This window comes from Candidatus Pelagibacter sp. HIMB1542 (assembly GCF_052047835.1).
In the GTDB taxonomy this organism is placed as follows: Bacteria; Pseudomonadota; Alphaproteobacteria; order Pelagibacterales; family Pelagibacteraceae; genus Pelagibacter.
The window spans coordinates 1-230,686 of sequence record NZ_JBNAJB010000002.1 but is presented as its reverse complement, the minus strand read 5'-3'; the positions used below and the strand labels follow the sequence as shown (position 1 = coordinate 230,686).

Here is a 230,686-nt window from a genome sequence, read left to right as displayed (position 1 = left end):
AGCAGCATCAGAGTCTATGAGAGATATCGTTAATTTTCATGATAAATTATTATTACCAATCATAATTGCGATAAGCGTTTTCGTTTTATTTTTGATGGTCTATGCATGCATCAGATTTAGAGCATCAGCAAATCCAGTTCCTTCTAAAAGAACTCACAATGTTGCTGTAGAGGTTTTATGGACATTAATTCCATGTTTAATTTTAATCGTGATGGCAGTTCCATCATTTAAAATTTTATATAAACAAGATTCAATACCGAAAGCAGATGTAACAGTTAAGGCAATTGGTTACCAATGGTACTGGGGATACGAGTATCCAGATGAAAATATTATTTTCGACTCTTACATGATTGAAGATAAAGATTTAAAAGAAAATCAGCCTAGATTATTAGCTGTAGATAATGAGTTAGTTGTTCCAGTAAATAAAGTAATTAAAGTTTTAATTACCGCAAATGATGTTTTACACGCTTGGGCTTTACCATCTTTTGGAGTTAAAAGAGATGCAGTTCCTGGAAGAATAAATGAAACATGGTTTAAAGCAGAAGAAGTTGGAACTTATTATGGACAGTGTTCTGAGCTTTGTGGAATTAAACATGCTTTTATGCCAATTACAGTTAGAGTAGTTTCTGAAGAGGAATATCAAGAATGGCTTACTGGTGCTAAAATAAAATTTGCAAAAGAAATTAATGAAGAAGATCAATTTAAAAAACTAGCGAGTAAATAATATGTATACACAAACTGCATCACATGACGATCATCATACACCAACTGGTTGGAAACGTTGGGCGTATTCAACTAATCACAAAGATATCGGTACAATGTACCTTATATTTGCAATTGTTGCAGGTGTGATCGGAACTGCATTCTCAGTTTTAATGAGAATGGAATTGATGCACCCAGGTGATGGAATTTTAGGTGGAAATTATCATTTATATAACGTTTTAGTTACAGGTCATGGTTTAATTATGATCTTCTTTATGGTTATGCCAGCAATGATTGGTGGTTTTGGAAATTGGTTTGTACCAATTATGATTGGTGCGCCTGACATGGCATTTCCAAGAATGAATAACATTTCATTTTGGTTGTTACCAACTTCATTCATTTTATTAATCATGTCTATATTTATGGATGGCCCTCCAGGTCAAACTGGAGTTGGTGGTGGATGGACAATCTATCCTCCATTATCATCTACGGCAGGACAACCTGGTCCAGCAATGGACTTTGCAATTTTAAGTTTACACTTAGCAGGAGCGTCTTCAATTTTAGGAGCAGTAAACTTTATCACTACAATTTTAAATATGAGAACTCCAGGCATGACACTGCATAAAATGCCTTTATTTGCTTGGTCAATTTTAGTTACAGCGTTCTTATTACTTTTATCACTTCCAGTGTTAGCAGGTGCAATCACAATGCTATTAACTGATAGAAATTTCGGAACTGCATTCTTTGATGCTCAAACAGGTGGAGATCCAGTATTATTCCAACACTTGTTTTGGTTCTTTGGTCACCCTGAAGTTTACATTTTAATTTTACCAGGTTTTGGAATGATCAGTCATATTGTTTCAACATTCTCAAGAAAACCAGTATTTGGATATTTAGGTATGGCATATGCAATGGTAGCAATTGGAATAGTTGGTTTCGTTGTATGGGCTCACCACATGTATACAGTTGGTTTAAGTACAGATACTAAAGCTTATTTCTTAGCAGCGACGATGATCATTGCTGTTCCGACGGGGATTAAAATATTTTCTTGGATAGCAACTATGTGGGGTGGTTCAATATCATTTAAGACACCTATGGTTTGGGCTTTAGGATTTATATTTTTATTTACAGTCGGTGGAGTTACAGGTGTTGTTCTTGCAAATGCAGGTGTAGATACAGCAATGCATGATACTTACTATGTAGTTGCTCACTTCCACTATGTATTATCTTTAGGTGCCGTGTTCGCAATCTTTGCAGGCTTTTATTACTGGTTTGGAAAAATGAGTGGTTACGAGTATTCAGAATGGTTAGGTCAATTACACTTCTGGTTAACATTTATTGGTGTAAACTTAATTTTCTTCCCTCAACACTTCTTAGGTTTAGCGGGGATGCCTAGAAGATATGCAGATTATCCAGATGCGTTTGCTGGTTGGAATTATATATCTTCAATTGGATCATATATTTCTGTAATTGGTTTAGGAGTATTTTTCGCAAATCTAATTTATGCATTTTATAAGAAAAAAGCTGCTGCACAAAACCCTTGGGGTGCGGGGGCAACAACTTTAGAGTGGACAGTACCGTCTCCTCCAAATTTTCATACTTTTGATGAATTACCAAAGTTTGAAGATGAAGAGAGTGCAGAAAAATCTACTACTTAAAAAGTATTTAGATTTTCTGCCTAAAATTAAATGATTAAGTCTAAGTTAAAAAATAGAAATTTAAGTCAAGAAGACGTATTCAATTTCTCTGAGTTATTTAAACTCATGAAGCCAAGAGTAATGTCTCTTGTAATTTTTACTTGTGCAGTTGGTTTGTTGATGGCACCAAATATTATTCCAACAAAAGATGCAATAATTGGAATTATTTTAGTTTCTATTGGAGCTGGTGCCGCTGGAGCTTTAAACATGTGGTACGAGTCTGACCTAGATGCATTAATGACAAGGACTTGTTTAAGACCTATACCAACTGGAAAGGTTAATAAAAACCAAGCTTTGATTTTTGGTATCGCTTTATCAATATTTTCTGTTGTTGCTTTAGATTATTTTGCAAATACAGTTTCAGCAGCTTTGTTGTTATTTACAATTTTGTTTTATGTGCTGGTTTATACCGTTTGGCTTAAAAGAAAAACACCTCAAAATATAGTTATTGGAGGCGCTGCAGGAGCATTACCTCCTGTAATTGGTTGGACTATAGCTACTAACTCATTTTCACTTGAGCCATTAACTTTCTTTCTAATTATCTTTTTTTGGACACCATCACATTTCTGGGCACTAAGTTTATATAAATCTGATGATTATAAAAAAGCAAATATTCCAATGCTTCCATTGACTAATGGTGTTGAAAGCACAAAATTAAATATATTTGTTTATTCGTTAATAATGTTGCCAGTTATTGTTTTCCCATATGCAATTAATTTTGTTGGTCTAGTATTTTTAATTCCATCATTAATTTTGACAATTTATTATAATTACTTATGTTTTGAACTTTACAAATTTAAGAAGAACAAGTTTGATGCAAAAAAAGCAAAAACAATTTTTGGATACTCCATATTATATTTATTTTTAGTTTTTGTATTTTTCTTAATAGATAAAATTTTATGATAACACCCGATAAAAAAACAAAGAAAAAAAATATTATTACTGCTTTAGCAATTTTAGCTTTTATGGTTTTTTTGTTTGTTTTTACATTATATAACGTTGGCGTATTTGATAGGCAGATATGATTAAGAGCAAAACATTAACTCCATTACTTCTAGCAGGTATTTTTTGTTTAATGTTAGGTTTATCTTTTGCGGCAGTGCCCTTATATGATCTTTTTTGTCGTGTAACTGGCTTTGGAGGAACAACCCAAGTATCTAAAGAAGCTCCGAAAATAGTTTTAGATAAAGTTGTGAGTGTAAGATTTGATACGAATGTAAACAATCTTACTTGGGATTTTAAGGCTCAATCAAATGTAATTGATGTTAAGGTTGGTCAGGTAAATAGAATTGAGTTTGAGGTTGAGAACTATGGAGACGAAACAACTTATGGAGTTGCTAGTTTCAATGTTTCGCCTGCAAGTTTTGGTAAATATTATAGTAAATTAGGCTGTTTTTGCTTCGAAAAACAGGAACTTAAGGCAGGTGAGAAGGCAACTTATATTATGACTTTTTATTTGGACCCAGAACTGGTAAATGATCCAACAGTTAAAAACTTACAGGATGTAACTATGTCGTATACTTTTTTCTCGACAGATTATTATAAACAATCATAATTAAAAAATATGTCAGCTGAAAAAAAACATGATTATCACTTAGTAGATCCAAGTCCTTGGCCTATATTTACATCTTTTGCATGCTTGGTACTAGCTATTGGAGCAATTTTTTATATGCACAATGATGTATCTTGGGGAATGTATTTGGGATTAGCTCTTGTAATTTATGCAGCTTATATGTGGTTCAGAGATGTTGTGATTGAAGCTGAACATCAAGGTCACCATACTCCAGTTGTTCAAATCCATCATAGATATGGAATGACGTTATTTATTGCTTCTGAAGTTATGTTTTTCGTTGCATGGTTTTGGGCATATTTTGATATAAGTTTGTTCCCAAATGAGTTTGTTGGAAATGTTTGGCCTCCACAAGACATAGAAACTTTTGATCCATGGGACATTCCATTAATCAATACACTAGTTTTATTATTATCTGGTACTACAGTAACTTGGGCTCACCACTCTTTATTAGAAGACGATAGAAAGGGATTTATTCAAGGATTAACAGCAACTGTTGCACTAGGCTTCTTTTTTACTTTGTTACAGGCTTACGAATATCATCATGCTACATTTGATTATTCAGGACATATTTATGGTGCAGTATTTTATATGGCAACAGGTTTTCACGGTTTCCACGTAATTGTTGGAACAATTTTTCTTGCTGTTTGTTTATGGAGAGGAAGATTGGGTCACTTTACGAAAGAACACCACTTTGGTTTTGAGGCAGCTGCTTGGTACTGGCACTTTGTTGATGTTGTTTGGTTATTCTTGTTTGCAGCTATCTACGTTTGGGGAAGTTAATATTTAATCCTTGAAGAATAAGCTTCTATTTTCAGTTTTCGTTTATTTTGTAATTTTAGTTTTATTGTCATTAGGCTTTTGGCAATTGTATAGGTTGAGTTGGAAATTAGATCTAATCAATCAAATTGAAAATTCTTTAAAGATTGATCCAGTTGAACTTCAAAATGTAGAAAAAAAAAATTATTTAAGAATTAAAACATCAGGACAAATTGATTTTAAAAAACAAATTTATCTCTATAATCTTAACGAAACTGGTAAACCTGGATTTGAAGTTATTAACCCAATTAAAGTTGGAAATGAAGATTATTTAATTAATAGAGGCTGGATATCTTTTGAACAAAAAAACAAACCAGAGATTAATGTTGTTGATCAAAAAAATATTATTGGTACTTTAATGCTTCAATCAAAATCAAGCTCATTCAAACCCAGGAATGAAGTAGATAAAAATTATTGGTTCACACTAGATCGGGAAGATATTTTAAAATTTACAGGAAAAAACTTTTCAAAATATATTATTTATTTAAACGGTAACTACGAAAACCCAAGACCAAGAGTGATCACTGCTAAAATTTCAAATAACCACAAAAAGTATGCAATTACTTGGTTTTCGATGGCGATTTCAATTCTTTTAATATATTTATATTTTAGAAAAAAAAATTATTAATGAGATACATCAGTACTAGAAATACTTCAAAAACATACGAATTTAAGGATGTTTTTATCAAAGGTCTTGCTGATGATGGGGGTTTGTTTATTCCCAGTTCACTTCCAAACTATAGTGAAAAAGAAATTCAAGAATTGAGATCACTAAATTATTCAGATTTAGCAAAAAAAATTATTTTTCCTTTTATAGGAAATTTTATGGATAAGGATGAATTGTCTAAAATAATTGATAAATCTTATTCTGTTTTTAGGAGAGAAAATGTAATTGATTTCATAAAAATAGGAGATCGATCAGTCTTAGAGTTATTTCATGGCCCAACATTAGCCTTTAAGGATGTTGCTATGCAACTTCTTGGAAATTTTTATGAATTTTATTTAAGCAAGCAAAAAGAAAAAATTAATATTGTAGTTGCCACATCTGGAGATACAGGGGCAGCAGCTATAGATGCAATAAAAGGAAAAGAAAATTTAAATATTTTTGTACTACATCCTGATAATCGAGTTTCTTCTGTTCAGCGAAAAATCATGACTACAGGAAAACATGAAAATGTATTTAATATCGCTATTAAAGGAAATTTTGATGACTGCCAAAACTTAGTTAAATCAATGTTTTCTGACACAAAATTTTCTCAAGATATTAATATGTCAGGTGTAAATTCAATCAACTGGGCAAGAATTATTGCTCAATGTGTTTATTATTTTTACAGCTATTATTTAATTGAAGATCACACTAAACCTACTAATTTTTCAGTACCAACTGGGAATTTTGGAGATGTATATGCTGGTTACTTAGCTAAAAAAATGGGTTTGCCAATAAATAAATTGATTGTTGCAACAAATCAAAATGACATTCTCCATAGAGCTATTTCAAACGGTAATTACGAGGCTGAAACTGTTTCCGAAACCATTTCTCCTAGTATGGATATACAGATCGCAAGTAACTTTGAGAGACTTATTTTTGATTTGAATAATAAGAATTCAGAACAAACATCAAAAGATATGATGAAAATTAAAGAAGAAGGAAAATATTCAATTGATAAAGAAAAGTTAAATTTAATTAATCACGATTTCTTATCAGCAAGAATGAGTGAGACCGAAACACTTGATATTATTAAGTCTGTTTATCAAGAATTTAATATTGTTTTAGACCCTCATACTGCAATCGGTTATGGAGCTTTTGATAAACACAATCTCTATGGCAATAATATTGTGCTAGCAACAGCACATCCATGTAAGTTTCCTGATGCAATTCAAAGCGCTATAAATATTAAAGCTGAGTTACCAAATGAACTTCAATTTATATTAAATGAGAAAGAAAATTATGATATTCTTGAAAATGATATTGAAAAAGTAAAAGAACATATTAAAGATAGATCCAAATGAAAATAAAAGAAAACGATAACCTACCAAATTCAGAAATTTTTGTTCTTCAAGATGGAGAGCCTGTAAAAAAAAATATAGAGGATTTTTTTAAAGACAAAAAAGTTGTAATATTTGGACTGCCTGGGGCATATACTTCTGTATGTTCTGCTAAACATTTGCCAGGATATATTAAGATGTATGATCAATATAAAGAAAAAGGTATTGATCATATAATTTGTATTTCAGTAAATGATCCCTTTGTGATGAATGCTTGGGGTAAACAAAATGATGTAGGTGAAAAAATTGTTATGATGGGCGACCCATTTCTTAATTTCACAAAAGAAATTGGAGCAGATGTTGATAAAAGTGGCAGAGGTTTAGGAATTAGATCTAATAGATACACGATGTTTGTTGATAACATGAAGGTTATTAAAATTCAGGAAGAAGCAGATACTGGATCTTGTGAAATCTCAGCAGCAGAAAATTTCTTTAAATTAATCTAGACTTGCAGCTTTTTTAGCTAATAAATCAACTTCTTCATTTAGTGGATTTCCAGCATGAGCTTTAATCCAGTTCCACTTAATCTTAAAATTATTATTCAAATCATGCAATTGAACCCATAAATCTTTATTTTTAACATCTTCTTTATTAGATGTTTTCCAATTATTTTTAATCCAATTGTGGATCCAATCAGTAATTCCATTTTTAACATATTTAGAATCTGTGTAGATTTCTATCAAATCTTCAGAATTTACTTCTTTTAATGCATTGATTGTCGCCATTAATTCCATTCTATTATTTGTTGTATCTTTTTCACTTCCACTTATCTTTTTCACTTCATTATCAGTACATATTATTGCTGCCCATCCACCATTTCCTGGATTTTTTAAACATGAGCCATCAGTATAAATTTTAATCATTAAATCAAATAATCTTTAAAACTATTCAAGTTGTTATGGGTAATAAGTTTTTGATAATATTCGTTTGGATCCTTAATTTTGATTAATGCTGTTTTTGGAGTATTTGTGTAATCATATAGTCTAGTTAACAGGTATCTAAGAGCAGCACCTCTACACAAAATATTTAAATTGTCTTTTTCATTTAATTTAATTTTCTTAACAACGTTATAGCCCTTGATTAATTTATCAACTTTCTTTTTATTAATTACAAATTTTTTATTTTTTTCATCAAAACATAGTGCATTAATACAGATTGCTATTTCATACATATAGTAATCGTTAGCAGCAAAGTAAAAGTCTATAATTCCCGACAGCTTATTTTTATCAAAAAAAATATTATCTACGAATAAATCACCATGTATAATTCCAGAAGGAAGTTTTTTTGGCCAATTTTTTTTAATATCATTAAAATTATTAAATAAAAATTTTTTCAAATTTGATCCTTTATTTGATTTAAATTTAATACTCTGGAGTAAAGGTTTTAAATATTTTACACCCATTGAATTTTTTCTAGTAAATTTTATCTTCTTAGTAACCATATGCATTTTAGCTACTGCTTTTCCAATAGCATAGCAGTCACTTTCGTTAACTTTCTTTTTATCTTTTCCACTTAAGAAAGTGACAATACAGGCTGTTTTATTTTTTAGTTTAATTAAGTAATTTTTGTCTTTAGTTTTAAGTGGTCTTGGGCAATTAATTTTTGAATCATTTAAATGATCCATTAATTTCATAAAAAAAGGTATCTCTTTTGGAAGAACTCTCTTCTCAAAAATTGTGAGAATAAACTTTTTATTTTTGGATTTTAAAATGTAATTTGTATTTTCAATTCCTTTAGTAATTCCTTGGAAACTTAAAATTTTTTCAATCTTAAACTTGTTGTTTATTATATCGATATCACTCTGATTTATTTTTGTATATACAGCCATTTAATTTAATTTGTTAGGAACTTTAAAGACCACATTTTCTTTTATAATTTCTACTTCCTCAACATTTATAGAAAATTTTTTTTTTAATTCATTAATAAAATCTTCTACAAGAATTTCGGGTGCTGATGCTCCTGATGATATACCAATAGTATTTGAATTCTGTATTTGATCAAAAGGAATTTCACTTTCAGAATGAAAAAGTTGTGAATTTTGACAACCTGATTTTTTTGCTACTTCAACAAGTCTAACTGAATTTGAAGAGTTTCTACTACCTATTACAAAAAACATATCACACTCTTTTGCAATATTTTTTACTGCCATTTGTCTATTAGTTGTTGCATAACAAATATCCTCTTTTGCTGGCTCTTTAATGTTTGCAAATCTATCTTTCAAAATCTTTATTATTTCTTGAGTGTCATCAACGGATAGTGTTGTTTGAGTTATATAGGCCAATTTTTCTTTATGATTGGTTTTATACTCCATTGCTTCAGCTTCATTTTGAACCAAATCAATAGATCCTTTAGGTAATTGGCCCATAGTGCCTATTACTTCTGGATGGTTCTCATGTCCAATCAAAATAATATGATAACCAGCTTTATTTAAGTTTTCCGCTTCTCTATGAACTTTAGAAACTAGTGGACAAGTAGCATCTACATAATTCATTTTATAATTTTCAGCATCTTCTGGTATTTTTTTTGGAACACCGTGCGCAGAAAAAATAACAGGTCTAGATTTGTCATTAATTTCCTCTAATTCTTCAACAAAGATAGCACCTTTATTTTTTAAATTATCAACAACATGCTTGTTATGAACGATTTCGTGTCTAACATAAACTGGCGATCCATATTTTTGAATAGATTTTTCTACAATCTCTATAGCTCTCTCAACACCAGCACAAAAACCTCTTGGAGCAGAAAGTAAAATTTTAATTTGTTTGTTTTTCATTTTTCCCTAAAAAATATTCCAGCAATATATGTGGAAAGGTTAAAGACGCCAAACCAATAAAAATTAGTTTTAAGATTGCATCATCTAAATAATTAACGTCATTTAACAAAAATAATACAATTATTGAAATAAAGATTGTTAAAAGAGTAAGTGGTAAAGCCTTTAAAATAAATAATTTTAGTCCATTTTGGAGATTGTTTTCATCAAGGTCGATCGCAAGCGAAATAGAGTGCCTCACAGAATGTAAAAAACAAAAATAAATTGTAAAAGCTGTTAAAGGAGTAAAGTAGTAATTTAAAATTATAATTGAGAAATAATCAAAAAAAATAGTGAATTTTTTTAATTCAAACTTATCTATAAATAAAAATACACTTGATAATGAACTCAAAATAATTGATATCTCGATTATCTTTTTTTCTTCTAAAAATTCTAAGAATAAATAAAAATTTTCATTAACAACAAGTAATGATTTGAATATTTTCACAGTATCATCAAAATGAAAAAAAAGCGGGGCAAGAATTATGAGCGATCCTTTTAAAAGGTATAATAATTGAATTAAGTACGATTTTTTGTTTATTAAAAATTGTGTATCTTCTTTACCAAAATGAAATGCTGCCACTATAAGAAAAACTAACAGTGTGGTTGCAGGTAAGAGTGACCAAATAATAATGACGCAAACCGCTATAAAAATATAAAAGATATAGAAAATATATATTCTTTCAAAATTAAACAATTTAAGAAGTTTTTTACCTTTAATATTATCTAATGCACCGTGTGAAACTCCAATAGTTAAAATTAAAAATAAGCATATTGATGATGAAATATCTAAATAATTTAATTTAAACATCACAACAGAAAATAGATTAATTAGCAAAAAAAATATAAATGAATGATTAAGGTTAATTTTTTTAATTAATTGATTAGTCATTTAAAATAATTCTTTTAAAAATTTCCATTTAGGCATTTTTAAAATTATTTCTAAATCTTCAAAAAAATTACTTTTATTAGATAAGAAATTAATAGCAGTCTTAGGTGAACTATTGAACATTTTAAAAAAAATTTCCCCCATATCTGAAGAGTTATTTCTTAAAACTTTCAAAAAAATATTGTCCAAAAAATCATATTTTTTCTTAATTTTAAACAATTTAGCTTTAGAAATATTTTCAATGTTTTCTGTTATATATTTGCTGTGTTCCTGAATATTTAAAAAAGTATAACCCGTGCTTAATCTTGTCATATCACCGGCTGATCCAATATATATTTCATTTAATTTTTTTAGATTTTTATTTCTAAATAAAGGTATAGAGCCTTCTTCTTTAAAATTGATTTTATAATTTCTGATATTTAAATGGTTTTTTAAGTATTGATCTATTTGATTATCATAATCTTTTATATTTTCATTACTTAAATTTGATATCCAGGTAGTTTCCACAAGAGCACTTTTTTTTGAAAAAGGTAAAGTGTAAAAAAAATGAATCTCATTTTTTTGATCACACGCAAAATCCATTAAGTTAAATATTTGGTCATCAAAAAAATCTTTTTCTGTTTCAATTTCTACACCACAAAAATGTTGCCACAAATTATTTGTCTTATTTTCAAAATTTGGAACGCTGTTAAAAATTATTGAATTTGATAATTCAATATTATTAATATTCTTAAAAAATTTTATATTTTCATTTAATTTAAGTTTTGAAAGAATTTTGTCATAAAATTTTCCAGTATCTATAGATTGATAAGGTGTTAGCTTGCAATCAATAAACTTTGTATCATTAGGAATGTTTATAGAAAAATTATTCCAACTTTTTTTTACACAATCATCAAAATTATGTGGAAATACTTTCCAAAATGACCAAGTTTTGTCTCTTTTATATTCGTCCCTAGGCTCAATTATAGCCAAAGATTTATTTTTTAATTTATCAGAAATTTCAAGTTCATAAGCCAAAGACAAACCTGCACAACCACCACCGATAATTATATAATCAAAATCTTTCATTTAAATTTATCTCTTCATTAATTAATGAATGATCATGTTCAATGTTATTATCATTTTTATTTGTAAATGTTAAAATTATTAAATCAAATATTGATAAAAAAGTTTCAATAATTTTTTCAATTTTTGTTACATAAATTTTTCCAGAATTTTTATAATTTTCTAAATTATTTTTATTAATTATTTTGTGTCCAATTTTTCTGTAGACTCGCCTTGCAACTAAAATAGAGAATCTGAAACTTAAAGGTATTTCTTTAATTGAGTAAAAAGAATTTTCATAAAATCTTTCAGATAAAGAAATGGTAGATTTGATATCGTTGAAATTTTCATTGATATAAATTCTTTTATTATTTTTATCTTCAATTACGTCTCTTGAAATATTGGTAAGCTGCATTGCTATTCCAAGATCGATAGCTGATTTCAAGGAATCTGTCTTATTAACTTTTAAAATTTTTGCCATCATTAAACCAACTGTACCTGCTACTCTATAAGAGTAAATTAATAACTCTTTTTTTGATTTTAATTCCACTCTTTCTTTAATATCTGAATTAATCCCATCAAATAAATCATTAATTACTTTTGTTGAAATATTAAATTCATCTATAAGTTCCCAAATATTTTTAATAACAATGTTTTTAAAGTTTTTATTTAAAAAATCTTTTTTAAAGTTTTCAAATTTAATTATTTTGTCTTCTAATTTTGCTGGATCATCTGCAATATTATCCACTTCTCTACAAAAATCATAAAGCGCAGAACATTTGTCATAAGTTTTTTTTGGTAAAAAAAAACCAGCCCAATTAAATGATTTTGCATATGTTGATAAATAATTTTTAGTTAACATTCTAGATCAATTTATCTAATACTTTTGCTGATGAAAGTACTCCTGGTACTCCCGCACCTGGGTGAGTTCCAGCACCAACAAAATATAAACCATCATAAATCTCTGATTTATTATGAAATCTAAAATAAGCTGATTGAGTGAATTTAGGCTGAATTGAAAAACCTGATCCATATTTTGTATTTAGTTCTTTCTCAAAATAATCAGGTGTAAGATAAAAGTCTGATACAATATTATCTCTAAGATTTGGCATTAAATCATTTTCCATTTTATCAATCACAAGATTTTTCATTTTTTCACCTTTTATTTGCCAATCTATATTTGATTGATTATTTGGAACTGGAACCAATACATAAAAACAATCACTACCCTCAGGAGCCATGCTCTTATCTGTTGCAGAAGGTCTATGTAGATAATAGCTAATATCGTTATTTAATTTTTTATGATCAAAAATATCATCCAGATGTTCTTTATATTTGTTTCCAAATTTAATTGTATGATGCTCAACGTTTTCATAGACTTTTTTGGTTCCAAAATAATAAACAAATAAACCCATTGAGTAATCCATCCTCTTTTGTTTCCAATCAAACAGCATTGAGTTTTTTAAGTTTTTATTAGTCATCTTTTCATAAAAAGCAGGAGGGTCGGCATTACAAATAACATTATCAGCTTTGATAATCTCTTCATTGTCAACTACAACACCAGTAATTTTATTATTCTTAGTAATAATTTCTTTTACCTCAGTATTTTTTATTATTTTGATTTCTATTTCCTCCATTAACTTTTCAAATCCTTTAATTATATTTCCTGTACCGCCCATTGAATAATGAATGCCCCATTTTTTTTCTAAATAAAGAATTAGCCCATAAATTGAGGTAGTTGTGAATGGATTACCACCAACCAAAAGTGGATGCATACTAAGCATCCTTCTTAATTTTTCATTTTTTACATAAGACGATACTAATGAATAAACTGATTTATAACTCTTAAGTTTTAATAATGCTGGCAGCTGTTTCATCATAAAAAAGGGTCTATCAAATGGAACATCTGCAAGTTCTAAAAATCCTTTCTCAAAAATTTTTTTGGTAAAATTTACTAAATTTTCATAACCCTTAACATCTTCTTGATTTAAATTTTCAATTTGTTTTTTCATTTCTATTTCATCACCTGAGTAATTAAATTTAGTTTGGTCCTCAAAAATAAATTGATACCAAATTTTAAGTGGGGTTAGTTTTATGTAGTCCTCAGGATTTTTAGAAAACAAACTGAATAGTTCGTTAATTAAATATGGAGCTGTTATTACTGTTGGCCCAGCATCAAAGGTAAAACCATCTTTTTTGAAAACTCTAGCTCTTCCACCTAGATCTGAATGTTTTTCTATTAATTTTACTTTATGTCCTTTGGCTCTTAGTCTAATTGCTGCAGCAATACCACCAAATCCAGATCCAATAACTATAGAATTCATTGCTGTAATTTATAGCTTTTTAAGGAAATTGTAACCGTATTATGAGTTTATTTTTTTTAGCTGTTCTTTAGTTTCTTCTAAATTTTTTTGAAATACAGCATCCAGTTTAGATTTATCAACTGATGTAGTTATGATTTTTTTTACTGAATCTACCGCTATTTTGATTGAAGCATCTTTTATTTCTTTCAATGCAGCCTCTTTCATTTGGCTAATTTTATTTTCAGCTAAACTTTTTTTAATTTCTGATGATTTATGAAATTTATCATTTAAATCTATTATTAATTTATCCGACTCTTTTTTTGCATTCTCCAAAATTTCATTACTTACTGAAGTAGCGGTATCTAATTTTTTTTGAGCATTATCGAGCAAAGTTTTTGCTTCTGTTCTCAATTTTTCACTTTCATCTATCTCATTTTTGATATCAGAAATCATACCATCAAGCATTTGAGAAACTTTTTGTGGAATTTTAAAGTAAACTAAAACTCCGATGAAGATTACAAATGAAATTGCTACCCAGAAAGTTGCATCAATTGCCATAGTATTTATCTCCATTTCTTCTAGATAGATCGTCAACAATTGCTGATATACTGCTATTATTTACTTCAGCACCAATAAGTTTTTGAAGTAACTCGGATGATGTTTCTATAGCAATTTTATTTATTTTATCAGGTGCATTATCTCTTAAAGCTTGGATTTCTTTTTCCGCTTTAGCTATTTCGTCATCTATTTGTTTATCAAGAACGTCTCTTTTAGCATTTATATCTTTAACTGCCTTTTCTCTTGCTTGATTAAACATAGCATTAGCTTCAGTTTTGCTTTTTAAAATTATTTGATCATATTCTTTAAGTTTGGTTTCACTATCTTCTCTTTGTTTTTCAGCTGCCTCAATATTTTCTAGAATTTGAGATTTTCTAGATTCTAAGTTGTTACTAATTTTTGGAAGGATTAGTTTGGATAAAACCAAATACATTATCCCAAAAGTAAGTACCAACCAGAAAATCTGAGAAACCCAAAACTCTGGATTTAATTGAGGCATACCTCCACTTTCAGCGGCAAAAGCTTCTTTGATAAAAAAGAAGCTTAAAAATACCAGATGAAGATATATTTTTTTGACCATTAACTTAAAACGCAAATAAAATAATCAATGCAACAACTAATCCAAATAATCCTGTTGCTTCAGCAAGTGCAAAACCTAAAAGTAGGTTAGGAAATTGTTTCTGAGCTGCTGATGGGTTTCTCATAGCACCTGATAAATAATTTCCAAAAATTATTCCAATACCAACACCGGCACCAGCTAAAGCTATTGCTGCTAAACCTGCTCCGATCATTTTTGCTGCTTCTAATTCCATTATATCCTCCTCTGTTATTAATGGTGTAAATTTAATGCATCATTTAAATAGATGCAGGTTAAAATTGCAAAAACATATGCTTGAAGAAAAGCAACTAATATCTCCAAACCAGTTAATGCAACCGAAAAACTTAGTGGAAGCCATCCACCAACTATTCCAAGACTAATTACAAAGCCTCCGAAAACTTTCATCATTGTATGACCAGCCATCATATTTGCAAATAATCTAACTGATAGACTTATTGGTCTACTTAAATAAGAAATAATTTCAATAACTACTATTAAAGGAAGTAATACTGCTGGTACTCCACTTGGTACAAACAATTTTAAATATCCAAAACCATGTTTAATAAATCCAATTACTGTTACGCCAATAAAGATAAATGCAGCAAGAACAAATGTAACGATAATATGACTAGTTACAGTGAATGTGTACGGTATCATTCCAAACATGTTGCAAAATAAAACAAACATGAACAATGAAAAAATAAATGCAAAATATGGTTTTGCTTTAGAACCAGCTGTATCACTAATCATTTTAGCAACAAAGGTGTAGCTAAGTTCCGCTAATAATTGAATTTTATTTGGTAAGATTGAATTTTTCTTAGATCCCAAATTAAAAATTAATAAAATAGAAACAGTACTTATAATCATAAACAAACTTGCGTTTGTAAAAGATATATCAAATGCTCCAACTTTTATTTCAGGTCCAATTCTATAAACATCGAATTGGGACATCGGGTTTGCTGCCATAGTACTAACTTATTTTTGCATCTTTTTTGCTGATCTAATCACGTTTGTTATTCCAGCGACCACCCCAACAAAAAAAAATATTAATATAAACCAGGGTTTAGTACCAAAGGTCTTGTCAAAAATAAACCCAATAATTGTCCCGACGGCCACTGCAGAAACAAGTTCTGTGCTCAATTTGAATGCAGTTCCAATAGGCGAGGGATTATACTTCTTGTTATAAAGATTTTTCTTAGAAATCTTGCTTTTTGCAATCTCTAAGCGAGTTTTAAAAGGGTCTTTTGCCATTTATTCTGGTTAAGCAACCATACTTTCTGCTTTTTGAAGGTCTACAGCTACCAGTTGGCTTATCCCTTTTTGTGGCATAGTTACCCCATATAGCCTGTTCATTTTAGACATTGTTAAGGCGTGGTGAGTAACAATTATAAATTTAGTGTTAGTAATTTTAATTAATTCCTCTAGCAAGCTACAAAATCTTGTAACGTTAGCATCATCAAGAGGAGCATCCACCTCATCTAAAACACAAATTGGAGAAGGGTTAGTTAAAAATACTGCAAATATCAAAGATAGGGCAGTTAGTGCTTGTTCACCACCAGATAATAAAGTTATAGATTGAAGCCTTTTTCCTGGTGGACTGACCAACATTTCTAAACCAGCTTCTAATGGATCATCAGAGTCTACTAATTCAAGCTTGGCATTTCCTCCATTAAAAAGTTTTGTATAAACCTCATTAAATTTTCTGTTAACTTTTTCAAATGCCTCAACAAGTCTTTCCCTTCCTTTTTGATTTAGCTCATCAATACTATCTTTAAGTTTAACAATTGCGGTAACTAGGTCACTACGATCTTGTTCCATTTTTTTTATTTCTTCTTCATACTTACTAGTTTCCTCATCTGCTTTTAAATTTACAGAACCTAATTGATCTCTTTGTTGTTTTTTTTTATCTAATGCATCTTCTTGATCAACATGATTTGGAAGTTCTTCAACTCCAAATAAATTTGAATTTTCTAAAATATTTTCTTCTGTTAAATTTAATTCTGTATTAATCCTATCAAGCAAATCATTTTTTCTTTTTTGTAAACCTTCTATGGTTGCACCTGAGCTAGCTTTTCGCTCTCTAATTTGAATTGATTGCTCTTGTATCTCATTTAGTTGAGCTCTTAAAGTTTCAATTTTTTTATCAGTTTCTTCTATAATTTTTTCGTTCTCTATTTTTTCTTCATCAGAAATTCTTAAATTTTCTGAAATTTGACCTTTTCTTTCTGCTTGTACTCTTGGCTGATTTTCTAAATCATTTAATTGTTTAGATAATTTATTTTTTCTTTCAGTTAATTCATTTACCATTTTTTCTGAATTGGATAAAAGATTTTTCCAGCTTTCTATCTCAGTCTCTATTGTTTTTATTCTTTCATTTCTTTTTACCGATTCATTCTTTATCGACTGATTTTTACTATATGCATCAGCATATTTTTCTTGTAGTATTTTTATATTTTGAGATTTCTCATTTACACTTAATAGTTCTGTTCTTGATTTTTCATTTTTTAAATCATTAATAAAATTGTCTAATTCCATATTACATCTATCGAGTAATGTAACTGCTTGATTTATCTCATTATTATCAATTAATTCTTTTGCTCTAGTAATTGAATTTTTTACATTCTTTATAGGACCAATGCTTATTTTAATTGTATCGTCAGCTAAATTATTAACAACTTCATCAACTTCTTTTTGCTCTCTTTCTAGTTCATTTTTTGCATTTTCTAGATCTTCGTTTGATAACTTTTCTGTTTCAAAATATTTTGAATCTACTTCAATTAAGTCTGACTTTTCTTCCTTTAATCTTTTTTCATTAGAGTTAGCATCAATAATAATTCCATTTTCTCTTGATATGTCTTCGTCTAAAGTCTTTATTGATTTCTTAATTGTTTCAATTTCATCTTGAATTCTAGTATTTTCCTCATCTAGGTTCTGTAGTTCCAAATTAAGTCTCTGTATTCTTGATAAATTCTCAATATTTTTTTCTCTAAGTGGAGCAACTTTATCGGTTGAAGTTTTTATTAAGTTTTCAAGTTCGGATATCTGATTGTTGAAACTTTCAACTTCACCTCCTGCCTCTGTATTAATTTCATTTTCTATTCTTATATCCTTATCGATATCCAATAATCTTAGATAATATAGACCAGCCTCTATTTTTTTTATTTCTTCCGAAATTAATTTGTATTTTGTAGCTTCTTCAGCTTGTTTTTGAAGATTTGCCAGTTGTTTTTCTTGTTGCCTTCGTAATTCATCAGCTCTTTTTAAATTATTTTCAGCAGCGCCGAGTCTAAGTTCAGCTTCATGTCTTCTTACATGTAAACCAGAAATTCCAGCTGCCTCCTCAAGTATTGCTCTTCTGTCAGTAGGTTTTGCTGTCACTAAAGCTCCAATTCTTCCTTGGCTAATCATAGAAGGGGAATGTGCGCCCGTTGAAAGATCTGCAAAAAACATTTGAGCATCTCTTGCTCTTACCTCTTTGTCATTAATATAAAATTTAGAACCCTTATCTTTTTCAATTTTTCGTCTAACTTGAATGTTTTCTAATTCACGATACTGAATGGGACCTTCTTTTTCTTTGTTCTCTACTTCTATCGAAACTTCAGCAATATTTTTTGATGCTTTATTAGATGTACCTGAAAAAATTACATCTTCCATTCCTGAACCTCTCATACTTTTTGCAGAGGTCTCTCCCATTACCCATCTCAAAGATTCAACTATGTTAGACTTTCCACAGCCGTTAGGACCAACTATTCCAGTAAGGCCTTCTTCTATTAAGAAATTTGTTTTTTCAGCAAATGATTTAAATCCATTTAATTGGATTTTTTTAAACTCCATGCACTAACTTATATCATTTTTTCTAGTGCTTTTTTCAAATTTTTATAATTAAGTTTTTTTTCGAATTTTTCGTTGTTTATTATTATCGTAGGGGTTGCGTTTACTTTGAAATTTTTTGCACCCTCTATTCGGTCATTTAACACAAAATCCTCAATATTTTTGTTATTCACACAAGATTCAAAATCGATGGAGAAACCCTCATTTTTTAAAAATATTTCTAGATTTTTATTTGCTTCTTCGATGGAGCTTCCTTTAACCCATTTTTGTTGGTTAGCATATAAACTTTCCAAAATATCAGCATTACCATCATTTTTACATTGAGCAATTTTTGAAGCATTGAAGGCAGCAATATCTAAAGGAAAGTGTCTGAACTCTATTTTTGCAAGCCCTTTGTCCAGATATTCTTTTTTAAGTTCTGGATAAACGTTTTTATGAAAATTAGCACAATGGCTGCAAGTTAGTGACTCAAACGCAATTATAGTTATTTTTGCGTCTTTATTTCCAACAATAATTCTTTTTATTTCTTCAGCGTTTAAATTTGAAAAGCTTCCTAAAACAATTATGGCAAGTAATATAATTTTTTTCATTTTTCTTTATAAACTTTTGTTAATTCTGTTAATGATTTTTTAATCTTTTCGTTTTTAACATCTTTGATTTTATCTCGATATTTACTAATTGCCACATTATTAGATTTAATTTCATTCAAACTGCTAGTTTTTTGTTCGTCATCAAAGCTAATAAATTTGAGCTTTTCAACAACATCGTAGCCAAAAAAATTATTCATTTTATCTAAAATGTTTTTTTTTGAATATTCTACATCTACTTCATGGCCCCTTTTAACCATTACAACTAAAGTACTCATACCAAATCGATTTGAGTTTTTGAATGTTTTTGGGAAACAGACTTTAAACAATTCATTCCCGACTAAATATTTCCAATTACTGAGTGTTTCTGAATATATCTGACCTTTTTTATTAATAATTTTTTTTAGATTTTTTGGCAAAGTGTCTTTGAAAGATCTTAATCCTTGAATGCTAGTATTTCTCTGCTTAGTATTATTTTTAAATTGCATATGAAAGATCTAATAATAACAAATAAAATTCTCAATTGGTACGATATAAATAAGAGATCTTTACCTTGGAGAAATAAGGTTTCACAAGAAAAGAAACAATACTTTACATTGGTTAGCGAGTTTATGTTGCAACAAACTCAGGTTGCTACTGTGATACCTTATTTTAATAGATTTATTAAAAATATTCCTAATATTGAAAAGTTATCAAAATATAATGATAGAAAATTAACCAAACTTTGGGAAGGTCTTGGATATTATTCAAGAGTAAGAAATTTAAAAAAAACTGCTCAAATAATTGTTAAAAAATTCAATAAAAAAATACCTAGAGATTTTTATGAATTAAAATCATTACCAGGTATTGGCGATTATACAGCGAGTGCAATTTCAGCAATCGCATTTAACAAACCAATAATTCCTTTAGATGGAAACATTGAAAGAGTATTAAAAAGATATATGTATTTAAAGAAACAAAGTCAAATTAAAAAAGAATTCTTACAAGATCAAAAAAAAATTTTTGGGACATCGACAAAAAGATCAAGCGATTATGCGCAAGCTTTGATGGAACTGGGTGCATTAATTTGTAAACCTACAAACCCTAATTGTAATAAATGTCCACTATCTAATAATTGCAAAGCATTTAAAAATAAAAATTTTGATTTAGTGAAATTAAAGAAAATTAACAAGGAAACATATTATAAATTGAATGTTTATAAAAAAAATAATCAATATTTATTAATCAAAAATAATAAATTTAATTTTTTAAAAAATTTAAATATTTTTCCAATGGATCAATTAAATAATCCTAAAAATTTTGATAAAGATTTAAATGTTAAAATATCTAATATGAATATGAATATTAAAATTGAATATAAAAAGAAGCATAACTTTGACAAAAATATTAATTGGATAAATCCTGCAAAGCTTGAAAATTATGTAATTCCAACATTTACCAAAAAGATAATAAAATTTTTAGAAAGTCAAAAATGAAAAAAATAGCAATTATTGGTGCAGGTATTTCGGGTCTGTTTATAGCCAACTTATTTAAAGGAAATAAAGATTATCAGGTCACAATTTATGAAAAAAAAACCTCATTAGAAATAGGGGAAGGTTATGGCATTCAATTATCTGTTAATAGCGTAAAGTTATTAAACAAATTAGGCTTCTCTTCCTTGTCAGACAAAGAGAAATTTAATCCAAAAAAAATTGACTTTTATCAAATTAAAAATTCAAAGAAAATTTGTGATTTAAATATTTCAGAATTTAATTCTGATGATTGTAAGTATACAACATTGAAAAGATCAAAATTACTTCAGTTCCTAATAAATCGACTGGATAAAAATACAATCCAGTTTAACTGCAGTTTAGACAACATAGAATACAGTAATGATTTAATAAATTTAACTTTTGATAAAGAAAAAATAACTTGTGATCATTTAGTTATTTCAGATGGTGTATTTTCAAAAGGAAAGTCATTAATTTCAAATAATAATTCAGAACCAATTTACAATAACACTATCGCTGTTAGAGCCAGTGTATCCAAAGAAAGTCTTGATAATATAAACGAGGAGAATGTTTCTTTATTTTTAGGATCAGATTTTCATTATGTATTATATCCACTTAATAATGATAAAAATTTTAATTTTATTGGGATATTGAAGAATAAGTTAAATTCTGATCAGCAAAAAAACCACAATCTTTGTAATGAAAGTACATTTATTGAGAGCATTAAAGAAAAATTATCCGAAAAAATTTCATCAAAAGTATTTCAGAGCCTTGAAGATATAAAATTGTTTCCAGTGTTTGTAAGTAAAAATCCATTTATTCCTCCAAAAAAAATTTATTTAGTTGGAGATGCTTTTTTTGCATTCTCTCCTTCTTTTGCTCAAGGAGCCTCACAATCAATAGAAGGAGCTAATCAATTACATGAAGTTATAATTAACCAAAAAAATGATTTTTATAATTCTAGATTAGAGAGAGTAAAAATGATTAATAGAAGATCTGATTTTAATCAATTTGCTTTTCATTTATCAAATCCGATTATGATCTTTTTTAGAAATATATTTTTAAAGCTTTTGACAAAAAATAAAAAATTTCTGCAAAGTTATTTAGGTAAAATTTATAAAGATTAATTTTTAGAAATTAATCTTTGTCTCAAGTAATCGATTGGGTAGGTTCGTCCATTAATATCACAATGCCAAAATGTCCAACCATTACAGCTTTCAGCTCCCAAAATAGTAGCTGCAACTTTATGAATAGAACCTTCCGCTTGGTTGTGTTTGATGCTACCATCAGCCATTATTCTTGCTGTTATTTTTTTCTTGTTATCAAAAATATTTGTTCCAGGCTTAATTATTCCAAGCTCTACCAACGATCCAAATGGAATTCTTGGTTTTGATCTGTTATTTTTAAGTGTATCTAATAAATCATCTTCAATTGGTTTGGTAGCCTTTAAACGTTCCTCAGCAGCTTTAAAATAATTCTTTTCTTTTTCTATACCAAAATAATTTCTCCCTAGTTTTTTTGCAACTGCAGCAGAAGTTCCAGAACCTAAAAAAGGATCAAGAACTAGATCATTTTTATTTGATGTAGCTAGTAAAATTCTATGTAAAAGTGATTCTGGTTTTTGAGTAGAGTGAATTTTTTTTCCATTTTTTTTAAGTCGTTCAGAACCACTACAAATAGGAAGACTCCAATTAGATCTCATCTGGAGATCATCATTTAAACATTTCAAAGACTGATAATTGAATGTGTATTTTGATTTTTCACTCTTCGAAGCCCAAATTAAAGTCTCATGAGCATTTGTAAATCTTGTGCCTCTAAAGTTAGGCATTGGATTATTTTTATTCCAGATGACATCATTTAGTATCCAGAAACCTAAATTTTGTATTGCGGTTCCTACTCTAAAAATATTATGGTAACTACCTATAACCCAAATAGCTCCATCTTTTTTCAAAATCCTTTTGCATTCATTAAGCCATTCATACGTGAACTCATCGTATTTTTTAAAATTTTCAAATTGATCCCACTTGTCGTTTACAGCGCTGACTTTAGATCTATCTGGTCTAGTCAATTTACCTTTCAATTGTAAATTATATGGAGGGTCAGCAAAAATTAAATCAAAAGTTTCACGTGGAATTTTTTTTAATTCTTCGAGACTGTCTCCGTTAATTATTTTATTTTTAAAATCAGATTTCATTTGTAAAAATTAATTAGACTCCAAATGGATTCTTCGGTCAACCTGTGATTGAAAAAATTGGATTCGATTTGTGTATCGAATTTTAATGATAACTAGATGTAGTATTAAGTTAATCTAGATATAGGAGAGAAAGTTTTTCTATGATGTTTGGTTATGCCTAGTTTCTTTAATGCTTGTAAGTGTTGTTTGGTTCCATATCCAAAATTTTTATCCCAATGATAACCTTTATTTTTTTTTGATAGAGTAGCAACTAATCTATCTCTTGATACCTTTGCTATTATAGAGGCTGCTGAAATTGAGGGAATTTTTTTATCACCCTTTATGATCGATTTTAATTTATAATTTTTTAATTTTGGAATTTTGTTTCCATCTATTAGAATAAGAGTTGGTTTTTTTGTTAATTTTAATATAGCTCTTTTCATAGCTAGTAAACTTGCATTTAGTATATTGAGTTTTTCAATCTCACTAACAGAAGCTTTGCCTAATGACCAAATTGAATTTTTTTTAATATAATTAAAAAGGTATTCTCTCTTTTTTTTACTCAACACTTTTGAGTCTTTTAAAATTTTTGGATCCACAGATTTTTTTAGAATGACAGCAGCAGCATAAACAGGACCTATTAAACTACCTCTGCCTACCTCATCAACACCAGCTATTAATTTCATTAGATTGTTAATTTTAACTCTTTAACTTTTTCTCTTATTTTTTTTAAATCTTCCCATGAATATTTTTTGTTATCCGGATATCTAATTAAATAAGAAGGGTTAAAAGTTATCATTAAAGGATAAGTATTTTTATTTAAAATTATTTCCTTCCATTTACCTCTTTCTGAAGATATTTTTTCATTAATCCCAGTAACAGCTTCCATAGCTGTACTACCCATTAAAATTATAATTTTGGGATCAATAATAGATATATGTTCTTTTAAAAAGTTTGAGTAACGTTTAATTTCTTGTGAAGTTGGTTTTCTATCCTCTGGTGGTCTAAAATTTATTGCATAACTTGTATAAATATTTTCTCTTTTAATATTTATTGCTATTAACATTTTGTCTAAAAGCTCTCCACTCTCTCCTTTAAAAGGGTTTCCAACTTTGTCTTCAATTTCACCTGGAGCTTCTCCTATTAACATTATAGGACTATCAATATTTCCTTCTCCAAGAACAATATTTTTGGAATTATTTCTTAGTTTGCAATTTTCAATTGAATTTAATTGTTTCTTTAGATTTTCTAATAAATCTTGTTTATTTCTTTGATTGATATCACTTTTTTTTTTGACCTCAGAAAACCTATTAATAGGTTTTTTATCAAATACAAAATTGGTTTCTATTGTATTTATTAATTCTTCGTTTATTTTGTCGTTTTGATTTATCAATTTTTTCACCTTACAAGGATTAAATGATATCTAAAATATTTAAAATCATATTATTATTAGTGTTATCCTATCAGACACCCGTTTATTCTAAAAGTACAAGTTTTAATGATTTCAACTCAAGAGATTTATCTAATTATTTTTCTGGTATTGTAGCTTATGAAAATAGAGATAATTCAGAAGCTTTAAAATATTTCAATTTAAGTAAAGTTTTACTAAATAGCCATGACAATTATTTAAAAAGATACGTTAATTCTCTTGTATTGGAAAACAAAGTAGCTCAAGCAATTAATGTTATAAAAAATAACTCAAAAAAAAGTAACTCTGATTTTTTTGATGCATATGTTTTATTAATAATTGATAGTTTGAAAAAAAATGATTTTGATAAAGCTGATATTTACTTAGATCAAAGTTTGAGATTTCAGGAAGAAAATAGAATTAATCTAGTAATTTTTGAGACTTTAAAGCAGTACATTTACACTTTTAAAAATAAAAAACTTTTACCTAATAAGAAAAATTTTGGAAACTTATCATTAATAGCTGAGGCGTTTCAAAGATGTCATTATAATGATCAAAGAACCAGCTCTTTCTTTTTAAATTTAATTAATAATCAACAAGGTGATTATTCAAGATATATATTTTTTTATATAAATTATCTAATTCAGAATAAGGAGTTTGATCAGGCAAAGTCAGTAATTGATCAAATTGATTATATTGGCTCAACACTTTTGTTAACTCAAACCAAAAGCTGGATAGATAATAATAAGTTTAAAAGTTTTGAAAAAATTTTCTCATGTGGAAACCATAATGATATAATTAGTGAATTTTTATTCTTGATATCAAATCTTTATTCATCACAAGATAATTTTGAAAAATCAAATTTTTATTTAAATTTATCAATATACTTAAATCCTAAATTTGAATTTAATTTATCACTCGTTGCAGAAAATTTCTTTGCAGATGGTGAATACAACAAGGTAAAAAAAATAGTAAGAAAATTTAAAGAGACTGATGAGTTTTATTATTGGTTTAGAGTTAAAAAAGAAGCGCAAATAATAGTGAAAGAACAAAATTATGAAAAAGGCACAAGCCATATCGAGTCTAAATTTAAAAATATTGAAAAACCTAATCCAAAGATGATTTTTGATTTAGCGAATTTTTATAAAAACTCTAAAAATTATGAACTTGCAATCGATTATTATTCAAGATTAATCTCCTCACTAGAGGATACTTCTGTAATTAAATCGGATGTTTTGTATAGAAGAGGTGGGAGTTACGAAAGATTAGGTAATTATGAGAAGTCAGATGAAGATTTACTTCATGCATTAAGAATAAGACCTAATGATGCATACGTCCTAAATTATCTTGCTTATTCTTGGTTAGAACGTGATTACAAAATAGATGAAGCGATGGAAATGTTAAAAATAGCATATGATTTAAAAAGTAATGATCCCTATATTATTGACTCAATTGGTTGGGCATATTTCTTGATAGATGAATATGAAGAGGCAGAAAAATATTTAAAAAGAGCTGTAGAATTAATGCCTGATGACCCAATAGTAAATGATCATTATGGAGATATATTGTGGAAGCTAGATCAAAAAATTCAGGCAAGATATTTTTGGAATAGTGTGTTGAGCTTTGATGATACTGAAGATGATATGAGAGAAAATATAAACAAAAAATTGATTACTGGCTTAAAATCTATTCAATGAAATTAAATTTAAAGTCTCATGCTAAAATCAATTTAGCTCTCAATGTAACAGGAAAAAATAAATCATTACACAAAATTGAAAGCATCATTAGTTTCATTGATTTGTATGATGTTATTTCAATAAAAAAAATAAGAGATGAAAAACATAATATTTCTTTTCAAGGGAAATTTGCGAAAGGTATTGGAAAAAAAAATACTGTTCAAAAACTCTTTAAAATATTAGGTCGAGAAAAGTTATTACTAAATCAAAAATTTAGAGTTTCTATAACAAAGAATATTCCTCAAAAAGCAGGACTTGGTGGCGGTTCTATAAATGCTGCAAGTATTTTAAATTTTTTAAATAAAAAAAAGGTAATTAAAATAAGTGAAAAGAAAATTTTGGAGGTTTGCTCTGAAATAGGGTCTGATGTTATTTTAGGTATAAACCCGTCTAGCTCAGTTTTACTTTCAAACAATAAAATTAAAAAATTTTTTAATTGTCCGACTCTAAATATGCTTTTAATAAAGCCTAATTTTGGTTGTGCGACAAAAAAAATTTATTCTAACGTTAAAAATTTTACAAAATCAAAATTTAATAATCCAAAAAAAATTATGTTTGGTTATAAATTTTTAAAAAATCAAAGTAATACTTTAGAAGATGTTGCAATTTCAAAATACCCACAAATAAAAAAGATTAAGTTATTTTTAGAAAAGACTAATAATCCTGAGTTTGTAAGAATGACTGGGTCTGGATCTACAGTTATTGCATACTATAAATCAGTCAAAGACTGTAATTCAGCAAAAGTTCAATTTAAGAGGAAATTTAAAAATTGTTGGTTGTATGTATCAAAAACTATATAAATTTATTTTTTTTGTGTTATAGGATCTATAATATTGGGGCGTAGCCAAGCGGTAAGGCACGGGTTTTTGGTACCTGCATCCTAGGTTCGAATCCTAGCGCCCCAGCCATATATATGGATAAATTTTTAGATAAAATTTTTTTTAGGTCCAAAAATCTTAATTATATAAGTAAAAATATAAAAAACATATCCCAGAACACTCCTGCAAAAAAAATTTTTGAAGCAATTAACAATTATTCTGAAAATAGTGAATTAAGATTTGTTGGAGGGTGTATTAGAAAAATTATAAATCGAGAAGAAGTAGATGACATTGATTTAGCAACTAACATTACACCAGATGAAGTTTGTGATGCACTAAATAAACATAAAATTAAATTTTTTGAGTCAGGTAAAGAACACGGCACGATAACTGCAGTAATAAATGAAAAAAACTATGAAATTACTTCACTTAGAAAAGACGTTGCTACAGACGGAAGACATGCAAAAGTTGAATTTACTTCTGATTGGAAAGAAGATTCAAAAAGAAGAGATTTTACAATTAATGCTATTTACTCTGATAGTTCAGGAAATTTATTTGATCCACAAAATGGTAAGCTAGATTTAAATAAAGGTGTTTTAAAATTTATTGGAGATCCAGAAAAAAGAATTCAAGAGGATTATTTAAGAATATTAAGATATTTCCGTTTTCATATTAATTATTCAACTGAAAATCATAAAACAGAGGTAATTAAAATATTTAAAAAAAATATCAAAGGTATTTCGAACTTATCTGCTGAAAGATTATTAGATGAATTTAAAAAGACAGTTAAATCAAAAAATTTTCTCAAATTATTTGAAGATCAACAAAGTTTAGAAATATTAGAAATAGTATTTCCACAATTTAAAAATATTAATCATTTTAAGAAACTGAATTCATTTAGTTCCAAAGTTATTAGCAACTTTGACTTTATTTTTGTAATTGCTTTGCTGATTATCGATGAAACAGACAATACTGACTATTTTATTTATAAATTTAAAATCTCAAAAAAAGATCAAAAGAGGCTTAAATTAATTCATTATTTTTTCAAAGAAAAGGTGAGTATTAAAAGTTTTACAGAAAAAAACTTTAATAAAATATTTTACTATAATGGTAGACAAACTGTTATTGATATAATTAATTTTAAATTGTTCTATTCAAGTAAGGTGGAGAATAAATTATTAAAACTACTTAAAATTTACGAAAATAAAACATTGCCTGAATTAAAAATTGGAGCAAATATTTTAATGTCTAAGTATAAAATTCCTGAGGGTAAAATTTTAGGTAATAAGTTAAAACTTATAGAAGAAACCTGGGTTCAAAATGGATTTCAAATTTCAGATAAACAGGTTGAAAAAATTGCAAAGAGTTAAATATATTTAACGTCTTTAATTTCAAAATTCTTTATCCCAGAAGGGGTACTTATTTCTACAAGATCACTTTTATTTTTACCTATTAATCCTTTTCCAATTGGGGACTGAAAGAAAATTAATTTTTGTTTTAAGTCAGCTTCATCTTTTCCAACAATTTTATAATTTATTTTTTCTCCACTATCTAAGTCTTCTAGATATACAGTTGATCCAAAAATTACTTTACCCTCATTATTTAATTTAGTTACATCAATTACGTTAGCTCTGGCTATTATGTCGTTTATTTCAGTAATCCTACCTTCATTATGAGATTGTTCTTCCTTTGCAGCATGATATTCGGCATTTTCTTTTAGATCTCCATGCGATCTTGCTTCAGCAATTGCGGCAACGATCTCAGGTCTTTTCTTTTCTTTTAAAAAAATAAGTTCTTCCTCTAATTTTTTTAAACCATTTAAGGTAATAGGTTCTTTTTCCATTTTTTTATTTCCACTTAGCTAAAGGAGGTAACGACATTAAAATTCCTTCTACATTACCACCAGTTTGTAATCCAAATTTAGTTCCTCTGTCATACAGTAAATTAAATTCTGTGTAACGACCTCTTTTAATATACTGCTTCTCTTTTTCTTTTAAAGACCATTTTTTCTTAATTTTTTTTCTAATAATTTCATTAAAGATCATTTGAAAAGTAATACCAACATCTCTTACAAATTTAAAATCTTTTTCGAAATTATCATCTTTATAATCAAAAAAAATTCCCCCAATTCCTCTAGCTTCTTTTCTGTGGGGTAAATAAAAATATTCATCACACCATTTTTTATATTTTTTATAATAATTTTTATTATGTTGATCACACATTAACTTTAAAGTTTTATGAAATTTATTTTTTTCATTATCATCTTTGATGGCCGGGGTTACATCCATTCCCCCTCCAAACCAATTTTTTTGAGTGCTGATATATCTTGTATTAAAATGCATAGCTGGAATGTGCGGATTTTGCATATGCATAACTATTGAAATTCCTGAAGCCCAAAATCTAGGATCTTTCTCAGCTCCTGGTATATTTTTTTGAAATTTTTTAGGAAATTTTCCATATACCTTTGAGAAATTTACTCCTACTTTTTCAAAAATTTTTCCATTTTTTAAAATTCTATATTCACCACCTCCTTCATCTTTTTTAGAGTTTCTTTTCCAAGAAGTTGATACAAATTTTATTTTGTTATTTTCTAATTCAAGTATGTCATTACAAATTGCATTTTGTAATAATTTGAACCAATTGCTAGCCAGGTCTTTTTTAATTGAATTGTCCATATTACATTAAATTATTTTGCCTTAAACTTTCAGCCAAAACTATTGCAACTGAGGATGCTATATTTAGAGATCTCGCATTTTCATTCATTGGAATTTTTAGACGATCACCAATCAGCTTATGAACCTTCTCTGGAACACCAGCGCTCTCTCTTCCAAATAATATTGTATCATCAGCTTTAAAATTAAATTTAGTATAATTTATAGAAGCCTTTGTTGTCATTAAAACAATTCTTTGATTCTTTTTTTCTTCAAAAAAATGTTCTGCACTTTGGTAGAATTTAATTTTACTATAGTCCATGTAGTCCATGACAACTCTTTTAAACCTTTTGTCAGATAATAAAAATCCACAAGGCTCAATAATTTCTAATTCCGCCCCTAAACAGGCACACGTTCGTATAATTGCAGCTGTATTCTGTGGAATATCTGGCTCGTATAGTGAAATTTTAGGTCTAGGTTTCATCCGTAATGTGTCATTCTTTCAGTAGAAAAATTACTGTTATCTTATAAGAAATCGTATATTAAATTAATTTTTTAACAAAAAACTATTTAAAATGTCAGATAAAAAGCCAAAAAAAAGAAGAGATTTTTTATTTACAGCGACCACAGCTGTAGGTGCAGTTGGAGCTGCAGCAGTAGTGTGGCCCATGGTAGATCAAATGAACCCAGATGCTTCAGTTAAGGCATTAGCAAGTACCGAGGTAGATGTAAGTTCAGTCAAACCTGGAAACACAATTACAGTTCTATGGAGAGGAAAACCAGTTTTCATCAGAAGAAGAACACAAGAAGAGATCGACGAAGCAAGATCTGTTAAAATGGAAGAATTAATTCATCCAGAAAAAGATGAGGATAGAGCAAAAAATCCTGAATGGTTAGTCATGCTTGGAGTTTGTACTCATTTAGGATGTGTGCCTTTGAATGACAAAGGTGATTATAATGGATGGTTTTGTCCTTGTCACGGTTCTCACTATGATACGTCTGGAAGAATTAGAAAAGGACCAGCTCCTTGGAATATGGAAGTTCCAAAATATGAATTCGTAAACGCAAACACAATTAAAATAGGATAGTACAGTTGTTATGAGTGATCACGATTATCAACCTAAATCAAAAGTTGGTCAATGGTTTAATGATAGATTACCGTTACTAACTCTTGCAAATCATTTAACAGATTATCCTACTCCAAAAAATTTAAATTACTGGTGGACATTTGGAGGAATTTTAACTTTTTGCTTAATCACACAAATTATAACAGGATTAACTTTGGCAATGCATTACATTGCTCATGCTGACATGGCATTCGAAAGTGTTGAGCATATAATGAGAGATGTTAACTACGGATGGTTAATTAGATACATACATGCAAATGGTGCATCGATGTTTTTTCTTGCTGTGTATATTCATATCTTTAGATCATTATTTTATGGTTCTTACAAAGCACCAAGAGAAATAATTTGGATTATTGGTATAGTAATTTACTTGTTAATGATGGCAGCTGCATTCATGGGCTACGTCTTACCTTGGGGACAAATGAGTTTCTGGGGAGCAACTGTTATTACAAATTTATTTAGTGCAATCCCGTTAGTAGGTGAGGGAATTGTAACATGGTTATGGGGTGGATACTCAGTTGATAATCCAACTTTAACAAGATTTTTTACTCTACATTATTTAATCCCATTCTTAATAGCAGGACTTGTAATTTTACATATATGGGCTCTGCATGTACCTGGAAATAATAATCCAGTTGGTATTGATATCAAAAAACCATCTAAGGATACTGTCCCATTCCATCCATACATTGTTATTAAAGATGGTTTTGCATTATTAATGTTTATGATTGTTTTTGCATTTTTTGTTTTTTATACACCTAATATTTTGGGTCACGCAGATAATTACATAGAGGCAAATCCTATGGTAACTCCAGCTCATATAGTTCCAGAATGGTATTTGTTACCTTTTTACGCAATACTAAGATCGGTACCGGATAAACTACTTGGAGTAATTGCAATGCTATCTGCTATTTTAATACTTGCAGCTTTACCTTGGTTAGATACTTCAAAAATTAGATCAGCAGTATTTAGACCTTTGTATAAACAGTTTTACTGGATTTTAGTAGCAGACGTTTTAATTCTTGGTTACATGGGAGCAATGCCTGCAGAAGGTCTTTATTTATTAATTGCAAGAGTAGCCACTGCCTATTATTTCTTACATTTCTTGGTTATTCTCCCTGTGCTTGGATTTAAAGAGAGAACATTACCTGTTCCACTAAGTATAACAGAGCCTATTTTAGGTGGATCACCAAACTTAGAAGCTGCAAAACACAGAGAAAGTAAAATAAAATAAAGTGAAAAAGTTATTTAAACTAATTTTAATACTTTCATTTTTTTCTCTAATTAGTGCCCAAACATTTGCTGCAGAAAAAGTAGATTATCTTAAAACAGATTGGAGTTTTAAAGGTCTTTTTGGAAAATTTGATAGAGCAGCTCTTCAAAGAGGATATCAAGTTTATACGGAAGTTTGTGCTTCTTGCCATTCAATGAAATATTTAAGCTATAGAAATTTATCAGAAGAGGGTGGACCAGAGTTTTCAGAGGCAGCTGCAAAAGCAATCGCTGCTTCTTTTGAAGTTACAGATGGACCAAACGCTGATGGCGAAATGTTTACTAGACCTGGAAAACTTTCGGATAAATTTGTAATGCCATACGACAATGTAAAAGCCGCACAAGCAGCTAACGGAGGAGCTTATCCACCAGATATGTCTGTTTTAGTTAAAGCTAGAGGTGGTGGAGTTGACTATATTTATTCTTTACTTCAAGGTTATCAAGATCCACCAAGTGGAGTAACTTTGGATGATGGAGTTTATTACAACAAATATATGTATGGTAATAAGATCAGAATGGCAGCACCATTATCTGATGGAATTGTAGAGTACGGGGATGGTACTAATGCATCAGTTGAACAGATGTCAAAAGATGTAACAACATTTTTAATGTGGGCTGCGGAGCCTCACTTAGAAGCAAGACACCAAATGGGATTTAAAGCTATAGTATATTTGATTATTTTAACTATTTTAGTTTACTTTAGTATGAAGAAAATCTGGTCACGTGTTGAATCTGAAGTTTAAAACATCTCCATCTTTAACAATATAATCTTTTCCTTCTAATCTCATTTTCCCATTTGCTTTAGAATTTACCCAGCCATCATTTGCTATAAAATCTTCATAAGAAATAGTTTCAGCTCGTATAAAGCCTTTTTCAAAATCAGTATGTATTTCGCCTGCTGCCTTAGGAGCTGTACAATTTTTTTTAATTGTCCATGCTCTTGTTTCTTCAGGACCCGATGTAAAATAAGTGTCTAGTTCTAGTATATTGTAACCTTTTTGAATTAACATATTTAATCCAGTTTCTTTTAAACCTATCATTTCCATATAATTTTTTTTCTCTTCAGCAGGTAGTTCATTAATTTGATTTTCAATATCAGCGGATACAATTAGTGTATTTTCATTCCCAAATTTTTCTATGAAATCATTTGTATATTTATTACCGTTCTGAACACTTTGTTCATCAACATTACAGATATATATTTTTGGTTTTATTGATAATAAACCGCTTTGATTTAATTGCTTGGTATCAAATTGTGTTTTTAGAACCGGAATATCTTTGTCATTATTTATGCAATCAAGAGCAATTTCTAAAATTTTAAGTTGTTCCTCATCTACATTTTTCTTGTTATTTTTTTCTAATCTTTTTTGAATACTTTCAAGATCTGCAAGCATCATTTCAGTTTCAATAATTTCCAAATCTCTCACTGGGTTTACGTCAGGATTAACATTTTGGATATCATCTGAATCAAAACATCTAATCATATGAATTACAGCATCAACTTCCCTGATATGAGAAAGAAATTTATTTCCTAATCCTTCTCCTTTTGAAGCTCCTTTTACAAGACCAGCAATATCAACGAATGAAATTGTAGTATTAATTACCTTTTTAGAGTTAGAGACTTTTGATAATTTGGACAATCTTTCATCTGGTACGGGAACTACACCAACATTTGGATCAATTGTACAAAATGGAAAATTAGCTGCTTGTGCTTTACTAGAATTTGTTAGTGCATTAAAAAGCGTAGACTTACCAACATTTGGCAAACCAATAATTCCACATTTAAAACTCATTATTTATTATTAACTGTACTTGAAAATAGATCTAATTTTTTTTCAATTAATATTGAAATTGACTCAGTAATATTATTTGTAATTTTTTCTAATCCAACCATTTCATCTTCATCAAAATTTTGAAGTACAAAATCACTTACTTCCATGTTATCTTTTGGTTTTCCAATACCAATTCTTACTCTAGAATAATCTTTACCAATAAATTTATCTATTGAAGCTATACCATTATGACCTGCACTAGATCCACCAAACTTAGCTTTAATTTTCCCAAATTCTACATCTAAATCATCATGAAAAACTATGACATCCTCGGCATCAATTTTAAAATATTCTATTAATTCTCTTATACAAATTCCTGAATTATTCATGAAAGTTAAAGGTTTAATTGCATATATTTTTTTGTCTCCAACATTTCCTGTTGTAAGCAAACCTTTAAATTTTGGTTTTTGTTTTGATAGACCAAATTTTTTATTTATCGAGTCTATAATTTTAAAACCTACATTATGTCTATTATTTTCACTATCGGGCGTTGGGTTACCTAGTCCTACAAATAAAAGCATAAAAATTTTTTAATGGAAAACAAACTTCAGTCTAAATAATTTATTTTTTTTCTTCAGCAGGCTTTTCTTCGCCTTCAGCAGCTGGTTTATCGCCTTCAGCTGGTGCAGCAGCCTCGGCACCCGCTTCACCCTCTGCAGCTTCAGCTTCAGCTGGTTTTTCTGGCTCTTTCATTACAGTTGGAGCCGCAAGTGTTGCAATAACAAAATCCCTACCTTGAATAGTTGGTACAACTTCAGGATCTAGATTAATTGATGAAATTTTAAAACTTACTCCAATATCAATACCATCTAAATCAATTAAAAGATTGTCAGGTATTTTTTCACTTGGACATTTTAATTCAACTTTTCTTCTTACAATATTTAATACTCCACCTTTTTTTAATCCAGGTGATTTTTCGTGATTAATAAATTTAACTGGAACCTCAATTCTAATTTTTAGACCAGGCACAACTCTTAAAAAATCAACATGTATAGGTTCGTCTGACAAGATGTGATATTTTACTTCTCTTGGAAGTACATTTTGTGGTTTACCGTTTACATTTAATGTAAGAATTGTAGACAAAAAATTTGAGTCTTCTAACATCGACTTTAGCAGTTTCTTAGATATAGAAACTTTTTCATTTTGAGCTTCACCACCATAAATTATAGCCGGAACTTCTCCATTATCTCTGAGTGAGTTAAGCTCGCCTTTTGTTTTAGTATCTCTGATGTTAGCTTCTAAAGTATTCATAAAAACAAGGGTTTTTAGCTCAAGATCCTTAATAACACAAGGTAATTATTTAAATAAATCAGATACAGAAGTAGAATTTGATATTCTTTTAATTGCTTCACCCATTAGCCCTGAAATAGATAAAACTTCAATGTTTTTTACACCTTTAATTTTGTCACTATTATCAATTGTGTCTGTAATTACTAAATTTTTGATAACAGAATTTTTAATTTTTTTGACCGCTTCGCCACTAAGTACACCGTGAGTAATATAAACATAAACTTCTTTTGCACCTCTATCTTTTAGAGCTTTAGCTGCATTTACAATTGTTCCACCAGAGTCGATGATATCGTCTACAATTATACATGTCTTACCTTTTACATCCCCAATTACATTCATAACCTGAGATTGTCCTGGCTTAGGTCTTCTTTTATCTACTATAGCTAAACCAACATTTAAAAGTTTTCCAAGAGATCTTGCTCGCTCAGTACCACCCACATCTGGCGCTACACAAATCATATTTTTACTTTTAATTTTTTTCTTAACGTGTCTTGCAAAAATAGGAGTAGCAAACAAGTTATCTACTGGAATATCAAAAAATCCTTGAATTTGTCCTGCGTGCAAATCTACTGTTACAACACGATCTGCTCCTGCTTTTGTAATTAAGTTTGATACTAGTTTTGCTGAAATTGAAGTTCTTGGGACAACTTTTCTATCTTGTCTTGCATAACCAAAATATGGAATTACAGCTGTTATATTTTTGGCAGATGATCTTTTCAAAGCATCTATACATAATAAAAGTTCCATTAAATTATCATTAGCTGGAGAAGATACAGATTGAATAATAAAAATACTATTTCCTCTTATGTTTTCATTAATCTCAACATAAATTTCACCATCAGAAAAATTTCTAATACTTGAATTGACTAATTTAGATTTTAAATATTTAGCAATATTCTTACTAAGAGGTTTGTTGCTATTTCCTGATAATAATTTCATGAAAAAACCTAATTAAGCATAATTATTGAAATATTTCTACCATAATCAGCATGATTTAAACTTTTTGATCTTCTAGCACTAAAAAATTTATTTTTAGCATTGAATGTATCAACGTCAATTTTTTCTATTTTTTTTACACCAGACTTAAGAATTAATGATTTAACATAACTAGATAAGTTAAAATATAACTTTTCTTTACCTATTTTAAAAAATTTATGATTTGTTTTGTCTTTTCTTATAAATTTTTTATAAAAATCTTTTTGAACTTCATAATTTTTAACTGATATTGATGGACCTATAACTGCTGTAATATTTTTTGTTTTGGATCCTCTCTTAATCATAAATTTAATCACTTTTGATACTATTCCCTTAAAGGCACCTTTCCATCCTGAATGAATTGCAGCTATCATTTTTCTCTGATTGTCAAAAACAAGTATTGGTACACAATCTGCAGTCAAAACCGCAATAGGTAAATTTACTTGGTCAGTAATAATTGCATCAGCCTTAGGTTTTATTTTTGATTTATGCTTTTTGTCAATAAACACGAATTTATTACTATGAATTTGGTTAAGTAAAAAAATATTTTTTGAGTTCTTAGAAATTTTTTTTCTAACAATATTTAAATTTTTTTTTACATTTGCACTATTGTCATTTGAACCTGGACCACAATTTAAACTTTTATAAATATTTTTTGATACACCACCGATGCTATTAAAAAAACCATGTTTAATAGCTTTATATTTTGAAAGTTTTTTAGATTTAATCAATTTGAAAACCTGTTTTAAATTTATTGTTTTTAATTTTAATCAACATTACCTTAAACAACTCCCCCATTTGTTTCTCATCAATTAAACGTCTAATTCTATAAAATAGATCTGTTTTTTGTGAGAAGGCTATATTATTACTTACAATCTCTGCTCTCTGCAAAATTCCCATACTTGTTAAGAATTTTTTTTGATTAGTAATTAGATGATCTAGTTTTTCAAATTGATTAATATAATTAGCATATAAATTAAAATTTAAATTGTATGTGATATCAGTGTCGCCAATATCTTCTAATATGTTTGAAAATTTATGATCTTTTATTGCTTGAATAGTATTTTTTATTTTCAGATCTAAATATCCATAATCAATTATTAAAAGTCCACCATCTCTGTTCTCAATAATTTTACAAATTTTATCTAGATATTTAAACGCTTCCGGAGAGTATTCAATAACATCTTGGTCCTTAGATATTTCAAATTTAAGTTCTTGTTCTATTGTTTTAATATCAACTTCTTTGTCATTGAACTCAGCCTTTTTGTAAGTTTTTAAATTAACATACCTTTCAAACCAATTATTCTCCTTTTTAAAAAATTGCTTTATTGGAAGTGCATCAAAAAATTCGTTTGCAAGATAAATGCAAGGAAATGTGTTATCGATTTCAACTTCATTTACCCAGATTATTTTTTCAGAATTTAAATTTTTTTTTTGTGCATCAATTAAATATGAGCTTTTTTCATGAATCATTAAATTACAGGAGTTAAAACAATCAGGAAAATTCTTTAAAGTTTCAGATACAACTTTCATCATCTCTCCATTACCAGCACCAAGTTCAATTAAGTTAAATTTTTTAGGTGAACCGATGCTTTTCCAAAAAGTTATTACCCAAATCGCAATTATTTCTGAAAATAGTCTTGTGATGTTGGGAGACGTAATAAAATCACCTTCCTCTCCAAAGGGATTTTTTTTCATATAATAACCATTTTCTTTATCGTAAAGAGCGTGATTTATAAATTGATCTAGAGGTAAATTAGTCGACTTGTTCATTTTTTTTTCAAAAAGAAAATAATTAATCCAATTATCAAAAAGATAAAACTTATTAACTGACCCATAGTTAAATTGAATATTAGGTATCCCAATTGATCATCTGGAACTCTAAAAAATTCAACAATAAATCTAAAGATTGAATAAAAAATTAAAAATAATCCAGAAATCAATCCAGCTTTTTCATAATTTCCTCTACTTCTAAAATAAACTAAAATTAAAAATAAAATTAAACCTTCTAATAATGCCTCATAAATTTGTGAGGGATGTCTTGGTTGATTATCTATTTGTATGAAAGTAACTGCCCAAGGTAAATTAGTTATATTTCCATAAAGTTCAGAATTTATAAAATTTGCAATTCTTCCAAAAAATATTCCAATAGGTGCAACTAGAGCAACGACGTCTAAATATAAAAACGCATCTTGATTATTTTTTTTTGCAAACAATATAGTTGCTATAAAAATACCAATTACTCCTCCGTGAAAAGACATGCCGCCTTCCCATACTTTTAAAATATCTAATAGATTATTGATATAGAATTCAAAATTATAAAATAATACATAACCAATTCTTCCACCTAAAATAATTCCGATGATTAAGTACGTTATATAATCATCAAAGTTTTTATTTATTTCAGAATTCTTTAAGAACAGTTTTTTTGCTATTAACCATCCAAATAAAATACCAGCTATATAAGCTAGAGAATACCATCTAATTTCTAAAGAAAATATTTCTACTGCAACTGGGTCAAAATTATTGATGAACATTTTAAATTATATCTATATTGTATATCTCAAATATGAAAAATTCTAAATTTATAATTGATAAATTTGCAAAACTACTAGAGCAGGGATTAATAACTTCAAAAGATTTATCATCTGAAATCTTAAATATATTTAAGTCAAAGAGAGATGAATTTGTTTTTAAAATGAAACTTACTAGCAAGGATGAATTTGAGATTCTTTCAAAGAGAGTAGAAAATTTAGAAAATAAAATTTCAAAATTAGAAACAAAAAAAAGGAAGAAAACTAGACCGGCAAAAAGATCTTAACTCTTAGCCCGTTAAATTTTGATTTTTCCAGCATAATGTTGCCACCATGGGATTTGATAATATCAGAAGCAATTGACAGTCCTAGACCAACACTAGATTTTGAATCATTTCTACCTTTGTCCATCTTATAAAAAGGTTTAAATACGTTTTCATGTTCTTTTTTAGGTATCCCTGGACCGTCATCATCAATAATTATAAATAGGTTTGTATTTTTTTTGGTTAGGCTTATTTCAACTTTGTTTGCATATTTTAATCCGTTATCAATCAAGTTATTTAAAGATCTATTGATAAGGTTCTTTCTGCCATTAATGTAAATTCTAGGAATTAAATTATAAGAAATGTTTTTATTATTATATTTTTTTATAATTTCCTCTATTAGTTCTGAAAGATTAAACATTTCGTCTTTTTCAACATATGACGAGCTTGTAAATTGCAGATATTCATTAAGCATTTTTTCCATTTCGTTAATATCATCTGTTAACTTATCAACTGCATCTTTATCTTTAAGAAAAGCTAATTGTAGCTTCATTCTTGTTAAAGGAGTTCTTAAATCATGACTAATGCCTGATAACATTTCAGTTCTCTGATTAAGATGTCTTTCAATTCTCTTTCTCATTTTGTCAAATTCATGACCTGCTTGACGTATCTCAAGTGCTCCTGAGGGTTTAAATTCTTCTATGTCTTCTCCTTTTCCAAATCTCTCAGCAGCGCGAGCTAAATTTGTAATTGGTCTCGTTTGGTTTTTTAAAAATATTAGTGAAATAATAACCATTATAATTGCAGGAACTGTAATCCACAGTGCGAATATTCTTGCAGAAGTACTAGTAACTCGATCTTTTGGAACTAAAAATTTAAAATATCCATTTTCATATTTTATTCTTAAATCAACTAGTTCTCTATAGTTTGTAGTATTAAACCAGAAAATTTTAGGAGAAAATTTAGATTTTAATTCTCTTCTTAAAGTTCGATCAATTGGACTAAACCATCTTTCTTTATTTAGATCACTTAATTTTTCATCAACAACTAATTCAATATTTAAATCTAGAAATAATGAAAATAGGTTTGTCACTTCTTGTTTATCATTTTCCTCATTTTGATAAGCTTCTAAAAAAGCACTAATTTCATTAACCAGGGTTCTGGTCATGCCTTTATTAGTTTTAATCCACAAACTATCAAAAAAAACAATGGTGATTATTAATTGGATAGTAATTACTGGGACAGCAACAATTAAAAGTGCTCTATAAAATAATCTTTTTGGTAAAACTTTTTTTAAATAATTACTCAATCCAGAGAACATATCCTGCACCTCTAATTGTTTGCAAAAACTTAGGACTTTTTTGATCTATTTCAATTTTTTTTCTTAATCTAGTAATAATAACATCGATAGATCTTTCTTTATCTAGATTAATCAATTTTCCTATATCATCTCTTGAAAATGTTTTTCCAGGACTATTAATCATTTTTTCTAAAATTGTCTTTTCAGTATTATTAATTTTAAATTCTTTTTGATCTCTAATAATTAAAAGTTTATTTAAGTCGATTTTGACATTTTCAAATTCAATAATTCTTTTTTGCTCAGTTTTTTTTGTTTTATCTAAAATATTTTTTATTCTTAGAATTAATTCTTTAGGTTCAAATGGTTTGGGTAAATAATCATCTGCACCAACTTCAAGACCTTCTATTCTTTCCTTAGCTTCCCCTTTAGCAGTAAGAAGTATTATTGGAGTATCTAGATTTTTTTTATTTTCCTCTATAAATTCTAATCCATTCTTTCCAGGCATCATTATATCCAGCACAATTAAATCAAACTTTATTATTTTTATTTTCTCTGAGGCATCTTCAGCACTGTCAGCTGTGGTTACTAAATAATTATTTTCGTTTAGAAATTTTTTGACCAATGATCTAATACCATCATCGTCATCAACTACTAAAATATGAGCTAAAAAATTATCCATTAATTATTTTATTTAATACATTGTCAAAATTAACAACTTCTTCTGAAGATGAGTTTAAAAGAGCAGAATAAATTCTTTTTTTTTGCAAATTAAAAATTTCTTCAAATATTTTCTTTCCTTTTTCGTTTAAAAACACATGTTTAACCCTAGTATCCTGATCATTTTTCTTAAATATGACGATGTCTAACTTTATTAAATCTTTTAAAACTCTGTTGAGGCTCTGCTTAGTTACTTTTAATTTTTTTAGAAGATCTGAGATAGAGATACCTTCATAAGATGAAATTAGGTGAATAACCTTATGGTGAGCTACACCAATTGAGTATTTATCTAAAATTTTTTTAGAGTCAGAAAATGTCTCTCTGTAACTAACAAATAATTTTTCAATTAAACCCTTAAGTTGATCATCTTTAAGATATAAAAGTTCTTTCATAATGGGTAAGTTATATTGACATATCAAAGATACAAAGATATTTTTCACTGATATTTTAAAATATTTTCACTAATGATACCGTACGATAAAAGATCTGGAAAAATTTGGTACAACGATAAACTTGTTGATTGGGGAGATGTAAAACTCCATGTTTTAAGTCATGGTTTGCATTATGCGAGTTGTGTTTTTGAAGGTGAAAGAGTTTATGATGGCTCAATTTTTAAATTAGAGGAACATACATCTAGATTTTTTCATTCTGCTAGAAGAATGGGTTTTGAAATTCCTTATACTGAAGAGCAAATAAATACTGCTTCAAATAAAATTATTGCAACTCAGAATGTAGAAAACGGATATGTAAGACCAGTAGCTTGGAGAGGCACTGAAATGATGGCTATCTCAGCACAACAAACAAAAATTCATGTTGCGATTGCAACTTGGGAATGGGGATCTTACTTCGATCCAAAACTAAAAGTCGAAGGCATTAAATTAAATATTTCAAACTGGAGAAGACCAGCTCCTAATACTATTCCTTGGGATACTAAGGCTTCAGGTTTGTATATGATTTGCACATTATCTAAACATGAAGCTGAAAAGCAAGGTTTCACTGATTCTTTAATGTTAGATCACGAAGGTAATATTGCTGAAGCAACAGGCGCCAATGTATTTTTTAAAGATAAAAATGGAGAAATTCACACACCAATCCCAGATTCATTCTTAGATGGAATTACAAGAAGAACTGTAATCGGAATCGCAAAATCAAAAAATATAAAAGTACATGAAAGAAAGATTAGTCCAACAGAACTTTCTAATTTTGTAGGATGTTTTTTAACAGGAACTGCTGCTGAAGTTACACCAGTATCTTGTATTGCAGAAAATCAATTCAAAGTTTGCGAAACTATTATTGATCTTAATGAAAGCTATCAAGCGTTGGTAAGAAAGAAAAAAGCAGCCTAATCTTTGTTATCTTCAGATATTGCGTGATCAATACCTTTTCGTAAATAATCATAACCTGTAAATAAAGTAAGCGCAGCTGATAACCATAAAAGAATAATCCCAATAGTTTGAGCATTATAATTTTCAAAGTTGATTATTTTATTTCCAGTATCTCCAGAAAGAAGAAGACCAATAGCAACCATTTGCAAAACTGTTTTAAGTTTAGCAAGATTTGAAACTGGAAGTTTAATCTGACCTTTTGCTAAAAATTCCCGTAATCCTGAAATTAAAATTTCTCTAGTTAAAATTATTATGGCTGCAATAACTTCATAATTTCTGATTGTTCCATCCATCACCAGTAAAATTAGAGCTGTAGCGACTATAATTTTATCTGCAATTGGATCTAAGAGTTCTCCTAATTTAGATTCTTGGCCTAACATTCTAGCTAACATGCCATCTAAGAAATCTGTAAATGAAGCAATTATGAATAAAATTAAAGCAGTTAAATCACCATAAAAGCCAGGTAGATAAAATGCTAAAACGAAGAAGGGTACAATTATTATTCTCCCTATTGTTAGAATATTTGGAATTTTTTTTAACATAATTATTCGTGAAAGAAGTTATATATCTTTTTTGCTACTTTTTCTTCAACACCTTCAACAGATTTAATTTCATCTAAACTAGCAGATTCAACAGATCTTGCAGACCCAAAATGGTTTAAGAGCGCTCTTTTTCTAATTGCTCCAATACCCTCGATTTGGTCTAGTAAAGATTTACTAATTCCTTTTTTTCTCTTTGCTCTATGCGCACTGATTGCAAATCTATGCGATTCATCTCTTATCCTTTGAAGGAAGAATAGTGTGGGGTCATTTTTAGAGAATTTATATTCTTTGCAATTGTGAAAAAATGTTTCATTTCCACTATTACGAAATTTACCCTTTGCTATTGCAATAATTGGAATGTCGTGAAGCCCCAACTCATTCAAACTTTCTCTAGCTACTGAATATTGCCCTTTTCCTCCATCTACTAATACTAAATCAGGAAAAGTGAGATAATTATCTTTTTCTTGAACAGCACGTTTAAATCTTCTGTTTAATACTTCTCTCATCATACCATAATCATCTTGCTCATTTTTTTTGTGCTTGATATTGAACTTTCGATATCTTTTTTTAATAAATCCCTCATCACCATAAGCAATTAAAGCTCCAACACTATTTGTTCCTTGGATATGGCTGTTATCATAAACCTCAATTAAATTTATATTAGTTTCAAGATTGAATTTTTTTGCAACTTCATCAAAAAGTTCTCGATTATTCTGACTTTCATAAAGTTTTCTATTCAAACTGTCTTTTGCATTTTTTATTGCTTGATTAATTACTTTTAGTTTTGAACCTTTTTTAGCAACACTAATGTTAATTTGTTTTCCTTCTTTTTGAGTTAAAGTTTTTTCAATTAAAACTTTTTCTTTTATTTCCCCAGATAAAATTATTGCAGAAGGCACACTTTTATTTTCATAAAATTGTGAAACAAATGAATTTAAAATATCTCCTAATTTTTCATCTGGGTCATGTTTTGGAAAAAAAGCTTGGTTACCCCAATTTTGCTTTGAACGATAAAAAAATACTTGAATACAAGTTTTGCCAGACTCTTTGTATCCAGCAATAACATCTGCCTCTACTAAGTTTGCCTCATTAATTCTTTGGGAAGATTGAATAATATTTAAAGCTTTAATTCTATCTCTTAAAATTACTGCTTTTTCAAAATCTAATTCCTCACTTGCTTTTTCCATTTGACTTGAAAGATTTTTTTGAATTTTCCTTGATTTCCCAGAGACAAACTCTATGGCATCATCAACTGTTTGTTGATAATCATTTTTTTCAACATAACCAACACATGGTCCGGAACATCTTTTTATTTGATAAAGGATACAAGGTCTTTCTCTATTTTTAAAAACAGTATCATCACAAACTCTTAGATGAAAAATTTTTTGGATCATCTTTATAGTCCAGTTAGCTGAACCTGCTGATGCAAAAGGTCCAAAATAAAATCCTTCTTTTGTTTTTTTTCCTCTATGTCTTTTAATTTGAGGCCATTTATCTTTGTTACCAATAAAGATGAATGGAAATGACTTATCATCTCTTAATAAAATATTGAATTTTGGCTTAAATTTTTTAATTAGGTTTGCTTCTAGAAGTAGCGCTTCACTTTCATTTGAAGTAGTCGTTATCTCTAATTTTCTAGTTTGAGACAACATTCTCTCTGTTCTAATTATATGATTTTTTTCAGATACATAACTTTTAAGTCTGTTAGGAAGATTTTTTGCTTTTCCCACATAAAGGATTTCATTTTTTTCATTTAGCATCCTGTAGACACCAGGAAGTTTAGGGACTAGCGAGAGCTCTTTTTTAATTACCTCTTTTCCTATTTCAGAGCTTATCATGACTTCTTTTTTTGGTAATTTGAATACCAACAGATGAACATTGCTTAAGAATTTCTAATTTCTCAATTTTCAACATTATTTTAGCAATCCTTTGATCTTTGAATAATTCATCAAATACGGCTTCAGCTAATGTTTCAAGAAAGTTGTAATGTTTTTTTTTAACGAGTTTTGTAATTAATTTTACAATTGTTCCATAATTAACAATCGATTTTATATCTTTATCACTTGATGGCTTTTTATCCTCGTAATCAATTTCTAGGCTAAATTTAACTTTTTGAGGCTTTTTCTTTTCAAAGTCATAATAGCCAAGTTTTAAATTTAAAATTAGTTCATTAATTAGAATTTTCTTTTCATAATTAAAAAGACTTTTGTTTTTATCTATTTTTACAATCTTAAAATTATTTCTTTTCATTCTTTGCCCATTATATCCGGTGTTTGCCAGTTTAAATTTTGCCCACTATCTATTGCTAAAACTTGACCTGTAATAGATATATTTTTTATAAAAAAGTCAACAGCATTGCATATTTGTTCAACATCAACTTGTCTTTTTAGTGGGGTTGCTAAATACTGCTTTCTAAAATGTTTTTCAGATTGTCTTTGATTTTTAATAGTTGGGCCAGGCGCTATACCATTTACTCTAATCTTTGGAGCTAAACTCATAGCACTAGTTTTGGTCAAAGTATAAAGTCCAGTTTTGCTAATGGTGTAGGAAAAAAAATATGGAGTTAATTTAAATACTCTTTGATCAATAATATTAATTATATTATTATTTGTTCCTTTAACATTTTTTGCAAATTCTTTTGATAATAATGCAGGTGTTCTTAAATTTGTTCTTAAATGTTGCCCCCAACTATCTGTTGTAAAGTTTTCTAATTTATCATTTTCGAACAAAGAAGCGTTATTAATTAGACAATCAAAATACTTAAGTTTTGATTTTGCATATTTTACAATTTTATTTACATCATTTTCTTTACTTAAGTCACCTTTAACCAAGTAAACTTTAGTGCCATTATTTGATAGTTCTTTTTTTAACTTCTCAGCTTTTGATTTTGATTTATTAAAATGAATTAAAATTTCTTTATTAGGACCAGATAATTTTTTTGCAATTGCAGCACCAATTCTTGTTGCTCCACCTGTAATAATTATTTTCCGTGCTTCCATTTTTTATCTCTTTTTTTTGTAACCTTTGTTCCAGGCATCCCCATTGTTGATCGACCTTTAGGATAAAGTTTATTTTTTACATCATACTGCCTTATTTTTGGATTTAATGTAATTTCTAATTCGCTACTTTCCAACTTTCTTATTTCGTCTCTAATTTTAGCGGCTTCTTCAAATTCAAGATTAGATGCAGCCTCTTTCATCTTTTTATCTAGTGCTTTAAGATGTTTCTTTAAGTTTCCACCAACATTAGAACCCTCGCTTATTTTTACATAATCTTTTTCATAAACACTCTCTAAAATATCGCTAATTTCTTTTTTAACTGATGTAGCACTAATTTTGTGTTTTTTATTATAAGCTATTTGAATATTTCTTCTTCTATCAGTTTCAGCAACTGCCTTTTTTATACTTTTAGTCTCTTTATCAGCATACAAAATAACTTTTCCATCTACATTTCTTGCTGCTCTTCCTATTGTTTGAATGAGTGATGTTTCTGATCGTAAAAAACCTTCTTTGTCTGCATCTAAAATTCCAACTAGTGCACATTCGGGAATATCAAGACCTTCTCTTAATAAGTTGATACCAACTAAAACATCGAATACACCCATCCTCAAGTCTCTCATTATTTCAATTCTCTCCAAAGTATCTATATCTGAGTGAAGGTACCTAACTTTAATTCCATTTTCATGAAGGTATTCTGTTAAATCTTCTGCCATTTTCTTAGTAAGAGTTGTAACTAAAACACGATGATTGTTTTCAATCACTCTTTTACATTCGTGCATCAAATCATCTACCTGATTTTTTGCAGGTCTAATTTCAACTACAGGATCAATTAATCCAGTTGGTCTGATAACTTGATCAATAAATTTTCCTTTTGTTTGCTCTAGTTCCCACGGTCCTGGTGTTGCAGATACAAATACAGTTTGAGTTCTCATTAAATCCCATTCTTCAAACTTTAAGGGTCTATTATCCATACACGATGGTAGTCTAAAACCATATTCTGCAAGAGTACTTTTTCTTGATCTATCTCCTTTGTACATTCCATTAAGTTGTGGAACAGTTACATGACATTCATCAACAAATATCAATGTGTTATCTGGAAAATATTCAAATAGAGTAGGAGGAGGTTCTCCAGGTTTTCTTCCAGATAAAAATCTTGAATAGTTTTCAATTCCAGCACAAGAACCAGTTGCTTCAATCATTTCTAAATCAAACTTAGTTCTTTCTTCTAACCTTTGAGCCTCTAATAATTTATTTTCTGCTCTATGTTTTTTTAAAGTTATTTCTAATTCTTTTTTTATATTAATGACTGCTTGTTCAATTGTGGGCTTAGGAGTTATGTAATGACTATTCGCATAGACTTTTACTAAACTTAGCTCTCTAACTTTATCTCCTGTTAGAGGATCAAATTCTTCTATTTGTTCTAATTTATCTCCAAATAGACAAAGCCTCCAAGCTCTGTCTTCTAGATGGGAGGGAAATATTTCTAAATATTCTCCTCTAGCTCTAAATGTTCCTCTATAAAAATTTTGATCATTTCTTTTATATTGTAGAGCTACTAAAGATTTAATTATTTCTTCTCTGTTGTAATCATAATTTTTTTGAAGAGTTAGCGTCATTTTACTGTACGCCTCAACAGAACCTAATCCATAAATACATGAAACACTTGCTACAATTAAAACATCATCTCTTTCTAAAAGAGATCTAGTTGCTGAGTGTCTCATTCGATCAATCTGCTCATTAATTGATGCCTCTTTTTCTATGTAAGTGTCAGATCTTGGTACGTACGCTTCTGGAGTGTAATAGTCATAATAAGAAACAAAGTATTCAACTGCATTATCTGGGAAAAATGTTTTCATTTCTCCATAGAGTTGTGCTGCTAGCGTTTTGTTTGGAGCAAGTATCAATGCAGGTCTATTAGTAGCCTCGATAACTTTTGCCATTGTAAAAGTTTTTCCAGATCCTGTAACTCCAAGTAATACCTGGTTAAATTGATCTTTATTTGCACCGTTTACTAATTTTTTAATAGCTTCTGGTTGATCACCCGCAGGTTTAAAATCAGATTTAATTTTGAATTTTTTTCCACCTTCGAGTTTTCCACCAATTTTAGGATTTTTACTCTGAATATCTGTAATTAAATCTTGATAAGTATTTTCCATATATTAAACAGCGTATTAGAATTTATTTATATTTCAATGAGCATAATATCAGACAGTTTAAAACGAATTAAACCATCACCAACTATTGCAGTTACTCAAAAAGCAAGAGAACTTAGAGCTGCAGGAAAAGATGTAATTGGACTTGGAGCTGGAGAACCAGATTTCGATACACCAGATAATATTAAAAATGCTGCAATTAAAGCTATCAAAAGTGGAGACACCAAATACACAGCTGTAGATGGAACACCTGCTTTAAAAAAAGCAATCGTAGATAAGTTTAAAAGAGAAAACAAAATTAATTACACTACAGATCAAATCACTGTTGGAACTGGTGGAAAACAAGTTCTTTATAATGCTTTCATGGCAACTTTAAATAAAGGGGATGAAGTAATTATTCCTGCACCTTTTTGGGTTTCTTATCCCGATATGGTTTTATTAGCTGGTGGAAAACCAAAGATAGTTAAGTGCACAGAAGAAGAAGGATTTAAACTTACTGCAAGTAAATTAAAAAAAGCCATTACTAAAAAAACAAAATGGGTGATTTTAAATTCACCTTCCAATCCAACTGGAGCAGGCTACTCAAAAAAAGAAATTGAAGATTTAGCTAAAGTTTTAATGAAAAATAAAAAAGTTCATATTTTGAGTGACGACATCTATGAACATATAGCATATGATAATTTTAATTTTTATACGATTGCTCAAAATTCAAAGTTAAAAGATAGAACTTTGACAATGAATGGGGTTAGTAAATCGTATGCAATGACAGGTTGGAGAATAGGGTATGCCGCTGGACCAAAGGATATCATTAAAGCAATTGGTAAAATTCAATCTCAATCCACATCAAACCCATCATCAATAAGTCAAGCTGCTGCAGTTGAAGCTTTAAATGGCAACCAAGGTTTTATAAAAAAAAGATCTAAAGCATTCAAAGAAAGAAGAGATTTTGTTGTTAAAAGTTTAAACAGCATTAAAGGTATAAATTGTTTAACCCCTAACGGAGCTTTTTATGTATTTCCAAGTTGTAAGGGATTGTTGAATAAAAAAACTAAATTGAAAACAGATACAGAATTTGTTCAAAAACTACTTGAACAATCGAATGTTGCAGTCGTACAAGGGTCTGCATTTGGTTTAGATGGATACTTTAGAATTTCTTATGCTACTTCAATGCAAAATTTGAAGAAAGCAATGGATAGAATAAAATCCTTTTGTGAAAGCCTTTCTTAATAAGTGAAAACAGCATTACTATTTGGTGCAACTGGATTAGTTGGTGGACATGTTTTAAATCAACTTATTCAGAATAATAATTACTCTAAAATTAAAATATTTGTCCGTTCCTCAACTCAAATAAACAACTCAAAAATTGAAGTAATTCAAACTGATTTTAATAATTTAGAAAAACACAAAGAAGAAATTGAGGGAGATGAATGTTTTTTCTGTATTGGGACAACAAAAAAAAATTCTCCTGATAAAAATGAATATCAAAGAATTGAATTAGATATCCCAAAACAAGTAGCCCAAATTACAAAATCTAACAATGTTAAATCTTATTTTTTTGTATCTTCAGGATATGCAAATTCCAAAAGTTCAGGAGATTATTTAAAATATAAGGGCCTTGTAGAGGAAGAGATCTTAGGTTTAGGTTTTTCTAAAATAGGAATTATGAGACCCTGATTTATATTAGGTAACAGAAAAGAATTTAGATTGGGTGAGAAAATAGGAATAATAATTTTTAAGCTTCTTAACCCTTTATTTGTTGGACCATTAAAGAAAATGAGATCAATTCATTCAGAAACAATCGCAAAAGCAATGATTAAACTTGCAAATAATAATATTGATCAAAAAATCTTCGAGTCAGATCAAATTTCAGATTTAGTAAAATAAATTTATTTTAAGGTACAATGACTATTTTCTACGATACACCCAACTTTTTCCATTTCTTCATCAAATATCTTTGGATGTCTTAAAGCATAAATATTTTTTAAATAATTAATTCCATAACGTTTAAATTTTCCATCTTCTGTGAGTGCACCAGACTCGTGCCCATATGAAACCACTGTTTCTAATAAATTTCCTTTTTTATCATAGAGAACTGTTTCTCCATAACAATTACAAAAATAACTTCTGTTCTGTTTAGGCTCAATATCAATGAAAATAGAGGTTCCTCTTATTCCAATTGTGCCGTGAGGAATTTCAACATTTAATTCATTTTGTCTTTTTCCAAAGACTGCATGAACAGAACCTTTGATAACTTTTAATAAGTTCTTTGAGACAAATTGAAGTTTTGTTTCAGGTCTTATCAAATAAAAATCATCTTTTACTTTAATAATTGATTTTTCATCTTTAGTTTCAATTGTAGAATTATTTAAATCTTGAAAATTTAATTCTGCTTCCTTACCATCTATAAAAAATTTTCCTGATAATATTTTATTAGTTTCTGAAGCAAATGCGAGCTTTGGACTTAATCCCCAAGCAATCATAATTTGACTTACAGTTTTTATAAATTTTCTTCTGTTCATTTCGACTAATTTTATACCTGAAATTTAAAGATGACGTTATACAAAATTTTTATACTAAGCCTAATCTTACTACTGATTTTCCGGCATCAATTAGAGCCCCACTTGCTAGTTTAAATTCAAAACCAATTAAATCTTCAGCATATTTTGTCTCTGGTTTCATCTCTAATTCAAGATCAGGGATCATTGTTTTTGCACTTGAGTCCAACATGCTAATAAATTTCACCATAAAATTTGGTAAAGTTTTCTTAGGAAGTTTTTTTGCATAGTCTGGCAATGCTTCAGCTAAAATTTTTGATGTCTCAAGTAGTGTTTTAACTTCTTTTCCAATAATTAATCTTCTGCCACCAACTTTTGAATTTCCTAAGCAAGCAACATGAGATTTTGCGACATCTTGAACATCAGATATTAAGATCCCCCATTTAGGTGTTGCTGGAAATTTACCTTTTAAAAATTGTCTTACATATTCAATCGAAGTTCCACCTTTAGTATCTAAAGCATCTCCAAATACTCCACCAGGATTTATACAAGTAAGTTTATTTTTAATCCCTTTACTTTCCATTAATTCCCAGGCTGCTTTTTCAGCAATTGTTTTGGATAGAAAATAATCATTAACTCCTTCAACCCAATTTTCATCAGTCCAATCATTTTCACTAAATGAATAAGGATTTGATCTATTTGGCTTTCTAAACATTGCTGCTATTGAAGATGTAACTACAAATTGCTCTGCATTTGCTTTGATACCAGCATTTAAAACTCTTAAAGTTCCATCTTTTGCAACTGGTATTAAATTTTCTCTATTTTTTGAGACCTTCATCGGAAAAGGGGAAGCCATATGAATTATATATTTACATCCCTTTGCAGCTTCTTCCCAACCTTCGTCACTTAAAAGATCGAGTTTTATAAAAGATAACTTATCTATCGAAGCATATTTACTAATTGTCTCTTTTGTTTGAGAAATTACGTCATCACTTCTAACTGTTCCTAAAACATCATAACCTGAATTTAATAATTCTATTGCAGTATGTTTAGCTATCCATCCACTTATTCCAGTTAATAGCACTCTATCAGTCATAACATTTCTCCTTTTAATTATTTATTAATTGTATCTCAAACTAATGAGATAAGAATTTTTCTGCTTCTAACGCAGCCATACAACCCATACCAGCTGCTGTCACTGCTTGTCGAAAAGTTTTATCTTTAACATCACCTGCAGCGTAAACTCCAGGAATATTAGTTTCTGTAGAATCTGGTTTTGTAATTAAATAACCTTCTTTATCCATTTCTAATTGATCTTTGAAAAGTTGAGTTGCAGGATCGTGACCAATTGCAATAAATAATCCATCTAATTTAACTTCTTCTGTTTTTTCAGTTTTCAAATTTTTAATTTTTATACCCCTTACATTTTTTGGTTCACTATCCCCTAAAACATCCTCAACAACAGAGTCCCAAACAATTTCAATTTTTTTATTTTCCGTCAATTTCTTTTGAAGCATCTTTTCAGCTCTCAAACTATCTCTTCTATGAATTAATTTTACTTTTGATGCAAATTTTGTGAGAAACATTGCTTCTTCTACTGCAGCGTTACCACCTCCAACTACAGCAACTTCTTTGTCTTTAAAGAAGAAACCATCACATGTGGCACATGCCGAAACTCCAAATCCTCTAAATTCTTGTTCAGATTTAATGTTTAACCATCTTGCTTGTGCGCCAGTTGAAATAATTATGCTATCTGCAGTATATTTTTGTCCGCTGTCACCAACAGCCTCAAATGGAGTAGATTTTAAATTCACTGATCCGATATGGTCTTCTATCATTTCTGTTCCAACAGCTTTTGCTTGATCTCTCATTTGATCCATTAGCCATGGTCCTTGAATTACTTCAGCAAAGCCTGGAAAATTTTCCACATCAGTTGTAGTTGTTAATTGTCCGCCTGGTTGAGCTCCGTGAACAAGGATAGGATTCAACATTGCTCGTGCAGCATAAACAGCAGCTGTGTATCCGGCAGGACCAGATCCAATTATTAACACTTTTGTGTGTTTAGTTGGATTTTGACTCATATGAAAGCTATATAGTGATTAATGTCTAAATTAAAAGGTTTATTATTAACTCAAGGGATGCACGGAATGATTAGTCAAGTCGAGGGACTTGCTAAAGCACTTGATATTGATTTTACTCACCACAAGGTTGAACTAAAAAGTATTTGGAAACTTGTTCCACCTAAATTTACTCCAATTTCTCAAAATGTTTATAAAAAGATTGAAGATAATGATTTTGATTTAATAATCTCATGTGGAAGAAAGAGTGTAATTCCATCTATTCACTTAAAAAGTATTTCTAAAAAAAAAATATTTAATATTCATATCCAAGATCCAAAAATAGATTTTAATCATTTCGATTTTATTGTTGCTCCAGAACATGATGGAATTAAAGGCAAAAATGTTATTAGCACAAAGGGAGCTATTCATTATCTTTCAGAGAAAGAAATTGAAGAAAATAAAGATTATTTAAATTCTTTTATCAAACAAGATGAGAGAAAAATTTGGTGCTTAATTATGGGAGGACCAACAAAATATTATGATTATTCAACTAAAAATATGAAACACATTTTCTCAATGTTTTATAAATTAATGAAGAAACATAATTTCCAATTAGTAGTAATTCCATCAATGAGAACCCCAATAAATACTATTCATTATGCAAAAGAGTTTTTTGGAGAAAATCACACAGTGATTATGGATGTAGATAAAAAGGCATATCTATCTGCTTTAGCTTTATCTGAAAATATAGTTGTTACATGTGACTCTAGCTCCATGATCTCTGAAGCTGCTTTGACAGGCAAACCAATTTATGTTGCTAATATTTTACCAAAAAAGAATGACAAAAGATTCCAAAGATTTAGAAATTTATTTAGAGAACTAAATATCACTAGAAACTTAGGTGAGGAAATTGAAAATTGGAACTATGAAAAACTAGATGAAACTAATAGAGTAGCAAAAGTTATAAAAGAAAAAATTCAATCTTAATGTCATTTTTAAATTCTATAAAAAATAATTCAAAAAAATATGAAACACCATTTGATCATTGGGAATATAGCAATGCTCTATCTGACGGAGCAATTGAAGAGATTATTAAAGCAGATATTCCAAATTTAAGTGAGCATAATTTGAATTATGACGGAACAAGAGCAATTGATGGAGGGGCAGCAGAATTCAGAGAAGGTATTTCCTCTGGTGGTAAAGCAATAAAATTTAGATGTTTTGTAACAAAAGAAAATAGTTTTCAATTTCCAAATCTTGTAAAATTTATAAATGAACTACAATCAAAAGAAACATTTGAGACAATATCCAAAATGATCAATAAAGATTTATCGAACTCATACGTAAGGGTAGAGGTGATTTGTGATAGAGAAGGTTTTTGGCTCAAACCGCACTGTGATATTAAAGAAAAATTAATGTCAGGATTAATTTTTGTAAATAAAACTAACGAGTCTGAAGATTTAGGGACTGATTTTTATAATGAGAAATTAAAGAAAGTTAAAACATTGCCTTACAGAAATAACTATGGCTATCTTTTTACCAGCGGACCAAATACTTGGCATGGCATGGAAAAAAAGAGCATTCTTAAAGAAAGACGATGTTTACAAGTAAACTATGTGACTTTCGAAACAGATTGGAAAGTAAATAATTAAAATTTATTTAATGAAATTAATCCAGATTTTGGATCAATAATTTTTTCATTTAAGGTAGCAACTTTACCAACTGCAAAACCAGCATTCTCAATTACTTTTTTAAAGTCCTCTTCAGAAAAATTTGGAGTATTTTCAAAATTTATAAAAGCAACTCCCTCTGGCCATGAAACCTCAACATTACCTTCGCCTGTTGCAGCTTTAAGTTCTTTTTCAACTTTTGCTTGGCATGCCATACATACCATTCCATCCACAACTCCAATCATAGCAACTTCTGCTTTGACTATGTTTTGAAAAAATATTAATGATGTAAATAAAACTAGTAAGATTTTTTTCATAATTCTTTTATAAACTATTTTTTTTAATTTAATATACCCATATTGGGTAATACTGTTGAAATTTATTTATGAATATAGAAATGCTTTCAAATCCCTCAGAGTTAAAAGATACAAGATCGAAAATAGAAGAGTTTTGTAAATCAAATCTACCAAATATCGAATTAGCAAGCGTAACTTTAGCAATTGATGAGGCTTTGCAAAATGTAATTAGGTATTCATATAAAATGAAAAAAGATCAAAAAATTGATTTAAATTTAGAAATTATAAATGATAGTGAGCTTAAAGTAATAATTACTGACTACGGTGAACAAGTACCATTAGATACAATTAAACCGAGAGATTTAGATAACGTCAGACCTGGAGGTTTGGGAGTATACTTTATAAAAAAAACCTCAAAATTTTGTGAGTACAAACACAATGAAGTTGGCCCAGGCACAACTTTAACTTTAATTTTTTAACTACTCCTCTTTAATAAGTTTAGGCTTTGAGCATTTGTAAAATTGATTGGAACCTCTTAAAGATTTTTGCAGCATTGCTAATTCATTTGAATTTTGATTATAAGTTACATTAGTCTGCAATCCTCCAATTGAACCGTTTGATGTAAAAGATGATGGGGTTTGTCTATCCATCTTGAAATTTACTTTTGTCTTTGAACTATTAATTTTTGTTAGAATGATTTGTTTTCTTTTATTTGAATAAACCCAAACAGTTGTATTTTTTTTATTTTTACAACTTAATTGATAAATATTTGCATTAGAATTTTTAGGAATAAAAGCTATAACAATTAAAACGATGGTAAATTTTAAAAAAAATTTAAATAACATTAAAATATTCTTTTTAGCTTTTTTTGCATTTTTAGCAGCTAACTATCTTTATAATAATATCATAACAAAATCCACAGCTAACAATGTAAAGTTTTTAGAGGTTGAAGTTGAGTTAAAAGGTAATGTAGATTTTAATTTAAAATGTGAAGGAGCAAACAATCCAAACCCTTCAAGTGTAAACAGAGGCCTAGGTGAACAAACTGAAAGTAATTGCACTGGTACTGGAACCTTTTCCGCAATAGTTCCACAACAAAGATTTACTGAAAGTTCAAATTAATCTACTCAACTAATTTTTTGAGCTTTAAACCCTCAAGACATTTTTCCATTGTAAACATTCCATCTTTGGCAGATGTTTGAAGAGTAGATTGAATTTGTTCTGTTTTACCTTCTCTAATTAAATTTCTTATTGCCGGTGTCCCTGTCATTACTTCATGACAACCAATTCTTCCTCCACCTTTTTTTTTAAGAAGTTGTTGAGACATTACTAATCTGATTGATCCTGCTAACATTGTTTGCGCTTGTTCTTTTTGAGCTGGAGGAAAGACGTCTAAAATTCTTGTAATTGTTGATGACGCGCTACTTGCATGTAAAGTTCCAAAAACTAAGTGACCAGTTTCTGCAGCAGTTAATGCTAATGAAATAGTTTCTAGATCTCGCATCTCACCAACTAAAATTACATCAGGATCTTGTCTTAATGCGGACTTCAATGCTTTTGCAAAACTACCGGTATCTTTTCCAACTTCCCTTTGAGAAATAATACTTTTTTTAGCAGGATGAACAAACTCAATAGGATCTTCAATTGTAATTATATTTTCTGCTCTATGAGAATTAATCTGATCTATCATTGCAGCAAGTGATGTAGATTTACCAGAACCAGTTTGTCCTGTAACAAGAACCAATCCTGTTTTATGGGTAATTGCTTCATGTGCTGCCGGTGGCAAACCTAGTTTTTCAATATTAGGTATCTCGCTTATAATTTTTCTAAGAACCATACTTGGTCCATATGAAGAGTAATATCCATTTGCTCTAAACCTCTGTCCATCAACTACAACAGCAAAATCTAAATCACCATTGCTGATTAAATAATCGTATTGAGCTTTATCTAAAGATTGTTTCCAAAAAGTTTCTATGTCTTGTCTTGAGACAATATCTTCACTAAAAACTTTAATCTCACCATTTTCTCTGATTGCAAATGGTTGATTCGATCTGATGTGGATATCTGACAAATCATATTCTTTTGGATATGATTTTAATTTATCATGAAGACTCATAAATGTTTTGATGCTCTAAAAGTTATAGCTTTTCAAGTTTTTTTTAATATTGATGCATATATAAAGTAACACAACTAATGCTTGTGTACCGATTCGGTATTTATTATTGTGATTTTATTCGGTTTTTATAAAAAATTATGATTGATAAAATTGGACCTCCTATTGCAAAAGCTTTTGCTCCTATCATTAAATTAATAGGAAAAAATCACTCAAAAAAAGAAAAAGTAATAGGTGTAGTTTTTAGAGATAAATTTATTCAAGCTGCAGAAATTTCATACAAAAAAGGTGTTTGTAAAATTGATAATTTCTCTAATCAACAAATAGCAGGAATTGGAGAAGACCAAGATTTTTTATCCGCAACAACATATTTAAGTGATCAAGTAAAAAATGCATTAGACTCTATTAAGACTAAAACAAAAGACATTGCCGTTTCTTTAGATACATCCAAAGCACAAATTTATAATTTACAAATTCCAATTATGGATGAAGAAAGTTTAAGGGAAGCAACTGCTTTAGGTGGATTTTGGGATCAGTTTGATGAAACACCTGAAAATTTAGATGAGTTTGAAACAAGTTATTCTGTTATGAGTACAAATGAAGAGCTTGGTGTAATGGATGTAGTGTTAGTTGCTATGGAGATAAAGTTTGTAGAAACTTATTCGAATATATTTAGGCTTGCAGGTTATAATCCTGTGGTAATTGATCTTGCACCTTTCGCTCATGTTAACTCTCAAGGAATACTTCTTGGGAAAGAAGGTTTTGAAACTCCAAATGTCATTTTCAATTATTCTAAAGATGAGAAAAGTATTACTATTTGTTCCAATAAAGGCTTTCAGTATTCAGAATTAAATATTATTGAAGCAGATCAAGTATTGCTTGATACAGTTGAGGAAGTTGAGAGTGTTGAAACAGAATTTTGGGATGAAATTTTTGAAAGACTAGGTTCTCAAATTAAACAATATTTAGTTGAGTATGAAACAAAGTATGAATTTGATCCTATAAATATTATTACAGTAATTTCAGATAAGTCAAAAATTAAAAATGTTTCGAAAGGAATTGAGCGACAATTGGGAGACGTTGTTATTAAACTTTATAATCCTGAGGACTCTGCTGAAATTTCAGATAGTGCAAAAAAATATATAGACTCACTTAGCAATAAATCTCTTGCATCGGAAGCAATTGGTATTGCATCAAGAAAATTAAATTCTTTTAATCTTGAAACTAACGAAATAATTTCTGTAAATCTTTTATCTAATTTTGATCAGGTAAAAACTAACAGAAGATCAAAATCTTTAGGTAATTTTTGTTTAATGATTTCTATGATTTTTGTTTTAGGTATTATTGGACACGTTCTTCCATTTAAAATTTTAAAATTAATGAATAATTCATCTAAATTAGCTGCCACTAAAATTTTAGAGGAAGATCTAGAAAGTAAAAATAATCTCTTGCAAGGATATAATGCAAAAATTGATAGTATAAATGAAGATAAAAGAATTGCAGCAGCCTTTGGATCAAATTTAAAAACAACTGCAAATCTTTATGCAAGTTTAGATCAAATAGTTCCAAAAAATATCAGATTGACTAGTTTTGGAATACAAGAAAAACATAATATTTTATTTTCTGGTGTAGCCATGAACGATCAAGCGGTTGTAAATATGATGAATAGTTTTTCAGACAATGAAGTTGTTAATGATAGTAAAATTGAGGCATTAGTTGAATTTTCTAAACAAGATCGAATAGCACTCTACACAGTTGCTGGACAACCTGAATTAAAAGAGGAAGATTTACCCAAAGAAAAAATAACAAAAAAATTTAATTCAAGATTATCATTAAAAGCTTTATCAAATGAAGTATTTGATGATGAAACTATAGTTTCAGATCTATTAGAGGCAGGTAAAGAATAATGTTATTAAGGTTTATATTTACAACTATCTTTCTATTCTATTGCGGTAATTCTTTTAGCAGCGATCCATTTACTAATGAAATTGGTATTGTAAGAGAGCCAGAAGTAGTTGAGATTAAAATTGAAGATACAGTTGAGTCTGAGACAGATTTATTAATTCAAGAAGAAGCTAATGAAGAGGAATTGGCAGAAGAATTATCTAATAACACTGAAGAGGTGATTGAAGTTGTTGAGGCTGAACCTGAGAGCACCGAAATTGTTACAGTTTTAAATATTGATCCAATAATTGCATACTCTTTAAGAGATTATCTATTAAAAGGTGTTGCACTAAGCAAAGAATCTGATCATCAATTTCAAAGAGCTAAAATAAAAAAAATCGATAGAGCAAAAACACCTACTACTCACACTATTTCGAAAGACGATACAATTGAGAAGATTGCTTTTAGATACGGTTTTTCTTTAAGAGAAATAGAAGTTGCAAATGCAATTTATCCTGGATCAAGAAAATTAGTAATTGGTGACAAGATAGTTATACCAAATAGATTTCATATCGTAAAAGAGGGTCAAAACTTAAATACGATTGCTGAAAGATATAATTTAAATGCAACGCAACTTGCTTCTTACAATGATCTGGATGATGAAAATATTATTTTGATTGGTGATAAACTATTACTCCCATTCTTTATTCATGTAACAAATGAGAACGAAACAATAGCTGATATTGCTGGAAGATATGAAAGAGAAATAAGTGAATTAATAGAATTTAATGCTTTTGAAAAAAACACAGTTATTTTAAACGAAAATCAATTAGTAAAAATTCCAATTTATACGAATGAGAATATTTCTTATGAAAACTTAGACAAGAAGAGTATTAACGATTTTAAAATAAATAGAAAAAATCTTGCAATAATTGAAATAAGCAACAGTCAATTTATGGTTAGAGAAGGAGACAGAATAGGAAACAGAGATGGCGTGATAGTGTCAATTGAAAAAAATAAAATGATTGTTTTAGAGGATAATATTGAATATGAGTTTTTAATTAATACTCCAATAGTAGGAATGGCAATTGCATCATTACCACAATCAAATAATGAAGATTTAATCAACGATGATGTAAACAATGATGATATAAATATTGAAAATCAAACAGAGAATAATGAAAACAATAATAACGATAATGAAAGTGAAACAGTAACCAATGTTGAGGATTTATTCAATTAATGACAAAATTTATTAAATCATTCCTGGTTTTAACACTTTCTATGTTACTAGTAAGTTGCAGTAGTTCAAATAGGCCCAAAATGGCTTATGATCAAAAAGATAAAGGAGCTGTTCAAGAAATTGAGTCTTTCAATGTAAAGGCAAGCGCTGAAAATTTTAGACAAACTGCAGAACAATTTAATCAAGATTCAAATGATATATTAAATAAAAATAAAAAAGAGGAAAAGTTAGTAAGAAGAATCTCTTTAACAGAGGGTAAGACGCTAGAAAAAAAATCACTTAAACTAATTGATAGAAATTTAAAGATTAAAAAGTTGGAAGATACCGAAGTAAGTTTAAAGCTTAATAATATGAATATAAGATCAGCTTTAAAATTATTTGCTGGATTGGTACAAAGAAATATTATCATAGGTAATGAAGTTAGTGGCGAAATAACTATAGACTTTGAAAATATAAAATGGGGCTCTGCTGTTTATGCTATATTAGATATTAACAGTTTAATTATGACTGTTGATGAAGATTCTGGTTTGCTAAGAGTTCATTCAAAAGAATTTTTTGCTGAATTAGAAAAAGCTAAAATAGATAATACTATAGAGGAAAATAATAATTTAGCTTCCTTAGATATTGGCGGTTCAGTTTCAAACGATGGAGATGATTCTGAACCTTTGATTACAGAGATATTTAAAGTCTTTTATCAAAGTTCAACAGATTTAGTAGAATCTCTTGGGGAAGTTATGGGTGAGACTGAAGGTTTTACTATGGTAGATGATGAAAAAAATAATCAAATTATAATTACAGGCACATATGCACAATTAAATCAGGCAGAAAATATTTTAAACAAAATTGACTTGGAAAAAAAACAAGTAATGATCGAGGCTTATATTGTTAATGCAACTGATGGCTTTAATAAAAACTTTAGTGCGAACATAGATGCACTCAATGCATCAGCAGTTGCAAATGGAAAAGACCGAATAACCTTTTCAGGGATTGATACTAACCCAGGAAACACAACTTCTATAACACCTGTAGCAGATACGAATCCTGAGGCTATATCTAATGCAGATTTATCAGATGCAGTCAGTTTGGCAGGAGGAGCATTTTTGCTTGGAAATATAGGAATGACAAAGATCAAAGCTGTAATCACTGCATCAGTGAAAGACTCTAATACAGAAACAGTTTCAAATCCAAAACTATTTGCAATGGACGGTGAAGAAGCAACTCTTACTCAAGGTACAACTTTAGTAAAAGTAATTCCAGCTTCAGGTGATGCTGCAGGATCTACAGTAGAAATTCCACAAAATTTAAGCATCACGGTGAAACCGGAAATTGTTGGAGAAAGTAGAGTAAAAATTGAATTATCACTTGCAAATGATGCACCAGGTGAAAGCTCAGGTGATGACGTTGTAACGAACGAGGAATCGCTTACATCTATAGTCCAAATTAATGCTGGTGATGTAGCTGTACTTGGAGGTGTTTATAAAAATACTAGAGAAAACAGTGAAACTTATGTGCCGTTCTTCTCAAAAATTCCATTACTAGGAGCATTTTTTAGACAAACAACTGATAAAGACGATAAAACTCAACTGTTAATATTCCTAAGTGCAAATGTTGTATAAGTTATAATTTTTATTATAACTTTAAACATGCCCTCAATAAATCCTGAAATAAGTATTAAGATTTCAAACCTTTTAAAAACTAGTGGAAAATTATCTGAAGCTAACTTTAATGAGGCTAAAAAAAAATACGATAGTAACGGCAAGGTTCCTCTTGGAGTTTTAGAGTATTTAATTGATGATAAATTAGTAAGTGAAGATGATATTGTTTCTGCAGTTTCAAGAAATTATGCTTTACGTAAAACTATTCTAACTGAGCAAAATATTAAAAAAGAAGCTGTAAAAAAACTTCCAAAAGATTTTATAATGGAAAACGAAATGCTTCCATTTGAACTAAATGGAAGAATTTTAAAAATTGCTTTATTTGATCCAACTAAATCTACATTAGCAGGTAAGATTAAAAGTATGACTGGATGTAATGTAGAGTTGTATGTTGCAAAACCATCAAATTTAGATCAAGCATTAAAATTTAAATCTGTAATAGAAGCGACACAAGATTCTCAAAGTAATCAATCACAAAAATCATCAGTCTCAAAACCAAATTTAAACGTGAAGGTTCCAAATGTAAAAATTACTCAAGGTGAGAATGCTGTTGTGGAATTTGTCGATAAACTTTTAAATGAATCATTTTTTAGTGGCACTAGTGATATTCATATTGAAATTTTTAGAAGAGGTGAGGCAAGAATAAGATTTAGAAAAGATGGCGTGCTCCAAGAACAATTACAGTTCAAACAATTTTTGATGGAGAATTACAATGCAATAGTAACAAGGCTAAAAATTATGTCAGGTTGTGATATTTCAGAAAAAAGGTTGCCTCAAGATGGAAAACTTCAATTTAAAAATCCACAACCAAAAAATGAAGATGATGTTGATATTGATGTTAGATTTTCAGTTATTCCAGCTAAAGAAGGTGAAAGAGTTGTTATGCGTTTACTTGCTGCTGGACCAGATCTTGGTTTAGAGCAAATCGGTCTAGATAAAGAGGATTATGATAATTTAGTTACAGCTATAACTGCTCCTCAAGGAATGGTTTTGGTTACGGGTCCAACAGGTAGTGGTAAAAGTACAACTCTTTATGGCTGTATTAAAAAAATTAATAATCCTGGAACAAATATAATGACTGCCGAAGATCCGGTTGAATTTTATTTAAAAGGTGTTGGACAAATCCAAGCTAACAATGAAATTGGTTTAACATTTGAAGCGATATTAAAATCTTTTTTAAGACAAGACCCAGAGGTAATTCTAGTTGGAGAAATAAGAGATAAATCTACAGTAGATATTGCAATTAAAGCAGCTTTAACTGGACACTTGTTATTAAGTACGCTTCATACAAATGATGCGGTTTCTACAGTTGTCAGATTAGTAAATATGGGTGTTCCAAGTTTCATGGTTGCATCAGCCTTAAGCTTAATTGTTGCTCAAAGGTTGGCGAGAAAGAATTGTTCTTCTTGTACAGTTGATGATGAAAAAGGGACTAAAGAAACTTTATTACAATACGGTTTTAAAGAGGAAGAGTTAAATACTTTTACCCCCAAAATGGGTGCAGGTTGTGCAGAATGTAACAACACAGGATACAAAGGAAGACAAGGAATTTATGAAGTGCTAAAAAAAACTCCTAACTTAGAAGCTGCGATATTGAGAGATGCTAGAGGAGATGAAATGCTTGAAGTTGCAATTAAGGATGGTTTCAAAACTATGCAAGTTATTGGCAGAAATTTTATTAAAAAAGGTATATTATCTGTTGAAGAATATTCTAGAATTTTAGTAGTTTAGTTTATGGCAACATTTCAATATGCTGGTGTTCAAGCTGGAAAAAAAATTAATGGTGTAATTTCTGCATCTGATCCAAAAAGTGCTGCAGTAGAACTTAGGAAAAAGAAAATTATTGTTACCTCAATCAAAAAAGGTAACGGTAAATCCGAAAAGAAAGGTCCACCATCTTTAGATGATGTTCCTATAAGTAACGCCCCAATTATTATTGCAAAAGGGAATATTTATTTAAATTTTGGACCTTGGGCCAAAGTTCCACCGAAGGAATTACTGCAGTTTACAAAAAAAGTATCAACTATGATCAAGGCGGGTTTGCCTATTTTAGAGTCTATCATGATGATCAGAGATCAAACTGTACATATGAAAATGAAAATGACTGCTCATGCCATAATAAAAGATTTAAATGGTGGAATGAATTTAACGGATGCTTTTGCCAAGCATCCAAAAATTTTTGACAATATTTATTTGAATATGATCTCTGCAGGTGAGGCTAGTGGTAAATTAGATGAATTTTTAATTAAACTTGTAGAGTTATTAGAGAAAAATGCAAAAATTAAACAAGGTATTAAAAGTGCATTATTTTATCCGATAATGCTTTTGACGGTTGCAACAGTAATTACAATTTTCATGTTATGGAAAGTGGTTCCTGTTTTCGAGAAGATGTATGGCTCAATGGGTGTTCAACTCCCAGCAGCAACTTTAGTTATTGTTAATGCGAGTAGATTTATTGCTAATCCAACCAATATAATGAAAATCGTTGGAATTATAGTAATTATTAGAGTTTCTTATAACTTCATGTACAAAAATATAGAGGGCTTTAGACATGTAATGCATAAGAGATTTTTAAAATTTCCTTTGTTTGGAGATTTAATTGTTAAGGCAACAGTGTCTAGGATGTGTATGATTATGGCCAATCTTACTAGAGCTGGAGTAAGTATCATTGATACAATAAAAATTTCTAAATCTGTCACAACTAATCTTGTTTTTATTTATGCATTAGAGAGAATTGGAAGGCAGATAGTAACTGGTCAAACATTGTCTGCGTTACTACAAAAAGAAGAACATATATTCCCTCCAGCTCTTGCACAGTTAACAGCTGTTGGTGAGAGAACAGGAAATATGGAAGAAATGTTTCAATCAATTGCAACTTACTATGAAGAGGAATTTGATGGTGTTGTTGCAGCCTTATCCTCAATTATAGAACCATTAATGATTGTGATAATTGGTGCGATTATCGGGGTTCTTATGATAGCTTTGTACATGCCAATCTTCAGTATTGGTCAAGCTGTCGGATAGCCTTAATGAAAATCAAAGAAAAAGGTTTCAGTATTTTAGAGTTGATGACTACTATAGCCATTATATCCATTATTGGTGCGGTTGGTTTTCCAGCAATTGATAATTTTGGTGATCAAGATAATTTCGAGAGCGATCTTGCAACAATTCGAGGTCAAATAAATTACGTTAGACAACTGTCCCTTGAAGATGGAAATGCTTATACGATCAGAATTGTAAATGACACTTCTAACAATACTGCAGATTTAGAAGTTTGGCAGGCACAAGGTTTGAATAGATACAATGTGGAATATCATAAATCTACAGCCACCAAATGTTCTGATTTTGATGGTACAAATGATAAAGGAACCAAGCTAACAGATTTAACAAAAGAACTTGAGCATATGACAATCAGTAGATGTACATCTACGACAGGTAACTGCTCAAAAGTTTCTGCCTCGAATAACTTTTTTTGTTTTTTACCTGATGGATCTTCACCTGAAAATGCCAGAGGAGAAATACAAGCTTCCGAAAATGCTGGAGGAAAAAAAGATTATTTGCACACATATGAGACAGGTTTTTTTAACAATGGGAAAAGAATGTAATGAGTTTAAAACACAAATTTCAGAGGGGTGTATCTTTGGTTGAGGGTATGACTGCAGCTGGTGTTTTGGGAATAGCGGTAACTGTATTTATGACATTACAATCTTATCAAGAAAGAGATTTTGCAAATTTAAGGAAGTTTGACAAAGCTGCTTATGCAGTAGAATTAATGTTTGAAGAACTTGCAGCAGTTTACAATCCTGTAGCTGCGCAATATGGAAATCCAAGAGTATTTGAAGATACAACAGCAGGCGCTTCTTTAAAAGTAAAGGGTCTTGCTCAATTACCAGGTGATGGAGATCAAATAATAATCGAGGGAGTGGGTGGTAAATACGAAATTACAGACTCAACTGCTTTCGATGATGATAACAATACTACTTTATCTTTGGAAAGATCAGATGTTCCTGATGATACACCAAATAAAAATATGGCATCTGATGCTACAGAAAATGCTCCAATTACATTTATATCTAATTCTGAAGGTAGTTTAGATCCTTATGATGATCTAGACATGACAAAGTTTGAAGACACCACATATAAAGCGACAATAACAAATCAAAAAGTTTTGGCTGACCTAGATAATTGGGGAACTTTATTGAAGAAGCATCTCGGTCCTGCAAGAACTGGAGATAAGAGATTATTAGAAATTGAAGACATCGAAAAAGATGTCCCTGTTGATAAAGATAATGATGGAGTTACAGATCAAGAAGATGGAGTTGATATTTATGAAACCGTCAAAAAGAAACAAGTTACAATAATTATTAAACAAGACAAAATTGAAGAAAAATTTAGAAGATTATTTTTAGCTGGAACTTAAAATGAATTTAAAAAAATTTATTACTCAAAAAGGATTATCTCTTACCGAAGCTTTAGTTGCTGTGGTTGTTTCAACAATCGTTATGGGGGCAACTTATACAATTTATAATAATTTTCAGGGTACATTTGTTAGACAAATCAATCACAATAATATGAAACAGGAGGCTAGATTTGCACTACATGTATTACAACACGATAGCAAGATGGCTGGTTATAAACATCCTGATAGTACCGATGGTGAAGTTCAAGTGCCGGTAAAGGTTTTAAATACAGATGGTACAGAAGTTGCAGATGATACTGAGTTTGGAGAAATTGTATCATTTTGTTTTGATACCGAGGATAATAGTGGAAATATTCAAAGAAAATTAATTAAGTACGAGTTAAAAGCTCCACACTCTCCTATTACTGATAAAACCGTATTAAAGAAAAAAGTTTGGAACACAACAAATTGTGACGAAGATGATACTGTCAATACAACAGTCGATGCAGACTGGATGCCTGTTGCCCAGTTTTTTGATGAAATTGGAATTAGAATTAGAAGTAAGCATATTGATTTTGAAATCACTCTTGTCTCTAAAGATGAAAAAGTAACAGAAAAATATACAGCTTCTGCTTACATGAGAAATTTAAACTTTGGTGGAAAAACTTATTATGTTTATGATGAAGAAGATCTTCATGAAAATAGGACAGCTGTTATACCTTTTACCGGTAGTTTAAAAGTTCAGTGTGCAAACAATCTTACTAGAGATATTCAGCTTGCAAACTTTACAACCTCTGATGATATTATCATACTTCATCAAGGTGAAACAGTTGGAGGGATAAGTCTTACTAGGACACACGATTCTATAGTTTTTAATTCAGAAAAACCACCCGCAATAACTGGAATACCAAGTGTTAGCCATGACGAAATGAGATTAAAGTTGGTTACAACCACAGTTGCCGCCAATTTACCTCCAGGTCTTACCGTAACATCTGGATATGATGACTTAAATAATAATAATTCTGCTGATGATGGTGAATGGGATGGATCGTTAACTCTTGAGGGCACTTTAGATAATTTAGATACAAATTACACTTTTAACTCTGACGGTTATCAAGATTTTACGATTAGGTTAAAAGCAGATTTGGATACAAGTTGTGATAGTCAACCTTGGGAAGACCAAAATGAGGCGTACAAAGATTACAAGGTAAGAGTAATGAAATATGATGCACCTCAATTTTCGGATGTAAATTTACATACTTGGGAAGCAAAAGGATTTACCTATGGCGACGCTAATTATGAGAGTAAAGGAACATCGAGTTATAATGGTGGTCCTAATTATGATTTAACAGATGATGGTAGATCTTTTTACATACAACAAAATTTAGCATCTCCTTCCTTTTTAGCCTCTACCGAGGAATATGACTCTTTTGTTTTAAAAGGAATGATTTGCTCTGGCGGTTATCCAGATTGCAATCATGATATGAGTGCTTGGATGGATGATGATATGTTAGGATTTGCTGCAGGATATCAAAGACCTAGTGTTGTTCAAAAAACTTGGCCAGATGGAAGAATAAGAGCTTGTGCGGGAATTGATTACGAAAGCTTAAATGGCACATCCGACTTTAGTGCATCTGAATTAAGAGACTCTTTAAGAAGTAATGATAAAACAGAATGGGATGGTTTGTCTGCTTCTGAAAAAAATGAATGGTGGGGTGAGCCAGCAGATCTTGTTTATGATATGTATTTATGGTCTTGGTGGGGTGCACAAGGTAATCGATCTGCTATCCATTTACATCATTTCAAAGGTTATGAGTTTGATCACACAAGAAACTGTGGTTATGATGATGGTTCTTATTTATCACATGCTGATATGAATAGGTTAACTGGATGGTCTACTCCTAACTCATCAAAAATGTCTGATTTTAACGAAAATGGATACAATAGACTTTTTATGAGAACTGATAGCACTAGACCAACAAATACTGGTTCTAGGAACTGTAATAATAGAGGTAGTTCATTTTCAAGAATTAGTTATAATCCTGGTGCAACTCATAAATGGGGATGTGGACACGGAAAAAATACTGGTGTTAAAAATACTGTCACGCTTACATACCACCCAAATAAATTTAGAGCTAACATAGATAACAAACCACATGTTGCTAACAGCAACAGTCAAAGGTTCACAGCATTTGATTATAGATTTGATAGTGACGGAGATTTATTTGATCATACTTTGTCTGCTTGGCCTTATAATGAAGATACAACACCAACTGCTATTAGTTTGCCAAGTGGAGATGATGATACCGAAGAATTAAAAACAGAAGGGTTTAAAAGATTTCAAAAGGGTTCTGTTGCAATAGTTTCTTTTTCACAACCTGACAATAGGTATTCTAATATTCAAATTGCAAGACTACCAAGGTTTATCCCTGACAAAACTGATGGAAATAAACCAATGCCTAAAGCGCAAAATTTATATTATTACATGGACGAAGACTATTTTACAGTAAACAGAATATATGGTTTGCTAAGTAAATCTTATGATCCCTTTGGAGAACACATAGAAGTTTTAGTGCAGTCAAATTCATCAGCCAACTGTGCACAAATCGGTGGTAGAGGAACAAATGAAACAGGTTCAATTAAAACTCAAAGTATAGATGGTTCTGATAGATCTATGAATTGCAGATTGAGTGGAGAGTGGAGGGCAACCACAGCAGTTTGGGCTAATAATACAGAACTTCCAAATATAGGAGAAATGTATGATACCCAAGATAAGGACTCTTACAGTGGTGCTAGGGCAACAGTAACAACTACCGCAGGAAATACTATTTATGTTTTTGCCGATGGTTCTTTCAGATATCAAGCTTATGCAGTTGGTTTTAATGATGGTACACCAAAAGAAGATTCTTTTTATTACGCAGTTCAATCAGAAGATACCTCTAATAATAGAATTTCAGACATAAAAAAAGTATATATTGGTTTTAATATTGGAAACACTACACCTACAGGGGTATCGTTTAAGGAAGCAGATGGAACAGTCATTACAGATAATAATAACTTTGATATTGCTGAGGATGATAACAAAGATCTAATAGTAGGTGAGATTTATGCTACTAGTACTCAAGAACCTGATACACATGATTTTGTAAGATTTAATCTTGGAGAGGTTCCAAATGATGATGCTGATAAAGATGTAGATCATGGAACTAGATTTAGAATTGACCAAAAAGATGATAAATTTTATTTAGTTTTAAATGATGATAGTGACATTAGATGGTCTAATTTACCTTCAAATAAAAAATATTTCTCAATAAGAATTGTTGCTACAGATTTAAGAGGAAACCAATTAACTACTACAGAAAAAGTATATGTAGATAGAGTTGATTGCTCAGAAACAGCAATGGAAAATATCACTGTTTATAAAACAAAAGCAGCAATGACCATTGAGGGTTATATTCAAGGAAAAGAAGGTGAGAAGGTATTTAGGAGACAGACAGTCCCACTAACTACTAGCTTGGATGAGGCTGTAATTACATTTGAATATCCCGAAAGGTCAGTACAACCATCTGTAAAAATAGCTGAAAAAACAGTAACAGTTGATGGAGAAGATGTTGTTATTGGAATGTTGTCAAATAGATGTAAGGAAACTCATAGTTACATTGATAGACAGCAACTTTGGAGCGACTCATAATGAAAAAACGAAAAAACGAAAAAGGTTTTGTCCTTGTATTTGTGATTGCTGTCGTCTCAGCATTGTCAATTATGACGGGAGCTATGTTTTTTTATTATGACAATGATTTAAAAAGTGTTTCAAGAAATTCAGTTATGCAACAAGTAAATCTTGCTGCGGAAACGGGATTACAAGAAGGTCAGAAATGGATCACTGATCAGCTAAATTCAAATAGTTTTACTCTAGTTGATATTCAAAATACCCTTAATGTCGCTGACTCAGATAATAAATGTCTTAATAGGCATGGTTTTACCAATTCTAGTGAAGATGTTTATTATGCAAAAAGAATAAATGCAAATCTTGGAACAGATGATCCAAAATTTGAGGACATGTCTTATGAGGTTTTTGTTCAAAGGCATGCAGATGTAGTTCGATCTATTTATTTCTCTGCAGAAGGCTCAAAAAATAATACTGAAAAAGATACTACTTACACAGACAGATCTTTTGCGCTTGTTGAAAACTTTAAAGATTTTCCAAACGATCAATTTACAATTGAAATGTGGATACAAAATAAACAGCCAGGATCTACTTATGACATGCATGCTTTTGAATGGGGTAGAACTTGGGATTTAGTATTTAAAGTTAAAAATGATGAGTGGTCTCCAAGACTTGGAGAAGTTGTTTTAGATGACCAAGGAGATATTGGATCTCCTGTTAAGGATGAGTGGGTTCACATTGCATGGGTATGGGATGGAGGTACACCGGGGAGTACTGATACCGGTAATGTAAGAATTTACCAAAATGGAACTTTGAGTGGAACATATAATGCAGATATAGGAGCTAGACCTAAATCTGGTTATACTAATCCTCCTGAGACATTACCTGAAGGAGATTTTTGGCCGTTAGCAATCGGAGAAGGTTTGGCTGGCTTTAATCCTAGTAGTTATTTGACTGGAGATCCAATAATTCAAAGTGTTCCTTGGCTTGGTAATATTGCTGAAATGAGAATATGGAATGTATCAAGATCAGGCACTGACATTGCAAACAATAATAGAAGAAGATTAACAGGTTCTGAACCAGGATTAGTTTCATATTATAAGTTTAATGAAGGATCAGGTAATACTGCTAAAGATTTTAACACCTCAAGAGCAGCTGATAGAAAAAATGATGCAATGATATATGGTATTGGAAACAAAGGAACTTTATGGAAAACAGAAATTGTTAAATATCCAGTTACTTCAACAACAGACGATGCACCGTCGATCAATGTTCCACCTGGAGAAGATGTTGTTTATTACAAAATTTTATCATGTGGAAAAGGACCTCAAGAACAAATCGTTCCTCTTGAATTAATTGTTTCAGCTCCAGTTCAAAAAGGAGATGTAGGAGATGGTAAAATTGCACTTACAGAAGAAGACTTAAACGATCTAACTGGTCAAGAAGGCACTCCATTAATAACACCTTTAAATAATTATATTGCTCAAGAAGGAGTAACTGGAGATATTAAAATTCAAACCAAAGATAATACTAATACAAACTTTTATGTTTTTAAAAGGTCTATGGAGCAATGTAGTAACTCTAATTCATTTACAGATTTCAGTGCAGCCTCGTCATACTCTGAAGGAGACTGTGCAGAATTTGAAGATAAATTGTATTTCCTAGAAAAAGATGATGGAAAATCAGCTGGTGACGATTTTATAGAGGATGATTGGTCTGAGGTTTTGGGTAGCGATTGTGACGGTGTACAATTTACATCAAATTCAGGTGATAATAGTTATGGTCATTATTATAAATATTTTTCAACTGCACCAAATGTAACTTCTGATCTTGGTTACAATGGTGACTCGATTGACTGGTGGGAAGCAAAAAGAAGAGCTGAGCAATCTACTTGTGGAGGTATGCGAGGATATTTAGTTTCTATAGAAAGTGCTGAAGAAAATGAATTTATTAAAGATGCTGTAATGTGCAATAGCAGTACGCAGTCTGGCTGTACTGGAGTTACCCCTTTTCATGTTGCTGCTGGAGAAACCAGAGAAAATTACTATGGAACAAGATTAGATCAATCTAGTGATCAACACTATATCTGGCTATCAAACTCAGATTGGAGAAATCCAACCTCGAATGCAGCTAATATGCAATCAGAGTCAGGACCTTTAATGGGAATGAGTGTATCCTATACAAACTGGCAAAGTGGTGAACCCAATAATTCAGCAGAGCCATATGCTGATATGGAAATAAATAGAAGCGGTAGAACCAACGGAGGTTGGAATGATTTAAGAAGAATTCCAAATTGTAGTTCTGGAGGACTAGATTGTATTACTGGTTATGTTGTTGAATATGGAGGTTTTGATCATTTTAGCTTAGAGCATGATATTAACCAAGATGGTGACACTGACGATGCAGATGAAATAGATATTAGTGGCCATAATTTTTGTGTTGCAAGAGCCACTATAGAGGCAGACACATATGTAGCTCCAGTAGATGGAAACAGTGATGGAGACTTATTAGATCTTGATGCAGACACCAACCCAGACGTTATAGAAGATTATTTAAAACTTGATACTGATGCTGAAGATTATCCATCAGCAATAACAGGTGACACTTCTTCATCTTCTGTAGATCATGACACGACTGACGATTATCCAGGTTGGAATGCCTACACAGGAGTCCTTACTATGGTTCATTCTGGTAAACCAAATGATTGGAGTTCAACATCAACTTATTCAGCTAATGATTTTGTTTGGTTTAATAATAGAGTTTGGAAAAATACTTCAGGTGGCACGATAACTGGTGGTTCTTCTTTAGATTTAACTCAAACCCCTACAATTTATAATCCACATAATTGGACTATGTATGAAGGTGACGAGTCTGATGCACCGTGTGCAGACGTAGATGTTTGGACACAAGCATTTGAATCTATAAAATATTACAATTCAAAAGAAGTAGATGCAGAAGAAGGAGCAAACCCTTATGCTTATGAAGGAACAGATGGTTCAGACGGCACAGAAGGTGAAGACACTGAAACTACTACAGCCTCGCTTGGAGAAAGAACAATTTTATTTTCTTTAGGTCCGCTTCATGTTGAAGAGCATAGAGATGGATATAATCACTTCTACGAATTTTATGAGTTTCCTGCTAGACCAGATGGAACTGCTAATTCAAGTCAAAATCTATACAATAATAAAAATAGAAGAATGAATGAAGCGTTCTCTCTATCTAGACAATTAGATTATTTTGGAAAAAGTGGATACCTTGCAACTATAACAAGCGAGTCTGAAAATGATATCATTACAACTAAAGCAGTTGGTAATGGATGGATGGGTGGATTAGCTATGTCGGATAACGCAAATACTGTAGCTAATTTAAATAAATGTGGTGGTTTCCGACAAAGATCTAATAGAGCTCAAGCAACAGCTGATTTTCAAGCTTTACGAGATTTTGAAAATATACCGTTTTATAGAAATGGCCAAACTTATGGTGCTAGTACGAGATATATTAGAAATATAGTTGAAAAATATCAAACAACAACAGCAAGAACAATTACATCAATATCAAAAGCTAATCCGGCATTAATTACAACAAGTTCGGCACATGGTCTTACCAGTGATGATATCATTAAGATTGCAGATATTAGCACCACTAATCAGATGAATGTTGATGGTATGACACAACTAGCTACTGGATTTTATAGAATTAGAGTTGTTTCCAACACAACATTCAGACTTGTCGATTTAGATACGAGAAATAATATAAATTCTACTTCTTGGTCTAATTATACAGCAAGTTCAGCTCAAATGTGGTTACTGGAAGGGTATCAGAATGAATTTTATAGAAAAGGATCTTCATCACTAACTGCATCAAATGCAAACCCCCAATCTCAGTCTGGTTTAACATTGTTTTATAAAGATCCTAAAATAGCTTTGTCTTCAAATGCAGCAATTACAGGCAATAATACAAAAAGATATTTTACAGATTCGTTTACAAACGTTGATGATACGGTAACGAGCACAGAATGCCCTGTATGGAGATGGATGACTGGCCCTGAAGGTATGTTATGGAATGGAAGAGGTTTGGCTTTTGCTCCAACACGAACAGCTTCTGGAACACCTTCTGCTAACAATGGAACCTGGGAAAGAGGTGTTACAGCTGGTTCTAATGATCCTCAAGGTCAACAAATTGGTGAAGTGTTTGTTGATGGTATGCCATTTAGAAATTGGAATGGAACTGGAGAACCTAATAATGTTGCACAAACAGAACATGGTATTCATTTATTAGGAACTCATTTCGATGACGATGATGAGCTCACATGGAATGATTTACACAATTGGAGTGCAAGTTACTCAAATAACTTTAATTATTCAATAAGAGGATTAGTTTTAGAATATGGGGGTATGGAAAATGATGAAGATCCTAATATTAGAATAGCTACAAAAAGAGTAATTAAACTTTTTGATAGGAGAGTAACAAAAGCCATTGTGAAAATAAAATCAGGAGCTGAAACTGGTGACAAGCTTGTAGTAGGCTCAGAGGAACTTAATGCAGTTAATTTAACTGCTACAGGAAATGAAACTAGCGAGGTTACTTTATCTGGAGATGCAACTTGTAAAAATTATGTTGATTTAATTAAATCTATGTATTTTGAACACAATGCATCTGCTGATGGAACAAGAGAAATAGAAGTATTGTTAGGAGATATTCAAAAGCCAAGTAACGCTGAACATTATTATCAGTTAAAAGATACTGAGTTAAGTTACAATCAAGCAAATTTTCAAGCGAGTTACCAAAACCTTTGTGGTATTCAAGGTTATTTAGCTAATGTTACAACATCCGCGGATCTAGATGCAATTGAAGAGCTTGGTGTAACTGATGATAAACAAGTTTGGGTCAATGGAACAGATGAATGTCAGGGTGGAATTTTTAGATCTGGATTTTGGAGATATTCATCTGGACCTTGGAAGGACAAAGAGTTTTGGAGATTAAGATTAGATATTGATTTGGATGACGCAGACGACATTAGAGATAATTTAGAAAATGAAGCAAGTTGCGGTGTAACTTCTACGAGGTCTAGTCAGGCTAGTGTTAGAGTAGGACCTTTTACTGCTGCAAACTGGATTAGCTCTCATCCAGCTGCTAATACAAATGATTATCTTGTTTTCCAACAAACTAGTTCTGCATCTACAACTGGAATTATGACTAGAGGTGGTATGGCTAGCTCCGATGTTGAAGGGTTCATCATTAGATATGGAGGAAGTGTAGGAGATTTTACTGGTGCAGATATTGAAGAAGATGATAATGACATTAATGTACTATTAGGTCCTGAAAGAGCTGAAATTTCTTTTTACAATGATGGAAGTGATAATAGTATTTTTATAAGCGATGAGGACTCTGTTAAAGTTGATACCACTGGTGATTTAGCATTATCTACAGGGTGGTCTAAAACAGCTGATTTTGTAGCTTCTAGTAATTCACCATTAAAAATTACGTCACCTTCTGGTGAAGTTGCAACCATTCAACAATGGCGAGACGAGCTTCAAAAAGTTTACTATCAAAGTACTGATACTAGCGACTTTACTCCAGGAAATAGAAAAATTAAAATTAAGCTAGTGTATGGAGATACTACATTGAATCAAGAAATTGGAGTTGTAAAAGCTATTGGAAGCAGAAACGCTGTTACTGTTACACCTATATCTTGGAATAATAGATAGTTTTAATCTCTTGATGGCATAATACCAGTTCTTTGGCCATCTATAGTATTTTCTGTATCAGTTGCTGCATCATTATAATCAGAAACATTTAAAGCAATTGTTGCAACCGAACCAGTCGATGGATTTGGAGATCCATTCATTTGAACATTAAAGAAATCTGTTGCAGCATCAGCATAATAACTTCCAGCAGCTGAAGTAAAGTCTGATGGATCAAAACCTGCTTCACCTGATTTAGTGGTTGTTGCGGTTGTACCGTTTGAATTATTTATACTAAAAATTCCATTATTTGTTCCCCACATTGATGTAGATGCTGATCCACTAGAATAATCTGTTGTAAAAGAATAGCTAAAATCTACATCAGCGTTACCATCTAAAGATAACGTTCCTGAGTATGTGTTGTTAATCGTTTGAGACGCAAAGTTAACTGTTGTTACACCACTAAAAGTCCCAGAACCTGTTCCTTTAGTTGCTGCCATGTTAATGTTGTTACCTGTATAAGTGTAAGTCCCTGAAGTTATACCTTGGAAATCTCCATAATTTGTTTCTCCTAAATTGGTACCACCATAACGTAAAATATATGCAAGACCGTCTCCACCTTCAGCATTTGCCATTGCAATTTGGTTTTCTGCAGACTCGTTTTCAAATTCAGCTTGACCTTCTTCGCCAATAATATCTACGACATCAACACCTAGCACTTCAGCTATTTGATCGAAAGTTAATCCTCCATCACTTAAATTCAAAGCAGTGGTTACTATTTCACCTATTATTTCATTTCCACTTATTTGCTGATCATCAAACAAACCTTCTTTAATTGCACTCTCTACTTCTTGAACATCAAGGTTTGCTTTAACATCTAAAAAATTTTGGAATTGTTGTAATTGTTCTTGTGTAATTTCAACTGGAGGTGTTGGAATTTGATTTAAAGATAATTGTGTGAATGAAAAAGGTGTATCTAATAATACACTCCCAAGTTCATTTGCAACTTCTACCGCACCTGGCCTTAATCCTAAGGTATTGTCTTCCCCAGGACCAATCAGCAATACTTGTGCATTATCTTCTTCATCTATAATTGTTTGAAACTCTGTACCTCTTGAACCTATTGTTCCAGCCGCAGTCTTAACTTCTAATTTTTCAGGGTTCTTCTGATTAATTAATCCACTTAAAACTTTTACACTACCTTCATTAAGTGTAGCTAAGAAGCTACCATCTAATGTACTTGGATCAAAAACAAATTCATCTATTGTTATTGATGTTTTTTCTCCGATTGTAAGAACCGTCTCGTCTAAAAAGATTATTTGAGATTTAGATTTTCCATCAGAAATAATTTCATCTCCAAAGAAAATTTTATCTCCAGCTTTTAATATTTCTCCTTTTTGATTGGTAATTTTTCCAATCGATAATGTAATTGCACCTACAATTTTCTCATCAGCAACTGAATGGCTGATAAAAAATAGGGTTAAAATTAGAGCCAATATTTTCTTCAAAACATCATCCTTTTTGTTAATCCAAATTTAATTAATTCCTTATCATAGTCGTAGTTAAGGATATTTGAGCTCGACTCTATATCAGAATAAGAAAGATTGTAAAAAACATTCTTTATATACTTATTCTTTATTAGATCTTCTAAATTTCCAGAAAGTGTAACACTATTTGTTACAATCTCATCATCTCTGACCGTATCGCTTTTTACGAAAGTGTCAGATTTATCATATTTATTTGAGTTATTTGAATGAGAAATTGTATAATTTAAAAATCCAATTTTTCCTGAATTTGAAATAGTATAAAAGTTATTTTCATATCCATAAGAGTCTAGCTTAGCGTTATACTGATTTATACCTAGTTTAAATTTTATATTGTTAGTATTACTAAAAAAATACTCGTAACCTGTTGCAATTCCATAATAAGTATTATTTTTATTATCTGCAGAACTAAAGTTAGTATCTGTTCTATAATCTGTAATACCCATATTTGAAGATACTAACAGATTTTGATTTGGTTTAGTTAGATATCTGTTTTCAACAGTAACATTATAAATTACATTTTCAGCATCATTAACAAAATTATTGTTATTCATTGAAAAGAAAGCGGACGTATAATTTTTATTGAATTGTTTATTGTAATTAACAAACAAAGAATCTAGATCATTTTCTTTATTCTTATCTCTATTCTGTCTTGTTACATTTTTACCTAAACTTAAACTTAAATTTGAAGTATCAGATAGTTTTTTAAAAGCTCCTGTTCTTATAAAGATGTCACTATAAGAATCTTCGTAAATAGTATCAGCAGCGTAATTACTTAAACTATCACTGATATACAATGTTTTAGAATTTGAAACAGTATTAACATTGTTTTCTTCTGCAAGATTAACACCAAAGTCTACATATCTAATCCAGTCATTTTCATCTCTAGGTTTCTTCTGATTTTCTAAAGTTTGGGTTAGTGAGTTAAGTTGCTCTCTGATATCAGCTGTTAATTTTTCACTCTGTTTTATTTCATCAATAATTGCTTTTGTTCTTTCTTTAGAATCTATTTTTAACGATATTGACAACAAATATAATTTTAAATCTAAATTTTCTGAGTATAGATCTGATAGTCTTTCTAAAGTTGCAATAACAGTTTTATAATTTCCTAAACTTTCTTGCTCCTTTGCAAATCTCAAATTTAATTCAAGATCAGTTGGATTGTTAAGAATTTCAGAATATTTTATTCCTTTGGAACTATCATTTGATATTTGTAAATTTTCTTTCTCAGATTTGTTTTCTGAAACAATTAATTCATTTATTTTACTAACAATATAACTTGGAACGTTTTCAAATTCCTTTAACTCATTTAATATTTTTTTTAACTCTGTCTCATTTTGAGTTTTTTCATAAAGATAAAATAGTTTTATTTTGATCTCTAAATTTTCTGGATAAATTTTTTTTAAAACTTCGAGCGCATAAATTGCCTCATTAACTTTGTTATCTTTTTCTTGATCAACAAATAAAAATGCTTGTTCAAGATCTTCCGGTTTATTTAAAACTTCACTTAAAACTAAATTTGCATGAGCCTTAGTGATTGAAATAAATATAAAAAAAAGAAAGATCAGTATTCTCATAACAATTCTTAAAATCCGGAGATGATCAGACAGGTAATGTCGTCTCTTAAAGGCTCTTTTCTTTTAGTTAAAATATCGCTTAAATGCTCAATAATTGCTACAGGCGACTTAAATTTATTATCACTAATTTCCTTTTCTACACCTTTTGCCTCTAATTCTTGATTATTCTCTAAGTATCCCTCTGTAACACCATCTGTATAGATAACTAAATTTTTATTTACTAAGCTTATTTCGTTTGTCTGAAAAAAATCGTCATTATCCATAGCCATAATTCCAAGCGGAGGTAGTGTAGATTTATAATATTCAAAATTAAAATTTTCGTCATAAACCATAATTGGTTCATGCCCAAGATTGATGTATTCTATTTTTTTTTCTTTAATATTATATTTTCCTACAACTGCAGTTATAAACATTCCTTGATAAGATGAGTCCGCAACTTGATTATTAATGTATCTTGCAATTGTAGATACTTCTTTATTAAGTTTTGCCATCGATCTAAAAACAGCTGCAGCATTTGCCATTAGTATTCCAGCCTTAACTCCCTTGCCAGAAACATCTGCTAATGTGAAATAAAATTCATCCTCAGATATTTTTATGTAATCGTAGTAATCACCAGAAACATCTCGCGCAGGAACATTCTTTGCGTAAAGAATATTTTTTTGTTCAAATTCTTTTGGAAATAATTTTTTTTGTACTTCACCAGCAATTTCTCTTTCTTTTTTTAAAACTATTTGTTTTTTTTCATTTTCAATAGCTATTTCATTTTCCTGGAGATATCTAAAATACAGTGTAACTAAAAATAGAAATGCAGAGCCTAAAGTAGTGTAAAATATATCTATAAAATAATTAAATTGGTAAAAGACTAAGCTAGAAGTTATTAGAAATACACATAAGCCTACAAAAAAAACTATACTTAGTTTTGGATTAACTTTTTTTGGAATTATTAATACTAAGATTAAAGAAATTAATAATATAATTATTTCAATAATATCTGTTTTTAAGTTTTTAATTATAAAGTCGTTATTTATAATATTTTCAATTGCATGAGCATGTGTTTCAACTCCAGGGATAACTTTTCCACTAGGTATTTTAACAAAATCAAATAAACCTTGTGCTGAGCTTCCAATTAAAATTATTTTATCTTTAATTATATTTTTACTAATTTTGTCATTTAAAATATCGACAGCTGAAATGTATTTATCTTTACCAAATTTTTTATAGTTGATATGAACTATTGCATTTGGATCTGTATTCAAACTATAGTTCTTGGTTCTAATTGTTTTTATTCCACTTTCTGATGATTGAATTAAAATACTTTTATTTTTATGTAACAATCTTAATGTTTCTAAACTTAGTGATGGCCAGATATCTCCATCGATTTTAAGTAAAATTGGTAATGACCGCAAGACACCATCCTGATTATCAAGATATGAAATGTTACCTATACCTTTTGCTGCATTATTTATAACTTCAAGTGAAGTGATTTTATTTTTAAAATTATATAAGTAGTTTTCTGCATCACCTCCTCTTGATATAAAGTTTGTTTTTGGTTTAGAATTATTCATTTTATCAAAAACAGAAATGTCTCCTAAAACTGGCAGTATTACATTTGAATTTTGAATTGCAGTAATTAGGGATTGGTCAGAGTCTAATACTCCTTCATTAGAAATATTAAGTTCTCCTAATATTTTGCTAGGATTTTGTTTGTCTTCTTCACTAAAAAAAATATCGAAAGAAATTACTGATGCTTCCAAATTCTCTAATTTGTCAACAAGGTTGGCAAATACGTCTCTTCTCCAGGGAAATTGGCCTACTTCACCTATACTTTTCTCGTCAATATCAACGATTAAAACATCATTAAAATCGCTATTTTCCTCAAAAATAGACTGGTAAATATCATATGAGATATTCTCTATTCGTTTAACAAAATTACTGTCCTGGATTTTAATTAGCACTAACAGCGCTAGAAAAATAAGCCCAAGGTATTTTTTTAAATTTTTCACAAATTTTTAATTTTTTTGTTTTTCAAATTCAGTAAGTGCATCTTCAAAACCTTGTAATGAAGATTTAATTAAAAATGGCTTTTCTCTAAATCCATCAACTAAAATTTCAAAGTAGATTGATTTTTTCATTGCTTCTTTAATTTGTTTAAAAAGACTCTCTATCGCAGGATCGGTAGTATCATTTGAAATTGATATTATACATCCAACAACTTCACATTTTATGAAAGGTAAATTAACTGCAGTCCCTTTATGAAAATTTATTGATGCAGGTCTTTGAACATTAACACCTAGTGGTGTGATTATATTAATTAATTCCTTTAACTCATTTTTATTATTTAAAAATTCAGAATACACTACTGTAAATTGTAGATTTAAATTTTTAACTTGTAAAAATTGTACAATTTCACATTTTTGTTTCTTGTTTTCAGTAACACATCGCAAAGTCCAATCTCTAAACTGTTTTGTAGTAACAGTTGGTACTTTTTCTTCACTTTGTTCTGCATGAGTAAAATTTAAATTAAATACAAATATAAATATAAAAGTTAGTAATAATCTCATATTTTAATCTCCAGTCGTTATAACCATAAAGCATTCTTTAAAGCTTCATTGGTTGTATTAATATTTTTTTTATTATTTTTATTTTGAATAAATAAAATATCTCTATTCATTTGAGGTTTATTTATTCTAGTGAATAAAAGTTTATGATCAATTGCTACACTTTCAGGAATTATTGCGACCCCTAAACCACTTTTAATACAAGAGGCTGCTGTTGTGTCACTATCAGTAAAAACAATATCTCTATCATTATTTTCTTGCTTTCTTTTTTTAATATTTTTTTGGATTTCTTTAAAGTCTGGGAAGGAACCTTTATTCTTTAAATAATCATAGTAAAAAAATTCGCAAGTATTTCTAAAGATATAATTTTTTTCTTTTCGAACCATATTTATACTTACTTCTTTAATATCTTGAAATTGGTGCCCCTTATAAAAGGCAACACAAAACGGATCTTCATATAAATTGACTTTATCAATATTATCATTTGAAAATTTGATACAACTTATCGCAAAATCAATTTTATTTTTTTCAACTAGATTAATCATTTCAAAACTATCACTCTCAATAACTTTTATTCTTACTTTAGGATTATTTTTTTTAATCAACCAAAGTATATTTTGTTTATGGGAATAGGTAAGGGTACTTGGAATACCAAAAGTAATTTGATCATTATTTATACTTTTATCATCAAATTCTATAGATTTTATATTTTCTATAACTTTATCATTGAACGCTAAAATTGATTTTGCATTCATGTAAAAAATTTCACCTTCTTTAGTTAGAGTGACTCCTTTTTTAGTTCTGATAAATAATTTTTTTCCCAAACTATTTTCAATAATTTGTACAGATCTTGTAATTGAAGGTTGAGCAACATTTAAACTCGAACTTGCAGATAAAATACTCCCCGTATCTGCTACTGTTATAAAATACTTTAAAAACTTAGGGTTTAAGAACTCTTGATTACTCATAATCGTATTTATAGAATTTTTTTATATTTAATCAAATTGTATATATAACTAATATTATATACCATAAGTTGCATCAAAATAACTTTATTGGATTAGTGCAAGTCAAAAATTAAATGTTGTTAGAATTAAATGAAAAATTTCTTTTTTTGAAAAAGTTTATTTGCTGTTTATTTTTGATATTTATTTTTTCATTTAACGGCAAAAGTTTAGCTAACACTATAAATGAAAATACCGACACTGTAGAAAATAATAATCTTGATTTAGATGGCGATATAAAAGCAAGCACAACTTACAATATTACAAATAATGCTGTTTATACTCTTAACGGAGAAATACTTAGTAACGGCTATGATTTGACAAAACAAGGGAATGGAACTTTAATTTTAAACGCAAATAGTTCAAATTTTGGTAATGTTATTTCTAATACTTTCACCATAGAAGGTGGTTTGGTTGGAATTGGAAACAATGGATCGTTTGGAAGCGCAAACAACACAATTAGTTTAGAGGGTGGAGGAATATCATCCTCAAACACATCATCTCGTTCGATTAGTAATGATATAAACATAACATCATCAACAACTATTGGTAATGCAACAAATAATGGTGCCTTAACTTTGTCAGGCGATGCCTCAATTTCTGGAGGCAAACATACTGTTACATCAAATAGTAATAATACTTTATCTGGGGCTGTAAATCTTGGAGGTCAGAATATAACATTTGATACTGCAAGTGGAGTTACTTCAACTATATCTGGAATCGTTAGTAATGGTAATGTAGTTAAATCTGGAAGTGGTACTTTAAAGTTAACTGGAACAAACACTCAATCTCAAACAGTTTTAAATGGAGGAATATTAGAGGTTGCAACTGATAGAGGTTTAGGAAGTGAACCTGGTAGTTTAGTTTCTGATAATATTAGAATTGTTGATGCAACTTTAAAATTTTCTAACACAGGTACAATTACTCTACATGCTAATAGAGGTATTACTTTAGCAAATAATAATGCAACGATTGAAGTAACTAATTCAGGTGCTAGGGTAAATTATTATGGTGATATAACGGGTAATTATAATTTAACAAAAACTGGTTCAGGTATTTTAGCTTTAGGTGCTGCTAATACTCATGATTTATCAGGAGATGTAACAGTAAGTGCTGGTCAAATGATATTTGTCAGTGGAACTTCAGATGCATATTCCTTTGATGTTATAGTTGCAAATGGAGCTAATGCGTCTGTAAATAATGATGCTTTTGCTTCAGGAAATTCAATTACTGTTCAAAGTGGAGGTTCTTTAAATTTTTATCCAGGGACAGATTCTGGAAGAACCTATAGCATGGACATAAGTTTATCAGGTTCTGGGAATAATAATTTAAACAGTGGTACAGCAGCAACATTAACATCTAGTTATGATAGAAATACTACTTTGACTGGAACAGTAACTTTAACTGCGGACTCGAATGTATTGCACAAACCTAATTTAAATTCAGATGCAAGTAATAAGTTTATATTTGGTAATTCAAATGGGTCTGCTACTACTGCAATTAATTTAGGTAGCAACACCTTCACATTGCTTGCTGAAGGAACTAACGCTAGAGAATATCAGTTTTTAGATCTTGTTATTGGAACTGGAACTTTAGATGTTGATAGATATACAACAGCAGACTTTACAAGTGGAGAAGGAGGTTTTGCAGACACAGTAAATTTAGATGTTCAGGGAACTCTAAATATGGGCTCAAGTGACACTATAGCTTCACTTACAGGTACTTCTACAGGTTCAATAGATCTACAAAATACAACTCTAACAATAGACCAAGATACCAATACTACTTATGCCGGGGTAATTACAGATAGCACAGGAACAAGTTCTATTGTTAAGTCAGGTACAGGAACATTAACTTTAAGCGGAACAAACTCTTACAGCGGTAATACTACCCTTAATGCTGGAAATTTAAGTATTTCAGCTGATAACAATCTTGGCTCTGCACCCGGTACTGCTGACGCTGATAACATAATCTTTAATGGTGGTGGCCTAATAATAAGCTCAGGAGTTACCTTTGATTCAAATAGAGGAGTTACTATGACAGGTGCTGGAACAATAAATACAGCATCGTCAACAACATCAAATATTCAAGGTGTTATCACTGGCTCAGGTGCTTTAACTAAATCAGGTGATGGAACTTTAACCTTAAGTGCAACAAATACTAATACTGGAGATATTACAATTTCAGCTGGAACATTAGACGTTCAAGGTCAGTTAGAAAGTGGAAATTATGATGGAGCAATTTCTAATTCTGGTCAATTAAAAATCAATTCATCATCTAACCAAACTCTAGCTGGAACAATTTCAGGCACTGGAATTTTAGCTAAAACTGGTTCAGGAACACTTACACTAACTGGAACAAATACTTATAGTGGCCAAACAACAATTGAAGGCGGAACTGTTGTTGCTTCAAACTCATCTAGTTTAGGAGCAACACCTGGATCTGTAGCAAGTACCAATATAGTTTTAAATAATGGAACACTTCAAACTACAAATTCTTTTTCCATAGGATCAAATAAAGGAATAACAGTTGTTGGTAGTGGAGGAACAATTAATACTGATGCATCAACTACATTAACTTATGGTGGTGTAATTAGTAACAATGGTACTTTGACAAAAACTGGTGATGGAACCTTAACTTTAAGTGGAGCAAATACATATACAGGTGCAACCACAGTTAGTGCTGGAACATTAAATGTTACAGGAACCTTATCTGACGATACAGCAATTACAGTTTCATCTGGAGCGACCTATGATGTTGATGCGAGTGATACAATAAAATCTATTGATGGAGCTGGAACAATTGATATTGCAAGTGGTCAAACATTAACAGCAGGGGATGCTACAAACAAAACTTTCTCAGGTGTCATTCAAGGATTAGGAGGACTTGCAAAAACTGGAACTGGCACATTAACTCTTAGTGGAACAAATACATATACTGGTGATACAACTATTTCCCAAGGGGGCATTACACTTCAAGGTCAGTTAGAAAGTGGAAATTATGATGGTGCAATTGCAAATTCAGGAACTTTAACAGTAGATTCATCATCTAACCAAACTTTAGCAGGTGTAATTTCAGGAACTGGTGCTTTAAATAAATCTGGAAGTGGAACTTTAACTCTTTCAGGTACAAATACTTATTCTGGTTCAACAACTATTACAAATGGAACTATTAGTGTTTCAAGTTCAGCTAATTTAGGAGCAACTCCTAGCAGCGCAGATGGAGATAACATAATTTTTAATGGTGGAACTTTAAGTGCTACAAATGATTTTACTTTAGGTACAAATAAAGGAATTACGTTAACTGGTAATGGCACAATTGATGTAGCATCATCTAACACAATGACCTTTGATGGTATCATTACAGATTCTGGTAATTTAACTAAATCTGGAAGTGGTACTTTAGTTTTGGGTGGAGCTAATCAGAATGATGGAACAATTACAGTAAATTCAGGTATTCTAGAAATATCTGATCAGTATTCTTTAGGGTCATCAAGTGGAGGAACAGTTGTTGCAGATGGTGCAAGTTTAAAAATAACTGATGCAATTACGATTACTAATGAGAGCTTAACATTAAATGGAAATGGTGTAAGTAATGGTGGTGCTTTACAAGCTGCAAATACTTCTGGAACAATAACATTATCAGGGAGTGCTACTACTCTTGGTTCTGATACTACAATAAATATTGATGACGGAAATTTAACATTTGGTGGTCGTTTAACAGCAGGAGCCAACAATTATGATTTAACTATTACAGGTGGTGATGGAACAATTAGACCATCAGGTGGTTTAGTGTTGAATTCTGGAACTTTGACAATGTCAGCGACTGGTACATTTTTTGCAGAGAACAGCAGTACTTATTCTGGAGGTACTACAGTGACTGCTGGTGCAATTCAGTATGGAAATAATGATGCTTTTGGTACAGGCGCTATAACAATGACTGGAGGTAAATTTTATACATCAGATGCAAGTGATTTTACAATTGATGAGAATTTAAATTTACAGGGTTCAATAACTTTAGGAAATAGTGGAGATAGCAATACAATTACTTTTTCAGGAACTAATACTCTAACTGGAAATACCACTGCTAGCATTGATAGTGCTGTATCAATGGCAGCAATTGATGATGGGTCTAACACTTATAATTTAATTAAATCTGGAAGTGGAACCTTAACTTTAACTGGCTCAAATGGTTACGATGGTACTACTACCATCAGTGCTGGAACTTTAACTGTAACAGGAACTCTTGACAACAATACAGCAGTAACGGTTTCAAGTGGCGCTACTTATGATGTTGACGCAAGCGATACTATATCATCATTAGCTGGAGCAGGTACAATTGATATAGCAAGTTCTCAAACACTAACTGCTGGAGATAGTAATGATAAAACTTTGTCAGGTGTAATATCAGGTTCTGGAGGTTTAACAAAAGTGGGATCAGGAACTCAAACTTTAAGTGGCACAAATACTTACACAGGCGCTACGACAGTTAGTGCTGGAACTCTAACTGTTACAGGATCGTTATCAGATAGTACTGCTGTTTCTGTTGCTTCAGGTGCAATTTATGATGTTGATGTAAGTGATACTATTGCTTCTGTAGATGGAGCAGGAACAATAGAAATTGCTAACGCTGTAACTTTGACTACCGGTGATGCAAATGACCAAGAATTAAGCGGTACTATTTCAGGTTCTGGATCTATAACTAAAGTAGGAAATGGTATTTTAACCTTATCAGGTACAAATTCTTATAGTGGAGATACCACTATTTCAGCAGGTACATTATTGGTTACAAGTCAATTGGGCGGAGGATCTTATGCAGGTGATATTTCGAATGCTGGAGATTTAGGTATTAACTCTTCAAATAATCAGACATTATCTGGAGTTATTTCAGGATCAGGTACCATTAATAAATCGGGTTTTGGAGAATTAACCCTTACAGGTGCTAACACATTTGATGGAACGATTAATATTGCTGGAGGAACATTATTTGCAGGAGGAAGTAGTGATAGCTCAAATAAAATTACTGAAGGAAATATTATTGTTAAAGGAGGTACACTAAGTGGTAGTGGTATTATAGATGGTAATGTTACATTTTCATCAACAGCTGGTACTTTAGCTCCAGGAAATAGTATAGGCACTCTTACTATAAATGACAACCTAACGCTATCTGCAGATGACACTACAAACATTGAATTTAATTCGACAACAGCAGACAAGATAGTAATTAATGGAAATACTGAACTTGCTGGAACTATTTCTTTATACCCTGAAGATACCACTTACTCAGATGTGACACATACAATTGTAGATGCTTCTGGTGGTGGAACATTTAATGGAACTTTTTCAACAGAGACAATGAATAACGAGAGTAATCTTAATGATGCTACTTGGGATATTGTCTATGATACTTCGGCTAAAACTGTTTCTTTACAAATTACTGAAGCAGCTAGCACATGTAACATAAACTGCACAACAACAGTTTCATCATCAAAAGACATTGCAAAAGTTTTTGACAATGCAACTAGCGGAACATTAAAAGACGTAAAAGATGTTTTGGATAGCGCAACAGTTTCTTCAGTAAATACAGAATTAGATAAATTAAAAGGTACTGTAATTGCAACATCATCTATTCAATCAAATACTAATCATAATTATTTTAATAGAGCTGTTGCTAATACAACGTCTCTTTCAAACACAACATTTGTAACTAATTTTACTTCTACAGCTAATGAGCTTACTTTAGCATCATTACAAGACCAAGGTTTGTATGGTGATAAGAAAAGATACAATGAATACTATGATTATAGCGATGTATCTGTTTTAGGTTTTATAAAAAATAATAAAAATAAATCATTTTTTGAAAGGTTCGAGTCAGATGATAGGGCTTCATTTTTAAGAACTTTTGGAACAAATACTAAAAGAGATAATATTGGTGAAGGCTACACAGGATATAATTCTGATACGACAGGAATATTATTTGGAGAACAATTTAAAAAAGACGATATAAATTTTGATGGTTATTCAATTGGAATTTCAAAAACTGATACAACCTATAATGATAGTTATGGAGATGCTGAAATTTATTCAATGCATGCCTCAATGTTTAAGCAAATAGATGATGAAGATTATGCATTTAATTTATTAGGTAGCGCTTTTGTATCTAAGACTAACAGCAATAGAAATGTATCTGTATTTGGAACTTCAGTAGATGATAAGTATAAATCTGACTTTTATGATGTTGGTTTAAATTTAGAAGCTCAGCATATAGCAAAGTATGATTTTAATGGTTATAAAATATCTCCATCTGCTAAAATAAATTATAGCTATATTTTCAAGGGAGATACAAAAGAAACAGGTGGTGATTTAGCATTAACAGTTGATAATGAAGATCTTTTTATCGTCAAACCTGAGGTTGGAATTTCAGTATCAAAAAACTTTTCTGAAAAAGATAATAAATTAAGTCAGTTGGAATTAGCAGCTTTTGTATCTAGAGACTACTTTATCGAAGGAACAGAAAATAAAGCAAGATTTGCATCTGGCTCTACTTTTAACCACGATTTGCCAAGAGACAAAGAAGACTACTACTCTTTAGGGGTAGGGTATAATTTTCTTAATAAAGAGAATAACACAAGCCTAATGGCTAATGCATTTTTGTTAGAAAATACAAAAGAAGACATCAGCTCTAATATTTTTTCAATTACATTTAGAAAATTCTTTGGTGAATTTGCAAAAGGTAGAATACCAAGCGTGATTGCAAAAAAAGATATCCCAGTAAAATCTGATCAGGATCAAAATGATAATGAGGAACAAACTAAAGTAGTTTTAAAGAAAGATCCTCCTATGAAATCTGATAAAGATTTAGAACAGAGTAATGAAGTTATATCGAGCGATAATGAAATAGGAAAGGATGAAACTATCATAGCAACTTTTCCAGATCAAAATTTAAACAATGATATTAAAAAAGATGTTAAAGAAAAAATTAAAAATTTTGAGAAAAAAATTGAAATAGTTTTAAAAGAAAATCCAACAAAAGAGGAAGTTGAGGAAATTTATATCAGTTTAAACAATGAAATGAAAAATTCATCTAAAAGAGATCTAACTTTAGATGACGTTTATAATAATTTGTTTGCAAATTGTTATGCGGTAGAAAAAAATCTAACAAGATTAATTAATTATTATGATAAATTACAATTATACCAAATATTGGATAAATGTTCTCAGTTAAAAGATCCAAAAATACATTTAATCGCAAATAGGTTACATGATATTCAAATGGACGAAAGATCTGCTATTGAGATTTTATATTCAAGATATCTTAAAATTTTAAGTTACATTCCAATAGTAACTTTCATAGCATTAATCATTCTATTTTATGAAATTATTAGAAGATTTATTACTTATCGATATAAATCGAGAATTATAAGTTAAGAAAAATTATTGATAGTATTTTCAATATCTTCTCTTTTTATCATCATTAGATCTAATTTTGTTTTATTTTCTTTCTTATTCAATCTTACAGATTGAATTTGAATACAATTTTCAAAAAACCTTCTTAAATCCCTTGCATTAGAATACTGGTCACCAGTTATTTCTATAATTTTATTACACGCGTTTTTAATTGAAGTACTTGCATCATTTGCAATCATATATTTATTATCTCGACAGAGTTTGAAGAAGATCTGGTATAATTCTAAATCATTGTAATTTTCAAAAATTATATTTCTCTTAAAACGTGATGCAAGACCAGCATTTGATGATATGAATTTTTTCATATTATTTTCGTATCCAGCTACAATCACTATTAATCTATCCCTATAATCTTCCATAAATTTCAGTAATTCATCAATTGCTTCTTGACCATTATCATTGGGGTCATCTTTGTTTATCAAAGTGTATGCTTCATCAATAAATAATACATTGTCTATTGCTTGATTAAATTTTTCTGCCGCTCTTTCTGCGGTTTTACCTTTTTCCGCTACAACCAGATCACTTCTGGTTACTTCTATAAGTTTTCCTCCAGCAATAATGCCAAGATCCCTGTAAATATTAGACAAAAGTCTAGCTACTGTAGTTTTCCCCGTTCCTGGATTGCCAGAAAAAATTAAGTGGTAGGTAAGTGGCATTGCATCACCTAAACCCTGTTCTTTTCTATCCTTAGAATTTTGAAGAAAAGCCAATAAGTTTTTAACTTCTTCCTTTACTTTTTTTAATCCAGGCAATCTATTAATTTCGTTCAGGTTTTTTTCGAGATCTTCATTCATTGATTTCTATTGAATTATAGTTAAAAATTAATTTAGGATCTTTTTATTTAAATGAAACTAATAATTCAAACACTTTTAATTTTATTTTTTTCATCTTCTTTTTTGTACTCGGGTGAGCCTGGAGATTTACCTGGAGAAGAACAAAAAAAGCCAGAAGAAATGTTTGATGAAAAACCCATTGAAAAAGAGGGTTTGGATGTTTCAAATATTACTGAATTATTGAAACCAAAAAATACAGAAGTTGTACTTCCTAAAAATAGGCTAGAGAAAATATTCAATCAGTTTTTTTTAGCTGAACTTAATAGGGATCAATTAAATATAATTGGTGAATGCGAAAACAATCTCGCAGAGGGAAAATGTTTTAAAGTAGAGCCAAATAAATTATCAAATCATTTTAACAATTATTACTTTTACACAAATTCTCAAAATCAAGTTTATTCAATAATTGCATTTAATAATAAAAGACAAGGTGACTTAAATAATTGCAAAGAGAAAATTTCTCTATGGAAAGATTATTTTAATAGTTATGATTTAATCGAAAAGGAACCTAAAGATAATTCTTTAAATTTCGTATTAACTGATGCTCCTCAAAAAAATAGTATTGAAATCTTTGCTTCTTGTTATGATGAACAATTTAGAGATATATCATCTAGTTTTAGTATTAAATTTTTCAAAAATGTTTAATGAGAATTTTTGCTATTCTCATACTAAGTGTCTTTATTCATAATCAATTATACGCTGGTAATATTACTCCTGAGGTAAGACAAGCTTACAAGGAAAGAACAGAATTTGTAAAAAAATATATATCCACGATAAAAGAGAATAGAAAAACAAATAAAAAATTTAAGGGAAGCATAGTCGAAGCTGTTTCCGGGAGATTGTACACTAGCTGGGGGACGTTATCTCAATATGAATTAGATCAAAAAGCTTTAAAAAATTGTAAAAGTGATGGTGAAATTGAATGTCTTGTGCGATTTAGAACACTTAAGAAAAATCCTAAATATAATAGATATGCAAAATATATTACTTCAAAATCAAGTTTAAAAGTTTTGGGTGAACATATTAAATCAAAAAAAAAATTTTCTTCAAAAGGGATAGATATCTTAATTAGTATTGAAAACTTTAAAAACAAAAATGATTTTTTTTGTGGTCAAACAAAGTCAAATTATAAAGATGTTATTAATAACCTTGTAAAAGAAATAAATGTTTATCCGGCATCTTTCTTAAAAAATTCAGGACTAAAATATGTAATGATTTGTGAAAAAATTACTGACAAATCATTAGGATTTGAGCCAGGTGGATTGGCACCAGGACATGTCGATCAATCACCTGGAGTTTTTTATTTGAACTTGTCAGCGGTTAATAAAATTAAAAATTCAAAAGCAAAAAAAGATTATATTAGAATTTTGTTCCATCACGAATTTTATCACATAATCGATTCTAAATTGTCTTTAATGCAATTAGATGAAGCTTGGGAAAAAATAAACAAAGTGGATTATTCTAATGATTTAATAACAGGGGGTATTGGAATAGATACATCTGTTGAAGGTTTTATTTCAGGTTATGCTAGAAATAATTCTGCAGAAGATAAAGCAGAATTATTTGCTTTTATGGTAGCTCAACATAAAGAATTTAAAAAAGCCATTGCTAAAGATGAAATATTATTGAAGAAATCCAAATTAATGATTTCAAGGCTTAAAGGAATTTCTAAAGAAATAGATAAAAAGTTTTGGAAAAAATTAAATTAAGATTTTCTTAAATCACTGATATTTTTAATTAGCTCTTGGCAATCTTTTTCCACCCTTGAAAATACATCCGACCAGTCTCCCTGTATTTTTTGGCGATAAATTCTAAAATTATCATACCAAATAGTTTCATCTTTAGAATTTAACCATCGCCAATCAGAAACTTTTGGAAGTAATAACCAAGTTTGAGTACCTAGCGTTCCAGCCAAGTGGGCAATTGAGGTGTCAGTTGTAATAACTAGATCTAAATATTTTATAATTGCAGCTGTATCTACAAATTTTTTTGATCCTGTATCCATCAGTAAATCATAATTTACAATGTGTTCTTCCAACTGAAATTTTTCAATTTCTGAAACAGCGTTGCCTTTTTGTAAATTTATGAATGTAGCTAATGGATTCTTAACAATGCTCTTAAAACCATTTAAAGAAACTGAGTTATTAGCAACTCTAGGATTTAAACTGCTACCTTGCCAATTTAAACCAATTTTCACATTATCATTTACTTCGATAAGAGTTTCCCATTCCAGAAGTTTATTATCATTTATTTTTAGAGGTGATGGAAAAGGACAATTGCTATTAAGATCTGGTGTAAGTAAATAGATTAAATTTTGTAAGGGTATCCAATAATCATAATCATCATATTCACTTTCATTAGAAATAATTTCTTCTATAAAAACCATATCCTCAAAAAAATGATGCAGTTCTTCTTGGCACTGGAATATAATTTTACAATTTAGTTGGCTTAATGTTTCAAGATATCTCGAAAATTGTAAAGTATTACCCAATCCATTTTCTGCGATAATAAGAATTGTTTTATTCTCAATATTTTGACCATTCCAAATTAAATTTTTTTTATGAAGTACTGATTTAAAATTTTTATCTTCATATATTCTATGATGATATTCTTTAAAACCTTCTTCAAAATTTGACATTGATAAAAGAGTAGTTCCTAAATTAATTTTTGATTTATTAAAGTTAGGATTAAGTTCAATTGTTTTTCTATACATTTCAATTGCTTCAGAATATTTTCCAGCGTTTAGTAAAGTATTTGCAAAATTGAAATGTACTACATGTGAGTCTGGTTTAGCCTTAATCGCTCTTTGATGACAAATTATTGCATCTTCGTATTTATGCTGAAGATAGAATAAGTTCCCAAGGTTACTTAAAATGAAATGATTACTTGGATTATTTATAAGGCCTTGTTGATAAACTTTTATCGCTTCATCATATTTTTGATCTTGTTTGTATAAAGTTGCAAGACTTAAGTATGCCTTTATTTCTTTAGGATCTATTTTGATTACAGCCTTATAACATTCTACCGCTTTTTCTAAGTTTTTACTTTGTTCATATACTAGACCTAAACTTAAGTAACCATCAACATAAGTAGGGTCGTGAGCCAAAAGGTTTGTTAAAACTTTTTCAGCAGCAGAATTATTATTTAATAAAAAAATATTTGTACCTAATCTATTAAGAGCTTTACGATCAAAGTTTCTATCTAGTGAAGAAAGATAATACCAAATAGATTTATCAAAATTATTTTGTTTATAATGAATATCTCCTATTAAATTATAAATCTCATGATTGTTAGGATCATGTTTTAATAAATTGCATGCATTCTGTTCAGCAAGACCATATTGTCTATTGTCTAATAATTGATAATTTTTTTTTATGTTTTGAGCAACAAGAGATTTATTCATTTTTAAACGAATCAGTTATCTAACAATATATCTTTAAATCCAATTATAAAAGACTGATCCTAGATATGGATATAGTGCTGAAGCTATGACAATAAAACACCCATATGGAATTTGAAAATCTTTATCTTTTTTGTAAACATAAATAATAATTAGACCAACAATAGCTCCAGTAATTGCTGAGCTTGCTAAAATTAAATAAATTGATTTTATTCCAAGCCAAATACCAACCATTAAAAATAATTTTGCATCTCCTAACCCCATGCCTTCAACTTTTCTAATTTTAAAGAATAAAAATCTAATAATATAAATAATTAAATAACCAATTATCCCACCGATGATAGAGCTTAATATACTCACATCAAAAGGATTAAACTTGAAAAAGGTAAAAACTAACCCAAGAACAGAAAGTGGAATTGTGATTTTATCTAAAATTAAATAATATTTTAAATCAGTAAAAAAAATTATTAACAATCCTGAATAAAAAATAATATAAGCTAAAGTTTTAAAACTAATTCCGTGTAAACTATAAGCGTAGACAAATAAGCATGCCGTTAAAATCTCTACTATAAGATAACTTACACTTATTTTACTTTTGCAATTTTTACATTCACCAAGATTAGCTATGTATGAGATGATCGGAATATTGAGATAAAAAGGTATTTTATATTTACAAATTATGCAAAATGATCGTTTTGCGACAACATCTAAATCATTAGGAAGTCTATAAATACAGACATTATAAAAACTACCAAAGATTGATCCAATAATAAACAGAGAAAGGGTAAGCACTTACCTTTTAAATTTTATTTTATCTCCATCGTCATCATCTCTTTTGATGCTAGGGTTTGTTTCCTCAGTTTCTTTGTTTTCTGTTTCTGCATTCTCAGATTGTTGCTGAGGTTCTTCGTTTGGAGCAAGATCCACGTTCTCACTTGCTTGAGGCTCAGGTTCCTGAACAGTTTCTGGCTCTGAGCTTACTTCAGCTGCATTTGCACCAGTTACATTTTTAATTTTAAAAATTTTATCTAAGTGAGCTAATTTAATTACTTTCATGACCTCATTGCTCACATCAGTTAGAAAAAATTCTTTTGATTTACTTTTTGAAAGTTGCATACCTTCAACTAATGCAGCTATTCCTGAAGAGTCTATGTAGTTCACCTTTGACAGCTGAACTTCAATTGTCTTAACATTATCAATTAAATCTTTTATATTATCTCTTAATTCGGGTGAACTATCTAAATCAACTTCACCAGTAACAAACAATTTTCCTACATTTCCATTAATTTTTTGTTCGATAGACATATGTATTTTTTTATATTATTAGTTTTAAATTACAACATATGATTATCGACTGTATTTGCGGAAAAAAAAAATTTAAGTTAGCTGACGGAGTTATGCCACAACAGGGCTCAAAAGTTAGATGTGGCTCATGTTCTGAGGTATGGTTTTATCATCCAGATCAAGGTAACAATCCAATCAATCAAGAGGATAATTTTAATGAAGAGCAAAATTCTTTAATAGAAAATGAGAATGATATTGGAGAAAATAAAGAAATTGATGATTTCGCTGCAACAACTCAATCTGAAGTACAAGAAACTGAAAATGTAAATCAAACATCTAGTTTAGAGGACCCAGAAGATTTATTGTCCACGCCTGAAGATAAATTGTCTGAGGAGGAAGTTGGAAATGACAACTTTGATGAAATAAAAAAAGAAAACCCAGAGAGTATTTCAAACTTTAAAATATTTACAGATGAAGATCAAAATGACCTTCCATCAAAAGAACAGATGGATAAAAATTTAGATGAATACAAAGTTGATAGAGATAAAAATCTAAATTTTTTTCAAAAATTATTTAAAAAGGACAGAATTAAAGAGGCAAAAAAATCTTTAGAAAAAGAGCAGCAACTGCAAGAACAATCTGAGCAAGAGTTAAATAAAGGAAGAAGAGCTAGATTGCTCACTTATCTACTTTTATTGTTATTAATAGTTTTTTCTGTTTTAATTGTTCCATTTAGAGATCAGGTAGGAATGGCATTTCCGTTTATGGAAAGGTATCTAGAGTTTTTAATACCTATGTATGATTATATTAAAGGACCTTTAGGACTAAGTTAGGTAGATACTTTAATTTTCAGTTTCTTGCTTTTCCTTTTCAGCTAATTTTTCTTCTTCAGCCTTAAATATTTCAATTATTTTTGACTTATCTTTTAATAATTTTTCTTTACCAGGAAAAACATAAACTCCGATTTTTCCATTAGCCAGTACTTTATCAGAGTTAGCATTTTCTCTAGAAATTTTTTCCTCGATAATATTTATTTTAAATTCACTCTCTGCAATTTTGTTTTTTAAATAAGTTAAGTTTTGAAAAGTGCTTAAGAACTGATACTCAATGTAATTAATTGAATATTTCTCACCTAATGGATCAGCTTGACTTTCATTTAAGCTATTAATTTGCACATTAAATTCACTTGCAATTCCTGAAATAGAATTTTTGAAATTTTGAAATTCAGTTGGAGACATAAACATCATTATTTCTTTAATGTATTCATATTCACTTTTATTCACGTCTTTACCAACTTTAGCCATTTCAATAATGATTTTGTCAGACTCTTCTTGGATACTCCCTGTATTAGCTAAAAGTTTGCTTTGCTTAGAAAGTTGAAGTGAAGTGTAAATTTCACCTATCAAAAATGCCAAAAAAGCAAAAATCATTACGGTAAAACCTACGACAACAAATTTTGATTTATCTTTAATAGATTCGTCTTCGACTGTTTTTGATTTATTTTTTCCTAATCCAAACATTATAAATTTTTACTATCATTTATAGATTTGATAAAATGTAAATGATTCGTACGTATAAATTTATTATATGAAAAAAACTCCAATTTACATCAAAAAAACTCTTGATGAAATTAGGCTTGAGTTACTAAAAGATAAAAAACTTAAACTATCAAGACAGCTTTATGTGCAAAAACTCAAGGAAATTTTCAACGATCAAGTAATTGATCTTAAGGATGGCATGGAAGCAAAGATGTCATCAACAGGAACAGATAAAACCGTTGTAGTTTCATCGTCTCAAGATACAACCGCAAAACCAAAATCAACTCCAAGAAGTAATAATAGTGAAAAAATTATTTTTCTTAATAATGAAATTGTTGATCAAAATTTAAGCGAAGTAGATGAAGCTAATAATGATTTGTCTAATTTTGGAAATGTTGATGAAAATATTATTGAACTCAAAGATGAAGTTGCTGACATTAATAATCAAAAAATAATAGATTTAATTGAAGAAGTAGATGATATCATTAATTTAACTGATGAAGTTGCAGAAACTGTTGTGAATGCTCAAGAAGCTGATTATGAAAAATCTGCAAATGGTGAGGTAATTAAAGAAGAAGTAAAAAGTTCTCAAATATTCTCTAACGAACAGTTGGAGATGTTAAATGCAAAAATAAACGATTTAGATCTAGGTAGTTCTGAACTTACAGAAAAATTAGATGAGTTATTAAATCAGAAAAACCTATTCTCTGAAAAATTTAATGATGAACTTGATACAAAACTAACTGAGGCACTTACCAGATCAGAAGAAAGCATTGAAAATAAACTTAATAACATTAACGAAAGTTACCACCAAGAGTTTGAAAAATATGAGGATGAAGCAAACAAAAATTTTGCAAATTTAGAGGATCAAATTGGTAATTTAAATAATCAATTTGATGACATCCAAAATAATATCAATTCTATTTCAACTAAAATAGATGATAGCATTAGACAATTGAATGATCCTCAAAAATTAAATGAAAATGTAAATTTAGAAAAACGATTTGAAGATAAAATAAATGATTTAAAAGATTACAATTTAAAAATCGAAAATTCATTAAATAGTCTAAATAATAAAATTGATGAGACTTTAGACAACATCTCAACTTATAGAAACGAAGCCACTCAAAAAATTGAAGAGTTAAATCAAAAAGTTCAAAATATAGAGCCGGAGTTGTTTAATAAAATTGAAGAAAAACAAAAAAATAAAAGCGAGTCTGAAAAGCTTCAAGATAAATTTGATCAAATGTCAAAAATTATGGATATGCAAAATATGAGAATGTTGCAGATGTATCATTCATCTGAGTTGCAACATAGTCACTCTATATTGCAAAAAAACATGGAAGCCAGAAATACAGTACCAGAGCAAAAATCTTTTAATCCCGAATTAATTTCAGAGGAAATAAAAAAAGAGTTTTTCCCAAAAATTCAAAAAGAAATGGATAAACAATTCAACTTGTTAAAAGAACAATTATCTGAGTATGAAATAAAAAGTATTTTAGATAAAATTGGCTCAACAGATTTGAATAAAGAATTTAAAAAACCAATTAAAAAGTTTTCAAATTTAGTTGATGCAAAAAAATATGTTAAAAATTCAATTTCAAAAAAATCAAGAGAATGGATAAAACATAATGAGTTTATGATTGATGAAATTGCAAAAAAATTAATAGGTTAGAAATTTTTTTATCAAACTAATTATATAAAAATTAATTAATATCAGCAAAATTTTAGTATTCATTTTACTTTCACTCTCATAACGTCTGTTAAAATTTATTGGAACATCTTTAGCTTTCAATTTTGTTTTTGAGTTAATTAATATATCAGCTAGGATTTTAAATCCCTTACCAAAAAATCTTTTCTTGTTTTTTAGATAAATATCCTTTTTAAATAGAAAAAAACCACTCATTGGATCTTTTGTTTGAATATTAAAAATTTTAAAAAAAAATATTAAAAATATTGAAGCAAATCTTCTTGTCTCAGATAAACCTTTATTTTTTCCCGATGTTAGTTTTCGAACTCCTATAACAATATCCTGTCCTTTGTTAAATTCCTTAAGCATCTGAGGAATATATTTTGGATCATGTTGTAAATCAGCGTCTAAAATAAGAATATTTTTAAATTTAGCTTTTTCAATTCCATCAAAACAAGATTGGGTAAGATCTCTTTTTTTTCTTCTTAAGATTGGATTAAAAAATTTGTATTTTTTAGCTAAATTTAAGAGTATTTTTTTACTTTGATCAGTTGAATTATCATCAACGAAAATAATTTCAAATTTAGTTTTTTTTGTATGCTCAATGATTTTTAAAGTTAAAGGTTCAATATTTTTTTCTTCATTAAGTGCAGGAGCAATTATGCTTAATTCATTACTCATTTGTATTAGCAATTAAATTATTAGCTGTTTCTCTTAAAAAAGGATTTATTTCAATAGCATCCTTATATAATTGTGTAGCCTCTTTATTTAGTCCAAGTTTTTTAAGCGTTATAGCTGCATTGTAAAGTGCTGTTGCGTGCAGGGGGTTAATTACATTTGCTGTTTTAAAATTTTCTAAGGCTTTGTCATAGTTTTTTTGATAAAAATTAATTTTTCCAAGTTCAAAATATAAGTCATCAATTGGTGGATCTAAAAATGTAACTTTTTTCCCTGAAGCTTCTAATTGCTTTTTAATTTTATCATATTGTTTAAAAATTTTTTTTATTTCATTTTCAGCTTTTTGATATTCTTCATTAAAAACATAAAATCTTGCTAATTTAAAAATTCCATAAGGTTTATCTTTAAATTGTTTTTCAAATTCGTCTTCAAAAAATTTAATACCCACCTCGTTTTCTTCGTGAATGAAATATCTTAAAAATTCTAATATAACTTCGTCAAATTTAGTATTTAATTGATAAAACTGATAAAGATTAAATTTATAAGCCGTCCAGTCATTATTTTTTACAGCATTTCTCATTGGAACCGAAAATGAATATCTATGAACATTTTTAGGACTTTTCTCATCTGTTTCAGTCATAAAAGTATAGTTATCAATATAAACTTTGCTTCTGTCATACAAAATAAAAATACAAGAAAATAGTATTAAACAGTAAAAACTCAGAGCTAATGTTTTTTTGTAAAGATGATTAGATAAATTTTTTAAAATCCAAAAAAATATTATTGAAATTGCAACAACTGATGAATATTGATATCTCTCAGCTAAATTTGAAATTAGTGGAAAACCTTTATCAACCATTCCAAAAATAACAGGCAATGTTAAACTTGCAATGATCCAAAAAACAGTAATTAATAGAATTGGATCTTTCTTATTAAAAAATAAATATGTCGCAAAAATTGAATAAATTATAAAGAGGGTAAATAAAATAATGGATAAATTTAAGTCATAGTTTGTTGCATAAACATAAATATGTTCAAAAGGATAAAATAATCCAATTAAATAAAATTTTGATGAAGTAAAAAAATAAAATAATAAATCATTAAAACTGTCGTAGAAAAAAATATCATTTTTCTCAGTGAAAACACTTCTTAAATAATAGTAAACAAAAAATGTTACACATAGTAGAATAAAAACATCAAAATTTTTTTTAAAATTTTCTTTTAAATTTATTTGATGAAAATTGAGCAAAAAGATTGTTAGTGGAATTAAACCAGCTAAATAGATGGTCATTAGTTTTGAACACAATGACAGAAAAAATAATAATGCTATAAATAAATAATTAATAAATTTTTTATCATAGGCATTGTTTAGACAATAAATAAAAGTTAAAAGTCCAAAGAATAATGCTAAACTTTCATTACGGGTAGTTATATTAAAAATAATTTGTGAAGTAATAGGGTGAAATAAAAATATTAAAGAACTTAGAAAAATTAAAATATTATCTCTTAAATTACTCTCAATTCTTAAAATTTTCTTTATAAACAAATAAACTAAAAAACTATTTGTTACGTGCAAAAAAATATTTGTAAATTTAGCTATTTTTGTATTTAATATTTCAATCCCACTAAAGTTAAATAAAAAGGTTAAAAAATTATCTAATTCATGTGTTAAAAAATACACAGGATAAAAATGAAATTTTGCATATAAAAAACTAGATATAAGTTTTGCATCTCCAGGGGATCTTGTGAATTGATCTAGTAAAGCATCATCATCATAGGTTCTCCCGTAATCTAATGTGTGTTTAAAAAAAAATATAAAAAGTCCAAATGCAATTAGATAAATACAATACTCAAATATTTTATTTTGAGAGTTTGTTAGCTTCATATTTTTCTTAATAATTAAGTTTTAAATAATTTAAACCGGAATAAATTTAATTATTAATTTAACAATTTTTGACTCTGCCACTTAGTTTTCCTCAATATTTCTTGTATAATACCCCCAAATTGGGTGTATAAAAAATTTAAATAGCTATTTAAGTTAGCTATTTTTTATAGTTTACATAGTAAAGAATATTGGTAGAAGAACCTCATATATATATATATAATTCTAGAATATAGGAAAAACATAATTATGAAAAAAACACTACAAAAAGGTTTCTCACTTGTAGAGCTTCTAGTTGTTGTTGCAATTATTGGAGTTTTAGCAGGTGTTGGAATTGTGGGTTATCAAAGTTACACTGACTCTGCAAAAAGTAGAGTTGCGGTAGCTAACTTTAACTCAGTAAAAAGATTTGTTGAAACAGAGCTAACTCTGCTTAACAACAATATCCAAACAGTATCTGGAGCAATAAGCGCTGGATCTGACTGTTCCTCTCTTCAGGCATACACTGTTTACAGTGATAATCTAGGAGACTTTATTAAGGGACTAACTTGTTACTTTGGCACTGATGGATATGGGAATGCATTTAAAAACCCGTATGATGCTGCAGGTGGAAATCAAATTGTTTACAATTCTGCTGCTGCTGATGTGAAAAAGGGTCAGATTAACATAGCCCATTTTACAGCTGAAGATTATACGCAAAATGGTGCGGTAATTCCTTCAGGCGGATTGTTCTCATCTGCTGGAACTTCAGGATATTTTTACGTGGAATATTACACTGCAGATGGTGCAGCAGGAAGTGAAGGAGAATATAAAGCTAAAGAATTTCAACTTAAATAATTTTAAAATAAGTTAAAATTAAAATTTAAAAAAAACCCCTCTAATATTTATTAGAGGGGTTTTTTTTTATTCTGTAAATTGTCCAAAAAAAGAAGATAGTAAAAATAAAAATTAACGTAAATATACTTAAATAATTAAAAAATATTTGAAGTTTTAAATGTTTAAATTCAAAAGGTTCATAATTTAAAAACTTTATTAGTTCGTCTTTTTGATCAACTTTAAATAAGAAGTTTTTTTCACAATTATTTCCTTCTGGATTTAAATAACATGAGGGATTAATAAAATTTAAATTTTCATTTATTACAAGTAAAGGATCGCCTTGATAAAATCTTAACTTAAGTTTTTTTTCAGTATTTAATGTCGTCGTGTTATTTTCTTCAGAACCATCGTATATTTTGTATTCATTAAATTTTATTTTTGAAACTATAGGTTTAAGTAATTTTAAATCATAGCCTAAAATAGGAAAATAACAGTATTGAATAGACTGATTATTTAAAAAGTAATGATGCTCATATGGACGAGAATAACTAGTTTCATCATTAACAATTGAAAGAACTTTTTCGATTTTAAAATCATCAACGTTATCTTTTGTAACATTATAATTAAGCAGTATATCCAATTCTGAATATCTAAAAATTTTATTTAATTTATTCCTATCAAATGAAATATTTTGAATAATAATAATTGATATAAATAAAAATGTTATCAAATTGTATTTTTTAAAAGAAATCTTATCAAACATCATTGCTGTAAGGATTGAAAATAACAGAATAAATGGAGTAAGCTTTCTAAGTGACAACCAGTCTGTTGTCATAAAAGGAATTTTTCCAACTAAAGAACCGAGAAATGTATTGGAGAAATTTAATAAAATTATTACAAAAACTGCAATTATTAGTACCAAACTAAACAATAATTTAAATTTATCCTTTGTAATTTCTGGAACACTTCTTAAGTAAATAACTAGGATTATCAAAGGAACAATCGATAAGTTAAATGACAATTCTTCAATTGATAAAAGAACATCAAATTTAGCAACATCATTTCCAATAGCTTCTTTAGGTGATAAGAAAAAAAAATCAAAAAAAACAGAAATAAAATGTCGAATGCTCTTAAAGTATAGAATCGACACATCTCGCTCTAATTCACCAACAAATGACCATCCAGCATAAATTTTTGAGGATGAAATCATTAGGCCAATTAAAACAGCTACAGATACATCGAATATAATTTTAAAATTTTTGAAATTGATTATGTGTAATACTGTTAGAAAAAAAACAAAAATTAAAATTTCAATAACAATTCTTGTTCCACCGCTGTGCATGATCATTGCAAAGATTAACCCAGCACATGAGATTAAAAATAATGAAGATATTTTATTTCGATTATTTAAGGATATTGCGCATAAGAAGAAAAAAAATGGAACTACGTAATATAAACCCCAAGCAATATGACCAGACAAATAATGAAAAGCAAAACAATGGTTAAACAAAAATATTGTTGAACCAATTAAAGACGCATTATTAGATAGTTTAAAAATATTTCTTAAAACTAAGAAAAAACCATAAAAACCAATTAATGAATATAAAAAGAAAATAACTTTGAATGTAGTTAATGGTTTTAAAAACAAAAATAAAAATTGAACTGGCGAATAAAATTCTGATTCTGGGTTTGAATATAAGGGCAATCCACAACAAACATGTGGAGTGAACCAAGGAACATCCAATCCATTTTTAAAAAACCAGATTTTACCAAATATTAACCTTGATAATGCAGATTGAAAATCAAAATGGTGTTTTTCAAAATCTAAATAGGATAGGAAAATAATCTGATGAATTAAAAAGATTAAAACTCCTGATAAAAATAATACTAGTTTTGATTTATCTTTTAAAATAAGCATATTTTAATATTTTTAGATTTATCTCATAAAAATTCTTTATTGAAACTTTGAAATTTTTACTAAACTTAAGCTTTTCATAAAAATCAAATAAAATTTTATATTTATGCTGATCAATTATATTTAATGAACTAAATATTTCTTGATGTGTCATAAATTCTGAAATGTTATTATTTTCTTTTCTAAGTTTTTTAAAAAATAATGAAAATAAAAATTTTTTTGAATTAATGAAAGTAAGAACTTTGAAAGTGTAAATAACAAAAATTGAAAAAAAAATAATAATTAGGAAATATTTATAGTTATTAGTTTTTGTTAACTTTTCTTTAATAAAATTTGATCTCGATTTCTCATTATATCTAACAAAACTATTAGTCCATATATAGTTTATGTATTCAAAATAAATTCCAATTTTATTAATATTCATTTGTCCAGTTTCAAAATCATTTGTTTTTGATGTATTGAAGCTATCAAAATTGTTGTTGTTTGAATTTAAAATATTATTACTAGGAACAGATAATGTCGGATCATACAACACCCAATCATCATTTATAAATATTTCCACCCAAGAGTGAGCATCTTGTTGTTTGAATGTATAGAAATCCCCAATTTCATTATAAGATCCACCATAATAACCAGTGACTATTCTAGATGGTATGCCTGCTAATCTTGCAAGTATCGCAAAGGTTCCAGCATAATATTCGCAATAACCATTTTTAGTGTTGAAAAAAAAGTTTGCATAATCATTGCCTTGAGCTCCAGGGGTTAGACTGTAATAAAAATCATTAGTCTTAAACTCATTCAAAATTTTATTTAAATACTCATTAGCATTTTTTGATTCTTCATAATTTGTTTTTGCCCATTGTTTCAATTTAGGAGAAATATTTTTAGGCAAAAGTGTATAATACTTCAAAATATTATTTTGAAATGTAACATCTTTTTTATCATAAATTAATTTGTATGATTTTTTATTACTTAAAATTTCTTTAGAAGTGAGTGTATTATTAATTAAATTTAAATCTAAATTGGAATTATTAAAATTGTAATCTGCTAATTTAGGTAGCCAGTTTTTTTCATGTGGAAACATTATTAATGAAGCATCAACACTTTCGTTTCTGACATGATTAGAGACTCTAAAACTATTCTTAAATTGTGAGAGTAATATTCTATATTCTGAATTTAACCAATCTTTATTAGTATTTAACTTATCAAACACCTTAACCCTGAAGTAATACTTTTGATTATTATCTTGATTATTAATCTTAAATATAAAAACATTTTCTTCACTACCTGATATATTGTGAAATGAACCTAGGCTGATTTCGTCAGGTATACCCAATTGATTTTTCTTGGTTTCAAATAGTTTTATATTTAATTCTGCTCTTGGAAAAATAAAGTACACAATTGCAATGATAGGAATAATGCTAATTGCAAATATAAAATATTTAATAAGATTATTTAAATTTAGTCTTAATATCTTAGTTTGATTTAGTGAATAAAGATGAATGATTGATAATATAATTATCCCAAGAGAGAGTAGTGAGCTTATTAAGTCTTGACCATAGACAAGTGAACTTACAGCTAAAAATACACAAGTATATCCAAAAAAATAATGATTTTCTTTATTTTCAATTTCAGAATATTTTAGAAAGGCTAAACCCAAAATTAAATTTATAAAATATTCTTTAGATAACGTTTGATCATTTAAAATAAATAAGATGCAAACTGTAGATATAGCCAAAACAGAACTGAATACCTTTTTATATTTATAGTTGAAGCTTTTTTGAAGAATAGCAAAAACGTATAAGATAATAAAAAAAAGATTTGTTATTAGGTCAACTTCATCAATTAAAAGTAAATAGCTTGATGTTAATATAATCAAAGCATTAAAATTATAATTTAATAAATTTAGTCTAAACATTTGCAAGGTAAGTTAAGAGTTTGTTTCTATGTTCTAAAGAGCAAGCGATCGTAGAAATAAAATCTTTATTTTTTAATAAAAATGGTTTTTTTAAATTATAAAAATATTCAATCAAATAGCTGGCATAAGAAAGTTTTTTTTCAAAACTATCATTATTCAATTTTTGTAGGTCTATAGTTACATGTTGTAAATTGTTAGAAAACTTGAATTTTTTTTCGTAAAGCTTTTTTTTAATTGATGAGTGTTTCCATGAAATTTTAGATAAATTAGTATTTTCTTTATTTTCTTCAATTTTATCAAATTCATAGTCAAAACCTTCATCATTATTCAGCTGATATAGTTGTTCAAAAATTTCATTTGAGGGTTTAATTGGCTCTGGGTAAATAGTTAGATATTCTCTAAAAGAAACATTTGTGAAAGTTTTTATAATACCAAAAGGGAATTGAGAGTGAATATCCAAAGTTGGGGCTTTAACATTGCCTCTTTTATTAAATTTATGCTTTAAATTTATATTAATTTTATTTTTGATATCTGCTTTGACACTATCTTTTCCTAAATCAAAATTAATATTAAGTCTTTCTCTTTTATGTTTATCACTAATTAGGTATCTTAAATTTACAATTTTATTAGCTGGGTGAAGTTTATCATTAATATATAAATCTAAATTGAGTAAGTTTTGATAAGAGATTAGAATTGAGATGAAATAAATAAAAAATAAAATAATTGATAAGAGCAGTGCAAAATTATTTTGATAAAAAATAGCTACTGAAAAACAAAAAAATATTAAAGCTGCAATTTGAAACCCCCTTAAATTTGGAAAGATATATAAATTTTTTCTACTGATAGTGTTAAGATATTTTAGAGATTTTTTTAAAAAAAACTTTTTCCAAAAACTATTTTTCATCAGGTAGAGGAACTTTCTTTAGAACTTCATTTTTCATAAATTCAATAAATTCGTTTTTTTTAACAATATTCAATCGATGACGAAGTATGTAAGGAAGGACATCCTTAATTTCTTGATATGTTACATATTTATTTGAGTTTAAGTAACTTAATGATTTTGAAAGACTGATTGTTTGTTTTAAGCATCTTGGAGAAATATGAATATTATTAAAACTATTCTTTATAAATTGAGAGACGTTATCTAAATATTCAATTACATTGTCATTGATATTAATCTGGCTAATATCTTTGATAGTTTGATCAAATGAAAAATTTGATTTAATTGAATTATTGCTTATCTCGTTTTTTAGTAATTCTATTCTTTGATCTTTGCTTAGTTCCTCTAAAGAAAATGAAATAGTAAAACGATCTAATTGTGATTCTGGTAATAAAGAAGTACCTGATAAATCTGATGGATTTTGTGTTGCAATAACAGAAAAAGGAATTGGGAGATTAAAGGTGTCCTTATCAATTGTTACTGTTTTTTCCTCCATAGACTCTAGAAAAGCACTTTGTGTTTTTGGACTTGCACGATTTAACTCGTCTGCGAGAACTATGTTTGTAAATATTGGACCTTTGTTAACAACAAATTCATTATTTTTTAAGAATGTGTATCCAATTATATCACTTGGTAATAAATCAGATGTAAATTGAATTCTTTTAAATTTTAAATTCATTGCATTTGTTAAAGATTTTGCAAAAGTAGTTTTTCCTGTTCCTGGAAGATCCTCAATTAATATATGTCCTCCACTTAAAATTGTAGCTATAGAAATTTTAATCTTGAATTCATTTCCAATTATATTGGTTGAAATGGTGTCTATTAATTCTTTAATCATTTTGATTTTGTGAAATAAATATTTTTGCTCTTCGATATAATATAACTATCAATTACTTCAAGATTTGAATTTATTATTTTTGTTTTATCTGGAGTAAGATTAATAAAAACAAAATAACAATGTCTTTTTATTAATTTTAGCTTTTCAACTATTTTTTTTAAATCATCTCTTTTTTTGAGAGGATCATTAAGAATAAATAAATTGTAGCTTTTTGAATTTAAATCAAAGTCTAAAATATTTTGATTAAGAATGTTTATTCTTTCATTTTCTAATGATTTAGATATTTGATAAATATCTTCATCCAACTCAATACCATCAATTTTGTATTGATTTATTTTACCAAAAAAATATAGCACTTTCCCATAACCCGATCCAAGATCACAAATTAAATTAATATTTTTTTTTTCAATGAAAGTTTTTATTCTTTTTAAGAATGTGAATGGACATGGAATAGAGTCTGATAAAAAGTTGCTTTTTAGATACTTGAAATTATTTAGATTTTTATCGTATTTAAAATTGAATAAAATTTCATTTATAATTATTGGAATAGTATAAAAATGATAATTTAAAATTATATGATACAAGGCTCTAATGTTATTTAACATTTTAAATTAAATATATTGTAATGGGAAATCTATCAATAGTATTAAGTTCTTACAACGAAGTAGAAAATATTAAATTTGCAATTGATGCATTGGTTAATCAGAGCGTTGTTAAAGAAATAATAATAATTGATGATAATTCATCTGATGGAACAGTTGATATTTTAAAAAAATACAATCATCCAAAAATAAAATTTGTAGTTAGAAAAAACATCAGAGGTTTCGCTAGTGCTTTTATTGATGGTATTAAACTATGTTCTGGAGAGTATATTTTAAGATTTGATATTGATATGTTCAATAGTATTGATCATTTTATTAAAACTTTTGAAAATATTAAAAATGAAGATTGTATAATATTTTCTAGATATGTTGAAAACGCTTTAGATCAAAGAAGTAAATATAGAAAATTACCAAGTTTAGTAATTAACAAATTATGTCAGTTGCTTCTTTATTCACAAGTTAAAGACTACACAAGTTGTATAATAATATTTAAAAGAAACATTTTAATTGATATTTTTCCAAGGAATACTTTTTATGCAAATTTCATCATTGATTTTATTTTTGAGATAAAAAAAAATAATAAAATAATAAAAGAAGTTCCATTTATTCAAGAAAAAAATACTGAATTAAACAGTAAATCAGCACCAAGTATTTTAAAATTTTTAACTAATGGTTTATACTATCTTATTTCAATATTAAGGTGTTCATTAAATAAATAAAAAATAAATGTATTTTAAAATTCAAAATATAAAAATTGGTAGAGAAACTGTTGCTAAGGTTTTTAAGTATAAAAAGACAAAATTTAAAGGAATTGAATTTTTCACTCCAAAATTAGAAAATTTCCAGATTGGTTTAATGAATCATCCAAAAAATCATGTGATTAACCCTCATTTTCATATTAATAGAAAAAAAACAATTAAGCATATGTCTGAATTGTTAATTATATATTCAGGTAAATTGAAAGTTTATTTTTATAATAAAAACAAAAGTAGAGCCAAAAGTTTGATTTTAAATAAAAAAGACATGATTTTACTTATTTCAGGAGGTCATGGTTTTAAGGTTTTAGAAAAAGTAGAAATGCTTGAAATAAAACAAGGTCCATTTTTAGGTGATCAAGATAAAATTAGATTAAAAAAACTTTGAAAAAATTCATCCCAGTAAATGAACCGTTGATTACAAATTCTGATGTTTTGTCAGTTAGTAAAGTTATGAAGAGTGGTTGGATTTCTTCAGAGGGCCCCAATGTCAAATTGTTTGAAAAAAAATTTGCTAAATATATTGGTCACAAAAATGCTGTTGCTGTTTCAAGTGGTACGGCGGCATTAGAAGTAGCTATTAAATCATTGAATTTGAAAAAAGGAGATGAGGTTATTGCTCCAAACTTTACAATAATTTCAAGTACATTAGCTGTGATAAAAGAGGGTTTAAAGATTAAATTTATAGATTGTGATTTATATGATTGGAATATGAATTTGGATAAAACAATCAAATCAATAACAAAAAAAACAAAAGCAATAATTGCAACCCATATTTATAATTTCCCTTTTAGAATTGATATACTCAAAAAGATTTGTGAAAAAAAAAATATAATCTTAATTGAAGATACTGCAGAAGTTTTAGGTCAAAAAATATTTAATAAAAAATGTGGCAGTTTTGGAGATATTAGCACTTTCAGTTTTTATGCAAATAAGCAAATTACTACGGGGGAGGGTGGAATGATAACTACCAATAACGCAAAGTTAGCTGAAAAAATGAAAAGTTTAAGGAACCTAGCATTTGGAAAAAAAGATAGATTTAATCATGATGAAATTGGTTGGAATTATAGAATGTCCAACATTCAGGCGACACTGGGCTTAAGTCAATTAAAAAGAATTAATCAAATAATTAAAATACGTCACTCAAATGGAAAGAGATTTTATCTAAATTTATCTAAAAATAAAAATATCTATATACCTGGACCTAAAAATAGTTATTCAAAAAATATTTACTGGGTTATTGGCTTATTAATTATGAATAAATCTTTAAAGATTGATTCAAAAAAAATTGCTAAAAAATTAAACGAATATGGAATTGGGACACGCCCTTTTTTTTGGCCAATGCATAAACAAAAAGTTTTGAAGAGTCTGCGTTTAAGTAAATCAAAAAACTTTAAAAATTCAGAATATTTATGTAAATATGGGTTTTATTTACCATCTAGTTTGACTTTAAAAAATAAAGAAATTGACTATATCTGTGGTGTCGTAAATAAAATATTAAGATAGAATTTATGGACCGAATTAGTTTTAAAATTAAAATCCAAGAAGGTTTCTCTCTTGTCGAACTTTTAGTGGTAGTTGCAATTATTGGTGTGTTGGCTGGCGTTGGTGTTGTTGGCTATCAAAGCTATGTAGATTCAACTAGATTAAAAGTATTAGAGCAAAACTATACAACAATTACAAAATATATGGACACAGAAACTATTATTATTCAAAATGACCTTGGAAGTGCAACTCCTGAATATGATGATGGGGGTAATTTAACAGGTGACATGGTTAATTCTGACACCACTTGTAAACAATTCTTAATTTCAATGAAAAATTATTTCTTAGGTGGCGGAACAGATAATTCTAAATTTAAGAATCCATGGAAACCCAATAAAACAAGTATTACAATTGATAATGAAGCTTGGGGTAATCATAAACGAGGTCAAATTCAAATGTTCTGTTATAAATCTACAGGAGGATATGGTTCAGGTGGTGGTTGTCCGATGGCAAAAGCTAGATTTAGAGTGATCATTCATAGAGATACAGGAGATTATTCTCATAAATCAATTGGTGGTAAATATTTTGGAAGTAGTGCTGCGGATGGTCAAGCAGATTGTGGTTGGAATTTATCAGATCATGGTGCATGGCATACAGGTGCAGATGCTATTGATACTGACGCAGATTACGATTAATAATAGAGAGCTTTAAATCTTTTAATATTTTTAAGATTAATTTTCGATATCAAAGAAACTGATTAGTTTAGCAAGTTTTAATACTGACACTACAGCTTCACTAGGTTTTACAATTTTAAATTCTTTACTTCCTTCCCCAGCTCTTTGTTTGCTTTCAATCAATACTGCAATTCCTGAACTATCTATGTAATTTACAGCACTCATATCTACCGATACAGCTTTATTGTCATCTAGAGCTCCATGCACTTGTTGTCTTAAGTTTCCTGAATTTTCTAGATCTATTTCACCGCTTACTGTAATTATCAGCACATCATTTTCAGTTTTTTCTGGATAACTCATGATTTGAATATAATCAGAGTAAACACGTAGTCAACAAAATCATTAAACTTAAATGTTGTTGCTGATGGTAAATATTGAATTTAATTTAAAAAATTAAGCCTAGGAGTAGCTTGCAGCAATCAATGCGATTGCAGAAACGGTTGATACTAAATAGATTAGTTTCTTCTTCTTCTTCTCTTTACCATTAATCTTATTCATCATTTCTTCATAACTTAACTTAGCGTTATATTCATTATTCTCTAAATAAGCTTTAGGAACTACCACATCATTTATTTTTTTATTTTTTAAAATTATATGTTGAATATTGTTCATCTTTTAAATTTTTGTAGAAAGTTCTATTAATTCTTTGAGAATTATTTCATTATTTTCTAAATTTTTTTTTCTCCATTCTTGAGAGACATAAATTTTTGAATTATTTCTAATTAACCAATTTAATTTGATTAATTCTGAAACTTTTCTTCTAACAGTTTCTCTTGGAAGACCAAGACTTCTTGAAATTAAATTAATACTTGCTCCATTTGAAGTAGAGCAAAAAACTTCATTTTCACAAATTAGATTTTCATTTGTGAAATTTTTTAAATTAATTCTGCTTACTAATTTTAATATTTGAGGGTAATAAGATCTGTCACCAAAGTCGGATATATCTTTTGTATATATTGAAGCGACCAAATCTTCGATTATTTTATAATTTTGTAAATGCATGAGGTGATCTTTTACCCAAATTGGGTTTTATTTAAAATAAAATTTATATTATTATCTAAGCTTAATATATAATTTTTCTATAGATATTTATTGAATAGCTTGAACTTCTAGCTTCTTAGTTTTTAAAGATTTAATTGCTTCCAAACATGCTAGAGCAGTGGACATGTTTGTACAATATGGAACTTTATTTTTAAGAGTTGCTCTTCGAAGCGCAATAGCATCATTTAATCTGTGCTCACTGTTTCCACCACCAGTATTTATTACAAGAGCAATTTTATTTGAGTCTAAAACATCAACAATGTGAGGACTACCACTGCTCACTTTGTTAATAATTTTGCATTTCATCCCATGTTTTTGAATATATTCAGCAGTACCTTTCGTTGCACATAATTTAAAGTTAAGCTTTATTAGCTGTCTTGCTAAATCAATACCTTCATCTTTATGAGAGTCTTTTAAAGATATAAATGCAAGACCATCTTTTGGAAGTGAATTAGCTGCAGCAATCTGACTTTTAGCAAAAGCCATTCCAAAATCTTTATCAAATCCCATTACTTCACCTGTAGACTTCATTTCAGGTCCTAAGAGTAAATCGCTATTTGGAAATTTATTAAAAGGAAATACAGCCTCTTTTACTGCATACATTCCTTTTGATTTATCTTTAAGATTAAATTTAGAAAGTTTTTCTCCTGCCATTATTCTTGATGCAATCTTTGCAAGTGGAATTCCTTTTGCTTTTGATACAAAAGGAACAGTTCGACTAGCACGAGGATTTACTTCAATAATGTAAATTTCATCTTTCTTGATTGCATATTGAATATTCATAAAGCCTTTTACTTTTAAAGCTAGAGCCAGTTTTTTTGTTTGGTTTTCAATTTCTTTAATTAGATATGGTTTAATAGATACTGGTGGCAAACTACATGCTGAGTCCCCAGAATGAATTCCTGCCTCTTCAATATGTTGCATTATACCAGCTACATAAACATCTTTACCATCAGAAATAGCATCCACATCAACTTCCATTGCATGATCTAGAAATTTATCTATTAGAATTGGATTTTCTTCCGCAGCTTTAAATGCTTCTTCAACAAAGTTTTTTAATTGACTTTTTTCATGAACAATTTCCATTGCTCTTCCACCTAAAACATATGAAGGTCTTACCACTAGTGGTAAACCAATTTTTTCAGATATCTTAATTGCCTCTTTAAATGTTTTTGCAATTCCACTATCTGCTTGTTTTAAATTTAATTTAATTAATAAATTTCTAAATTGATCTCTATCTTCTGCTAAATCTATTGAGTTATATTGTGTCCCTAAAATTGGAAGTTTGTTATCATTTAAAAATTTAGCAAGCTTAATCGGAGTTTGTCCACCAAATTGAGCAATTACACCTATTAGATTTCCTTTTTCTTGCTCTTTTTTAATAATGTTAAATACATACTCTTCTTTCAAAGGTTCAAAATATAACCGATCACTCGTATCATAATCAGTAGATACAGTTTCAGGGTTGCAATTAACCATGATGGTTTCAAAACCTGCATCTTTTAATGAAAAACTTGCCTGACAACAGCAATAATCAAACTCAATTCCTTGGCCTATTCTATTAGGTCCACCACCTAAAATTATTATTTTCTTTTTATTTGAAGGATCTGCCTCACACTCAGTACTTATTGAAAAATTTCTTTGATAAGTTGAGTACATATAAGGCGTAAATGATTTAAATTCAGCAGCACAGGTATCAACTTTTTTATATACAGGAAGCACTTTTAGAGCGGTTCTTTTTCTTCTTACTGTATCTTCTGAGGAATTAGTAAGCTCTGCTAATTTTTTGTCTGAAAAACCAATAGATTTAATTCTATTAAATTCATTATAATCTTTTGGGAGACCTCTTTTTTTAAGAGCTAGCTCGTTATCTACAATTTCTTTTATTTGTCCTAAGAACCAAGGATCAATTTTAGATAAACTGTAAATTCTTTTTAAATTGATTTTTTTTCTAAAAGCCTCGGCAACAAGAAGCATTTTATTTGGAATATGCTCTTTCAGTTTTTTTTCTATTTGTTTTTTATTTAGATTAAATATTTTGTCAAAACCAGAAAAACCAGTTTCTAGAGACACCAATGCTTTTTGCACAGACTCCTTGAAGTTTCTCCCAATAGCCATTGCTTCACCAACCGATTTCATTGAAGTACCTAAAGTTGCTGGCGAGGTAGAAAATTTTTCAAAAGTAAACCTTGGTATTTTGGTTACCACGTAATCAATACTTGGTTCAAAAGACGCGGGTGTTACTTTTGTAATCTCATTTTTAAGTTCATCTAAAGTATAACCAACTGCGAGCTTAGCTGCTACTTTTGCAATTGGAAACCCAGTTGCTTTAGATGCAAGTGCTGATGATCTAGATACTCTTGGATTCATTTCAATAACAACCATTCGTCCATTTTTTGGATTGATTGCAAATTGAACATTGGATCCACCTGTCTCAACTCCAATTTTTCTTAAACATGCAATAGAGGCATTTCTCATAACTTGATATTCTTTATCAGTAAGAGTTAAAGCTGGAGCAACAGTTACAGAATCTCCTGTGTGAATTCCCATAGGATCAATATTTTCTATTGAGCAAATGATGATACAGTTGTCTTTTTTATCTCTTACAACTTCCATCTCAAATTCTTTCCAACCCTCTAAACACTCTTCTACAAGAACCTGGCTAACTGGTGACTCGTGTAATCCATTTTTTATAATTTTAAGATATTCTTTTTTATTCTTTGCTATTCCTCCACCTAGACCACCTAGAGTAAATGCAGGTCTGATGATTGCAGGTAAACCAATTTTTTTTAAAACTTTAGAAGCTTGATTGATATTATTGACAATTTCAGATTTTGGTAAATCTAAACCAATATCTATCATATTTTTTCTAAATTTCTTTCGATCTTCAGCATTAGAAATTGCTTTAGAATTTGCGCCAATAAGTTCTATTTTGTATTTTTTTAATATTCCTTTTTTCTCTGCTTCCATTGCAAGGTTAAGAGCAGTTTGGCCTCCCATTGTTGGTAGAATTGCATCTGGTTTTTCTTTTATGAGAATTTTCTCTAGAACCTCTAAGGTGATTGGCTCTATATAAGTTTTATCTGCAACATCTGGATCTGTCATGATGGTTGCAGGGTTAGAATTAATTAAAACAACTTTATAACCTTCATCTTTTAAAGCTTTACAAGCTTGTGTTCCTGAATAATCAAACTCACATGCTTGGCCAATAATAATTGGACCAGCACCTACTACTAATATTTTTTTAAGATCTTTTCTTTTTGGCATTTTTTTTCATATTGCTAATAAATTCTTTAAATAAATAGACACTATCTTGTGGTCCGGGGTTAGACTCGGGGTGATATTGAACTGAAAATACGGGTTTATTTTTTAACTTAATGCCCTCAATACTATTATCAAATAATGATTTATGAGTGACTTCAATGTTTTTTGGTAAAGTTTCTTTAACAACTTCAAAGCCATGGTTTTGACTAGTGATCTCTACATTGCCATGAATTAAATTTTTTACAGGATGATTTGCACCTCTATGGCCTAACTTCATTTTTTTTGTTTTACCACCTAGGGTCAAAGCTAAAATCTGATGTCCTAAACAAATTCCGAATATTGGTAAATTTTTCTTAATAAGTTCTTTAATAATATTTATCGCATACTTTCCTGTTGCAGCTGGATCTCCAGGACCGTTTGATAAAAATATACCATCTGGTTTAAGACTTAAAATCTTTTCAGCAGATGTTTTGCAATGTACAACAGTCACTTTGCAATTAAAATCAGAAAAATATCTTAAAATATTTTTTTTAATTCCATAATCTATTGCAACAACATGAAATTGATTTTTTAAATTTTTGACAAATCCATCTTTCTTTCTCCAAGTTTTAAAACCTTTCCATATATAATTTTTTGGAGTTGATACTTCTTTAGCTAGATCTAGATTTTTTAACCCACTCCATTTTAAAGTAGTATTTGTTAGTTTGCTTATATTGAATTTTTGCTTTTTTGAGAAAGCAATTGTTCCTTTTGGTGCTCCTTTATCTCGGATAAAATTAGTTAGACTTCTAGTGTCAAGACCAGTGAGCCCAACAATTTTATTCTTCTTAAGCCATGCATCCAGATGCAAAAAAGCTCTGTAGTTTGATGGATCTGTTATTTCTGAATTAAAAATTACTCCTTTTGTCCATATTTTATCAGACTCTATATCTTCTTTATTAGTTCCCACATTCCCAATGTGAGGAAATGTAAAATTAATTATTTGCCCTGCATAAGAAGGATCTGAGATTATTTCCTGGTAACCTGTTAAAGAAGTATTAAAGCACACTTCTCCAGTTGCCTCTCCTTCGTAGCCAATACCAATTCCTTTAAATACCTTCTTATTTTCAAGAACTAAAACGCCTGTATTAATTTGATGATTATTTTTTGAGTTTATTTTTTTTGAATTTTTGATCAATTACAACTCATGAGTTAAAGGTTAATACAATAATTGCTTTATTATCGCAACAGAGATGTATTATAAAATTGTAAAAAAACAATTTTTCTTTTGAAGAATTTATTCTTTGAAGTAGATTAAAAAAATTATGTCATTAAAGAACACTATCGAAAACGAATATAAAAATGCCTTAAAATCAAAAGATAAAAATAAAATATCAACCTACAGGTTAATTTTATCTTCAATTAAAGATTTAGACATCGCTAATCGCTCTGGGCCTAACAAAAAAGATACTGATGATGAGGATATTAAAAAGCTTCTTAAAAAAATGGTTAAACAAAGAGCCGAATCTATTGAAATCTATAAAAAAAATAACAGAACTGATCTTTTGGAAGTTGAGCAAAATGAATATGAAATTTTAACAAGTTTCTTACCCAAACAAATGAGCGAAGAAGACACCAAAAAATTATGTGCTGAATTAATTGCTAAGTTAGGTGCTAGTTCTATTAAAGATATGGGCAAAATAATGGGTGAGTTAAAGAAATCTCATTCTGATGAAATTGATTTTTCTAAAGCTGGATCAATAATTAAGGGATTATTGAACAGTTGATGAAATACCCTAAAGAGTATTTAGATGAAATTAAGACACGTTTGAAAGTGTCAACGGTTGTTTCAAAAACAGTTTCATTAAAAAAAAGAGGCAAAGAATTTGTAGGACTATCTCCATTTAAAAACGAAAAAACACCTTCATTTACAGTTAATGATGAAAAAGAATTTTATCATTGTTTTGCTACCTCAGAACATGGAAATATTTTTGATTTTATAATGAAAACCCAAAATTTAAAATTTGGTGAAGCAGTTAAACATTTAGCTCAATTAGCAGGTATGCAACCATATTTGTTTTCAAAAAAAGATGAAGAAAGAGAAAAAAAGTGGAATGAATATAAATCAATCTTTAATGAATATGTTGATTTTTACCATGATGAATTAATTAAAAATGAAAAATATTCAAATGCTAGAGAATATTTAAAAAATCGATCTTTAAGTAAAGAAGAAGTAAAAAAATTCAAAATGGGATATGTGGAAAAAAATCCAAATATATTTGAGCAATTAAAAAATAAATATAGTGAACAAACCTTAGTTGAAACTGGATTATTTTATTTAGATGAAAAAAAGAAAATTTATGTCGAAAGATTTAGAGGAAGATTAATTTTTCCAATAAATAACATAACTGGTCAACCAATTGCTTTAGGTGGAAGAATAATAGAAAACCTAGATTATCTTGCAAAATATATTAACTCTCCTGAAACTTTATTTTTTAAAAAAGGATCAAATTTATATAATCTAGATATAGCTAGAAAATTATCAAACAAAGTAGATCACATTTATTTGGTTGAAGGTTATATGGATGTTGTTGGGTTAAGTAAAAATGGAATTGATAATGCTGTTGCAAATCTTGGTACTTCACTAACTGATAAACAAATTCAAATGCTTAATCAATTTTTTGATGACATCATCATTTGTTTTGATGGTGATGAAAGTGGTTATAAAGCAGCTTTAAGAGCAGCAGTAAATTCAATTAAAGAATTAAAACCTGAAAAACAAATTTCATTTTTATTTTTACCAAATAAAGAAGACCCTGATAGTTATGTGAATAAAAATGGTAAAGCTAATTTTATCGAATTTACAAAACAATCTAAGTTATCAATTCATCAATTTATTTTTAGTCACTATAAAAAACAAACTGAAAATAACCCTTCTTCCATGGCTATTTTTGAAAAAAGATTAAGAGAGGTAGCAAACACTATTAAGGACAATTATATTAAAAAATATGTATTAGAATATTTTTTAGAGAAAATTGCAGAATTAACGCCTCATTCAAATCAAAAAAATAAAAAAATTTATAAAAAACCAATCAAATCTTTAGATGCTACAAAGAAGTATTATAACGAAAGCCAATCTTTATCTGGAGTTGAGCTTAAAGAATATTCTTTAATTTATTTGGTAATTAATAATTTAAATTTAATGAAATCAAATATTCATTTAATTGAAAGTATTAAATTATTTACTGAAGTTAATAAAAAAATCTTCAATCAAATAATTGAAATTTTAAAATCTGAAGATCAAATAGGTGTTCAAGACATGTATTTGGATAGTCAGATAATTGAAAAAATAAATAAATTTGCACCAATAAAATATATTTTAAAAAATAATTCTGAAGATGAGCAGAAAATCATTGAATTGCTGGATGATATTTCACGAGATTTAATGAACTATGACCTTGAGTTTAGAATTCAAGAATTAGAATCGAAGTTCTTAGTCGATATGAGTGAGAGCACATTTAACGAGCTAAAAGAGCTCAAAAAAAAGCAGAATCTCAATTAATCTGGACAAATTTGTAATGGATTTTTACAGATTTGACATTATATAAGACTTCAACTTTATCGCCGTGGAAAGAATTATTACAAAATCATTTGCTAGATTAATGGGTCGTGGGACTCATAGAGGATTTATAACATATGAAGAACTTAGCAAATCATTGGGTAAAAGAAATTTATCAGACGAAAATCTTGCTCAAGCTTTTATTCATATCTTAGATGAAAATATTTCATTAGTTGAAAAAAAATCAGATTTTAAAATCCTTAGAAAAAAAGAAAATTCAAATAAAGAAGAAGGTAAAACAATCGAAAAAAGTGATGATCCTATTAGGATGTATTTGCGTGAAATGGGAGGTGTAGAGCTACTTTCAAGAGAAGGAGAAATTGCAATTGCAAAAAGAATAGAGGCTGGAAAGGATGTAATGTTAATTGCATTATCACAAAGCCCTATAACAGCACAACAATTTTTTGATTGGAATGAAAAACTTCAAAAAGATGAAATATTAGTTAGAGAAATTATAGATATTGATACAAACTACATGGAAGATGAGTCAACAGGACCAAGTGCTAAACAAAAAAATGCTGGTGAAACAGATAAAGAAGATAGTTCTCCAGATGAAGATGATGATTTCAATCCTACTCTTGCTGCAATGGAAACAGAAATTAAACCCAAAGTATTAAAAACAGTAAATACATTAACTAAAGAATACACAAAACTAATTAAGTATCAGAGAGAAAAGTTAGATTGTGTTTTAAGTTCTCAAAATTTTACACCCGCAAAGGAAAAAGGTTATGAAAAAATTGTAAATGATATTTTAGAAAATATTAAATCACTTCAGCTTTCCCCATCTGTTTTAGAAGAACTTGTTCAAAAACATTATGTTGAGAATAAAAAAATTATTTCTCTAGAAGGAAATCTTTTAAGACTTGCAATGGATCAAAAAATACCAAGAAATGAATTTATAAAATTTTATGTTGGCAATGAAATAAATCCAAATCTTAAAAAATTTTTAGATACAAATTTAGTATGGAAGCAATTTTTTGCAAAAAATAAAGAAGAATTTAAAAATATCAGAGAAAGACTTATTGAAATAAGTTACAAACTTGGAATTTCAGTTACTGATTTTAAAAAATTAGTTAGTAGAATTCAAAAAGGTGAAAAAGAATCAAGAATAGCAAAAAAAGAGATGGTTGAAGCAAATCTTAGATTGGTAATTTCAATAGCTAAAAAATACACAAATAGAGGATTACAGTTTTTAGATCTAATTCAAGAAGGTAACATTGGGTTAATGAAAGCAGTTGATAAGTTTGAGTACAGAAGGGGATATAAATTTTCTACTTATGCAACTTGGTGGATTAGACAAGCAATTACTAGATCAATTGCAGATCAAGCAAGAACAATTCGTATACCTGTTCATATGATTGAAACTATAAACAAAATTGTCAGAACTCAAAGATTAATACTTAGTGAGTTTGGAAGAGAAGCTACTCCAGAAGAGTTGGCACAAAAATTAAGAATGCCGTTAGACAAAGTTAGAAAAGTATTAAAAATTTCTAAAGAACCAGTTTCTCTTGAGAAACCAGTTGGTGACGAAGAAGATAGTAGTTTAGGAGACTTTATAGAAGATACGAAAGCTTTAGCTCCATTAGAGCAAGCCATTAAATCTAACCTTGGAGAGGCAACTACAAAAATTCTATCTACCTTAACCCCAAGAGAGGAAAGAGTATTAAGAATGAGATTTGGGGTAGGTATGAATACCGATCACACTTTAGAGGAAGTAGGTTTACAGTTTTCTGTAACAAGAGAAAGAATTAGGCAGATCGAGGCCAAGGCTCTTAGAAAATTAAAGCACCCAAGTAGATCTAAACAACTAAAAAGTTTCTTAGAAAGTTAGATTGGGCCGTTAGCTCAATAGTAGAGTACTGCATTGACATTGCAGGGGTAGTTGGAGCGTAACCAACACGGCCCACCATTATTCACTTATCTTTAATTGATAAGTTAATAAAAATGATATAACTAACTATTGTTTTGGGCCTGTAGCTCAGTTGGTTAGAGCAGTACACTCATAATGTATTGGTCCCAGGTTCGAGTCCTGGCGGGCCCACCAAAATTATTTTTTTGATATCCCAGCAAGTTTTTGCAAAAGATGTATTTCTTGTTCAGTTAAACCTTTTTTATTCAATTCAACAATTATTTCTTTTTTAATATTGTAGGTAGCAAAAAATGAAATAACCCCAACTAATATTGTAAGTAGTGTAATCCATAAATTAGAAAAAGGAACAAATATTGAAAAAATGGAGATTGCAAACCAAAAGAATGTTAGACCATAAACAATGATTTTCTGACTTTTTAAATCCTTTATTTTTAAAAAAAAAACAAACATAAGAGTTAAAAGCATCAAAATTCCAGAAATTATAAACCATAAAACAATTGAAATATCAGATGTACTACCTCCAACAAAAGTATCTTCTAATGCTTCATTAACAAAGTATAAAATTATACCTTTATATAGTGCATAAATTAAAAAAGCTGACGAACTTAAAGCTGAAGTTAAAACTGCTGATTTAGTTGAAATTTTCAAAATTTTTAATTACTTGAAAACTCTATTAGTTTCGAAATTAATGCATTGATATCACCATCTGCACTAAGAATAATAGAGTTGAATTCTTCTTTTTGAGTTCTTGCTAAACTTAAACCTTCAATAATAAGATCACGAATTAGAGGTTGATCTTTGTTTTTTGTATATATTCTCCAATCTATTTTGACTGCAGGTCTTTTGTCTGTAGCGACTAGAGTACTTGAAACTATTGTGTAATTTTCATTTATTTTTTTTTTAGAATCTACATTAATAATTGGATTAGAATATTCAGCTAACCTGCTTGAAAAACTTTGAAGAAAATATTCTGAAAATGCTTTTTCATAATCTAATTTTTGAACTTCTGTTGCACTTTTTCTATGAACCCCTAGTGAATAAAAGCCTATTCCTTTTATATCGACTGTTTCTAAAGCAATTTTTTTTAATTCATTCATTCTCTCTTGTTTTGTTAAGCCTGTGCCAAGAGTTTCAGCAGCCCTATTAACAGTAGATTGTACAAATACATCAGCTTCTATAGAGTGAGAATTTGTAAAATTTAAAACCAATAATAATAAGATAACTATTTTTTTCATATTTTTTAATCAGTTATTTGTTTGTTTCAATTTCTTCCCAGTCATCATCATCTTCGTATATGACTTCTACATTTCCTCTTTGAATATTTTTAATTTTATTTTCTCTATCTTGTAAATATAAACTTCTTACAGAGGCATAAAAATCTATTGAATTTTGTTCAAGATTTTCAAAAGATTCAATATTATTTGCTCTAAATTCAATTCCAGTGATTGCTTTTGATGCAATATAAGCACCCTCACTTAAAAACTCATTGTTTCCATGTACTGAGGCATTGTACCAAGGATCACCACCCATTACATTTGCAAAAGATCCTGTAGTATCTCTAATAGTAGTAGGACCTAGAACTGGAAGCACTAAATAACAACCTGGGCCAAAGCCCCATTTACCAAGAGTTTGTCCATAATCTTCTTTTTCATATTTAGGAAAACCCACCTTGTTAGCTACATCGATGGTTCCTAATAATCCAATAGTTGTATTAACTGCTAATCGAGCAGTATTTATAATCGCAGTTTTAAGATCACCTTGCAAAACATTATTTGGTATAGTTACCAAGTTAGATAAATTTTTTACAGCGTTGCTAGTTCCTTTTTGAACTTTTTCTGGCAATTTTCTGTATCCTTTCGCTATTGGTTTAATTACTGCTTTGTCAAGACCTTGATTGAAAGAAAATGTTGCTCTGTTCAGCTTTTCAAAACAATCTTTTGTGGATTGAGCTTCAGATTTATTTTCATCTAAAGCTAGTTCGCCATCAGAACCTGCGTTAGCATTAAATGCAATTAAGGATAGAGAAAATATTAAGATAGTTAGTTTTTTTAACATGTAAATTTATATTATATAAAATTTAATATTAAAGTAGAATTAAATTTCAAAAGTGACCATAAATTGTTAATAAATAGCCTAAATTTGTACCCAAATTGAGTATGAAATTAATTCTAAATTATTCTCCAAATTTTGATCCGAAAAAAAGAAAAAAAAGCGATATAAAATTTATAGTTTTTCACTACACAGGAATGAAATTTGAAAAAAAAGCAATAGAAAAATTATTAAATCACAACTCTAAAGTCAGCTGTCATTATTTAATTAAAAATAATGGTGAGATTATAAAAATGGTACCCGAAACCTATCAAGCTTGGCACGCAGGAATTTCTAGTTGGAAAAAATTTAAATTTTTAAACAAAAATTCTATAGGAATTGAAATAACTAATCCTGGTCATGAATTTAAATATAAAAAATTTTCTAAAAAACAAATTTACTCGTTAATAAAATTAACTAAGAATTTAATTAAAAAATTTAAAATTAATTCAAAATCAATTCTAGGTCACTCTGACATAGCGCCAGATAGAAAATTAGATCCTGGTGAGAAATTTCCATGGGCATTTTTATCAAAAAACAAAATTGGAATTTGGCATGATTTGAGTCAAACCAAGATAAAAAAAGAAAGAGAATTAAATATTTCAAATTTATTAAAATTAAAATTTATAAACAATCTTTTTAAAATTGGTTATCCTAAAAGTTCAAAAATAAATAAGAATAAATATTATAAAATCATCACATTTGCATTTCAAAGGAGATTTAGACAAGAACTAGTAAATGGCAAAATTGATAAAGAATGTTTATTAATAAGCGAAAACTTAATAAAAAAGCTTAATTAATTTATCTTGTAATTTTAAAGTTTAATAATAAGTTCATCAAGCCAGATAAATGACTTATCGCTTTAAATTTTTTTAGAGAGGAAAGTCCGGGCTCTACAAGGACACAGTGCCAGGTAATGCCTGGCGGGGGAAACCCTAGGGATAGTGCCACAGAAAATAAACCGCCATAACATGGCAAGGGTGAAAAGGTGTGGTAAGAGCACACCGGTTCTATTGGTAACAATGAACGCTGGAAAACCCCACTGGGAGCAAGACTAAGTAGAGATGACATTGTTGTAAAACTAAAAGCCGTCCTTGGCTAGTCATCAGGGTTAGTTGCTTGAGCTTAAGAGTGATCTTAAGCCTAGACAAATGATAAGTTTAAATGACAGAACCCGGCTTATAGTTTATCTGGCACTTCACAGTTTAAAAAACAAAAAAACAAAATAACAAAATATCAATATAATTATCTTTACAGCTAGAATCATAAATTTAAATGGAGCTTGAATAAGCATCCTTATCATCTCAACAAACAAATAAATGAAACAGCTCGTCGATTTTAAATCATTATTTTAAATTTTTCTTAATAAAATGACTTTAATTAAGCACATAATCAACATTTGACTATTATTTTAAATACCCATATATTCCCATATATTCCCATTTATGGAATTTAAAAAATTAAAAATATATGTTTTTATCTACTTACGAGAACAGATTGGACAAAAAAGGGAGAGTATCTGTGCCTGCTAGCTTTAGATCTCATTTATCTAATTTAGGTTATAATGGCGTTATTTGTTATCCTTCTTTTAATAATTCTTCAATAGAAGTATGCTCTCAAGACAGAATTGAAAAAATCTCTTCATCAATAGATTCTTTAAATCCTTTTGAGGAAAAAAGAGATTATTTTGCAACATCTATCTTAGCAGAAAGTACTAATTTGCAGTTTGATAGTGAGGGTAGAATTTCACTTTCATCAAAATTATTAAAACATGCAAAAATAAAAAATAGCATGTTATTTGTTGGTCAAGGTCAAACCTTTCAAATTTGGGAACCAACAGCATTTGAAAAATTTAAGACATCAGCAAGAAAAAAAGCAAATTTAAATCGAGCAAGTCTTAAATGGGAAAAACATTTTAACAACAATGAGGGGAAATAAGATGACAATTAACTTTAAAGCACCAGAGATAAAAGAACTTCAGCCAAGACTTTTAGTTTTAGGAGTAGGTGGAGCTGGAGGAAATGCAATAAATGAAATGATTGATAATAAACTTCAAGGGGTAGAATTTATTGCAGTAAATACAGATGCTCAAGATTTAAAGTTAAGCAAAGCAAAAACTAGAATTCAAATTGGTTTAAATTTAACGAAGGGTTTAGGTGCGGGTGCAAAATTGGATATAGGACAAGCGGCTGCTGATGAATCTTTAAATGAAATTGTAAATACACTTCAAGGTGCAAATATGGTTTTTATTGCAGCTGGTATGGGTGGTGGAACGGGTACTGGGGCTGCTCATGTCATCGCTAGAGCTGCTAAAGAATTAAATATATTAACTGTAGGTGTTGTGACTCTTCCATTTTTATATGAAGGCCCCTCTAGAATGCGAAGAGCACAACTAGGATTGGAAGAATTAAGAAAACATGTAGATACTATAATTGTAATTCCAAACCAAAACCTATTTAAAATTGCAAACGAACAAACAACTTTTGAAGAGTCTTTTAATCTTTCAAATAATGTTTTGATGCATGGAGTTCAGAGTATTACAGATTTAATGGTAAGACCTGGATTAATTAATTTAGATTTTGCAGATGTTGAAACTGTAATGGCTTCAATGGGTAAAGCAATGATGGGCACTGGAGAAGCTGAAGGTGAAGGTAGAGCACTTAAAGCTGCAGAGATGGCGATTAGCAACCCATTAATTGACGATTACACTTTGAAGGGTGCTAAAGGGTTACTAGTAAATATTACTGGTGGTAAAGACTTAAAACTATTTGAAGTTGATGAAGCAGTTAACAAAGTAAGAGCAGAGGTTGATCCAGAAGCTGAGTTAATTATAGGAGCAATAACTGATGCTGACTTAGACGGAAAAATGAGAGTTTCAATTGTTGCAACTTCATTAGATGGTCAACAACCAGAGTCTAAATCAGTGGTAAATATGGTGCACAGAATACAAAATCGTAATCCAGGTTACTCTGATTTTTCAAATATGGGCTCTCCAGCATTTAATTTTTCAAATTCATCAAGTCCAATTACTAACGGTGCTAACGCTCTTAAGGTTGAGAATGAAATAGTTCAAGAACAAGAGCAAGTAAGTGTTGAAAATAAAATGATGAACGAAAATTTCGTTACAGAAAACAGTGCAGTAACAGAAAACATTGTTGAAGACAGCACTGTAAATGAAATGGAAAAGTCGTTTACTCAAGAAGCAGTGGAAACATTTGAAGAAAAAAATCATGATGAAAATATTCAAGAAGAACCATCAAATGATCTTAAGGAATTTGGTGTAGATTCAGATTCGCCAGATTTATTTAGCTCTGAAAGCGAAAACTCTTCTCCTTCAGATTTGTTAAATTCTGAGGATCAAGAAGATGAAGATGATCTTGAAATTCCTGCTTTCCTAAGAAGACAAAAAAATTAATGGTCTTCAAAGAAATAAATGGAAGCCACCATAGTACCGGATGTACAAAAACATTATCCAGTACTGCTAGAAGAAATTATTAGCGTTATCACCCCTCAACATGGTGGCACATTTATAGACTGTACATTTGGTCAAGGTGGATATTCAAAAAAAATATTAGAGTTTGAAAATACAAACGTAATAGGACTTGATAGGGATATTGAAAGTCAAAAAGTTGCAAATTTAATTTTAGAAAATTTTGAAGATAGATTTGTTTTCAAAAATTTAAAATTTAGTCAATTAACGAATTTAAAAATTAAAAACGAAAACATCAAAGGTGTTATTTTTGATCTAGGATATTCATTAACACAAATGAAAGATCCTAAAAAAGGATTGTCATTCAACTCAACAACAGATTTAAATATGCAATTGGGTTTAAATAACTATTCGGCTGCTGATGTTATAAATAAACTTGATGCAAAAGAGTTGGAGAAAATTTTTAAATACTTTGGAGATGAAAAAGATGCAAAATATATTTCTAAAAATATTGTAAAAGAAAGATTAAAAAAGAAAATTGATACACAGAGTTTAATTAAAATTGTTGATAAATCAAAAATAAGAAAAAATTTTAAAGTACATAATTCAACTAAAGTTTTTCAAGCTCTTAGAATTTTTGTAAATAAAGAAATTAGTGAATTAATTTATGGACTTATAAATGCTACAAAAGTACTAAAAAAGGGAGGTGTTTTAGCAGTTGTTACGTTTCACTCTTTGGAAGATAAAATTGTAAAATATTTTTTAAAAAGCCTTTCTCAAAATAAAAGTATTTCAAGATACACACCTCAAACTGAACAAAAAGAAACTCTTTTTAATTTAAGTCAAAAAAAACCAATTGTTCCATCTGATCTTGAGATAAAAGAAAACCCACCTTCGAGATCTGCAAAACTAAGATATGCAATTAAGAAAAGTGATTTCTTTAATTTTGACACAGATATAGAGGAAAAATTTAAAAATTTTTTAGAAATTGAAAACTTTGGAGATAAACTTTGAAAAAATTATTACTAGCATTAACAATTATAATTTTAGTTTTAACTACAGCAATTATCAAAAATACTACAAAAAAAATTGAAGATAAAATATTTGCTTATAAAGAAAGTGTAAGACTTTTAAAATCAGATTTAGAAAATATTCAGTTGGAATATGATTATCTAAGTTCTGCTGAAAAATTATTAGAATATCAATCTTTATATTTTGAAGATCAATTAGTTCAAAAAAAAATAGAGGATATTAAAATTTATAATATTTCAGAAAATGTAAATAAATTAGAGGATTATAAAATAACTAAGAAAAAATGAGTAATTTTAATGAAAGATTAACAATTGAAGATCACAAAAATGATTTTGCTTATAAAAAAAGCAATACTGGATTAAATATTCAATTTAATCGAGTTGCTTTTATTTTTTTTGTCTTTTTTATTGTTTATTCAATATACACAATACATTTAATTCATTTAGGCTCTCGAGAGGCAAAAGTTGAAAATACCAACAACACACTTAATTTCAGTAGTGATCTTTATAGAGCAGATATTTTAGATATTAATGGAAATTATTTAGCAAAAACGGTTAAATCTATTGATGTTGGTCTTAAAACTTCAGACATAATTAGTAAACAAAAATTACTGTTAAGTCTAAAAATTATTTTCCCAGATAAAGATTTTAATGAAGTTGAAAAAAAAATAAAAAACAAAAAGTTTTTTTATTTAGAGAAAAAAATTTCAGAGGAAAAATATGAACAAATTATGAAGTTGGGAGATAAATCTCTTATCCCTGAGGAAAAAGTGCTTAGAATGTATCCACAGAAAAATCTTTTTAGTCATATTTTAGGACAAATAGATAATGACAATAATGGTATTTCAGGTTTGGAAAAATCGTTAAATGAAAATCTTAGATCATCTAGAGACTCAATTAAATTAACTGTTGATAAAGACTTACAATTTTTGATTAGAAAAGAATTATTAAAATATCAGGAAATTTTTAAAAGCAAAGGAAGTGCAGCAATTTTAATGGATGTTAATAATGGCAATATACTCTCTTTAGTCTCGTTACCTGATTTTAATCTAAATGAGAGAAAAAATATATCGGATGTCAATTATATTAATAGAGTAACAAAAGGAACATATGAACTTGGTTCAGTTTTTAAAGTTTTTACTTTTGCAAGCGCTTTAAATGAAAAATTAATTGAACCAGATACTGAATTTTTAGATTTACCAAAATCAATTAAGTGTGACCGATACAGAATTGGAGAATATGATAATGAAATACCTTCAGATTTAACTGCTGAGCAAATTTTAGTTAGATCTGGAAACATAGGCTCAGTACGAATTGCTCAAAAAGTTGGTCCAGAAAAATTTAAATCTTTTTTAGAGGATATTGGAGTATTGAGACAAATTGATTTTGATATTGAAGAGGTGGCACCCCAAATTGATTATGATTTTGGAAAATGTAGATTAGCAACAGCATCTTTTGGTCATGGAGTAGCAACAACCATTCTTCAACTAGCAAAAGGATATGCTATTTTAGCCAATGGTGGTTATGATGTAAAACCAACATTGGTTTTTAAGGAAGATAACAAAAAAAATAACAACAAAAGAATAATTAATAAAGGAATTTCAGAACAAGTTGTTAATGCTTTAAGAAAAATTGTTAATACAGAGGAGGGTACTGCTAGATTTGCAGATGTTCAAAATTATGAAATTGGAGGCAAAACAGGCACAGCCGACCAACCAGAAGAAGGAAAATATTCAGAGGCAAAAATAAATACTTTTAGTTCAGTTTTTCCAACATCAAATCCTCAATTTGTATTTGTTGTGATGTTAGATACACCTAAGAAATCAAAAGATTATTATTATAAGTACAGGCATAGAAAAGGTGGATGGAAGGGAACACTTTATAACACAGCTGGGTGGACATCAGTAGAAGTAGCAGGAAAAATAATTGACAAAATTGGGCCTATTTTAGCCACAAAATATATACAGGTTAAATAGTGATGTTACTTGGTAATTATTTTGAGGGTATCCACAAAAATTATAAAAAATTATTTTTTTCAGGTATTTCTTTTAATACTAGATCATTAAAAAAAAATAATATTTTCTTTGCAATCAAGGGAAACAGTAAAGATGGAAATAAATTCATTTCTAAAGCTATAAAAAAAGGTTCTAAAATAATTGTTACAGAACAAAGAATTAAAAATTTTCGTAACGGAATTTTGTTTATAAGAACAAAAAATATAAGAAAATTATTAGCAGAAGTCTCATTTAAAATTTACAACAAGATACCAAAAAATTTAGTAGCTGTTACAGGAACTAATGGAAAATCTTCAGTTGCTGAATTTTATCTTCAAATAATGAAATTAAATAAAAAAAAAGTAGCTTCAATTGGGACATTAGGAGTTAAATCAAAAAATATTAATTTAAATTTATTAAATACAACAATTGATCCTATTAGATTAGGTCAGATCTTACAAAAATTAAAAAAAGAAAAAGTTGAAAACGTTATCATGGAAGCTTCCAGTCATGGATTAAAACAATATAGATTAGATGGATTAAACTTTAAATCTGGAATTTTTACAAATTTATCACAAGATCATCTTGATTATCACAAAAATTTAAAAAATTATTTAAAAGCAAAACTTTATTTATTTGAGAATTTAATTGAAAAAAAAGGAAATATAATTACAGATAAAAATATATCTCAATATAAAACAATCAAGAAAATCTCTTTAAAAAAAAAATTAAAATTATCAGCAATAAATGAAAAGAAAAGTAATTTTGAAATATTATCTCATAGATATGATAATGAAAATCAATTAATCAAATTTAAACATAAAAATTTAATTAAGGAAATTAATTTAAATTTAATAGGTAAAATTCAAATAAATAATATTTTGATGGCTGCAATGGCAACACAAAAAAGCAATTTAAATTTTGAAAATATTTTAAAAGTCTTACCAAAATTAAAAACAGTTGAAGGTAGATTAGAAAAAATTGGAAAAATTAAAAATAATTCAATTGTTATTCTTGATTATGCACATACGCCTGATGCCTTAAAAGTTTGTCTTTTAAATATTAAGGAGCAATTTCCTGATAAAAAGTTAAACCTTTTATTTGGTTGTGGGGGGAATAGAGACCAAAACAAAAGAATGAAAATGGGTAAAATAGCAAGTATTTATGCAGATAATATCTACTTAACTGATGATAACCCTCGTTACGAAAACCCAATGAATATAAGAAAAGATATTAAAAAGGGCATCAATGGCAAGAAAATTACAGAAATTTCTAATAGAGGAAAAGCAATATCAGAAGCTATTAAAAATTTGAAAAGTGGAGAAGTTTTAGTAGTTGCAGGAAAAGGTCACGAAAGCACACAGGAAATTGGTAAAAAAGAAATTAAATTTTCTGATAGAAAAAAAATTCTAACCGAAATCAAATTAAAAAACGAAAATTTGTCTGATCAATTAAAGGTAAATATAATCACAGAACTTTCCAAAACTCAAAAATTACCAAAGTCTATTTCTATAAATAATGCTAGGATTAATTCTAATGAAGTAAGTAAAAATGATGTATTTTTTGCTATCAAAGGAAAAGTAAATGATGGAAATAATTTTGTTCCACAATCATTTAAGAAGAAAGCATCATTAGCAATTGTAAATAGAATTCAAAATAATATTGATATTAAAAGACAGATAAAAGTTAAAAATACCTTAAAATTTTTAACAAATGTTTCAAAAGTATATAGAAAAAATATAAGCACTAACATTATAGCTATCACAGGTAGTTGTGGAAAGACTACACTCAAAGAATTATTGGGAAGTGTGTTGGGAAAAATTTCAATTACAAGTATATCACCAAAGTCTTATAACAATAAATTTGGAGTACCTTTAAGTCTTCTTAATATTAAAGAAAATGATCAATATGGAGTTTTAGAAGTAGGAATGGACAAAAAAGGTGAGATTGATTATCTAACAAAAATAATTGAGCCAAATATTGGAGTTATTACAAATATAAATTATGCACATGCAAAAAATTTTAAAAATATAAAAGAGATTGCTTTAGCAAAATCAGAGATTATAAATAATATTAAATTAAATGGTTCCATTATCTTAAATGCAGATGATAAGTTTTTTAAACTTCATAGACAAATTTCTAAAAAGAAAAAACTTAAATTAATTTCATTTGGTATCAAAAGTAAAAGAGCAGATATTAAGCTAATAGATATTAAATCGTTTGGAAAAAATTTTAAAATTAAAATTATATTTATGAATAAAATTAAACATTTTATAATCTCTGATGACTATCAAAACAATATTTATAATATTCTATCTGCATTAGCTGTTATTAGTGTGAATTCAAATATATTTAATTTAAATAAAAATATTTTTTTAAATTTCAAAATTCCTGATGGAAGAGGGGACCATTCAACAATAAAAATAAATAATAAAAAAATAAATTTAATTGATCAAAGTTATAATTCAAACCCACTATCATTAAGTTCTGCTATTAAAAATTTTGATAAAATAAAGTCAAACAAGTCTAAAAAATATTTGCTGCTTGGAGACATGTTGGAGCTTGGTAGTTATTCTAAAAAACTCCATGAATCTATTGCTCCATTAATAAATCAAACTAAAATTGATAAGGTTTTCGTAAAAGGAAAAATGGCTTCTTTGATATATAAAAAAATATCTAATAGTAAAAAAGGTAAAATATTACGTAACAAATCTGAGATAGATGATTTGATTAGAAATGATATTAAAAACAATGATTATTTAATGATTAAAGCCTCACTTGCGACAGGTTTTAATAAGATAGTTAATGAAATAAAAGGTTTAAAATAAATGCTATACCAGTTTCTATTAAATTTCGTTGATAATTTTAGCTTTTTAAACGTCTTTAAATATTTAACTTTTAGAACAGGTTTATCTTTTTTTACATCATTAGTGATAGTTCTATTTATTGGCGGACCTTTTATAAAATTTTTTTCAAATCAAAAAATTTTTAATCCAATCAGGGAGAATGGACCTGAAGACCACATAGTTAAAAAAATTGGAACACCAACAATGGGTGGAATTATTATTTTACTTGGCCTAATTATTTCAGTTATTTTATGGGCAGATTTATCAAATATTAATATTTTATTTTGTTTATACATTGCTCTTTCGTTTGGATTACTTGGTGCATTTGATGATTATAAAAAAATTGAGCAAAGTAATTCCTCTGGTATTTCATCAAAGTTTAAAATAACTGTACAAATTATTTTAGCGTTACTAGGTGTAGGTCTGTTTGTTTATTTGAATGATTATCAAGATTTAAATAATTTATATTTTCCTTTTTTTAAAAATTTAATAATTAATCTTGGGTGGTTTTTTATACCTTTTGCTGTATTTGTAATAATAGGTTCTTCTAATGCTGTAAACCTTACAGATGGTCTAGACGGTTTAGCAACAGTACCAGTAATATTGGTAGCAGCTTGTTTTGCATTTATAAGCTATGTAACTGGAAATGTTGTTTTTTCAAATTATTTACAAATTCCTTATATTGAAGGAACAGGTGAAGTTGCAATTTTTTGTGGAGCAATTATTGGAGCTTGCTTAGGATTTTTATGGTTTAATGCTCCTCCAGCTAAAATTTTTATGGGAGACACAGGCTCTTTATCTTTAGGTGGTTCTTTAGGAGCAGTAGGTATTATAACTAAACATGAGATTGTTTTAGCGATAACGGGAGGTCTTTTCGTTTTAGAAGCAGTTTCCGTAATGGTCCAGGTAATTTCATTTAAACTTACAGGAAAAAGAATTTTTAGAATGGCACCTATACATCATCATTTCGAGAAAAAAGGCTGGCCTGAATCTACCGTAGTTATTAGATTTTGGATTATCTCAATAATTTTAGCAATGATAGGACTTGCTACGTTAAAATTAAGATAATGAAAAATAAAAAAAATATTTTTTTAGGAAAAAAAATATTAATATATGGATTAGGCAAAAGTGGATTATCTTCATATAAATTTTTAAAAAAAAAAGCAGATGTTTATCTTTTCGATGACAATTCAAAAATAAATAAAAAATTAGTTAGTTTAAGTAAAATTTCAAAAATAAGTTTTGATGTAATTATTATTAGTCCAGGAATAGATATTTCAAAATGTAAATTATCGACGTTCTTGAAAAAAAATTTACAAAAAATTTATACAGATCTTGATGTTTTGTACTCTTTTTATGATAATTTGAGCATAACAATCACAGGCACAAATGGAAAATCTACTACAGCAAAAATACTACATGATGCTTTGGTTGATCAAAAAAAAGATGCTCGATTGATTGGTAACATAGGAAATCCAGCACTTGCAGAGAAAAAAATAACAAAAAAAACGATTTTTGTGATTGAAGCCTCGTCGTATCAGCTAGACTATTCAAAGATTTTTAGATCAAAATATAGCTTAATTCTAAATATTTCAGCAGATCACATTGAAAGACACAGGAACTTAAAAAATTACGTTAATGCAAAATTTAAATTAATCGAGTCTCAAGTTAAGGGAAATTTTGCGTACGTTAAAAAAAATGATTCATTAATTTCAAAAAAAATTAAAAAAAATAAATTTAAGTCAAAAATTTATAAGGTTGATATTTCGAATTGGAAAAACATAATTGATAAGATTAGCAATAAATACTTTGCTTCCGATGGTAATAGAGAAAATCTTTCATTTATTTTAGAAATTGCACCTAAATTGAAACTATCTAAAAACAGATTAATCCAAACAATTAATAATTTTAAGGGACTTGATTATAGACAACAAATTGTTTTTGATAAAAAAAATTTAACAATAATAAACGACTCTAAATCAACAAGCTTTGCTTCTTCAGAAAATATATTAAATAATTTGAATGATGTTTATTGGATTTTGGGGGGAATACCCAAAAAAAATGATAAATTCAAATTATCTAAAATAAAATATAAAAATATAAAAGCATTCATTTTTGGTTCATATCGAAATAAGTTTCATAAAGTTTTGAGAGATAAATTAAAGGTTAAAAAATATAAAACTTTAAATGAAACTTTACGTGCAATTTTCTTAGAGATAGAAGATCAAGAAATTAAAAAAAATATAATTTTTTTTAGTCCTGCTGGTGCATCATTTGATAGTTTTAAAAATTTTGAAGATAGAGGCAATTACTTCAATAAAATAGTTAAAAAATATATATATGCAAAGTAATAGCATAATTTATAAATTTTATTACCAGTGGTGGAAAAATATTGACAAACCTATATTGTTTTTAGTTTGCATTCTATTTACTATTGGACTTTTCTTCTCTTTAGTATCAACATCACTCATAGCTTCAGACAAATTAGATACAAACAATTATTTCTTTTTTTTTAAACATTTAATTTATGTAATTATTGGAGTAATTCTTATTTTTATTTTTTCATCTTTAAATCAAGATAAATTGTATAAATTTTCAATAATTCTCTTTTTTATTTCAATATTCTCTTTGTTTTTAGTGCCTATAATTGGCATAGAAGTTAAGGGATCAAGAAGATGGATCGATTTATTTTTTTTACCAAGATTTCAACCCATAGAAATAGTGAAACCTTTCTTGATTGTAATTCTTGCAATTATTTTATGTAAAAATGAAACCAATATTTTATTCAAATATTTAGCGTCATTCATTTTAATGACTTTAGTTTCTTTGCTACTGATAATTCAGCCAGACATAGGTCAAACATTATTAGTAGTTTTTTCTTGGGCTGTTTTGATATTTTGCTCAGGTATTAATTTATATTTTTTGCTCACAATCTCTTTTATTGGATTAATTTTGTTGTCTTATATGATTATTTACATACCAAAATTTAATTATATTAAAGCTAGAATTTTTTCATTTTTTGATAAAGAAACAGGTACTCATAATTTTCAATCAGATAAAGCAATAGAGTCAATAACAAGTGGAGGTTTTTTTGGAAAAGGGATAGGAGAAGGAACACTAAAAAATAGAGTACCAGAAGCACATACTGATTATATTATTTCAGTAATTTCTGAAGAGTTTGGTGTGATTGCCATAATTTTAATCTTAATTTTGTTTTTAGTCCTAATTTATATGGTTTTTAAAAAAATAAGTTTTGAAACTAAGGAGCAAAATAAACTCATTCTAATTGGATCAGTAAGTTTAATTCTTATGCAGGCAACAATTCATATTGGAGTTAATATAAGATTATTTCCAACAACTGGAATGACATTACCTTTTTTGAGTTATGGAGGCTCTTCAATTGTAAGTACATCCATATTGACTGGTATAATTTTAAACTTAACAAAAAGAAAAATATAATAAGTGAGAGAAAAAGTATTAATTTCCACTGGAGGTTCTGGAGGACATGTCATTCCTGCAATTACAATTCATGACCATTTAAAAGAAAAATATGACACAATAATCTCAACAGATTCCAGAGGATTAAAATATTTAGAAAAAAATGATTATAGATATATTTTAATAGATACACCAAAGTTTAATAGTTTAATACTTTATCCTTTTAAATTATTTAAAGTCTTAATATTAACAATTAATTCTCTAAAAATATTAAAAAAAGAAAAAATTTCTTACTTAATTTCAACGGGTGGGTACATGTCCTTACCTTTATGTTTAGCAGCAAAAATTCTAAATATTAAAATTTTTTTAATTGAACCAAATATGGTTTTAGGAAGAGCAAATAAATTTTTTTTAAATTTTTCTAAAAAATTAATATGTTATTCAAAAAACTTAAAAAATTATCCAAAAAAATTTGAAAATCAGAAGAAAATTTCAAAACCTTTGATAAGAAAAAAATATTATGAAACAGATTTATATAAAAAAGATGTAAATTTGTTTACTGTCATGATTATCGGAGGTAGTCAAGGAGCTAAAATTTTTGATACACTTATTAATGAATTAATTTTGAGTGTCTCAAAATCTTGTTTAATTAATGTAATCCATCAAACTAGTGAAAAAAACATAAACTATTTAAAAAATTTTTATAAAATTAATAATATAGAAAGCAATGTTTTTAGTTTTGATCAAAATTTAAATGAACTGATGAAACAGTCTGATTTATGTATATCAAGGTCGGGCGCTTCAAGCTTAGCTGAAATGTCATTAATGAATATTCCTTTTATTGCTGTGCCACTTCCTAGTTCCAAAGATAATCATCAATATGAAAATGCTAAATATTATTATGATAAAAATTGTTGTTGGATAATTGATCAAAAAAAATTTGATAAAAATAAATTTGAAGAACTATTGTTGAAAATATCAAAGAAAGATGAAGATTATGTTGCAAAAAAAGAAAATCTAAAAAAATTAAATTATCAAAATACTTGGAATAATGTTAATCAAAATTTATTGGAAATTTTAAATGAAAATTGAATTAGCTAAATCAGAGGTTATTCATTTTGTTGGTATAGGTGGGATAGGGATGAGTGGCCTTTCAATGATAATGAAGAGAAGAGGTTTTAAAGTTCAAGGAAGTGATATTTCAAATAATAAAAATATTAATAGGATTAGAGAAGAAAAAATCAAAGTTTACGTTGGACATAAAAAACAGAATATAAATAAGGCTACAATTCTGGTTGTTTCTTCAGCAATTAAAAAAAATAACCCAGAATTAGTTGAGGCAAAATCAAAAGGTCTACCGATATACAAAAGAGGAGAAATGCTAGCAAACATTGTGTCTCTTTCTAAAAATATTGTTGTCGTTGGATCTCACGGTAAAACAACAACTACTTCTTTAATTGCATCAATTTTTCAGAATACAAAAATAGACCCAACTATTATCAATGGAGGAATTATAAATTCGATAAATAATACAGCAAAATTAGGTAAAAGTGATTGGTCAATTTTAGAAGCTGATGAGTCTGATGGTAGCTTTATATTTATTCCCCCAACTTACTCTATCATAACTAACATTGATAGAGAGCACATGGATTTTTATAATTCGATGAAAAATTTAAATAAATATTTTATTGATTTTGTTGAGAAGGTTCCATCTTTTGGAAAATCATTTATCTGTTTAGATGATAAGAATAACAAAAATTTAATAAAAAATATTAAAAAGAAAAATTTTTATACATATGGTGAAGATCCTAAATCAAACTTTTCTATAAAAAATATAAATCATTTTAAAGAATTTTCAAAATTTGATTTATTAATAAAATTACCAAATAAAAAAAATCGATATTTAAAAAATGTAATAATTCCTCTACTCGGAAATCATAATATTAAAAATGCAGTTGCTGCTCTTGCAGTATCGTTGACCGTTGGAATATCAATATTTGACATAAAAAAAGGACTTAAAAATTTTAAAGGTGTTCAAAGAAGATTTAATAAGATTTTTTCTTTTAATAATGTTGATTTTTTCGATGACTATGCACATCACCCAACTGAGATAAGAGAAGTATTAAATGGGGTAATGAAAGTTTATAAAGGTTATGAGAAGATATGTATTTTTCAACCCCACAGAATATCAAGAGTAAAAGATTTAAAAAAAGAGTTTAGTTTTGCTTTTAAAGATGCTGATAAAGTAATTTTATTTCCAATTTATAATGCTGGTGAGAAAATGAAACTCGGATTTAGTTATCTTAGTTTTGCAAAACAAATTATCAAAAATTCGAGAGTTGAATTATTAATGATCGAGGATCAATTGCAATTAGCAAAATATGTAAAAAGTAATATTTATGGAAAAAAAATTGTTATTGGTATGGGCGCTGGTTCAATTTCAACTTGGATGAGAGAATTACCTAAATATTTATAATGAAAACTAACTTGAAAGAGCTGTCAGAAGAGTTTGGTCAAAACCTAAAGCTAGATTGTGATTTAAAAAAGAAAAATTGGTTTAATATTGGTGGTAAAGCTAAAATTTATTTTAAAGCTGATAATTTAAAAGATTTAATCAAATTTTTAAAAATTATAGAAAATAAAGAAAATATTTTTGTCCTAGGTGGAGGATCAAACACATTAATAACTGACGATAAATATGATGGTGTAGTAATCAAGCTTGCAAATAATTTTAATAATTTATCAGTTCTGTCAGATGATATAATTATTGCAGGGAGTATTGTTAGCGATAAAGCATTATCAGAATTTGCATTAGAAAATAGTTTAGGTGGTTTAGAATTTTTGTCCTGTATACCAGGTACAGTTGGCGGTGGAATTAAAATGAATGCCGGATGTTTCAATAGGGAATTTAAAGATGTTCTTGTTACAATTCAAGCTATTACTAAATCTGGCCAATTAATAACTATACCTGCTAAAGATATAAATTTTAAATACAGAGATAGCGGTTTATCTGATGACCTAATTTTTTTAAGCGCCTCCTTTAAAGGGTTTAAGAAAGAAAAAGAATTAATCCAAAATGAAATGAATTTTTTAAAAGAAAAAAAAGAAAAAGCACAACCAACAAGAATTAAAACCAGCGGAAGTACTTTTAAAAACCCTTTAGATCAATCTGAAAAAAAGGTTTGGGAACTAATAAAAGAGTCTGTTCCATTAGACATTTCTTTTGGTGATGCATATATTTCAGAAAAACACTGTAATTTCTTTGTAAATAAAGGTAATGCTAAATTTAAAGACATGAAGAATTTGATCGAATATGTCTCAAATAATGTCTTTGAGAAAACAGGTGTAAAGTTAGAAACTGAAATTAAAATTTTAGAATAAATTGAAAAAAAAAATATTAATACTTTCGGGTGGAATTTCAAAGGAGAGATTAATAAGTCTTGATACAGGTAAACAAGTTGCCCAAGAGCTAAAAAAAAATGGATATAAAATTCAGATTTCTGAACCAGATAGATCTTTATCTTTAAATATCAAAAAATTTAAACCTGATATAATTTTTAATGCATTACATGGACAATTTGGAGAGGATGGATATATCCAAAGTATTTTAGAGAAATTTAAAATTCCTTATACCCATTCTGGTGTTATTGCTTCATCTTTAGCTATGGATAAAGAAATTTCAAAAAAAATTTTTATAAAAAATAAAATTAATACACCAAAATTTTTTGTTTATAATTATGGTTATAAATCATCTACCTTGATAAAAAAAATTCAGTCAAAATTAAAATTTCCTGTTGTCATAAAACCTTTAAATGAGGGTTCAAGTGTTAATGTTTTTATATGTAACAAATCTAATCTAACACAAAAAGTTAAATCATTAAAAGATTACAAAAAAATTATGATTGAGGAATTTATTGGAGGAAAAGAAATACAAGTAGCAATTATGGGTAATAAAAAACTTGGAGCAATTGAATTAAAACCCAAAAGAGCTTTCTATGATTATCAAGCAAAGTACAACACAAATGCGAAAACTAAACATATAATCCCTGTTGATTTACCAAATAAAAAATTAAATCAAGTATTAAATATTGCGTTTAAAGCACACAACATTATTGGTTGTTCTGGTGTAACACGATCAGATTTTAAATATTTTAATGAAAGATTTTATCTATTAGAAATTAACACACAACCTGGTATGACAAAATTATCCCTCGTACCTGAAATAGCTTCTTATGAAGGAATTAGTTTTTTGAAATTAATTGAATGGATTTTAAAAGATGCATCAAAGAAAAAGTAAAAAAATATTAATTTACTTTTTTTTATTAATTTTATTAGGTTCAATAAATAATAATTCAATAAATAATTTAAAATTAGAAAAAGTAAAAAACGTAAATATTTTTGGTTTAGAAAAAAAAGATCAAAAAACAATACTTTATAATTTAAATAATTTAGATTTAAAAAACATTTTTTTTATTAATAAAAAAAAAATTCAAAATATAATTGACTCTAATTCATTAGTTGAAGAGTACAATGTAATTAAAAGATACCCTCATTCAATTAATATTAGTATTAAGAAGACAAGTTTTATTGCCAGAATTAACCAAAATGGAAAATTCTATTTAATTGGAACTAATGGTAAATTATCAAATAATAATAACTCAGGATTACAACTGCCGTATATATTTGGAAATCCAGAGATTAAAGAGGTATTAGAATTAAGAAAAATTATTGATCAGTCAAATATTGATTATTCACAAATAAAATCTTTATATTATTTTAAATCAAAAAGATGGGATTTAAAATTTACTAACAGCATAGTAATTAAATTACCTGAGAAAATTGAAAAAGAAACTTTAGATAAAATATCAATTTTTTTAAAAAATATTAAATTAAATAATCAAAAAATTGTTGATGCAAGGATAAAAAACCAAATAATAATATTAAATGAATAATGAATAAAGTAATAGAATTTGAAACTTATTTAATTATTTCTCATAAAAAATTTGAAATACATTTATTAGATATTAAAAATTTTAAAAATTTATACAAAGAAGAATTTAATATTCAAACTGATTTAAAAAAAATTGAATTAAATTTATTAGGTGCATTCTTAGAGAAGAATATTTTTAGTATTGAAAAGGTAGCAGGAGGTTTTGTAAATAATATAAATGTTATAATTGAAAATGGTTCGATTCTTAACTTTGATTTAAGTGTAAAAAAAAAAAATTATTCTGGATATATTACAAATTCATTTTTAGAAAATACACTCTCAGATGTAAAAGTTTTATTTCAAGAAAGTTATAATCAACGAAAACTTATGCATATTTTAATAAATAAATATATAATAGATGGTATTATCTACTCATCTCTAAAAGATAAAATTAATAGCAATGAGATATTTTTAGAAATTAAATTAATTTCCATTTCAAACTCAATAATTCTTGAGATTGAAAACATTTTAAAAAGATACCAAATTCAAGTTAACAATTATCTAGACAAATCATATATAAAAGATTTTTATATAGAGGAAAAAATAGACATTTCACAAAAAGCGCATAAATTGTTAAATGGTTTAAATCCCAATGAAGTTCGTATAATTTCAAAAAACTCACAAAAGCACAGTTTTTTTGAAAAATTTTTTCGATTATTCAGTTAAATTTGTTTTTTCTTGTAACAATAGTTGTTTTTAAATAATTCAATATTCATCTAATAAACTAATATGACTCTTTTAACTCAAAAAACTATTAAAAATAATATTTCATTCAGTGGAATATCTCTTCATAGCGGTCTAGATGTTAAAGTAAGTATTAAACCTGCGCCAACTAACCAAGGTATAATTTTTAAAAGAGTTGATTTAAAAAGTAATAACTTGGTTTATCCAAGTTTTATGAATGTTACTAATACATCTTTAAATACAACAATCGAAAATGAGTTTGGTGTTAAAGTATCAACTATAGAGCATTTAATGTGTGCATTATTTGGATTAGGAATAGATAATGCCTTAATTGAAATTGATAATGAGGAAGTTCCAATACTAGATGGATCTGCAAAAATATTTATCGAAAAAATTATTTCAGCTGGCATTGAAGTATCACAGTCTCCAATAAAAATAATTAAGATTAATAAAGAAATCAGTTATTCGGAGGGAGATCGTTACATAAATATTAAACCATCAACTTTAAGTTTAGATATTGATTTTGAACTAAAATATAAGAACCCTGTTATTGGAAATCAAAGAAATAAATTTAAAGTATATGAGGATGATTTGTCAGATGTTTATAACTCAAGAACCTTTTGTCTTTACGAAGATATTGAAATGATCAAAAAAAATGGATTAGCTAAAGGTGGAAGTTTAGAAAATGCTATAGTAGTAAAAAATGAAGAAATTTTAAATTCAGAGGGACTTAGAAATAAAAAAGAATTTGTTAACCACAAAATTCTTGATTGTATTGGTGATCTTTACACATCTGGTTATAGAATTATTGGCAGTGTTAAATGCTCTCAAGGTGGACATTATCTTACTAACCAATTATTAAGAAAAGTCTTTAGAAACAAAGAAAATTTTTCAATAATTGAAATCAAAGAGAAAAATCTACCACATTCTTTAATCAATAGAAATTTATTAAAATCTATTGCATAAAAATTCTAGATAACTTTTTAATAATCTTTAAAAGTAGTAAGGGTTTATGAATATTAAAAAATTTTTATTTTTAATAATTAGTGTAATGGCTATTTTTTCTTGTTCAAAAGATCAAGTTACTAATTCTGTAATAAATGAAAAAAGCCTAGACCTCCAATTACTAGAAGCATACAAAGAAGGAGCTTTGTCTTTAGAAGCTGGAGATGTTTTATATGCAGCAAAAAAATTTAATGAAGCTGAAATTTTATATCCACAATCTGAATGGGCCCCTAAATCGTCTTTAATGGCAGCATATTCTTACTATTCACAAGATTATTATTTAGATGCAATTGAAGAATTAATTAGATTTAAAAAAGTATACCCAAAACATAAAGATTCAGATTATGCTAATTACCTTTTAGGAATATGTTACTATGAACAAATAGTTGATGAAAAAAAAGATTTAAATTCAATTAGGAAAGCCAAAGCCCAATTTAACTTTCTAATAAATAATTATCCAAACTCAGAATATTCAACAGATGCAGAGTATAAGATTGATTATATAAATGAAATTTTGGCTTCAAAAGAAATGTATATAGGCAGATATTATTTTAATAAAAAAAAATGGATACCAGCCATCAACCGTTTTAGAAGTGTTATTGATGATTATGATACATCAATATATGTAGAAGAGGCTTTGTATAGATTAGTGGAAATTTATTATACTTTAGGATTAGATCAAGAAGCACAAAAGTATGCTTTTACCTTAGGTTATAATTACCAATCATCTAAATGGTATGAAAAATCTTATGAAATTTTAAACAAAAGTTATAAAATTGAAAAATTAAATAAAAATAAAAAAGAAAAATCAATTTTAAATAAAGTGAAATCTCTAATAAATTGAGATGAATAAGAAAGAAATTAATCTTCAATATTTAAAAAAAATTGAATTAATAAAAAAATATAATGATCATTACTACGATAAAAGTAACCCACTAGTTACTGATCAAGCTTATGATAAATTAAAAAGTGAGATTGAAAAACTTGAAATTGATTATAGTTTTTTAAAATCAGAAAATTCTCCAACCAAAACTGTTGGACATAAACCTTCAAAGAATTTTAGCAAATCATTGCACAAAGCACCTATGTTGTCTTTAGCAAATGCTTTTACAGAAGAAGATTTGGTTAATTTTGAAAAAAAAATTAAAAACTTTTTAACTCTAAAAGATAAAGTAAAAATATTTTATAGCGCTGAACCCAAGATTGATGGAATATCAGCATCTTTGAACTATAAGAACGGAAAATTTTACAAAGGACTTTCTAGAGGTGATGGTAAAGAAGGAGAGGATATAACTGAAAATCTTGCAACTATAATTGATATTCCAAAAGTCATCTCTTCTAAAGATTTTCCTGAAGAAATAGATATTAGAGGAGAGGTATTTATTCAGAATAATGATTTTAAAAATTTAAGAGAAAAATTTGCAAACCCTAGGAATGCTGCATCTGGATCTTTAAGACAAAAAAATTCAAATGACACAAAAAAAATTCCTTTAAAATTTATTGCTTATACTTTTGGATATGAGAGAGGATTGAAGGCTACTAATCAATTTGACTATTTAAAAAAATTAAGTGAGTGGGGTTTTAAAACCAACCCATTAAATAAGTTAATTTCTGGAGTAAAGAATTTAAAAGCCAACTATAATGAAATAGAAAAACAAAGAGCAAATTTAAATTTTGATATAGATGGTATCGTTTACAAAGTTAATGATTTCGCGATGCAAAAAAGATTAGGAAATGTTGCTAATGCACCCAGATGGGCAATAGCACATAAATTTTCATCAAATAAAGCTGTTTCTCAAATTATAGACATAGAGATACAAGTTGGTAGAACTGGATCCTTAACGCCAGTTGCAAAGATCAAGCCAATAAATATTGGAGGAGTTGTAGTTTCAAATGCAACATTACATAATGAAGATGAAATTAATCGAAAAGATATTAGAGTGGGAGATACAGCTGTCATTGAAAGAGCAGGGGATGTTATACCTCACATACTTTCTATAGATACAAAAAAAAGATTAAAAAATTCAAAAAAATTTATTTTTCCTGAAAATTGTCCATCATGTGGATCAAAAACAATTAAAGAATTTAATAAGATAACAAAAAAAGTTGATGCTGTTAGAAGGTGTTCTAGCGAAGGTTATTATTGTGATAAAATATCAATTGAAAAGTTAAAACATTTTGTGTCAAAAGAAGCTTTTAATGTAGACGGTCTTGGAAAGAAAATAGTTGAAAACTTTTGGAAATTAGCATTAATAAAATTTCCTCAAGATATTTTTAAATTAGATTATTCTAAAATTGAAAAGCTAGATGGATGGGGAAAACTATCTGTTCAAAATTTAAAATATTCAATAGACCAAAAAAAAATTATTTCTTTAGAAAAGTTAATTTATTCATTAGGCATAAGACATATTGGATTAGAAAATGCAAAATTGTTATCTAAACATTTTGTATCATTTTCAAAATTAAAAAATTTATCTAAACAAAGCGATTATGAAGATTTGTTAAATATTGATGGAATTGGTGAAACACAGGTAAATTCAATTAAAAGTTTTTTTTCAAATGAAGCAAACTTAAAAGTTTTGAATGAATTAGAAAAAGTTCTAGTTATAAAAAATACTGTTCAAAATACTGAGGATGGTTTGTTAAAAAATAAGACTTTTTTAGTTACAGGTAAATTAAATGGAATTAGTAGAGCTGAAGTTAAATCTTTAATTGAAGAAAATTCTGGCAAAACAATTAGCAGTGTCTCCAAGAAATTAAACTATTTGATAATTGGGGACAAGCCAACAAAGAAGAAAATAGATAGTGCAAGGCAGCTTAAAATAAATATTATAGATCAAGCTAAATTTTTGAAAATGCTAAATAAAACTAGCTAGCCATTTTCTCTCATTTGGATTTAAATATTCAGATATTTTTGAATAAACTTCTAAGTGATATTTAAATAGATAGTTTTTTTCATTAACTGTTAATAAATCAAAATTGATCAAATCCTTTTCTATGGGTGCCATTGTTAGATTTTTAAATAATAAATTTCTTTTTAGTCTTGTAACATAAACTAAATTTTCAATCCTGATTCCATATTCATTAGTTTTATAATACCCAGGCTCATTGCTTAAAATCATACCTTCTTTTATTTTAACAGTATTTATTTTTGAAATAGATTGAGGACCTTCATGAACATTAAGAAAAAAACCAACACCATGTCCTGTGCCATGTGCATAATCTAGATTGCTTTTATTTAAAAATTTTCTTGCTCTTTTATCAATTTTTTTACCTGTATCATCTTTATTAATATTTGTCGTAGCTACAGCAATATGGCCTTTTAATACTTTTGTAAAAATATTTTTGATGTTTTGTTTTTGTTTTGAAAAACAAATTGTTCTTGTTACATCAGTTGTCCCATATTTATATTGGCCTCCAGAATCGCAAAGAAAAATATCCCTCTTATTAATAACTTTACAATTTCCCTTTTTCGCACGGTAATGAACAATTGCCCCGTTTTCACCAGAGCCTGCTATGGTATCAAAACTAGGATATAGAAAATTTTTATTTAATTTTCTAAAGTTTTCTAATTTCTTAGCTGCTTCTACTTCTGTAATTTTTTTTTTATTAATTTTTTTTATCCAAAATAAAAATTTAGTTAATGCTACTCCATCCAAGATATGAGCATTAATCATATTTTTAATCTCAGTTTTATTTTTGATTGATTTTAAAAAATAAATTGGATCTTCTCTTTTTATGATCTTAAATTTTGACTTAATTAAATTTTCATAAAATATTGAACAAGATTTATCGTCAATAATAAAGTTTTTTCCCTCAAGATTTAGTATGTTACTTGGTAAAGTATTTATATTTAAAAATTCATTTTTCTTAATTATTTTATTTTTTAATAATTGCTTACATTGTTTTTTATTTGATATCAGTAGTATTTTTTTTGATTTACTTACTATCAATCTTGAATTGGGAATTGGACTGTTGGGCCCATCTCCACCTCTTATATTTAAAGTCCATGCAACATTTTCAGGTGCACTAATAAATATATAATCAGATTTATTTTTTTTTAAGTATTTAGATATTTTATTTAGTTTTGAATTAACACTTTCACCGACTATGTTTTTATCTAAAGAAAAAAATGGTTGAGAGGTATGTTTTTTTTGTTTTTTAATTTCATCAATTAGATTTTTTTCAATATATTTAATTTTATTAAATTTTAAAAAATAATTTTTTATTTGAGTATTGGTAAATAATTTAGGATCTATACCAAGTGTAAGATTTTTAAATAAACTACAATTTATTAATTTTTCAAATCCATAAATTTTAAAATTATTCCCACTCTCGATTCGACTTTGAATGGTGTATCTTCCATCAGTAAACAAATAATTTTTATTACTAAGAATTATTGCTAGACCAGCCGACCCACTAAAATTTGAAATAACTTCTAATCGATTTAATTTTGAATATTCGGTGAAGTAATCATCATTTTTTGGAATTACATAACCATTAATTTCATATTTCTTAAATTTACTTCTTAGTTTTTTTATATAATTTTTCATTTTATTCTCTTTTGATATCTTATCCAACCGGGACTTCTTGTTCCCTCTTCAATTTCAAAATCCTGATTAAAATCAAAATCATCATCATTATTAATTTCTTCATCAAAGAAAGAATTTTTTTCTAAATGTTTTTCTGGTAATTCATCAATGAAACGTGAAGCCATACTGTCTATCCAATCCCCTTGGTAAAACCTATTCATTGAGAAAGAAATTATAGCTTTTTTCTTTGCCCGTGTAATTCCAACATATGCTAAACGTCTTTCTTCCTCTAAGCCATTTTGACCTTTTTCTTCAATAGATTTTTGATGTGGAAATAATCCTTCTTCCCATCCAGGTAGAAACACAACATCAAATTCCAAACCTTTTGCTGCATGCATGGTCATCATATTAATTTTTTCACCATCCCATTCTTGATCAACTGAAGTTGCTAAAGATACGTGCTCTAAAAAACTTTCTAAATTATCAAATTCTTTCATAGCACTTAACAATTCTTTAATATTTTCTAGTCTGTTTTCATTATCTAAATCTTTTTTATTTTTAAGCATTGCTGAATAACCTGATTCATCTAAAACAATTTGTAATAACTTTATGTGATTTGATTTCTTTATGGTTAAGTCATTTCTCCATTTGTTTAGAGAATTAATAAATAAGCTAAGTCCAATTTTAGCTTTTGGCTTAATTAAATTTTGTTCAAGCATTTTGATTGATGCTCTTTCTAAATTTAAATTATGTTCCTTAGCAAACTCATGAATGCTTTTTAAGGTACTATCACCTATTGATCTTTTTGGATTGTTAACAATTCTTTCAAAAGCTAAGTCATCTTTCTCTTGATGAATCAATCTTAAGTATGCAACACAATCTTTAATCTCAGCTCTTTCATAAAATTTTGTACCACCTAATATTCTGTAGGGCATACCAATTTTCAGAAATCGCTCTTCAAATTCGCGTGTTTGAAAAATGGCTCTAACTAAAATTGCAATGTTATTATAAGAAAATTTTTTTTTTATTTTTTTTTCAATTTCATCTGAAACTCCAACTGCTTCATCTTTACCATTTTTAAAACAGTTTAATTGAACTAAATCACCTTCTTCCATTGTAGTAATCAATGTTTTTCCAACTCTATTTTGATTATTAGAAATAAGGTTTGAAGCAACTGATAAAATATTCTGTGAGGATCTATAATTTTGTTCTAATCTTATTACTTTTGTATTCTCATAAACTTGGTCAAATTCTAAAAAGTTTTTAATCTCAGCACCTCTCCAGCTATATATTGATTGATCGTCATCACCAACACAGCAAATATTTTTATTTTTTTCAGATAGAAGATTGAGCCATTTACTTTGAATAAAATTTGTATCTTGATATTCGTCAACTAAAATGTATTTAAAATTTTTAGAATATATTTCTCTAATATCAGGATTAAATTCTAAAATTTTTACTGTATGTAAAATCAAATCTCCAAAATCGCAGGAATTTAAATCAGTTAATTTTTGTTGATATATTTTGTATAATGGAAGAACAGTTTTCTCATAAATGTCTTTTTTATTTATAATTACTTCGCCAGGATAAAAACCTTTATTCTTCCATCTATCAATTATTGCAAGTATAAATCTTGGAGATAGTTGTTTGATATCGATATTTTCTGCTTTGCATATATTTTTTATTAATCTAATCTGATCGTCAGTATCTATAATAGTGAAATTTGAGTTTAATTGTGCAGCTGAAGCATGTTTTCTTAATAATTTCGCACAAATTGAATGAAAAGTTCCCAACCAAGAAAGACCAACAGCAGCAGATCCTAAAATTTTACTAACTCTATTTTGCATTTCTTTAGCAGCTTTATTTGTAAAAGTGACTGCAAGAATTTGATTAGGAAAAGCTTTTTTTTCCTTAATTATATTTGCTATTCTTGATGTTAGAACTTTAGTTTTTCCTGAACCAGCGCCAGCCACTATTAATAGAGGACCATCTAGATGCATTACAGCATCCTTTTGAGCTTCATTTAAACCATTTAAATATTCTCTATTTATCATTCAAAATAATGTTTTATAAGATTACTACTTAAAATGAATAATCTTAAATTAATTGCTAATTTTAATAAAAAATTCAGTAGATTTATTAATAATCTATTAAAGAAAAATTTAAACAAGTTAAATGTTGATAACTTTAAAAATTTATTAATTAACAATAAAATATTTTTATCTATTGTCGCACTAATTATTTTATTTTTATCATATCTTTCATTTCCAAATATTCATAACAAAGAGGAAGTAGCTTTAGAAATTAAAAAATATTTAAAAAGCAAATTAAACCTAGAGTTTAGTTTTCAAGAAGATTTAGATTATAAATTCTTACCAAGACCTCATTTTACTACAAATAATTCCTCAATTAATTCTGAAGAAGATAAAATTGCAGAAATAAAAAAACTTAAAGTATATGTCTCTTTAGAAAATCTATTTTCTTTAAAAAATATAAAATTAAATCATGTCATCTTAGATGAAGGAAATTTTAACTTAAATAAAGAAAATTATAATTTTTTTTATAATTTATTAGATGGTAATTTTAATGATTTTAAATTTGAAATATTCAAAAGTAATGTTTTTTTTAGAAGTTTAGAAAATGAAGTTTTATTTATTAATAATATCAAAAACGCAAAATATTTTTTCGATCCTAAAGAAATTAAAAATATGTTTTATGCAAATAATGAGATATTTAATTTACCTTATTCAATCAAAGTTTTTGATAATAAAATTGAAAAAACAATACATTCTAAAATAAATATAGAAAGTTTAAGACTAGAAATAGACAATCAATCTTCATATGATGATACAAATTATTTAGGTTTTTCAGAAATAAATTTATTAAACTCAAAAAACTTGTTTGAGTACCAATTAAAAGATAATTTGTTTGAGTTTAAATTTTTTGATAAAAAACAAAATCCTGAGTTTTCTTATAAAGGTAAATTTAATTTAAAACCATTTTATGCAAATATAACAGGTAATACCAATAAACTAAATCTTTCGTCTTTATTTTCGTCAAATGCGATTATTAAAGAGCTTCTAAAAACCGAAATTTTAAACAATAAAAATATTGATTTTTATTTAATTATTTCTGGGAACAGCATTAAACAATTTGATGATTTTAAAAATGTTTTAATAAAATCAAAAATTCAAGAAGGTTTAGTAGATATCGATCAATCCAAAATGACATGGAAAAATAATATTAATTTTGAATTTTTAGATAGCTTAATATTTGTGAAAGAAGGAAATTTAATTTTAGATTCTAATGTTGAAATTAATATAAATAATACTGATGAACTTTACAAATTCTTACTTACTCCAAAAAATTTGAGAAAAAAGATTAGTAAAGTTAATGTTAACTTTACCTATTTATTTGATGAAAAAAATATCAAAGTGAAGAATATCAAGGTAGATGGGAAAACACTTGAAAAATCTGATTATAATTTTGATGATATTTTGCTAAAAGATAACAACTTGCAAAATAAAATTTATTTCAAAAATTTATTGAATGAAGTAATAAAAAATTATGTAGGATAAATCATTTTTCTAGGATCAACTATTTTCTCATAGTCTTTTTCGCTAATTAATCCTGTTTTTAAGGTTTCATCTTTTAGTTTTGTATTATTTTTTAAAGCTGTTTTTGCTATTTTTGCAGCATTATCATAACCAATATGCGGAGCTAAAGCAGTTACTAACATTAAAGAATTATCTAAATGCTCCTTTATTTGCTTTTTATTAGCTTTAATTCCTTTAACACAATAAAGCGCAAAATTTTTTGTACTATCTGCTAACAAGTCAACAGATTGTAAAATGTTATGTGCAATTAATGGCTTAAACACATTTAATTCAAAATGACCATGTGATCCTGCCATAGTAATTCCATTATGATTTCCAATTACGTTTGCACATACCATTGTAACTGCTTCACACTGTGTTGGATTTACTTTTCCAGGCATTATTGATGAGCCAGGTTCATTTTCAGGTAGTATTAACTCTCCATATCCAGCTCGAGGTCCAGATCCTAAAAATCTGATATCATTTGAAATTTTCATTAATGCAACAGCGCATGTATTCAACGTTCCAGAGAAATTTACTATTGCATCATGTGCTGCAAGTTCAGCAAATTTATTTGGTGCAGGTTTAAATTTTATTTTAGTAAATTTTGAAATTTCTTTAACAATTTTTTTATCAAAATTTTTTTTTGAATTTATACCAGTTCCAACAGCTGTTCCACCTTGAGCTAAAAATAGAATTTCTTTCAATGCATATTCGATTCTTTCGATACATTTTTTTAATTGAGCATGATATCCAGAAAACTCTTGACCAAGAGATAGCGGAGTTGCATCTTGAAGATGAGTTCTTCCAATTTTAACTATTTTTTTAAATTCTATAGATTTTTTCTTTAGTTCTTTTTCCAAGATTTTTAAACTTGGTAATAATTTAGCTAAAGTCTGTGTCGCTACAGAAATATGCATTGCAGTTGGAAAAACGTCATTAGTAGATTGAGATTTATTTACATGATCATTTGGATGTACAGGTTTTTTAGTTCCTTTTTTTCCTCCTAAAATTTCAATAGCTCTATTGGCAATTACTTCGTTTACATTCATGTTTGTTTGAGTGCCAGAACCTGTTTGCCAAACTTTTAAAGGAAAATTTTCATCTAATCTTCCTTTAATTACTTCCTCTGAAGCTTTGATAATTGCTTTTGAAATTTTAACACTAATTAATTTATCTTTAGCATGAACTATAGCTGCTGATCTTTTAATAATAGCAATAGATTTTATTATAGAAATATTAACTAAAATTTTTCCAATATTAAAAAATTTATTTGATCTTTGTGTTGAAGCGCCCCAATATTTGTCATTAGGAACTTTTATACTTCCAATACTGTCAAACTCATTTCTTAATTTCATTGATTAATTTTTAAGTAAAAATAACTATATTAATACAATAAATTTTAAAAAACTAACAGGAGCAATATGTCGAATTTTATTAAAGTTGGAACTTTTATGAAAACCTTTGGTCAAGATGTTAAAACTAAGCCATCTTTTAGCACCGATAAGATAAATAAATTAAGAATAGATCTAATTAAAGAAGAGTTAGATGAGCTTACTGAAGCTATGAATAATAAAGATTTATTAGAAGTTGCTGATGCACTTACAGATATTTTGTATGTAACGTATGGGGCAGGACACGCTTTTGGAATAGATTTAGATAAATGTTTTGAAGAAGTTCAAAACTCAAATATGAGCAAATTAGATGAAAATGGAAAACCTATTTATAATGAAGCTGGAAAAGTTATGAAAGGTCCTAATTATTATAAACCAGATCTAACTAAGTTTGTGAGTTAAATTTCTAACTTAAAGTCAACTGCATTAGCACTATGAGTAATGCTTCCTATAGAAATTCTATTTACTCCTGTTGAGGCAATTGCTTTGACAGTTTTTAAATTAACATTTCCAGAAGCTTCTGTTTCGTAATACTTTTTAGCAATTTTAACTGCAGTTTTTAAATTTTTTAAATTCATATTATCTAGTAGAACAGTATTAAATTTTAAACCTAAAATTGATATAAGTTGGTCAATTGTATCAACTTCAACTGTAATTTTTTTTCCTTTTTTATTTTTAATTGCTCTTATAACCAAATTTTTTAAATCTGAACTCGCGATGTGATTGTCTTTTATTAGATATTCATCACTTAAATTAAACCTATGGTTCGTACCCCCTCCTAAATTCACAGCATACTTTTGAATTACTCTAAGATTTGGAATTGTTTTTCTAGTGCAACAAATTTTAGTTTTTTTTCCAGCTAATCTTACAAATTCATTTGTCTTTGTTGCTATACCAGAAATATGTGACAAAAAATTTAGAGCAACTCTTTCAGCAATCAAAATATTTTTTGCCTTACCTTTTATCAAAGCAACCAAAGAACCTTTTTTAATTCTCGAACCATCTTTTTTTTTAACAATAAATTTTATTTTATTATCAATTAAGGAAAAAGTTTGTTTAACAAATAATAATCCAGCAACAACTGCATTTTGATTTGAAATTAATTTAACGGTTACAATTTTATCGTTATCAATTAGTGCTGAAGTGATATCACCTGAAGGATAAAGATCTTCGTTTAGAGCTAACTTAACAGTACTTTTAATAAATTCTTTGCTTAATTTAATTTTTGACACTTAATTATCTGCCGATAGCTGCCATTCTCTCTACAGATATTCTTGCTTTTTCTATTGTTTCTTTATCCATTATAATTTCACCTGTTTCGTTTTCTAAACAGTCTAAAATTTTAGGTAAAGTGATCTTTTTCATATGCGGACACATATTACATGGCTTAACAAAATCTACATTTGGATTTTCTATTTGAATATTGTCACTCATTGAGCACTCCGTAACCATCATTACTTTTTTTGGCTGATTATCTTTTACATATTTAATCATTCCAGAAGTGGATCCTGCAAAATCGCTTGCTTCAATTACATCAGGTGGACATTCTGGATGAGCGATAATTTTAATTCCTGGATTATTTTTTCTTATATCTTCTATTTCTTTTTTATTAAATTGATCATGAACAATGCAAATTCCTTTCCAAGAAATAATTTCAACATCAGTTTGAGAAGCAACATATTTAGCTAAATAATCATCAGGTAAAAATATTACTCTTTTTACTCCAAGTGATTTAACTATTTTAACTGCGTTCGCAGATGTGCAACAAACATCTGTTTCAGCCTTAACTTCTGCTGACGTATTAACATAAGATACAACAGGGACGCCTGGGTATTTTTCTTTTAATAATCTTACATCTTTACCTGTAATAGATGAAGATAAAGAACAGCCAGCATCCATATCAGGAAGAATAACTTTTTTATTTGGGCTCATTAATTTTGCAGTTTCTGCCATGAAATGTACACCAGCCATTAAAATAATATCAGCTGAAGTTTTTGAGGCTTCAATTGCTAATGCAAGTGAGTCTGCAGAAAAATCTGCAACACCATGATATATTTCTGGAGTTTGATAATTGTGAGCTAAAATTACAGCATTCTTTTCTTTTTTTAATTTATTAATTTTATGAATGTATGGAGCATGCACAGACCATTCAATTTCAGGCATAACCTTAGAAATCTTTTGATATATAGGATCTGTTGCTTTACGTACTTCTTGTGTAAATTCCATAAAGTTTTTTACCAATTTGAAACATACTTGTCATTCATTTATTGTGGGACATATCGCGGTCGTGCTGAAATTGGTAGACAGGCACGGTTGAGGGCCGTGTGGACTTAGTCCATGAGAGTTCGAGTCTCTCCGACCGCACCAAATTTCAATTTTAACTAATCCATTCAGGTTTTTTTATAATTATTGAAGCTTCTTTAGTTTTAAATTCAAGTTTTTCACAAAAGTTTTCATCTAAAAATTTGATTAAAGCGAAAGGGTAATCATTATCTATTAACACTTTACCTATTTCATTTTCATTATTAAAAATACTTTCTCCTTCATTTAGTTTTCCATTAATTATATTTATAGGCATCAATCTTTTTGAAAGCTTATTTTTTAATTTAATTCTAGCTGTATTTTCTTGGCCAACATAACAGCCTTTTTTAAAATCTATTCCATTCAGTTCTTCAAAATTACATTCAATACCAAATAATTTCTCTTGTAATTTGTTTAAATCTTTTGGAACTATTCCTAGTTTATGACTTAAAGAATAGTATTCGTTTACATCTGTATCGTGAAGATCTAATTTTTTTAAGGACAAGTAAAGTTTTTCTAAATTAATAATTAATCTTGCTCCTAATTGTTTATTTCTTGGATCTAAAAATATTGGATCTTCTCTATATTTAATTGTGCATCCAGGTTGATCTTTTGCTCCATCAAAAGTTAAGAATTTTTCATGAGAAAATGCTGCTACAACAAATTCATTACTTAAATTAAGAATTTCAACTTTAGATCTTAGCTTATATAGAGATAACTGTTTAAATAGTCCATCTGCTTGATATTTTTCACAATCTAAAAGATAACCTGATTTATGTTTTATGATTATAAATTCATATAAAAATTTCCCTTGGGGTGTAAGTAAAGAACTAAAACAACTATTTACATCACTTACTTTATTTATATCGTTACTAATAAGATTTTGAAGAAACTCTTTTGCATCTTCTCCGTTAATATAAATAATTGCTCTATCTTCTAAAATGTAAACGTTTTTTATATTCATAATTGATTAATTATAGATTGTAATATAATAACAATTTCTCAAAATGTTAGATCTTAAAATTAAAAACGGACAATGTTACATCGATGGTGAATTAAAAGACGTTGATGTTGCTATAAAAGATGGAAAAATTCAAAAGATTGGTCAAATTTCGGAAGAAGCAAAAGAGACAATCAATGCAGAAGGTCATACAGTATTGCCTGGTTGCATAGATACCCAAACACATTTTAGAGAACCAGGATCAACAGATACTGAGGATCTTCATTCAGGGAGTAGGGCAGCAATAGCAGGTGGGATAACCAGTGTATTTGAGATGCCAAATACTAACCCTCCAACCTCAAACATGAAAGAGTTTAAAAGAAAACTAGATCTTGCTAAAAATAGAATGTATTGCAATTATGCTTTTTACTTTGGTGCTACTGCTGACAATGCAGATGACTTAGCTAGTTTAAAAGATTTAGAAGGTTGTTGTGGAATTAAGCTTTTTGCTGGCTCTTCGACTGGTAATTTATTGGTGGCGGAAGAAGATGATATAGATAAGGTTTTTCAAAACGCTTCCAAAGTCGTTGCAGTGCATTCCGAAGATGAAGCAATATTAAAGATTAATAAAAAATTAATTAAAGAAGGAGATGTCCACACACATCCCGTATGGAGGAGCGCAGAGTGTGCCATAGCATCCACAAGAAGAATTGTTAGAATTGCAGAAAAACATAAGAAAAAAGCTCATGTTCTTCATATTACAACCAAAGAAGAAATTGATTTTCTTTCTCAGCATAAGGGCAACATTACATTTGAGATAACTCCTCAGCATTTAACTCTTTATGCTCCAGATTGTTATGACAAACTTGGAACGTATGCTCAAATGAATCCACCATTAAGGGATAAAACTCATTATGATAGATTGTGGTATGGGGTCAGAAACAACTTCAATGATACTATTGGATCAGATCATGCGCCTCATTTAAAAGAAAACAAAGATAAGGTTTATCCAAATACTCCTTCAGGTATGCCGGGTGTTCAAACTTTAATGCCAGTAATGTTAAATCATATTAACGATGGAAAGCTAAGTTTAAATCAGTTGATAAACTTTGTTTGTGAAAATCCAGTTAAAATTTTTGGAATTAAAAATAAAGGATTTATTAAAGAAGGTTATGATGCTGACTTTACAATTGTAGATATGAACAAAACAATCGAAATTAAGAATGAAAATATTGAAAGTAAATGTAAATGGTCTCCATTTAATGGATTTAAATTCAAAGGAACACCCACTCATACTATCATTGCAGGAAAAATTAAAATGCAAGATGGGAAAATTTTAGGAGACCCAGAAGGAAATCCTTTACAATTTAGTTAAGCTTAACTGTAAAACTATTTACCAGAATTACACCTAATACGATTAAAAATAATCCTAAGATTGCTTGCCAAGCTAAGGTTTGTTTAAAAAATATATATCCTAGTATAGCAATTGTAAAAATTCCTAATCCACTCCATGTAGCGTATACAATTGCAATTGGAAGTTTGTTTACAACAAAAGTTAATAAATAAAATGCACAAAGATAAAAAATTGATAAAGCAACTGTAGGTATAACTTTAGTAAAGTTTTGAGAAACTGGTAGCAACATCGTTCCAGCAACTTCACAAAAAATTGCAGCAATTAAAAATATATAAGTTTTAACCATTATTTAAAATTTCATGACTTACTAAATCGTCTTTTATTTCATTTAGTATTTTTGGATCATCAATTGTTGGTGGAATTTTATAATCAACACCATCTGCAATTTTTCTTATTGTTCCTCTTAAAATTTTTCCTGATCTTGTTTTTGGTAATCTTTTAATAACAATAACGGTCTTAAATGCAGCAACAGGGCCAATTTTATCTCTAACCATTTGTACACATTCTTTAGAAACAGTTTCATTATCTTTTTCAACACCTGATTTTAAAACTACTAAACCAATTGGTAATTGACCTTTTAATTTATCTGCTATTCCAAGTACTGCGCATTCAGCAACTGATTGATGTTCAGACAAAACTTCTTCAATTGCACCAGTTGATAATCTGTGACCTGCAACATTAATAATATCATCTGTTCTAGACATGATCCAAATATAACCATCATCATCAATATGACCTGCATCATATGTTTGATAATAGCCTTCATAATTAGTCATATAGTTTTCTTTGTATCTTTGATCAGCATTCCAAAGAGTAGGGAACGTTCCAGGAGGTAAAGGTAGTTTTACAACTATATCCCCCATTTCATTTGGCTTAGCTAAAGACTGGTCTGGTTTAATGATTTTAACATCATATCCAGGAACCGCTTTACAAGCAGAGCCATATTTGGTCTCCATCATTTCAATTCCTGTACAATTTGAGCTGATTGCCCAGCTAGTTTCAGTTTGCCACCAGTGGTCAATCACTGGAACCTTTAATAAATTTTCAGCCCACTTAATAGTATCTGGGTCTGCTCTTTCTCCAGCAAGGAACAAGCTCTCAAAACTAGATAAATCATATTTTGAGAAAAATTTACCCTCTGGATCTTCTTTCTTAATAGCTCTAAATGCAGTTGGAGCTGTAAATAATGATTTTACTTTGTAATCTGAAATAATTTTCCAAAAGGCTCCTGCATCAGGAGTTCCAACAGGCTTTCCTTCAAATAAAACTGTTGTGCATCCTTTGAACAGAGGAGCATAAACAATATAAGAGTGTCCGACAATCCAACCAATATCACTAGCCGACCACCAAATATCATCAGTGTCAATATTATATATATTCTTCATAGTCCATTTAAGAGCAACGATATGGCCACCAGTATCTCTTACAATTCCTTTTGGCGTTCCAGTTGTTCCAGATGTATATAAGATGTAAGCAAACTCATTTGAATTCATCTCAACACAATCAGCATCTGTTGCATTTGAGATTGCTTCATCCCAACTTATCTTTGTTGAAGCATTTAATTTGACTTCGTTTCCTGGTCTTTGGAACAAAATCATCTTTTCAATTTTATGATTAGCTATTTTGATAGCCTCATCTACTAGAGGTTTGTATTCAACTGTCCTTCCAGGCTCAAAACCACATGAAGCTGTTACTAATAACTTTGCTTTACTGTCATCTATTCTGCTTGCAAGTTCATTTGAGGCAAACCCACCAAAAACAACTGAGTGTATTGCTCCAATTCTCGCACAAGCAAGCATAGCTATCACTGCTTCAGGGATCATCGGCATGTAAATGATTACTCTGTCTCCTTTACTTATACCTTGTTGCTTTAAAGCACCTGCAAATCTTGATACTTTTGCCCTAAGTTCCTCATAAGTGAACTTATCTTTGTTGCCTGTAATAGGACTATCGTAGATTAAAGCAGTCTTTTGACCTCTTCCTTGGTCAATATGAATGTCTAGAGCATTATAACAAGTGTTAGTAACACCATCTTCGAACCATTTATAGAAAGGAGGATTAGATTTATTTAGAATTTTTGTTGGTTTTTTAAACCAAAAGATATCTTCACTCGCTTCTTGCCAAAATTTTTCAGGGTTTTGAATGGAATTTTTGTAAATACTTTGAAATTTTTTTGACATTCTAATTTGATTCGATTTTCGTTATTTTTTTGGTTTTTAACTTATAAATTGTATTTAATTTTAAAAATTCAGTAAAATCAATGCAAATTAATGACAATTAAGTCTTCATAAAACTAATTTTATTTGCTATTTAACCCCAACTTTGGCTTAGGGTTACTTAAGTCTAGTTTATATAAACTAATAAATAAAAACTAACGAAGAGGGAGTTTTTTATGAAAAAACTTAAATTGTTTGCTCTTACAGTTGTTGCTCTTATGGGTGTAACTGGTGTTGCAAACGCTGAAACAGCTATGCTGGCTCAAGACGATTTCGTAGGTATTTCGTTTTGGTTAGTATCTATGGCTTGTTTAGCTGCTACTGTATTCTTTTTCTTAGAAAGAAGTTCAGTTCCAGCTGGATGGAGAGTTTCAATGACAGTTGCTGGTCTAGTAACTGGTATTGCATTCGTACACTACATGTACATGAGAGATGTATGGATCGCTACTGGTGACTCACCAACTGTATACAGATACATTGACTGGTTAATTACAGTGCCATTATTGATGTTAGAATTCTATTTTGTTCTATCAGCAGTAAACAAATCAGACTCTGGAATTTTCTGGAGACTAATGATTGGTACATTAGTAATGCTAGTAGGTGGATACTTAGGAGAAGCTGGATACATCAACGCTACACTTGGTTTCATAATCGGTATGGCTGGTTGGGTATACATCTTATATGAAGTATTCTCTGGTGAAGCAGGTAAGAGAGCAGCGAAAAGTGGTAACAAATCACTTGTAACTGCTTTTGGTGCAATGAGAATGATCGTTACTGTAGGTTGGGCGATCTACCCATTAGGTTACATTTTTGGTTACCTAACAGGTGGTGTAGATGCTAACTCACTAAACGTGATTTACAACGCAGCTGACTTCTTGAACAAGATCGCTTTCGGTCTGATCATTTGGGCAGCAGCTATGCAACAACCTGGTAGAGCTAAGTAGTAGTTTTACTTAAAATTTAAAAAAGGGCAGGTACAATTTTGTACTTGCCCTTTTTTTTGCCTTAGGTAAAATTATGTATAGTTATTATACATATTTTTAATTATGGATGTAAAATTAGAAAAATGGCACCGATGCCATGTTGATATAGAGGTTCTTAAAGAACTTTCAAAAAAATCTGACATTAAAGGTCTTCAACATGTTTCAGTTTTTTTTGGATTGTTATTAATAACAGGAACTTTGGCATATGTAACTTGGGGCACATGGTGGTCTGCTTTTTGGTTTTTGGTTTATGGAAACATTTATGGTTTTTCAAATCCATTATGGCATGAGACAGGTCACAAAACTGCATTTAAATCAAAATCTTTAAATGAATTTTTTTACTACATCTCTTCTTATCTTTCTAATTTTGAACCATTAAGATGGAGATACACACACTTTGTTCATCATGGAAATACATATTCAACAGAAAATCCATTTGATCATGAAATTGAATATGGAAATAATTTAAAAGATACGCCAAAAAATTTACTAATGAATTTAATTCCTTTTATGGAACTTATTTATTTTAAAAAAAGTATAGCTTACGAAATTATTCAACATGCATTTGGCGTTAAAACTAAAGTTATGCAAGATTGCATTCCTGAAAACGCTCAATCAAAAGTAATTTTTAATTCTAGAGTTTTTGTTGGAATTTGGATTGCAATTATATTGTGGTCTTTAATTGTATCATCTTGGTTACCAGTATTGTTTTTTTTATTACCAAAATTTTATGGAAGAACTTTACACAAACTGGTTTCTTTTACTCAACATGCAGGTTTGGCAAGAAATATTAAAGATCATAGATACACAACAAGAGAAATGTATTTAAATCCTATTTTAAGCTTTTTATATTGGAAAATGGAATATCATGTAACTCATCACATGTTTCCAACAGTTCCATCTTATAATTTAGATAAACTTCATCATCATATTAAAGATCAGTTACCAAGAACAAATAATGGTTTAATTGATGCCTACAAAGAAATTTTACCAGCTATAATGAAACAAACTGAAGACACTAGCTACTTTTTTAAAAAGGAAGTACCAGAACCTCAGAACGCATAAATATTACCAAGTATGTTTTTACTTACTTGCTCATTTTAGATAAAAACCTATATATAACGCATGGCAAAAATTACTTACCATACACACGACAGTAAAACTCACACCATTGATGTTCAAAATGGATTAACAGTGATGGAAGGTGCAGTTCAAAATGATATTCCAGGAATTGATGCAGATTGTGGAGGTGGTATGGCATGTGCTACTTGTCATGTATATGTTAAAGAAGACTGGTTAGACAAACTTCCAACTAAAGAAGATGGTGAAGAGGATATGTTAGATATGGCATATGAACCGAAACAAAATAGTAGATTAAGTTGCCAACTAATTGTTTCAGATGAATTAGATGGATTAGAAGTTACTATTCCAGAAAAGCAAGCTTAGATGAATAAAACAGATGTGTTAATTATTGGAGCAGGACCAACGGGTTTGTTCTGTGCTCACCAACTTGGAATTATAGGGCTTCAATGTGAAATCGTAGACAATCTCGATAAAGCAGGTGGACAGTGTATCGAACTTTATCCTGATAAACCTATTTATGATATTCCAGCTGTACCAGAATGCACTGGAGAAGAATTAACTAATAATCTCCTTCAACAAATAAAACCTTTTAATATAAAATTTCATTTAAACGAAAGAGTTGAAGAACTAAAAAAAGTTGAAAATCGTTGGCATGTCAAAACAAGTGGAAACCAAGAATTTGATGTAGCAGCAATTATTATTGCAGGTGGAGTTGGATCTTTTGAGCCTAGAAAATTTCCAGTTAAAGAATGTGAAAAATTTGAAGGATCCTCATTATTTTATTCAATTAAAGATAAAACAATTTTTAAAGACAAAACTATCTCAATATTTGGTGGAGGAGACTCGGCTCTAGATTGGGCGATCGAATTATCAAATACATCTAAAGTCAATTTAATTCACAGACGTGATGGATTTAGTGGAGCTGAATCAAGTGTTCAAAAAGTAAAAGAATTAAATGATCAGGGAAAATTAAATTTGTATACAAAATATCAAATGGACTCTGTTAGTGGAGATAATCAAATTAGTACTGTCAAAATAAAATATGACGAAGGAGAAATTAAAGAATTACAATCTGATTATGTTCTTGGTTTTTTTGGATTAATTATGCAACTTGGTCCTATTTTGAATTGGGGATTAAATATCAATAAAAAAACAGTCGAAGTAAACACAGAAAACTTTGAGACTAATGTTGACGGCATATTTGCTATAGGTGATATTTGTTCTTACCCAGGTAAATTAAAACTAATTCTTTCAGGTTTTCACGAAGGAGCTCTTGCTGCAAGAGGTTGTTTTAAGTACGCAAGACCAGATGAAAAATTAAGATTTGAATTCTCTACTACATCAAAAGCTGCTCAAGAGAGACTTGGTGTAAAAAAATGATAGAATTATTTTCTGCTAATACTCCAAATGGCTGGAAGATAGGTATTATGCTAGAAGAAATTGGTTATGAATACAAAGTAACCAAGATTGACATAGGAAATGATGAACAATTTAATCCAGATTTTTTAAAGATAAGTCCATTTGGTAAAATTCCTGTAATTACTGATTATGAAAACAATAAAAGTATTTTCGAGTCTGGTGCAATATTGATGTACCTGGGTGAAAAAAGTGGAAAGTTTTATAACGAAGAAGATCGATTAGTGATTAATCAATGGTTGATGGCTCAAATGGGAACTATAGGCCCTATGATTGGTCAGCATCATCAGTTTCATCATTATAATCCAGGAAAAAGTGAATTTGGTGAACAAAGATATTTTAAAATTGCTAAAAGAATTTATAGAGAATTAGATACAAGATTAAAAGCTTCTAAGTTTTTAGCTGGAGATGATTATACTATTGCTGATATTGCAACATGGCCATGGTTAGCAAGACATGAATGGCATGATATTGGATTAAAAAATTACCAAAACTTATCTAGATGGTATCAAGAAATTTCTGAACGTGAAGCTGTTGTAAAAGGATATGCCTTTATGGATAAAGAGGCAAAAATTCCAAAGCCTTAATTAGTCATCCACATGAACTTTTTCCTCTTTTTCATGCTTTTCTTGCGCAGCGATTGTGTATTTAGCAACAGGTCTTGCCATTAATCTTTTTAAACCAATAGGTTCAGCTGTATCTAAACAATACCCATAAGTATCATCCATAATTCTTCTTAAAGCTTTATCGATTTCAGAAATTAATTTTATTTGTCTGTTAATTGCTTTCATCTCTACATTTTTATCGATGTATGAACTTGCCTGATCTACTAGATCTGCTGAAATATTGTTGTCATCCATACTTCCATTGTATAGCGCTTCATTGTTTGATTTAATTAATTCTTTCTTCCATTCATTTAATCTCATTCTAAAAAATACTTTATGTTTTTCGCACATATATTTTTCAGTTTCTTTTGGAACGTAAGTTTTTGAAATTTTTATAGGAACTTTTTTAGCTGGAGAAGCCGTAGTTTTCTTTGGCTTACTTGCAACTTTAGCTTTTGGTTTAGAAACTTTTTTCTTTGCTTTAGCAGTCTTTGGCATAGCGTAATTTTGAATGGTCGGAGTATATTCAGGAAAATAGGGGTGTCAAGCAAGCTGAATTGTTATAAATATTTACTTAATGACCATTAATAACAAAAATATAGATAATCTTTTTTATATTTTTGTGACATCCCATCTAATTTTCTGGACCTTGATTCCAACTCTCACAAATCACAATTTACCATTGGACACAATTGAAGCTTTAGCTTGGGGAAGCAATTTAGATTGGGGTTTTAATAAGCACCCCCCTATGAGTGCTTTTTTTCCCGAAGTCTTTTTTAAAATATTTGGTTCACAGGATTGGGCTTATTATTTACTAAGCCAAATTTTTGTAATTATTTCATTTTATTATGTGTTTAAACTTTCTAACGAAATACTTAAAAACAAATTTTTTGGTTTAATTTCAGTTTTATTAATTGAAACGATTTATTTTTATAATTTTACTACACCAGAGTTTAACGTAAATGTATGCCAATTACCTTTTTGGTCATTAACAGCATATTATTCTTGGAAAATTTATAGTGGTAAAAATATTAAGTTTTGGAATTATTTTTTAATTGGTCTGTTTGGTGCATTAGGGTTTTTATCAAAATATTTGTTCATTTACTTATTAGTATCTATCGCACTTTTATTCATTTATTTAATTTTTAAGAAAGAAAGAAAGTTTGACTTTAAATACTTAATTACAATAGAAGTATTTATAGTTGTTTTGGTTCCTCACTTAATTTGGCTTAATAACAATGAATTCATTACAATTACTTATGGACTTGCAAGAACAGGTTTAGAGCAATCAAGTTTCATTGATCACATCAAATTTCCTTTATTATTTTTGGGAAAACAAATTGGCTTATTAATTCCATTTATAATTTTGACCTTGTTATTGATCAAAAAACTTAAATTCAAATTAAATTTCAAAGATAAAAATTTATTATTTTTGTTAGCAATCAATATTTTGCCGATAGCTCTGATGTTTTTAACATCTTTTGTTACAGGATCAAAAATCAGAACAATGTGGATGACACCATTTTATTTATTCTTTGGAACATTAATTGTTTTTTTATTCCAATCTCAAATAAATTTAAAAAAAATAAAACCTTTTATGGTTGGATTTTTATTCTTTTTCTTTTTATCACCTCTTCTTTATGCTTATGTTTCGCTTTCAAAAGACGATAAGAGAACAGACTATCCAGGAAAAGAAATTGCAATGAAAACCCAATATGCTTGGGACCAACAATTTAGCTCTAAGATCAATGTTGTTCTTGGAGATGAGTGGAATGCAGGCAATTTATCTTATCACCTTAAATCTAGACCAGTTTGGGAAGGTATAGTTCAAAGAGAGAAACTTGATCAATTGAAAGATTATATGTGTCTTGATAGTATCTGTGTTGGATCAAGATAATCTATGAAATATGTCATTTTAGTACCTGTTTACAATGACCGAGAGTCTTTGAAGCTATTAATTGAAAATATTAATCATGAGATAAAAGATTTAAATTCTGAAATATCATTAGTTGTAATTAATGATGCCTCTTCACAACAAATTATTGATGAATATCCAAACATTGAAAATTTTCACTCAATTGAAATCATCAATATGAAAGAAAACAGAGGTCATGCCAGATGTATTGCTTCTGGTTTGAAATATATTTACGAAAAAAAGGAATTTGATTATGTCATTCCAATGGATGGTGATGGAGAAGATAGACCTGAAGAAATTAAAAACTTTATCGAATTATCAAAGGATGCTGGAGATAGATCTATAGTTGGTGAAAGAGTTAAAAGATCAGAAAACATGATATTTAAGTTATGTTATCAATTTCATAAGTTTTTAACTTTAGCATTTACTGGTCAATCTATTAAATTTGGTAATTTTACTTGTCTTTCAAAAGCAACTGTAAAAAAAATGTTAGATGAAAAATCTACTTGGAATAGTTTTTCAGGATCGCTGAAAAAAATAGAAAAAGATTTAATTTCTTCTCCATCAATTAGAGGCAAAAGATATTTTGGTCCATCTCAAATGAGTTTCTTTAAATTATTAAAACACTCTCTTTCAATAATAAGCGTATTTAGAAAAACAGTTTTAATTCGTTCAGCTTTATTCATAGTTTTTTATATTTTGTTAATCAAAAGTAATGCGTCAATTGTTACCTCACTACCTTTAGTTTTGTTATTAATAATGATTTATTCAATTTCTAGTTTAGCTTTAAGAGAAAATATTGAAGAATTTAATAATTCTTTAACAAACATCCACGATATTGATAAAATAAAGTAATTTTTTTATAATATCATCATGAAAAACTTTTTTAGAAAAGTCGCGTTTGGAATAGGACACAATGAAGAAGTTCCTTCAGATCCACTCAATTGGGCTTTAAATCAGCTAGACGAAGTTCCTGAATTTTCATGGAAGGGTAAAATTCTTACAGAGAAAGAACTTAGAGGTTATTACAGAGATTGGGTTTATGGAGATAGGGAAGTTTTAAGAAAAAAATATAAAGATAATAAAACGCTTTACAAAACTCATAAAGATAAATTGAGGCATGAAACAGGGCAAAAATTTTGGGAATCTTTAGATATAGCTATAAGACACAATGAGGCAATTAATGGTAGCAATCCAGTCCTTACAAAACTTTGGATGTTTTGGGGAAACTTTTTTGCAATTAGTGAAAAGGATTTTTTAGCAAATTATTCAACAGGTCCTTACCAAAGAGAAATAATTTGGCCGAATTTAAATCAGTCGTTTGAAAAAATGGTTTATGACGTAACTACCTCATGGGCAATGATACATCACTTGGACAACAGTGAAAGTGTCGGTCCAAAAAGTATTTCAGCCAAACAAGAGTGGCGAAGAAGAAAAAAAAGACCAGCCACAATTAATGAAAATCATGCAAGAGAACTTATGGAGCTTCATACAGTGTCTCCTAAAGCAGGCTATACTCAAGAGGATGTTATTCAATTAGCATATATAATGACAGGATGGGAACATAAATGGAGTCAAAAGAAATTAGAAACAGGAAATGTTTGGTTTAATTCCGAACATCATCAACCAGGTAAAAAAAATGTTTTAGGTAAAGAATACAAAAGAGGAAAAAAAACATTGGCTGTTGTAATAAGAGATTTAGTTAATCATCCTAATTGTAGAGATTTTGTTGCTGAAAGATTGTGTAGACTTCTAATTACTGATGAACCAACTAAAGAGATGAAACAACCAATTATTGATGCCTTTAAAAAATCAGATGGTCACATACCAGAAATTCATAAAGCAGCAATTAAAGTTGCTTTTGAATATAACGACAAATATAAAAAGTTCCAAACTCCTGAAAACTGGATTCTTCAGGTTGCTAAGATTGGAGATCTTGAATGGCCACCTTCACCAGAGACTATGGCAAGCTATGAGCTTGGATTCGAACCTACAAGAAAGCAAAGAATGCCAGAGAGATTATTAAGAGATCTTGGTCATCATCCCTATAGAGCAAAACAACCTAATGGATGGTCAGATCATTCAGACGATTGGATGTCTCCAGAACTGTTAATTAGAAGATTGGTCTTTGCTCAAAGAAGCTACGCTTTTTCAAAACTAGAAAATAATAATGAAGAATTTTATACAAAAGTAATTACAAAAAATTTTGATAATCCTGATAAGATTTTTAATTATATTAATAAACAAGACTCTAAAATGAGAAAAAAAAGAGATATGAATGTATTATTATTTAACCACCCAGAATTTTTAAAAGCATGAAGATAAATAGAAGAGATTTTTTAAAAACAACTGCCTTAACCTCGTTATATTTTGCTGGTTTTGGAGTACCGACTCTTGCAAGCAGTGGCCCAAAAAAAAATTTGGTAGTAATAATGTTGCGAGGAGGAATGGATGGCTTGTGTGCAATTCCAATTAAAGATGACAAAAATTTTGAAAAGTTAAGGAGTAAAATTAATTTAGATAGAACTTTAAGTTTAACTAGTGATTTTGATTTACATCCTGCCTTAGAGACTTTTAAACATTTGTGGGATAAAAATTTAAGTGCTGCAGTTCATGCAACAAACATTCCTTATACAGGAAGATCTCACTTTGATGGACAAAATTTAATGGAGACTGGTGGAAAAATTCCTTACCAAGAAAAAACAGGTTGGCTTGGAAGAGGCATGAAGCTTGCAGGTCTTACAGGAAGTGGTTTAGCGTTATCGTTACCCATGCCATTACTAATAAGAGGCGTTCCAATGAACAATAATTATTATCCTGTTGGAGAAAATTTGCCGGCACCATCAACACTACAAATAATTCAAGAAGCTTTTAAAGAATACGATGAAAAATTATTAAGTGAAAATTTAAAAATTGTTTTAACTAGAAATTTGAGAAATCAAGGAAGTAGAAAAAGTTGGGCCTTAGCAGCAAGTGCAGGCGATGAACTTTCAAGAAATAATGGTCCAAGAGTAGCTGTGTTTGAAGTTGATGGATTTGATACTCATGCTGCACAGGGAGCCACTAATGGTGCTCATGCAGATTGTTTGTCTGATTATGATAATATTATCAAAGCATTAAAACAATCTATGACTAATGAAGCATTTAACAACACTTTGATTGTTACTCTAACTGAATTTGGAAGAACAATTAAACAAAACAGTAGCAATGGAACAGAGCACGGGTATGGATCTGCAATCTTTTTAGCTGGTGGATTGGTTAAAAAAGCTCAAATTCATACAGATTGGCCAGGTCTAAAAAGAAAAGAACTTTTTGAAGGAAGAGATTTAAATTCAACAATTGATGCAAGATCAGTATATGCATCTGCTATGTCCACCGTGTTTGATGTTGAATTTGAAAGAATTCAAAAAGATGTTTTCTGGGGTGATAAATTAGACAACTTATCCGATAAGCTTTTCAAAGCTTAATGAAAAAGTTACTAATTATATTTGTATTACTTTTTTTACCAAATTTAAGTTTAGCTGATGATTTTAAATCAATAAAAAAGAAAGCGACAGTTAGTAATCCAAAAATAATTTTTCCAATTCAAACGAACAAGGGTGAGTGTTCAGAACCTGCATATCATGCCTTTGTTCAAAAAATTGATCCAATTGAAAAATTAGATGCTCCTACAGGATATGGTTTAGATGATAGATTTGATCAAGTTAGAAGCAAGTTTGAGCTATACAGTATTCCTTGTAGTGGTGGCAATGTTCAATCATGTGAGATAGTAAAAAAAATTATTTTAAAATGGGCTAAAGCAGATGCTCCAAAAAGATTAAAATCAGGTGATTTATGGAACGATACGTTAACTATTAATTTACATATAAATAATCCAATGATGTCAGCTTATTCTTTTGCAAGACAATTGATTGAATTTACATCTGAAGAAGAAAAATTAATTGAAGAATGGTTTACAAGAACAGTCAAAAGAGGAGAGCACTTAATGTATGGTGAGAAATATGGAGATGGTACTGGCGCAAGAGGAGTTCCAATGAGCGCCCATAACCATGCACTTTCATCTGCAATTTCTCATATGCAGTTAGGAATTATTTTGAATGATAATAAGCTTTTTAGAAAAGCATTTAAGAATTATGAGCACGCAATAAGATATCAAAGAAAAAATGGAAGTTTACCTATAGAAGTTAGAAGAGGTGGAAGAGCAATGTTTTATCAAGGAAGAGCGATGAATGTGTTGACAGTAATCGCAATTATTGCCGAGCATCAAGGATATAATATTTGGGAATATGATCATAAAGGAAAGGGAAAAAATTTTCATAATTTAGTAAAATTTTTTATAGATTTTACAGAAAATAATGAAATTGTTTTTAAGTATGCAAAAGAAATGAAAGCACCTGGTCCTGCTAAAGATTATAAAAATCAAGATTTAAAAATTAGAAGAAGTTCTAATTGGGGCTGGTTTTATGCTTATGCTACAAGATTTCCAAATCATGAGAATATAAAAAGAATTGAGCAGTGGGTCAAAAATCCAGAAGACCTAAACAAATATCAATTGGGTTTTGTAAGACATTATAATAACATTGGTAAAAGAATGTTTGGAGATGCCTCTTGGACAGTTGTTGAGGCTAACTGTCATTTTCTTAAATAACCACTAAAGATTATTTAGACTTAATCTCATTAAATTGTATATAGGCACGCTCATGCCTGAAAAAAAATTAAATAATGAATTACTTGGTATCGTTTATATGGTTATTGCACAGTTTTCATTTGCTACTAACGATGCATTAGTTAAACATATTTACCAAAGCTTTGATGAATTAGCGGTTTTAAATCAGATTATTTTTTTAAGAGGAATTTGTTGTCTAATATTTATAGGAATATTTTTAAGTATTAAAAACCAATTTAATTTAAGAATAATATTTTCTTCTAACAAACTAACTTTAAGAGGAATTTTAGAAGCATTAGCTGCAGTTGGTTTTTTTATAGGGGTTGCAAAATTACCTTTTGCAATGGTTTATATTTTATTGAGTTTAGCGCCAATAATAATGACAACTTTTGGAGCATTATTTTTAAACGAAAAAGTTAGATGGAAAAGATGGAGTGCGGTTATAATTGGCTTTACAGGTGTTGTAATAGTCATCAACCCAGCTGAATTAAAATTTGGTTACTACTTTATATTTCCACTTCTTTCTGCAATCTTTTTATCAATAAGAGATTTGGTAACTAAAAATATAAAAACAGGTCACAATAGTCTTCAAATAGCGTTTATTACTTGTTTGGTGGTTACTATATTTTTTGGAATACTTTCTGTTTATAAATTTTATTTATTTAACTTAGAACAAAGTATTATCTTAATTATTTCAGCTTTCTTTTTATCTTTTGGTTACATTTTCTCAGTACTAACAATTAAAGCCGCATTAGTTTCTGTTACATCAACTTTCAGGTACACAGCAATACTTTGGGGAATTTTATATGGATACTTCTTTTTCAATGAGACACCAGAATATAATACTTATCTAGGTGCTGTAATGATTGTTATAAGTGGACTTATAATTATAATGAGACAGAAGCAATTAGGTAAAATTAAGTAAAAAAATTGTCTAAATTCGATACTTTAAACTTATCCACAGGCTACAATTTAATTGAAATAGTATTTTAGAAATAATAGCATTTTGAATTATGAGAATAGAAGAAGAGCTTAAGCTAGATTACTCTGATGTCTTATTCAGACCCAAGAGAAGTACATTAAAAAGTAGAAAAGATGTAAATCTTCTTAGAACTTATAGATTTAAATATAGTAAAAATGAGTGGTCAGGAATTCCTATTATGGCAGCCAATATGGATGGTGTTGGTGAATTAAGTATAGCTGAAAAATTAAATGATCATCAAATGATTACATGTTTAACAAAACAACATGATGTAAAAAAAATAAAACAAAACAAAAATATCAAAAAAATCTACCCAAACATTGCACTTAGTGTTGGTATTAAAAAAGAGGACTTTCAAAATTTAGATAAGGTTTTGAAAGAATTTAGTTTTTTCAAATTTATTTGTATTGATGTTGCAAACGGTTACTCAGAACATTTCACAAATTTCATCAAATCAGTAAGAGAAAAATATCCAACTAAAACTATTATTGCAGGAAACGTTGTGACTGCAGATATGACCCAAGAATTAGTTCTTAGTGGTGCAGATATTGTAAAAGTTGGAATAGGACCTGGAAGTGTTTGTACAACAAGAATTCAAACTGGAGTAGGGTATCCACAGTTAAGTGCTGTAATAGAATGTGCTGATGCAGCTCATGGTCTTGGTGCACATGTCATTGCAGATGGAGGATGCACATGTCCTGGTGATGTTGCAAAAGGTTTTGGTGGGGGTGCGGATTTTGTAATGTTAGGTGGAATGTTAGCAGGTCATGATGAAGGAAAAGGGAAAATAGTAAAAGTAAATGGCTCTAAATTTATTGAATTTTATGGATCAAGCTCAGAAGTTGCTAACAAAAAACATTACGGTGGCTTAGCAGATTACAGAAGTAGTGAGGGAAGAAAAGTTAGAGTTAAATATAGAGGCAAGATTAACGATACAGTTTTAAATATTCTTGGTGGTGTCAGAAGTAGCTGTACTTATGTAGGGGCCCCATCTCTCAAACAATTGAGTAAATGTACTACTTTTGTAAGAGTATCTAATCAATTTAACGATACTTTTGTAAAATAAACTAATAATTTTTTTTTAAGCTCTAATTGTTGGTAAACAATAAAAATCAGCTGTATCAATTTTAGAAGAATACTGCCTTCGCATATTCCATTTTTTATGAACTCCAGCGCTTGCAACACTTAAAGTAGATCTTCCATATCGATGGTTAGTATTATCAATTGATCTCATTAAGCTATTTATCTTTTCATCTTTTTCAGAAGTAAATAAATTTGTTTTGTCACTAGCATTAGATAAACTTGTAAGCATTACACCTGCTTTTTGATAACGATAACCATTTTTAAATATGCTCTCAAGAATTGAAACTGCAGTTTTAACTGTTTCAATGCTGTTGTTTGTTGCAATTGGAAAATCAACTGTCTTTGCATTTGAATAATAACCAAAGTTTCTATGAAAAGGGCTGGTTCTTACGAATACTGTAATTGCTTTTGCAACCAAAGACTCTGATCTAATTTTTTCAGACGCATTTAAACAATAGTTTGCAACTGCTTCTTTTAATTCTTGAAACGTTTCAATTCTTTTTCCAAATGATCTTGAAACCACACAGCTCTTTCTTTTGGTAGTAGTTGTTTCTAAATCAATACAAGGAATTCCTCTAAGCTCCATTGCGGTTCTTGAACTTAAAACATTAGAACTTTTCTTTATCCATGTGTTAGATTTATTTTTAAGCTGCTTAGCATTATAAATTCCATGCTTTTGATAAAATTTAGTGAGTTGTCTCCCAACACCCCAGACATCATTAATTTCAACTTTTTCTAAAATAGGATCTAAATTATCTATTCCAATTAAACTCGTAACACCTGATTGTTTTTTCTTTGCAATATGATTTGCAACTTTACTTAATGTTTTTGTTTTTGCGATCCCAATACTTGTTGGAATACCAGTCCATTGCAAAACTGTTTCTCTAATTTCTTTTCCAACTTTTTCTACATCTTGATCTTTAAAGTTTGATAAATCTAAAAAGGCTTCATCAATGGAGTAGACTTCTATTTCTGAATTAAATCTTTTAAGAGTTCGCATTACCCTTCTAGATAAATCTCCATATAAAGAATAGTTTGATGAAAAAACATTTACATTATTCTTAACAATAATATCTTTTGCTTTAAAATAAGGTTCACCCATTTTAATTCCTAAAGCTTTTGCTTCATTTGATCTTGAAATGATACAGCCATCATTGTTGGATAAAACGACAACAGGTTTTTTTCTTATTTTAGGATTGAATAATCTTTCACAAGAAACATAAAAAGAATTGCAATCAACCAGTGCTATTTTTTTAGTATACTGAGTGGATGACATAAGTAACTACTCCCCAAATAAAAACATCTTGTTCTTCATTAATTAAAATTCTGTCAGAAAATTCTTTAGAGCCAGAGGTTAAAAATTTTTTATCTCTTTCTTGAACTAAAGTTTTAACTACAAGCTCATCATGAACATTTGCAATCACTGTTGAAAAGTTTTTTGGTTTTAAACTTTTATCAACGACCAATAAATCTCCATCATTAATACCAACATCGACCATGGATTTACCTTGAACTCTGATGATGAAAGTTGCTGGAACATTTCTTATTAAATGCATGTTCAGATCGATATCTTCTTCGATATAATCTGTTGCAGGAGAAGGAAAACCAGCGCCTGCTTTATGTAGATAATATGGGATTGTTAGTTTCATGTTCTTGTTTTGTTCTAATTTATAGACTATTTATGGAATACACTCAATAGGTTGTATTTTGAGTCTGTAACTGAATCAAAAGTGAATCAAAACGTGAACATCTAATCCACATATTGTGGACTTGTGGATAACTTCAACCATAGATAGTTTAAGTTGGTTATTTAAATATATAAATTCTGAGTTTGGTTATGAATATTTTAGATTTTGTCATGGTTGGTTCTAATGATCACCAAAAATCAGGTGACTTTTACGATGCTGTTTTTGAACCTTTAAAATTAAAAAGAATTTTAAAAACAGAAAAGTATTTGGGTTATGCTCATTCAAGTGATCCAGATAAAGTTCAATTTTATGTAACGCATCCTGTAAATGGTGAGCCTGCAACTTTTGGAAATGGTTCACAAACTACTTTATTAGCTGACACTAAAGAAGCAGTGGATAAATTTTATGAAGTCGCAATTTCAAAAGGAGCGACAGATGAAGGTGGACCAGGGGTTAGAAAAGATGGAAATTATTATGCATACGTTCGTGATTTAGATGGAAATAAGATTGCAGCAAAAAGTATTTTAACTTAAATTAAGGAGATATATGAAACTAAGTTGTCATTGTGGATCTGTAGAAGCTGAAATTAATTCTACAGTTAATGAATTAGCAAAGATTGTCAGATGTAATTGTTCAATTTGCAAAAGAAAAAATGCAACAATGGGTATGGTTAAAAATGAAGATTTTAAACTTACCAAAGGTGAAGATAAAATAAAACTTTATCAATATCATACAAAAGTTGCCAAACATTATTTCTGTACTGAATGTGGAATTTACACTCATCATAATCCAAGAAGTGCACCAGCTATGACTGGATTTAACTTAGGTTGTGTTGATGAAATTAAAGTTGAAGATATAAAAGAGATAGCTCAATTTGATGGTCTCAACCATCCAATGGATCAAGAAAAATAAAAGTTCAATGCAATCTACTGCTGAGTGTTTTATAAAAGTTAAAAGTGATTGTCTAAAATTTATTAAATCACAAGAAACCTCAAAAGAAAAATTTAGTAACAAGGATAAGATGCTAAAATCTTTTCTAATTCCAGTGTGTTTTTGGATTGCAAAAAAAGCAAATAATAAAAAACCTTACTTTGTTGGTTTAGCTGGAGGACAAGGAACTGGTAAGACAACAATAAGTTCAATTATTAAAATAATATTAGAAAAATATTTTAAATTAAAAGTATTCAAAATTTCTATTGATGATTTTTATAAAACTAGAAAAGAAAGATCTATTTTATCTAATAAAGTACATCCTATGTTGATGACAAGAGGAGTACCAGGAACACATGATGTAAAAATTATGTTGGATTTCTTTAAAAAATCAAAAAGTAAAAATTTTAAAACAATAAAGTTACCAAGTTTTAATAAGGCAGTTGATGACCGATCTCCTAAAAAAAGTTGGTACAATATTAAAGAGCAGCCAGATGTAATTATATTTGAAGGCTGGTGTGTTGGGGCAAGAGCAGAAGTTAATAAAACACTTAAAAAATCAATTAATTCACTTGAAAGAACTAAAGACCAAAAACTTATTTGGAGAAAATACGTAAATGATCAATTAAACACAAAATATAAAAAACTATATTCTCAATTAAATTGTCTGATTTATTTAAAAGCTAAAAACTTTAGTTTGCTTCAAAAATGGAGACTCAAACAAGAGCACAAGCTGTGGTTAAATACTAAAAATAAATCTAGTCATAAAATAATGAGCAAGGGAGACGTTATTAATTTTATGCAAACTTACCAAAGAATTACACAGAACATGTTTAAATTTGCACCAAAATATTCTACAATTATCTTAAATTTAAATAGCAACCATCAAATTAAGACAATAAAATATAATAAATGAAAAAATTTTTAATAATTATCTTTTGTGTAGTAGTTTTTCCATTAAGTGCATTTTCAGCAACCTTAAAAGAAGCACTAAAACAAACTTTTGATAATAATCTTGAGCTTCAAGCAGAGAGAAAAAATTTAGAAATTCAACAAGAAGTAATCAATATGTCTAGAAGTGATTTATTGCCTACTTTAACTCTTACAGGTAAAAAAAATTTTGAGGAAACGAATGAAATTACTACACAAGCTGGTGCAGATGCATCAGTTACAGATGTAGACACGTCATCAGCTTCAATTAAACTTGAACAAACATTACTTGATGGAAGCGGACGAAAGACAGAATATGAAAAAAGTAAGTTAGGGTTAAATTTAACAGAAGCAAAATTAATACAAAAAGAACAAGAAATATTCTTAAGAGCTATTGAAGCATACACAGGATTAATTTTAGCTTATGAAAAATTAAATATTAATGAAGAAAACGTAAACTTACTTCAAAGACAATTTGAGCTAGATAATGCAAGATTAAGTAGGGGGCAAATCACAGCATCTGATTTGGCACAATCTCAATCCTCTCTTGCAGGTGCACAAGCAAGATATATTGAAGCTCAAAATAATATTGTAACTAGTAGATTAAATTATGAAAATGTAATTGGTGCTATTGCTGAAGAAGATAAATTGAAAAAAATATATAACGCACAAGTAACAATCCCTAAAAATTTAAGTGAAGCTAAAAAAATATCTTTAGAGAAAAGTCCAGAGTTAATTATTGCAGAAATTGAATACGGTCAATCAGAACTTGATGTAAAAATCGCAAGATCTGATCTTTCACCTACAGCAAAAATTTCATTAGAGAGAACTTATACCGATGATTTAAGTGCAACTTATGATGAAAGAGAAAAAGATGTCTTGCAAGCAACTGTTTCATGGCCTTTCCAATTTGGTGGAAAAAATAAATCTAATGTAAGCAAAAATCTTCAAGCTAAGGGAATGAAAAGGTTGTTATTAGAGAATGCACAGAAAAATAATACACAATCAGTTACTTCATCTTGGTCAACTTTGCAGTCTTCAAGAAGTTTTTTACAAGCTGTGCAATCACAAGTTAAAGCATCAGAAGTTGCAACTGAAGGAATTAGCTTTGAATATGAAAGTGGATCTGGAAGATCTACCTTTGATGTTCTTCAATCTAGATCGAACTTAATTAACGCAAAAATTAATCTTGCTGAAGCCGAAAGAAGTTACTTGTTAGCTCAATATAGAGTTTTAAAATCAGTAGGGCTTTTAAATAGCGACTATTTAAATCTTAAGTAATTCAATCTTTTTTAATCATTAAAAACAAAGATCTTGCCAATGAGAACAAAATGTGTACATTTAAATCATGATTCGACTGTTAAAAAACGTAAAAAAAGAGGCAAAAAATGACGAAAAGTAACCTAAAAGTAGTTAAATCTACTAAAGATCAAGAAATGGATATTAAAGAAAAGAACAAAGCATTAGATGCTGCAATAGCTCAAATTACAGATAATTTTGGAAAAGGCTCTGTAATGAAGCTTGGCCAAAAGAGAGCTATGGATATTGAGTCTGTTTCAACAGGTTCTTTAAGTCTTGATTTAGCTTTAGGTATAGGCGGATTACCAAAAGGAAGAATTATTGAAGTTTATGGACCAGAGTCATCTGGAAAAACAACATTGGCATTACAAGTTGTTGCAGAAGCTCAAAAAGCTGGTGGAATTTGTGCATTCGTTGATGCAGAGCACGCTTTAGACCCAGTTTATGCAAAAAAATTAGGAGTAAACACTGAAGAACTTTTAATCTCACAGCCAGATGCTGGTGAACAAGCATTAGAAATTGCTGATACGCTAGTAAAATCAGGCTCTATTTCAGTTATTGTAATCGACTCTGTTGCAGCTTTAACACCAAAAGCTGAGATCGAGGGAGAGATGGGAGATCATCATGTTGGTCTTCAATCAAGATTAATGAGTCAGGCTTTAAGAAAATTAACTAGCTCAATTTCAAACACAAACACAATGATGATTTTCATCAACCAAATCAGAATGAAAATTGGAGTTATGTTTGGAAGTCCAGAAACTACATCAGGTGGTAATGCACTTAAGTTTTATTCATCTGTTAGAATGGATATTAGAAGAATTGGTGCCATCAAAGACAAGGATGAAATTATTGGTAACTCTACAAGAGTGAAGGTAGTTAAAAATAAAGTAGCACCACCATTTAAAGTAGTTGAATTTGATTTGATGTATGGAAGAGGAATTAGCAAGATGGGTGAATTAGTCGATCTTGGTTCCAAAGCAGATATTATTGAAAAATCAGGAGCATGGTATGCTTATAAAGGAGAAAAGATTGGTCAAGGTAGAGAGAATGCTAAGACTTATCTAGCTCAAAATCCTAAAGTTGCTGCAGAAATAGAAATGGCAATTAGGGAAAAAGCTGGTGTTATTTCTAAAAAAATAGAAGGAAACCCAATAGATCCTGAAAAATTGGAGAAAGAAAAGAAAGTAGCTGAAAAAGAAGAAGAAGCAAAAGCTGAAGCTACTCCTCCATCTAAAAAGAATTAATAGGTCATCTTTATTAATAAAAGGCGCTTAATTTAAGCGCCTTTTTTCCCGTACTGCATCTAGACATAAAATAAAAAAGCTGTATTTTAAAAATATGGCAGACAAAACTCTCAATGAAATAAGAAATACTTTTCTAAAGTATTTTGAAAAGAACGATCATCAGATTGTGGAATCTAGTAATTTGGTTCCAAATAATGATCCAACATTGATGTTTGCTAACTCTGGAATGGTTCAATTTAAGAACGTGTTCACAGGTTTAGAAAAAAGAGATTATGTAAGAGCAACTACTTCACAAAAATGTGTAAGAGCAGGTGGAAAACATAATGATTTAGAAAATGTTGGCTATACACCTAGACACCACACTTTCTTTGAGATGTTAGGAAATTTCTCATTTGGAGATTATTTTAAAGAGCAAGCAATTGATTATGCATGGAATTTGATTACTAAAGATTTTGGCATAGATAAAAATAGACTTTATGTAACGGTTTTCCATGAAGATGACGAGGCCTTCAATTTTTGGAAGAAAATAGCAGCTTTTAGCGATGATAGAATTATTAGAATAGCAACTTCAGATAATTTTTGGTCAATGGGAGAAACAGGACCATGTGGACCTTGTTCAGAAATCTTTTTTGATCACGGTGATCATTTACATGGAGGATTACCTGGTACTAAAGATGAAGATGGAGATAGATTTATTGAAATATGGAACTTGGTATTTATGCAATTTGAACAAGTTACAAAAGATAAAAGAATAAATCTTCCAAAACCATCTGTAGATACTGGAATGGGTTTAGAGAGAATCGCTGCTTTGCTTCAAGGCACTCATGATAATTATGAGACAGATCATTTTAAAAAAATAATTAATTCTGCATCAGATATAATTAAAATTAAATCAGATAAATCTAATTTATCTAGCTTTAGAGTTATTGCTGATCATTTAAGAGCAAGTTCATTTTTAATTGCTGAAGGAGTATTGCCATCTAATGAAGGAAGAGGGTATGTACTTAGAAGAATTATGAGAAGAGGGATGAGGCACTCTCACTTATTAGGTGCTAAGGATCCAGTTTTTTCAAAATTGTTTGATACATTGTTAAATGAAATGTCAGGAAATTATCCTGAACTAAAAAGAGCAGAGTCTTTAATAAAAGAAACTTTAAAAATGGAAGAAGAGAAATTTTTAGTTCTACTAGATAGAGGAATTAAAATTTTAAATGATGAAATTTCTAAAATAGACAAAGTTTTACCAGGTGACATTGCTTTTAAACTTTACGAAACCTATGGATTTCCAATTGATCTCACAGAAGATATTTTAAAATCAAAATCTTTAGAATTTGATAAAGAACGATTTGGTGAGCTGATGAGAGAAAGTATTGAGCTTGCTAGAAAAAATTGGAAAGGATCTGGAGATAGTGCAGTTGAGCAAGTTTGGTATGGCGTAAAAGAAAAACACGGAGCTACAGAATTTTTAGGATATGAAAATGATCAAGCACAAGGCGTAATAAAATCACTTCTTAAAAATCATAAAGAGGTTGATACTTTAAATGCTGGTGATGAAGGTATTATTGTTGTTAACCAAACACCATTTTATGCTGAATCTGGAGGTCAAGTAGGAGATACAGGATTGATCTCTAAAGATGAATTTGAATTTGAAGTAACTGATGTTCAAAAAAAATTGGGAGATTTATTTGTTCATTACGGAATAGTGAAAAAAGGATCAATTAAACTAGATCAAGATGTTGAAATGAAAATCAATATTGAGAAAAGAAACGATACAAGAGCTTATCATTCAGCAACTCATTTATTACACGAGTCTTTGAGAAGAGTTCTAGGTCCACACGTTACTCAAAAAGGATCTCTAGTTGAGCCAGAAAGGTTAAGATTTGATTTTAGCCATATGAAGCCAATTTCAGATGATGAGATGTTAAAAATAGAAAGTCATGTAAATGATATGATTTCTAAACAATCTGATGTAACCACAAGAATTATGACACCGAAAGAGGCAGTTGATAATGGAGCTTTAGCTCTATTTGGTGAGAAATATGGAGATGAAGTAAGAGTATTGTCAATGGGCAATGAGGGAGAAAAATACTTTTCTACTGAGTTATGTGGTGGAACTCATGTAAAAAACACCGGTGATATTGGTAAATTTAAAATTATTAGCCAATCATCAATTGCTGCAGGTGTTAGAAGAGTAGAGGCTTTAAGAGATAAGCAACTAGAGGATTACCTTAAAAATAAAGAGAAAATGTTAAATTTATCATCTGAAAAAGATGATGAACAAATAAATGAATTAAGTAAGCAAATTTCTGAGCTAAGTGGAAAACCTAACTTAGATGAAACTGATAAAAAAGTTTTAATCAAAAATTTAAATAAACAATTGGAAACTTTAACAGTTAATTCAATACTACAAGATCAATCCAAAAATAAAGTTAATGATCTAAATGTTAATGGGGTGAAAGTAAGATTTCAAAATGTTGAAGATCTTCCTCCTAAAGAATTAAGAAAACTTGTAGACAAAGGTAAAAAAGAATTAAGTGAAGGTATTGTAATAGTTTTTGCAAGCAAAGATGACAAAGTCGGTATTGCAGTAGGTGTGACAGAAAAATTATCTGACAAATTTGATGCAGTACAATTTGTAAAAGCAGGTTCAGAAGTAATCGGAGGCAAAGGAGGTGGTGGAAGAAAAGACTTTGCCCAAGCTGGCGGTCAAGACCAATCCAAAATCAATGATGCTTTTGAAAAAATAAAATCTTTAATTTAATTTCTTTTTAAGATTACCATCAATTTCATCTAAAAACTGATTAGTAGTTAAAAATTTACTGTTCGGTCCAACAAGAATTGCTAAATCTTTTGTCATAGATCCATTTTCAACACACTCAATACATACCGCTTCTAATGTTTGAGCAAATTTAATTAATTCTTGGTTGTTATCTAATTTTCCTCTGTGTGCCAATCCTCTTGTCCATGCAAATATAGATGCAATAGGATTTGTGGAAGTTTCTTTTCCTTGTTGATGCATTCTATAGTGTCTAGTAACAGTTCCGTGAGCTGCTTCAGCTTCCATCACTTTTCCATCAGGAGTTAACAGAGTACTTGTCATTAAACCTAATGACCCATAACCTTGAGCCATGGTATCAGATTGAACATCACCATCGTAATTTTTGCAAGCCCAGATATATTTTCCACTCCACTTCATTGCACATGCAACCATGTCGTCAATTAATCTATGTTCATAAGTAAGATTATGTTTTTCAAATTCTTCTTTGAATTCATTATCGAATACTTCTTGGAAAATATCTTTAAATCTTCCATCGTACTGTTTTAAAATTGTATTTTTTGTAGACATATAGACTGGCCATTTTTTAATTAAGCCATAGCTAAAGCATGATCTTGCAAAGTCTTGAATAGATTTATCTAAATTATACATTGATAGCGCTACACCAGGACCAGTGAAATTAAATACCTCATATTTTATTTCTTCTTTTCCATCTTCAGAAGTCCATTTAACTTCCATTTTACCTTTACCAGGTACTTTAAAATCAGTTGCTCTATATTGATCACCAAAAGCATGTCTTCCAATGATTACAGGGTCTGTCCACGAAGGAACCAACTTTGGAATATTTTTACAAATAATTGGTTCTCTGAAAACTGTTCCTCCAATAATATTTCTTATTGTTCCATTTGGAGATCTCCACATTTTTTTTAAATCAAATTCCTCAACTCTTGCTTCGTCTGGTGTAATGGTTGCGCATTTAATTCCAACACCTATTTTTTTGATAGCATTCGCTGAATCTATTGTGATCTGGTCATCTGTATTATCTCTACTTTTCATCCCTAGATCGTAATACTCAATTCCAAGATCGATATATGGAAGTATTAATTTGTTTTTAATAAACTCCCAAATAATTCGAGTCATTTCATCGCCATCTAACTCTACAACTGGGTTATTTACCTTGATTTTACTCATTAAATTAAATTTATCTTATTAATTGAATTTGATTGGTTTATATACATATTAATCGAAAATTAGCAAATAGAAGAATATGTTTACCAAGATATTTCCAAAGATACACACAGAGGGTTACAAGTTTATTGTAATCGCAGGCTTCATCACAATCATCTTATTATTAGTAAATGGATTTTTGGGATTAATTGGATTGCTTTTGACTATATGGGTTTATTATTTCTTCAGAGACCCTGAAAGAGCAATCATTGGAGATGATAATTATCTAGTAAGCCCAGCTGATGGAGAAATAATTAAAGTTGAAGAGGTAGATGGGCCAAAAGAATTAAATTTAGAAAATAAAAAATTTAAAAAAATTAGTATCTTCATGAACGTATTTGATTGTCATGTAAATAGAACTCCTTGTTCAGGAAAAGTTGAAGATATTTTATACAAGCCAGGAAAATTTTTAAATGCTTCATTAGATAAAGCGAGTGAGGACAATGAAAGAAACTATTATAAATTAAAAGATAATCATGGAAATGATATCGTAATAGTTCAAATAGCAGGCTTAGTTGCAAGAAGAATTGTTTGTGAAACAAATAAAGATCAAACATTAAACCAAGGTGACCGAATTGGAATGATAAGATTTGGAAGTAGAGCAGATGTTTATTACGAAAATTATGAACCATTAGTAAAAATTGGTCAAACAGCTATTTCAGGGGAAACTCTATTGGCCAAAAGATAGATATGCAACAACCAAAAAACCATTTTAAAATTGTTCCTGAAAAAACTAATGCGAGAGTTATATTGCCAAATATGCTTACACTCATTGGTGTTTGTATAGGACTTACGTCAATAAGGTTTGCATTAGATGGAAGATTTGAATTAGCTATTGTTGCAATCATAATTGCTGCAATCATAGATGGCCTAGATGGTAGAATTGCAAGATTAATAAAAGGAACATCAAAAGTAGGGAAAGAATTAGACTCTTTAACTGACATGATTAGCTTTGGTGTTGCTCCAGCTTTTATAATGTATTTTTGGAAATTAAATACATTAGGAAAATTTGGATGGTTGTTATGTTTAGTTTATGTAATTTGTGTAGCTTTAAGATTAGCAAGATTTAATGTTAATTCATCTCAAGAACCATCTTGGAAAGATAATTTTTTTCAGGGTGTGCCATCTCCAGCAGGAGGAATATTAGTGTTATCTCCATTAATATTCAGTATGAGTGAGATTAATATAATTCCTATAAATTATACTATATTAGTTCCATGTATTTTTATTTTAACATCATTGCTTTTAATTAGTAAAATTCCAACATACTCATTTAAAAAAATTGTTATAAAAAGAAGTACCACTATATTTTTATTATTTGGTATAGTTTTATTTTTTGGATTACTATTAATTTATACTTTTGAAATATTAGCAGTTAGTAGTTTTATTTATCTTTTGTTGATTCCAATAAGTTTTCTTAATTATCAAAAAATTAAAAAAGATAAAAATGACACTATTGAAAACGAAGATGAAAACGAAAATTTAGAAGATATACTTTAGTATTTTCTCAATCTTTTTTTTCTAAATTAATAAATGAAAATTTTAGTTTATAATTCAGGCGGGGGTTTGGGTGATAGCATCCAAATATTTGATTTAATCAACAGTTTAATTGCAAAATTTGGATCAGATAATATTTACTACTTATCAGCACATAAAAATCACTTTAATCATGCTTTATCAGACTACAATTTAAAGCCAAAGGAGTTAAAAACTAATATAATTTACTTTGGTTTTAGATGGTGGCATTTATTAGTATCAAAGAAAAAAATCTTAAAGGATAACTCGCTACAAAAATTTGATTTAATTATTGATATACAATCAAAACTCAGAAACACTATAATATTAAAACAATTTCCATCTAATAAATTTTATTCTTCAACATTTAATTTTAAATTTTGTTCAGAAAAAAAAAATTATAAATCTACAAAATTTGAAAACATTAATATTTTAAGAAATATTGAATTATTAATAAGTGATGAAATTCCACAAACTAAATTTAAATTAAATTCAATTGATTTAAAATATTTTCAAGAAGCCAAAAGATTGTTACCTGATAATAATTATATTGGGTTTTCAATGACACAAGGAAACGTTTATAGAAAAAAAAGTTGGCCAATAGATAAATTCTTAAACATAGCAGAACAAGTTTCTAAAAAAAATAAAAAGCCAGTTTTTTTTGTTGAAAAAAATAATAAAGAATTAATTCATAAAATTAAAAGTAATATTAATAATGCGTTGTTTCCTGAAATAGAAAGCACATTTTCAGGACCACCATTGGTTACAGCTCTTTCATCAAGATTAGAGAAAGCAATTTCAATAGATAATGGTGTGATGCATATGATGTCTTTGGCTGAAATTCCTATGATTATTTTATTTGGACCAACAAATTCAAAAAAATTTTCTCCCAAATTAAAAAATATTGAAATTTTAGATAGTAAAACTCTTTATCAATCGGATGATATAACTAAAATTACAGAAAATGATGTAATGAGTGTTTTAAATATTTAAATTTAATTTAAAGAAAACTAACTAATAAATTGAAAAAAAATAAAATATCAAAAAATTGGGTAAATAAACAGCGTAGAGATATTTACGTAAGACAATCAAAAGTAGACGGATTTAGAGCCAGATCTGCATATAAACTTATTGAAATAAATGAAAAATTTAAAATATTTAAGGGTGGATTAACAGTCATTGATATTGGTGCAGCTCCCGGTAGTTGGTCACAATATGTTGAAAAGATATCTAAAAACGGAAAATTAATTTCGATTGATTTAAAAAAAATGGAACCAATTGGAAATAGTCTTCAAATTCAAGGAGACTTTACAGAAGAAAGTGTTCAGCAAAAAATAAAGAAGAATACTGAGTCCAAGGTTGATGTTGTGATGTCAGATATGGCAGTAAATACTACTGGGATAAAGAATATAGACTCTATTCAAACAGGCGAACTTTGCAAAGAGGCGATGATTTTTGCAAAAGATTTATTAAGTGAAAATGGTTATTTCATATCAAAGATTTTTATGGGAGGAACTTTTAACGAAATAGTCGCAGAAGGTAAAAAATATTTTAAAGAGGTAAAAGTTTTTAAACCAAAATCTAGCAGAAAAGATTCAAAGGAAAGTTTTATAATTTGCAGAAAACTTAGATAGGGACTTTTAATTTAAAAGGAATCGTATATAAAAGATTATGGTTCCTATAAAAGAAGCACTTACCTTTGACGATGTTACATTAGCTCCGAAGTATTCGGAAATATTGCCATCTGAAGTAAATACTTCAGTAAATCTTACAAAAAAATTAAAGCTTAAAATACCGCTTTTATCTTCTGCTATGGATACTGTTACAGAAAGTAATATGGCTATTGCAATTGGTAAAGCTGGAGGAATAGGAGTTATTCACAGAAATTTAGATATTCAAAAACAAATATTAGAAATTAAAAAAGTAAAAAAACAAAAATTATTAGTCGGTGCAGCAGTTGGAGCATCAATTGCTGAATTTGATAGAGCAAAAGCCATTCTTAAAGAAGGCGTTGATTTAATCGTAGTGGATACTGCCCACGGCCATACCAAAAAAGTAGGAGAAATAGTTAAATATATAAAAAAAATTAAAGGTAAAAATATCGCTTTATGTGCTGGAAATATTGCAACACCAGAAGCAGCAAAATTTTTAATTAAATTAGGAGTAGATATTATTAAAGTTGGGATTGGACCAGGATCAATTTGTACAACAAGATTAGTAGCAGGGATAGGTGTTCCACAGTTAAGTGCAATTTTATCAGTAAGAAATGGACTTAAAAATAAAAATGTAAAAATAATTTCTGATGGTGGAATAAAATATTCTGGCGATCTAGCAAAAGCTTTTGCAGCAGGCGCTGATGCTGTAATGATAGGTTCTTTATTTGCAGGTACAGATGAGACACCTGGTAAGCTAATTAAAAAAAATGGAAAATTATTCAAAAGTTTTAGAGGGATGGGATCAGTAGGCGCAATGAACAAAGGTTCAGCAGATAGGTATTTTCAGACTAAGCAAAAAGACACATCTAAGTATGTTCCAGAGGGAGTTGAAGGTTTTGTGAAATACAAAGGAGATGTTGGTAGCATTATATTTAAACTAATTGGTGGTCTTAAATCATCTATGGGTTATCTTGGTTCAAAAGAAATTGTGAAATTGAGAAATAAACCACAATTTGTTAAAATTACTAAAGCTGGATTTTATGAAAGTATGGTTCACAATGTAGATGTAATTAAAAATGATAGTAAATATTAATGAATAAAATTTTGAAATTTATTTTACTGGTTGTTTTAATTGTTTCGTTTCAATCTAATTCTTTTTCAAAGGAAAATTTTTTTAATGAAGCAATTAAATTATATGAAAAAGAAAAATATGAAGATGCAAGATTTTTATTTGAGAGAAATATTGTATTTAATCCAAAAGATGCAAATTCATATTTGTATTTAGCGAAAATTTATAATCATGAAGAAGATCAAAGAAAAGAAGAATACAACTTAGAAACTACTCTATTAATTGATCCTCAAAATGAAGAAGCTATTTTAATGCTAATGAAAATTGCGCTTGAAAAATCTAATTACGATAAAGTTAAAGAATTATCTGAAACATTTATTCAAGTATGTAAGTCATTATGTGATGAAAATAATGAAATTTTAGAGTCTTTAAAAAATTTAGAACCAAGTAATGAGTCTTGATAATAGCCTTAACAAAATCTTAATTGTAGATTTTGGTTCACAATTTACTCAATTGATAGCTAGAAGAATAAGAGAACTGGGTGTTTTCTCAGATATTGTGAGTCATAAAAAAATTAAACTTAATCAAATTAATCAAAGCGTAAAAGGTATAATTTTATCAGGGGGTCCACTGAATGTTTATCAAATTAATAAATATTCATTTGATAAAAAAATTTTGGAATTAAATATTCCTGTTCTTGGCATTTGTTTTGGACACCAAATATTATCTAAACTTAATGGAGGCAGAGTTAAACAATCGAAGCATCGTGAATTTGGTTTAGCAAATGTAATTAAAAAAAATAATAGTCTCTTAACTAATAATTTTTTTGGTACAAAAAAATCTAAAGTAGTCTGGATGAGCCACGCTGATCAAGTATCTAAATTACCTAAAAATTTTAAAGTAATTGCTTCAAGCTCAAATTCAAAATTTGCAATTGTAGAAAATAAAATCAAAAATTATTATGGTGTCCAGTTTCATCCAGAGGTAACTCATACAGAAAACGGAAAAAAACTGATTAGCAATTTTATTTTTCTTATTTGTAAAATTAAGAAAAATTGGTCATCAAAAGATCAAAAGGTACAATTAATTAAAGATGTCAGAGCTCAAGTTGGAGATAATAAAGTAATTTGTGCATTATCAGGCGGTGTAGATAGTAGTGTGGTTGCTCAATTATTGAATAAAGCAATAGGTAAAAAACTATATTGTATTTTTGTAAATACTGGATTGCTCAGAAAAAACGAAGAAGTACAGGTTGTTCAAACTTTTAAAAAAAGATTAAAAATGAATTTAATCTATGTAAATGCTGAAAAGGAATTTTTAATTAAATTAAAAAATGTATCTGATCCAGAGAGAAAAAGAAAAATAATAGGAAATCTATTCATCAAAATTTTTGAAAGGTATGCAAAGAAAATAAAAAATGTAAAATTTTTAGCACAAGGAACGTTGTACCCAGATTTAATCGAAAGCAAGTCTGTTACAGGGAGTCAAACTTCTAAAATAAAGTCTCACCATAATGTGGGTGGTTTACCTAAAAAAATGAACTTAAAGTTAGTAGAGCCATTAAAATTTTTATTTAAAGATGAAGTTAGAAAATTAGGTTTAGAGTTAAATTTAAGTCATGAAATAATTTCAAGACATCCATTTCCTGGCCCAGGTTTAGCAATCAGAATGCCTGGTATTATAACAAATGAAAAAATTAAAATTTTAAAAGAAGCTGATCATTATTTTATTCAGGCTTTAAGAGATCATGGGCTCTACCACAAAATTTGGCAAGCATATGCAGCATTACTTCCGGTTAAAACAGTTGGAGTTATGGGTGATAATCGAACATATGAATATTTATGTTTACTAAGAGCAATTACCTCAGAAGATGGAATGACTGCAGATTTTTATGAGTTTAAAAAATCTTTTATGCAGACTATATCAAATAAAATAGTCAATAGCATTAGAGGCATTAATAGAGTTGTTTATGATGTTACATCTAAACCACCAAGTACTATTGAATTAGAATGAATATTCATTATAAAGATTATTATGAAATACTTACATACTATGATTAGAATTAGTGATGTGGAAGCATCATTAAGATTTTTTTGTGAAGGACTTGGTTTAAAAGAAACAAGGAGAAAAGATAGTGAAAAAGGAAGATACACTCTAATTTTTCTTGCACCACCAAATGATGAAAAAACTGAAATAGAACTTACATATAATTGGGATGGTGATAATTTAGGTGAAGGTTCAAGGAATTTTGGTCATTTAGCTTACAGAGTTGATAATATTTATGATACTTGTAAAAAACTAATGGACATGGGCTATACCATTAATAGACCTCCAAGAGATGGGCATATGGCTTTTGTTAGATCACCAGATAAAATTTCAATAGAATTACTTCAGGATGGATACTTAGATCCACAAGAACCCTGGTCTTCTATGGAAAACACCGGAACTTGGTAATTTTTTCTCAATGTGGATTGAGAAGTTTAACAAACCATATAAAGAAAAAATTAAAAGATTAAATTTCAATTTCGCTGACATTAAAAAGGGTGATATGATGTTGGTATCTTCTCCAACATCTATAGCAAAATATATTAAAAAAATTCCTAAAGGAAAAAAAAAGACGGTTCTTGAAATGCGAAATGCATTAGCAAAAAAAGCTAAAGCAAACAAAACATGTCCTGTTTCTACAGGAATATTTTTGAGAATTGCTATAGAAGCATCATTAGAGGAACAAAGTAAAAGAAAATTAAAAAAACCCAACCTTCCTTTTTGGAGAATTATTGATGAAAAAACTGCAGTTGCAAAAAAACTATCTATATCTAAAAAGCTCTTAAATACTTATATAAATCAAGAATTAAGAAATGAATAAAATTAAAAATTTTGTAAGAAAAAAAAATAAATCAAAAATAGTTAGTTTAACTGCTTATTCAAAAAATATTGCTTCAGTTTTAGATAATTATTGTGATCTAATTTTAGTAGGGGATTCCCTTGGGTCAGTTTTATATAATTATAAGTCTACTAGAGAAGTAACCCTAAATACTATGATTGAACACTCTAAGAGTGTTCGTATGGGCATTAAAAAAAGTTTAATGATTGTTGATATGCCCCACAATACTTATCGTAATCCTAAAGAGGCATTGAAAAATGCAAAATTAATTATGAAAAAAACCAAATGTGACGGGGTCAAATTAGAGGGAGGAAAGAAAATTATAAATACAGTTAAAATTTTAGTTAAAAATAATATACCTGTGATGGGTCATATAGGAGTTTTACCTCAGTCAGATAAAACATTTAAATTTAAAGGTAAGAAACAAAGCGAAAAAGAAAACATTATGAGAGACGCAAAGTTACTTGAAGAAGCTGGTTCATTTTGTATGGTTTTAGAGTGCGTTCAAACATCATTAGCAAAACAAGTAACTAAAAGTATTAGTATTCCAACAATTGGGATAGGAGCATCTAATAATTGTGATGGACAGATTTTGGTATTCGATGATTTAATAGGTTTAAATCCAATCAAATTTAGATTTGTTAAGAAATATACAAATATAAAAACAGAAATATCAAAAGCAGTTTCTAAATACGCTAATGACGTTAAAACAAAAAAATTTCCCTCAAAAAAATATTCTTTTAATTAAAAGTATTTTTTAAATTCTTCGTTAATATTAAGTATCTCAAGATCTACTAAACCTCCTATAATTAATTGTAGACCAACAACTAAAATAAATATTAAACCAATGTAAGCTATCCAAATATGTTTTTGAATATAATTAGCCATATAAGTAGCTAATGCACCAGTAAGAACGACCGATAGGACAAGACCAAAAATCATATAGCCAAAATATCCTTGAGCTGCAGCAACAACACCTATAACATTGTCAAAACTAATCATCAGATCAGCAAATAGCACTTTACCTATACTATTTATGTACGATGGTTGTTTTGTTTTTTTAACTGAAGGTTTTATATTTTTGATATCTACAAGATCTTTTCTTAAATCATTAACTATCCATACCAACAACAACCCACCTAAAATTTTTATAAAATAAAATTCAAATAAAAAAGTAGCAAAGATTGCAAAAAAGATTTTAAAAACAAACGCTCCAATTACACCCCATAAAATAATTTGTTTTCTATTTTTGGGTACAAAATTTGATGCAATAGAACCAACGATCACAGCATTATCTGCTGTTAAGATAATTGTGATAAAAATAATTTGGGTTAGAATTATGAGCTCTTCAATCAAGATATCTAATTATTATTTTAATTTAGAGAGATTGCAATCAAAGAATAAAAAAAAAGGCGGCCAAAAATTTGACCGCCTTAATAATTGTGTTTTTATTAAATTATCTTTCAGACCAAGTAGGCATAGGATATTTTAACTCACAAGCTGCTAATTCAAATGGATATACTGTGCAGTATTTTCCATTTTGAACTTGCATTAAAATACCTCTAGTCTTTTCGTTTTGACCATCTGCTCCAAATTTAATTCCTCTGTAAGGAACAATTAAAGACTCAGATGACATATCTAGATTTACTAGAGCTTGTCTGATTTTCTCAGGATCTGTTGATCCAGCATTATTAATTGCATTAGCTAAAGCCATAAAACCTGTAAATGCTCTTGCAGGTACATCTGATAAATCTCTTCCACCAGAGTGTGTTTTAAACAAGTCGTTTACAGTTCCAATCATAGGAATAGTTTTTGCTAAGTCAGTATTAAAAGGTGATCTTGTAATCACACCTTCTGCTTTGCTTCCCATTGTGTCTATAAATTTAGGATCTGTATAACCAGCGTTTTGAGCAACTAAAAGTTTAGGATTATAATCAAGTTCTTTTGCAGTATTTAAAAACAAATATGCATCAGCTGTATAAGATGAAGGCAATAAAACATCTGGGTTTTTCGCTTTCAATCTTTGTACTTCAGAGCTCAAAGTTGTTGTTTTAGCTTTGTAGCTAATTTTCTCTATAACATCATAACCTTGTTCTTTAGCCATTTTGTCTTGAGTTCCACCACTGTCAGCACCCCACAATGTATCTTCATGAATAATACCTAATGTCTTTAACTTATTACTATTCTTTTTGTTAAAGTCGTTCATGAATTCAAACATAAGCTGAGTAAACTCACCATCGTGTGGAGTAACTCTGAAGAAGTATTTAAATCCTCTTGTTGTTAATTTTGGAGAAGTAGACTCACCGTTTACCCAAGGTATTCCTGCTCTCTCAGATACTTGACTAGCAGCACCAGTTACTGATGAGTAGTAAGCTCCAAACATTGCATGAACTTTATCAGAATTTAACATTTTCTCAGTCTCACCAACACCGATATCTGGTTTTCCACCATGGTCTCCAACAACGATAGATATTTTACCGCCGCCTAATCCTTTTAATCCGGCATCTTTTGCAAGCGGCATACCTGGAATGTTATGACTGTTATTGATGATATCTAAAGCTGTCTTAACTGCTGCAACAGCATCTTTACCAACCTGAGCAACAGGTCCTGTAAGTGGATAAAGTACTCCAATTTTTACATCTTCTGCGTAACTAATTGCTGGCGCAGATACCAATGAAAAAAAAGTAAATACTGTAAGAATTAATTTTCTCATTTTTTTCCCTCTTGTTTAATTTTTAAATGTCTAACTTAATACTATTCAATTGATCAATTCAATGATTTAGTTTTTTTATTTTACTAATGCTTAAGAAGTATTTGTTTAATATATACATTCTTTATATATACTTTAATAATAAACCAAATGACCTCTGAAATTATAATTCAAGCTATAGTGACAGGATTAATGATGGGATTAATCTATGCATTAATTGCAGCAGGCTTAAGTTTAATTTTTGGATTAATGGAAATTGTAAATTTTGCTCATGGAGAGCATTTGATGTTGTCTATGTTTTCATCATTTTGGCTTTGGTCTTTATTTGGGTTAGATCCGTTATTCTCAATACCAATAACAATACTCTTGTTGGCATTTTGTGGGATCATCACACATTACTTTTTAATTCGCTATATCTTAAAAGCAAAAATGCTTATCCAAATTTGTGCAACATTTGGATTGTCTATTTTTATTAGATCGATTGCACAATTATTATGGACACCAGACTTTAGAAACGTTGATAAACCTCTATTAGAGGGACGTATTGAAATTGGATCTGTGTTTATTGGTCAACCTCAATTATATGCAAGTCTTGTTTGTTTAGTTGCTTTTTTTGGTTTGTATTGGTTTGTAACAAAAACAGAAACTGGATTAGCTCTTCAAGCAACAGCTCAAGATAGACACGCTGCAGAAATTTTAGGAATTCCATCAAATAAAATGTTTGCAATTGGTTGGGCAATTGGACTTGGTTGTGTAGGAGTAGCGGGTGGAATGATGGCAAACTATTTTTTTATTTTTACTGATGTTGGTATCAATTTTGCATTATTTGCTTTCGTTGCAGTAGCATTAGGAGGTTTTGGAAGCATTATTGGGTGTTTATATGCTGGTATAATTATAGGATTAGTAGAATCTCTTGGTGGATTGTTGATAGATCCATCATTTAAACTTTTATATGTATTTGCAATTTATCTTTTAGTTGTGATTTATAAACCTCAAGGTCTCTTCGGTAGATATTAATGGATAGTAAGTTAGAAATTGCAAAATCAGAACCGATTTGGAATACGAATAATAGAGCAATATCAATTATTGCTGGCTTAGTTATACTTTTGTTTGCACTGCCGCTTTTTGGAATGAATTCATTTTATCTGCATTTATTTATAATGATTTTTATGCATGCAGTTATGGCTCAGTCTTGGAATGTAATTGCAGGTTTTTCTGGTCAAATTAGTTTGGGTCATGGAGCATTTTTTGGAATAGGAGCTTATGCAACTTCATTTTTTTATATGGAGTACGGAATAACACCCTGGATCAGTATATTTTTTGGTATGTTTGTTTCAGGAATTTTTGCTGTCTTAATTGGTATACCAATGCTTAGATTAAGTGGTCACTATTTTGCAATTGCCACTTTATTAATTGGGATAAGTTTCCAAGTAGTTTTTCAAAGATGGGATTTAGTAGGAGCTGCATCAGGATTGTGGGTGACAATGACACCAGAAGATTCTTGGTCTGCATTGCAGTTTCATAGCAGTAAAGCTCCCTATTATTATGTTTTTTTAATATTCTTTTTAATTACATTCTTTTTAGTCTGGTTGTTGAGTAGATCAAAATTAGGTTATAGATTAAGAGCAGTTAGAGACGATCCACAAGCAGCCTTAAGTTTGTGCATCAATGTTTCAAATTATAAAATTATAGCTTATGTGATTTCAGCAATGATCATGGCTCCAATGGGTAGCTTGTTTTCTCAATATATTTTAATTATTGATCCAGATAGAGTTTTTAATATTGAAATATCAATTATAGTTTTATTAATCACAGTGCTAGGTGGAATCGGAAATGTTTGGGGCCCAATTATAGGAGCAGCAATACTTGTACCAATTTCAGAATATTCAAGAATTTACTTAGGAGGTACAGGCGGTGCAGTTGACTTAATTTTTTATGGATTAATTTTAATGATTATTTGCATTTTTAGACCAAATGGTCTGATCTCATTTATTCCTAAAGATATTCTGGAAAGAAAAAAACAAAGATGAAAATATTAACAGTTGAAAATCTAAGTAAATCTTTTGGTGGTATCCATGCAAATAGAGATATTTCTTTTGATGTTGAAGAAGGATCAATTTTAGGAGTGATAGGACCTAATGGTGCTGGTAAATCTACTTTATTTGATTTGATTACTGGTTTTACAAAACCAGACACTGGAAAAGTTAAATTTTATGACAAAAATATTTTTGGAATTAGTCCTGATAAAATTAGTAATCTTGGAGTAGGTAGAACCTTCCAAAAACTAAAACCTTTCGCAGATCAAACATTACTTGAAAATGTTATGATTGGAGCGTTTGTGAAAGAGAAAGATATTAAAAGAGCAAGAGATAGAGCTTTAGAGATTATTGACTTTGTAGATCTGATTGAGAAAAGACATCACTTTGCAAAAGAGTTATCAACAGGACAAAGGAAAAGACTAGAAATGGCTAGAGCTATGGCTATTGATCCTAAATTACTTTTGATGGATGAAGTAACAGGAGGTGTAGATCAAAAAACTATTCCTGGACTTGTTGAACTTGTTAAAAAATTAAAAAAGACAGGTGTAACAATTATTACAATTGAACATAATATTAATATTATAATGGAAATTTCTGACAATGTTCTTGCATTAGATCAGGGAAAACGAATTGCATTTGGAGAGCCAAAAGAAATTCAAAATAATAAACAAGTAATAGACGCTTACCTAGGAACATTTGATGCTGCTTGATGTAAAAAATATTGATGTTTTGTATGATGATTTTCAAGTTATCTGGGATGTTTCAATTAACGTAAATAAAGCCGAAATGGTTGCACTTTTAGGGCCAAACGGATCTGGTAAAAGTACTGTTTTAAATACTATTAGTAATTTAGTTGAGCATAAAAAAGGCTCTATCACTTTTGATAATACTTTAATTTCAAATATTCCAACTTACAAAAGAACCGAACTAGGAATTTCACATGTACTTGAAAGAAGAAGGGTATTTCCTCATCTTACTGTTAAACAAAATCTTTTATTGGGTGCTTGGCATCCTAAGGCAAAAGAAGAGTTAACAAATTCATTAAATAAGGTTTATAAAATTTTTCCAAAGTTAGAAACTAGATCAGATCAGTTAGCAAAAACAATGTCTGGTGGTGAACAACAAATGTTAGCTATAGCAAGAGGAATGATGGGTTTACCTAAGCTTTTAATGGTCGATGAGCCTTTTTTAGGTTTGTCACCAATGGTCATGAAGGATTTAATTAAGATATTTAAAAATATTGTTGCAGAAGGTATTTCAATTTTGTTTGTAGAGCAAAATGTGAGATTAGCTCTTAGTATGGCAGATAGAGGGTACGTTTTAGAAAGTGGAAGATTAGTTATCGACGGTAAATCTGAAGATTTAATTGATAATGAAAAAGTTACTAAAGTTTTTTTAGGAAATTAATTAAAATGCAGCGAGATCGTTATTTAATTTATCTGTTATAAGCATTTTACCTGGGCTGTGAGTAATACAAAAGTCAGGTTTTGAATTTTCTAAAACAGATTGAGGAGTAACACCACATGCCCAAAATACAGGAATTTCATTGTTCTTTATTGCTCTAGGTGGATCACCATATTCAGGTTTCATTATATCTTTAATTCCAATTTCATCAGGATTACCAACATGCACAGGTGCACCATGTACAGCAGGAAATCTTGAACTAATTTGAATTGATCTAATCGTATCTTTTGAACTTAATGGTCTCATAGACACAACTAGTTTTCCTGAAAACTGTCCTGCAGGTTCACAATCTATTGAAGTTTTATACATCGGAACAATAGTATTGTTTTCTATATGTTGAATTGGAATACCAGCTTCAATTAAAGGCAGCTCAAAAGACATCGAACATCCAAGAACAAAAGTTGTTAAATCTTCGTTCCAATATTTTTTTATATCATATGGTTCATCAACTAATTTTCCTTTTTCCCATACTCTATATTGTGGAACATCAGTTCTAATATCAATATCACCAAGATCTTTTAATGAAGGATCTCCTTTTGTACCAAATCCAATTAATGGACAAGGTTTTGGATTTTTTTGACAGAAAGAAGCAAAGTCCATTGCATATTTGCTTGGTAAGATACAAAGATTTCCTTGAACATACTTATTAGCAGCACCTGCAGTTTGTTCTTTGTAATTATTTTCTCTTATAACTTTTCTTGCTTCTAATGGATCTTGAATATCTAGCATTAAATTAGTATTTAGATTTCTTTGTTCCCGCAATTATTTCTTTTAACTCGTTATATTCTTCACAGTTACAAGTTTCTAATACTTTAAGTCTTTCTTTAGCTAAATTCATTCTATTTGTAACAACATAAAGTTCACCAAGGTATTCGTTAATACCTTTATGATTTGGATCAATTTCTAAACCTAAAAGATAATATTTTTCTCCATTTTCGTAATCGCCAAGTTTTCTAGTTGTAAAACCGAGATAGTTTAAAGTATCTGCTTGAAGAGGCTTTTCTTTATTAGATTTGAGAAGAAGCTTTTGAGCTTTGGCATATCTTTTTTTAGCTTTTTCTAATTTACCTTTTTTTTCATATTTTTTTGCAAATTTGATTGATTGTACTGCTTTATCGTAATCTGACTTTACCTTTTTTGGTGTTGAGTCTGAACCTGCTGAAATTGCATTGGAAGCAAACAAAACAAATATCAAAGTAATAAATACTTTTTTAATCATTATAAAAATTTCTCCATTTGGCTTAAAGGTTTTAAGTTAAGTCCATTTTTAATTAAATTTTCTTTAATTGATCTTGCTGTAGCAAGTGAACTCTCGTTATCTCCATGTATGCATACAGAGTCAATTTCACAAGGTATTTGCTTTCCACTGTGACAATTCAGTGCCTGATTTTTTACCATGCTTAATACATGTTTTTTAGCTTCTTCTGGTTCAGTAATTAATGCATGTGGTTTTTTTCTAGAAACTAAATTTCCATCATCTTCATAGGTTCTATCTGCAAAAATTTCACAGGCAATTTTCATATCTAATTTTTTAGCTGCTTGTTCCATTTTAGAGCCAGTTGGTACTAAATAAATCAAATCTTTACTTATTTCATTGATCGCTTTTGCTAATGTAGTTGCTAGATCAATATCCTCACACGCCATATTGTTCAATGCTCCATGTGGTTTTATATGAGTAACATTTTCTCCATGATCTTGAGCAATCTTTTGTAAAATTTCATATTGATCAATAATTAATTTTCTAACTTCTTCAGGCGCAAGATCCATTCTTTGTCTTCCAAAATTTTCTGGGTCATTGAATGATGGATGAGCACCAATGCTTACACCGTTTTTTTTCGATATTTGAACTACTTGGTTCATAGTTTCTTCATCACCGGCATGAAATCCACATGCAACGTTAGCAGAATTTACTATATCAAGTAAGTCTGGATCATATTTATTTGAATGGTGTTTTGATTTTTCACCTAAATCACAATTTATATTAATTTCCATAGTTCTAATTGTTAAGTATAACATGCCATGATAAAAAATATAACAAATCTTGGTGACGCAGCTGTTTATTGCGATTTTGGTATAGAGGTGAATAAATCAGTTAACTCTGAAGTAATAAAATATTTTAAAGCTTTAAAAAAAGAAAATATTGAAAGTATTAATAATCTTACTCCTTCTTACAATAAATTAATAGTTTCTTACGACCTTAGAAAAACAAACTTTAAAGAGATTAAAAAATTAATTGAAAATTTAAATGTTGATGAAACTCAAGATAACAATAGTAATAAAATAGAAATTCCAGTTTGTTGTGATGATCAATTTTCTCTCGATATAAAAAGATTAGAAGAAAAATTAAATATTAATCGAGATAAAATTTTAGAAAATTTTTTTAGTAAGGAATATTTTTGTTATATGACCGGATTTATTGCCGGTATGCCTTTTTTAGGTGATTTGGATGAAAATATGAGAGTACCAAGATTAGAAACACCAAGAGTAAAAGTCCCCAAAGGATCAGTCGCTTTAACTGAACAATTTGCAAATATTTATACATTTGAAAGTCCTGGTGGATGGAACATACTTGGTAATACACCTGTAGATGTTTTTGATAATTCAAAAGAGGAAGAGCCAAATCTAATAAATCCTGGTGACATTGTAGTTTTTAAACAAATAAATCTTGAAAAATATAATAGTTATAATGACAAATAATTTCGAAATTATAAGAGCTGGAGTTAATACTACTTTTCAAGATCAAGGAAGAAACAACTTATATCATATAGGAATTCCATTTAGTGGAGCGATGGATAATAGAAATTATAGTTTAGCTAACAAGCTGGTAGGCAATAAATTAAATTCTCCAGTTATAGAATTTGCATACCAAGGACCACATATAAAATATTTAGGAGAAAAAATTAATATAGCAGTTACAGGTGATATTGTTTTTAAAATTATTAAAAATGGCACAGAAATTGATGGCAATTGTTATGAGAGTTATCAAATTGAAAATGGAGATGAGATTAATCTAATCTCAACAAATAAATCAGTTTATGGATATTTAGCATTTGGTGGAGAATTAGATTTAAAATTTCAATGGAATAGTTGTTCGATAAATACCAAGGCAAATATTGGATCAAATAATGGAAAAAAATTAGAGAACGGTCAAAAAGTAAATATCCTAAATGTTAATTCAGACCAAAGTAAAAAAAAAACTAATTACATAAATTCTAAAGTTGAAAATATCAGAGTAATAAAAGGACCAAACTTTGATTATTTTTCAGAGGAAGGAAAAAAAATATTTTTTGAAAAAGAATTTTCTGTATCAAAACTTTCAGATAGAATGGGGATGCGTATAGAGGGTCCAAAAATTGAAAATATTGTAAATACCAATATTAAATCAGAAGGTTTGTTAAAAGGGGTCATTCAGGTACCAGCAGACGGAAACCCAATTATTATGCTGTCAGACCATGGTACCATTGGAGGGTATCCAAAAATTGGTGTAGTAGCTAGTGTTGATTATGATCGTTTAGTACAAATATCACCTGGCTCAAAAATTAAATTTAAAGAGATAAATTTATCTGATGCTGAAACTTTATTTAAATTATATGAGATGGACACTCAGAACTTACTTAATCAAATATAATGAATATTATTAGAAAACTTCCTGGACCCTTCTTAGTATTTCTAGGTGCATGTAGTCTTAGTTTTGGAGGTTTGATTGTAAAATCATTTGAGGGAGCAACCCTCTGGCAAATATTATTTTGGAGAACGGTATTCTTCCTAATTGTTATTAGCTTGTATTTAACTTTAACTTATAAAAAACAAGTATTTAGATCCTTTTATAATTTAGGATTTCCTGGTTTCTTTGGTGGATTTATTTTGTCATTTGGCTTTAGTGGTTATGTATTTGCGATGTATAACACAACAGTTGCTAATGCTAATTTTATTATTCAAACACAAACAATCTTCCTAGCAATATTTGGTTATTTTTTTTTAAAAGAAAAAATTTCAGCAATCACTCTGACTTCAATAGTTCTTGCAATTTCAGGAATACTTCTAATGGTTGGAAGCTCTTTATCTCCAGGTCAAATGTCTGGAAATATTGCAGCTTTCATAATGCCAATATCATTTGCTACATTAATTTTAGTTGTAAGAAAATATCCAACTGTTGATATGGTTCCTGCTCAATTTGTTGCAGGAGTTTTTGCTTTGTTAATTGGTTATCTAATGTCAGAAAAAATAATGATATCTCCTAATGATATCTTTTTAGGATTTTTAGCTGGGTTTTTACAATTAGGATTAGGTTTTATATTTATTACTATCGGTGCTCAACGAACACCATCAGCAATGGTTGGAATCATAATGTTAACAGAAGCAGTACTTGGTCCCTTATGGGCATGGTTGTTTATAAATGAACAGCCACCGTTCATAGTAATTATTGGAGGATCAATAGTTATTTTTGCAGTTTTACTTCAATTTTACAATTTATATACCTCAGAAAAAAAAGCGATCTAATAACATTTGACATTAAACAGTATTTATTAGAATATTTGTTAACGGGAGAGATCACAAACTTTGTGACACCGAAGGAGCAACCGCCCAGGAAACTCTCAGGTAAAAGGACCGTATTATATTAACTCTGGAAAGAGATTGAGTTCTCGCCGAAGGAGTAAAACTCTCAGGCAAAAATACAGATGGGTACGACAGAGTTAGTATGGGAAAAAAAACATCTTTAAACAAACTTCATCAAGATAACCAAGCTAAATTTGTAGAATTTGCTGGATATGAAATGCCCATACAATACAGCAAAGGGATTGTTGAAGAGCATAAATTCACAAGATCAAATGCAGGTATTTTTGATGTGTCTCACATGGGTCAATTATTTATTCATGGTGGAGATGACTTAACTGCTGATCTTGAAAAAATTTTTCCACTTGATTTAAAAAATTTGAAACAAAACTGTTCTAAATATAGTTTTTTAATGAACGATAGTGCTGGAATTCATGATGATTTGATAATCACTAAAATTGAAAAAGGATATTTAATTATTTTAAACGCAGCATGCAAAGATAATGATTTTAAAATTTTATCAGATTTACTGAACAGTAAATATGAAATGGTTCTTGATGATCAAAGAGCATTAATTGCAATTCAAGGTCCAAAGTCAGTTGAGATTTTAAATGACATAATAGAAGGTATTGAAAAACTTAATTTTATGACAGGGAACTGGTTTGATTATAAAGATCAAAAATCTTTTGTTACAAGGTCTGGTTATACTGGAGAGGATGGTTTTGAAGTGTCTATTAATAACGATTTAGCCGAAGGATTTACTCAGAATTTGATGGAAAAAGGAGCACAACTTATAGGACTTGGGGCAAGAGATACCTTGAGATTAGAGGCAGGATTGTGCTTATATGGACACGAACTTGGTACAGAAAAAACACCAATTGAAGCAAACTTAAAGTGGGCGATTTCTAAAGAGCGAATTTCAAATGGTGGATTTGTTGGTTCTGATAAAATTATGAAAGAAATAGAAGAGGGTACCTCTAAAATTAGAATTGGGATTAAGCCAGAAGGAAGATTGATTGCTAGAGAAAAAACTAAAATATTTGATGAGTCAGAAAAACTTATTGGTGAGGTTACCAGCGGAACTTTTGGCCCAAGTGTAAATGGTCCAATAGCAATGGGCTACATTGATAAAGAGTTTTCTAAAGTTAATACAAAAATTTTACTAGAAGTAAGAGGAAAAAAACATCCTGCAAGTGTTTGTGGGTTACCATTTTATAAAAAAAGTTACGTGAAAGGAGTAAAATAATGAGTGAAGTTAAATTTTCAAAAGAACATGAGTGGATTACAGTGGAGGGCGATGTTGCTACCATTGGAATTACAAAGCATGCAACAGAAATGTTGGGAGATATTGTTTTTGCTGAGTTACCTGAAAAAGGTTCAAGCGTTGAAAAAGATGGCACAGCAGGAGTAGTTGAGTCAACTAAAGCTGCAAGTGATGTTTATACTCCAGTAAGTGGTGAAGTAGTAGATACCAACCAAGCTATAGTAGATGATCCTGCAAAAATTAATGAAGACCCTGAGGGATCAGCTTGGTTTTTTAAACTTAAATTAAAAGATAGTTTAGAAATGGACAGCTTAATGAATAAAGAAGAATACGATAAATTTGCAAAGGAGAGTGCTAGCTAATGTTACATAACTCACAAAAAGACTTTTTAAAAAGACACATTGGACCTTCAGAAGAAGATCAAAATAAAATGCTGAAGGAGCTTAATTATAATTCATTAGATGATTTAATAAAAAGTACAGTTCCAGAAAAGATACAATTGAAAGATGGATTAAATATAGGAGAGTCTAATTCTGAGTATGAAGCATTAAGAAAATTGAAAGCAATTTCAAAAAAAAATCAAATTTATTCAAATTTTATTGGTATGGGTTACTATGGAACGTACACTCCATATGTAATTTTAAGAAATATTTTAGAGAATCCAGGTTGGTATACATCTTATACTCCTTATCAGCCTGAAGTAGCGCAAGGAAGACTAGAAATGCTTCTAAACTTTCAGCAAATGATTGTTGATTTCACTGGCATGGATATTGCAAACGCATCTTTGCTTGATGAAGGAACAGCAGCTGCAGAAGCTATGGGATTAAGTCATAGATTAAATAAAAAGGATAGTAATTTAGTTTTTGTTTCAGAAAATTGCCATCCACAAACAATTGATGTAATTCAAACAAGAGCAGAGCCAATGGGATTAAAAGTACTTGTTGGCAATGAAGATAAAGTATTGGATCAACTTAAAGAGGATTTAGTTTGTGGAATTCTTCAATATCCTGGAACTTTAGGAGACATCAAAGATCCAAGTGAAGCCATCAGCAAAATTCATAAAAAAAATGGAAAAGCTGTATTAGTTTCTGATTTATTAGCTTTAGCGCTACTTAAAACACCAAGAGAATTAGGCGCTGATATTGCAGTAGGAAGCTCTCAAAGATTTGGAATTCCAATGGGTTATGGTGGACCTCATGCAGCTTTCTTTGCAACTAAAGATGAGTTCAAAAGGTCTATGCCAGGAAGAATTATTGGTGTTTCTGTTGATAGACATGGAAACAAAGCTTACAGATTATCTCTTCAAACAAGAGAACAACACATTAGAAGAGATAAAGCGACAAGTAACATTTGTACTGCTCAAGCATTGTTAGCAATTGTTTCAGCGGCATATGCAATTTACCACGGGCCAGATGGAATAAAAACTATTGCAGAACGAGTTTCTCAATTAGCTAAAAATTTTGCAGATAAATTAAAACAATCTGGATATGAAATTTATTCAGATCATTTCTTTGATACAGTTACAATTGTAACAAAAGATAAAACTGATCAAATTTATAAAAATGCTTTAGATCAAAAAGTAAATATCAGAAGAGTAAACTCTGAAATGTTGGCCGTTTCTTTTGATGAAAAGAAAAATGTTTATAGAGTAAATCAATTGTTGAAAATTTTTAATGCAGCCGAGTCTATTAAAAAAGAAGATCCAACAGTAAGTTTACCTAATTTACCAAAAAATTTATTAAGGACTTCAAAATATTTAGAACATCCTGTTTTTAATTCATATCATTCAGAAACAGAGATGCTTAGATATTTAAAAAAATTAGAAGATAAAGATATAGCTCTTAACAGAACTATGATTGCACTTGGTTCATGTACTATGAAATTAAATGCTACTGCAGAAATGATTCCTATTTCATGGAGAGAGTTAGCTGAGCCTCATCCGTTTGTACCAGTAGAGCAGATGGAAGGTTATAGAGCATTGTTCACTGATCTTAAAAATTGGTTAAGATCAATTACTGGTTTTTCTGGTGTTTCACTTCAACCAAATGCTGGTGCTCAAGGAGAATATGCTGGATTAATGGTAATTAGAAAATACCATTTAGATAGAGGAGAAGAAAACAGGAATATATGTTTAATTCCAAGCTCTGCACATGGAACAAATCCTGCTAGTGCACAAATGGTTGGAATGAAAGTTGTAGTTGTTGATTGTGATAAAGAAGGAAATGTTGATTTTGAAGATTTGAAGAAAAAAGTAGAAGCACATTCTGAAAATCTTGGAGCATTAATGGTTACATATCCGTCTACTCACGGTGTGTTTGAAGAAAAAATTACAGACATTTGTGAACTGATACATAAACATGGTGGTCAGGTTTACATGGATGGTGCAAATTTAAATGCACTTGTTGGAATAGCAAGACCTGGAAATTTTGGTCCAGATGTTTGCCATATAAACTTACACAAAACATTCTGTATTCCACATGGTGGTGGAGGACCAGGTATGGGACCAATTGCATGTAAAAGACATTTACAAGTTTATTTACCTAATCATCCAGTTGTTAAAGATTGTGGACCTGCTACAGGAATAGGCGCAGTCTCAGCAGCCCCTTGGGGAAGCTCAAGTATTTTATCAATTTCTTGGATGTATATTAAAATGATGGGTTCAGAAGGTTTAAAACTAGCTACTCAAGTTGCGATATTAAACGCAAATTATATAGCTCATAGACTTAAAGATCATTTCCCAATTTTGTACAAAGGTTCAAATGGCAATGTTGCTCATGAATGTATTATAGATATTCGATCAATTAAGAGTGAGACAGGTATCACTGAGGAAGATATCGCTAAAAGATTGATCGATTATGGTTTCCATGCACCAACAATGTCTTGGCCAGTTGCGGGAACTATGATGATAGAGCCAACAGAGAGTGAGAGTTTATCTGAGCTTGATAGATTTTGTGATACTTTAATTAATATCAAATCTGAAATAGATAAGATCAATTCTGGTGAGTTTGATAAAGTAGACAATCCTATTAAGAACGCTCCTCATACAGATATAGAACTTGCATCAGATGAATGGGATCATAAATATTCAAGAGAGCAAGCTGCTTATCCTGCTAAATTCTTAAAAACAAATAAATTTTGGCCACCAGTTGCAAGAGTGGACAATGTTTATGGAGATAAGAATATCTTTTGTACTTGTCCAAGTATGGATGAGTTTAAAGAAGACGCGGCATAATCATTAATGAAAATTGCTGTAGTTGGTTCTGGGATATCAGGCTTAAGTGCTGCATATTATTTATCAAAAAAACATCATGTAGATCTTTTTGAGAAAGAAGATCATTTTGGTGGTCATTCTCATACAATAGATTTAATTTTTGATGAAAAGAAAGTATCTGTAGATATTGGTTTTATTGTATTTAATTTTCAAACCTATCCAAATTTAATTAATTTCTTTAAAGAAAATGATGTTCAAATTGAAAAGAGTAACATGTCTTTTTCGGTATCAGTAGAAAATACAAACTTTGAATATTGTGGAAAAGGTTTAAATGGAATTTTTTCCAATAGATCTAATTTGTTTAATCCTAATTTTTTAAAAATGTTTTTTGATATCATTAAATTTTATAAAAATAGTGATCAAATAAATGTTACAGATCAAAAACTTACTTTAGGTGAGTATTTAGAAAACAATAAACTATCAAAAACGTTTATTGATTACCATATCATCCCAATGGTATCTGCAATCTGGTCTATGCCACCTTATGAAGCTAGCAAGATGCCAATAACATTCTTTTTAAAATTTTTTCAAAATCATGGGCTCTTTAAATTAAAAAATAGACCTCAGTGGTATACCGTAACCAATAGAAGCAGAACTTATGTAAATAAAGTAATTTCAAAGATAAGTGGTGAATACTTTAAAAATTATAAAATAAAAAAAATTATAAGAAAATCAAAAGGATTAGATTTATATTATGGTGGTGAAAGTGAATTTTTTGATTATGATAAAGTTGTAATAGCAGCTCACGCTGATGAAGCTTTGAAGTTGATCGATAATCCTACTGAAGAAGAGACAAAAATTTTATCTAATTTTAGTTATAAGGAAAATATTGCATATATTCATACAGACAAAAGAGCGATGCCAAAAAATAAAAAGGCATGGTCCTCATGGAATTCATCAATCAATGACAAGGATTTAGAAAAAAATTCTATTACTTATTGGTTAAACCTTTTACAAAACCTTAAATGCGATGAGGACATTTTTTTAACTCTTAATCCTTATTTTGAAATAGATGAGAGTAAAATACTTAAAATAGTTAAATTTACTCATCCTTATTATGATCAACAAGCACTAGATGCTCAATCAGAACTATCTAGTTTACAAAATAAAAAGGATTTACTTTTTTGTGGGAGTTATTTTGGTTACGGTTTTCATGAAGATGGAATAAAATCATCTATTGAAATGCTAAAATACCTAAATGACTAACTCATGCATATATAACGGAAAAGTAATCCATAAACGTTTCAAACCTAAAGAACACTATTTTAAGTATAGTGTTTTCTCACTTTTAATTGATTTATCTGAGTTAAGAAAAATAGATCAAGAGATAAGCTTCTTTTCATTGAATAAATTCAATCTAATCAGTTTTCATGAAAAGGATCATGGTGAACGTGACGGATCTTCTCTTGAAGATTGGGTAAAGAAAAATTTAGAACAAAATAAAATAGAGACTGTAGATATTAAAATTAAGCTTCTCTGTTATCCAAGGATTTTTGGATATGTGTTTAATCCTCTAAGTATCTTTTTTGTTTATAACCAAAATGATAAATTAATATCTATATTATATGAGGTGAAAAATACATTTGGTGAGCAACATACTTATGTTTTTAGAGTAGATAGTGAAAATAAATTAATTCAGAATAATTGTTCTAAAAAATTTCATGTTTCACCTTTTATAGAAATGAATTGTAAGTATTTCTTTAGAATTCTTAATCCTGATGAAAAACTTTCTGTAATCATTGATCAATACGATCAAGAAGGAAAAATTTTATTTGCATCTCAAGATGGAAAAAGAACAAACTTAAATAGCAGTCAATTATTAAAATCATATTTAAAGCACCCTCTGATGACTATAAAAATAATATCAGCAATCCATTTTGAGGCCTTTAAATTATGGATGAAAGGAATTAAGATTATTAAAAAAAAAATAAAAATAAGAAACAATTTAACGGTTGAAAATTAATGTTATTAAATAGAGCTGCAGATAAATTGGTTTTTAAATTTTTAAGTAAAATTAAAAATGGATACCTTGAATTAACTACCTATGAAGGTGAGATATTAAAGTTTGGTAACCCTGATCAATCTTTAAAGGCAAATATTAAGATAAAAAATCCAAATTTTAATTATAATTTAATTAGAGGTGGGAGTATTGGTTTTGCTGAAAGTTATATGAGAGGTGAATTTGAAACTGACAATCTTTCAGATCTAATTGAGTTAACAGCTAGAAATATTCAAGTGATATATAAATTCTCAGGTTTGCTTGATCTGCCTGTAATCAATTTCATAAAAAATAAAATAATCAAAAACACAAAAAGTCGAAGTAAGGAAAATATTGCAAAACATTATGATCTTGGAAATGATTTCTTTTCATTGTGGCTAGATGATACTTTAACTTATTCAAGTGCAATCTTTGATGATAGTTCAAAAAATTTAAGTATAGCGCAAAATAATAAATACCAAAAATTAATTGATCTAATCAAACCTAGTTCTGGTGACAAAGTTTTAGAAATTGGTTGTGGTTGGGGTGGTTTTGCAGAATATTTAGGTAAGAAATATGATGTGAAATTAGACTGTATTACTATTTCTAAAAAACAATTCGAATACGCAAAAGAAAGAATTCATAAATGTGGTCTAAATGAAAAAGTAAATATTGAGATTAAAGATTATCGTGATCTTCAAGGAAAATATAATTCGATCGCTTCAATTGAAATGATTGAGGCTGTTGGGCAAAATTATTTAGAGAGTTATTTTAAAACAATAAAAGATAATTTATCGAATGGAGGAAAGGCTGCAATTCAAGCAATAACCATTGATGACAGTTTGTTTGATAGATACAAAAATAAACAGGATTTTATTCAAAAATACATTTTCCCAGGAGGATTTCTTCCTAACAAAAATAGTATTAATAGATATGTTTCAGATAACGGCTTAACAATTAATTCGTACATTTCATATGCAGATCACTATGCAGAAACGTTAGCTATTTGGAGGGAAGAGTTTTTGAGAAAATGGGATCAAATTAAAAATCAAGGATTTGATCTCACATTTAAAAGAATGTGGGAATTTTACCTATCTTATTGTGAAGCTGGATTTAAATCTAAAAATATTGATTTGATTCAATTTTCAATGCAGAATAAATAACACCAATAATATGAAAATAATAAAATCAATTTCGTTGATAATTCTGGCTTTCTTAATTACAAGTTGCTCAAATAATAGTGCCATGAAACCAGAAGATTTTAAAAATAAAGAACCTAGATTAATTATTGAAGAATACCTTACAGGTAACGTTAAAGCTTGGGGTGTTTTACAAAATCGATCAGGAAAAGTTACAAGACAATTCTCAGCCGATTTAGAAGGAACATGGGATGGCAAACAACTAATTTTAAAAGAAAAATTTAATTGGGACGATGGTGAGGTTCAAGACAGAGAGTGGACAATTACTAAATTAGATGAACATAATTATGAAGGTACAGCAGGGGACGTTGTTGGAAAAGCAATAGGATATTCTTACGGACCTGCATTTAAATTTGAGTATGTTTTGTTAGTTCCAGTTAAAGGAAAAGAATTAAAAATTACTTTTGATGATTGGATCTTTAAACAGGATGAAAGAGTTGCAATCAACAGAGCTACAATGACTAAGTTTGGATTTAAGGTAGCAGAGCTAACGGTTGTATTTGTTAAAGATTAATTATTTCTTTTGATGCTTAGTCATCTTCCCTACTAGTTTAAAATAAAGTTTACTTGGAAGAAAACTAAAGAACTTTAAAGTTAAAGTAAGTGCTTTTGGAAAATGTATTTCAAAAACATTTTTATTAATCAAGCCATCATAAATTTGATCAGCAGCAAATTCAGGTGTTTTCAAAAATGGCATTTTAAAATCGTTTTTATCAGTCATAGGTGTTTTAATAAATCCAGGAGAAACTAAACAAACTCGAACATTGTACCTTTTAAAATCAAAAAATAAACTTTCTGCTAAATTGTTCAAAGCAGATTTTGATGGTCCATAACCAGTTGAATTAGGCAATCCTCTATAACCAGCAATAGATGAAACTATAGTGATTATACCACTTTCTCTCTCTCTATAATATTGTTCCACTGCTTTAATGGAGTTCACTGTCCCAAAAAAGTTTACTTTGAAAACATCTTCCATTTGTTCAACATCAATTTCTTTTTCTTTTTTTGGATTCCATGTACCAGTTGAAAAAAAACATATATCAATATTTTCAAACTTAGTTTTAATTTGGTTGAAAACTTCTATACATTTTGTTTTATCAGTAACATCTAAAGGAAATGATGAAATATTTTCATAATTTTTTGAAAGTTCATCTAAGAGCTCAACTCTTCTCGCAGATACCGCAACATTCCATCCTTTGTTTGCAAATTTAATTGCCAAAGCTTTACCAATTCCTGTGCTACCACCAGTTATCCAAATAGTTTTTTTGCTCATTTTTTGTTATGTATAAACATTATGTTAAAAAATAAAATTGTAACATTTATATTATTTCTTATCATTACATTTTCAGCCTCATTAATTGGAGGATTAGCTACAGTTACATTCAAGGAGCCTTGGTATTCTTTGTTAAATAAACCTGTTTTTAATCCACCAGACTGGGTGTTTGGTCCGGTATGGACAATTTTATATTTATTTATGACAATTTCTATTTGGATGTATTGGCATTCCAAAAATAAAGAGATGAATACAGTTTATATTTATTTTATTCATTTAGTTTTTAATGCAACTTGGAGTATAGTTTTCTTTGTATTTCACAACATGGTTTTAGCTTTATTAGTATTAGTCGTGTTAATTGCATTCATTATTAATTTAATCATAAGATATAGACACGTCACAATGATGAGCTCGTATTTGATGATTCCATATTTACTTTGGTGTTGCTTTGCTCTAATTTTAAATACTAGTTTGATTATATTGAATTAATTATGGATGATGTTGTTGTAGTTGGCGGTGGAATAATTGGGGCAGCAACTGCTTATTTTCTCTCAAAAGAAGGAAGAAAAGTTAAAGTTATTGAAAGAGATCCAACATACAAAACAGCTTCATTTCCTTTGTCTTTAGGAGGTTTTAGAAGACAATTTTTTCAAAAAGAAAATATCTTACTTGGTAAATTTGCAAGAGAATTTATTTTTCAAATACCAGAATTATTGAAAACTGAAAAAAATCCTAATCCAACAGCAAGTATGGTAACCAATGGCTACCTTTTGATGTTTGGTCCCGAACATGCTGAAGAACAATATAAAGCTTTAGAAAATCATAAGGAATGTGATGCAGGTACAAAAAATATTAAAGGCTCAGAGCTATCGAAAGTATTTCCATATATAAATGATGAAGGTGTTGAGACTGCTACTTACACAGATAATCAAAGTGAAGGTTGGATTGATCCTTTTATGTTTCATAGTGCACTGAAAAGTAAGGCAATAGAACTTGGAGCAGAATTTATAAAAGGAGAGGTTAAAAGTCTTTCAGAGATAAATGCTAAAACAATTGTTTCTGCAGCTGGTTGCTGGACTAAAGAATTATTAGAAGACATTCCTGTTGAACCTCAAAAACACACAGTGTTCAGAGTAAAATGTCCAACATATATAAAAGAAATGCCTCTAACTGGTGATTTAACTACGGGTGTTTATTGGAGACCTGAGGGTGGAGAGTATTTAGCAGGATCACCATTGTCAGTATTTGGTGCAGACGATTTAGAGCCAGCATGGAATGATTTTGAACAATTAGTTTGGCCAGCACTAGCAAAAAGAATACCAGCTTTTGAAGAATTAAAATTAACTGGAGGCTGGGCAGGTTACTACGATTGTAATAGATTAGATAATAATGCTGTTGTTGGGAAACATCCTAAGTTCGACAATGTTTATATGGCTACTGGTTTTACTGGAAGAGGATTAATGCAAGCTCCAGGTATTGGAAGAGCGTTAACTGAATTGATCACAACTGGTTCATACCAAACAATTGATATAAGTGATTTTGCTGTTGAAAGAGTGTTGGGCAAAACTGCAAGAAGAGAACCTTACGTTTTATAATTAAGTTCCACAAAAAGTTTGATATTTTTCATTACCTATCGGTGTAGGCTTTTGAAATTCAATAATATCTTCTTGATCAGAATAAGGAATACTTAAAACTTTTAAAAGTTTATTCATTGTTTCTAGATTTCCTTTGTCCGCATCAGCTAGAGCATCCTCTACTTTTTGATTTCTTGGTATAACTATAGGATTAGTTTTTTTCATCAGTTCTAAGTATTTGTCAGATGAATTATTTAGTTTTAATCTTTTCTCCCATTCATTAGTCCAATTTTTAAAATCATCATTTTTATAAACTTCATTATCAATCTCAACACCCATTAAATGACAGAAGGTATTTGTATAATCTGCATTATTATTTTTCATCCAATCTAAAAGTTTATTAATTAATGTTAGATCATTTTTATCTTCACCAAATAAACCAAGTTTATCTCTCATCATATTTAACCATTTTTCCTCATAAATATTTTGAAAATTATCAATTAACTCTGTTGCAATTTTAATTGCTGTATCTTCATCTTTATCAATAAGTGGTATCAGACATTCTGCAAATCTTGCTAAATTCCATTTTGTAATTGGTGGTTGATTTGAAAAAGCATATCTTCCAAATTTATCTATAGAGCTAAATACAGTTTTTGGATCATATTGATCCATAAAAGCACATGGACCATAATCAATTGTTTCGCCAGAAATAGCCATATTATCAGTGTTCATCACTCCATGAATAAATCCAACTCTCATCCAATTAATCACTAACTGACATTGTCTTTCCATTACAAGACTTAATAAATCTAAAGCTTTGTTTTTAGAGGATTTAATTTCTGGATAGTGTCTATCAATTGTGTAATCAACTAATGTATTAAGATCTTCTAGATTTTGAGTGGCTGCAATATATTGAAAAGTGCCAACTCGAATATGACTAGATGCAACTCTTGTTAAAATTGCTCCATTTAACAAATTTTCTCTAACAACTTTTTCTCCAGTTTTAACAACAGCAAGACTTCTAGTTGTTGGAATATTTAAAGCGTTAATTGCTTCACTAATTATGTATTCTCTCAGCATTGGACCTAAAGCAGCCCTTCCATCACCACCCCTAGAAAAAGAAGTTCTCCCTGAACCTTTAAATTGTATATCGAAACGTTGATTTTTATTATCTATATGCTCTCCTAGTAGAACCGCTCTTCCATCTCCAAGCATCGTGAAATGACCAAACTGATGACCAGCATATGCTTGTGCAATTGAATTAGTTCCATCAGGCAAATTATTTCCAGAAAATATTTCAGCTAATTTTTTTTTATCTATTCCTGAAAAGTTTAAATTTAAATTTTTAGCAAGTTCTTCGTTTAAAATAACAAGCTCAGGCTCATGAACTGGTGTAGGTTTGATGTCTTCTTTAAATGTTTTTGATAGTTTTGAATATGAATTATCAAAATGCCAACCGATGGTCATTTTAATTAACTAACTTCAGATTGATGTTCTTTTGGCTTAACTTCTGTTTTAAATTGATTAGAAATTTTTTGAACTTCAACTGATGAAACTTTGTATTCAGCACACATTGTTTCCTCATCTTTTCCATGACCAGTTACCATATTAACCATGTGTTCAGGGAAGTGGAATGTTGTAAATACAATTCCTTCTTTCACTTTATCTGTTACTTCAACTTTTAAAGCAACTTCTCCTCGTCCAGAATATAATCTTCCAATATCACCTGTATTTAAATCTCTATGAGCTGCATCTTTAGGGTGAATAAGTAAAACATCCTCATCAACAATGTTTATATTTTTTGTTCTTCTTGTCATTGTTGCTGCATTGTAGTGTTGTAAAACTCTACTTGTAGTTAAAATTAATGGATAATCTTTTTGATTAGCTTCTATCTCACTAGATTCTTTCCAATCAAAGTTTTTCAATCTTCCTTTTCCAAGTTTAAATGTTTCTGTGTGTAGAATTTGTGTATCTGTTCCATCTTCTTTTACAGGCCATTGTAATCCTAATTTACCAAGTCTCTCTCTAGTAACACCTTTAAAGAATGGTACCACATCAGCAATCTCTGCTAATACTTGATCTGCATCATAAGATGGTTGATCAAAACCTAATTTTTGCATCATCTCAGTTACAATTAGTCCATCTGGTTTTGTACCTGGTAATGGAGGAACTGCTCTATTAACTCTTTGAATTCTTCTTTCAGTATTTGTAAAAGTTCCATCTTTTTCTAAGAATGTAGTTCCAGGTAAAACTACAGTTGCAAGTTTTGCAGTTTCACTCATAAATATTTCTTGAACCACTAATAGCTCTAATGAGTTCATTGCTTCAATAACATGTGCACTATTTGGATCTGTTTGAACTATATCTTCACCAATAATCCATAAACCTTTTAGTTCTTTACTGATTGCGGCCTCAAACATTTGAGGAATTTTTAAACCTGGTTTAGTAGGGTGAGTTACACCATATTTTTCAGTATAAAATTTTTGATTGTTTTCATCTGCTACCTCAAAATAACCTGCACCTTGGTGAGGCTGACAACCCATATCCGCAGCACCCTGTACATTATTTTGGCCTCTAAGTGGATTTACACCAACACCTTTTCTTCCAATATTTCCTGTAATCATTGCTAAATCAGCAATCAACATCACAGTTTTAGAACCTTGTTCGTGTTCAGTAACTCCTAATCCATGGAACTCCATTGAATTTCTTGCTGTTGCATAGGCAATTGCAGCTTCTTTAACTAGTTGTTTATCAACACCAGCAACTTTTGCTAACTGATCAACATCCTGTCTTTCGATTTCTTTTAAGAAATTATCAAAACCTTCTGTTCTATCTCTTACAAAGTCAGCATTATAAAGTTTAGATTTAATAATAAAGTGTAACATCATATTTAGAACCGCAACGTTAGTACCTGGTCTAAGTTTGATATGATAATCTGCAAGTTTAGCTAATTCAGTTGTCACCGGATCAAGGACAATTAATTTTTTACCTTTCATCACTTGCTGTTTAATTTTTGCTCCTGTTACTGGGTGAGCATTGGTTGGGTTTGCACCAATCACTAAAAATAAATCTGCATGATAAATATCTTCTGTTGAGTTAGTTGCAGCACCTGTTCCAAATGTTTGTTGCATACCCCAAGCTGTAGGCGAATGACAAATTCTTGCACAACAATCTACACTGTTAGTTCCAACAGCTGCTCTAATCATTTTTTGGAAAACATAGTTTTCTTCGTTTGTACATCTTGCAGAAGAAATTCCAGCAAAAGCATCTGGTCCATTTTCTTTTGTAATTCTATTCATTTCTTTTTTGATAAAGTCATACGCTTCATCCCAACTTGCTTCTTCAAACTTTCCATTTCTTTTAATCAATGGAGTTTTTAATCTGTCAGGGTGTTCATAAAAACTAAATGCGTATCTCCCCTTAATACAAGTGTGACCAGCGTTTACTTCTGTTTGTTTAGGAGTGTCTATTGCAACTACCTTATCATCTTTAATAGATGCTTCTAAATTACAACCAACACCACAGTACGAACAAGTTGTTCTAACTTTTTTATCTACAGCTGCAGATTTAGATTGGAATACATCTGAAATTGCATCCGTTGGACATGTATGAGCACAAGCTCCACATGACACACAAGAACTATCTCCAAACATCATATCGTTGTCTGTTGTAATTCTAGATTCAAATCCTCTACCACTCATTGTTAAAACAAATGATCCTTGAATTTCATCACATGCTCTGACACATCTTCCGCAGTTAATACAGTTATCTAAATTCATTCTCATGTAATCATGAGAAGTATCTCTTGGAATTCCTTTATGTTGCTTAGGACTATTGTATCTATGATCAGCAACACCTAAATCATTTGCAACTGTTTGAAGTTCACAATTATTGTTTACTTCACAAGTATCACACTCCATAGGGTGGTCAGTTAAAACTAACTCAACAATATTTTTTCTAAGACTTGTTAATGCTTCGTTTGAAGTAAATATATGCTGGTTTTCTGCAACTGGTGTATGACAAGATGCAACTACTCTAGTTGGTCCGTCTTTTTCCAAGGCAACTTCAACTGAACAAACTCTACAAGCTCCATAGGGTGCTAAGTTAGGATCATCACATAAAGTTGGCACCTTTTTTTCACCAACGTAGCTTTTAACAAACTTTAAAATAGATGTATGATTAGGACCTATTTCGTAAGGTTTTCCATCAATATAAGCAATTTTTCTTTTCTCTGAGCTCATTAATTATCTTTCACCATATCATTTTTCATTTCATCGCCAAAGTATTTTAGGATGTTTTGAATAGGAGTTGGGATCGCTCCACATAAAGCACATAAGCAGCCTTTTTGCATAGTAACCAACAATTCCTCTAGTAATTTTAAAGGAATTTTAGCTGTTTTCTTCTTAGCTTGATCAAACATTTCTTTTCCTCTGTAAGATCCAAGTCTTCCAGGAAAACATTTTCCACAAGATTCTTCTGCAGAAAATTCAAATAAATGATGAATGTATTCAGCCATTGGAAAATCTTTAGGGATGCTAACTACACTTGCGTGACCTAACATAAAACCCTTTGCAGTAAACTCTTGAAAATCTAAATTTAAATTTTCTATTTCACTTAAAGGAACAACCCCACCTAAAGGACCTCCTATTTGAAAAGCTTTAACAGGTTCTTTGTATCCACCACCAATTTCATCAAATATTTTTTTCATTGGTGTTCCCATATCAATTTCATAAACACCAGGATTATTAAAGAAACTATCTAAGCAAACTAATTTTGTTCCAGCTGACTTTTTATTTCCAACTGAAGAAAATTTTTCTGACCCATTTAATAAAATCCCTGTTGCTGCAGCTAAAGTTTCAACATTGTTAACCACTGTTGGTTTTTTATATAACCCTTCTGTTACAGGGAAGGGAGGTCTTACATCTACTTCAGCTCTTCTTCCTTCAATAGAAGCTATCAAAGCTGTTTCCTCTCCACAAATATATGCACCTTGACCGATGCAAATTCCAAGATCAAAAGAAAAATCTGTTCCTAAAATATTTTCACCTAATAGATTTAATTTTTTAAGTTCATTAATACATCCATTAATTGCTTCAATAGATTTTGGATACTCACCTCTAATATATAAAACTCCTTCATCACTTCCAATTACAAATCCACATAACACCATTCCAAAAATAACTTTTAATGGTTGATCTTCTAACAGGTACCTGTCTGAAAAAGCTCCTGAGTCACCTTCATCTGCATTGCAGATAACATATTTCTTATCACCTTTTGCTTTACTACAAAAATCCCATTTCATTCCTGTTGGAAAACCTGCACCACCTCTTCCTGTTAAGTTTGAGTCTAATAATGATTTTACTATTTCTTTTTTATCTGTTTTTAAAAATTTACTTAACTGTTCTTTAAATTGATCTGTTGAGGATAATTTATCATCCATTAAAAAACTTGTTGTTGCATAGCTCTTAGAGAAAAACTTTTCTTGTTTAATTTCTTCACCTTTTAAAATTTGATCTATTTTTTCAATATCTTTTCCAGCATAATTTTCACCATCATAGTGAAATGCATGATTTTCATAACAATGACCAAGACAAAACATTTCTCCAACTTTGTCATCACCTAATTTTTCTTTTAATTTATCTTTTAGTTTGTCTTGCGTACCTGCACACATGCATGCACTACCATTACAAACGAAAGCTTTTTTTTCTCTATGTGAAGGTCTTAAAAATTCATAAAAAGATTCTGCACCATGAAGTGTTGAAACCCCAAGGTTATGTTTTTTTGCAATTTCTTTAATATCTTGAGGGTTTTCACTTAATGTGTTCTCTGAAATTTGCTTAAATAGGTTGTCTTTTAAGCCTATTCTTCCAGATAAATTACTTATATTTTTTGACACAATTTCCCTTTTTTTATTATTCCACATTAACTTTTTTGTTATTTGTGTAAATATTAAAACTGTCCCTCTTTACGAAACCTATGAGGGTAATGTCAAACTTATTAGCTAAATCGATAGCAAGACTTGTTGGCGCACCAACCCCGATCATAATCCCAATATCTGTCATTAAAACCTTCTGAACTAGCTCAAAATTTAGTCTCCCAGAACACGTAATAAATTGATCTTTTGGATCAAATTGGTTTTTCTCCAAAGCACTGCCGATAAGTTTGTCTAAAGCGTTATGTCTTCCAACATCTTCTCTTAGAGCTATCAATTTTCCATCACTATTAAATAGACCACTTGCATGAATACCACCAGTTTTGCTGAATTCAGACTGACCTTGTCTTAAAATATCTGGTGATTGAATAATTACATCTTTTGAAATTTTAGGTTCTGAGGCATTTGTCTTTGTAGTTTTAATTATCTCTAGCGCATCCAATGAAGATTTCCCACAAACACCACAAGAGGAGTTTGTTAAAAAATCTCTTTTAATTTTTGATATATTAACATTTTCTGAATTATTAAGTGTTGCTAGTATTTTATTTTGAATTTTATATTGACCAACTTTGTCTCCATAACTTTCAATGCTATCGATATCATTTAAACTTTTTACAATTTGTTCATTAAATAAAAATCCTCTTACAAGATCTTCATCATTACCAGGAGTTCTCATCGTAATAGATAAAGTTTGCTCAACCCAATTATCTTTTTCTTTGTACTTTAAAGAAATCTCCAATGGCTCTTCAATAGAAATTAAATCTTCAACATATTTAAAATTATTAGATGAATACTTTAAAACTTTATATTTTGAATTCATAATTATTTTAAAGGATAGTTTTTTTGCAATAAATATTTGTTGATTATAATTGCGAGCAACAAAATTATGATACATCCAAATATAATTGGATTAATTAAATAATCATAAGAAGCACTTCCAATAATAACAATTATTGGGTTTCCTCCTGCAGGAGGATGAACAATATTTAATAAAATCATTAAGAAAACTCCAATACCTACTGCAAATGCAATACTCATATAAATTGGAAGTGGAATAAAATTAACAAATAACACCCCCACTAAAGCAGTTAACAAATGTCCAAAGAAAACATTTTTTGGTTGAGCAAAAGGACTATCAGGAAAACCAAATAACAAAACCATGGATGAGCCAAATGATGCTGCAATAAAATATCCAAGAGTACTTTTGTAAGTTAATACTGTAAGTACCCCTATAGTGATTGTTGAAAAAAAACCTGCAATCAATGCTTTTTGTAATAATGGTTTTGTGATTTTGATCATTTAAATTTTTAATGCTTTAACAATTGTTCTTAAAGGTAAAAGCAAACATTCTTTCCTCGAAAGATTTTTTTTATCTAAAATTTCTTTAAAATCTTTCCAGTGTTTTTCTAGACTTACTTTAACATCTTCAAACAATTTTTCACCAGCGATAACAAAATCTTTTATTTCCTCTAAGTTTTTATCCTTAATTTTTCTAGATAATAAGCTAACGGATGCTTGGCAATAAATACAAGATTTACACTGATAACCCATATCTTTTACAACGTCATCTTTGACAATTAAGCTTATTTCCATTTCATCTCCACAAATAGGATTTTTGTTTTTTGATTTGTGAGTAAAGTTTTCTAAAACTTTATTATTTTCTGTGTGAGACGCGATTTCTAAAATTCTTAAATCCATTTAATTTCTTTAATTCAACTTTGAATGTTTTATATTTTATTAATGGAACATAACAATATTTTAGGAACAGTGCTAGCAGGCGGGAAGTCACAAAGGTTTGGTGAAGATAAATCTCAGATATTGCTAGCTGATAAAATATTAATTGATTACATCTTGGCAGAAATAATTGACGAATTTAAGGAAGTATTAATAGTATCAAATAATTCAATTAAATTTACTAATTCAGATAAAATTTCACTAATTAGAGATATTAAAAAAGATCTTGGCCCTTTAGGTGGAGTTCTGTCAGCAATGAAATGGGTCAAAGATCATAATAAAAACTATCAATGGATAGCAACTTTTCCAGTAGATACTCCCTTTTTTAAAAAAGACATTTTAGAGCAATTTATTAATCAAATTGATGAAAATGAAAGTAGTTTATTTTTTATAAAAACAAACAATACTAGACATAACATTTTTGGCTTATGGTCGATGAATTTATTAGATCAATTAGAAGAGGATTTAGAAAAAGGAGCTCGGAAAGTTGAATTGTGGGCTAATAGTATTGGAGTTAAAACAATTAATATGGAGTTTCCAAATCAAGATCCTTTCTTTAATATCAATACAAAAGAAGATTTAGAACAAGCTAAAGAATTATTAAAAAAATGATTAGTTACGATCAATCTAGAAAAATTTTAAAAAAAGCAAAAATTAAAATTAAAGATGAAACTATATTGAGTGAAAACTCTCTTAACAGAGTGATTTCAGATAACATTTATTCAAAGATTAATTATCCAGCAGGAAATAACGCTGCGTTTGACGGATTTGCAGTTAAATCAAAAGATACAAACGGAATTAATAAAAATTCACCTAAACAATTTAAAATAATCGGATCTATTGCAGCAGGGACAAAATCATTAAATAAAAAAATTAAAAAATATGATGCTGTTGAAATAATGACAGGTGGTATAATTCCAAAGGGTTTTGATACAATTATCCCAATAGAACAAATTATTTTTTATCCGAATAAAAATAATAAAAAATACATTTTAGTTAATCAAAAAATTAAAAAGTTTAATCATGTAAGATTTGCAGGTTCAGATTTTAAAAAAGGTGAGGTTGTTATTAAAAAAAATACAATTATTCAACCAAATCATATTCTAGCTTTTAAAACTTTGGGGATAAAAAAGATTAAAGCTAAAAAGAAGATTAATATTTTATTTTTTTCAACTGGAAATGAAATTACAGATCAAGACAACATTCCAAATTGGAAAGTTAGGAACTCTAATAGTCATTATATAAAAAATCTTGAAGGAAACTTTTTATTTAATTTTAAAAATGGTGGAATACTTAGAGACAACCATCAAAATATTTATAAATCTCAAATTAAGAAACTTATAAATAGTGATACCAATATATTGATAACTTCAGGCGCTGTTTCTGCTGGAAAATATGACTATATTCCAAGTATTGTTAGAACATTTAAATTATCCAATTATTTTAAAAGTGTAGCAATCCGACCAGGAAAACCAATTTTATTTGCCAAAATTAAAGGAAAACAAAAAGCAATCTTTGGACTTCCAGGAAATCCAATGTCATCATCTGCTTGTTTTAGATTTTTCGTTATCCCTTTTATGGAAAACATCTTAGGATTAAACGAAGAACAGCCTATTAGGGCAACTTTAAAAAATAGTTTTTCTAAAAAACAGAATTTTACAAGGTTTGCAAAAAGTAAATTAAGCACAACTAAAAATGGAAAAATAGAAGTTGAGATTTTACAAGGGCAAGAGTCTTTTAGAGTAAAATCTTTTGTTAAATCAAACATTTGGTCTTTGTTACCAGCAGGGAAATCAAAATTTAAAAAAGGAGACATCTTAGATTGTTTTTTCCCCAACCAATCTAATCAATCTTTGATTTAGAAACGTATTTTTGTTGTAGAAAAATCTTTTTAGAATTAGATTTCTACAAATGTTAGAGTTAAGAAATCCGAAACTTGCTGTCCCAATTGTACTGTTTGCTGGCATATTATGGTCATTTGGACCATTAGTTGTAAGATATATGGATAGTCCCAATCTTGTTCCTTGGCAGTATATATTTGGAAGAGGTTTAACTATTTTTATTCTACTTAATCTCTACTTATATTTTGAAGAGGGAAAAAACTTCTACAAAAATTACTATAAAATAGGATTATCAGGGATAGTTGGTGGCTCAGGTCTTGGAGTTGCAATGATTACGTTCATATATTCTATAACAAACACCAGTGCCGCTGTTACTTTACTTTGTTTGGCCGCAATGCCTTTCTTTACTGCACTTTTAGCATTTTTATTTCTTAGAGAACGAATTTCACTTAATGTTTGGATATCAATTATAATTGCTTCAGCTGGTATATTGATAATGGCAATTGGTAATACTGGTGAGAAATCTTTAATTGGTTTTGTGTTTGGACTAACATCATCGATAGGTTTTTCCGTATTTTCAGTTTCACTAAGATGGAGAAAAGAAACTCCTAAGTTTACAACAGTTGCTTTTGCTGGTTTCTTTTGTTTTGTGTTTGCATCAATTATGATTTTGTCTACTGGACAAGCATTCTTTGCTACCAGCTACAATAGTTCTTTGTTTTCACTACATGGATTTTTAGTTTGTTCAGGATTAATTTTATATTCAATTGGTTCAAAAGCTATTCCAGCTGCTGAGTTAACATTGTTATCTTTAACAGAAGTTGTGGGTGGAATATTTTGGGTTTGGTTACCAATTTTAGGAATTAATGAAGTGCCATCAACAAATACAATCATTGGAGGTTTTTTTCTGTTTGTATCTTTATTCTACTACAGCTTAATTATGAGATGGAATAAACGCCACATAGCATTAAATTAAATTATTATGGAACGACCAGATTTTTTTGAACTTAAAAATGGTGAAAAAGTAAAATTACCATTTACAGATAAAGAGTATAACGATCGAGTAAGTAAACTTAGATCAGTGATGGAAAAAAATGGTCTTGATATGATTATTTTAACATCTATGCATAACGTTGCGTATTACACAGGTTTTATTTACTGTTCTTTTGGAAGACCGTACGGATGTGTAATTACTCAAGATAAAATTTCAACAATTTCAGCTAATATTGATGCAAGTCAACCATGGCGTAGATCACATTGTGATAATGTTATTTATACTGATTGGAAGAGAGATAATTTTTTAAGAGCAATCGTATCAATTATTGGAAGAGATGAGCCTCCTAAAAATATTGGAATTGAAAATGATCATGTCACTTTAGATATGAGAGAAAAAATAGGATCTATTTTTACTTTCTCTGTATTTAGTGATGTTTCAAAAGATCTAATGAAACTTAGAATGATTAAATCTGATGAAGAAATTGAGATCATTCGAAATGGTGCAAGGATTGCAGACATTGGTGGTGAAGAAATAGCTAAAAATATTAGAGAAGATAACACGGAGATCGAAGTAGCAATAGCAGCAAGAGATAGAATGGAAAGGGAGATTGTGAAAAGTTATCCAGGTGCAGAGTACATGGACACCTGGGTATGGTTTCAATCTGGTATCAATACTGATGGAGCTCACAATCCAAAGACTAATAGAAAATTAGTTAAAGGAGATATTTTATCTTTAAATACTTTTCCTATGATCTCAGGATATTACACTGCATTGGAGCGAACTTTGTTTTTGGATCATGCAGATGATGCTTCACTTAAAGCTTGGGAAGCAAATGTTAAAGTTCATAAGCGTGGATTAGAATTAATCAAACCAGGTGTTAAATGTTCAGACATTTGTCATGAATTAAATGAATTATTTGCAGAACTTGGTTACCTTCAGTACCGAACATTTGGTTACGGTCATTCATTTGGTATGCTTTCTCACTTCTATGGAAGAGAAGCTGGTTTAGAATTAAGAGAAGATATTGATACTGTTCTTGAAGAAAATATGGTTGTTTCTATGGAGCCAATGATCATGATTCCAGAAGGTAATTCTGGTGCTGGTGGATATAGGGAACACGATATTTTAGTAATAGGTAAAGATGGAGCAGAAAATATTACAAAATTTCCTTTCGGGCCTGAGCATAATATTATAAAAAACTAATCTTTATGAGTGAGAATAAAACTATTGTTAATAGTTGGAACGAGTGGGATCCGTTAAAACACGTAATTGTTGGAAGAGCGGATGGTACTTGTATTCCAGCACCAGAGCCAGCATTAGATGCAAAAGTTCCAGAAGACAGCGATATGCGAGGACAGTTTGGTCCACGAACTAAAGACACAGTCGATAAAGCAAATGAATTATTAGATAACTTTTCAAATATGCTTCAAAAAAGAGGCATTAAAGTTGATCGACCAACACCAATTGATTTTAATCAAAAAACATCAACACCAGATTGGGAAGCAGAAACTATGTTTGGTTGTATGCCTCCAAGAGATGTTTTGTTAACTGTGGGTAATGAAATTTTAGAAGCAACAATGAGTTATAGATGTCGTTGGTTTGAATATTTATGTTACCGACCATTACTTAAAGATTATTACAATCAAGATCCTAACATGAGACACGAGTCTGCTCCAAAGCCAAGACTAACAGATGCAGATTATAGAAAAGATTATTTATCAGATAAAATTGGGGTTCAAAAAAGATTAGAGTGGACTGAGAAAAAATATTTTGTAACAACTGAAGAAGAGCCATTGTTTGATGCAGCAGATGTATTGAGATTTGGAAAAGATTTGGTTGTTCAACATGGATTTACAACTAATTTAAAAGGAATTGATTGGCTAAAGAGACATTATAAAGATCATAGAGTACACGCAGTAAATTTCCCAGGAGATCCATATCCTATTCACATTGATGCAACCTTTACTCCAATTAAAGAAGGTTTAATTATTAACAATCCTCAAAGAAGATTACCAAAAGAACAAAGAAAACTTTTTGAAGATAATGGATGGGAAATTGTTGATAGTGCTCAACCAGCACATAACGAACCGCCACCACTTTGTTATTCTTCAACATGGTTATCAATGAATGTTTTAGTTTTAGATCCCAAAACAGTTTGTGTTGAGAAAAGCGAAATCTATCAAGCTGAACAATTAGATAAATTAGGAATGGAAGTGTTACCAGTAGAGCTTAGAGATGCTTATGCTTTTGGAGGAGGACTTCATTGTTGTACAGCAGATGTTTATAGAGAAGGCGCTTTAAAAGACTATTTTCCAAAACAATAACGATGGCAAAAATAAAAACAAAAAGAGAGCGTGTTAAATTCGCCTCTGATAATGTTGCAGGTGCTTGTCCTGAGGTATTAGAAGCAATCATTAAAGCAAATGAAGGAGATAGCACTCCTTATGGAAATGATCCTTTGTCAACTGAGTTACAAGATAAGTTTTCTGAAATATTTGAAAAAGAGGTAATTGTTTTTCCAACTGCATCAGGCACAGCTGCTAATGCTTTAGCTTTATCTACAATGACACCTTCATATGGAAATATTTATTGTCATAAGATGTCTCACATTAATACGGATGAATGTGGTGCACCTGAATTTTATACAGGAGGGGGAAAATTAATTCCTTTAACTGGAATAATGGGAAAAATAACTGCAGAAGAATTACACCAATCTATAGGTGGAAAAGGAATTGTGCATCACACCCAACCTTCATCGGTTAGCATTACTCAGGTGTGTGAAACAGGCGAAGTTTATCAATTAGATGAAATCAAAAAAATTGCAGAAATTACTCATAAACATAATCTAAATTTACATATGGATGGTGCTAGATTTGCTAATGCATTGGTATCTTTAGGTGTAACACCTGCTGAAATGACTTGGAAGTCAGGCGTTGATGTATTGTCATTTGGAGCAACTAAAAATGGATGTTTAGCTGCTGAAGCAATTATATTTTTTAAAAAAGAATTAGTAGGTGATATCGCTTTTTTAATGAAAAGAGCAGGGCACTTGTTATCTAAAATGCGTTTTGTATCTGCTCAATTAGATGCGTATATTTCAAATGATGTTTGGTTGAGAAATGCGAAACATGCTAATGCAATGGGTAAAAAGTTAAGTGATGGCTTAAGCAAACATAATGATATTGAAATTGCTTATCCAACTGAAGCAAACGAAGTCTTTGCAAAATTTCCAAGAGAAAAAATAGAACATCTAAACTCAAATGGTTACAAAATGAATGAAGAAGAACTAGATGGAAAAGCTGTAAGATTAGTTGCTGCTTGGAATACTAAAGATAGTGATGTTGATGAATTGTTAAATACAATTAAAGCTAACTAGGATTTTCTTTTAAAAACTCAATATACTTTACAACTTCATCAAACTTTTCGTCAGGAATGTCCTTGTAACTTGCATTGAATTTACTTTTCACACAAATCGCAACATGAGCATAGGGGTTTCTTCCTTTAGGGTGATTTGGATGGTCAGGTAATTGCCCCAGTAAATAATCGCCAGCTTCCTGTATCATTTTCCACAGTTTACTTGCGTTTTCTTTGTTCACACTGTCCCATTTCTTGTTTTATCTCAAAAAGTTCTAGTTCTGGTTCTAGTTATCCCATAAGATCCTATAACCCAGAACCAGGATCCCTAAAAGTTTTTTCATAGATAAATTTTAATTTATGACTGAACAATTAAATCTCATAATTCCTCTTTGTGTAGAATTCATTCGATCATACATTTTTTGACCTACAGCTAAATTATAATAAAGTTCTTTCTCAATCTCACTATAATTAGACATAAGATTTTTTATATTTTCAATTCTATGATTATTTACCCAAGTTTCTTTACTAATCTTATTCATTATGGTTTGAATTTTTGATAAGAATGGTTTGTGCATTTCTAAGAATTTATCTTGTTCAATTTTTAAATTTCTTTCTTCGTTATTAACAGTAGTTAAAAAACCTATACATTGTGCAACCTCTGCATTTGACTTGCCAATAGGTGAAACTAATTTAATTTGTTTATTATTAATCGATCCATTTTCAAGATATGTTAAAATTAAATACGATACAATAAAAACACAAAAACTACTTAAAATTATCCACCATAATAATTTTAATGAAGACTTTTTTTTTGGTAATTTTTTATCTTTAGAGTTATTTTCTAATTTAATTTTTTCTTTTATATTTTGATTTTTTTGACCGGTTGAAAATTTATTATCTATTTCGGTATTCTCTTTGTTTTTTGATGTCTTATTAGAGTTATTTTTTTCATTAAAAAGATCCATTTTTTAAACAATATAATTCTTCGAATATTTATTTCTAAAGTTTAACAAATCCTGAACAGAGAGTCTAATTGCTTGAAAAATACATATTTGATTTATCTCAAAAAGTTCTAGTTATGGTTCTAGTTTTTTAATTAAATTGATGAGTCTTTAAGCGATTTATTTCAAGCTAACTTTTTATTATCCGCATAAGTACTGAAGTTTAATGCAGTTTAATGTGGGATAGGTTGAACCTCTAATCCCCCAAATAATCGCCAGATTCCTGAATAATTTTCCAGAGTTTACTTGTGTTTTCTTTATTCATATTTGAAAAAAATTTGGTTTATTTTATTTGTTATTACTTTGTCATCTAGTATTCAATTTATCAAATTTAAATTGATAGATTTCTTTGTTTGTTAATTCTAAAAGTAGATTAAAAGCATACTTTTATTTTTAATTTAAATTTATTGAAAAGTATAATAATACTTATGAAAAAATGAACATCTCATGATTACTGAAACTTTAGTATTTGTATTTTTATTTTTTTTTATATTTTCTAGTGAAGCAAATGCATATCTTGATCCATTTACAGGAGGTATCTTAATAAAAATATTAGTATTTATATTTTCATTATTTATTGTTTTTTTTAAAAAAGTTAAAAAATTTTTAAACTGGATTAAAAGAAAACTATTAGTAAATGCCAAGCCAAAAAACTAAGAACTTAATTGCATTAAAAAAAAAAAGAAGAAGTGAGTTTTTAATTCCAGATTTTTATATACTAGAATTAAAAAAATATTTTCAAAATAAAGAGAAGTATTTAAATATTATTCAAAAAAGGTTTTCAAAAAAATCAAAAATAATTTTAAGATCATCTTCAGCATCTGAGGATGGTAAGCTAGTCTCAAATGCTGGCAAATATATTTCATTAATATCTAGTCTAAATAAAAAAGAACTAATTAAAAACATATCATTAATTAGCCTAAAACTAAATAATCAAGATCAAATAATAGCACAAGAATATGTCAAGCAACCAAAGTTTGGAGGTGTAATCTTCACAAGGGATATAAATGATAATTCTCCATATTATATTCTCAATATTGATTATTCAAAAAAAACAAATTTAGTAACTTCAGGTTTGAAAAATATTTCAATGAAAACTTTTATTGTACATAGGTCATTAAAATATGTAGAAAAAAAATTTATTAAATTATTTAAAGCAGTAAAAATTATCGAAAAGATTTTTAAAAGTGAAAAGCTAGATATTGAATTCGCTTATAAAAATAATAAAATTTATATATTTCAGTGTCGAACACTTAACTTTATTTATAAAAACAAAAATATAAACATTGATAAATCTTTAAATATTATAGCTAAGAAAATTGAGAAATTAAAAAAGCCACTACCTTTCATATCAGGTACTAAAAATATTTTTAGCAATATGTCTGATTGGAATCCAGCTGAGATATTAGGTATTAAGCCAAGCCAATTAGGTATTTCACTTTATGAAAAGTTAATAACTGACGACGTATGGTCAAAGCAAAGACATAAATTTGGATATAAAAATGTAAAACCATATCCATTAATGTATAATATAGGCGGTTCAACCTATATAGATTTGAGGATAGATTTAAATTCATTTTTAATCAAAAGACTAAATAAAAATATTTCAAATAAAATTATCAACTACTACATTAATAAAATTTCAAAAAATCCAAAAATACATGATAAAATAGAATATGAAATATTCCCTACATATTTTTCTTTAAATAAAAAAAGATATGCTGAATTAAAACAAATAATTGGGAGCAAGAGTTTATTTAAGTATAAAGAAGAACTTAAAAGAATTACTGTAAATTCTTTTTTTAATAAGGATAATCTAATTGATGAAAATAAAAAGATAAATTTATTAAGAAATAAACTCACTGAAATACGAAAATCTAAGGCAAGTCTATTGCATAAAATATACTTGACATTAAATTTTACAAAAGAGTATGGGACATTGGTTTTTGCTTCGATGGCCAGAAAAGCATTTATTTCAACAAATTATATCAATGATCTTAAAGAATTAAAAATATTAAGCTCTAATGATGTTGATAAAATATATTCGTCCATGAATACTATCAGTAAAGAAATTCAAATGAGCTTGAAGCTTTTACAAGAAAAAAAAATATCTAAAAGTTCTTTTTTAAGAGAATATGGCCACTTGAGACCATCAACTTATTCAATAAAATCAAAAAATTATAGAAATAATTTTAATAATTATTTCAATTTAAAAAAAAAAATTCAGTTACAGCAAGAATCATTCAATTTAAGTAAAATTCAAGATAAAAAAATTACCAAAGAACTTCATAAAAATAATTTAAATATAGATAGCAAAACATTTCTAAATTTATTGAGAGAATATTTAAAAAATAGAGAATATTTTAAATTAATTTTTACTATAGGTGTTGATGATATATTTAATTATATTCAAAAACTTCAAAAAAGATTAGAAATTTCAAAAAACGATTTAGAGTTTATAAATATAGATATATTGTTAAGTAATTTTAATAATTTAAGTTTGTTAGAATTAAAAAAAATAATTAAAGAAAATATAAATTTTAATAAAAAACAATTACAACAGCAACAATACATTAAATTGCCTGATTTAATTAAAGATAATAAAGATCTGTATTTTTTTGAAAAATATAATTTAAAAGGAAATTTTATAACTCAAAAAAAGGTAACAGCTAAAACACTAATCTATAACAATCAAAGTCAGGATTTAAATAACAAAATTGTAATTTTAGAAAATGCAGACCCAGGATATGATTTTATTTTCTCGCACAGAATTAAGGGTCTCATAACAAAATATGGTGGACCCAATTCTCATATGGCAATTAGATGTTCAGAATACCAATTACCTGCAATCATAGGAATGACTCAAGATTTTGAAAAGTTGAAGAATAATCAAATTGTAACAATTGACTGTTATCAAAAAGTTTTTTTAAATCATGAATAAAAAAATTATTATAGTATTAATGGGTTTTCCGGGATCTGGAAAAACAACTATAGCAAAAAAATTATCAAAATTACTATCAGATAAAGGAAATAAAATTCTTTTACTAGATGGTGATAATATCAGAAAAGTATTAAATAACTTTGATTATAGCTATAGTAACCGTGTAAAGCTCGCTCAAATATATTTAAAGCTTGCAAGAAAATTATCTAATCAATTTGATGTAACAATTATTTCAAGCATAATGTTATATGCGGAGATTGAAAAAGAGCTTATTAATAACAAATTAATTTTTCCTTTTATAATAAATAAAAAATTTAATTCGAAAAAAAAAAATAATTTAAGAAAAAAATATAAAAAAGATACAAAAAATTTTTATATTTCAAAAAAAATAAAAAAAATCAATAATTCAAATCTTGCTACTACAATTATTTCTATTATTAGAGAGATTAAAATTCATCTTTAATTATATCTTTATAATTAACTTTTTTTTTAAATTCTTTAAATTGCTTATCAACTAAATTTTGAATGTCGTTTTCTTTATTTAGATTTATAGTGTCTAAATCATCTATAATTGTATTATAGTTGTAATAATTAATGACTGAGATTTTATTTATTGTTTCTTGTGAAATATTTTCGGTCAAATATTTCAAATCCTCTTTTTTTTTTAATAAATTTAAGGATTTAATTTTTTTAGTGTAAGCAAAACTTAAACAAATACCTGAATAATCCGTAATTAATAAATCAGAATTTAAAATATCCGATCTAGTATTATTTACATAAGATATAGTTAAATTATTTAAAGATAATGTTTCAAGTTTATTTAACTTATCAAGATGATTTAGATTTTTTCTCGACTCTGGATGAGGTCTATAAATTATATTATATTTATCAGAAAGCTTAATTAAAAGAGACATATCAAGGTTTTCGATAATCGAATTTCCATAAAAAGATGAGGCTATCAAAATTGTTTTATTGGTATTGTTTTTCTTAATTTCATTATCAAAATGTTCCAAATCATAATACTTTTCTTTCAGGATTTTAATTGAATTAATTTTGTTCTTAGAAAGAATATTTTTTAGGTTGTGAAATTGATCTTTGTTATTAACACAAATATAATCAAAATTTTTTAAATAATTAAATATGTAGCTATTAGTTAGTAAACCAAGAGAATGGTGAGTATATATAAATTTATTTTTTCCGTTCGATAATTTATTATTAAATGTTGGTGTTGTAGAAATTATAATTGATTTTTCAAGATTAGATAAAAAAAATCTAAGTGATATTTCAGATTTAAAATTTAATTTTTTAATATTAGTTTCGTAAATAAAGTCTAATTCATAATTATAACTTATTACAATTATTTTACTTAAAGATATTTGTTTTTTTAAAATATTTATCTCTTTTTTGATTATTTTTTCATAGAGAACTTTATTCTCACAAAAAAATATGACTTTGTCAGCTAAACCAAAATATTTTATATGAGAAAAAAATGATATTATTTTATTAATCATTTAGTTATTTTTAATTATTTAAAAAAATTTTTATAGTCATTAATATCATCAAATTCATACCAATCTGAGTAACTTAAATGACATTTAATTTTCTCATTTTTTTTCAACATGAAATTAATAAAACTGCTTAAGTGCATCTTGTTTTTTAAAGCAGAGTTTATTGACTCATAATATTTCAAGATATTTATAATTCTATTTTTTGGGATATAAACTAATCCCATAAATTGACCATTTATCTTTTTTAATGATGTTATTTTGTTACCTATTTCAATTAAATTTTTATTATTATCATAAACAAGTGTCTCACAATCATCTTTTATATTCTTTTTTCTTTTTTTCCAAACATGTGCCCATTTTTTGTTAATTGGTAATATTATTTTTTTACTAGTTAAAAAATTTTTAGAATCATAGAAAATTTTTTTATTGTATCTAATATCACTATAGCTTAGAAAAATATTTTCATTTTTATATTTTTTGAGCGCTAATATAAAACTATATAACATCTCTTTATTTAAATATGCAGAATTGTGCAAAATTGAGATTTTATCGTTTTGTAAATGTTTTTGTATTCGATTTCTATTAAATCCAGTAATTACAGTAATATTTTTAAATCCACTTTCTTTGAAATCTTTAATAATTTTTTTAATTAAGCTTATTCCTTTAATTTCAATTAAACACTTATTTTTTTTTATTTTAGAAAAAATTCTTTGACCTTTTCCAGCAGCTAAAATTATTAGTCTCATCTTAAAAAATTTTGGATATAGGTATTTATTTTATTTTGAGATTCATTTTTTCTTTCTGGATGGAACATGAAACACAAAATTTTATAAATTTTATGTTCTGCAATTTCTATAGATTTATCTTTATTAATTTTAGATATGATTTCAAAATTTTTATTTAGATTAAAAATTGCAAAATTATGAAAAGAATTAACTTTAATATTTTTTGATTTAGAATAACGACTTTTACTAGTATTTAGGATTAAATTATGATCAGTTCTGACATGATTTTTAATTCTTTTTAGGTTTCCCTTAAAGTATTCTGCAATAATTTGAAATCCTCTGCATATACCTATAACTTTAATTTTATTTTTAATACAAAATTTAAGAATTTTTTTTTCAGCTTTATCTCGTATTAAATTTTCTTTTTTTTTGTTAAATCTTTGTAAATCATTTCCACCAGAAAAAATTATAGCCTTTATTTTTTTTTTTGATAATTGTTCTTTAAAATTCAGTAAGTCTAAAATTTCAATTTGATAGCCAAGTTCCATAATATATTTAAACCAAATTGGATCTATAGAATACTCAAATAAATTCTTATTAGTTTTTATAATTTTTGGTGTAATATAAATTTTCATTTTTAAAATATATTATAATGAATATCACAAAAATATTACTTTTAACAATTTTAGTATTATCAAATGTTTTTTTAGAATTCCTAATTAAAAATATAAAACAATTAGATTATGTTATATTTATAGATGTAGCTAAAATATTTATTTTTACTTGTTCTATAACATTTATTTTTATTGTTATTTTTTTTATATTCACAAAAGAAAAGTTTAAAAATTATTCTTTATCTTTAATTTTTTTCATCTACGTAAATTTTTATTTCTCAAATATAAAAAATTATATGAAAAATTTTTCAAATAATTTGGATGGTGAAATAGCTTTTGTTTTTATA

At 28.9% G+C, this 230,686-nt stretch carries 219 protein-coding genes, 4 tRNA genes, 1 other RNA gene and 1 riboswitch (1 of these 225 cut by a window edge); of the genes, 128 read left to right on the top strand and 96 right to left on the bottom strand.

From position 1 onward, the window contains the following. The 8 genes from coxB to ACTTBI_RS05455 form a co-directional block, all read left to right on the top strand. A protein-coding gene (gene coxB, locus ACTTBI_RS05490; RefSeq protein WP_440653037.1) for a cytochrome c oxidase subunit II crosses the window boundary here: on the top strand, positions 1-724 show its 3' portion. It extends 92 nt beyond the left edge of the window; the window shows 724 of its 816 coding nt (coding positions 93-816); the start codon falls outside the window, past its left edge; its stop codon occupies positions 722-724. A gap of 1 nt (position 725) precedes the next feature. Further along, positions 726-2,360: a cytochrome c oxidase subunit I gene (gene ctaD / locus ACTTBI_RS05485; RefSeq protein ID WP_440653035.1), complete on the top strand. Its 1,635-nt coding sequence runs from the start codon at positions 726-728 to the stop codon at positions 2,358-2,360. A 30-nt stretch (positions 2,361-2,390) separates the two neighbouring features. Beyond that, positions 2,391-3,302 (top strand): heme o synthase, encoded by a 912-nt coding sequence (gene cyoE, locus ACTTBI_RS05480; RefSeq protein WP_440653033.1) that lies wholly within the window; start codon positions 2,391-2,393, stop codon positions 3,300-3,302. Between the two features lie 118 nt (positions 3,303-3,420). Continuing rightward, a complete protein-coding gene (locus ACTTBI_RS05475) occupies positions 3,421-3,954 on the top strand; it encodes a cytochrome c oxidase assembly protein (RefSeq protein ID WP_440653032.1) in 534 nt (177 codons plus the stop codon). Between the two features lie 9 nt (positions 3,955-3,963). Continuing rightward, positions 3,964-4,752 (top strand): cytochrome c oxidase subunit 3, encoded by a 789-nt coding sequence (locus tag ACTTBI_RS05470; RefSeq protein WP_075506420.1) that lies wholly within the window; start codon positions 3,964-3,966, stop codon positions 4,750-4,752. Positions 4,753-4,762: 10 nt separating this feature from the next. Beyond that, entirely contained in the window at positions 4,763-5,416 is a 654-nt protein-coding gene (locus ACTTBI_RS05465; protein ID WP_440653030.1) for an SURF1 family protein, read from the top strand. Further along, the gene (gene thrC, locus ACTTBI_RS05460; RefSeq protein WP_440653029.1) at positions 5,416-6,798 is read left to right on the top strand and encodes a threonine synthase; all 1,383 of its coding nucleotides are present in this window, start codon (positions 5,416-5,418) and stop codon (positions 6,796-6,798) included. The genes ACTTBI_RS05465 and thrC overlap by 1 nt, the downstream gene beginning before the upstream one ends. Further along, complete coding sequence (locus tag ACTTBI_RS05455; protein ID WP_440653027.1) at positions 6,795-7,280, top strand: peroxiredoxin; 486 nt, start codon at positions 6,795-6,797, stop codon at positions 7,278-7,280. Before thrC ends, ACTTBI_RS05455 begins: the two co-directional genes overlap by 4 nt. Here the strand turns inward: ACTTBI_RS05455 and rnhA are convergent. The 15 genes from rnhA to ACTTBI_RS05380 are packed head-to-tail and all read right to left on the bottom strand — an operon-like array spanning position 7,272 to position 19,941. Further along, positions 7,272-7,697, bottom strand: coding sequence for a ribonuclease HI (gene rnhA, locus ACTTBI_RS05450; protein ID WP_440653025.1), 426 nt, complete (start codon positions 7,695-7,697; stop codon positions 7,272-7,274). The two genes, ACTTBI_RS05455 and rnhA, sit on opposite strands and share 9 nt — an antisense overlap. After that, entirely contained in the window at positions 7,697-8,662 is a 966-nt protein-coding gene (locus tag ACTTBI_RS05445) for a homoserine kinase (RefSeq protein WP_440653023.1), read from the bottom strand. The genes rnhA and ACTTBI_RS05445 overlap by 1 nt, the downstream gene beginning before the upstream one ends. Further along, entirely contained in the window at positions 8,663-9,607 is a 945-nt protein-coding gene (gene ispH, locus ACTTBI_RS05440; protein ID WP_440653021.1) for a 4-hydroxy-3-methylbut-2-enyl diphosphate reductase, read from the bottom strand. Then, positions 9,588-10,535, bottom strand: a complete 948-nt coding sequence (locus tag ACTTBI_RS05435; RefSeq protein WP_440653019.1) for a Brp/Blh family beta-carotene 15,15'-dioxygenase — start codon at positions 10,533-10,535, stop codon at positions 9,588-9,590. Before ACTTBI_RS05435 ends, ispH begins: the two co-directional genes overlap by 20 nt. Beyond that, positions 10,536-11,600, bottom strand: a complete 1,065-nt coding sequence (locus tag ACTTBI_RS05430) for a lycopene cyclase family protein (RefSeq protein WP_440653018.1) — start codon at positions 11,598-11,600, stop codon at positions 10,536-10,538. Continuing rightward, positions 11,587-12,438: a phytoene/squalene synthase family protein gene (locus ACTTBI_RS05425; RefSeq protein ID WP_440653017.1), complete on the bottom strand. Its 852-nt coding sequence runs from the start codon at positions 12,436-12,438 to the stop codon at positions 11,587-11,589. The genes ACTTBI_RS05430 and ACTTBI_RS05425 overlap by 14 nt, the downstream gene beginning before the upstream one ends. Before the next feature lies 1 nt (position 12,439). Beyond that, positions 12,440-13,900 carry a phytoene desaturase family protein gene (gene crtI / locus ACTTBI_RS05420; protein WP_440653015.1) on the bottom strand — a complete coding sequence of 487 codons (1,461 nt, stop codon included), beginning with the start codon at positions 13,898-13,900 and terminating at the stop codon, positions 12,440-12,442. 39 nt (positions 13,901-13,939) lie between these two features. Continuing rightward, positions 13,940-14,452: a F0F1 ATP synthase subunit B family protein gene (locus ACTTBI_RS05415; RefSeq protein WP_428080956.1), complete on the bottom strand. Its 513-nt coding sequence runs from the start codon at positions 14,450-14,452 to the stop codon at positions 13,940-13,942. Next, on the bottom strand, positions 14,427-15,017 hold the full coding sequence (locus ACTTBI_RS05410) for a F0F1 ATP synthase subunit B family protein (protein ID WP_440653014.1): 591 nt from the start codon (positions 15,015-15,017) through the stop codon (positions 14,427-14,429). Before ACTTBI_RS05410 ends, ACTTBI_RS05415 begins: the two co-directional genes overlap by 26 nt. Before the next feature lie 4 nt (positions 15,018-15,021). Then, positions 15,022-15,249: a F0F1 ATP synthase subunit C gene (locus tag ACTTBI_RS05405; RefSeq protein WP_006997791.1), complete on the bottom strand. Its 228-nt coding sequence runs from the start codon at positions 15,247-15,249 to the stop codon at positions 15,022-15,024. 17 nt (positions 15,250-15,266) lie between these two features. Further along, a complete protein-coding gene (locus ACTTBI_RS05400; RefSeq protein WP_075506408.1) occupies positions 15,267-16,001 on the bottom strand; it encodes a F0F1 ATP synthase subunit A in 735 nt (244 codons plus the stop codon). A gap of 9 nt (positions 16,002-16,010) precedes the next feature. Further along, entirely contained in the window at positions 16,011-16,286 is a 276-nt protein-coding gene (locus ACTTBI_RS05395) for an AtpZ/AtpI family protein (RefSeq protein ID WP_440653013.1), read from the bottom strand. A 9-nt stretch (positions 16,287-16,295) separates the two neighbouring features. Further along, positions 16,296-18,869, bottom strand: a complete 2,574-nt coding sequence (locus ACTTBI_RS05390) for a chromosome segregation SMC family protein (RefSeq protein ID WP_440653011.1) — start codon at positions 18,867-18,869, stop codon at positions 16,296-16,298. Between the two features lie 8 nt (positions 18,870-18,877). Next, complete coding sequence (locus ACTTBI_RS05385) at positions 18,878-19,456, bottom strand: thioredoxin domain-containing protein (protein WP_440653010.1); 579 nt, start codon at positions 19,454-19,456, stop codon at positions 18,878-18,880. Next, complete coding sequence (locus ACTTBI_RS05380) at positions 19,453-19,941, bottom strand: DUF721 domain-containing protein (RefSeq protein WP_440653009.1); 489 nt, start codon at positions 19,939-19,941, stop codon at positions 19,453-19,455. Before ACTTBI_RS05380 ends, ACTTBI_RS05385 begins: the two co-directional genes overlap by 4 nt. Between ACTTBI_RS05380 and ACTTBI_RS05375 the strand changes: the two genes are divergently transcribed. After that, on the top strand, positions 19,942-20,928 hold the full coding sequence (locus ACTTBI_RS05375) for an A/G-specific adenine glycosylase (protein WP_440653008.1): 987 nt from the start codon (positions 19,942-19,944) through the stop codon (positions 20,926-20,928). It abuts the gene before it with no gap. After that, complete coding sequence (locus ACTTBI_RS05370) at positions 20,925-22,070, top strand: salicylate 1-monooxygenase (protein ID WP_440653007.1); 1,146 nt, start codon at positions 20,925-20,927, stop codon at positions 22,068-22,070. Before ACTTBI_RS05375 ends, ACTTBI_RS05370 begins: the two co-directional genes overlap by 4 nt. Here the strand turns inward: ACTTBI_RS05370 and ACTTBI_RS05365 are convergent. The 3 genes from ACTTBI_RS05365 to ACTTBI_RS05355 form a co-directional block, all read right to left on the bottom strand. After that, on the bottom strand, positions 22,067-23,137 hold the full coding sequence (locus tag ACTTBI_RS05365; protein ID WP_440653006.1) for a site-specific DNA-methyltransferase: 1,071 nt from the start codon (positions 23,135-23,137) through the stop codon (positions 22,067-22,069). The genes ACTTBI_RS05370 and ACTTBI_RS05365 overlap by 4 nt on opposite strands. Positions 23,138-23,241: 104 nt before the next feature. Next, the gene (locus ACTTBI_RS05360) at positions 23,242-23,802 is read right to left on the bottom strand and encodes a ribonuclease HII (protein WP_440653005.1); all 561 of its coding nucleotides are present in this window, start codon (positions 23,800-23,802) and stop codon (positions 23,242-23,244) included. After that, a complete protein-coding gene (locus ACTTBI_RS05355) occupies positions 23,802-24,518 on the bottom strand; it encodes a uracil-DNA glycosylase (RefSeq protein ID WP_440653004.1) in 717 nt (238 codons plus the stop codon). The genes ACTTBI_RS05360 and ACTTBI_RS05355 overlap by 1 nt, the downstream gene beginning before the upstream one ends. 14 nt (positions 24,519-24,532) lie before the next feature. On the opposite strand from ACTTBI_RS05355, the gene ACTTBI_RS05350 reads away from it, so the two are divergent. The 4 genes from ACTTBI_RS05350 (at position 24,533) to ACTTBI_RS05335 (ending at position 28,448) form a co-directional block, all read left to right on the top strand. Further along, the gene (locus ACTTBI_RS05350; protein WP_440653003.1) at positions 24,533-26,221 is read left to right on the top strand and encodes a tetratricopeptide repeat protein; all 1,689 of its coding nucleotides are present in this window, start codon (positions 24,533-24,535) and stop codon (positions 26,219-26,221) included. Then, positions 26,218-27,060 (top strand): 4-(cytidine 5'-diphospho)-2-C-methyl-D-erythritol kinase, encoded by an 843-nt coding sequence (locus ACTTBI_RS05345; RefSeq protein WP_440653001.1) that lies wholly within the window; start codon positions 26,218-26,220, stop codon positions 27,058-27,060. The genes ACTTBI_RS05350 and ACTTBI_RS05345 overlap by 4 nt, the downstream gene beginning before the upstream one ends. Positions 27,061-27,094: 34 nt before the next feature. After that, a tRNA-Gln gene (locus ACTTBI_RS05340) sits at positions 27,095-27,168 on the top strand. Positions 27,169-27,173: 5 nt separating this feature from the next. After that, positions 27,174-28,448 carry a CCA tRNA nucleotidyltransferase gene (locus ACTTBI_RS05335; protein ID WP_440652999.1) on the top strand — a complete coding sequence of 425 codons (1,275 nt, stop codon included), beginning with the start codon at positions 27,174-27,176 and terminating at the stop codon, positions 28,446-28,448. Here the strand turns inward: ACTTBI_RS05335 and greA are convergent. The 3 genes from greA to ACTTBI_RS05320 are packed head-to-tail and all read right to left on the bottom strand — an operon-like array spanning position 28,445 to position 30,213. Then, a complete protein-coding gene (greA, locus tag ACTTBI_RS05330; protein WP_075506396.1) occupies positions 28,445-28,921 on the bottom strand; it encodes a transcription elongation factor GreA in 477 nt (158 codons plus the stop codon). The two genes, ACTTBI_RS05335 and greA, sit on opposite strands and share 4 nt — an antisense overlap. Before the next feature lie 4 nt (positions 28,922-28,925). Beyond that, positions 28,926-29,753: an oxygen-dependent coproporphyrinogen oxidase gene (gene hemF / locus ACTTBI_RS05325; RefSeq protein ID WP_262589766.1), complete on the bottom strand. Its 828-nt coding sequence runs from the start codon at positions 29,751-29,753 to the stop codon at positions 28,926-28,928. A 1-nt stretch (position 29,754) separates the two neighbouring features. Beyond that, positions 29,755-30,213: a tRNA (cytidine(34)-2'-O)-methyltransferase gene (locus tag ACTTBI_RS05320; protein ID WP_440652997.1), complete on the bottom strand. Its 459-nt coding sequence runs from the start codon at positions 30,211-30,213 to the stop codon at positions 29,755-29,757. Between the two features lie 91 nt (positions 30,214-30,304). Here ACTTBI_RS05320 and petA point away from each other — a divergent pair, with 91 nt between their 5' ends. Genes petA through ACTTBI_RS05305 form a run of 3 tightly spaced genes read left to right on the top strand, consistent with a single transcriptional unit; the run spans position 30,305 to position 32,871 of the window. Further along, positions 30,305-30,817, top strand: a complete 513-nt coding sequence (petA, locus tag ACTTBI_RS05315; RefSeq protein ID WP_075506393.1) for a ubiquinol-cytochrome c reductase iron-sulfur subunit — start codon at positions 30,305-30,307, stop codon at positions 30,815-30,817. A gap of 10 nt (positions 30,818-30,827) precedes the next feature. After that, positions 30,828-32,090, top strand: coding sequence for a cytochrome b (locus ACTTBI_RS05310; RefSeq protein ID WP_440618930.1), 1,263 nt, complete (start codon positions 30,828-30,830; stop codon positions 32,088-32,090). 22 nt (positions 32,091-32,112) lie between these two features. Further along, positions 32,113-32,871, top strand: a complete 759-nt coding sequence (locus tag ACTTBI_RS05305) for a cytochrome c1 (RefSeq protein ID WP_306452584.1) — start codon at positions 32,113-32,115, stop codon at positions 32,869-32,871. Here the strand turns inward: ACTTBI_RS05305 and ychF are convergent. The 7 genes from ychF to lgt are packed head-to-tail and all read right to left on the bottom strand — an operon-like array spanning position 32,848 to position 38,762. Then, positions 32,848-33,921, bottom strand: a complete 1,074-nt coding sequence (gene ychF / locus ACTTBI_RS05300; protein WP_440652995.1) for a redox-regulated ATPase YchF — start codon at positions 33,919-33,921, stop codon at positions 32,848-32,850. The genes ACTTBI_RS05305 and ychF overlap by 24 nt on opposite strands. Then, on the bottom strand, positions 33,921-34,481 hold the full coding sequence (gene pth / locus ACTTBI_RS05295; RefSeq protein WP_440618927.1) for an aminoacyl-tRNA hydrolase: 561 nt from the start codon (positions 34,479-34,481) through the stop codon (positions 33,921-33,923). Before pth ends, ychF begins: the two co-directional genes overlap by 1 nt. Positions 34,482-34,521: 40 nt before the next feature. Next, entirely contained in the window at positions 34,522-35,211 is a 690-nt protein-coding gene (locus ACTTBI_RS05290) for a 50S ribosomal protein L25/general stress protein Ctc (RefSeq protein ID WP_440650963.1), read from the bottom strand. Positions 35,212-35,256: 45 nt separating this feature from the next. Then, positions 35,257-36,189, bottom strand: coding sequence for a ribose-phosphate pyrophosphokinase (locus tag ACTTBI_RS05285; protein ID WP_440652994.1), 933 nt, complete (start codon positions 36,187-36,189; stop codon positions 35,257-35,259). 8 nt (positions 36,190-36,197) lie between these two features. Beyond that, positions 36,198-36,956: a peptidoglycan editing factor PgeF gene (gene pgeF / locus ACTTBI_RS05280; protein ID WP_440652992.1), complete on the bottom strand. Its 759-nt coding sequence runs from the start codon at positions 36,954-36,956 to the stop codon at positions 36,198-36,200. Next, positions 36,949-37,998 carry an SAM-dependent methyltransferase gene (locus tag ACTTBI_RS05275; RefSeq protein WP_440652991.1) on the bottom strand — a complete coding sequence of 350 codons (1,050 nt, stop codon included), beginning with the start codon at positions 37,996-37,998 and terminating at the stop codon, positions 36,949-36,951. The genes pgeF and ACTTBI_RS05275 overlap by 8 nt, the downstream gene beginning before the upstream one ends. Next, positions 37,995-38,762, bottom strand: coding sequence for a prolipoprotein diacylglyceryl transferase (lgt, locus tag ACTTBI_RS05270; protein ID WP_440652990.1), 768 nt, complete (start codon positions 38,760-38,762; stop codon positions 37,995-37,997). The genes ACTTBI_RS05275 and lgt overlap by 4 nt, the downstream gene beginning before the upstream one ends. 32 nt (positions 38,763-38,794) lie before the next feature. Here lgt and ACTTBI_RS05265 point away from each other — a divergent pair, with 32 nt between their 5' ends. After that, positions 38,795-39,046, top strand: coding sequence for a hypothetical protein (locus ACTTBI_RS05265; protein WP_440634689.1), 252 nt, complete (start codon positions 38,795-38,797; stop codon positions 39,044-39,046). Here ACTTBI_RS05265 and ACTTBI_RS05260 read toward each other — a convergent pair. Genes ACTTBI_RS05260 through ACTTBI_RS05250 form a run of 3 tightly spaced genes read right to left on the bottom strand, consistent with a single transcriptional unit; the run spans position 39,024 to position 41,431 of the window. Further along, positions 39,024-40,343 carry an ATP-binding protein gene (locus ACTTBI_RS05260; protein WP_440652988.1) on the bottom strand — a complete coding sequence of 440 codons (1,320 nt, stop codon included), beginning with the start codon at positions 40,341-40,343 and terminating at the stop codon, positions 39,024-39,026. The two genes, ACTTBI_RS05265 and ACTTBI_RS05260, sit on opposite strands and share 23 nt — an antisense overlap. Further along, positions 40,324-41,001, bottom strand: a complete 678-nt coding sequence (locus ACTTBI_RS05255; protein WP_440652987.1) for a response regulator — start codon at positions 40,999-41,001, stop codon at positions 40,324-40,326. Before ACTTBI_RS05255 ends, ACTTBI_RS05260 begins: the two co-directional genes overlap by 20 nt. After that, positions 40,994-41,431, bottom strand: a complete 438-nt coding sequence (locus ACTTBI_RS05250; protein WP_440633761.1) for a MarR family winged helix-turn-helix transcriptional regulator — start codon at positions 41,429-41,431, stop codon at positions 40,994-40,996. The genes ACTTBI_RS05255 and ACTTBI_RS05250 overlap by 8 nt, the downstream gene beginning before the upstream one ends. Before the next feature lie 72 nt (positions 41,432-41,503). Between ACTTBI_RS05250 and ACTTBI_RS05245 the strand changes: the two genes are divergently transcribed. Then, positions 41,504-42,385 carry a branched-chain amino acid aminotransferase gene (locus ACTTBI_RS05245; protein ID WP_440652985.1) on the top strand — a complete coding sequence of 294 codons (882 nt, stop codon included), beginning with the start codon at positions 41,504-41,506 and terminating at the stop codon, positions 42,383-42,385. On the opposite strand, the gene pgsA is transcribed toward ACTTBI_RS05245, so the two are convergent. The 5 genes from pgsA to uvrB are packed head-to-tail and all read right to left on the bottom strand — an operon-like array spanning position 42,382 to position 48,121. Beyond that, positions 42,382-42,966, bottom strand: coding sequence for a CDP-diacylglycerol--glycerol-3-phosphate 3-phosphatidyltransferase (gene pgsA, locus ACTTBI_RS05240; protein ID WP_440613807.1), 585 nt, complete (start codon positions 42,964-42,966; stop codon positions 42,382-42,384). The two genes, ACTTBI_RS05245 and pgsA, sit on opposite strands and share 4 nt — an antisense overlap. Before the next feature lie 2 nt (positions 42,967-42,968). Next, positions 42,969-44,804 (bottom strand): excinuclease ABC subunit UvrC, encoded by a 1,836-nt coding sequence (gene uvrC, locus ACTTBI_RS05235; RefSeq protein ID WP_440652984.1) that lies wholly within the window; start codon positions 44,802-44,804, stop codon positions 42,969-42,971. Continuing rightward, complete coding sequence (locus tag ACTTBI_RS05230; protein WP_440652982.1) at positions 44,791-45,216, bottom strand: dihydroneopterin aldolase; 426 nt, start codon at positions 45,214-45,216, stop codon at positions 44,791-44,793. Before ACTTBI_RS05230 ends, uvrC begins: the two co-directional genes overlap by 14 nt. After that, positions 45,213-45,965 (bottom strand): SDR family oxidoreductase, encoded by a 753-nt coding sequence (locus ACTTBI_RS05225; protein ID WP_440618910.1) that lies wholly within the window; start codon positions 45,963-45,965, stop codon positions 45,213-45,215. The genes ACTTBI_RS05230 and ACTTBI_RS05225 overlap by 4 nt, the downstream gene beginning before the upstream one ends. After that, positions 45,947-48,121, bottom strand: a complete 2,175-nt coding sequence (uvrB, locus tag ACTTBI_RS05220; RefSeq protein ID WP_440613811.1) for an excinuclease ABC subunit UvrB — start codon at positions 48,119-48,121, stop codon at positions 45,947-45,949. Before uvrB ends, ACTTBI_RS05225 begins: the two co-directional genes overlap by 19 nt. Before the next feature lie 36 nt (positions 48,122-48,157). On the opposite strand from uvrB, the gene ACTTBI_RS05215 reads away from it, so the two are divergent. The 3 genes from ACTTBI_RS05215 to ACTTBI_RS05205 are packed head-to-tail and all read left to right on the top strand — an operon-like array spanning position 48,158 to position 50,002. Next, complete coding sequence (locus ACTTBI_RS05215) at positions 48,158-49,345, top strand: pyridoxal phosphate-dependent aminotransferase (protein WP_440618908.1); 1,188 nt, start codon at positions 48,158-48,160, stop codon at positions 49,343-49,345. Between the two features lie 3 nt (positions 49,346-49,348). Further along, on the top strand, positions 49,349-49,792 hold the full coding sequence (locus ACTTBI_RS05210) for an NAD(P)H-binding protein (protein ID WP_440652980.1): 444 nt from the start codon (positions 49,349-49,351) through the stop codon (positions 49,790-49,792). Between the two features lie 30 nt (positions 49,793-49,822). Continuing rightward, on the top strand, positions 49,823-50,002 hold the full coding sequence (locus tag ACTTBI_RS05205) for a hypothetical protein (protein WP_440652979.1): 180 nt from the start codon (positions 49,823-49,825) through the stop codon (positions 50,000-50,002). A 2-nt stretch (positions 50,003-50,004) separates the two neighbouring features. On the opposite strand, the gene ACTTBI_RS05200 is transcribed toward ACTTBI_RS05205, so the two are convergent. The 3 genes from ACTTBI_RS05200 to trxB are packed head-to-tail and all read right to left on the bottom strand — an operon-like array spanning position 50,005 to position 52,694. Further along, positions 50,005-50,637: a hypothetical protein gene (locus tag ACTTBI_RS05200; RefSeq protein WP_440652977.1), complete on the bottom strand. Its 633-nt coding sequence runs from the start codon at positions 50,635-50,637 to the stop codon at positions 50,005-50,007. A 49-nt stretch (positions 50,638-50,686) separates the two neighbouring features. Continuing rightward, on the bottom strand, positions 50,687-51,709 hold the full coding sequence (locus tag ACTTBI_RS05195; RefSeq protein WP_440652976.1) for an NAD-dependent epimerase/dehydratase family protein: 1,023 nt from the start codon (positions 51,707-51,709) through the stop codon (positions 50,687-50,689). A 40-nt stretch (positions 51,710-51,749) separates the two neighbouring features. Beyond that, on the bottom strand, positions 51,750-52,694 hold the full coding sequence (trxB, locus tag ACTTBI_RS05190; RefSeq protein WP_440652974.1) for a thioredoxin-disulfide reductase: 945 nt from the start codon (positions 52,692-52,694) through the stop codon (positions 51,750-51,752). A gap of 21 nt (positions 52,695-52,715) precedes the next feature. Between trxB and ACTTBI_RS05185 the strand changes: the two genes are divergently transcribed. Continuing rightward, positions 52,716-53,660 (top strand): mitochondrial fission ELM1 family protein, encoded by a 945-nt coding sequence (locus tag ACTTBI_RS05185; RefSeq protein WP_440618902.1) that lies wholly within the window; start codon positions 52,716-52,718, stop codon positions 53,658-53,660. Then, positions 53,660-54,325 carry a hypothetical protein gene (locus ACTTBI_RS05180; protein ID WP_440652973.1) on the top strand — a complete coding sequence of 222 codons (666 nt, stop codon included), beginning with the start codon at positions 53,660-53,662 and terminating at the stop codon, positions 54,323-54,325. Before ACTTBI_RS05185 ends, ACTTBI_RS05180 begins: the two co-directional genes overlap by 1 nt. On the opposite strand, the gene ACTTBI_RS05175 is transcribed toward ACTTBI_RS05180, so the two are convergent. After that, positions 54,322-54,660, bottom strand: a complete 339-nt coding sequence (locus tag ACTTBI_RS05175; RefSeq protein ID WP_262589738.1) for a heavy-metal-associated domain-containing protein — start codon at positions 54,658-54,660, stop codon at positions 54,322-54,324. The two genes, ACTTBI_RS05180 and ACTTBI_RS05175, sit on opposite strands and share 4 nt — an antisense overlap. 68 nt (positions 54,661-54,728) lie before the next feature. Between ACTTBI_RS05175 and ACTTBI_RS05170 the strand changes: the two genes are divergently transcribed. Continuing rightward, the gene (locus ACTTBI_RS05170; RefSeq protein WP_440652971.1) at positions 54,729-55,118 is read left to right on the top strand and encodes an ATP-binding protein; all 390 of its coding nucleotides are present in this window, start codon (positions 54,729-54,731) and stop codon (positions 55,116-55,118) included. Here ACTTBI_RS05170 and ACTTBI_RS05165 read toward each other — a convergent pair whose 3' ends face one another. Continuing rightward, a complete protein-coding gene (locus ACTTBI_RS05165; protein ID WP_440618895.1) occupies positions 55,119-55,484 on the bottom strand; it encodes a hypothetical protein in 366 nt (121 codons plus the stop codon). On the opposite strand from ACTTBI_RS05165, the gene ACTTBI_RS05160 reads away from it, so the two are divergent. Then, positions 55,453-55,761 (top strand): hypothetical protein, encoded by a 309-nt coding sequence (locus tag ACTTBI_RS05160; RefSeq protein WP_075506363.1) that lies wholly within the window; start codon positions 55,453-55,455, stop codon positions 55,759-55,761. The two genes, ACTTBI_RS05165 and ACTTBI_RS05160, sit on opposite strands and share 32 nt — an antisense overlap. 1 nt (position 55,762) lies before the next feature. On the opposite strand, the gene ACTTBI_RS05155 is transcribed toward ACTTBI_RS05160, so the two are convergent. Continuing rightward, complete coding sequence (locus ACTTBI_RS05155) at positions 55,763-56,755, bottom strand: type IV pilus twitching motility protein PilT (protein ID WP_075506362.1); 993 nt, start codon at positions 56,753-56,755, stop codon at positions 55,763-55,765. Positions 56,756-56,892: 137 nt separating this feature from the next. On the opposite strand from ACTTBI_RS05155, the gene ACTTBI_RS05150 reads away from it, so the two are divergent. Genes ACTTBI_RS05150 through ACTTBI_RS05110 form a run of 9 tightly spaced genes read left to right on the top strand, consistent with a single transcriptional unit; the run spans position 56,893 to position 75,308 of the window. After that, complete coding sequence (locus tag ACTTBI_RS05150) at positions 56,893-58,659, top strand: fimbrial assembly protein (RefSeq protein ID WP_440652968.1); 1,767 nt, start codon at positions 56,893-56,895, stop codon at positions 58,657-58,659. Beyond that, entirely contained in the window at positions 58,659-59,879 is a 1,221-nt protein-coding gene (locus ACTTBI_RS05145; RefSeq protein ID WP_440652967.1) for a LysM peptidoglycan-binding domain-containing protein, read from the top strand. Before ACTTBI_RS05150 ends, ACTTBI_RS05145 begins: the two co-directional genes overlap by 1 nt. Continuing rightward, positions 59,879-61,495: a secretin N-terminal domain-containing protein gene (locus ACTTBI_RS05140; RefSeq protein WP_440652966.1), complete on the top strand. Its 1,617-nt coding sequence runs from the start codon at positions 59,879-59,881 to the stop codon at positions 61,493-61,495. The genes ACTTBI_RS05145 and ACTTBI_RS05140 overlap by 1 nt, the downstream gene beginning before the upstream one ends. A 27-nt stretch (positions 61,496-61,522) precedes the next feature. Then, entirely contained in the window at positions 61,523-63,265 is a 1,743-nt protein-coding gene (locus ACTTBI_RS05135) for a GspE/PulE family protein (RefSeq protein ID WP_440652965.1), read from the top strand. 3 nt (positions 63,266-63,268) lie between these two features. After that, entirely contained in the window at positions 63,269-64,558 is a 1,290-nt protein-coding gene (locus ACTTBI_RS05130) for a type II secretion system F family protein (protein ID WP_440613825.1), read from the top strand. A 5-nt stretch (positions 64,559-64,563) separates the two neighbouring features. Beyond that, positions 64,564-65,139, top strand: a complete 576-nt coding sequence (locus tag ACTTBI_RS05125; RefSeq protein WP_440652964.1) for a pilus assembly FimT family protein — start codon at positions 64,564-64,566, stop codon at positions 65,137-65,139. Then, entirely contained in the window at positions 65,139-65,954 is an 816-nt protein-coding gene (locus ACTTBI_RS05120; protein ID WP_440618886.1) for a type IV pilus modification PilV family protein, read from the top strand. Before ACTTBI_RS05125 ends, ACTTBI_RS05120 begins: the two co-directional genes overlap by 1 nt. Position 65,955: 1 nt before the next feature. Next, positions 65,956-69,624, top strand: a complete 3,669-nt coding sequence (locus ACTTBI_RS05115; protein WP_440652963.1) for a PilW family protein — start codon at positions 65,956-65,958, stop codon at positions 69,622-69,624. Further along, entirely contained in the window at positions 69,624-75,308 is a 5,685-nt protein-coding gene (locus tag ACTTBI_RS05110) for a LamG-like jellyroll fold domain-containing protein (protein ID WP_440652961.1), read from the top strand. Before ACTTBI_RS05115 ends, ACTTBI_RS05110 begins: the two co-directional genes overlap by 1 nt. Positions 75,309-75,310: 2 nt before the next feature. On the opposite strand, the gene ACTTBI_RS05105 is transcribed toward ACTTBI_RS05110, so the two are convergent. From ACTTBI_RS05105 to ACTTBI_RS05085, 5 genes are read right to left on the bottom strand one after another with little or no spacing between them, the layout of a single operon-like run. After that, positions 75,311-76,792, bottom strand: coding sequence for a FecR domain-containing protein (locus ACTTBI_RS05105; protein WP_440652959.1), 1,482 nt, complete (start codon positions 76,790-76,792; stop codon positions 75,311-75,313). Continuing rightward, positions 76,789-78,405, bottom strand: a complete 1,617-nt coding sequence (locus tag ACTTBI_RS05100; RefSeq protein ID WP_440652958.1) for a tetratricopeptide repeat protein — start codon at positions 78,403-78,405, stop codon at positions 76,789-76,791. The genes ACTTBI_RS05105 and ACTTBI_RS05100 overlap by 4 nt, the downstream gene beginning before the upstream one ends. 8 nt (positions 78,406-78,413) lie before the next feature. Beyond that, complete coding sequence (locus ACTTBI_RS05095; protein WP_440652957.1) at positions 78,414-80,408, bottom strand: CHASE2 domain-containing protein; 1,995 nt, start codon at positions 80,406-80,408, stop codon at positions 78,414-78,416. A gap of 6 nt (positions 80,409-80,414) precedes the next feature. Continuing rightward, a complete protein-coding gene (locus ACTTBI_RS05090) occupies positions 80,415-80,966 on the bottom strand; it encodes an invasion associated locus B family protein (protein WP_262589719.1) in 552 nt (183 codons plus the stop codon). 17 nt (positions 80,967-80,983) lie between these two features. After that, positions 80,984-81,931, bottom strand: a complete 948-nt coding sequence (locus tag ACTTBI_RS05085; RefSeq protein ID WP_440652955.1) for a LysR family transcriptional regulator — start codon at positions 81,929-81,931, stop codon at positions 80,984-80,986. A gap of 113 nt (positions 81,932-82,044) precedes the next feature. Between ACTTBI_RS05085 and ACTTBI_RS05080 the strand changes: the two genes are divergently transcribed. Continuing rightward, positions 82,045-89,394, top strand: coding sequence for an autotransporter-associated beta strand repeat-containing protein (locus ACTTBI_RS05080; RefSeq protein ID WP_440652954.1), 7,350 nt, complete (start codon positions 82,045-82,047; stop codon positions 89,392-89,394). Here ACTTBI_RS05080 and ACTTBI_RS05075 read toward each other — a convergent pair. Continuing rightward, positions 89,391-90,227: an AAA family ATPase gene (locus tag ACTTBI_RS05075; protein ID WP_440652952.1), complete on the bottom strand. Its 837-nt coding sequence runs from the start codon at positions 90,225-90,227 to the stop codon at positions 89,391-89,393. The genes ACTTBI_RS05080 and ACTTBI_RS05075 overlap by 4 nt on opposite strands. Positions 90,228-90,278: 51 nt before the next feature. Between ACTTBI_RS05075 and ACTTBI_RS05070 the strand changes: the two genes are divergently transcribed. Together ACTTBI_RS05070 and ACTTBI_RS05065 are read left to right on the top strand one after the other, a co-directional pair. Further along, positions 90,279-90,911 carry a hypothetical protein gene (locus tag ACTTBI_RS05070; protein WP_440652951.1) on the top strand — a complete coding sequence of 211 codons (633 nt, stop codon included), beginning with the start codon at positions 90,279-90,281 and terminating at the stop codon, positions 90,909-90,911. Then, entirely contained in the window at positions 90,911-91,975 is a 1,065-nt protein-coding gene (locus ACTTBI_RS05065; protein WP_440652950.1) for a putative zinc-binding metallopeptidase, read from the top strand. Before ACTTBI_RS05070 ends, ACTTBI_RS05065 begins: the two co-directional genes overlap by 1 nt. Here the strand turns inward: ACTTBI_RS05065 and ACTTBI_RS05060 are convergent. From ACTTBI_RS05060 to ACTTBI_RS05050, 3 genes are read right to left on the bottom strand one after another with little or no spacing between them, the layout of a single operon-like run. After that, the gene (locus ACTTBI_RS05060) at positions 91,972-93,669 is read right to left on the bottom strand and encodes a tetratricopeptide repeat protein (protein ID WP_440652949.1); all 1,698 of its coding nucleotides are present in this window, start codon (positions 93,667-93,669) and stop codon (positions 91,972-91,974) included. The two genes, ACTTBI_RS05065 and ACTTBI_RS05060, sit on opposite strands and share 4 nt — an antisense overlap. A gap of 33 nt (positions 93,670-93,702) precedes the next feature. Further along, entirely contained in the window at positions 93,703-94,458 is a 756-nt protein-coding gene (locus ACTTBI_RS05055) for a prepilin peptidase (protein ID WP_440652948.1), read from the bottom strand. After that, positions 94,459-94,971, bottom strand: coding sequence for an STAS domain-containing protein (locus ACTTBI_RS05050; protein WP_440652947.1), 513 nt, complete (start codon positions 94,969-94,971; stop codon positions 94,459-94,461). A gap of 38 nt (positions 94,972-95,009) precedes the next feature. Between ACTTBI_RS05050 and ACTTBI_RS05045 the strand changes: the two genes are divergently transcribed. Further along, on the top strand, positions 95,010-95,783 hold the full coding sequence (locus ACTTBI_RS05045) for a hypothetical protein (protein WP_440652945.1): 774 nt from the start codon (positions 95,010-95,012) through the stop codon (positions 95,781-95,783). A 9-nt stretch (positions 95,784-95,792) separates the two neighbouring features. Here ACTTBI_RS05045 and ACTTBI_RS05040 read toward each other — a convergent pair whose 3' ends face one another. After that, positions 95,793-96,470, bottom strand: a complete 678-nt coding sequence (locus ACTTBI_RS05040) for a hypothetical protein (protein WP_440652944.1) — start codon at positions 96,468-96,470, stop codon at positions 95,793-95,795. 67 nt (positions 96,471-96,537) lie between these two features. Here ACTTBI_RS05040 and ACTTBI_RS05035 point away from each other — a divergent pair, with 67 nt between their 5' ends. Then, positions 96,538-98,163 carry a hypothetical protein gene (locus ACTTBI_RS05035; RefSeq protein ID WP_440652942.1) on the top strand — a complete coding sequence of 542 codons (1,626 nt, stop codon included), beginning with the start codon at positions 96,538-96,540 and terminating at the stop codon, positions 98,161-98,163. Here the strand turns inward: ACTTBI_RS05035 and ACTTBI_RS05030 are convergent. Both ACTTBI_RS05030 and ACTTBI_RS05025 read right to left on the bottom strand, forming a co-directional pair. Then, complete coding sequence (locus ACTTBI_RS05030; RefSeq protein ID WP_440652940.1) at positions 98,152-98,859, bottom strand: glycosyltransferase; 708 nt, start codon at positions 98,857-98,859, stop codon at positions 98,152-98,154. The genes ACTTBI_RS05035 and ACTTBI_RS05030 overlap by 12 nt on opposite strands. Further along, positions 98,852-100,741, bottom strand: a complete 1,890-nt coding sequence (locus tag ACTTBI_RS05025) for a tetratricopeptide repeat protein (RefSeq protein WP_440652939.1) — start codon at positions 100,739-100,741, stop codon at positions 98,852-98,854. Before ACTTBI_RS05025 ends, ACTTBI_RS05030 begins: the two co-directional genes overlap by 8 nt. Before the next feature lie 246 nt (positions 100,742-100,987). Between ACTTBI_RS05025 and ACTTBI_RS05020 the strand changes: the two genes are divergently transcribed. Continuing rightward, the gene (locus tag ACTTBI_RS05020) at positions 100,988-101,575 is read left to right on the top strand and encodes a pilin (RefSeq protein WP_440613846.1); all 588 of its coding nucleotides are present in this window, start codon (positions 100,988-100,990) and stop codon (positions 101,573-101,575) included. A gap of 40 nt (positions 101,576-101,615) precedes the next feature. Here ACTTBI_RS05020 and ACTTBI_RS05015 read toward each other — a convergent pair whose 3' ends face one another. From ACTTBI_RS05015 to ACTTBI_RS04995, 5 genes are read right to left on the bottom strand one after another with little or no spacing between them, the layout of a single operon-like run. After that, the gene (locus ACTTBI_RS05015; protein ID WP_440652938.1) at positions 101,616-103,472 is read right to left on the bottom strand and encodes a hypothetical protein; all 1,857 of its coding nucleotides are present in this window, start codon (positions 103,470-103,472) and stop codon (positions 101,616-101,618) included. Next, positions 103,453-105,387, bottom strand: coding sequence for a transglutaminase family protein (locus ACTTBI_RS05010; RefSeq protein WP_440652937.1), 1,935 nt, complete (start codon positions 105,385-105,387; stop codon positions 103,453-103,455). Before ACTTBI_RS05010 ends, ACTTBI_RS05015 begins: the two co-directional genes overlap by 20 nt. Then, positions 105,380-106,291, bottom strand: coding sequence for a hypothetical protein (locus ACTTBI_RS05005; RefSeq protein WP_440652936.1), 912 nt, complete (start codon positions 106,289-106,291; stop codon positions 105,380-105,382). The genes ACTTBI_RS05010 and ACTTBI_RS05005 overlap by 8 nt, the downstream gene beginning before the upstream one ends. After that, on the bottom strand, positions 106,281-107,165 hold the full coding sequence (locus ACTTBI_RS05000; protein ID WP_440652934.1) for an AAA family ATPase: 885 nt from the start codon (positions 107,163-107,165) through the stop codon (positions 106,281-106,283). The genes ACTTBI_RS05005 and ACTTBI_RS05000 overlap by 11 nt, the downstream gene beginning before the upstream one ends. Next, positions 107,162-107,770, bottom strand: coding sequence for a class I SAM-dependent methyltransferase (locus ACTTBI_RS04995; RefSeq protein WP_440652933.1), 609 nt, complete (start codon positions 107,768-107,770; stop codon positions 107,162-107,164). Before ACTTBI_RS04995 ends, ACTTBI_RS05000 begins: the two co-directional genes overlap by 4 nt. Positions 107,771-107,790: 20 nt before the next feature. Between ACTTBI_RS04995 and ACTTBI_RS04990 the strand changes: the two genes are divergently transcribed. The 4 genes from ACTTBI_RS04990 to ACTTBI_RS04975 are packed head-to-tail and all read left to right on the top strand — an operon-like array spanning position 107,791 to position 110,702. Further along, positions 107,791-108,486 (top strand): glycosyltransferase, encoded by a 696-nt coding sequence (locus tag ACTTBI_RS04990; RefSeq protein ID WP_440652931.1) that lies wholly within the window; start codon positions 107,791-107,793, stop codon positions 108,484-108,486. Between the two features lie 7 nt (positions 108,487-108,493). Continuing rightward, entirely contained in the window at positions 108,494-108,910 is a 417-nt protein-coding gene (locus ACTTBI_RS04985) for a hypothetical protein (RefSeq protein WP_440652930.1), read from the top strand. Further along, positions 108,907-110,028, top strand: a complete 1,122-nt coding sequence (locus ACTTBI_RS04980) for a DegT/DnrJ/EryC1/StrS family aminotransferase (RefSeq protein WP_440652928.1) — start codon at positions 108,907-108,909, stop codon at positions 110,026-110,028. Before ACTTBI_RS04985 ends, ACTTBI_RS04980 begins: the two co-directional genes overlap by 4 nt. Positions 110,029-110,033: 5 nt before the next feature. Then, a complete protein-coding gene (locus tag ACTTBI_RS04975) occupies positions 110,034-110,702 on the top strand; it encodes a prepilin-type N-terminal cleavage/methylation domain-containing protein (protein WP_440652927.1) in 669 nt (222 codons plus the stop codon). Between the two features lie 36 nt (positions 110,703-110,738). Here ACTTBI_RS04975 and ACTTBI_RS04970 read toward each other — a convergent pair whose 3' ends face one another. From ACTTBI_RS04970 to carA, 5 genes are all read right to left on the bottom strand, one after another. Beyond that, a complete protein-coding gene (locus tag ACTTBI_RS04970) occupies positions 110,739-111,041 on the bottom strand; it encodes an STAS domain-containing protein (RefSeq protein WP_440652926.1) in 303 nt (100 codons plus the stop codon). A 99-nt stretch (positions 111,042-111,140) separates the two neighbouring features. Next, the gene (locus ACTTBI_RS04965; protein WP_440652924.1) at positions 111,141-111,353 is read right to left on the bottom strand and encodes a hypothetical protein; all 213 of its coding nucleotides are present in this window, start codon (positions 111,351-111,353) and stop codon (positions 111,141-111,143) included. Between the two features lie 3 nt (positions 111,354-111,356). Continuing rightward, complete coding sequence (locus ACTTBI_RS04960) at positions 111,357-111,743, bottom strand: hypothetical protein (RefSeq protein ID WP_440652923.1); 387 nt, start codon at positions 111,741-111,743, stop codon at positions 111,357-111,359. Positions 111,744-111,830: 87 nt separating this feature from the next. Then, entirely contained in the window at positions 111,831-115,049 is a 3,219-nt protein-coding gene (carB, locus tag ACTTBI_RS04955; protein ID WP_440652922.1) for a carbamoyl-phosphate synthase large subunit, read from the bottom strand. Further along, the gene (gene carA, locus ACTTBI_RS04950) at positions 115,027-116,223 is read right to left on the bottom strand and encodes a glutamine-hydrolyzing carbamoyl-phosphate synthase small subunit (protein ID WP_440652921.1); all 1,197 of its coding nucleotides are present in this window, start codon (positions 116,221-116,223) and stop codon (positions 115,027-115,029) included. Before carA ends, carB begins: the two co-directional genes overlap by 23 nt. 127 nt (positions 116,224-116,350) lie before the next feature. On the opposite strand from carA, the gene ACTTBI_RS04945 reads away from it, so the two are divergent. The 5 genes from ACTTBI_RS04945 to ACTTBI_RS04925 all read left to right on the top strand — a co-directional run bounded on the left by ACTTBI_RS04945 (position 116,351) and on the right by ACTTBI_RS04925 (position 120,688). Then, on the top strand, positions 116,351-116,812 hold the full coding sequence (locus ACTTBI_RS04945; protein WP_440652920.1) for a GatB/YqeY domain-containing protein: 462 nt from the start codon (positions 116,351-116,353) through the stop codon (positions 116,810-116,812). Continuing rightward, a complete protein-coding gene (gene dnaG / locus ACTTBI_RS04940) occupies positions 116,812-118,587 on the top strand; it encodes a DNA primase (protein WP_440652919.1) in 1,776 nt (591 codons plus the stop codon). The genes ACTTBI_RS04945 and dnaG overlap by 1 nt, the downstream gene beginning before the upstream one ends. 64 nt (positions 118,588-118,651) lie before the next feature. Beyond that, positions 118,652-120,475, top strand: a complete 1,824-nt coding sequence (rpoD, locus tag ACTTBI_RS04935; RefSeq protein ID WP_440652918.1) for an RNA polymerase sigma factor RpoD — start codon at positions 118,652-118,654, stop codon at positions 120,473-120,475. Between the two features lie 3 nt (positions 120,476-120,478). Continuing rightward, positions 120,479-120,553: transfer RNA gene (locus tag ACTTBI_RS04930), tRNA-Val, on the top strand. 58 nt (positions 120,554-120,611) lie between these two features. Beyond that, positions 120,612-120,688 (top strand) — tRNA-Ile (locus ACTTBI_RS04925). Positions 120,689-120,691: 3 nt separating this feature from the next. Here ACTTBI_RS04925 and ACTTBI_RS04920 read toward each other — a convergent pair. From ACTTBI_RS04920 to ACTTBI_RS04910, 3 genes are read right to left on the bottom strand one after another with little or no spacing between them, the layout of a single operon-like run. Then, positions 120,692-121,162, bottom strand: coding sequence for a hypothetical protein (locus ACTTBI_RS04920; protein ID WP_440652917.1), 471 nt, complete (start codon positions 121,160-121,162; stop codon positions 120,692-120,694). A gap of 5 nt (positions 121,163-121,167) precedes the next feature. Continuing rightward, positions 121,168-121,749: an MlaC/ttg2D family ABC transporter substrate-binding protein gene (locus ACTTBI_RS04915; RefSeq protein ID WP_440652915.1), complete on the bottom strand. Its 582-nt coding sequence runs from the start codon at positions 121,747-121,749 to the stop codon at positions 121,168-121,170. A gap of 13 nt (positions 121,750-121,762) precedes the next feature. Further along, positions 121,763-122,569, bottom strand: coding sequence for an MlaA family lipoprotein (locus tag ACTTBI_RS04910; protein WP_440652913.1), 807 nt, complete (start codon positions 122,567-122,569; stop codon positions 121,763-121,765). A gap of 101 nt (positions 122,570-122,670) precedes the next feature. On the opposite strand from ACTTBI_RS04910, the gene ACTTBI_RS04905 reads away from it, so the two are divergent. The 20 genes from ACTTBI_RS04905 to ligA all read left to right on the top strand — a co-directional run bounded on the left by ACTTBI_RS04905 (position 122,671) and on the right by ligA (position 144,896). Continuing rightward, positions 122,671-123,402, top strand: coding sequence for an N-acetylmuramoyl-L-alanine amidase (locus ACTTBI_RS04905; RefSeq protein WP_440652911.1), 732 nt, complete (start codon positions 122,671-122,673; stop codon positions 123,400-123,402). A 41-nt stretch (positions 123,403-123,443) separates the two neighbouring features. Then, positions 123,444-123,800: RNase P RNA component class A (gene rnpB / locus ACTTBI_RS04900), an RNA gene on the top strand. A 272-nt stretch (positions 123,801-124,072) separates the two neighbouring features. Beyond that, positions 124,073-124,540 (top strand): division/cell wall cluster transcriptional repressor MraZ, encoded by a 468-nt coding sequence (gene mraZ / locus ACTTBI_RS04895; RefSeq protein ID WP_440652909.1) that lies wholly within the window; start codon positions 124,073-124,075, stop codon positions 124,538-124,540. 1 nt (position 124,541) lies between these two features. Beyond that, positions 124,542-126,017: a cell division protein FtsZ gene (ftsZ, locus tag ACTTBI_RS04890; RefSeq protein ID WP_440652907.1), complete on the top strand. Its 1,476-nt coding sequence runs from the start codon at positions 124,542-124,544 to the stop codon at positions 126,015-126,017. 18 nt (positions 126,018-126,035) lie between these two features. After that, positions 126,036-127,046, top strand: a complete 1,011-nt coding sequence (gene rsmH / locus ACTTBI_RS04885; protein ID WP_440652905.1) for a 16S rRNA (cytosine(1402)-N(4))-methyltransferase RsmH — start codon at positions 126,036-126,038, stop codon at positions 127,044-127,046. Next, positions 127,043-127,351 carry a cell division protein FtsL gene (locus ACTTBI_RS04880; RefSeq protein ID WP_440652904.1) on the top strand — a complete coding sequence of 103 codons (309 nt, stop codon included), beginning with the start codon at positions 127,043-127,045 and terminating at the stop codon, positions 127,349-127,351. Before rsmH ends, ACTTBI_RS04880 begins: the two co-directional genes overlap by 4 nt. Further along, complete coding sequence (locus ACTTBI_RS04875) at positions 127,348-129,039, top strand: peptidoglycan D,D-transpeptidase FtsI family protein (RefSeq protein ID WP_440652903.1); 1,692 nt, start codon at positions 127,348-127,350, stop codon at positions 129,037-129,039. Before ACTTBI_RS04880 ends, ACTTBI_RS04875 begins: the two co-directional genes overlap by 4 nt. Positions 129,040-129,041: 2 nt before the next feature. Next, positions 129,042-131,885, top strand: coding sequence for a UDP-N-acetylmuramoyl-L-alanyl-D-glutamate--2,6-diaminopimelate ligase (locus ACTTBI_RS04870; protein WP_440652901.1), 2,844 nt, complete (start codon positions 129,042-129,044; stop codon positions 131,883-131,885). Next, entirely contained in the window at positions 131,886-132,971 is a 1,086-nt protein-coding gene (gene mraY / locus ACTTBI_RS04865; RefSeq protein WP_440652900.1) for a phospho-N-acetylmuramoyl-pentapeptide-transferase, read from the top strand. It begins immediately after the preceding gene. Next, entirely contained in the window at positions 132,971-134,254 is a 1,284-nt protein-coding gene (murD, locus tag ACTTBI_RS04860) for a UDP-N-acetylmuramoyl-L-alanine--D-glutamate ligase (protein WP_440652899.1), read from the top strand. Before mraY ends, murD begins: the two co-directional genes overlap by 1 nt. Further along, positions 134,244-135,362 (top strand): FtsW/RodA/SpoVE family cell cycle protein, encoded by a 1,119-nt coding sequence (locus tag ACTTBI_RS04855; RefSeq protein ID WP_440652897.1) that lies wholly within the window; start codon positions 134,244-134,246, stop codon positions 135,360-135,362. Before murD ends, ACTTBI_RS04855 begins: the two co-directional genes overlap by 11 nt. Before the next feature lie 3 nt (positions 135,363-135,365). Next, a complete protein-coding gene (locus tag ACTTBI_RS04850; RefSeq protein WP_440652896.1) occupies positions 135,366-136,433 on the top strand; it encodes a UDP-N-acetylglucosamine--N-acetylmuramyl-(pentapeptide) pyrophosphoryl-undecaprenol N-acetylglucosamine transferase in 1,068 nt (355 codons plus the stop codon). After that, the gene (murC, locus tag ACTTBI_RS04845) at positions 136,423-137,817 is read left to right on the top strand and encodes a UDP-N-acetylmuramate--L-alanine ligase (protein ID WP_440652895.1); all 1,395 of its coding nucleotides are present in this window, start codon (positions 136,423-136,425) and stop codon (positions 137,815-137,817) included. The genes ACTTBI_RS04850 and murC overlap by 11 nt, the downstream gene beginning before the upstream one ends. Then, positions 137,817-138,722, top strand: a complete 906-nt coding sequence (murB, locus tag ACTTBI_RS04840) for a UDP-N-acetylmuramate dehydrogenase (RefSeq protein ID WP_440652893.1) — start codon at positions 137,817-137,819, stop codon at positions 138,720-138,722. The genes murC and murB overlap by 1 nt, the downstream gene beginning before the upstream one ends. 1 nt (position 138,723) lies before the next feature. Next, positions 138,724-139,638 (top strand): D-alanine--D-alanine ligase, encoded by a 915-nt coding sequence (locus ACTTBI_RS04835; protein WP_440652892.1) that lies wholly within the window; start codon positions 138,724-138,726, stop codon positions 139,636-139,638. After that, on the top strand, positions 139,619-140,293 hold the full coding sequence (locus tag ACTTBI_RS04830) for a cell division protein FtsQ/DivIB (RefSeq protein ID WP_440652891.1): 675 nt from the start codon (positions 139,619-139,621) through the stop codon (positions 140,291-140,293). Before ACTTBI_RS04835 ends, ACTTBI_RS04830 begins: the two co-directional genes overlap by 20 nt. Next, on the top strand, positions 140,293-140,997 hold the full coding sequence (locus tag ACTTBI_RS04825) for a hypothetical protein (RefSeq protein ID WP_440652890.1): 705 nt from the start codon (positions 140,293-140,295) through the stop codon (positions 140,995-140,997). Before ACTTBI_RS04830 ends, ACTTBI_RS04825 begins: the two co-directional genes overlap by 1 nt. A gap of 63 nt (positions 140,998-141,060) precedes the next feature. Continuing rightward, positions 141,061-141,981, top strand: a complete 921-nt coding sequence (lpxC, locus tag ACTTBI_RS04820; RefSeq protein ID WP_440652888.1) for a UDP-3-O-acyl-N-acetylglucosamine deacetylase — start codon at positions 141,061-141,063, stop codon at positions 141,979-141,981. 46 nt (positions 141,982-142,027) lie between these two features. After that, complete coding sequence (locus ACTTBI_RS04815; protein WP_440652886.1) at positions 142,028-142,864, top strand: outer membrane protein assembly factor BamD; 837 nt, start codon at positions 142,028-142,030, stop codon at positions 142,862-142,864. Position 142,865: 1 nt separating this feature from the next. Continuing rightward, positions 142,866-144,896, top strand: a complete 2,031-nt coding sequence (gene ligA, locus ACTTBI_RS04810) for an NAD-dependent DNA ligase LigA (RefSeq protein ID WP_440652884.1) — start codon at positions 142,866-142,868, stop codon at positions 144,894-144,896. Here ligA and ACTTBI_RS04805 read toward each other — a convergent pair. Further along, complete coding sequence (locus ACTTBI_RS04805; protein WP_440652882.1) at positions 144,879-146,573, bottom strand: M24 family metallopeptidase; 1,695 nt, start codon at positions 146,571-146,573, stop codon at positions 144,879-144,881. The two genes, ligA and ACTTBI_RS04805, sit on opposite strands and share 18 nt — an antisense overlap. Further along, positions 146,570-148,606: an ATP-dependent helicase gene (locus tag ACTTBI_RS04800; RefSeq protein ID WP_440652880.1), complete on the bottom strand. Its 2,037-nt coding sequence runs from the start codon at positions 148,604-148,606 to the stop codon at positions 146,570-146,572. The genes ACTTBI_RS04805 and ACTTBI_RS04800 overlap by 4 nt, the downstream gene beginning before the upstream one ends. Before the next feature lie 33 nt (positions 148,607-148,639). On the opposite strand from ACTTBI_RS04800, the gene ACTTBI_RS04795 reads away from it, so the two are divergent. Then, positions 148,640-150,130 (top strand): AsmA family protein, encoded by a 1,491-nt coding sequence (locus tag ACTTBI_RS04795; protein WP_440652878.1) that lies wholly within the window; start codon positions 148,640-148,642, stop codon positions 150,128-150,130. On the opposite strand, the gene fumC is transcribed toward ACTTBI_RS04795, so the two are convergent. Further along, positions 150,118-151,506 (bottom strand): class II fumarate hydratase, encoded by a 1,389-nt coding sequence (gene fumC / locus ACTTBI_RS04790; RefSeq protein WP_440652877.1) that lies wholly within the window; start codon positions 151,504-151,506, stop codon positions 150,118-150,120. The two genes, ACTTBI_RS04795 and fumC, sit on opposite strands and share 13 nt — an antisense overlap. A 66-nt stretch (positions 151,507-151,572) precedes the next feature. Here fumC and ACTTBI_RS04785 point away from each other — a divergent pair, with 66 nt between their 5' ends. Next, positions 151,573-151,944 (top strand): phosphoribosyl-ATP diphosphatase, encoded by a 372-nt coding sequence (locus ACTTBI_RS04785; RefSeq protein ID WP_440652875.1) that lies wholly within the window; start codon positions 151,573-151,575, stop codon positions 151,942-151,944. Here the strand turns inward: ACTTBI_RS04785 and nadC are convergent. Together nadC and nadA are read right to left on the bottom strand one after the other, a co-directional pair. Continuing rightward, complete coding sequence (gene nadC / locus ACTTBI_RS04780) at positions 151,941-152,774, bottom strand: carboxylating nicotinate-nucleotide diphosphorylase (RefSeq protein WP_440652874.1); 834 nt, start codon at positions 152,772-152,774, stop codon at positions 151,941-151,943. The two genes, ACTTBI_RS04785 and nadC, sit on opposite strands and share 4 nt — an antisense overlap. 4 nt (positions 152,775-152,778) lie before the next feature. After that, complete coding sequence (gene nadA, locus ACTTBI_RS04775) at positions 152,779-153,768, bottom strand: quinolinate synthase NadA (RefSeq protein WP_440652873.1); 990 nt, start codon at positions 153,766-153,768, stop codon at positions 152,779-152,781. A gap of 55 nt (positions 153,769-153,823) precedes the next feature. On the opposite strand from nadA, the gene ACTTBI_RS04770 reads away from it, so the two are divergent. Further along, a tRNA-Leu gene (locus ACTTBI_RS04770) sits at positions 153,824-153,909 on the top strand. 10 nt (positions 153,910-153,919) lie between these two features. On the opposite strand, the gene ygfZ is transcribed toward ACTTBI_RS04770, so the two are convergent. Continuing rightward, the gene (gene ygfZ, locus ACTTBI_RS04765; protein WP_440652872.1) at positions 153,920-154,807 is read right to left on the bottom strand and encodes a CAF17-like 4Fe-4S cluster assembly/insertion protein YgfZ; all 888 of its coding nucleotides are present in this window, start codon (positions 154,805-154,807) and stop codon (positions 153,920-153,922) included. A gap of 43 nt (positions 154,808-154,850) precedes the next feature. Between ygfZ and ACTTBI_RS04760 the strand changes: the two genes are divergently transcribed. Continuing rightward, positions 154,851-156,158, top strand: coding sequence for a dihydroorotase (locus tag ACTTBI_RS04760; RefSeq protein WP_440652871.1), 1,308 nt, complete (start codon positions 154,851-154,853; stop codon positions 156,156-156,158). Here ACTTBI_RS04760 and ACTTBI_RS04755 read toward each other — a convergent pair. Together ACTTBI_RS04755 and ACTTBI_RS04750 are read right to left on the bottom strand one after the other, a co-directional pair. Next, positions 156,151-156,483, bottom strand: a complete 333-nt coding sequence (locus ACTTBI_RS04755) for a DMT family transporter (RefSeq protein WP_440635333.1) — start codon at positions 156,481-156,483, stop codon at positions 156,151-156,153. The genes ACTTBI_RS04760 and ACTTBI_RS04755 overlap by 8 nt on opposite strands. After that, the gene (locus ACTTBI_RS04750) at positions 156,476-158,377 is read right to left on the bottom strand and encodes a propionyl-CoA synthetase (RefSeq protein WP_440652870.1); all 1,902 of its coding nucleotides are present in this window, start codon (positions 158,375-158,377) and stop codon (positions 156,476-156,478) included. The genes ACTTBI_RS04755 and ACTTBI_RS04750 overlap by 8 nt, the downstream gene beginning before the upstream one ends. Before the next feature lie 212 nt (positions 158,378-158,589). On the opposite strand from ACTTBI_RS04750, the gene ACTTBI_RS04745 reads away from it, so the two are divergent. The 5 genes from ACTTBI_RS04745 (at position 158,590) to ACTTBI_RS04725 (ending at position 162,482) form a co-directional block, all read left to right on the top strand. Beyond that, a complete protein-coding gene (locus ACTTBI_RS04745; RefSeq protein ID WP_440651056.1) occupies positions 158,590-159,357 on the top strand; it encodes a bacteriorhodopsin-like in 768 nt (255 codons plus the stop codon). Positions 159,358-159,459: 102 nt separating this feature from the next. Then, positions 159,460-160,461 carry a fatty acid desaturase gene (locus ACTTBI_RS04740; RefSeq protein ID WP_440652869.1) on the top strand — a complete coding sequence of 334 codons (1,002 nt, stop codon included), beginning with the start codon at positions 159,460-159,462 and terminating at the stop codon, positions 160,459-160,461. A 60-nt stretch (positions 160,462-160,521) separates the two neighbouring features. Then, positions 160,522-160,842, top strand: coding sequence for a 2Fe-2S iron-sulfur cluster-binding protein (locus ACTTBI_RS04735; RefSeq protein WP_440652868.1), 321 nt, complete (start codon positions 160,522-160,524; stop codon positions 160,840-160,842). Continuing rightward, entirely contained in the window at positions 160,843-161,859 is a 1,017-nt protein-coding gene (locus tag ACTTBI_RS04730; protein ID WP_440652867.1) for an NAD(P)/FAD-dependent oxidoreductase, read from the top strand. After that, complete coding sequence (locus ACTTBI_RS04725) at positions 161,856-162,482, top strand: glutathione S-transferase family protein (RefSeq protein ID WP_440652865.1); 627 nt, start codon at positions 161,856-161,858, stop codon at positions 162,480-162,482. Before ACTTBI_RS04730 ends, ACTTBI_RS04725 begins: the two co-directional genes overlap by 4 nt. Here the strand turns inward: ACTTBI_RS04725 and ACTTBI_RS04720 are convergent, their stop codons facing one another. After that, entirely contained in the window at positions 162,483-162,998 is a 516-nt protein-coding gene (locus ACTTBI_RS04720; protein ID WP_440652863.1) for a TraR/DksA family transcriptional regulator, read from the bottom strand. Between the two features lie 184 nt (positions 162,999-163,182). On the opposite strand from ACTTBI_RS04720, the gene ACTTBI_RS04715 reads away from it, so the two are divergent. The 7 genes from ACTTBI_RS04715 to ACTTBI_RS04685 all read left to right on the top strand — a co-directional run bounded on the left by ACTTBI_RS04715 (position 163,183) and on the right by ACTTBI_RS04685 (position 171,129). Beyond that, complete coding sequence (locus ACTTBI_RS04715; protein WP_440652861.1) at positions 163,183-164,397, top strand: glycosyltransferase family 39 protein; 1,215 nt, start codon at positions 163,183-163,185, stop codon at positions 164,395-164,397. A gap of 3 nt (positions 164,398-164,400) precedes the next feature. Beyond that, positions 164,401-165,270 (top strand): glycosyltransferase, encoded by an 870-nt coding sequence (locus ACTTBI_RS04710; RefSeq protein ID WP_440652860.1) that lies wholly within the window; start codon positions 164,401-164,403, stop codon positions 165,268-165,270. 18 nt (positions 165,271-165,288) lie between these two features. Beyond that, the gene (locus ACTTBI_RS04705; protein ID WP_440652858.1) at positions 165,289-166,734 is read left to right on the top strand and encodes a DUF1800 family protein; all 1,446 of its coding nucleotides are present in this window, start codon (positions 165,289-165,291) and stop codon (positions 166,732-166,734) included. Continuing rightward, complete coding sequence (locus ACTTBI_RS04700; RefSeq protein WP_440652857.1) at positions 166,731-167,882, top strand: DUF1501 domain-containing protein; 1,152 nt, start codon at positions 166,731-166,733, stop codon at positions 167,880-167,882. Before ACTTBI_RS04705 ends, ACTTBI_RS04700 begins: the two co-directional genes overlap by 4 nt. Beyond that, positions 167,882-169,063 carry an alginate lyase family protein gene (locus ACTTBI_RS04695; protein ID WP_440652856.1) on the top strand — a complete coding sequence of 394 codons (1,182 nt, stop codon included), beginning with the start codon at positions 167,882-167,884 and terminating at the stop codon, positions 169,061-169,063. The genes ACTTBI_RS04700 and ACTTBI_RS04695 overlap by 1 nt, the downstream gene beginning before the upstream one ends. A 52-nt stretch (positions 169,064-169,115) precedes the next feature. Next, entirely contained in the window at positions 169,116-170,006 is an 891-nt protein-coding gene (locus ACTTBI_RS04690; protein ID WP_440652855.1) for a DMT family transporter, read from the top strand. An 88-nt stretch (positions 170,007-170,094) separates the two neighbouring features. Beyond that, entirely contained in the window at positions 170,095-171,129 is a 1,035-nt protein-coding gene (locus tag ACTTBI_RS04685; RefSeq protein ID WP_440652854.1) for a GMP reductase, read from the top strand. Positions 171,130-171,144: 15 nt separating this feature from the next. Here ACTTBI_RS04685 and ACTTBI_RS04680 read toward each other — a convergent pair whose 3' ends face one another. Both ACTTBI_RS04680 and ACTTBI_RS04675 read right to left on the bottom strand, forming a co-directional pair. Then, positions 171,145-172,422, bottom strand: a complete 1,278-nt coding sequence (locus tag ACTTBI_RS04680; protein ID WP_440652853.1) for a Y-family DNA polymerase — start codon at positions 172,420-172,422, stop codon at positions 171,145-171,147. Beyond that, positions 172,400-172,795: a LexA family protein gene (locus tag ACTTBI_RS04675; RefSeq protein WP_075506508.1), complete on the bottom strand. Its 396-nt coding sequence runs from the start codon at positions 172,793-172,795 to the stop codon at positions 172,400-172,402. The genes ACTTBI_RS04680 and ACTTBI_RS04675 overlap by 23 nt, the downstream gene beginning before the upstream one ends. 188 nt (positions 172,796-172,983) lie before the next feature. Here ACTTBI_RS04675 and ACTTBI_RS04670 point away from each other — a divergent pair, with 188 nt between their 5' ends. The 6 genes from ACTTBI_RS04670 (at position 172,984) to alaS (ending at position 179,998) form a co-directional block, all read left to right on the top strand. Next, on the top strand, positions 172,984-173,367 hold the full coding sequence (locus ACTTBI_RS04670; protein WP_440651068.1) for a VOC family protein: 384 nt from the start codon (positions 172,984-172,986) through the stop codon (positions 173,365-173,367). Positions 173,368-173,380: 13 nt separating this feature from the next. Next, positions 173,381-173,746 carry a GFA family protein gene (locus tag ACTTBI_RS04665; RefSeq protein WP_440652851.1) on the top strand — a complete coding sequence of 122 codons (366 nt, stop codon included), beginning with the start codon at positions 173,381-173,383 and terminating at the stop codon, positions 173,744-173,746. Next, on the top strand, positions 173,712-174,680 hold the full coding sequence (locus tag ACTTBI_RS04660; protein ID WP_440652849.1) for a uridine kinase: 969 nt from the start codon (positions 173,712-173,714) through the stop codon (positions 174,678-174,680). The genes ACTTBI_RS04665 and ACTTBI_RS04660 overlap by 35 nt, the downstream gene beginning before the upstream one ends. Next, positions 174,677-175,975: a TolC family protein gene (locus ACTTBI_RS04655; protein WP_440652847.1), complete on the top strand. Its 1,299-nt coding sequence runs from the start codon at positions 174,677-174,679 to the stop codon at positions 175,973-175,975. Before ACTTBI_RS04660 ends, ACTTBI_RS04655 begins: the two co-directional genes overlap by 4 nt. A 107-nt stretch (positions 175,976-176,082) precedes the next feature. Beyond that, a complete protein-coding gene (recA, locus tag ACTTBI_RS04650) occupies positions 176,083-177,237 on the top strand; it encodes a recombinase RecA (RefSeq protein WP_440613910.1) in 1,155 nt (384 codons plus the stop codon). Between the two features lie 94 nt (positions 177,238-177,331). Next, positions 177,332-179,998: an alanine--tRNA ligase gene (alaS, locus tag ACTTBI_RS04645; protein WP_440652845.1), complete on the top strand. Its 2,667-nt coding sequence runs from the start codon at positions 177,332-177,334 to the stop codon at positions 179,996-179,998. Here the strand turns inward: alaS and ACTTBI_RS04640 are convergent. Then, positions 179,990-181,204, bottom strand: coding sequence for an NADP-dependent isocitrate dehydrogenase (locus ACTTBI_RS04640; protein ID WP_440652843.1), 1,215 nt, complete (start codon positions 181,202-181,204; stop codon positions 179,990-179,992). The two genes, alaS and ACTTBI_RS04640, sit on opposite strands and share 9 nt — an antisense overlap. Before the next feature lie 76 nt (positions 181,205-181,280). Here ACTTBI_RS04640 and ACTTBI_RS04635 point away from each other — a divergent pair, with 76 nt between their 5' ends. From ACTTBI_RS04635 to panB, 10 genes are read left to right on the top strand one after another with little or no spacing between them, the layout of a single operon-like run. After that, the gene (locus ACTTBI_RS04635; protein ID WP_440652842.1) at positions 181,281-181,928 is read left to right on the top strand and encodes a phosphatidylserine decarboxylase; all 648 of its coding nucleotides are present in this window, start codon (positions 181,281-181,283) and stop codon (positions 181,926-181,928) included. Positions 181,929-181,930: 2 nt separating this feature from the next. Next, positions 181,931-182,740 carry a CDP-diacylglycerol--serine O-phosphatidyltransferase gene (pssA, locus tag ACTTBI_RS04630; protein ID WP_440652840.1) on the top strand — a complete coding sequence of 270 codons (810 nt, stop codon included), beginning with the start codon at positions 181,931-181,933 and terminating at the stop codon, positions 182,738-182,740. 33 nt (positions 182,741-182,773) lie between these two features. After that, positions 182,774-183,748, top strand: a complete 975-nt coding sequence (locus ACTTBI_RS04625) for a glycosyltransferase family 9 protein (RefSeq protein ID WP_440652839.1) — start codon at positions 182,774-182,776, stop codon at positions 183,746-183,748. Positions 183,749-183,777: 29 nt separating this feature from the next. Further along, positions 183,778-184,389, top strand: a complete 612-nt coding sequence (locus ACTTBI_RS04620) for an RlmE family RNA methyltransferase (RefSeq protein ID WP_440652838.1) — start codon at positions 183,778-183,780, stop codon at positions 184,387-184,389. 37 nt (positions 184,390-184,426) lie between these two features. Then, positions 184,427-185,503 carry an IMP dehydrogenase gene (gene guaB / locus ACTTBI_RS04615; RefSeq protein WP_440614670.1) on the top strand — a complete coding sequence of 359 codons (1,077 nt, stop codon included), beginning with the start codon at positions 184,427-184,429 and terminating at the stop codon, positions 185,501-185,503. Further along, entirely contained in the window at positions 185,503-185,940 is a 438-nt protein-coding gene (locus tag ACTTBI_RS04610; RefSeq protein WP_440652837.1) for a tetratricopeptide repeat protein, read from the top strand. The genes guaB and ACTTBI_RS04610 overlap by 1 nt, the downstream gene beginning before the upstream one ends. Beyond that, a complete protein-coding gene (gene guaA / locus ACTTBI_RS04605) occupies positions 185,930-187,492 on the top strand; it encodes a glutamine-hydrolyzing GMP synthase (protein WP_440652836.1) in 1,563 nt (520 codons plus the stop codon). Before ACTTBI_RS04610 ends, guaA begins: the two co-directional genes overlap by 11 nt. A gap of 21 nt (positions 187,493-187,513) precedes the next feature. After that, the gene (locus ACTTBI_RS04600) at positions 187,514-187,933 is read left to right on the top strand and encodes a VOC family protein (protein WP_440652834.1); all 420 of its coding nucleotides are present in this window, start codon (positions 187,514-187,516) and stop codon (positions 187,931-187,933) included. 10 nt (positions 187,934-187,943) lie between these two features. Further along, positions 187,944-188,345 carry a hypothetical protein gene (locus ACTTBI_RS04595; RefSeq protein ID WP_440652832.1) on the top strand — a complete coding sequence of 134 codons (402 nt, stop codon included), beginning with the start codon at positions 187,944-187,946 and terminating at the stop codon, positions 188,343-188,345. Further along, positions 188,338-189,111, top strand: a complete 774-nt coding sequence (gene panB / locus ACTTBI_RS04590; protein WP_440652831.1) for a 3-methyl-2-oxobutanoate hydroxymethyltransferase — start codon at positions 188,338-188,340, stop codon at positions 189,109-189,111. The genes ACTTBI_RS04595 and panB overlap by 8 nt, the downstream gene beginning before the upstream one ends. Here the strand turns inward: panB and ACTTBI_RS04585 are convergent. Together ACTTBI_RS04585 and ACTTBI_RS04580 are read right to left on the bottom strand one after the other, a co-directional pair. Next, a complete protein-coding gene (locus tag ACTTBI_RS04585) occupies positions 189,108-189,719 on the bottom strand; it encodes a YjbE family putative metal transport protein (protein WP_262589620.1) in 612 nt (203 codons plus the stop codon). The genes panB and ACTTBI_RS04585 overlap by 4 nt on opposite strands. 100 nt (positions 189,720-189,819) lie before the next feature. Continuing rightward, a complete protein-coding gene (locus ACTTBI_RS04580; RefSeq protein ID WP_440651084.1) occupies positions 189,820-191,076 on the bottom strand; it encodes an ABC transporter substrate-binding protein in 1,257 nt (418 codons plus the stop codon). A 147-nt stretch (positions 191,077-191,223) separates the two neighbouring features. Between ACTTBI_RS04580 and ACTTBI_RS04575 the strand changes: the two genes are divergently transcribed. From ACTTBI_RS04575 to ACTTBI_RS04560, 4 genes are read left to right on the top strand one after another with little or no spacing between them, the layout of a single operon-like run. Then, complete coding sequence (locus ACTTBI_RS04575; RefSeq protein ID WP_262589618.1) at positions 191,224-192,090, top strand: branched-chain amino acid ABC transporter permease; 867 nt, start codon at positions 191,224-191,226, stop codon at positions 192,088-192,090. Continuing rightward, positions 192,090-193,103, top strand: coding sequence for a branched-chain amino acid ABC transporter permease (locus ACTTBI_RS04570; RefSeq protein WP_440652830.1), 1,014 nt, complete (start codon positions 192,090-192,092; stop codon positions 193,101-193,103). Before ACTTBI_RS04575 ends, ACTTBI_RS04570 begins: the two co-directional genes overlap by 1 nt. After that, positions 193,100-193,822 carry an ABC transporter ATP-binding protein gene (locus ACTTBI_RS04565; RefSeq protein ID WP_440652829.1) on the top strand — a complete coding sequence of 241 codons (723 nt, stop codon included), beginning with the start codon at positions 193,100-193,102 and terminating at the stop codon, positions 193,820-193,822. Before ACTTBI_RS04570 ends, ACTTBI_RS04565 begins: the two co-directional genes overlap by 4 nt. Further along, positions 193,812-194,519, top strand: coding sequence for an ABC transporter ATP-binding protein (locus tag ACTTBI_RS04560; RefSeq protein ID WP_440618726.1), 708 nt, complete (start codon positions 193,812-193,814; stop codon positions 194,517-194,519). Before ACTTBI_RS04565 ends, ACTTBI_RS04560 begins: the two co-directional genes overlap by 11 nt. On the opposite strand, the gene ACTTBI_RS04555 is transcribed toward ACTTBI_RS04560, so the two are convergent. From ACTTBI_RS04555 to ACTTBI_RS04545, 3 genes are read right to left on the bottom strand one after another with little or no spacing between them, the layout of a single operon-like run. Further along, positions 194,520-195,305 carry a putative hydro-lyase gene (locus ACTTBI_RS04555; protein ID WP_440652828.1) on the bottom strand — a complete coding sequence of 262 codons (786 nt, stop codon included), beginning with the start codon at positions 195,303-195,305 and terminating at the stop codon, positions 194,520-194,522. Positions 195,306-195,309: 4 nt separating this feature from the next. Next, positions 195,310-195,795, bottom strand: a complete 486-nt coding sequence (locus ACTTBI_RS04550) for a tetratricopeptide repeat protein (RefSeq protein WP_440652827.1) — start codon at positions 195,793-195,795, stop codon at positions 195,310-195,312. Then, positions 195,795-196,568, bottom strand: coding sequence for a 5-oxoprolinase subunit PxpA (locus ACTTBI_RS04545; protein ID WP_440652826.1), 774 nt, complete (start codon positions 196,566-196,568; stop codon positions 195,795-195,797). Before ACTTBI_RS04545 ends, ACTTBI_RS04550 begins: the two co-directional genes overlap by 1 nt. A gap of 27 nt (positions 196,569-196,595) precedes the next feature. On the opposite strand from ACTTBI_RS04545, the gene ACTTBI_RS04540 reads away from it, so the two are divergent. The 10 genes from ACTTBI_RS04540 (at position 196,596) to ACTTBI_RS04495 (ending at position 207,356) form a co-directional block, all read left to right on the top strand. After that, positions 196,596-197,273, top strand: coding sequence for an allophanate hydrolase subunit 1 (locus ACTTBI_RS04540; protein WP_440652824.1), 678 nt, complete (start codon positions 196,596-196,598; stop codon positions 197,271-197,273). Next, positions 197,263-198,204 (top strand): biotin-dependent carboxyltransferase family protein, encoded by a 942-nt coding sequence (locus ACTTBI_RS04535; protein WP_440652823.1) that lies wholly within the window; start codon positions 197,263-197,265, stop codon positions 198,202-198,204. The genes ACTTBI_RS04540 and ACTTBI_RS04535 overlap by 11 nt, the downstream gene beginning before the upstream one ends. Continuing rightward, a complete protein-coding gene (locus ACTTBI_RS04530; protein ID WP_440652821.1) occupies positions 198,204-199,076 on the top strand; it encodes a DMT family transporter in 873 nt (290 codons plus the stop codon). The genes ACTTBI_RS04535 and ACTTBI_RS04530 overlap by 1 nt, the downstream gene beginning before the upstream one ends. Positions 199,077-199,107: 31 nt before the next feature. Continuing rightward, a riboswitch (glycine riboswitch) is annotated at positions 199,108-199,197 on the top strand. A gap of 78 nt (positions 199,198-199,275) precedes the next feature. Further along, on the top strand, positions 199,276-200,376 hold the full coding sequence (gene gcvT, locus ACTTBI_RS04525; protein ID WP_440652819.1) for a glycine cleavage system aminomethyltransferase GcvT: 1,101 nt from the start codon (positions 199,276-199,278) through the stop codon (positions 200,374-200,376). Further along, positions 200,376-200,756, top strand: coding sequence for a glycine cleavage system protein GcvH (gcvH, locus tag ACTTBI_RS04520; protein WP_440652817.1), 381 nt, complete (start codon positions 200,376-200,378; stop codon positions 200,754-200,756). The genes gcvT and gcvH overlap by 1 nt, the downstream gene beginning before the upstream one ends. Further along, complete coding sequence (gcvP, locus tag ACTTBI_RS04515) at positions 200,756-203,626, top strand: aminomethyl-transferring glycine dehydrogenase (protein WP_440652815.1); 2,871 nt, start codon at positions 200,756-200,758, stop codon at positions 203,624-203,626. Before gcvH ends, gcvP begins: the two co-directional genes overlap by 1 nt. A gap of 6 nt (positions 203,627-203,632) precedes the next feature. After that, the gene (locus ACTTBI_RS04510; RefSeq protein ID WP_440652813.1) at positions 203,633-204,871 is read left to right on the top strand and encodes an NAD(P)/FAD-dependent oxidoreductase; all 1,239 of its coding nucleotides are present in this window, start codon (positions 203,633-203,635) and stop codon (positions 204,869-204,871) included. After that, positions 204,864-205,628: a DUF1365 domain-containing protein gene (locus ACTTBI_RS04505; RefSeq protein WP_440652811.1), complete on the top strand. Its 765-nt coding sequence runs from the start codon at positions 204,864-204,866 to the stop codon at positions 205,626-205,628. Before ACTTBI_RS04510 ends, ACTTBI_RS04505 begins: the two co-directional genes overlap by 8 nt. Then, positions 205,628-206,806 (top strand): class I SAM-dependent methyltransferase, encoded by a 1,179-nt coding sequence (locus ACTTBI_RS04500; protein WP_440652809.1) that lies wholly within the window; start codon positions 205,628-205,630, stop codon positions 206,804-206,806. The genes ACTTBI_RS04505 and ACTTBI_RS04500 overlap by 1 nt, the downstream gene beginning before the upstream one ends. Before the next feature lie 10 nt (positions 206,807-206,816). Beyond that, on the top strand, positions 206,817-207,356 hold the full coding sequence (locus ACTTBI_RS04495) for a DUF3833 domain-containing protein (RefSeq protein ID WP_440652807.1): 540 nt from the start codon (positions 206,817-206,819) through the stop codon (positions 207,354-207,356). On the opposite strand, the gene ACTTBI_RS04490 is transcribed toward ACTTBI_RS04495, so the two are convergent. Then, positions 207,357-208,115, bottom strand: coding sequence for an SDR family NAD(P)-dependent oxidoreductase (locus ACTTBI_RS04490; RefSeq protein WP_440652805.1), 759 nt, complete (start codon positions 208,113-208,115; stop codon positions 207,357-207,359). 21 nt (positions 208,116-208,136) lie between these two features. On the opposite strand from ACTTBI_RS04490, the gene ACTTBI_RS04485 reads away from it, so the two are divergent. Further along, positions 208,137-208,604 (top strand): TspO/MBR family protein, encoded by a 468-nt coding sequence (locus ACTTBI_RS04485; RefSeq protein ID WP_440652803.1) that lies wholly within the window; start codon positions 208,137-208,139, stop codon positions 208,602-208,604. Positions 208,605-208,606: 2 nt separating this feature from the next. Beyond that, the gene (locus ACTTBI_RS04480) at positions 208,607-209,710 is read left to right on the top strand and encodes an NAD(P)/FAD-dependent oxidoreductase (protein WP_440652802.1); all 1,104 of its coding nucleotides are present in this window, start codon (positions 208,607-208,609) and stop codon (positions 209,708-209,710) included. Here the strand turns inward: ACTTBI_RS04480 and ACTTBI_RS04475 are convergent, their stop codons facing one another. From ACTTBI_RS04475 to ACTTBI_RS04450, 6 genes are read right to left on the bottom strand one after another with little or no spacing between them, the layout of a single operon-like run. Next, entirely contained in the window at positions 209,711-211,156 is a 1,446-nt protein-coding gene (locus ACTTBI_RS04475) for a protein adenylyltransferase SelO (RefSeq protein WP_440652801.1), read from the bottom strand. Positions 211,157-211,161: 5 nt separating this feature from the next. Next, a complete protein-coding gene (fdhF, locus tag ACTTBI_RS04470; protein ID WP_440652799.1) occupies positions 211,162-213,930 on the bottom strand; it encodes a formate dehydrogenase subunit alpha in 2,769 nt (922 codons plus the stop codon). Continuing rightward, positions 213,930-215,585, bottom strand: a complete 1,656-nt coding sequence (locus ACTTBI_RS04465; RefSeq protein WP_440652798.1) for an NADH-ubiquinone oxidoreductase-F iron-sulfur binding region domain-containing protein — start codon at positions 215,583-215,585, stop codon at positions 213,930-213,932. Before ACTTBI_RS04465 ends, fdhF begins: the two co-directional genes overlap by 1 nt. A 16-nt stretch (positions 215,586-215,601) precedes the next feature. Beyond that, complete coding sequence (gene fdhD, locus ACTTBI_RS04460) at positions 215,602-216,441, bottom strand: formate dehydrogenase accessory sulfurtransferase FdhD (RefSeq protein WP_440652797.1); 840 nt, start codon at positions 216,439-216,441, stop codon at positions 215,602-215,604. A gap of 2 nt (positions 216,442-216,443) precedes the next feature. Beyond that, on the bottom strand, positions 216,444-216,920 hold the full coding sequence (locus tag ACTTBI_RS04455) for an HPP family protein (RefSeq protein WP_440652795.1): 477 nt from the start codon (positions 216,918-216,920) through the stop codon (positions 216,444-216,446). After that, positions 216,921-217,319: an iron-sulfur cluster assembly scaffold protein gene (locus tag ACTTBI_RS04450; RefSeq protein WP_440652793.1), complete on the bottom strand. Its 399-nt coding sequence runs from the start codon at positions 217,317-217,319 to the stop codon at positions 216,921-216,923. 24 nt (positions 217,320-217,343) lie between these two features. Here ACTTBI_RS04450 and mobA point away from each other — a divergent pair, with 24 nt between their 5' ends. From mobA to ACTTBI_RS04420, 6 genes are read left to right on the top strand one after another with little or no spacing between them, the layout of a single operon-like run. Further along, positions 217,344-217,967: a molybdenum cofactor guanylyltransferase gene (gene mobA, locus ACTTBI_RS04445; RefSeq protein WP_440652791.1), complete on the top strand. Its 624-nt coding sequence runs from the start codon at positions 217,344-217,346 to the stop codon at positions 217,965-217,967. Beyond that, positions 217,964-219,217: a molybdopterin molybdotransferase MoeA gene (locus ACTTBI_RS04440; protein ID WP_440652788.1), complete on the top strand. Its 1,254-nt coding sequence runs from the start codon at positions 217,964-217,966 to the stop codon at positions 219,215-219,217. The genes mobA and ACTTBI_RS04440 overlap by 4 nt, the downstream gene beginning before the upstream one ends. Before the next feature lie 49 nt (positions 219,218-219,266). Beyond that, positions 219,267-220,172, top strand: coding sequence for a DMT family transporter (locus tag ACTTBI_RS04435; RefSeq protein ID WP_440652787.1), 906 nt, complete (start codon positions 219,267-219,269; stop codon positions 220,170-220,172). Between the two features lie 6 nt (positions 220,173-220,178). Continuing rightward, the gene (locus tag ACTTBI_RS04430) at positions 220,179-221,396 is read left to right on the top strand and encodes an aminopeptidase P family protein (protein ID WP_440652786.1); all 1,218 of its coding nucleotides are present in this window, start codon (positions 220,179-220,181) and stop codon (positions 221,394-221,396) included. A gap of 5 nt (positions 221,397-221,401) precedes the next feature. Continuing rightward, positions 221,402-222,517, top strand: coding sequence for a serine/threonine protein kinase (locus ACTTBI_RS04425; RefSeq protein WP_440652785.1), 1,116 nt, complete (start codon positions 221,402-221,404; stop codon positions 222,515-222,517). 2 nt (positions 222,518-222,519) lie between these two features. Beyond that, the gene (locus tag ACTTBI_RS04420; protein ID WP_440652783.1) at positions 222,520-223,569 is read left to right on the top strand and encodes a threonine aldolase family protein; all 1,050 of its coding nucleotides are present in this window, start codon (positions 222,520-222,522) and stop codon (positions 223,567-223,569) included. Here ACTTBI_RS04420 and ACTTBI_RS04415 read toward each other — a convergent pair. After that, positions 223,562-223,789 (bottom strand): hypothetical protein, encoded by a 228-nt coding sequence (locus ACTTBI_RS04415; protein ID WP_440652781.1) that lies wholly within the window; start codon positions 223,787-223,789, stop codon positions 223,562-223,564. The genes ACTTBI_RS04420 and ACTTBI_RS04415 overlap by 8 nt on opposite strands. Positions 223,790-223,900: 111 nt before the next feature. Continuing rightward, positions 223,901-224,515, bottom strand: coding sequence for a hypothetical protein (locus ACTTBI_RS04410; protein WP_440652779.1), 615 nt, complete (start codon positions 224,513-224,515; stop codon positions 223,901-223,903). Between the two features lie 483 nt (positions 224,516-224,998). On the opposite strand from ACTTBI_RS04410, the gene ACTTBI_RS04405 reads away from it, so the two are divergent. The 3 genes from ACTTBI_RS04405 to ACTTBI_RS04395 are packed head-to-tail and all read left to right on the top strand — an operon-like array spanning position 224,999 to position 227,955. Then, on the top strand, positions 224,999-225,208 hold the full coding sequence (locus tag ACTTBI_RS04405) for a hypothetical protein (RefSeq protein WP_440652777.1): 210 nt from the start codon (positions 224,999-225,001) through the stop codon (positions 225,206-225,208). Then, complete coding sequence (locus ACTTBI_RS04400) at positions 225,189-227,492, top strand: PEP-utilizing enzyme (protein ID WP_440652775.1); 2,304 nt, start codon at positions 225,189-225,191, stop codon at positions 227,490-227,492. The genes ACTTBI_RS04405 and ACTTBI_RS04400 overlap by 20 nt, the downstream gene beginning before the upstream one ends. Beyond that, the gene (locus ACTTBI_RS04395; RefSeq protein ID WP_440652774.1) at positions 227,485-227,955 is read left to right on the top strand and encodes an adenylyl-sulfate kinase; all 471 of its coding nucleotides are present in this window, start codon (positions 227,485-227,487) and stop codon (positions 227,953-227,955) included. The genes ACTTBI_RS04400 and ACTTBI_RS04395 overlap by 8 nt, the downstream gene beginning before the upstream one ends. On the opposite strand, the gene ACTTBI_RS04390 is transcribed toward ACTTBI_RS04395, so the two are convergent. From ACTTBI_RS04390 to ACTTBI_RS04380, 3 genes are read right to left on the bottom strand one after another with little or no spacing between them, the layout of a single operon-like run. Next, positions 227,939-229,003, bottom strand: a complete 1,065-nt coding sequence (locus ACTTBI_RS04390) for a CDP-glycerol glycerophosphotransferase family protein (protein ID WP_440652772.1) — start codon at positions 229,001-229,003, stop codon at positions 227,939-227,941. The two genes, ACTTBI_RS04395 and ACTTBI_RS04390, sit on opposite strands and share 17 nt — an antisense overlap. 14 nt (positions 229,004-229,017) lie before the next feature. Further along, the gene (locus ACTTBI_RS04385; RefSeq protein WP_440652771.1) at positions 229,018-229,746 is read right to left on the bottom strand and encodes an NTP transferase domain-containing protein; all 729 of its coding nucleotides are present in this window, start codon (positions 229,744-229,746) and stop codon (positions 229,018-229,020) included. Then, positions 229,743-230,360, bottom strand: coding sequence for a glutamine amidotransferase-related protein (locus ACTTBI_RS04380; protein ID WP_440652769.1), 618 nt, complete (start codon positions 230,358-230,360; stop codon positions 229,743-229,745). Before ACTTBI_RS04380 ends, ACTTBI_RS04385 begins: the two co-directional genes overlap by 4 nt. Before the next feature lie 17 nt (positions 230,361-230,377). Here ACTTBI_RS04380 and ACTTBI_RS04375 point away from each other — a divergent pair. Beyond that, positions 230,378-230,686 (top strand): hypothetical protein (locus ACTTBI_RS04375; RefSeq protein ID WP_440652767.1); only part of this gene is annotated, 309 nt, incomplete at its 3' end.

What these genes read in the sequence shown, in the direction of transcription:
- ctaD (WP_440653035.1), top strand. Translation starts at nt 726, where the DNA reads ATGTATACACAAACTGCATCACATGACGATCATCATACACCAACTGGT.
- cyoE (WP_440653033.1), top strand. Translation starts at nt 2,391, where the DNA reads ATGATTAAGTCTAAGTTAAAAAATAGAAATTTAAGTCAAGAAGACGTA.
- ACTTBI_RS05475 (WP_440653032.1), top strand. Translation starts at nt 3,421, where the DNA reads ATGATTAAGAGCAAAACATTAACTCCATTACTTCTAGCAGGTATTTTT.
- ACTTBI_RS05470 (WP_075506420.1), top strand. Translation starts at nt 3,964, where the DNA reads ATGTCAGCTGAAAAAAAACATGATTATCACTTAGTAGATCCAAGTCCT.
- thrC (WP_440653029.1), top strand. Translation starts at nt 5,416, where the DNA reads ATGAGATACATCAGTACTAGAAATACTTCAAAAACATACGAATTTAAG.
- ACTTBI_RS05455 (WP_440653027.1), top strand. Translation starts at nt 6,795, where the DNA reads ATGAAAATAAAAGAAAACGATAACCTACCAAATTCAGAAATTTTTGTT.
- rnhA (WP_440653025.1), bottom strand. Translation starts at nt 7,697, where the DNA reads ATGATTAAAATTTATACTGATGGCTCATGTTTAAAAAATCCAGGAAAT.
- ACTTBI_RS05445 (WP_440653023.1), bottom strand. Translation starts at nt 8,662, where the DNA reads ATGGCTGTATATACAAAAATAAATCAGAGTGATATCGATATAATAAAC.
- ispH (WP_440653021.1), bottom strand. Translation starts at nt 9,607, where the DNA reads ATGAAAAACAAACAAATTAAAATTTTACTTTCTGCTCCAAGAGGTTTT.
- ACTTBI_RS05435 (WP_440653019.1), bottom strand. Translation starts at nt 10,535, where the DNA reads ATGACTAATCAATTAATTAAAAAAATTAACCTTAATCATTCATTTATA.
- ACTTBI_RS05430 (WP_440653018.1), bottom strand. Translation starts at nt 11,600, where the DNA reads ATGAAAGATTTTGATTATATAATTATCGGTGGTGGTTGTGCAGGTTTG.
- ACTTBI_RS05425 (WP_440653017.1), bottom strand. Translation starts at nt 12,438, where the DNA reads ATGTTAACTAAAAATTATTTATCAACATATGCAAAATCATTTAATTGG.
- crtI (WP_440653015.1), bottom strand. Translation starts at nt 13,900, where the DNA reads ATGAATTCTATAGTTATTGGATCTGGATTTGGTGGTATTGCTGCAGCA.
- ACTTBI_RS05415 (WP_428080956.1), bottom strand. Translation starts at nt 14,452, where the DNA reads ATGGAGATAAATACTATGGCAATTGATGCAACTTTCTGGGTAGCAATT.
- ACTTBI_RS05410 (WP_440653014.1), bottom strand. Translation starts at nt 15,017, where the DNA reads ATGGTCAAAAAAATATATCTTCATCTGGTATTTTTAAGCTTCTTTTTT.
- ACTTBI_RS05405 (WP_006997791.1), bottom strand. Translation starts at nt 15,249, where the DNA reads ATGGAATTAGAAGCAGCAAAAATGATCGGAGCAGGTTTAGCAGCAATA.
- ACTTBI_RS05400 (WP_075506408.1), bottom strand. Translation starts at nt 16,001, where the DNA reads ATGGCAGCAAACCCGATGTCCCAATTCGATGTTTATAGAATTGGACCT.
- ACTTBI_RS05395 (WP_440653013.1), bottom strand. Translation starts at nt 16,286, where the DNA reads ATGGCAAAAGACCCTTTTAAAACTCGCTTAGAGATTGCAAAAAGCAAG.
- ACTTBI_RS05390 (WP_440653011.1), bottom strand. Translation starts at nt 18,869, where the DNA reads ATGGAGTTTAAAAAAATCCAATTAAATGGATTTAAATCATTTGCTGAA.
- ACTTBI_RS05385 (WP_440653010.1), bottom strand. Translation starts at nt 19,456, where the DNA reads ATGAAAAAAATTATATTACTTGCCATAATTGTTTTAGGAAGCTTTTCA.
- ACTTBI_RS05380 (WP_440653009.1), bottom strand. Translation starts at nt 19,941, where the DNA reads ATGCAATTTAAAAATAATACTAAGCAGAGAAATACTAGCATTCAAGGA.
- ACTTBI_RS05375 (WP_440653008.1), top strand. Translation starts at nt 19,942, where the DNA reads ATGAAAGATCTAATAATAACAAATAAAATTCTCAATTGGTACGATATA.
- ACTTBI_RS05370 (WP_440653007.1), top strand. Translation starts at nt 20,925, where the DNA reads ATGAAAAAAATAGCAATTATTGGTGCAGGTATTTCGGGTCTGTTTATA.
- ACTTBI_RS05365 (WP_440653006.1), bottom strand. Translation starts at nt 23,137, where the DNA reads ATGAAATCTGATTTTAAAAATAAAATAATTAACGGAGACAGTCTCGAA.
- ACTTBI_RS05360 (WP_440653005.1), bottom strand. Translation starts at nt 23,802, where the DNA reads ATGAAATTAATAGCTGGTGTTGATGAGGTAGGCAGAGGTAGTTTAATA.
- ACTTBI_RS05350 (WP_440653003.1), top strand. Translation starts at nt 24,533, where the DNA reads ATGATATCTAAAATATTTAAAATCATATTATTATTAGTGTTATCCTAT.
- ACTTBI_RS05345 (WP_440653001.1), top strand. Translation starts at nt 26,218, where the DNA reads ATGAAATTAAATTTAAAGTCTCATGCTAAAATCAATTTAGCTCTCAAT.
- ACTTBI_RS05335 (WP_440652999.1), top strand. Translation starts at nt 27,174, where the DNA reads ATGGATAAATTTTTAGATAAAATTTTTTTTAGGTCCAAAAATCTTAAT.
- greA (WP_075506396.1), bottom strand. Translation starts at nt 28,921, where the DNA reads ATGGAAAAAGAACCTATTACCTTAAATGGTTTAAAAAAATTAGAGGAA.
- hemF (WP_262589766.1), bottom strand. Translation starts at nt 29,753, where the DNA reads ATGGACAATTCAATTAAAAAAGACCTGGCTAGCAATTGGTTCAAATTA.
- ACTTBI_RS05320 (WP_440652997.1), bottom strand. Translation starts at nt 30,213, where the DNA reads ATGAAACCTAGACCTAAAATTTCACTATACGAGCCAGATATTCCACAG.
- petA (WP_075506393.1), top strand. Translation starts at nt 30,305, where the DNA reads ATGTCAGATAAAAAGCCAAAAAAAAGAAGAGATTTTTTATTTACAGCG.
- ACTTBI_RS05310 (WP_440618930.1), top strand. Translation starts at nt 30,828, where the DNA reads ATGAGTGATCACGATTATCAACCTAAATCAAAAGTTGGTCAATGGTTT.
- ychF (WP_440652995.1), bottom strand. Translation starts at nt 33,921, where the DNA reads ATGAGTTTTAAATGTGGAATTATTGGTTTGCCAAATGTTGGTAAGTCT.
- pth (WP_440618927.1), bottom strand. Translation starts at nt 34,481, where the DNA reads ATGCTTTTATTTGTAGGACTAGGTAACCCAACGCCCGATAGTGAAAAT.
- ACTTBI_RS05290 (WP_440650963.1), bottom strand. Translation starts at nt 35,211, where the DNA reads ATGAATACTTTAGAAGCTAACATCAGAGATACTAAAACAAAAGGCGAG.
- ACTTBI_RS05285 (WP_440652994.1), bottom strand. Translation starts at nt 36,189, where the DNA reads ATGAAATTATTATCAGGAAATAGCAACAAACCTCTTAGTAAGAATATT.
- ACTTBI_RS05275 (WP_440652991.1), bottom strand. Translation starts at nt 37,998, where the DNA reads ATGAACAAGTCGACTAATTTACCTCTAGATCAATTTATAAATCACGCT.
- lgt (WP_440652990.1), bottom strand. Translation starts at nt 38,762, where the DNA reads ATGTTCATCAATAATTTTGACCCAGTTGCAGTAGAAATATTTTCTTTA.
- ACTTBI_RS05265 (WP_440634689.1), top strand. Translation starts at nt 38,795, where the DNA reads ATGAAAAATTCTAAATTTATAATTGATAAATTTGCAAAACTACTAGAG.
- ACTTBI_RS05260 (WP_440652988.1), bottom strand. Translation starts at nt 40,343, where the DNA reads ATGTTCTCTGGATTGAGTAATTATTTAAAAAAAGTTTTACCAAAAAGA.
- ACTTBI_RS05255 (WP_440652987.1), bottom strand. Translation starts at nt 41,001, where the DNA reads ATGGATAATTTTTTAGCTCATATTTTAGTAGTTGATGACGATGATGGT.
- ACTTBI_RS05250 (WP_440633761.1), bottom strand. Translation starts at nt 41,431, where the DNA reads ATGAAAGAACTTTTATATCTTAAAGATGATCAACTTAAGGGTTTAATT.
- ACTTBI_RS05245 (WP_440652985.1), top strand. Translation starts at nt 41,504, where the DNA reads ATGATACCGTACGATAAAAGATCTGGAAAAATTTGGTACAACGATAAA.
- pgsA (WP_440613807.1), bottom strand. Translation starts at nt 42,966, where the DNA reads ATGTTAAAAAAAATTCCAAATATTCTAACAATAGGGAGAATAATAATT.
- uvrC (WP_440652984.1), bottom strand. Translation starts at nt 44,804, where the DNA reads ATGATAAGCTCTGAAATAGGAAAAGAGGTAATTAAAAAAGAGCTCTCG.
- ACTTBI_RS05230 (WP_440652982.1), bottom strand. Translation starts at nt 45,216, where the DNA reads ATGAAAAGAAATAATTTTAAGATTGTAAAAATAGATAAAAACAAAAGT.
- ACTTBI_RS05225 (WP_440618910.1), bottom strand. Translation starts at nt 45,965, where the DNA reads ATGGAAGCACGGAAAATAATTATTACAGGTGGAGCAACAAGAATTGGT.
- uvrB (WP_440613811.1), bottom strand. Translation starts at nt 48,121, where the DNA reads ATGGAAAATACTTATCAAGATTTAATTACAGATATTCAGAGTAAAAAT.
- ACTTBI_RS05215 (WP_440618908.1), top strand. Translation starts at nt 48,158, where the DNA reads ATGAGCATAATATCAGACAGTTTAAAACGAATTAAACCATCACCAACT.
- ACTTBI_RS05200 (WP_440652977.1), bottom strand. Translation starts at nt 50,637, where the DNA reads ATGAACAGAAGAAAATTTATAAAAACTGTAAGTCAAATTATGATTGCT.
- ACTTBI_RS05195 (WP_440652976.1), bottom strand. Translation starts at nt 51,709, where the DNA reads ATGACTGATAGAGTGCTATTAACTGGAATAAGTGGATGGATAGCTAAA.
- trxB (WP_440652974.1), bottom strand. Translation starts at nt 52,694, where the DNA reads ATGAGTCAAAATCCAACTAAACACACAAAAGTGTTAATAATTGGATCT.
- ACTTBI_RS05185 (WP_440618902.1), top strand. Translation starts at nt 52,716, where the DNA reads ATGTCTAAATTAAAAGGTTTATTATTAACTCAAGGGATGCACGGAATG.
- ACTTBI_RS05180 (WP_440652973.1), top strand. Translation starts at nt 53,660, where the DNA reads ATGTCATTTTTAAATTCTATAAAAAATAATTCAAAAAAATATGAAACA.
- ACTTBI_RS05175 (WP_262589738.1), bottom strand. Translation starts at nt 54,660, where the DNA reads ATGAAAAAAATCTTACTAGTTTTATTTACATCATTAATATTTTTTCAA.
- ACTTBI_RS05170 (WP_440652971.1), top strand. Translation starts at nt 54,729, where the DNA reads ATGAATATAGAAATGCTTTCAAATCCCTCAGAGTTAAAAGATACAAGA.
- ACTTBI_RS05160 (WP_075506363.1), top strand. Translation starts at nt 55,453, where the DNA reads ATGGTAAATTTTAAAAAAAATTTAAATAACATTAAAATATTCTTTTTA.
- ACTTBI_RS05165 (WP_440618895.1), bottom strand. Translation starts at nt 55,484, where the DNA reads ATGTTATTTAAATTTTTTTTAAAATTTACCATCGTTTTAATTGTTATA.
- ACTTBI_RS05155 (WP_075506362.1), bottom strand. Translation starts at nt 56,755, where the DNA reads ATGAGTCTTCATGATAAATTAAAATCATATCCAAAAGAATATGATTTG.
- ACTTBI_RS05150 (WP_440652968.1), top strand. Translation starts at nt 56,893, where the DNA reads ATGATTGATAAAATTGGACCTCCTATTGCAAAAGCTTTTGCTCCTATC.
- ACTTBI_RS05145 (WP_440652967.1), top strand. Translation starts at nt 58,659, where the DNA reads ATGTTATTAAGGTTTATATTTACAACTATCTTTCTATTCTATTGCGGT.
- ACTTBI_RS05140 (WP_440652966.1), top strand. Translation starts at nt 59,879, where the DNA reads ATGACAAAATTTATTAAATCATTCCTGGTTTTAACACTTTCTATGTTA.
- ACTTBI_RS05135 (WP_440652965.1), top strand. Translation starts at nt 61,523, where the DNA reads ATGCCCTCAATAAATCCTGAAATAAGTATTAAGATTTCAAACCTTTTA.
- ACTTBI_RS05130 (WP_440613825.1), top strand. Translation starts at nt 63,269, where the DNA reads ATGGCAACATTTCAATATGCTGGTGTTCAAGCTGGAAAAAAAATTAAT.
- ACTTBI_RS05125 (WP_440652964.1), top strand. Translation starts at nt 64,564, where the DNA reads ATGAAAATCAAAGAAAAAGGTTTCAGTATTTTAGAGTTGATGACTACT.
- ACTTBI_RS05120 (WP_440618886.1), top strand. Translation starts at nt 65,139, where the DNA reads ATGAGTTTAAAACACAAATTTCAGAGGGGTGTATCTTTGGTTGAGGGT.
- ACTTBI_RS05115 (WP_440652963.1), top strand. Translation starts at nt 65,956, where the DNA reads ATGAATTTAAAAAAATTTATTACTCAAAAAGGATTATCTCTTACCGAA.
- ACTTBI_RS05110 (WP_440652961.1), top strand. Translation starts at nt 69,624, where the DNA reads ATGAAAAAACGAAAAAACGAAAAAGGTTTTGTCCTTGTATTTGTGATT.
- ACTTBI_RS05100 (WP_440652958.1), bottom strand. Translation starts at nt 78,405, where the DNA reads ATGAGAATACTGATCTTTCTTTTTTTTATATTTATTTCAATCACTAAG.
- ACTTBI_RS05090 (WP_262589719.1), bottom strand. Translation starts at nt 80,966, where the DNA reads ATGAGATTATTACTAACTTTTATATTTATATTTGTATTTAATTTAAAT.
- ACTTBI_RS05085 (WP_440652955.1), bottom strand. Translation starts at nt 81,931, where the DNA reads ATGAGTAATCAAGAGTTCTTAAACCCTAAGTTTTTAAAGTATTTTATA.
- ACTTBI_RS05080 (WP_440652954.1), top strand. Translation starts at nt 82,045, where the DNA reads ATGTTGTTAGAATTAAATGAAAAATTTCTTTTTTTGAAAAAGTTTATT.
- ACTTBI_RS05075 (WP_440652952.1), bottom strand. Translation starts at nt 90,227, where the DNA reads ATGAATGAAGATCTCGAAAAAAACCTGAACGAAATTAATAGATTGCCT.
- ACTTBI_RS05070 (WP_440652951.1), top strand. Translation starts at nt 90,279, where the DNA reads ATGAAACTAATAATTCAAACACTTTTAATTTTATTTTTTTCATCTTCT.
- ACTTBI_RS05065 (WP_440652950.1), top strand. Translation starts at nt 90,911, where the DNA reads ATGAGAATTTTTGCTATTCTCATACTAAGTGTCTTTATTCATAATCAA.
- ACTTBI_RS05060 (WP_440652949.1), bottom strand. Translation starts at nt 93,669, where the DNA reads ATGAATAAATCTCTTGTTGCTCAAAACATAAAAAAAAATTATCAATTA.
- ACTTBI_RS05050 (WP_440652947.1), bottom strand. Translation starts at nt 94,971, where the DNA reads ATGTCTATCGAACAAAAAATTAATGGAAATGTAGGAAAATTGTTTGTT.
- ACTTBI_RS05045 (WP_440652945.1), top strand. Translation starts at nt 95,010, where the DNA reads ATGATTATCGACTGTATTTGCGGAAAAAAAAAATTTAAGTTAGCTGAC.
- ACTTBI_RS05040 (WP_440652944.1), bottom strand. Translation starts at nt 96,470, where the DNA reads ATGTTTGGATTAGGAAAAAATAAATCAAAAACAGTCGAAGACGAATCT.
- ACTTBI_RS05035 (WP_440652942.1), top strand. Translation starts at nt 96,538, where the DNA reads ATGAAAAAAACTCCAATTTACATCAAAAAAACTCTTGATGAAATTAGG.
- ACTTBI_RS05030 (WP_440652940.1), bottom strand. Translation starts at nt 98,859, where the DNA reads ATGAGTAATGAATTAAGCATAATTGCTCCTGCACTTAATGAAGAAAAA.
- ACTTBI_RS05025 (WP_440652939.1), bottom strand. Translation starts at nt 100,741, where the DNA reads ATGAAGCTAACAAACTCTCAAAATAAAATATTTGAGTATTGTATTTAT.
- ACTTBI_RS05020 (WP_440613846.1), top strand. Translation starts at nt 100,988, where the DNA reads ATGAAAAAAACACTACAAAAAGGTTTCTCACTTGTAGAGCTTCTAGTT.
- ACTTBI_RS05015 (WP_440652938.1), bottom strand. Translation starts at nt 103,472, where the DNA reads ATGCTTATTTTAAAAGATAAATCAAAACTAGTATTATTTTTATCAGGA.
- ACTTBI_RS05010 (WP_440652937.1), bottom strand. Translation starts at nt 105,387, where the DNA reads ATGTTTAGACTAAATTTATTAAATTATAATTTTAATGCTTTGATTATA.
- ACTTBI_RS05005 (WP_440652936.1), bottom strand. Translation starts at nt 106,291, where the DNA reads ATGAAAAATAGTTTTTGGAAAAAGTTTTTTTTAAAAAAATCTCTAAAA.
- ACTTBI_RS05000 (WP_440652934.1), bottom strand. Translation starts at nt 107,165, where the DNA reads ATGATTAAAGAATTAATAGACACCATTTCAACCAATATAATTGGAAAT.
- ACTTBI_RS04995 (WP_440652933.1), bottom strand. Translation starts at nt 107,770, where the DNA reads ATGTTAAATAACATTAGAGCCTTGTATCATATAATTTTAAATTATCAT.
- ACTTBI_RS04990 (WP_440652931.1), top strand. Translation starts at nt 107,791, where the DNA reads ATGGGAAATCTATCAATAGTATTAAGTTCTTACAACGAAGTAGAAAAT.
- ACTTBI_RS04985 (WP_440652930.1), top strand. Translation starts at nt 108,494, where the DNA reads ATGTATTTTAAAATTCAAAATATAAAAATTGGTAGAGAAACTGTTGCT.
- ACTTBI_RS04975 (WP_440652927.1), top strand. Translation starts at nt 110,034, where the DNA reads ATGGACCGAATTAGTTTTAAAATTAAAATCCAAGAAGGTTTCTCTCTT.
- ACTTBI_RS04970 (WP_440652926.1), bottom strand. Translation starts at nt 111,041, where the DNA reads ATGAGTTATCCAGAAAAAACTGAAAATGATGTGCTGATAATTACAGTA.
- ACTTBI_RS04965 (WP_440652924.1), bottom strand. Translation starts at nt 111,353, where the DNA reads ATGAACAATATTCAACATATAATTTTAAAAAATAAAAAAATAAATGAT.
- ACTTBI_RS04960 (WP_440652923.1), bottom strand. Translation starts at nt 111,743, where the DNA reads ATGCATTTACAAAATTATAAAATAATCGAAGATTTGGTCGCTTCAATA.
- carB (WP_440652922.1), bottom strand. Translation starts at nt 115,049, where the DNA reads ATGCCAAAAAGAAAAGATCTTAAAAAAATATTAGTAGTAGGTGCTGGT.
- ACTTBI_RS04945 (WP_440652920.1), top strand. Translation starts at nt 116,351, where the DNA reads ATGTCATTAAAGAACACTATCGAAAACGAATATAAAAATGCCTTAAAA.
- dnaG (WP_440652919.1), top strand. Translation starts at nt 116,812, where the DNA reads ATGAAATACCCTAAAGAGTATTTAGATGAAATTAAGACACGTTTGAAA.
- ACTTBI_RS04915 (WP_440652915.1), bottom strand. Translation starts at nt 121,749, where the DNA reads ATGAAAAAAATAGTTATCTTATTATTATTGGTTTTAAATTTTACAAAT.
- ACTTBI_RS04910 (WP_440652913.1), bottom strand. Translation starts at nt 122,569, where the DNA reads ATGTTAAAAAAACTAACTATCTTAATATTTTCTCTATCCTTAATTGCA.
- ACTTBI_RS04905 (WP_440652911.1), top strand. Translation starts at nt 122,671, where the DNA reads ATGAAATTAATTCTAAATTATTCTCCAAATTTTGATCCGAAAAAAAGA.
- mraZ (WP_440652909.1), top strand. Translation starts at nt 124,073, where the DNA reads ATGTTTTTATCTACTTACGAGAACAGATTGGACAAAAAAGGGAGAGTA.
- ftsZ (WP_440652907.1), top strand. Translation starts at nt 124,542, where the DNA reads ATGACAATTAACTTTAAAGCACCAGAGATAAAAGAACTTCAGCCAAGA.
- rsmH (WP_440652905.1), top strand. Translation starts at nt 126,036, where the DNA reads ATGGAAGCCACCATAGTACCGGATGTACAAAAACATTATCCAGTACTG.
- ACTTBI_RS04875 (WP_440652903.1), top strand. Translation starts at nt 127,348, where the DNA reads ATGAGTAATTTTAATGAAAGATTAACAATTGAAGATCACAAAAATGAT.
- ACTTBI_RS04870 (WP_440652901.1), top strand. Translation starts at nt 129,042, where the DNA reads ATGTTACTTGGTAATTATTTTGAGGGTATCCACAAAAATTATAAAAAA.
- mraY (WP_440652900.1), top strand. Translation starts at nt 131,886, where the DNA reads ATGCTATACCAGTTTCTATTAAATTTCGTTGATAATTTTAGCTTTTTA.
- murD (WP_440652899.1), top strand. Translation starts at nt 132,971, where the DNA reads ATGAAAAATAAAAAAAATATTTTTTTAGGAAAAAAAATATTAATATAT.
- ACTTBI_RS04855 (WP_440652897.1), top strand. Translation starts at nt 134,244, where the DNA reads ATGCAAAGTAATAGCATAATTTATAAATTTTATTACCAGTGGTGGAAA.
- murC (WP_440652895.1), top strand. Translation starts at nt 136,423, where the DNA reads ATGAAAATTGAATTAGCTAAATCAGAGGTTATTCATTTTGTTGGTATA.
- murB (WP_440652893.1), top strand. Translation starts at nt 137,817, where the DNA reads ATGAAAACTAACTTGAAAGAGCTGTCAGAAGAGTTTGGTCAAAACCTA.
- ACTTBI_RS04830 (WP_440652891.1), top strand. Translation starts at nt 139,619, where the DNA reads ATGCATCAAAGAAAAAGTAAAAAAATATTAATTTACTTTTTTTTATTA.
- ACTTBI_RS04825 (WP_440652890.1), top strand. Translation starts at nt 140,293, where the DNA reads ATGAATAAAGTAATAGAATTTGAAACTTATTTAATTATTTCTCATAAA.
- lpxC (WP_440652888.1), top strand. Translation starts at nt 141,061, where the DNA reads ATGACTCTTTTAACTCAAAAAACTATTAAAAATAATATTTCATTCAGT.
- ACTTBI_RS04815 (WP_440652886.1), top strand. Translation starts at nt 142,028, where the DNA reads ATGAATATTAAAAAATTTTTATTTTTAATAATTAGTGTAATGGCTATT.
- ligA (WP_440652884.1), top strand. Translation starts at nt 142,866, where the DNA reads ATGAATAAGAAAGAAATTAATCTTCAATATTTAAAAAAAATTGAATTA.
- ACTTBI_RS04805 (WP_440652882.1), bottom strand. Translation starts at nt 146,573, where the DNA reads ATGAAAAATTATATAAAAAAACTAAGAAGTAAATTTAAGAAATATGAA.
- ACTTBI_RS04800 (WP_440652880.1), bottom strand. Translation starts at nt 148,606, where the DNA reads ATGATAAATAGAGAATATTTAAATGGTTTAAATGAAGCTCAAAAGGAT.
- ACTTBI_RS04795 (WP_440652878.1), top strand. Translation starts at nt 148,640, where the DNA reads ATGAATAATCTTAAATTAATTGCTAATTTTAATAAAAAATTCAGTAGA.
- fumC (WP_440652877.1), bottom strand. Translation starts at nt 151,506, where the DNA reads ATGAAATTAAGAAATGAGTTTGACAGTATTGGAAGTATAAAAGTTCCT.
- ACTTBI_RS04785 (WP_440652875.1), top strand. Translation starts at nt 151,573, where the DNA reads ATGTCGAATTTTATTAAAGTTGGAACTTTTATGAAAACCTTTGGTCAA.
- nadA (WP_440652873.1), bottom strand. Translation starts at nt 153,768, where the DNA reads ATGGAATTTACACAAGAAGTACGTAAAGCAACAGATCCTATATATCAA.
- ygfZ (WP_440652872.1), bottom strand. Translation starts at nt 154,807, where the DNA reads ATGAATATAAAAAACGTTTACATTTTAGAAGATAGAGCAATTATTTAT.
- ACTTBI_RS04760 (WP_440652871.1), top strand. Translation starts at nt 154,851, where the DNA reads ATGTTAGATCTTAAAATTAAAAACGGACAATGTTACATCGATGGTGAA.
- ACTTBI_RS04755 (WP_440635333.1), bottom strand. Translation starts at nt 156,483, where the DNA reads ATGGTTAAAACTTATATATTTTTAATTGCTGCAATTTTTTGTGAAGTT.
- ACTTBI_RS04750 (WP_440652870.1), bottom strand. Translation starts at nt 158,377, where the DNA reads ATGTCAAAAAAATTTCAAAGTATTTACAAAAATTCCATTCAAAACCCT.
- ACTTBI_RS04745 (WP_440651056.1), top strand. Translation starts at nt 158,590, where the DNA reads ATGAAAAAACTTAAATTGTTTGCTCTTACAGTTGTTGCTCTTATGGGT.
- ACTTBI_RS04740 (WP_440652869.1), top strand. Translation starts at nt 159,460, where the DNA reads ATGGATGTAAAATTAGAAAAATGGCACCGATGCCATGTTGATATAGAG.
- ACTTBI_RS04735 (WP_440652868.1), top strand. Translation starts at nt 160,522, where the DNA reads ATGGCAAAAATTACTTACCATACACACGACAGTAAAACTCACACCATT.
- ACTTBI_RS04730 (WP_440652867.1), top strand. Translation starts at nt 160,843, where the DNA reads ATGAATAAAACAGATGTGTTAATTATTGGAGCAGGACCAACGGGTTTG.
- ACTTBI_RS04725 (WP_440652865.1), top strand. Translation starts at nt 161,856, where the DNA reads ATGATAGAATTATTTTCTGCTAATACTCCAAATGGCTGGAAGATAGGT.
- ACTTBI_RS04720 (WP_440652863.1), bottom strand. Translation starts at nt 162,998, where the DNA reads ATGCCAAAGACTGCTAAAGCAAAGAAAAAAGTTTCTAAACCAAAAGCT.
- ACTTBI_RS04710 (WP_440652860.1), top strand. Translation starts at nt 164,401, where the DNA reads ATGAAATATGTCATTTTAGTACCTGTTTACAATGACCGAGAGTCTTTG.
- ACTTBI_RS04705 (WP_440652858.1), top strand. Translation starts at nt 165,289, where the DNA reads ATGAAAAACTTTTTTAGAAAAGTCGCGTTTGGAATAGGACACAATGAA.
- ACTTBI_RS04700 (WP_440652857.1), top strand. Translation starts at nt 166,731, where the DNA reads ATGAAGATAAATAGAAGAGATTTTTTAAAAACAACTGCCTTAACCTCG.
- ACTTBI_RS04695 (WP_440652856.1), top strand. Translation starts at nt 167,882, where the DNA reads ATGAAAAAGTTACTAATTATATTTGTATTACTTTTTTTACCAAATTTA.
- ACTTBI_RS04690 (WP_440652855.1), top strand. Translation starts at nt 169,116, where the DNA reads ATGCCTGAAAAAAAATTAAATAATGAATTACTTGGTATCGTTTATATG.
- ACTTBI_RS04685 (WP_440652854.1), top strand. Translation starts at nt 170,095, where the DNA reads ATGAGAATAGAAGAAGAGCTTAAGCTAGATTACTCTGATGTCTTATTC.
- ACTTBI_RS04680 (WP_440652853.1), bottom strand. Translation starts at nt 172,422, where the DNA reads ATGTCATCCACTCAGTATACTAAAAAAATAGCACTGGTTGATTGCAAT.
- ACTTBI_RS04675 (WP_075506508.1), bottom strand. Translation starts at nt 172,795, where the DNA reads ATGAAACTAACAATCCCATATTATCTACATAAAGCAGGCGCTGGTTTT.
- ACTTBI_RS04670 (WP_440651068.1), top strand. Translation starts at nt 172,984, where the DNA reads ATGAATATTTTAGATTTTGTCATGGTTGGTTCTAATGATCACCAAAAA.
- ACTTBI_RS04665 (WP_440652851.1), top strand. Translation starts at nt 173,381, where the DNA reads ATGAAACTAAGTTGTCATTGTGGATCTGTAGAAGCTGAAATTAATTCT.
- ACTTBI_RS04660 (WP_440652849.1), top strand. Translation starts at nt 173,712, where the DNA reads ATGGTCTCAACCATCCAATGGATCAAGAAAAATAAAAGTTCAATGCAA.
- ACTTBI_RS04655 (WP_440652847.1), top strand. Translation starts at nt 174,677, where the DNA reads ATGAAAAAATTTTTAATAATTATCTTTTGTGTAGTAGTTTTTCCATTA.
- recA (WP_440613910.1), top strand. Translation starts at nt 176,083, where the DNA reads ATGACGAAAAGTAACCTAAAAGTAGTTAAATCTACTAAAGATCAAGAA.
- alaS (WP_440652845.1), top strand. Translation starts at nt 177,332, where the DNA reads ATGGCAGACAAAACTCTCAATGAAATAAGAAATACTTTTCTAAAGTAT.
- ACTTBI_RS04640 (WP_440652843.1), bottom strand. Translation starts at nt 181,204, where the DNA reads ATGAGTAAAATCAAGGTAAATAACCCAGTTGTAGAGTTAGATGGCGAT.
- ACTTBI_RS04635 (WP_440652842.1), top strand. Translation starts at nt 181,281, where the DNA reads ATGTTTACCAAGATATTTCCAAAGATACACACAGAGGGTTACAAGTTT.
- pssA (WP_440652840.1), top strand. Translation starts at nt 181,931, where the DNA reads ATGCAACAACCAAAAAACCATTTTAAAATTGTTCCTGAAAAAACTAAT.
- ACTTBI_RS04625 (WP_440652839.1), top strand. Translation starts at nt 182,774, where the DNA reads ATGAAAATTTTAGTTTATAATTCAGGCGGGGGTTTGGGTGATAGCATC.
- guaB (WP_440614670.1), top strand. Translation starts at nt 184,427, where the DNA reads ATGGTTCCTATAAAAGAAGCACTTACCTTTGACGATGTTACATTAGCT.
- ACTTBI_RS04610 (WP_440652837.1), top strand. Translation starts at nt 185,503, where the DNA reads ATGAATAAAATTTTGAAATTTATTTTACTGGTTGTTTTAATTGTTTCG.
- guaA (WP_440652836.1), top strand. Translation starts at nt 185,930, where the DNA reads ATGAGTCTTGATAATAGCCTTAACAAAATCTTAATTGTAGATTTTGGT.
- ACTTBI_RS04600 (WP_440652834.1), top strand. Translation starts at nt 187,514, where the DNA reads ATGAAATACTTACATACTATGATTAGAATTAGTGATGTGGAAGCATCA.
- ACTTBI_RS04595 (WP_440652832.1), top strand. Translation starts at nt 187,944, where the DNA reads ATGTGGATTGAGAAGTTTAACAAACCATATAAAGAAAAAATTAAAAGA.
- panB (WP_440652831.1), top strand. Translation starts at nt 188,338, where the DNA reads ATGAATAAAATTAAAAATTTTGTAAGAAAAAAAAATAAATCAAAAATA.
- ACTTBI_RS04580 (WP_440651084.1), bottom strand. Translation starts at nt 191,076, where the DNA reads ATGAGAAAATTAATTCTTACAGTATTTACTTTTTTTTCATTGGTATCT.
- ACTTBI_RS04575 (WP_262589618.1), top strand. Translation starts at nt 191,224, where the DNA reads ATGACCTCTGAAATTATAATTCAAGCTATAGTGACAGGATTAATGATG.
- ACTTBI_RS04570 (WP_440652830.1), top strand. Translation starts at nt 192,090, where the DNA reads ATGGATAGTAAGTTAGAAATTGCAAAATCAGAACCGATTTGGAATACG.
- ACTTBI_RS04565 (WP_440652829.1), top strand. Translation starts at nt 193,100, where the DNA reads ATGAAAATATTAACAGTTGAAAATCTAAGTAAATCTTTTGGTGGTATC.
- ACTTBI_RS04560 (WP_440618726.1), top strand. Translation starts at nt 193,812, where the DNA reads ATGCTGCTTGATGTAAAAAATATTGATGTTTTGTATGATGATTTTCAA.
- ACTTBI_RS04555 (WP_440652828.1), bottom strand. Translation starts at nt 195,305, where the DNA reads ATGCTAGATATTCAAGATCCATTAGAAGCAAGAAAAGTTATAAGAGAA.
- ACTTBI_RS04550 (WP_440652827.1), bottom strand. Translation starts at nt 195,795, where the DNA reads ATGATTAAAAAAGTATTTATTACTTTGATATTTGTTTTGTTTGCTTCC.
- ACTTBI_RS04545 (WP_440652826.1), bottom strand. Translation starts at nt 196,568, where the DNA reads ATGGAAATTAATATAAATTGTGATTTAGGTGAAAAATCAAAACACCAT.
- ACTTBI_RS04540 (WP_440652824.1), top strand. Translation starts at nt 196,596, where the DNA reads ATGATAAAAAATATAACAAATCTTGGTGACGCAGCTGTTTATTGCGAT.
- ACTTBI_RS04535 (WP_440652823.1), top strand. Translation starts at nt 197,263, where the DNA reads ATGACAAATAATTTCGAAATTATAAGAGCTGGAGTTAATACTACTTTT.
- ACTTBI_RS04530 (WP_440652821.1), top strand. Translation starts at nt 198,204, where the DNA reads ATGAATATTATTAGAAAACTTCCTGGACCCTTCTTAGTATTTCTAGGT.
- gcvT (WP_440652819.1), top strand. Translation starts at nt 199,276, where the DNA reads ATGGGAAAAAAAACATCTTTAAACAAACTTCATCAAGATAACCAAGCT.
- gcvH (WP_440652817.1), top strand. Translation starts at nt 200,376, where the DNA reads ATGAGTGAAGTTAAATTTTCAAAAGAACATGAGTGGATTACAGTGGAG.
- gcvP (WP_440652815.1), top strand. Translation starts at nt 200,756, where the DNA reads ATGTTACATAACTCACAAAAAGACTTTTTAAAAAGACACATTGGACCT.
- ACTTBI_RS04510 (WP_440652813.1), top strand. Translation starts at nt 203,633, where the DNA reads ATGAAAATTGCTGTAGTTGGTTCTGGGATATCAGGCTTAAGTGCTGCA.
- ACTTBI_RS04505 (WP_440652811.1), top strand. Translation starts at nt 204,864, where the DNA reads ATGACTAACTCATGCATATATAACGGAAAAGTAATCCATAAACGTTTC.
- ACTTBI_RS04500 (WP_440652809.1), top strand. Translation starts at nt 205,628, where the DNA reads ATGTTATTAAATAGAGCTGCAGATAAATTGGTTTTTAAATTTTTAAGT.
- ACTTBI_RS04495 (WP_440652807.1), top strand. Translation starts at nt 206,817, where the DNA reads ATGAAAATAATAAAATCAATTTCGTTGATAATTCTGGCTTTCTTAATT.
- ACTTBI_RS04490 (WP_440652805.1), bottom strand. Translation starts at nt 208,115, where the DNA reads ATGAGCAAAAAAACTATTTGGATAACTGGTGGTAGCACAGGAATTGGT.
- ACTTBI_RS04485 (WP_440652803.1), top strand. Translation starts at nt 208,137, where the DNA reads ATGTTAAAAAATAAAATTGTAACATTTATATTATTTCTTATCATTACA.
- ACTTBI_RS04480 (WP_440652802.1), top strand. Translation starts at nt 208,607, where the DNA reads ATGGATGATGTTGTTGTAGTTGGCGGTGGAATAATTGGGGCAGCAACT.
- ACTTBI_RS04475 (WP_440652801.1), bottom strand. Translation starts at nt 211,156, where the DNA reads ATGACCATCGGTTGGCATTTTGATAATTCATATTCAAAACTATCAAAA.
- fdhF (WP_440652799.1), bottom strand. Translation starts at nt 213,930, where the DNA reads ATGAGCTCAGAGAAAAGAAAAATTGCTTATATTGATGGAAAACCTTAC.
- fdhD (WP_440652797.1), bottom strand. Translation starts at nt 216,441, where the DNA reads ATGAATTCAAAATATAAAGTTTTAAAGTATTCATCTAATAATTTTAAA.
- ACTTBI_RS04455 (WP_440652795.1), bottom strand. Translation starts at nt 216,920, where the DNA reads ATGATCAAAATCACAAAACCATTATTACAAAAAGCATTGATTGCAGGT.
- ACTTBI_RS04450 (WP_440652793.1), bottom strand. Translation starts at nt 217,319, where the DNA reads ATGGATTTAAGAATTTTAGAAATCGCGTCTCACACAGAAAATAATAAA.
- mobA (WP_440652791.1), top strand. Translation starts at nt 217,344, where the DNA reads ATGTTTTATATTTTATTAATGGAACATAACAATATTTTAGGAACAGTG.
- ACTTBI_RS04440 (WP_440652788.1), top strand. Translation starts at nt 217,964, where the DNA reads ATGATTAGTTACGATCAATCTAGAAAAATTTTAAAAAAAGCAAAAATT.
- ACTTBI_RS04435 (WP_440652787.1), top strand. Translation starts at nt 219,267, where the DNA reads ATGTTAGAGTTAAGAAATCCGAAACTTGCTGTCCCAATTGTACTGTTT.
- ACTTBI_RS04430 (WP_440652786.1), top strand. Translation starts at nt 220,179, where the DNA reads ATGGAACGACCAGATTTTTTTGAACTTAAAAATGGTGAAAAAGTAAAA.
- ACTTBI_RS04425 (WP_440652785.1), top strand. Translation starts at nt 221,402, where the DNA reads ATGAGTGAGAATAAAACTATTGTTAATAGTTGGAACGAGTGGGATCCG.
- ACTTBI_RS04420 (WP_440652783.1), top strand. Translation starts at nt 222,520, where the DNA reads ATGGCAAAAATAAAAACAAAAAGAGAGCGTGTTAAATTCGCCTCTGAT.
- ACTTBI_RS04410 (WP_440652779.1), bottom strand. Translation starts at nt 224,515, where the DNA reads ATGGATCTTTTTAATGAAAAAAATAACTCTAATAAGACATCAAAAAAC.
- ACTTBI_RS04405 (WP_440652777.1), top strand. Translation starts at nt 224,999, where the DNA reads ATGATTACTGAAACTTTAGTATTTGTATTTTTATTTTTTTTTATATTT.
- ACTTBI_RS04400 (WP_440652775.1), top strand. Translation starts at nt 225,189, where the DNA reads ATGCCAAGCCAAAAAACTAAGAACTTAATTGCATTAAAAAAAAAAAGA.
- ACTTBI_RS04395 (WP_440652774.1), top strand. Translation starts at nt 227,485, where the DNA reads ATGAATAAAAAAATTATTATAGTATTAATGGGTTTTCCGGGATCTGGA.
- ACTTBI_RS04390 (WP_440652772.1), bottom strand. Translation starts at nt 229,003, where the DNA reads ATGATTAATAAAATAATATCATTTTTTTCTCATATAAAATATTTTGGT.
- ACTTBI_RS04385 (WP_440652771.1), bottom strand. Translation starts at nt 229,746, where the DNA reads ATGAGACTAATAATTTTAGCTGCTGGAAAAGGTCAAAGAATTTTTTCT.
- ACTTBI_RS04380 (WP_440652769.1), bottom strand. Translation starts at nt 230,360, where the DNA reads ATGAAAATTTATATTACACCAAAAATTATAAAAACTAATAAGAATTTA.